General features: G+C 67.2%; 179 protein-coding genes, 7 tRNA genes and 4 pseudogenes (2 of these 190 running past the window's edge). 73 read left to right on the plus strand and 117 right to left on the minus strand.

Annotated elements, in window-relative coordinates; translation table 11 throughout:
- Together INQ41_RS07955 and INQ41_RS07960 are read left to right on the plus strand one after the other, a co-directional pair.
- A protein-coding gene (locus tag INQ41_RS07955) for an ABC-2 transporter permease (RefSeq protein ID WP_193983436.1) crosses the window boundary here: on the plus strand, window positions 1-940 show its 3' portion. 116 nt of this gene lie to the left of the window's left edge; the window shows 940 of its 1,056 coding nt (coding positions 117-1,056); the start codon falls outside the window, past its left edge; the stop codon is at window positions 938-940.
- Between the two features lie 80 nt (window positions 941-1,020).
- Entirely contained in the window at window positions 1,021-1,647 is a 627-nt protein-coding gene (locus INQ41_RS07960) for a YggN family protein (RefSeq protein WP_193983438.1), read from the plus strand.
- Here the strand turns inward: INQ41_RS07960 and INQ41_RS07965 are convergent.
- On the minus strand, window positions 1,631-3,043 hold the full coding sequence (locus INQ41_RS07965) for a class II fumarate hydratase (RefSeq protein WP_193983440.1): 1,413 nt from the start codon (window positions 3,041-3,043) through the stop codon (window positions 1,631-1,633). The genes INQ41_RS07960 and INQ41_RS07965 overlap by 17 nt on opposite strands.
- A 108-nt stretch (window positions 3,044-3,151) precedes the next feature.
- On the opposite strand from INQ41_RS07965, the gene purB reads away from it, so the two are divergent.
- The 9 genes from purB (at window position 3,152) to pilH (ending at window position 14,904) form a co-directional block, all read left to right on the plus strand.
- Window positions 3,152-4,528, plus strand: a complete 1,377-nt coding sequence (gene purB / locus INQ41_RS07970; protein WP_193987283.1) for an adenylosuccinate lyase — start codon at window positions 3,152-3,154, stop codon at window positions 4,526-4,528.
- 205 nt (window positions 4,529-4,733) lie between these two features.
- Window positions 4,734-5,888 (plus strand): cupin domain-containing protein, encoded by a 1,155-nt coding sequence (locus INQ41_RS07975; RefSeq protein WP_228076794.1) that lies wholly within the window; start codon window positions 4,734-4,736, stop codon window positions 5,886-5,888.
- Window positions 5,885-6,793 carry a GNAT family N-acetyltransferase gene (locus tag INQ41_RS07980; RefSeq protein WP_193983444.1) on the plus strand — a complete coding sequence of 303 codons (909 nt, stop codon included), beginning with the start codon at window positions 5,885-5,887 and terminating at the stop codon, window positions 6,791-6,793. The genes INQ41_RS07975 and INQ41_RS07980 overlap by 4 nt, the downstream gene beginning before the upstream one ends.
- Window positions 6,794-6,982: 189 nt before the next feature.
- A complete protein-coding gene (locus tag INQ41_RS07985) occupies window positions 6,983-9,799 on the plus strand; it encodes a 2-oxoglutarate dehydrogenase E1 component (RefSeq protein ID WP_228076545.1) in 2,817 nt (938 codons plus the stop codon).
- Between the two features lie 128 nt (window positions 9,800-9,927).
- The gene (sucB, locus tag INQ41_RS07990; RefSeq protein WP_193983448.1) at window positions 9,928-11,151 is read left to right on the plus strand and encodes a dihydrolipoyllysine-residue succinyltransferase; all 1,224 of its coding nucleotides are present in this window, start codon (window positions 9,928-9,930) and stop codon (window positions 11,149-11,151) included.
- Window positions 11,152-11,229: 78 nt separating this feature from the next.
- Window positions 11,230-12,660, plus strand: a complete 1,431-nt coding sequence (lpdA, locus tag INQ41_RS07995) for a dihydrolipoyl dehydrogenase (protein ID WP_193983449.1) — start codon at window positions 11,230-11,232, stop codon at window positions 12,658-12,660.
- 115 nt (window positions 12,661-12,775) lie between these two features.
- On the plus strand, window positions 12,776-13,369 hold the full coding sequence (locus INQ41_RS08000; RefSeq protein ID WP_193987284.1) for an LOG family protein: 594 nt from the start codon (window positions 12,776-12,778) through the stop codon (window positions 13,367-13,369).
- Window positions 13,370-13,462: 93 nt separating this feature from the next.
- Window positions 13,463-14,461, plus strand: a complete 999-nt coding sequence (locus tag INQ41_RS08005) for a YhdH/YhfP family quinone oxidoreductase (RefSeq protein ID WP_193983451.1) — start codon at window positions 13,463-13,465, stop codon at window positions 14,459-14,461.
- A gap of 77 nt (window positions 14,462-14,538) precedes the next feature.
- A complete protein-coding gene (gene pilH / locus INQ41_RS08010) occupies window positions 14,539-14,904 on the plus strand; it encodes a twitching motility response regulator PilH (protein ID WP_193983453.1) in 366 nt (121 codons plus the stop codon).
- A 15-nt stretch (window positions 14,905-14,919) separates the two neighbouring features.
- Here pilH and INQ41_RS08015 read toward each other — a convergent pair whose 3' ends face one another.
- The gene (locus INQ41_RS08015; RefSeq protein WP_193983455.1) at window positions 14,920-15,843 is read right to left on the minus strand and encodes a DnaJ C-terminal domain-containing protein; all 924 of its coding nucleotides are present in this window, start codon (window positions 15,841-15,843) and stop codon (window positions 14,920-14,922) included.
- Between the two features lie 262 nt (window positions 15,844-16,105).
- On the opposite strand from INQ41_RS08015, the gene INQ41_RS08020 reads away from it, so the two are divergent.
- Complete coding sequence (locus INQ41_RS08020) at window positions 16,106-16,585, plus strand: peroxiredoxin (RefSeq protein WP_193983457.1); 480 nt, start codon at window positions 16,106-16,108, stop codon at window positions 16,583-16,585.
- A 42-nt stretch (window positions 16,586-16,627) separates the two neighbouring features.
- Window positions 16,628-17,206 carry a ferritin-like domain-containing protein gene (locus INQ41_RS08025; RefSeq protein WP_193983458.1) on the plus strand — a complete coding sequence of 193 codons (579 nt, stop codon included), beginning with the start codon at window positions 16,628-16,630 and terminating at the stop codon, window positions 17,204-17,206.
- Window positions 17,207-17,320: 114 nt separating this feature from the next.
- Here the strand turns inward: INQ41_RS08025 and gyrA are convergent, their stop codons facing one another.
- The 8 genes from gyrA to INQ41_RS08065 form a co-directional block, all read right to left on the minus strand.
- Entirely contained in the window at window positions 17,321-19,984 is a 2,664-nt protein-coding gene (gyrA, locus tag INQ41_RS08030) for a DNA gyrase subunit A (RefSeq protein ID WP_193983460.1), read from the minus strand.
- Between the two features lie 182 nt (window positions 19,985-20,166).
- Window positions 20,167-21,225, minus strand: a complete 1,059-nt coding sequence (gene mtnA, locus INQ41_RS08035) for an S-methyl-5-thioribose-1-phosphate isomerase (RefSeq protein WP_193983462.1) — start codon at window positions 21,223-21,225, stop codon at window positions 20,167-20,169.
- Window positions 21,226-21,258: 33 nt separating this feature from the next.
- Window positions 21,259-22,203, minus strand: a complete 945-nt coding sequence (gene epmA, locus INQ41_RS08040) for an EF-P lysine aminoacylase EpmA (RefSeq protein ID WP_248285371.1) — start codon at window positions 22,201-22,203, stop codon at window positions 21,259-21,261.
- 62 nt (window positions 22,204-22,265) lie between these two features.
- Window positions 22,266-24,611: an NAD-dependent DNA ligase LigA gene (gene ligA, locus INQ41_RS08045; RefSeq protein ID WP_193983466.1), complete on the minus strand. Its 2,346-nt coding sequence runs from the start codon at window positions 24,609-24,611 to the stop codon at window positions 22,266-22,268.
- Between the two features lie 9 nt (window positions 24,612-24,620).
- Window positions 24,621-25,367 carry a cell division protein ZipA gene (gene zipA, locus INQ41_RS08050; RefSeq protein ID WP_193983468.1) on the minus strand — a complete coding sequence of 249 codons (747 nt, stop codon included), beginning with the start codon at window positions 25,365-25,367 and terminating at the stop codon, window positions 24,621-24,623.
- A gap of 76 nt (window positions 25,368-25,443) precedes the next feature.
- Window positions 25,444-28,947 (minus strand): chromosome segregation protein SMC, encoded by a 3,504-nt coding sequence (gene smc / locus INQ41_RS08055; RefSeq protein WP_193983470.1) that lies wholly within the window; start codon window positions 28,945-28,947, stop codon window positions 25,444-25,446.
- Window positions 28,948-29,068: 121 nt separating this feature from the next.
- A complete protein-coding gene (locus tag INQ41_RS08060; protein ID WP_228076546.1) occupies window positions 29,069-29,359 on the minus strand; it encodes a BolA family protein in 291 nt (96 codons plus the stop codon).
- On the minus strand, window positions 29,356-29,655 hold the full coding sequence (locus INQ41_RS08065; protein ID WP_193983472.1) for a YciI family protein: 300 nt from the start codon (window positions 29,653-29,655) through the stop codon (window positions 29,356-29,358). Before INQ41_RS08065 ends, INQ41_RS08060 begins: the two co-directional genes overlap by 4 nt.
- A gap of 451 nt (window positions 29,656-30,106) precedes the next feature.
- On the opposite strand from INQ41_RS08065, the gene INQ41_RS08070 reads away from it, so the two are divergent.
- From INQ41_RS08070 to INQ41_RS08080, 3 genes are read left to right on the plus strand one after another with little or no spacing between them, the layout of a single operon-like run.
- The gene (locus INQ41_RS08070) at window positions 30,107-31,072 is read left to right on the plus strand and encodes a segregation and condensation protein A (protein WP_193983473.1); all 966 of its coding nucleotides are present in this window, start codon (window positions 30,107-30,109) and stop codon (window positions 31,070-31,072) included.
- A gap of 33 nt (window positions 31,073-31,105) precedes the next feature.
- Window positions 31,106-31,885 (plus strand): SMC-Scp complex subunit ScpB, encoded by a 780-nt coding sequence (gene scpB, locus INQ41_RS08075; protein ID WP_193983475.1) that lies wholly within the window; start codon window positions 31,106-31,108, stop codon window positions 31,883-31,885.
- On the plus strand, window positions 31,882-33,390 hold the full coding sequence (locus tag INQ41_RS08080) for a pseudouridine synthase (protein ID WP_193983477.1): 1,509 nt from the start codon (window positions 31,882-31,884) through the stop codon (window positions 33,388-33,390). The genes scpB and INQ41_RS08080 overlap by 4 nt, the downstream gene beginning before the upstream one ends.
- Before the next feature lie 87 nt (window positions 33,391-33,477).
- Here the strand turns inward: INQ41_RS08080 and INQ41_RS08085 are convergent, their stop codons facing one another.
- Both INQ41_RS08085 and INQ41_RS08090 read right to left on the minus strand, forming a co-directional pair.
- Window positions 33,478-35,253, minus strand: a complete 1,776-nt coding sequence (locus INQ41_RS08085; RefSeq protein WP_193983479.1) for a vWA domain-containing protein — start codon at window positions 35,251-35,253, stop codon at window positions 33,478-33,480.
- A gap of 82 nt (window positions 35,254-35,335) precedes the next feature.
- Window positions 35,336-35,905: a DUF2799 domain-containing protein gene (locus INQ41_RS08090; protein WP_228076547.1), complete on the minus strand. Its 570-nt coding sequence runs from the start codon at window positions 35,903-35,905 to the stop codon at window positions 35,336-35,338.
- 283 nt (window positions 35,906-36,188) lie between these two features.
- Here INQ41_RS08090 and INQ41_RS08095 point away from each other — a divergent pair, with 283 nt between their 5' ends.
- On the plus strand, window positions 36,189-36,326 hold the full coding sequence (locus tag INQ41_RS08095; protein ID WP_193983482.1) for a hypothetical protein: 138 nt from the start codon (window positions 36,189-36,191) through the stop codon (window positions 36,324-36,326).
- Window positions 36,327-36,345: 19 nt separating this feature from the next.
- Here INQ41_RS08095 and INQ41_RS08100 read toward each other — a convergent pair whose 3' ends face one another.
- Window positions 36,346-38,058, minus strand: coding sequence for a 3-hydroxybutyrate oligomer hydrolase family protein (locus INQ41_RS08100; RefSeq protein WP_193983484.1), 1,713 nt, complete (start codon window positions 38,056-38,058; stop codon window positions 36,346-36,348).
- A gap of 176 nt (window positions 38,059-38,234) precedes the next feature.
- Here INQ41_RS08100 and INQ41_RS08105 point away from each other — a divergent pair, with 176 nt between their 5' ends.
- On the plus strand, window positions 38,235-38,900 hold the full coding sequence (locus INQ41_RS08105; RefSeq protein WP_193983486.1) for a response regulator transcription factor: 666 nt from the start codon (window positions 38,235-38,237) through the stop codon (window positions 38,898-38,900).
- 11 nt (window positions 38,901-38,911) lie between these two features.
- Here INQ41_RS08105 and INQ41_RS08110 read toward each other — a convergent pair whose 3' ends face one another.
- The 5 genes from INQ41_RS08110 to INQ41_RS08130 all read right to left on the minus strand — a co-directional run bounded on the left by INQ41_RS08110 (window position 38,912) and on the right by INQ41_RS08130 (window position 46,817).
- On the minus strand, window positions 38,912-42,295 hold the full coding sequence (locus tag INQ41_RS08110; RefSeq protein ID WP_193983488.1) for a hybrid sensor histidine kinase/response regulator: 3,384 nt from the start codon (window positions 42,293-42,295) through the stop codon (window positions 38,912-38,914).
- Window positions 42,296-42,385: 90 nt separating this feature from the next.
- On the minus strand, window positions 42,386-43,720 hold the full coding sequence (aroA, locus tag INQ41_RS08115; RefSeq protein WP_193983490.1) for a 3-phosphoshikimate 1-carboxyvinyltransferase: 1,335 nt from the start codon (window positions 43,718-43,720) through the stop codon (window positions 42,386-42,388).
- Window positions 43,717-44,859 (minus strand): prephenate dehydratase, encoded by a 1,143-nt coding sequence (gene pheA / locus INQ41_RS08120; RefSeq protein ID WP_193983492.1) that lies wholly within the window; start codon window positions 44,857-44,859, stop codon window positions 43,717-43,719. The genes aroA and pheA overlap by 4 nt, the downstream gene beginning before the upstream one ends.
- Window positions 44,859-45,944, minus strand: a complete 1,086-nt coding sequence (gene serC / locus INQ41_RS08125; RefSeq protein ID WP_193983494.1) for a phosphoserine transaminase — start codon at window positions 45,942-45,944, stop codon at window positions 44,859-44,861. Before serC ends, pheA begins: the two co-directional genes overlap by 1 nt.
- 78 nt (window positions 45,945-46,022) lie before the next feature.
- Window positions 46,023-46,817: an FHA domain-containing protein gene (locus INQ41_RS08130; protein WP_193983495.1), complete on the minus strand. Its 795-nt coding sequence runs from the start codon at window positions 46,815-46,817 to the stop codon at window positions 46,023-46,025.
- 105 nt (window positions 46,818-46,922) lie between these two features.
- On the opposite strand from INQ41_RS08130, the gene INQ41_RS08135 reads away from it, so the two are divergent.
- Complete coding sequence (locus INQ41_RS08135) at window positions 46,923-47,198, plus strand: polyhydroxyalkanoic acid system family protein (protein WP_193983497.1); 276 nt, start codon at window positions 46,923-46,925, stop codon at window positions 47,196-47,198.
- A 64-nt stretch (window positions 47,199-47,262) separates the two neighbouring features.
- Window positions 47,263-48,213: a restriction endonuclease gene (locus INQ41_RS08140; protein WP_193983499.1), complete on the plus strand. Its 951-nt coding sequence runs from the start codon at window positions 47,263-47,265 to the stop codon at window positions 48,211-48,213.
- Between the two features lie 25 nt (window positions 48,214-48,238).
- Here INQ41_RS08140 and INQ41_RS08145 read toward each other — a convergent pair whose 3' ends face one another.
- From INQ41_RS08145 to INQ41_RS08165, 5 genes are all read right to left on the minus strand, one after another.
- On the minus strand, window positions 48,239-48,391 hold the full coding sequence (locus INQ41_RS08145) for a DUF2474 family protein (protein ID WP_193983501.1): 153 nt from the start codon (window positions 48,389-48,391) through the stop codon (window positions 48,239-48,241).
- Window positions 48,391-49,398, minus strand: coding sequence for a cytochrome d ubiquinol oxidase subunit II (cydB, locus tag INQ41_RS08150; protein WP_193983503.1), 1,008 nt, complete (start codon window positions 49,396-49,398; stop codon window positions 48,391-48,393). Before cydB ends, INQ41_RS08145 begins: the two co-directional genes overlap by 1 nt.
- Window positions 49,398-50,876 carry a cytochrome ubiquinol oxidase subunit I gene (locus INQ41_RS08155; protein WP_193987286.1) on the minus strand — a complete coding sequence of 493 codons (1,479 nt, stop codon included), beginning with the start codon at window positions 50,874-50,876 and terminating at the stop codon, window positions 49,398-49,400. Before INQ41_RS08155 ends, cydB begins: the two co-directional genes overlap by 1 nt.
- A gap of 73 nt (window positions 50,877-50,949) precedes the next feature.
- Entirely contained in the window at window positions 50,950-51,726 is a 777-nt protein-coding gene (speD, locus tag INQ41_RS08160; RefSeq protein WP_193983505.1) for an adenosylmethionine decarboxylase, read from the minus strand.
- On the minus strand, window positions 51,726-52,940 hold the full coding sequence (locus INQ41_RS08165; protein ID WP_282436997.1) for an amino acid aminotransferase: 1,215 nt from the start codon (window positions 52,938-52,940) through the stop codon (window positions 51,726-51,728). Before INQ41_RS08165 ends, speD begins: the two co-directional genes overlap by 1 nt.
- A gap of 276 nt (window positions 52,941-53,216) precedes the next feature.
- On the opposite strand from INQ41_RS08165, the gene INQ41_RS08170 reads away from it, so the two are divergent.
- Entirely contained in the window at window positions 53,217-54,077 is an 861-nt protein-coding gene (locus INQ41_RS08170; protein WP_193983509.1) for an EamA family transporter, read from the plus strand.
- Between the two features lie 44 nt (window positions 54,078-54,121).
- Here INQ41_RS08170 and INQ41_RS08175 read toward each other — a convergent pair whose 3' ends face one another.
- Both INQ41_RS08175 and INQ41_RS08180 read right to left on the minus strand, forming a co-directional pair.
- Complete coding sequence (locus tag INQ41_RS08175; protein WP_193983510.1) at window positions 54,122-54,844, minus strand: glutathione S-transferase; 723 nt, start codon at window positions 54,842-54,844, stop codon at window positions 54,122-54,124.
- A gap of 12 nt (window positions 54,845-54,856) precedes the next feature.
- A complete protein-coding gene (locus INQ41_RS08180) occupies window positions 54,857-55,630 on the minus strand; it encodes a DUF72 domain-containing protein (protein ID WP_193983512.1) in 774 nt (257 codons plus the stop codon).
- Window positions 55,631-55,821: 191 nt separating this feature from the next.
- Here INQ41_RS08180 and INQ41_RS08185 point away from each other — a divergent pair.
- Both INQ41_RS08185 and arsC read left to right on the plus strand, forming a co-directional pair.
- Window positions 55,822-55,896 (plus strand) — tRNA-Val (locus tag INQ41_RS08185).
- Window positions 55,897-56,053: 157 nt separating this feature from the next.
- A complete protein-coding gene (arsC, locus tag INQ41_RS08190; RefSeq protein WP_193983514.1) occupies window positions 56,054-56,404 on the plus strand; it encodes an arsenate reductase (glutaredoxin) in 351 nt (116 codons plus the stop codon).
- A gap of 6 nt (window positions 56,405-56,410) precedes the next feature.
- Here arsC and INQ41_RS08195 read toward each other — a convergent pair whose 3' ends face one another.
- The 3 genes from INQ41_RS08195 to INQ41_RS08205 form a co-directional block, all read right to left on the minus strand.
- Window positions 56,411-58,036 carry an FMN-binding glutamate synthase family protein gene (locus INQ41_RS08195; RefSeq protein WP_193983516.1) on the minus strand — a complete coding sequence of 542 codons (1,626 nt, stop codon included), beginning with the start codon at window positions 58,034-58,036 and terminating at the stop codon, window positions 56,411-56,413.
- 87 nt (window positions 58,037-58,123) lie between these two features.
- Window positions 58,124-59,377 carry a lytic murein transglycosylase gene (locus tag INQ41_RS08200; protein WP_193983518.1) on the minus strand — a complete coding sequence of 418 codons (1,254 nt, stop codon included), beginning with the start codon at window positions 59,375-59,377 and terminating at the stop codon, window positions 58,124-58,126.
- 100 nt (window positions 59,378-59,477) lie between these two features.
- A tRNA-Leu gene (locus INQ41_RS08205) sits at window positions 59,478-59,564 on the minus strand.
- A gap of 218 nt (window positions 59,565-59,782) precedes the next feature.
- On the opposite strand from INQ41_RS08205, the gene INQ41_RS08210 reads away from it, so the two are divergent.
- From INQ41_RS08210 to INQ41_RS08235, 6 genes are all read left to right on the plus strand, one after another.
- Entirely contained in the window at window positions 59,783-60,277 is a 495-nt protein-coding gene (locus tag INQ41_RS08210; protein WP_193983520.1) for a DUF305 domain-containing protein, read from the plus strand.
- 42 nt (window positions 60,278-60,319) lie between these two features.
- Entirely contained in the window at window positions 60,320-60,712 is a 393-nt protein-coding gene (locus INQ41_RS08215) for a CopL family metal-binding regulatory protein (protein ID WP_193983522.1), read from the plus strand.
- A 129-nt stretch (window positions 60,713-60,841) separates the two neighbouring features.
- Window positions 60,842-62,656 carry a copper resistance system multicopper oxidase gene (locus tag INQ41_RS08220; protein WP_193983524.1) on the plus strand — a complete coding sequence of 605 codons (1,815 nt, stop codon included), beginning with the start codon at window positions 60,842-60,844 and terminating at the stop codon, window positions 62,654-62,656.
- Window positions 62,653-63,714: a copper resistance protein B gene (locus INQ41_RS08225; RefSeq protein ID WP_193983526.1), complete on the plus strand. Its 1,062-nt coding sequence runs from the start codon at window positions 62,653-62,655 to the stop codon at window positions 63,712-63,714. The genes INQ41_RS08220 and INQ41_RS08225 overlap by 4 nt, the downstream gene beginning before the upstream one ends.
- Window positions 63,715-63,727: 13 nt before the next feature.
- Entirely contained in the window at window positions 63,728-64,273 is a 546-nt protein-coding gene (locus INQ41_RS08230; protein ID WP_193983528.1) for a DUF411 domain-containing protein, read from the plus strand.
- 130 nt (window positions 64,274-64,403) lie between these two features.
- Entirely contained in the window at window positions 64,404-66,656 is a 2,253-nt protein-coding gene (locus INQ41_RS08235; protein WP_248285372.1) for a heavy metal translocating P-type ATPase, read from the plus strand.
- A gap of 55 nt (window positions 66,657-66,711) precedes the next feature.
- Here the strand turns inward: INQ41_RS08235 and INQ41_RS08240 are convergent.
- The 4 genes from INQ41_RS08240 to uvrC form a co-directional block, all read right to left on the minus strand.
- Window positions 66,712-66,785 (minus strand) — tRNA-Cys (locus INQ41_RS08240).
- A gap of 124 nt (window positions 66,786-66,909) precedes the next feature.
- Window positions 66,910-66,985 (minus strand) — tRNA-Gly (locus tag INQ41_RS08245).
- 38 nt (window positions 66,986-67,023) lie between these two features.
- Window positions 67,024-67,593: a CDP-diacylglycerol--glycerol-3-phosphate 3-phosphatidyltransferase gene (gene pgsA, locus INQ41_RS08250; protein WP_193983532.1), complete on the minus strand. Its 570-nt coding sequence runs from the start codon at window positions 67,591-67,593 to the stop codon at window positions 67,024-67,026.
- Window positions 67,590-69,467 (minus strand): excinuclease ABC subunit UvrC, encoded by a 1,878-nt coding sequence (gene uvrC / locus INQ41_RS08255; protein WP_193983534.1) that lies wholly within the window; start codon window positions 69,465-69,467, stop codon window positions 67,590-67,592. Before uvrC ends, pgsA begins: the two co-directional genes overlap by 4 nt.
- A 315-nt stretch (window positions 69,468-69,782) precedes the next feature.
- On the opposite strand from uvrC, the gene INQ41_RS08260 reads away from it, so the two are divergent.
- Both INQ41_RS08260 and kch read left to right on the plus strand, forming a co-directional pair.
- The gene (locus INQ41_RS08260) at window positions 69,783-71,003 is read left to right on the plus strand and encodes a DUF445 domain-containing protein (protein ID WP_193983536.1); all 1,221 of its coding nucleotides are present in this window, start codon (window positions 69,783-69,785) and stop codon (window positions 71,001-71,003) included.
- Complete coding sequence (gene kch, locus INQ41_RS08265; protein ID WP_228076549.1) at window positions 71,000-72,229, plus strand: voltage-gated potassium channel protein; 1,230 nt, start codon at window positions 71,000-71,002, stop codon at window positions 72,227-72,229. Before INQ41_RS08260 ends, kch begins: the two co-directional genes overlap by 4 nt.
- On the opposite strand, the gene kdsB is transcribed toward kch, so the two are convergent.
- From kdsB to INQ41_RS08340, 15 genes and pseudogenes are all read right to left on the minus strand, one after another.
- Window positions 72,226-73,014 carry a 3-deoxy-manno-octulosonate cytidylyltransferase gene (gene kdsB / locus INQ41_RS08270; protein ID WP_193987288.1) on the minus strand — a complete coding sequence of 263 codons (789 nt, stop codon included), beginning with the start codon at window positions 73,012-73,014 and terminating at the stop codon, window positions 72,226-72,228. The two genes, kch and kdsB, sit on opposite strands and share 4 nt — an antisense overlap.
- A gap of 14 nt (window positions 73,015-73,028) precedes the next feature.
- Window positions 73,029-74,057: a tetraacyldisaccharide 4'-kinase gene (gene lpxK, locus INQ41_RS08275; protein ID WP_193983538.1), complete on the minus strand. Its 1,029-nt coding sequence runs from the start codon at window positions 74,055-74,057 to the stop codon at window positions 73,029-73,031.
- Window positions 74,054-75,802: a lipid A export permease/ATP-binding protein MsbA gene (gene msbA, locus INQ41_RS08280; RefSeq protein WP_228076550.1), complete on the minus strand. Its 1,749-nt coding sequence runs from the start codon at window positions 75,800-75,802 to the stop codon at window positions 74,054-74,056. The genes lpxK and msbA overlap by 4 nt, the downstream gene beginning before the upstream one ends.
- A complete protein-coding gene (locus INQ41_RS08285; RefSeq protein ID WP_193983540.1) occupies window positions 75,799-76,242 on the minus strand; it encodes an ExbD/TolR family protein in 444 nt (147 codons plus the stop codon). The genes msbA and INQ41_RS08285 overlap by 4 nt, the downstream gene beginning before the upstream one ends.
- 6 nt (window positions 76,243-76,248) lie before the next feature.
- Window positions 76,249-76,905, minus strand: coding sequence for a MotA/TolQ/ExbB proton channel family protein (locus tag INQ41_RS08290; protein ID WP_193983542.1), 657 nt, complete (start codon window positions 76,903-76,905; stop codon window positions 76,249-76,251).
- Window positions 76,799-79,361, minus strand: a pseudogene (locus tag INQ41_RS08295) (DNA internalization-related competence protein ComEC/Rec2); the annotation flags it as partial. The pseudogene INQ41_RS08295 and the gene INQ41_RS08290, both read right to left, overlap by 107 nt.
- A 121-nt stretch (window positions 79,362-79,482) precedes the next feature.
- On the minus strand, window positions 79,483-80,202 hold the full coding sequence (gene lolD / locus INQ41_RS08300) for a lipoprotein-releasing ABC transporter ATP-binding protein LolD (protein ID WP_193983544.1): 720 nt from the start codon (window positions 80,200-80,202) through the stop codon (window positions 79,483-79,485).
- Window positions 80,195-81,436, minus strand: coding sequence for a lipoprotein-releasing ABC transporter permease subunit (locus INQ41_RS08305; RefSeq protein ID WP_193983546.1), 1,242 nt, complete (start codon window positions 81,434-81,436; stop codon window positions 80,195-80,197). Before INQ41_RS08305 ends, lolD begins: the two co-directional genes overlap by 8 nt.
- A gap of 6 nt (window positions 81,437-81,442) precedes the next feature.
- On the minus strand, window positions 81,443-81,817 hold the full coding sequence (locus INQ41_RS08310; RefSeq protein WP_228076552.1) for a hypothetical protein: 375 nt from the start codon (window positions 81,815-81,817) through the stop codon (window positions 81,443-81,445).
- A 22-nt stretch (window positions 81,818-81,839) separates the two neighbouring features.
- The gene (locus tag INQ41_RS08315) at window positions 81,840-82,100 is read right to left on the minus strand and encodes an FAD assembly factor SdhE (protein ID WP_193983550.1); all 261 of its coding nucleotides are present in this window, start codon (window positions 82,098-82,100) and stop codon (window positions 81,840-81,842) included.
- A 14-nt stretch (window positions 82,101-82,114) separates the two neighbouring features.
- The gene (locus INQ41_RS08320; protein ID WP_193983552.1) at window positions 82,115-82,897 is read right to left on the minus strand and encodes a succinate dehydrogenase iron-sulfur subunit; all 783 of its coding nucleotides are present in this window, start codon (window positions 82,895-82,897) and stop codon (window positions 82,115-82,117) included.
- 79 nt (window positions 82,898-82,976) lie between these two features.
- The gene (gene sdhA / locus INQ41_RS08325) at window positions 82,977-84,767 is read right to left on the minus strand and encodes a succinate dehydrogenase flavoprotein subunit (RefSeq protein WP_193983554.1); all 1,791 of its coding nucleotides are present in this window, start codon (window positions 84,765-84,767) and stop codon (window positions 82,977-82,979) included.
- Window positions 84,768-84,769: 2 nt separating this feature from the next.
- Entirely contained in the window at window positions 84,770-85,171 is a 402-nt protein-coding gene (gene sdhD / locus INQ41_RS08330; RefSeq protein ID WP_193983556.1) for a succinate dehydrogenase, hydrophobic membrane anchor protein, read from the minus strand.
- Window positions 85,168-85,563: a succinate dehydrogenase, cytochrome b556 subunit gene (gene sdhC, locus INQ41_RS08335; RefSeq protein ID WP_193983558.1), complete on the minus strand. Its 396-nt coding sequence runs from the start codon at window positions 85,561-85,563 to the stop codon at window positions 85,168-85,170. Before sdhC ends, sdhD begins: the two co-directional genes overlap by 4 nt.
- 73 nt (window positions 85,564-85,636) lie before the next feature.
- Window positions 85,637-85,813, minus strand: a complete 177-nt coding sequence (locus INQ41_RS08340) for a DUF1674 domain-containing protein (protein ID WP_193983560.1) — start codon at window positions 85,811-85,813, stop codon at window positions 85,637-85,639.
- Window positions 85,814-85,842: 29 nt separating this feature from the next.
- Here INQ41_RS08340 and ygfZ point away from each other — a divergent pair, with 29 nt between their 5' ends.
- Complete coding sequence (gene ygfZ / locus INQ41_RS08345) at window positions 85,843-86,727, plus strand: CAF17-like 4Fe-4S cluster assembly/insertion protein YgfZ (RefSeq protein WP_193983562.1); 885 nt, start codon at window positions 85,843-85,845, stop codon at window positions 86,725-86,727.
- 90 nt (window positions 86,728-86,817) lie between these two features.
- Here the strand turns inward: ygfZ and INQ41_RS08350 are convergent, their stop codons facing one another.
- From INQ41_RS08350 to INQ41_RS08360, 3 genes are all read right to left on the minus strand, one after another.
- On the minus strand, window positions 86,818-89,136 hold the full coding sequence (locus INQ41_RS08350) for a thiamine pyrophosphate-dependent enzyme (RefSeq protein ID WP_193987291.1): 2,319 nt from the start codon (window positions 89,134-89,136) through the stop codon (window positions 86,818-86,820).
- 90 nt (window positions 89,137-89,226) lie between these two features.
- Window positions 89,227-90,390 (minus strand): acyl-CoA dehydrogenase family protein, encoded by a 1,164-nt coding sequence (locus INQ41_RS08355; protein ID WP_193983563.1) that lies wholly within the window; start codon window positions 90,388-90,390, stop codon window positions 89,227-89,229.
- Window positions 90,391-90,523: 133 nt separating this feature from the next.
- The gene (locus tag INQ41_RS08360) at window positions 90,524-91,360 is read right to left on the minus strand and encodes a glycine zipper 2TM domain-containing protein (protein ID WP_228076553.1); all 837 of its coding nucleotides are present in this window, start codon (window positions 91,358-91,360) and stop codon (window positions 90,524-90,526) included.
- A 172-nt stretch (window positions 91,361-91,532) separates the two neighbouring features.
- Between INQ41_RS08360 and INQ41_RS08365 the strand changes: the two genes are divergently transcribed.
- From INQ41_RS08365 to INQ41_RS08375, 3 genes are read left to right on the plus strand one after another with little or no spacing between them, the layout of a single operon-like run.
- Entirely contained in the window at window positions 91,533-91,751 is a 219-nt protein-coding gene (locus tag INQ41_RS08365; protein WP_193983565.1) for a DUF6116 family protein, read from the plus strand.
- Window positions 91,752-91,795: 44 nt separating this feature from the next.
- The gene (locus INQ41_RS08370; protein ID WP_193987293.1) at window positions 91,796-92,572 is read left to right on the plus strand and encodes a TatD family hydrolase; all 777 of its coding nucleotides are present in this window, start codon (window positions 91,796-91,798) and stop codon (window positions 92,570-92,572) included.
- Between the two features lie 53 nt (window positions 92,573-92,625).
- Window positions 92,626-93,462 (plus strand): SDR family NAD(P)-dependent oxidoreductase, encoded by an 837-nt coding sequence (locus INQ41_RS08375; protein ID WP_193983567.1) that lies wholly within the window; start codon window positions 92,626-92,628, stop codon window positions 93,460-93,462.
- A 54-nt stretch (window positions 93,463-93,516) separates the two neighbouring features.
- On the opposite strand, the gene pnp is transcribed toward INQ41_RS08375, so the two are convergent.
- The 36 genes and pseudogenes from pnp to prmB form a co-directional block, all read right to left on the minus strand.
- A complete protein-coding gene (pnp, locus tag INQ41_RS08380; RefSeq protein ID WP_193983569.1) occupies window positions 93,517-95,625 on the minus strand; it encodes a polyribonucleotide nucleotidyltransferase in 2,109 nt (702 codons plus the stop codon).
- Between the two features lie 148 nt (window positions 95,626-95,773).
- Entirely contained in the window at window positions 95,774-96,034 is a 261-nt protein-coding gene (rpsO, locus tag INQ41_RS08385) for a 30S ribosomal protein S15 (protein ID WP_043957234.1), read from the minus strand.
- Between the two features lie 176 nt (window positions 96,035-96,210).
- Entirely contained in the window at window positions 96,211-97,158 is a 948-nt protein-coding gene (gene truB / locus INQ41_RS08390) for a tRNA pseudouridine(55) synthase TruB (RefSeq protein ID WP_193983571.1), read from the minus strand.
- The gene (gene rbfA / locus INQ41_RS08395) at window positions 97,155-97,529 is read right to left on the minus strand and encodes a 30S ribosome-binding factor RbfA (protein WP_193983573.1); all 375 of its coding nucleotides are present in this window, start codon (window positions 97,527-97,529) and stop codon (window positions 97,155-97,157) included. The genes truB and rbfA overlap by 4 nt, the downstream gene beginning before the upstream one ends.
- A 4-nt stretch (window positions 97,530-97,533) precedes the next feature.
- A complete protein-coding gene (gene infB, locus INQ41_RS08400; RefSeq protein ID WP_193983575.1) occupies window positions 97,534-100,101 on the minus strand; it encodes a translation initiation factor IF-2 in 2,568 nt (855 codons plus the stop codon).
- 96 nt (window positions 100,102-100,197) lie between these two features.
- Complete coding sequence (gene nusA / locus INQ41_RS08405) at window positions 100,198-101,688, minus strand: transcription termination factor NusA (protein WP_193983577.1); 1,491 nt, start codon at window positions 101,686-101,688, stop codon at window positions 100,198-100,200.
- 4 nt (window positions 101,689-101,692) lie between these two features.
- Window positions 101,693-102,307 (minus strand): ribosome maturation factor RimP, encoded by a 615-nt coding sequence (locus INQ41_RS08410; protein ID WP_193983579.1) that lies wholly within the window; start codon window positions 102,305-102,307, stop codon window positions 101,693-101,695.
- Window positions 102,308-102,526: 219 nt separating this feature from the next.
- A tRNA-Met gene (locus INQ41_RS08415) sits at window positions 102,527-102,603 on the minus strand.
- Between the two features lie 235 nt (window positions 102,604-102,838).
- Window positions 102,839-104,281 carry an NADH-quinone oxidoreductase subunit NuoN gene (gene nuoN, locus INQ41_RS08420; protein ID WP_193983581.1) on the minus strand — a complete coding sequence of 481 codons (1,443 nt, stop codon included), beginning with the start codon at window positions 104,279-104,281 and terminating at the stop codon, window positions 102,839-102,841.
- 64 nt (window positions 104,282-104,345) lie between these two features.
- On the minus strand, window positions 104,346-105,872 hold the full coding sequence (locus INQ41_RS08425) for an NADH-quinone oxidoreductase subunit M (protein WP_193983583.1): 1,527 nt from the start codon (window positions 105,870-105,872) through the stop codon (window positions 104,346-104,348).
- 13 nt (window positions 105,873-105,885) lie between these two features.
- A complete protein-coding gene (nuoL, locus tag INQ41_RS08430) occupies window positions 105,886-107,940 on the minus strand; it encodes an NADH-quinone oxidoreductase subunit L (RefSeq protein ID WP_193983585.1) in 2,055 nt (684 codons plus the stop codon).
- Window positions 107,941-107,953: 13 nt separating this feature from the next.
- Window positions 107,954-108,271: an NADH-quinone oxidoreductase subunit NuoK gene (gene nuoK / locus INQ41_RS08435; RefSeq protein WP_193987294.1), complete on the minus strand. Its 318-nt coding sequence runs from the start codon at window positions 108,269-108,271 to the stop codon at window positions 107,954-107,956.
- Window positions 108,272-108,276: 5 nt separating this feature from the next.
- Window positions 108,277-108,933, minus strand: coding sequence for an NADH-quinone oxidoreductase subunit J (locus INQ41_RS08440; protein ID WP_193983587.1), 657 nt, complete (start codon window positions 108,931-108,933; stop codon window positions 108,277-108,279).
- Window positions 108,934-108,942: 9 nt separating this feature from the next.
- Window positions 108,943-109,431 (minus strand): NADH-quinone oxidoreductase subunit NuoI, encoded by a 489-nt coding sequence (gene nuoI / locus INQ41_RS08445; protein WP_193983589.1) that lies wholly within the window; start codon window positions 109,429-109,431, stop codon window positions 108,943-108,945.
- A 9-nt stretch (window positions 109,432-109,440) separates the two neighbouring features.
- Window positions 109,441-110,505, minus strand: a complete 1,065-nt coding sequence (nuoH, locus tag INQ41_RS08450; protein WP_407074227.1) for an NADH-quinone oxidoreductase subunit NuoH — start codon at window positions 110,503-110,505, stop codon at window positions 109,441-109,443.
- The gene (gene nuoG / locus INQ41_RS08455) at window positions 110,502-112,754 is read right to left on the minus strand and encodes an NADH-quinone oxidoreductase subunit NuoG (protein ID WP_193983591.1); all 2,253 of its coding nucleotides are present in this window, start codon (window positions 112,752-112,754) and stop codon (window positions 110,502-110,504) included. Before nuoG ends, nuoH begins: the two co-directional genes overlap by 4 nt.
- Complete coding sequence (gene nuoF, locus INQ41_RS08460; protein ID WP_193983593.1) at window positions 112,751-114,109, minus strand: NADH-quinone oxidoreductase subunit NuoF; 1,359 nt, start codon at window positions 114,107-114,109, stop codon at window positions 112,751-112,753. The genes nuoG and nuoF overlap by 4 nt, the downstream gene beginning before the upstream one ends.
- Window positions 114,110-114,117: 8 nt before the next feature.
- Complete coding sequence (gene nuoE / locus INQ41_RS08465; RefSeq protein ID WP_193983595.1) at window positions 114,118-114,645, minus strand: NADH-quinone oxidoreductase subunit NuoE; 528 nt, start codon at window positions 114,643-114,645, stop codon at window positions 114,118-114,120.
- A gap of 27 nt (window positions 114,646-114,672) precedes the next feature.
- On the minus strand, window positions 114,673-115,977 hold the full coding sequence (locus INQ41_RS08470; RefSeq protein WP_193987296.1) for an NADH-quinone oxidoreductase subunit D: 1,305 nt from the start codon (window positions 115,975-115,977) through the stop codon (window positions 114,673-114,675).
- A 17-nt stretch (window positions 115,978-115,994) separates the two neighbouring features.
- Window positions 115,995-116,723 (minus strand): NADH-quinone oxidoreductase subunit C, encoded by a 729-nt coding sequence (locus tag INQ41_RS08475; protein WP_193983597.1) that lies wholly within the window; start codon window positions 116,721-116,723, stop codon window positions 115,995-115,997.
- Window positions 116,716-117,294: a NuoB/complex I 20 kDa subunit family protein gene (locus INQ41_RS08480; RefSeq protein ID WP_193983599.1), complete on the minus strand. Its 579-nt coding sequence runs from the start codon at window positions 117,292-117,294 to the stop codon at window positions 116,716-116,718. The genes INQ41_RS08475 and INQ41_RS08480 overlap by 8 nt, the downstream gene beginning before the upstream one ends.
- The gene (locus INQ41_RS08485; protein ID WP_193983602.1) at window positions 117,285-117,641 is read right to left on the minus strand and encodes an NADH-quinone oxidoreductase subunit A; all 357 of its coding nucleotides are present in this window, start codon (window positions 117,639-117,641) and stop codon (window positions 117,285-117,287) included. The genes INQ41_RS08480 and INQ41_RS08485 overlap by 10 nt, the downstream gene beginning before the upstream one ends.
- Window positions 117,642-117,743: 102 nt before the next feature.
- Window positions 117,744-117,828 (minus strand) — tRNA-Leu (locus tag INQ41_RS08490).
- Between the two features lie 126 nt (window positions 117,829-117,954).
- The gene (gene secG, locus INQ41_RS08495) at window positions 117,955-118,383 is read right to left on the minus strand and encodes a preprotein translocase subunit SecG (RefSeq protein WP_193983604.1); all 429 of its coding nucleotides are present in this window, start codon (window positions 118,381-118,383) and stop codon (window positions 117,955-117,957) included.
- 44 nt (window positions 118,384-118,427) lie between these two features.
- Window positions 118,428-119,177: a triose-phosphate isomerase gene (tpiA, locus tag INQ41_RS08500; RefSeq protein ID WP_193983606.1), complete on the minus strand. Its 750-nt coding sequence runs from the start codon at window positions 119,175-119,177 to the stop codon at window positions 118,428-118,430.
- A 62-nt stretch (window positions 119,178-119,239) separates the two neighbouring features.
- Window positions 119,240-120,187, minus strand: coding sequence for an isopenicillin N synthase family dioxygenase (locus INQ41_RS08505; RefSeq protein WP_193983608.1), 948 nt, complete (start codon window positions 120,185-120,187; stop codon window positions 119,240-119,242).
- Window positions 120,188-120,240: 53 nt separating this feature from the next.
- On the minus strand, window positions 120,241-121,599 hold the full coding sequence (gene glmM, locus INQ41_RS08510) for a phosphoglucosamine mutase (RefSeq protein WP_193983611.1): 1,359 nt from the start codon (window positions 121,597-121,599) through the stop codon (window positions 120,241-120,243).
- The gene (gene accD / locus INQ41_RS08515) at window positions 121,599-122,489 is read right to left on the minus strand and encodes an acetyl-CoA carboxylase, carboxyltransferase subunit beta (protein WP_193983613.1); all 891 of its coding nucleotides are present in this window, start codon (window positions 122,487-122,489) and stop codon (window positions 121,599-121,601) included. The genes glmM and accD overlap by 1 nt, the downstream gene beginning before the upstream one ends.
- A gap of 141 nt (window positions 122,490-122,630) precedes the next feature.
- Entirely contained in the window at window positions 122,631-123,443 is an 813-nt protein-coding gene (trpA, locus tag INQ41_RS08520) for a tryptophan synthase subunit alpha (protein WP_193983615.1), read from the minus strand.
- Window positions 123,440-124,669 (minus strand): tryptophan synthase subunit beta, encoded by a 1,230-nt coding sequence (gene trpB, locus INQ41_RS08525; RefSeq protein ID WP_193983617.1) that lies wholly within the window; start codon window positions 124,667-124,669, stop codon window positions 123,440-123,442. Before trpB ends, trpA begins: the two co-directional genes overlap by 4 nt.
- A gap of 90 nt (window positions 124,670-124,759) precedes the next feature.
- Window positions 124,760-125,419 (minus strand): phosphoribosylanthranilate isomerase, encoded by a 660-nt coding sequence (locus INQ41_RS08530; RefSeq protein WP_193983620.1) that lies wholly within the window; start codon window positions 125,417-125,419, stop codon window positions 124,760-124,762.
- Window positions 125,420-125,521: 102 nt separating this feature from the next.
- The gene (gene truA, locus INQ41_RS08535) at window positions 125,522-126,304 is read right to left on the minus strand and encodes a tRNA pseudouridine(38-40) synthase TruA (protein ID WP_228076795.1); all 783 of its coding nucleotides are present in this window, start codon (window positions 126,302-126,304) and stop codon (window positions 125,522-125,524) included.
- Window positions 126,305-126,400: 96 nt separating this feature from the next.
- On the minus strand, window positions 126,401-128,299 hold the full coding sequence (locus INQ41_RS13355; RefSeq protein ID WP_193983622.1) for a type IV pilus assembly protein FimV: 1,899 nt from the start codon (window positions 128,297-128,299) through the stop codon (window positions 126,401-126,403).
- Window positions 128,300-128,385: 86 nt separating this feature from the next.
- The gene (locus INQ41_RS13280) at window positions 128,386-129,405 is read right to left on the minus strand and encodes an aspartate-semialdehyde dehydrogenase (RefSeq protein WP_228076796.1); all 1,020 of its coding nucleotides are present in this window, start codon (window positions 129,403-129,405) and stop codon (window positions 128,386-128,388) included.
- A 48-nt stretch (window positions 129,406-129,453) separates the two neighbouring features.
- Window positions 129,454-130,515: pseudogene (gene aroC, locus INQ41_RS13285) on the minus strand (chorismate synthase); the annotation flags it as partial.
- 52 nt (window positions 130,516-130,567) lie between these two features.
- Window positions 130,568-131,515, minus strand: a complete 948-nt coding sequence (gene prmB / locus INQ41_RS08550; RefSeq protein WP_193983633.1) for a 50S ribosomal protein L3 N(5)-glutamine methyltransferase — start codon at window positions 131,513-131,515, stop codon at window positions 130,568-130,570.
- Window positions 131,516-131,601: 86 nt separating this feature from the next.
- Here prmB and INQ41_RS08555 point away from each other — a divergent pair, with 86 nt between their 5' ends.
- Both INQ41_RS08555 and asd read left to right on the plus strand, forming a co-directional pair.
- Complete coding sequence (locus INQ41_RS08555) at window positions 131,602-132,249, plus strand: SCO family protein (protein ID WP_193983636.1); 648 nt, start codon at window positions 131,602-131,604, stop codon at window positions 132,247-132,249.
- A 7-nt stretch (window positions 132,250-132,256) separates the two neighbouring features.
- The gene (asd, locus tag INQ41_RS08560; RefSeq protein ID WP_193983638.1) at window positions 132,257-133,117 is read left to right on the plus strand and encodes an archaetidylserine decarboxylase; all 861 of its coding nucleotides are present in this window, start codon (window positions 132,257-132,259) and stop codon (window positions 133,115-133,117) included.
- A gap of 39 nt (window positions 133,118-133,156) precedes the next feature.
- Here asd and INQ41_RS08565 read toward each other — a convergent pair.
- A pseudogene (locus INQ41_RS08565) lies at window positions 133,157-134,446 on the minus strand (transglycosylase SLT domain-containing protein); the annotation flags it as partial.
- Window positions 134,447-134,568: 122 nt separating this feature from the next.
- Between INQ41_RS08565 and INQ41_RS08570 the strand changes: the two are divergent.
- From INQ41_RS08570 to greB, 3 genes are read left to right on the plus strand one after another with little or no spacing between them, the layout of a single operon-like run.
- The gene (locus INQ41_RS08570; protein ID WP_193983642.1) at window positions 134,569-136,095 is read left to right on the plus strand and encodes a helicase HerA-like domain-containing protein; all 1,527 of its coding nucleotides are present in this window, start codon (window positions 134,569-134,571) and stop codon (window positions 136,093-136,095) included.
- 42 nt (window positions 136,096-136,137) lie between these two features.
- Entirely contained in the window at window positions 136,138-136,638 is a 501-nt protein-coding gene (locus INQ41_RS08575) for a copper resistance protein NlpE (protein ID WP_193983644.1), read from the plus strand.
- A gap of 16 nt (window positions 136,639-136,654) precedes the next feature.
- Window positions 136,655-137,158 (plus strand): transcription elongation factor GreB, encoded by a 504-nt coding sequence (gene greB / locus INQ41_RS08580; protein WP_193983646.1) that lies wholly within the window; start codon window positions 136,655-136,657, stop codon window positions 137,156-137,158.
- An 11-nt stretch (window positions 137,159-137,169) separates the two neighbouring features.
- On the opposite strand, the gene rimO is transcribed toward greB, so the two are convergent.
- Entirely contained in the window at window positions 137,170-138,513 is a 1,344-nt protein-coding gene (gene rimO / locus INQ41_RS08585; protein WP_193983648.1) for a 30S ribosomal protein S12 methylthiotransferase RimO, read from the minus strand.
- Between the two features lie 160 nt (window positions 138,514-138,673).
- Here rimO and INQ41_RS08590 point away from each other — a divergent pair, with 160 nt between their 5' ends.
- Window positions 138,674-139,336 (plus strand): dienelactone hydrolase family protein, encoded by a 663-nt coding sequence (locus INQ41_RS08590; protein WP_193983650.1) that lies wholly within the window; start codon window positions 138,674-138,676, stop codon window positions 139,334-139,336.
- Window positions 139,333-139,758 (plus strand): HIT family protein, encoded by a 426-nt coding sequence (locus tag INQ41_RS08595; protein ID WP_193983652.1) that lies wholly within the window; start codon window positions 139,333-139,335, stop codon window positions 139,756-139,758. Before INQ41_RS08590 ends, INQ41_RS08595 begins: the two co-directional genes overlap by 4 nt.
- 30 nt (window positions 139,759-139,788) lie before the next feature.
- Here INQ41_RS08595 and dcd read toward each other — a convergent pair whose 3' ends face one another.
- Both dcd and apbC read right to left on the minus strand, forming a co-directional pair.
- Window positions 139,789-140,364 carry a dCTP deaminase gene (gene dcd / locus INQ41_RS08600; protein WP_193983654.1) on the minus strand — a complete coding sequence of 192 codons (576 nt, stop codon included), beginning with the start codon at window positions 140,362-140,364 and terminating at the stop codon, window positions 139,789-139,791.
- A gap of 111 nt (window positions 140,365-140,475) precedes the next feature.
- A complete protein-coding gene (gene apbC, locus INQ41_RS08605) occupies window positions 140,476-141,543 on the minus strand; it encodes an iron-sulfur cluster carrier protein ApbC (RefSeq protein ID WP_407074228.1) in 1,068 nt (355 codons plus the stop codon).
- Between the two features lie 240 nt (window positions 141,544-141,783).
- Here apbC and INQ41_RS08610 point away from each other — a divergent pair, with 240 nt between their 5' ends.
- The 3 genes from INQ41_RS08610 (at window position 141,784) to rnfB (ending at window position 144,927) form a co-directional block, all read left to right on the plus strand.
- On the plus strand, window positions 141,784-142,233 hold the full coding sequence (locus INQ41_RS08610) for a DUF2147 domain-containing protein (RefSeq protein WP_193983655.1): 450 nt from the start codon (window positions 141,784-141,786) through the stop codon (window positions 142,231-142,233).
- Window positions 142,234-142,382: 149 nt separating this feature from the next.
- Window positions 142,383-144,464, plus strand: coding sequence for a methionine--tRNA ligase (gene metG / locus INQ41_RS08615; RefSeq protein WP_193983665.1), 2,082 nt, complete (start codon window positions 142,383-142,385; stop codon window positions 144,462-144,464).
- Between the two features lie 4 nt (window positions 144,465-144,468).
- A complete protein-coding gene (gene rnfB / locus INQ41_RS08620; RefSeq protein WP_228076555.1) occupies window positions 144,469-144,927 on the plus strand; it encodes an Rnf electron transport complex subunit RnfB in 459 nt (152 codons plus the stop codon).
- Here the strand turns inward: rnfB and INQ41_RS08625 are convergent.
- The 6 genes from INQ41_RS08625 to INQ41_RS08650 all read right to left on the minus strand — a co-directional run bounded on the left by INQ41_RS08625 (window position 144,905) and on the right by INQ41_RS08650 (window position 152,556).
- Window positions 144,905-145,957 (minus strand): TraB/GumN family protein, encoded by a 1,053-nt coding sequence (locus tag INQ41_RS08625; RefSeq protein ID WP_193983669.1) that lies wholly within the window; start codon window positions 145,955-145,957, stop codon window positions 144,905-144,907. The two genes, rnfB and INQ41_RS08625, sit on opposite strands and share 23 nt — an antisense overlap.
- A gap of 26 nt (window positions 145,958-145,983) precedes the next feature.
- A complete protein-coding gene (locus tag INQ41_RS08630; protein WP_193983671.1) occupies window positions 145,984-146,958 on the minus strand; it encodes a DUF1684 domain-containing protein in 975 nt (324 codons plus the stop codon).
- Between the two features lies 1 nt (window position 146,959).
- Window positions 146,960-148,828, minus strand: a complete 1,869-nt coding sequence (mutL, locus tag INQ41_RS08635; RefSeq protein WP_193983673.1) for a DNA mismatch repair endonuclease MutL — start codon at window positions 148,826-148,828, stop codon at window positions 146,960-146,962.
- Window positions 148,829-148,926: 98 nt separating this feature from the next.
- Window positions 148,927-150,465 carry an N-acetylmuramoyl-L-alanine amidase gene (locus INQ41_RS08640; protein ID WP_193983675.1) on the minus strand — a complete coding sequence of 513 codons (1,539 nt, stop codon included), beginning with the start codon at window positions 150,463-150,465 and terminating at the stop codon, window positions 148,927-148,929.
- Between the two features lie 88 nt (window positions 150,466-150,553).
- Window positions 150,554-151,030 (minus strand): tRNA (adenosine(37)-N6)-threonylcarbamoyltransferase complex ATPase subunit type 1 TsaE, encoded by a 477-nt coding sequence (gene tsaE, locus INQ41_RS08645; protein ID WP_193983683.1) that lies wholly within the window; start codon window positions 151,028-151,030, stop codon window positions 150,554-150,556.
- Window positions 151,030-152,556 carry an NAD(P)H-hydrate dehydratase gene (locus INQ41_RS08650; RefSeq protein ID WP_193983685.1) on the minus strand — a complete coding sequence of 509 codons (1,527 nt, stop codon included), beginning with the start codon at window positions 152,554-152,556 and terminating at the stop codon, window positions 151,030-151,032. The genes tsaE and INQ41_RS08650 overlap by 1 nt, the downstream gene beginning before the upstream one ends.
- A 70-nt stretch (window positions 152,557-152,626) precedes the next feature.
- Here INQ41_RS08650 and queG point away from each other — a divergent pair, with 70 nt between their 5' ends.
- Window positions 152,627-153,703 (plus strand): tRNA epoxyqueuosine(34) reductase QueG, encoded by a 1,077-nt coding sequence (queG, locus tag INQ41_RS08655; RefSeq protein ID WP_228076797.1) that lies wholly within the window; start codon window positions 152,627-152,629, stop codon window positions 153,701-153,703.
- 363 nt (window positions 153,704-154,066) lie between these two features.
- Here queG and panD read toward each other — a convergent pair whose 3' ends face one another.
- From panD to pcnB, 5 genes are all read right to left on the minus strand, one after another.
- A complete protein-coding gene (panD, locus tag INQ41_RS08660; protein WP_193983689.1) occupies window positions 154,067-154,447 on the minus strand; it encodes an aspartate 1-decarboxylase in 381 nt (126 codons plus the stop codon).
- Window positions 154,448-154,543: 96 nt separating this feature from the next.
- Window positions 154,544-155,392 carry a pantoate--beta-alanine ligase gene (gene panC / locus INQ41_RS08665; RefSeq protein WP_193983691.1) on the minus strand — a complete coding sequence of 283 codons (849 nt, stop codon included), beginning with the start codon at window positions 155,390-155,392 and terminating at the stop codon, window positions 154,544-154,546.
- A 36-nt stretch (window positions 155,393-155,428) separates the two neighbouring features.
- Window positions 155,429-156,256 (minus strand): 3-methyl-2-oxobutanoate hydroxymethyltransferase, encoded by an 828-nt coding sequence (gene panB / locus INQ41_RS08670; RefSeq protein WP_193983693.1) that lies wholly within the window; start codon window positions 156,254-156,256, stop codon window positions 155,429-155,431.
- A gap of 16 nt (window positions 156,257-156,272) precedes the next feature.
- Entirely contained in the window at window positions 156,273-156,797 is a 525-nt protein-coding gene (folK, locus tag INQ41_RS08675) for a 2-amino-4-hydroxy-6-hydroxymethyldihydropteridine diphosphokinase (protein ID WP_193983695.1), read from the minus strand.
- On the minus strand, window positions 156,794-158,131 hold the full coding sequence (gene pcnB, locus INQ41_RS08680; RefSeq protein ID WP_193983697.1) for a polynucleotide adenylyltransferase PcnB: 1,338 nt from the start codon (window positions 158,129-158,131) through the stop codon (window positions 156,794-156,796). The genes folK and pcnB overlap by 4 nt, the downstream gene beginning before the upstream one ends.
- A gap of 107 nt (window positions 158,132-158,238) precedes the next feature.
- Between pcnB and INQ41_RS08685 the strand changes: the two genes are divergently transcribed.
- The 6 genes and pseudogenes from INQ41_RS08685 to INQ41_RS08710 all read left to right on the plus strand — a co-directional run bounded on the left by INQ41_RS08685 (window position 158,239) and on the right by INQ41_RS08710 (window position 163,921).
- Window positions 158,239-158,314, plus strand: a tRNA-Glu gene (locus INQ41_RS08685).
- A 69-nt stretch (window positions 158,315-158,383) separates the two neighbouring features.
- Window positions 158,384-158,707 carry a ferredoxin FdxA gene (gene fdxA / locus INQ41_RS08690; protein ID WP_193983699.1) on the plus strand — a complete coding sequence of 108 codons (324 nt, stop codon included), beginning with the start codon at window positions 158,384-158,386 and terminating at the stop codon, window positions 158,705-158,707.
- 80 nt (window positions 158,708-158,787) lie between these two features.
- A complete protein-coding gene (locus INQ41_RS08695) occupies window positions 158,788-159,267 on the plus strand; it encodes a DUF4442 domain-containing protein (protein ID WP_193983701.1) in 480 nt (159 codons plus the stop codon).
- A 44-nt stretch (window positions 159,268-159,311) separates the two neighbouring features.
- Window positions 159,312-161,300: a bifunctional serine/threonine-protein kinase/formylglycine-generating enzyme family protein gene (locus INQ41_RS08700; protein WP_193983703.1), complete on the plus strand. Its 1,989-nt coding sequence runs from the start codon at window positions 159,312-159,314 to the stop codon at window positions 161,298-161,300.
- A 56-nt stretch (window positions 161,301-161,356) separates the two neighbouring features.
- Window positions 161,357-162,007: pseudogene (locus INQ41_RS08705) on the plus strand (DUF502 domain-containing protein); the annotation flags it as partial.
- A 90-nt stretch (window positions 162,008-162,097) separates the two neighbouring features.
- Window positions 162,098-163,921: a DUF885 domain-containing protein gene (locus INQ41_RS08710; RefSeq protein WP_193983707.1), complete on the plus strand. Its 1,824-nt coding sequence runs from the start codon at window positions 162,098-162,100 to the stop codon at window positions 163,919-163,921.
- Window positions 163,922-164,014: 93 nt separating this feature from the next.
- Here the strand turns inward: INQ41_RS08710 and INQ41_RS08715 are convergent, their stop codons facing one another.
- From INQ41_RS08715 to INQ41_RS08725, 3 genes are all read right to left on the minus strand, one after another.
- Window positions 164,015-165,355, minus strand: a complete 1,341-nt coding sequence (locus tag INQ41_RS08715; RefSeq protein WP_193983709.1) for a DEAD/DEAH box helicase — start codon at window positions 165,353-165,355, stop codon at window positions 164,015-164,017.
- 410 nt (window positions 165,356-165,765) lie between these two features.
- Window positions 165,766-169,386 (minus strand): ABC transporter permease/M1 family aminopeptidase, encoded by a 3,621-nt coding sequence (locus INQ41_RS08720; protein ID WP_193983711.1) that lies wholly within the window; start codon window positions 169,384-169,386, stop codon window positions 165,766-165,768.
- Between the two features lie 13 nt (window positions 169,387-169,399).
- A complete protein-coding gene (locus INQ41_RS08725) occupies window positions 169,400-170,320 on the minus strand; it encodes an ABC transporter ATP-binding protein (protein ID WP_193983713.1) in 921 nt (306 codons plus the stop codon).
- A 278-nt stretch (window positions 170,321-170,598) separates the two neighbouring features.
- Here INQ41_RS08725 and INQ41_RS08730 point away from each other — a divergent pair, with 278 nt between their 5' ends.
- Window positions 170,599-172,665 (plus strand): M13 family metallopeptidase, encoded by a 2,067-nt coding sequence (locus tag INQ41_RS08730; protein WP_193987299.1) that lies wholly within the window; start codon window positions 170,599-170,601, stop codon window positions 172,663-172,665.
- 45 nt (window positions 172,666-172,710) lie between these two features.
- Here the strand turns inward: INQ41_RS08730 and INQ41_RS08735 are convergent, their stop codons facing one another.
- From INQ41_RS08735 to INQ41_RS08755, 5 genes are all read right to left on the minus strand, one after another.
- Window positions 172,711-174,351, minus strand: a complete 1,641-nt coding sequence (locus INQ41_RS08735; RefSeq protein WP_193983715.1) for a ShlB/FhaC/HecB family hemolysin secretion/activation protein — start codon at window positions 174,349-174,351, stop codon at window positions 172,711-172,713.
- Window positions 174,351-193,310: a leukotoxin LktA family filamentous adhesin gene (locus tag INQ41_RS08740; protein ID WP_193983717.1), complete on the minus strand. Its 18,960-nt coding sequence runs from the start codon at window positions 193,308-193,310 to the stop codon at window positions 174,351-174,353. The genes INQ41_RS08735 and INQ41_RS08740 overlap by 1 nt, the downstream gene beginning before the upstream one ends.
- A gap of 106 nt (window positions 193,311-193,416) precedes the next feature.
- Window positions 193,417-194,259 (minus strand): SapC family protein, encoded by an 843-nt coding sequence (locus INQ41_RS08745; protein WP_228076556.1) that lies wholly within the window; start codon window positions 194,257-194,259, stop codon window positions 193,417-193,419.
- A 16-nt stretch (window positions 194,260-194,275) separates the two neighbouring features.
- A complete protein-coding gene (locus INQ41_RS08750) occupies window positions 194,276-197,014 on the minus strand; it encodes a serine/threonine-protein kinase (protein ID WP_193983719.1) in 2,739 nt (912 codons plus the stop codon).
- Between the two features lie 13 nt (window positions 197,015-197,027).
- Complete coding sequence (locus tag INQ41_RS08755) at window positions 197,028-197,576, minus strand: ECF-type sigma factor (protein WP_228076798.1); 549 nt, start codon at window positions 197,574-197,576, stop codon at window positions 197,028-197,030.
- A gap of 259 nt (window positions 197,577-197,835) precedes the next feature.
- On the opposite strand from INQ41_RS08755, the gene INQ41_RS08760 reads away from it, so the two are divergent.
- Window positions 197,836-199,914, plus strand: coding sequence for a M13 family metallopeptidase (locus tag INQ41_RS08760; protein WP_193987301.1), 2,079 nt, complete (start codon window positions 197,836-197,838; stop codon window positions 199,912-199,914).
- 107 nt (window positions 199,915-200,021) lie between these two features.
- Window positions 200,022-201,359, plus strand: coding sequence for an exodeoxyribonuclease VII large subunit (gene xseA / locus INQ41_RS08765; protein ID WP_193983722.1), 1,338 nt, complete (start codon window positions 200,022-200,024; stop codon window positions 201,357-201,359).
- Window positions 201,360-201,378: 19 nt separating this feature from the next.
- Here xseA and INQ41_RS08770 read toward each other — a convergent pair whose 3' ends face one another.
- Both INQ41_RS08770 and dapA read right to left on the minus strand, forming a co-directional pair.
- Complete coding sequence (locus tag INQ41_RS08770; protein ID WP_193983724.1) at window positions 201,379-201,885, minus strand: hypothetical protein; 507 nt, start codon at window positions 201,883-201,885, stop codon at window positions 201,379-201,381.
- Window positions 201,886-201,898: 13 nt separating this feature from the next.
- On the minus strand, window positions 201,899-202,804 hold the full coding sequence (gene dapA / locus INQ41_RS08775) for a 4-hydroxy-tetrahydrodipicolinate synthase (RefSeq protein ID WP_193983726.1): 906 nt from the start codon (window positions 202,802-202,804) through the stop codon (window positions 201,899-201,901).
- Window positions 202,805-203,000: 196 nt separating this feature from the next.
- On the opposite strand from dapA, the gene INQ41_RS08780 reads away from it, so the two are divergent.
- From INQ41_RS08780 to INQ41_RS08790, 3 genes are read left to right on the plus strand one after another with little or no spacing between them, the layout of a single operon-like run.
- Complete coding sequence (locus INQ41_RS08780; RefSeq protein ID WP_193983727.1) at window positions 203,001-203,561, plus strand: glycine cleavage system protein R; 561 nt, start codon at window positions 203,001-203,003, stop codon at window positions 203,559-203,561.
- A 12-nt stretch (window positions 203,562-203,573) separates the two neighbouring features.
- Entirely contained in the window at window positions 203,574-204,047 is a 474-nt protein-coding gene (locus tag INQ41_RS08785; protein ID WP_193983729.1) for a peroxiredoxin, read from the plus strand.
- 49 nt (window positions 204,048-204,096) lie between these two features.
- The gene (locus INQ41_RS08790; RefSeq protein WP_193983731.1) at window positions 204,097-205,494 is read left to right on the plus strand and encodes a PhoH family protein; all 1,398 of its coding nucleotides are present in this window, start codon (window positions 204,097-204,099) and stop codon (window positions 205,492-205,494) included.
- On the opposite strand, the gene INQ41_RS08795 is transcribed toward INQ41_RS08790, so the two are convergent.
- Window positions 205,473-207,158 (minus strand): SulP family inorganic anion transporter, encoded by a 1,686-nt coding sequence (locus tag INQ41_RS08795; RefSeq protein WP_193983733.1) that lies wholly within the window; start codon window positions 207,156-207,158, stop codon window positions 205,473-205,475. The genes INQ41_RS08790 and INQ41_RS08795 overlap by 22 nt on opposite strands.
- 131 nt (window positions 207,159-207,289) lie before the next feature.
- Here INQ41_RS08795 and INQ41_RS08800 point away from each other — a divergent pair, with 131 nt between their 5' ends.
- Window positions 207,290-208,141, plus strand: coding sequence for an alpha/beta hydrolase family protein (locus INQ41_RS08800; RefSeq protein WP_193983735.1), 852 nt, complete (start codon window positions 207,290-207,292; stop codon window positions 208,139-208,141).
- A 53-nt stretch (window positions 208,142-208,194) separates the two neighbouring features.
- Here the strand turns inward: INQ41_RS08800 and galE are convergent, their stop codons facing one another.
- Window positions 208,195-209,301, minus strand: coding sequence for a UDP-glucose 4-epimerase GalE (galE, locus tag INQ41_RS08805; RefSeq protein ID WP_193983737.1), 1,107 nt, complete (start codon window positions 209,299-209,301; stop codon window positions 208,195-208,197).
- A 220-nt stretch (window positions 209,302-209,521) separates the two neighbouring features.
- Here galE and INQ41_RS08810 point away from each other — a divergent pair, with 220 nt between their 5' ends.
- From INQ41_RS08810 to INQ41_RS08860, 11 genes are read left to right on the plus strand one after another with little or no spacing between them, the layout of a single operon-like run.
- Window positions 209,522-210,163 (plus strand): XrtA/PEP-CTERM system exopolysaccharide export protein, encoded by a 642-nt coding sequence (locus INQ41_RS08810; protein ID WP_228076557.1) that lies wholly within the window; start codon window positions 209,522-209,524, stop codon window positions 210,161-210,163.
- Window positions 210,160-211,731, plus strand: a complete 1,572-nt coding sequence (locus INQ41_RS08815) for an XrtA system polysaccharide chain length determinant (protein WP_228076558.1) — start codon at window positions 210,160-210,162, stop codon at window positions 211,729-211,731. The genes INQ41_RS08810 and INQ41_RS08815 overlap by 4 nt, the downstream gene beginning before the upstream one ends.
- Window positions 211,728-212,483, plus strand: a complete 756-nt coding sequence (locus INQ41_RS08820) for a P-loop NTPase family protein (RefSeq protein WP_193983739.1) — start codon at window positions 211,728-211,730, stop codon at window positions 212,481-212,483. Before INQ41_RS08815 ends, INQ41_RS08820 begins: the two co-directional genes overlap by 4 nt.
- An 8-nt stretch (window positions 212,484-212,491) precedes the next feature.
- Window positions 212,492-213,871 carry a porin family protein gene (locus INQ41_RS08825; protein ID WP_193983741.1) on the plus strand — a complete coding sequence of 460 codons (1,380 nt, stop codon included), beginning with the start codon at window positions 212,492-212,494 and terminating at the stop codon, window positions 213,869-213,871.
- A gap of 10 nt (window positions 213,872-213,881) precedes the next feature.
- Complete coding sequence (locus INQ41_RS08830) at window positions 213,882-215,105, plus strand: glycosyltransferase (RefSeq protein WP_193983743.1); 1,224 nt, start codon at window positions 213,882-213,884, stop codon at window positions 215,103-215,105.
- Complete coding sequence (locus INQ41_RS08835) at window positions 215,102-216,277, plus strand: glycosyltransferase (protein WP_193983744.1); 1,176 nt, start codon at window positions 215,102-215,104, stop codon at window positions 216,275-216,277. Before INQ41_RS08830 ends, INQ41_RS08835 begins: the two co-directional genes overlap by 4 nt.
- On the plus strand, window positions 216,258-217,616 hold the full coding sequence (locus tag INQ41_RS08840; RefSeq protein ID WP_193983746.1) for an O-antigen ligase family protein: 1,359 nt from the start codon (window positions 216,258-216,260) through the stop codon (window positions 217,614-217,616). Before INQ41_RS08835 ends, INQ41_RS08840 begins: the two co-directional genes overlap by 20 nt.
- Window positions 217,613-218,650 carry a polysaccharide deacetylase family protein gene (locus tag INQ41_RS08845; RefSeq protein WP_193983748.1) on the plus strand — a complete coding sequence of 346 codons (1,038 nt, stop codon included), beginning with the start codon at window positions 217,613-217,615 and terminating at the stop codon, window positions 218,648-218,650. Before INQ41_RS08840 ends, INQ41_RS08845 begins: the two co-directional genes overlap by 4 nt.
- 2 nt (window positions 218,651-218,652) lie before the next feature.
- A complete protein-coding gene (locus tag INQ41_RS08850; protein WP_193983750.1) occupies window positions 218,653-219,405 on the plus strand; it encodes a polysaccharide deacetylase family protein in 753 nt (250 codons plus the stop codon).
- On the plus strand, window positions 219,402-220,562 hold the full coding sequence (locus tag INQ41_RS08855) for a glycosyltransferase (RefSeq protein ID WP_193983752.1): 1,161 nt from the start codon (window positions 219,402-219,404) through the stop codon (window positions 220,560-220,562). Before INQ41_RS08850 ends, INQ41_RS08855 begins: the two co-directional genes overlap by 4 nt.
- On the plus strand, window positions 220,529-221,815 hold the full coding sequence (locus INQ41_RS08860; RefSeq protein WP_193983753.1) for a glycosyltransferase family 4 protein: 1,287 nt from the start codon (window positions 220,529-220,531) through the stop codon (window positions 221,813-221,815). The genes INQ41_RS08855 and INQ41_RS08860 overlap by 34 nt, the downstream gene beginning before the upstream one ends.
- Here the strand turns inward: INQ41_RS08860 and INQ41_RS08865 are convergent.
- Complete coding sequence (locus INQ41_RS08865; RefSeq protein WP_193983755.1) at window positions 221,712-222,593, minus strand: YdcF family protein; 882 nt, start codon at window positions 222,591-222,593, stop codon at window positions 221,712-221,714. The genes INQ41_RS08860 and INQ41_RS08865 overlap by 104 nt on opposite strands.
- Window positions 222,594-222,703: 110 nt before the next feature.
- Between INQ41_RS08865 and INQ41_RS08870 the strand changes: the two genes are divergently transcribed.
- The 3 genes from INQ41_RS08870 to INQ41_RS08880 all read left to right on the plus strand — a co-directional run bounded on the left by INQ41_RS08870 (window position 222,704) and on the right by INQ41_RS08880 (window position 227,449).
- On the plus strand, window positions 222,704-223,294 hold the full coding sequence (locus tag INQ41_RS08870; protein ID WP_228076559.1) for a serine O-acetyltransferase: 591 nt from the start codon (window positions 222,704-222,706) through the stop codon (window positions 223,292-223,294).
- Window positions 223,291-224,907, plus strand: coding sequence for a hypothetical protein (locus tag INQ41_RS08875; RefSeq protein ID WP_193983759.1), 1,617 nt, complete (start codon window positions 223,291-223,293; stop codon window positions 224,905-224,907). The genes INQ41_RS08870 and INQ41_RS08875 overlap by 4 nt, the downstream gene beginning before the upstream one ends.
- Before the next feature lie 229 nt (window positions 224,908-225,136).
- Window positions 225,137-227,449, plus strand: coding sequence for a choice-of-anchor Q domain-containing protein (locus tag INQ41_RS08880; RefSeq protein ID WP_193983761.1), 2,313 nt, complete (start codon window positions 225,137-225,139; stop codon window positions 227,447-227,449).
- Window positions 227,450-227,548: 99 nt separating this feature from the next.
- Here the strand turns inward: INQ41_RS08880 and INQ41_RS08885 are convergent, their stop codons facing one another.
- The 3 genes in view from INQ41_RS08885 to INQ41_RS08895 are tightly spaced (at most 20 nt apart) and all read right to left on the minus strand, a layout consistent with a single transcriptional unit that may run on beyond the window.
- Window positions 227,549-229,048, minus strand: a complete 1,500-nt coding sequence (locus INQ41_RS08885; protein ID WP_193983762.1) for a lipopolysaccharide biosynthesis protein — start codon at window positions 229,046-229,048, stop codon at window positions 227,549-227,551.
- 4 nt (window positions 229,049-229,052) lie between these two features.
- Window positions 229,053-229,967, minus strand: a complete 915-nt coding sequence (locus tag INQ41_RS08890; protein ID WP_193983764.1) for a glycosyltransferase family 2 protein — start codon at window positions 229,965-229,967, stop codon at window positions 229,053-229,055.
- A gap of 20 nt (window positions 229,968-229,987) precedes the next feature.
- On the minus strand, window positions 229,988-230,686 hold the 3' portion of the coding sequence (locus tag INQ41_RS08895; protein ID WP_193983766.1) for a glycosyltransferase family 2 protein. Its footprint extends 210 nt past the window's final position; the window shows 699 of its 909 coding nt (coding positions 211-909); its start codon lies off the right edge, out of view; its stop codon occupies window positions 229,988-229,990.

The following is a 230,686-nucleotide window of genomic DNA, read 5'->3' on the forward strand; positions in this document are numbered from 1 at the left end:
TTTGTGGGCGCCGCTGATTGCCGGCGCGATCTCCCTGGTGCTGACGGCGGTGGCATTCGTCTTCGCCGAGGTCGCCGCGCGCCGCGCGATCAGCAGCGGCCAGCTCAGGATCGACGGCGAGGTGATCGTCAACGGCCTCGACCTGGGCGCCCTGACGCGCACGCTGGATGCGGACAAGATGCAGCAGCTGGCCCACGGCATCGACCTGTCGCTGGTGATGGCCGCGTTCTGGCCGTTCGTGGTGCTCGCCTTCGTGGTGTTCTTCTACTGCCTGGGTTCGCTGTACGACGACCGCAAGGACCGCAGCGTGCTGTTCTGGAAGTCGCTGCCGGTGTCGGACGCGCAGACCGTGCTGTCCAAGCTGGCCAGTGCCGCCCTGGTCGCACCCGCCATCGCGGTGGTGATCGCCCTGCTGACCATGGGCAGCTACATGCTGCTGCTAAGCGGCATGGTCATGATCCACGGCGGCAACCCGGTCGAGCTGCTGTGGGGCCCGGCCAGTCCGATGAGGCTTGCGGCCGGCCTGGTGGCCTCGATCCCCGTGTTTGCGCTGTGGGGACTGCCGACCTTCGGCTGGCTGATGCTGTGCTCGTCATGGGCACGGACCAAACCCTTCCTGTGGGCCCTGATGGTGCCGCTGCTGGCCGGCATCGCGGTCAGCTGGTTCAAGGTGATGGAGCTGTTCGATCTCGACGCTGGATGGTTCTGGTCCAACATCGTTGGCCGCATGTTGCTCGGTACGGTGTCGGGAACCCAGCTGCTGCAGGCGCCGGGGCAAGTCCAGGGCGGCAGCGAAGGCCTGCAGGACGTGCTGGCCCACCTGTCGGCCAGCAACATTCTGGCCAGCCTGGCACTGCCGTCGCTGTGGATTGGCGCGCTGGCCGGCGCGGCAATGATCCTTGTCGCGATCCGTCTGCGCCGCTGGCGCGACGAAGGCTGAATACCGGGCGCAGGGCTGCACAACCGCCCTGCGCGCCGCTTTGCTGTCCCCTCACCACCTCCCTTTTCCTGGAGCAGACCATGACCGTTCGACCTCTCTCCCGCGCTCTGCTGCTGGCCTTGTGCCTCCTCCCGCTCGCTGCGTGCTCCGGCCCGACCCAGTCGTCGGACGGCACGCTGGCCACCGGCCTGAACGCCGTCGCGGGCAAGATCGCCAATGCCTCCGACAAGGTGCGCGAGGAAATCCGCACCGGCGATATCGATCTCTCCAGCGATGACAAGACGGCGCCCAAGGCCGTGATCACGCCGCAGGGCGAGCTGCTCATCGACGGCAGGAAGGTCGCGACCAATCCGGCCCAGCAGGCGCTGTTGCGGGACTACCGCGGGCAGCTCGAGGAGATCGCCCAGGCCGGCGCCGACATCGGGCTCAAGGGCGCGGGCGTGGCGATGACGGCGGTCGGCGAGGCACTCAAGGGTGCGTTCAGCGGGGCCAGCGAGGCCGAAATCGAGCGTTCCATCGAAGCCCAGGCCAGCGGACTCAAGGAGGACGCCGGCAAGCTGTGCGACCGCCTGCCGGCGTTCATCGCCACCCAGGACAGGCTGGCGGCCGCGTTGCCCGAGTTTGCGCCCTACGCCAACGCCGACGCGGATGACGTCGCCGACTGCCGTTCCGACACCACGGGGGCGAGCGTTACTTCGGACCCGTAGTTGCGCCGCGCGACACGCCGCCACGCGTCAACGCGACCGGATCCAGCAGGCGGGCGAGCTCATCCTCCGCCATGCCGGTGAGCTCGACAGCGACTTCCAGGACCGGGCGCTGCTGCGCGTAGGCCTGTTTGGCGATCGCCGCGGCCTTCTCGTAGCCGATCACCGGGTTCAGCGCGGTCACCAAGATCGGATTGCGCTGCAACGCCCCGGCGACCACGTCCTGGCGGACCTTGAGGCCGGCGATGACCTTGTCGGCCAGCAGGCGCATCGAATTGGCCAGCAGGTTGATCGAATCCAGCAGGTTGGACGCGATCAGCGGCAGCATCACGTTGAGCTGGAAATTGCCGCTCTGGCCGGCAATGGTAATCGCCGCGTTGTGCCCCATGACCTGCGCGCACACCATCGCGACCGCCTCGGGCAGCACCGGGTTCACCTTGCCGGGCATGATCGAGCTGCCCGGCTGCAACTCGGGCAGCTCCACCTCGCCCAGGCCGGCCAGCGGCCCGGAGTTCATCCAGCGCAGGTCGTTGGCGATCTTCATCAGGGCCACCGCGAGCACGTTCAACTGGCCCGACAGCTCCACCGCGTCGTCCTGCGACGCCAGCCCTTCGAACTTGTTTTCAGCGGCCTCGAACTTCGATCCGGCCAAGGAGGAGAGCGCTTTTGCCATCGCCTTGTCAAAGCGCGGGTCGGCATTGATGCCGGTGCCGATGGCCGTGCCGCCGATGGGCAGCCGGCGCAACCGCTTCAGGCAGTCCTCGATGCGCGCCTGCGCCGAGGCAAGCTGGGCCGACCACGCACCGAATTCCTGGCCGAAGGTCAGCGGCATCGCGTCCATCAGGTGGGTGCGGCCGGTCTTGGTCACCTTGTCCAGCGACTTGGCCCGACGGTCGATGACCCGGCGCAGGTGCTTGATCGCCGGCAGCAGGGTGTCCACCGTCGCCAGCTGGGCGGACACGCGCAGGGCAGTCGGCACCACGTCGTTGGAGCTCTGTCCCAGGTTGACATCGTCATTGGGATGCACGGGCTTGCTGCGGGCGGCGCGCGAGGCCAGCGTGGCGATCACCTCGTTGGCATTCATGTTGCTGGAGGTGCCGGAGCCGGTCTGGAAGATGTCGACCGGAAACTGCGCGTCGTGGGTGCCATCGGCCACCGCCATTGCGGCCTTCCGGATCGATGCGGCACGGCCCTTGGGCAGCAGCCCGAGGTCGGCATTGACGGTCGCGGCCGCGGCCTTGACCAGTCCCAGCGCGCGGATGAACCCGCGCGGCATCGGCCGACCGGACACCGGAAAGTTGTCGACCGCGCGCTGGGTCTGCGCGCCCCACAGCGCGTCGGCGGGCACCTGCAACTCGCCCATGCTGTCGTGCTCGGTGCGGAAATCCTGCTTGGCCATGGCGTGCTCCTGCGTAATGGTGGCAATCGCCTGAGGATACGCCGCGGCCGCCGCCGGCGCGGCGGGGCTCGCGCTAGAATGCCCAGCCCCCTGCCAATCTCGCCTGCCATGCCCGCCAACGACGAATCCCGGTTGCTCGCCCTGTCTCCGCTCGATGGCCGCTACGCCGGCAAGGTCGACGCGCTGCGACCGATATTCTCCGAGTTCGGACTGATCAAGGCCCGGGTCAGGGTCGAGGTCGAGTGGCTGCTGGCGCTGGCCAACGAGGCGGCGATCGAGGAACTGGCGCCGTTCTCGGCCGCCGCCACCGCGCGCCTGCGCCAACTGGCCGACGGCCTGTCGGTGGCGGATGCAGCGCGGGTCAAGGAGATCGAGCGCACCACCAACCACGACGTCAAGGCTGTGGAGTACCTGATCAAGGAGCGCCTCACCGACGACGCCGAGCTCGGCCCGGCGCTGGAATTCGTGCACTTCGCCTGCACCTCCGAGGACATCAACAACCTGAGCTACTCGCTGATGCTCAACGAGGCGCGCAACACCGTGATGGTGCCGCGGCTGGACGAGCTGATCGAGCAACTTCGCGCCATGGCGCACCGGTACGCCGCGCTGCCGATGCTCTCGCGCACCCACGGCCAGACCGCCTCGCCCACCACGGTCGGCAAGGAAATCGCCAACGTGGTCGCCCGCCTGCAGCGCCAGCGCCAGACCCTGGTGGATGCGCCCACGCCGGGCAAGATCAATGGGGCGGTCGGCAACTACAACGCCCACCTGGCCGCATACCCGGATATCGATTGGCCGGCGTTCTCGGAGAAGTTCGTCACCTCGCTCGGCCTGGCCTGGCAGCCCTACACCACCCAGATCGAGCCGCACGATGGCATCGCCGAGCTGTGCGACGCGCAGAAACGCATCGACACCATCGCCATCGACCTGTGCCGCGACATCTGGGGCTACATCTCGCTGGGCTACTTCAAGCAGTCGGTCAAGGCCGGCGAGGTCGGCAGCTCGACCATGCCGCACAAGGTCAACCCGATCGACTTCGAGAACGCCGAGGGCAATTTCGGCATCGCCAACGCGCTGTTTGAACACTTCGCCATCAAGCTTCCGATCAGCCGCTGGCAGCGCGACCTGACCGACTCCACCGTGCTGCGCGCGCTGGGTACCGCGTTCGGCCATGCGCTGATCGGACTGGATGCCTTGATGCGCGGACTGGGCAAGCTCTCGGCCAACGAGGAGCGCCTGGCCGCCGACCTCGACGCGTCCTGGGAAGTGCTCGCCGAAGCGGTGCAAACCGTGATGCGTCGCCATGGCCTGCCCAACCCGTACGAGCAGCTCAAGGCGCTGACGCGTGGCCACGGCATCAACGAGACCTCGATGCGCGGGTTCATCAGCGGGCTGGACCTGCCCGAGGACGCACGCCGGCGCCTGCTCGAAATGACCCCGGCCAGGTACGTCGGCCAAGCCGAAGCGCTGGCTCGCAACATCTAGCGCTTTGCCGGGCCGACCCGCGGGTTCGCGGTCGGCCACATCACCAGTGGCCGGCCGTTCCGGCCCAACAGCAGGACGCGTAATGCACAACTCCAAGGCCGCGGCGTCTGGTTCCACCCGCTCCCCGGGCAGCAAGCCCGGCAGTGACTCACTGGCTCTGCCGCCGCCGATAGAAGTCGACGCGAGTACGAAGCCGCCACTGGGCATGTCACCGGCGGATTTCCTGCGCGACTACTGGCAGAAAAAACCGCTGCTGATCCGCAACGCCTTCCCCGACCTGCAATCGCCGATGGACCCCGACGACCTGGCCGGCCTGGCCTGCGAGGAGGGAGCGCTGTCGCGCCTGATCCGCCAGGATCGCAACGACGACAGCTGGAGCGTCAGCCACGGCCCGTTCCCCGAGGAGATGTTCCCCTCGCTGCCCGGCGCGGACTGGACCTTGCTGGTGCAGGACGTCGACAAGTGGGATGTCGATGTCGCCGCGCTGATCCGCCACTTCGCGTTCCTGCCGCGCTGGCGGATCGACGACGTGATGGTGTCCTTCGCCGCGCCCGGCGGCTCGGTCGGGGCCCACGTCGACCAGTACGACGTGTTCCTGCTGCAGGCGGTCGGCCATCGGCGCTGGCAGATCGACGCGCGCGACAATCCTCCGCTGGCCTACCGCGATGATGTCGAGTTGCGCCTGCTGCGTGAGTTCGATCCCAGCCACGACTGGGTGCTGGGGCCGGGGGACATGCTCTACCTCCCGCCCGGCGTGCCCCATCACGGCGTCGCCGAGGATGCCTGCCTGACGTTCTCCTTCGGCATGCGCGCGCCCTCCTCGGCCGAACTGCTGGGCGACCTGGTCGACACGCTGACCGCGGAGGCGGACGACGCGCTGCGCTACCACGATCCCGACCTGGCGCCTGCCGCCGATCCTGGCGAGATCGACGCGGCGGCGATGGCGCGCGTGGTCCGCGCACTGGATGCGCTGCGCGGTGATCGTCCCGAACAACTGGCCGAGTGGTTCGGCAATTTCATCACCCGCTACCGCAACGCCGTCGAGGTAATCCCGCCGCAGCTGGAAGAAGGCCAACAGCCGCGCTCGCGCATCGAGGTCGAGTGGGACCTGCAGCACGGCGGTCGTCTGCAACGCCATCCCTACTCGCGGATGGCCTGGCGACGCACCGGCCCGGGCGCGGTGCTGCACGCCAACGGCGAGAGCCACCCGCTACCGATCCAGGACGCGACACTGCTGGCGAACGCCGACGTCATCAACGGCAGCGATTACGCCTCGCTGGGCGAGCAAGGCCGGGATTGCCTGATCGAACTGATGGACGCCGGCCACTACCACCTGGTCACGGAGGAAGATGACGAATGAGCAGGGCCACGTCCGATTTCAAGGTCGAGGCGATCGAATACGAGTCCGGCCTGAGCGATCTGCGAGCCGTGCGCGAAGCGGTGTTCGTGCAGGAGCAAGGCGTACCGCTCGAGCTGGAATGGGACGCGCTGGATCCCGCCTCGCACCACGTGATCGCCCGCAATTCCGCCGGCACGCCCATTGGTACGGCGCGGCTGACACCCGAGCGGCACATCGGCCGGATGGCGGTACTCTCCCCGTGGCGCGGCCGCGGCGTGGGTGACGCGATGCTTCGCACGCTGCTTGCCCGCGCCGTCGAGCTGGGCTGGGACAAAATCTCGCTGCACGCACAGGTGCATGCCATCCCCTTCTATGCGCGCCACGGCTTCCTGCCGGTCGGCCCGCGGTTTGACGAGGCCGGCATCGACCACCAGATGATGGCGCTGCATCCAGGCGCCACCAATCCGGTGGGCGACCGGGCGGGCGCGATCGCCGCCACCCTGGGTGTCATCGCCAGTGCGAGACGACTCCTACTCATCTACAGCCCGGAGCTGGACACCGGCGTGCTGGACGCCCCGGAGATCATCACCGCCTTGCGGGGGTTTGCGATCGACAAGGGCGAGATCCGGATCCTGCTGCACGATGCGGCGGCGCCCCAGCGTCATCAGAGCCCGCTCATCGCCCTGCACCAGCGGCTGCCCAGCACGATCGCGTTTCGCGCGGTGGAGGAGCCCTTCGACCGTTCCTACGCTTCCGCCTACACCTGCAACGACGGCGGCGGCTACTACTTTCGACCCATCGCATCGCGCATGGAAGGCGACACGCGGCTGGACGATCGCTCCCGCGCGCGCCATCTGCTCAACCTGTTCAGCCCCGTCTGGGAACGCGCCCGGCCCTGCAGCGAGTACCGCGCACTGGGCATCTGAGCCGTCAGGCGAAACTGAACAGGGATGAACCCCGGCGCCCGGGGCTGTCGCGATATCGCCGTCAGCGCCCGCCTGGTGCCCGCCCGTGAGTCCGCGAGAGGCTATAATTCGAATACTCGCGTGCCTGAACCGGCATTTTCCGCCCCACCGGCACACCCACTCCCCCTATTCGAGTTTAGCGACGCCACCGTGGCCAATCTCCTGAAGCAGTTCTCGCAGTCATCGCAGCTGGGTTCCAGCGGCGCCTACATCGAAGACCTGTACGAGCAGTACCTGGTCTCCCCTGAAAGTGTCGGGGTCGAATGGAAAACCTATTTCGACGGTTTCCACGGCCGGGAGGCGGGCGATGTGCCGCACTCGGCTGTCATCGACACCATCATTGAAGCGGCGCGCCATGCGGGCAAATCCGCACACGGCGCCGCCGATGAGCGCGAGCGCTTCGTCGGCAAGCTGATCACCGCCTACCGCTCGCGCGGCCACCTGGGCGCGGACATCGACCCGCTGGGCTTTCTGGAAGCTCCGCCGGCGCCGGACCTGGAGCTGGAGTTCCACGGCCTGTCCAAGGCCGACCTGGGCGATGAATTCAGCACCGGCGGCGTGGCCGGCATGGACCGGATGAACCTGGGCAAGCTTTTCGACCTGCTCAAGGCCACCTACACCGGTTCCATCGGCGCCGAGTTCATGCACATCGCCGACGCCCCGCAGCGTCGCTGGCTCTACGAGCGCCTGGAAAAGGCCGGCGGCAAGTACGGCCGCAACGCCGAGCAGAAGCGCCGGATCCTGGAGCGCCTGACGGCCGCCGAAGGCCTGGAGCGCTACCTGCACACGCGCTACGTGGGCCAGAAGCGCTTCTCGCTGGAAGGCGGCGATGCGCTGATCCCGCTGATGGACACCACCGTGCGTCGCGCCGGTGAGCAGGGCGCCAAGGACGTGGTCATCGGCATGGCCCACCGCGGCCGCCTCAACGTGCTGGTCAACACCTTGGGCAAGTCGCCGCGCACGCTGTTTGACGAGTTCGAGGGCAAGTTCGAGCACAACGAGCTGGCCCTGGCCGGCGACGTCAAATACCACATGGGCTTCAGCGCCGACGTGGCCACCCCCGGCGGCCCCGTGCACCTGGCGCTGGCGTTCAACCCGTCGCACCTCGAGATCGTCAACCCGGTCGTGGCCGGATCGGTGCGCTCGCGCCAGACCCGCCGCGGCGGCAAGGACACGCGCAAGCAGGTGTTGCCGATCCTGATCCACGGCGATGCCGCGTTTGCCGGTCAGGGCGTGGTGATGGAGCTGTTCCAGATGTCGCAGGCGCGCGGTTTCCGCGTCGGTGGCACCGTCCACATCGTGGTCAACAACCAGGTCGGCTTCACCACCAGCGCCCGCGAGGACGCCCGTTCCACCCTGTACTGCACCGACGTGGCGAAGATGGTCGGTGCGCCGATCCTGCACGTCAACGGCGATGATCCCGAAGCGGTGGCGTTCTGCGCCGAGCTTGCGCTGGACTTCCGCAACACCTTCGCCAAGGACGTGGTCATCGACCTGGTCTGCTACCGCCGCCACGGCCACAACGAAGCCGACGAGCCGGCGGCCACCCAGCCGCTGATGTACCAGACCATCCGCAAGCACAAGACCCCGCGCGAGCTGTACGCGGACCGCCTCATCGCCGAAGGCACGCTGAGCGCCGATGAGGCCAAGGCGATCGTCGATACCTACCGCGACAAGCTCGACGCGGGCGAGGTCACCACCGAGATGGTGGCGGTCAAGCCCGACGAGTTCACGGTGGACTGGAACAAGTTCCTCAAGGGCAAGCTCTCCGACGAGGTCGATACCCGCTTCGATGCGGCCGATCTGAAGGCCCTCGCCGAGCGCATCAACGCGATTCCCGACGAGGTCAAGCTGCACGCGCGCGTGCAGAAGATCTACGAGGACCGCCGTAAGATGGCAGCCGGCGAGCAGAGCGGCGACTGGGGTTTTGCTGAAAACCTCGCCTACGCGACGTTGCTCACCGAAGGCTACAAGCTGCGCCTGGTCGGCCAGGACTCGGGCCGTGGCACCTTCTTCCACCGCCACGCGATCCTGCACGAGCAGACCAGCGACGATTACTACCTGCCCCTGCAGGAGCTGGGCAAGGATCCGATGGACGTGGAGATCATCGACTCGCTGCTGAGCGAGGAAGCGGTGATGGCGTTCGAGTACGGCCACGCCACGGCCGATCCGGACACCCTGGCGATCTGGGAAGCGCAGTTCGGCGACTTCGCCAACGGCGCGCAGGTGGTGATCGACCAGTTCCTGTCCTCGGGTGAGGCCAAGTGGGGCCGCCTGTGCGGTCTGGCGCTGTTCCTCCCGCACGGTTACGAGGGCCAGGGCCCGGAGCACAGCTCGGCGCGACTGGAGCGTTTCCTGCAGCTGTGCGCGCTCGACAACATGATGGTGTGCACGCCGACCACCCCGGCGCAGGCGTACCACATGATCCGCCGCCAGATGCTGATCCAGACCCGCAAGCCGCTGGTGGTGATGACGCCCAAGTCCCTGCTGCGCCACAAGCTCGCCGTATCGACCCTGGACGAGCTTGCCAACGGCAGCTTCCAGACCCTGATCCCCGACGCCAAGGCCGACCCGAAGAAGGTCAAGCGCGTCGTGGTCTGCGGCGGCAAGGTCTACTACGACCTGCTCGAGGACATGATCAAGCGCGAAGCCGACGACGTCGCCCTGATACGCGTGGAACAGCTGTATCCGTTCCCGCGCGAGGCGCTGCGCACCGAACTGGAGCGCTACGCCTCCGTCGAGGACGTGGTGTGGTGCCAGGAAGAGCCGCAGAACCAGGGCGCGTGGTACCAGATCCGCCACCACCTGAACTTCTGCGTCGCCTCGCGCCATGCGCTGCACTACGCCGGTCGCCCCAGCTCGCCGTCCCCTGCGGTCGGCCACATGTCCGATCACGTGATCGAGCAGGCCAAGCTGGTCGCCGATGCGCTGGTGAATCCGCTGCAGGGCGAGCCCGCCGACGAGTGATCGCTGCCCATCCGGCCCGGAACACCCGGGCCGGAACCGCATCACCTGCCGTGCCACCCGCTTCCGATTGCACAACCGATAGTCCACCTCATTCGACCCACTCCACAGTTACCCAGGATATTTTCCCCATGAGCACCGAGATCAAAGTTCCGGTTCTGCCCGAATCCGTCTCCGACGCCACCATCGCCACCTGGCACAAGAAGCCCGGCGATGCCGTCAAGCGTGACGAGAACCTGGTCGACCTCGAAACCGACAAGGTCGTCCTGGAAGTTCCCTCGCCGGTGGATGGCGTGCTCAAGGAGATCAAGTTCGACAGCGGCGACACCGTCACCAGCGAGCAGCTGCTGGCGATCGTCGAAGAAGGCGCGGCTGCAACCGAAGCCAAGCCGGAAAAATCCGACAAGGCCATCGACGCCAAGAACGACGCCGCCGCCAGCGATGTGGCCCAGCCGGTGCAGGCGAAGGCTGCCGCGGGCACCCCTGCCCCGTCCAGGGGCGGATCGGCCGAGCTGCCGCCGGGCGCGCGCTTCACCGCCCAGAAGGAAGGCATCGACCCGGCCAACGTGGAAGGCACCGGCCGTCGCGGCGCGGTGACCAAGGAGGACCTGGTCAACTACGCCCGCAATGCCGGCGTCGGCCGGGCCAGCGGCAACCGCCCGGAAGAGCGCGTACCGATGACCCGCATGCGCCAGCGCATCGCCGAGCGCCTGATGGAGTCCAAGAACACCACCGCGATGCTGACCTCCTCCAACGAGGTCAACATGTCCGCGGTCATGGCCATGCGCAAGTCGCAGGGCGACGCGTTCCAGAAGGCCTACGGCATCAAGCTGGGCTTCATGAGCTTCTTCGTGAAGGCCTGCGCCAACGCGCTGCAGCGCTACCCGGCCGTGAACGCCTCGATCGACGACAAGGACGTGATCTACCACGGCTATGCCGACATCTCGATCGCCGTGTCCACCGACCGTGGCCTGGTCACGCCGGTCCTGCGCAACGCCGAGTCGATGAGCTTTGCCGAGGCCGAGCAGGCGATCAACGATTACGCTCTCGCCGCGCGCGAAGGTGGCCTGAAGCTGGAAGACCTGCAGGGCGGCACCTTCACCATCACCAACGGTGGCACCTTCGGCTCGCTGTTCTCCACCCCGATCATCAACCCGCCGCAGAGCGCCATCCTGGGAATGCACACCATCAAGGAGCGCGCGATCGTCGAGGACGGCAAGGTGGTGGCCGCGCCGATGATGTACATCGCGCTGAGCTACGACCACCGCATCATCGACGGCAAGGACGCGGTGCTGTTCCTGGTCGACATCAAGAACCAGCTCGAGAACCCGCACCGCATGCTGCTGGGCATGTGATCCCACGGGACCACTCCCACCCGGAGCCCCGCGCCGACGCGCCGGGGCCTTCCGCACCAAGCCAAGGATCTTTTTGAGATGAGCGAACAACAGAACTTCGATGTCGTCGTGATCGGCGGCGGTCCCGGCGGTTATGTCGCCGCCATCCGCGCCGCACAGTTGGGCCTGAAGGTCGCCTGCGTCGACGCGGGACTGGGCAAGGACGGCAAGCCGGCCCTGGGCGGCACCTGCCTGCGCGTGGGTTGCATCCCGTCCAAGGCCCTGCTGGACAGCTCGCGCCAGTTCCACAACCTGCTGCACGGCTTCGCCGACCACGGCATCTCGGCGGAGAAACCGAAGATGGACGTGGGCGTGATGGTCGGCCGCAAGGACAAGATTGTCAGCCAGTTCACCGGCGGCATCACCATGCTGTTCAAGGCCAACAAGGTCACCCCGTTCTACGGTTTCGGCACCCTGCACAAGGACAACCTGGTCAAGGTCAGGCAGCACGACGGCAGCGAGGTCGAGCTGAAGGCGGCCAACGTCATCATCGCGACGGGCTCGGATTCCATCGAGTTGCCGTTCGCCAAATTCGACGGTGACCGCATCGTCGACAACGTCGGTGGCTTGGATTTCGACGCGGTGCCCAAGCGCCTCGGCGTCATCGGTGCCGGCGTGATCGGCCTGGAGCTGGGCAGCGTGTGGAACCGTCTGGGCGCCGAAGTCACCATCCTGGAGGCGCTTCCCACGTTCCTCGCCGCCGCCGATGCCGACATCAGCAAGGTGGCAGCGCGCGAGTTCAAGAAGCAGGGCCTGGACATCAAGCTGGGCGCGAAGGTCAGCAAGGCCGAGGTCAAGAAGGACGGTGTGCACCTGACCTATGACGACGCCAAGGGCGAGCAGACGCTGGTCGTGGACAAGTTGCTGGTGGCCGTGGGTCGCCGCGCCGCGACCGCCAAGCTGCTCGGCGAAGGCGTGGCCGTCAAGCTCAACGAGCGTGGCCAGGTCGAGGTGGACGAGCATTGCCACACCGGCGTCGACGGCGTCTGGGCGATCGGCGACTGCGTGCGCGGCCCGATGCTCGCGCACAAGGCGTCCGAGGAAGGCGTTGCCGTGGCGGAACTGATTGCGGGCCTGCCCGGCCACGTCAACCTGGATACCGTGCCGTGGGCGATCTACACCGAGCCGGAAATTGCCTGGGTCGGCAAGACCGAAGCCCAGTGCAAGGAAGAGGGTATTCCGGTGAAGACCGGCAGCTTCCCGTTTGCCGCCAACGGCCGTGCCGTGGCGATGAACGAGCCGGCCGGCCTGGTCAAGGTGATCGCGCACGCCGAGACCGACCGCGTGCTGGGCGTCCACCTGTGCGGCCCGAACGTGTCCGAGCTGGTCCACAGCGGCGTGATCACCATGGAGTTCCAGGGTGCCGCGGACGATCTGGCGCGCATCTGCTTCGCCCACCCGGCCCTGTCGGAAGTGGTCCACGAAGCCGCGCTGGCCGTCGACAAGCGGGCCATCCACAAGGCGAACTGAGCCGCGGCGACCGGCGGCGAATACCGCCGCCGGACATCGCATCTCCACAGACGGCGCACCCACGGTGCGCCGTTCTGGTTTCCTCCATCCCAACTCAAGGCTATGCCCCATGCCCATGCAATCGGTCTGCGTTTACTGCGGCTCCCATTCCGGCTCCCGACCGATCTACGCCGAGCGCGCCCGCCGCCTTGGCCGGCAACTGGCGGAAAGCGGCATCAGTGTCATCTACGGCGGCGGCAACGTCGGCCTGATGGGCGTCATGGCCGACGCGGTGCTCGAGGCGGGTGGCGAGGTGATCGGCGTGATACCCGAGCAACTGGTCAACTGGGAAGTCGCCCATCCGCGGCTGACCCGTCTGGAAGTCGTGCCGAGCATGCACCTGCGCAAGGCGCGAATGTTCGAGCTCTCGGATGGGTTCATCGCGCTGCCCGGCGGCTTCGGCACCCTGGACGAGATGTTCGAGATGCTGACCTGGCGCCAGCTGGGCATCGGCGACAAGCCGTGCGCATTCCTCGACGTGGAAGGCTTCTACGAGCCGTTGATCGGCATGATGGACCGGATGGTCGCCGAGCACTTCGTCAACGCCGAGCAGCGCGACGACCTGTGGCACGGCGAGGAGATCGATACGATGCTTGAGTGGATGCACTCCTACCGCCCGGCCAATGCGGACAAGTGGCTGGAGGAGAAGCGTCTGAGCGTCGCGCGCTGACCCGGATCGCACGCCCCGGAAGAAAGCCCCGTCGGCAGTCTTCACCAGTCCGGCGACAAAACCCGTTTCGAGTGGAAATTTCGAGAGGAACTCATGTCCAACGCCATTCCAGACCGTTTCAACGCCTTCCGCATCCACAACGACGAACAGGGCTACCGCAGCGGTATCGAAGCCCTGTCGTTGGACGATCTCGCGCCCGGCGAGGTGGTGATCAAGGCTGCGTACTCATCGGTCAACTACAAGGACGCCCTGGCCGGGACCGGCAAGGGCAGGATCCTGCGCCGCTTTCCGCTGGTCGGCGGTATCGACGTGGCCGGCCACGTGGTGGCCTCGACCGATCCGGCGTTCAAGGAAGGCGACCGCGTGCTTGCCACCGGCAGCGGGCTGAGCGAGACCCGCGACGGTGGGTACTCCGAGTTCGCCCGCCTGGAGTCGAAGTGGGCGATTGCGCTGCCTGCCGGGCTTGAACTGCGCGAAAGCATGATCATCGGCACCGCCGGCTTCACCGCCGCGCTGGCGCTGTTCCGGATGGTGGAAAACCGCCAGAAGCCCGACATGGGCCCGCTGGCCGTCACCGGCGCCAGCGGCGGTGTGGGCTCGCTGGCGATCGACATCTTCACCCGCGCCGGGTTCGAGGTGCACGCCATCAGCGGCAAGCAGGACCAGCACGCCTACCTCAAGGGGCTTGGCGCCACCGAAGTGCTCGGCCGCGACGCACTGGCACCCGGCCGGGCGATGGAATCGGCGCGCTTTGGCGGTGGCCTCGACAACGTCGGCGGACCGATGCTCACCAGCCTGCTCGCCCAGTGCGCGCCCTACGGCAACGTCGCCAGCGCCGGGCTGGCCGCGTCCGCCGAGCTGGACGCCACCGTCATGCCGTTCATCATCCGCGGCGTCTCGCTTTTGGGGGTCGCCTCGGCAGGCACCGCCCGCGATGTGCGCGAAGCGGTCTGGCAGCACCTGGCCAGCGACTGGAAGCCGGCGCACCTGGACACCATCTGCACCCGCGAAGCGACCCTTGCCGAACTTCCCGACGTGTTTGACATCATGCTGGCCGGCGGGTCGCTGGGTCGCACGCTGGTCCGGATCTGACACACTGGTCCGGATCTGAATTGTTTGGCGCTCCGACCGGACGCCGCTACAATCCGGCAGTCACTTTGGGGAAAGTCATGGCTCGCATTCTGATCGTCGACGACTCACCGTCGCAGTTGATGGGTATCCAGCGCATCGTCGAGAAGCTCGGGCACGACACCCTGGTGGCAGAGGACGGCGCCGCGGGCGTGGAGGTGGCGCGCCGCGAGCTGCCCGACCTGGTGCTGATGGACGTGGTGATGCCCAACCTCAACGGCTTCCAGGCCACCCGCTCGATCTGTCGCGACGCCACCACCAAGCATATCCCGGTGGTCCTGGTGACGACGAAGGACCAGGAAACCGACCGGGTCTGGGGCATGCGCCAGGGCGCCCGCGCCTACATCACCAAGCCCTTCAACGAAGCGCAGCTTGGCGAGGTGCTGGAGCAGTTGCTGCCGGCCTAAGTGCAGCCGCGCCGGTCAGGCCCGGCGCCAGTCGTTGCCGAAAGCCTCGCGCATCGCCACGTAGGCCGCTTCCTGCTGCTTCGTCTTCGCCGCCGGAGCCAGCACCTCCAGCTCGACGATCTGATCGCCGGCGCCGGCTGCCGCCGGCAAGCCCCGACCGCGAAGACGCAATTTTGCGCCCGCCTCTGACTTCGCCGGGATCTTCAACTCCACCGCCCCGCCCAGCGTCGGCACGCTGACCGTCGCTCCCAGCGCCGCTTCCCAGGGCGCAATCGGCAGCACGTGGATGATGTTGCGTCCGTCAACCTCGAACTGTGGATGGGCGGAGTACTCGATCTCCAACAGCAGGGCACCGCCGTTCGCGCCTTGCCCGGCCAGCCGGATGACCTGTCCTGGACCAATGCCCTTGGGAATCTTCACGTCCAGGGTCTTGCCATGCACGCTGACGCGCACGGTGTCGCCGGCGTATACGGTCTCCAGCGACACGGACAGTTTCGCCCGCGTGTCAGGCGTGCGCTGCGGACCGGCGCCCGGTCGACCGCGCTGCGCCCCGAACGGGTCGCCGTGGCCGGCCTGGCCGCGCCGGAACAGGGTCTCGAAGAAGTCGCTGAAACCGCCGCCCGCGCCGCCGCCGGCAAACACTTCCTCAAAGTCGGGACCGCCTTGGCCGCCGCCAAAATCGAAGCCGCCCGGAGGCGCCCGGACCTCGTCGCCCGGCCGGTAACCGCGCGAGCGCAGCTGGTCATAGGCCGCCCGCTTCTGCGGATCCCGCAGCGCTTCGTAGGCCTCGTTGACCGCCTTGAACTTCTCCTCGGCGTTGGACTCCTTGCTGACGTCCGGATGGTATTTGCGTGCCAGGCGGCGGTACGCGGTCTTGATCTCCGCTTCGCCGGCGCTGGGTTCCACGCCGAGGGTGTCGTAGTAATCCTTGAAATGCATTCGTAACTCCAGTGCCTGCACCGTTGCGGTGCAGCGCAGGGATGGTGGCGGTGCCGGCCATGACGCGGCATGACGGCGCCACACAGGATATTCGTTGCGCGGCGCCGGATCACGCCTCGCGGTCGATATGGTTGCGACATCGCGCCGGTTCAAGCTCCGCCGTCCGCTTTCTCCACCGGCCCGGCAACCTGTCACGCCGGACACCGTTGACGTGGTTTTTAGAACAGCGCGCCTAGACTGGCGCCTCATTCAGGAGAAACGCATGAGCATCCAGGTAGGCGATCGCCTCCCCGAAGTGGTACTGCAGCGCATCGGCGACGGCGTCGAGAGCGTGGACACCAAGACCTTGTTCGGTGATACCAAGGTGGTAATTTTCGCCGTGCCCGGCGCCTTTACCCCGACCTGCTCGGAGAAGCACCTGCCCGGGTTCATCGAGCACTACCAGCAGTTCCACGACAAGGGGATCGAGGTCGCGTGCGTCGCGGTCAACGATCCGTTCGTGATGCAGGCGTGGGGCCAGAGCCAGAACGTGCCGGACGGCTTGATGATGCTCTCAGACGGCAACGCCGACTTTGCCCGCGCGCTGGGACTGGAACTGGACGCAAGCGCCTATGGCATGGGCGTGCGCGCCAAGCGTTTCGCGATCTATGCCGAGCAAGGCGTGGTGAAACAGCTCAATGTCGAGGCGCCCGGCGAGTTCCGCGTGTCGTCGGCCGAACACATGCTGTCGCAGATTTCCTGACCCTCCCACCCTGCCCGCTCCAACACTTGCCCGGAGAACCCCATGAACACGCCCCCTGACTCCAGCGCCGGCCCGGACGCCAGTGCCTCGCCGTTCGCCACCGATCTTGCGACCATCCGCGAACGCGCGCGCCAGCACATCGAAAAAGGCGCGATCACCGACAGCTACACCGCCAACCGCGAGGTCGTGATCCGCCTCCTCAACGAGGCGCTGGCCACCGAACTGGTGTGCGTTCTGCGCTACAAACGTCATTACTTCATGGCCAGCGGCCTGATGGCGGACTCCATCAAGGCCGAATTCCTCGAGCATGCACGCGAAGAGGAAGCGCATGGCGACATGCTCGCCGAGCGCATCGTGCAACTGGGCGGTGAGCCCGACTTCAACCCGGACATCCTCAGCAAGCGTGCGCACGCGGAGTACGTGGAGGGCACCGACCTGCGTGACATGGTCAAGGAAGATCTGGTCGCCGAGCGCATCGCGATCGACAGCTACCGCCAGATGATCAACTACATCGGCGACAAGGACACCACCACCAAGCGCATCCTCGAGTCCATCCTCGCGCAGGAAGAGGAGCATGCCGACGAGTTGTCGGACATGCTGGACGGCTGGACCGGTCGCTGACCCGTCCTCATCAGCCGCATACAGGAACGCCGCCCAGATAAGGCGGCGTTCCTGCTTCAGGCCATCCGCTCGCCGGGCCAGAGCCCTGGACGGCGTCGGTGGCTCAGCCGTGCATCAGGCCGGCGATTCGCCTGTGGGCGAGTCGCTGGCCGTCCCGCCGTCGCGCGTGAGCCCGGGCACGCTGGCCGCGGTGGCGTCGATCTCCGGGTCGATGTCGTCGTCCAGGAGCTCGTCGTCCAGCGATGCATCCAGGCGCTCCACCGCCTGCAGCGTCTCATCGGCCGCCAAGCGCATCAGGGTCACGCCCTGGGTGTTGCGGCTGACCTGGGAGATCTCCGAGGCGCGTGTACGCACCAGCGTGCCACCGTCTGAGATCAACAGCACCTCGTGGTTGTCGCTGAGCTGGATCGCGCCGACCAGCAGGCCGTTGCGGTCGCTGGTCTTCAGCGCGATCACCCCCTGCGTGCCCCGGCCCTTGCACGGGTACTCGTCGACCGGCGTGCGCTTGCCATAGCCGCGCTCGCTGGCGGTGAGGATATCGCCGTCCCCCTGCACCACGATCAGGCTGACCACCTTGCCGTCCGCGCCCAGGCGCATGCCGCGCACGCCGCGTGCGGTACGGCCCATCGAGCGCACGGTCTCGCCGGAGAACCGGACCGCCTTGCCCTCGCTGGAGAACAGCATGATGTCCGAATGCCCGTCGGAGAGTTCGACGCCGATCAGCGCATCGCCCTCATCCAGGTTGATCGCGATCTTGCCGCGCTGCAGGCGGTAGGAGTACTCGCTCAACGGCGTCTTCTTCACCACGCCGTTGCGGGTCGCGAAGAAGACATGGCGGTCACCGTCGTAGTCACGCACCGGCACCACGGCCTGCACCTGCTCGCCGGCTTCCAGCGGAATCCAGTTGATGATCGGACGTCCACGTGCGTTCGGGCCGGCATCGGGCAACTGGTACACCGGCAGCCAGAAAACCCGGCCCGCGCTGGTGAAGGTCAGCAGGGTGTCGTGGGTATTGACCAGCCACAGGCTGTCGATGAAGTCCTCGTCCTTGGTGGTGGCCGCGTTGCGGCCGCGACCGCCGCGCTTCTGCGCCCGGTAGCTGCTGACCGGCTGGCGCTTGGCGTAACCGGAATGGGACAGCGTCACCACCACGTCTTCGGGCGCGATCAGGTCGAGGATGTCGAGGTCTTCCTCGCTCTCGCGGATCTCGCTGCGGCGCTCGTCGCCGAACTCCGCCTTGACGTTCTCCAGCTCCTCGCGGATCACGCGCAGCAGCACGTTCGGATCCTCGAGGATCTCGATCAGGCCGCGGATGGTGTCCAGCAACAGCTTGTATTCCTCGGTCAGCTTCTCCTGCTCCAGCCCGGTCAGGCGGTGCAGGCGCATCTCCAGGATCTGCTGGGCCTGGATCTCGGTCAGCTGGTAGAACCTGCTGTCGTTGGCGCCGGTGACCAGTCCCACGCCGCGCGGCAGGTCCTCCGGCTGCGAGGCCTCCGCGCCGGCTGCCGACAGCAGCGCACCGACAAGCCCGGGCTCCCAGGTCTTGGCCAGCATGCGCTCGCGCGCCTCGTTGGGATTCGCCGAGGTCTTGATCAGCTCGATCATCTCGTCGATGTTGGCCAGCGCGACGGTCAGCCCTTCCAGCACGTGGGCGCGCGCACGCGCCTTGCGCAGGTCGAAGATCGTCCGGCGGGTGACCACCTCGCGGCGATGGCGCACGAAGGCCTGCAGGATCTGCTTGAGGTTCAGCAGCTGCGGGCGGCCATCAACCAGCGCGACCATGTTGAAGCTGAAGGACGACTCCATCTGGGTCTGCTGGTAGAGGTTGTTCAGCACCACGTCGGCCGAATCGCCGCGCTTGACCTCGATGTAGATGCGCATGCCGTCCTTGTCGGACTCGTCGCGCAGCTCGCTGATGCCTTCGAGCTTCTTTTCCTTGACCAACTCGGCGATCTTCTCGATCAGGCGCGCCTTGTTGACCTGGTAGGGGATCTCGCTGACGGCGATCGCCTCGCGGCCGTTGTCGGCCACCTCGATCTCGGCGCGCGCGCGCATGCGCACCCGGCCACGACCGGTGTGGTAGGCGTTGATGATGCCCGAGGTGCCGTTGATGATGCCGGCGGTCGGGAAGTCCGGCCCGGGCACGTGCACCATCAGGCCGTCGACGTCGATGTCCGGGTCGTCGATCAACGCAATCGTCGCGTCGATGATCTCGCTGAGGTTGTGCGGCGGGATGTTGGTTGCCATGCCGACCGCGATACCGGCCGAGCCGTTGATCAGGAGGTTCGGGATGCGCGTGGGCATCACCGTGGGCTCGAACTCCTTCTCATCGTAGTTGGGCTGGAAGTCGACGGTTTCCTTCTCGATGTCCGCCATCAACTCGTGGGTGATCTTGGCCATGCGCGCTTCGGTGTAACGCATAGCCGCCGCGGAATCGCCATCGACCGAGCCGAAGTTGCCCTGCCCGTCCACCAGCATGTATCGCAGCGAGAACGGCTGCGCCATGCGCACCAGCGTGTCGTACACCGACTGGTCGCCATGCGGATGGTATTTACCGATCACGTCACCGACGATTCGCGCCGACTTGAAGTACGGCTTGTTGGAATGCGCCCCCAACACGCTCATCGCGTACAGCACGCGCCGGTGCACGGGCTTGAGCCCGTCGCGGACGTCGGGAAGCGCGCGGCCGACGATCACGCTCATGGCGTAATCGAGGTAGCTGCGACGCATCTCGTCTTCGAGGTTTACCGGGATGATTTCCTTGGCAAGATCGGCCATCAGGTTTCCGTATTTGAGCTGAGGTGGTTACCGCGGTGCGGGCGAACATGCGCCGACGGGCCCACTGGAAACAGGCCGGCACAAGGGAGAATCCGATCCGCGGCAATACCGGGGAAAAAGACAGCGAATTATAGCACGGAACGCATCCTCATGCCCCGCTGTTTTTCCAGAGAAACAAGGACTTACGCGCCAAAAGCGGCCTGCATGGCGGTCGCATCCGGCTGCATGATCACGCCCCGCTCGGTCACGATGGCATCGATCAATCCGTGCGGGGTGATGTCGAACACCGGATTCCAGGCGGTGATCCCGCCCGCTGCGGTGGCGACGCCGCCCAGATGGAACAGTTCGGCGGCATCGCGCTCTTCGATATCGATCCCGGCACCATCCGGCATCGCCATGTCCACGGTTGAAGAAGGTGCGGCGACCATGAACTTCACACCGTGGTGGCGGGCGGCGATGGCCAGCTGGTAGGTGCCGATCTTGTTGGCGGTGTCGCCGTTGGCGCAGATGCGGTCGGCGCCGACGATGACCCACTGCACCTGGCCGGTTGTCATCAGGTGCGCGGCCGCCGAATCGGCCACCAGCACCGGCGCGATGCCGTCCTGCTGCAGTTCCCAGGCGGTCAGGCGGGCGCCCTGCAGCCAGGGCCGCGTTTCACCGGCAAACACCTGCGCTATGCGTTGCTGGGCGACGCCGGCACGGATCACGCCCAGCGCGGTGCCGAAGCCGGCGGTCGCGAGCGAGCCGGTGTTGCAGTGGGTCAGCACGCCGCTGCCCGGGGCGATCAATGCCGCGCCCAGCGACCCCATATGACGGTTGGCGGCCAGGTCCTCATCGGCAATGGCGCCTGCTTCGCGTTCCAGCACCTCGCGCCAGTCACTCCCGGCGGACGCGAGCACACGTCGCATGCGTGCCAGCGCCCAGGCCAGGTTCACGGCCGTCGGGCGGGCATCGTTCAGATGGGTGATGGCCGGCTCCAGCGCGAGCACCGCGGCCGCACCGTCCTCCGCCTTGATTTCGCGCGCGGCCAGAACGAGTCCCCATGCAGCGGCGATGCCAATCGCCGGCGCGCCGCGCACGGTTAGCGCGCGGATCGAGTCGAACACGTCTTCACTGGTCTCGCAGCGGACGTACTCGACGTGGAAAGGCAAGCGGCGCTGGTCGAGCAATTCGAGCGCGTCGCCGGTCCAGCGGATCGGACGAACGCGGTCGTAACGGTCGAAGTCGAAGGTGTCGTTCATGGCGGCATGGTCCACAGGTCGCGCGAAACGGGATCAGGCGCGGAAAAAGTCAAAGGCGATCACATCGGCGATGCGGTCGGTGCGCAGCATCGCCATCATGAGCCGATCCACGCCGAGGGCGACGCCGGCGCAGTCGGGCAATCCGGCTTCCAGCGCGGCAAGAAAACGCGGGTCAGTCGGCGGGATCCGGTCGGCGCGCGTCTGGCGGATGCGGCCATCGCGCTGGAAGCGGGCACCCTGCTCGGCTGCATCGGTCAGCTCGTGGTAGCCGTTGGCCAGCTCCAGCGGGCCCAGGTAGAGCTCGAAGCGCTCCGCCACCGGCGGTGAGCCGTCGCCATCATCGCGCATCCGCGCCAGCGCGCACTGGGTGGCCGGATAGTCGTGCACGGCCAGCATGGTCTCGTCGCTGAAGCCGGGCTGCAGCCGGTGCGTCATCAGCAGGTCCAGCCAGTCATCACGGACCAGACCCGTCGGGTCGAGGACCACGTCGCCCAAGGCGTTGCGAAGGACTTCCTCGCTCGCGGTCAGGGGGTCCAGGCCCAGCCGGTCGTGGTAGAGGTCGCGGTAGCGCACCTGCACCAACGGCACCTGGCGACCGACCAGAGCCAGGCCCAGGTTGATGACCTCGGCGGTTTCGCGTGCCAGCCGGCGATGGTCCCAGCCCACGCGGTACCACTCCAGCATCGTGAATTCGGGATTGTGGCGCGCGCCGGCCTCGCCGTTGCGGAACACCCGACCCAGCTCGTAGCAATCGCCAAAGCCCGCCGCGAGCAGCCGCTTGAGCGGGTACTCGGGCGAGGTGCGCAGCCAGCGGGTACGGGGGCCGCCGTCGCTGCGGCCGCTGAAATCGGTGGTGAACGAGTCGATGTTCGGCTCGGTGTTTCCGGCTACTGACATCACCGGGGTTTCCACCTCGACCACGTCACGGTCGGCGAAGAATCCACGGATCCGCGCGTTGAGGGCCGCCCGCAACTTCAATGCCGGGAACGACGCTTTCGGCGCCCAGTCTGTAGCCGGATCGCCAGCGGCGTGCGGAGCGTTCACTCGTGCTTGCCGAGGAAGGCCAGCAGCTTCGCCTCGTCCCAGATCTCGATGCCGAGTTCCTCGGCCTTGGCCAGCTTGGAACCGGCCGCCTCGCCAGCGACCACGAACCCGGTCTTCTTCGACACGCTGCCGGCCGACTTCGCGCCCAGCGCTTCCAGGCGCGATTTCGCCTCGTCGCGCGTCATCGCGGCCAAGGTCCCGGTGAGCACGACGGTTCGACCTTCCAGCGGACCGGCGCTGGTGGCATCCGCTTCGGGAATCAACTTCTCCAGCGTTGCAATCGCTTCCCCGCACCGCGCCAGCAGGCCGGCGTTTTCCGCGTCCTCCAGCCAGGTCTCCAGCGCCGAGGCGGTGTCGTTGGGCAGGCCGGCGGCGATGAAGCGGTGCACGGGCGCGTCCAGCAGCGCGGACGCCTCGGCAAAGACGCCCGCCAGCTGCTCGGCGCGCAGGCGGGTGAGTTTCGGGATCTCCAGGTCCACCAGCAGGTCGGCCAGCCCGAGTGCGCCCCGCAATTGCGCGGACGGTGGCCGGGCGTCAGTAATTTCGACGCCGCCAGCCAGCAGCTCGTCGATCACCTTCTGGTTTCCCGCCTGGTCGAAGAACTGGCCGATCGAATGGGCCACCTCCGAGCCGATGTCGGGCACCCGCTTGAACAGCGGCCACGGCAGCCTCCGGATCACCGCCAGATCGCCGAACCACTCCGCCAGCGCCTTGGCGGTGCTCTCGCCGACGTGCTGGATGCCCAGACCGAACAGGTAGCGCGCCAGGGTCGTCCTGCGGCTGCCCTGGATGGCCGCGATCAGGTTCTCCGCCCAGCGGGTCGCCACCTTGCCCGCCCTGACGGTGTCCGGCGTCGTGCCGTCGCGCTCGTCACCGCGGCACTTCATCTCCAGCAGGTCGTCCAGGGACAGCGTGTACAGGTCGGCGACGGAAGTGACGTAGCCGAAATCCACCAGGTCCTCGACGTAGCGCTCGCCCAGCCCGTCAATGTCCATGGCCCGGCGTGAGGCGAAATGCTCGATCGCCTCCTTGCGCTGGGCCGGGCAGATCAGCTCACCGGAGCAGCGCCAGACCACCCCGCCCTCCTCGCGCACAAGATCGGAGCCGCACACCGGGCACACGGTCGGCATCTGCCAGGGCTGCGCATCCGGCGCGCGCATGCCGGGCACCACGCGCACGATCTCGGGAATCACGTCGCCGGCGCGACGCACGATCACCGTGTCGCCGACGCGGACGTCCAGCCGGGCCACCTGGTCGGCGTTGTGCAGGGTCGCCCTGCTGACCTCGACCCCGCCGACCTGCACCGGGGTGAGCCGGGCCAGCGGCGTCGCCGCACCGGTGCGACCGATGTTGACCTCGATGGCCTCCAGTACCGTGGACTGCTCTTGGGCCGGGAACTTGTGCGCCAGCGCCCAGCGCGGGGCGCGCGAGACAAAACCCAGTTCCAGCTGCCCCGCGTAGTCGTCGAGCTTGTAGACCACGCCGTCGATGTCGAAGGCCAGGCGGTCGCGCCGCTCGCCGATATCGCGGTAGTACGCCAGAAGGCCGGCCAGGCCGGTGGCGACGCGGCTCTCCGCGCTGACCGGGAACCCCCAGTCGCGCAGTTGCCGCAGCGTCGCCGAGTGCGTCGGCGGCAGCTCGGCGCCTTCCACTAGGCCGACCGCGTAGGCGTAGAACGCCAGCGGCCGGCGCGCGGTGATGCGCGGGTCCAGCTGTCGCAGGGACCCGGCGGCGCCGTTGCGCGGGTTGGCCAGCGGCTTGCCACCCTCGGCGCGCATGCGCTCGTTGTAGCGATGGAAGCCCGCCAGCGGCATGTAGACCTCGCCACGGACCTCCAGCACCGCCGGCCAATCCGTCCTCCGCAGTGCCAGCGGGATTGCCTTGACCGTGCGCAGGTTGGCAGTGACGTCCTCACCGGTGGCGCCATCGCCGCGGGTCGCGCCCTGGACGAAGCGGCCATCCTCATAGCGCAGGCTGATGGCCAGGCCGTCCAGCTTGGGCTCCACCGAAAACACCGGGTCGCTGCGCTCCAGCCGCTGCTCGATGCGCTGGACGAAATCGGCCACCTCGTCGTCGCTGAAGGCGTTGCCCAACGAGAGCATGGGAATGGCGTGGGTGACGCTGGCGAAGGCACCCGACGGCGGCGCACCGACGCGCTGGGTCGGGGAATCCGCGCCGGCCAGTTCGGGATGGGCCGCCTCCAGGCCCTCCAGCTCGCGCAGCAGGGCGTCGTACTCCGCGTCCGGAATCGCCGCGTCGTCGAGGACGTAATAGCGGTAGCTGGCGTCGTCGAGCTGACGGCGCAGCTCGGCCACGCGGGCGGCGGGATCGGGCGCGGACATCGGGACCTGCTACCAGCGGCTGGGCTTGCTCAACGGCGGCGCTTCGCGCTCGCGGTCATAGGCCCGCAGTTCGTCGCGGATGTGGCCGATGCGCTGGCGACCCAGGTTGTTGCGCTGCTCGTCCAGCAACAGGCCGCCGAGCAGTTCGGCCATCCGCTCCGCGGTCGGCAGCATGGCCTCCCACGCATCCAGCGCGGCGACCGGCGCCGGCAGGGTCAGGAAGAACGCGATCGCCGGAGTTTCCAGCTCTTGGATGGTGGCCATGTCGAAGTTGCCCGGTTTGACGATGTTGGCCACGCTGAACACCGGCCCGCGCTCGGGCTGCTGCTCGATCAGGCGGTGGTAGACGCCCATGTGCCCGTAGACCAGGCCGGCCTTTTCCGCCGCCACGACGATGTCCGGGCCGTGCAGCTTCTCGCCGGCGCGGGCGGCCAGATAGACCGTCACGATCTTGTCGAATTCGTCGCTGACGCGCTTGCCGAGCTCGGTGCTCGCGCTGCCGTCGAGACTGCGTTCAAACAGGTCCAGCTCCGCCTGCGCGGTCGGATCCTCGCCTGAGGCACCCATGTCTGCGGCTGCCTCGTCCTCAAGCTGCTCGCCCAGGGTCGGCTCACGCCTGGACCCGCTGCCGTCGGCGGCGCGCGCAACGCGGCGGCCCTGTCCGGGCTTGCGTGGCCGGCCAAAAAACAGGATCGCGCCGACCACAAACAGCCCGGCGATCAGGATTCCGATCCGCAACAGGGTTTCGTCCGACATCAGCTTTGGTACTCCGTTTGTTGCATGGGTGGGCGTCGGGAACGCCGTGGTGACACGACGATCCGGCGCCCGCGGTTCAGGCGGCGCCCACCAGGCGCGTCGCCTCGGTGAGGTCTACGCTCACCAGCCGGCTGACACCGGGCTCGCGCATCGTCACGCCGGCCAGTTGCTGTGCGGCTTCCATCGTCGCCTTGTTGTGGCTCACGAACAGGAACTGTACCTGTTCACTCATCTCGCTGACCATCGCCGCGAGCCGGCCGACATTGGCTTCGTCCAGCGGCGCGTCGACCTCGTCGAGCAGGCAGAACGGCGCCGGATTGAGCTGGAAGATGGCGAACACCAGCGCGACCGCGGTCATCGCCTTCTCGCCGCCCGACAGCAGCGAGATGTTGGATACGCGCTTGCCCGGCGGGCGGGCCATGATCGCCACGCCGGTGTCGAGCAGATCCTCGCCGGTGAGCTCCAGATACGCGTGGCCGCCGCCGAACAGACGCGGATACAGCGCCTGCACGCCGGCATTGACGCGGTCGAACGTCTCCTTGAAGCGGCCGCGGGTTTCGCGGTCGATCTTGCGGATCGCGTCTTCCAGGGTTTCCAGCGCGGTGCACAGGTCAGCGTCCTGCGCGTCGAGGTACTCCTTGCGCTGGCTGGCTTCCGCGTGTTCGGCGATGGCGGCCAGGTTGACCGGTTCCAGCCGGCGCAATTTGGCGTCCAGCTCCTGCACGGTGCGTTCCCACGCCGCCGGCTCCATCTGGTCGGTCAGGGTGTTGACCACGTCGTCGAGCACGAAACCCGCCTCGCTGATCGCCTCCACCAGCGACTCGGCCTTCAGGACCAGGGCCTGCTGCTCGAGCCGGCGCTGACCGATGCCTTCGCGCTGGGCGAGCGCCTGCTCGTCGCGTTGCTGGCGGACCTGCTCGAAGCGGCGAAGCTCCTGGTCGATCCCGTCCAGCGCGCTGCGGGCGGCGCTGAGGACCTCGCCCGCCTGCACCCGCCGCTCCAGCGCGGCCTGGCGCTGCTGCTCCAGCTCATCCACCGGGCTGGAGCCGTCGGTGAGCTGGCTGGAAATCTCCACAAGGCGGTTGTCCAGCTGGCCGCGCTGGCCGCTCATTCGCTGCAGGGCCTGGGTCAGCGAGGCGATCTGGGCGCGGTGCGATTCCAGGGTCAGGGCCAGTGCATGCGCGGCGTCGCGGGATTCGCGGGCCATGTTGCGGGCCTGGTCGCGCGCGTCGCCGAGGCGGCGGCGGTCACTGTCCAGCGCCAGGCGGGTGTCTTCCAGCTCGGTCATGCGCATGACCGCCTCTTCCTGGCGGGTGCGGGCCTCGCGCGCCTGCCCGGCGAGCAGTTGCGCGGATTCGGTCAGTTGGGCGATCTCGGCATCGATGCGCTCGATCCGGCTGCGTGCCGAGTCCAGCCGCCCCTGCTGGCTGTGCAGCCGGCCGGCCAGCTCCGCGACGCTGCGATGGGCGACGTGGAGCGCGCGCTGCGCTTCCTCGCGCTGCTGCTCGGCGGCCAGATTCTGTTCGCGCAGCCGGGTCAGGCTGCCTTCGAGTTCGTGCTCGCGCTCCTGCAGCGTCTCGATCTGGCTGCGCAGCGCATGGATCTCTTTCTCGCGCAACAGCGCGCCCTGCTTGACCGCGCCCGAACGCAGCACGCGCACCCAGCCGCTGCCCAGGCGCTCGCCATTGGGGGTGATCACCGACTCGCCATCGGCCAGGGCCGGCAGCAGGGCGCGCGCGGCGGACAGGTCGTCGGCCGCGTGCAGCGGCACCAGCAGGCGTCGCACGGCGGCCGGACCCCGTACCTTGCCGGCCAGCGAGGTGGGCGCGCAGTCGACCGGCGCCTCGGCCGAGGCCACCAGCGCCAGCCGGCCGTGGTCCAGCTCGCCGATCGCGTCCACCAGCGCTTCAGGCGAGTCCACCAGGGCGCCTTCAATGATCTGGCCCAGCGCGGTCTCGACGGCGTCTTCCCAGCCCTCCTCCACCACCAGTGCCTCGCCAACGCGGACCGCGGAGTCCAGGCCGCGCGCCTTCAGCCATCCCAGCGCGGCGCCGTCCTCCTGCCCCAATGCGGCGTTCTGCAGCGTCTCCAGCGAGGACAAGCGGCCGCGCGCGCCCTGCGCCTGCTTGCGCACGTCCGCCAATGCCGACTGCGCTTCGCGCTGTTGCTCTTGCAGCGTATCGACACCGCTTTTGCGCAGCTCCAGCACGTCGCCAAGGCTGTCCAGCGAGACCTTGTGGGTCTCGTGCTGTTCTTCCAGCTCGGCGAAGGCCTCGGCCAGCGTGGTCAGGTCCAGTCCCTCGCGCTCGGACTGCAGGGCCTGCCGGCGACGCTCGGCGTCCATCGCCTGGCGCTCCAGATGCTCGATCCGGGTGCGCTCGACCTCCGCCGAGCGGGTCGCCTCGGATTGGGCGCGACTGTGGTCGTCCCAGCGCTGCTGCCACGATGACAGCGCCGCCTCGGCCGCGCGCAGCGCTTCCTGGCGATCCAGATCCTGCTCGCGCAACTCCTCCAGGCGGGGCTCGTCTACTTCCAGCGCCGCGCTCAGCACCTCCAGCCGTGACTGGTCGTTGCCGATGTGCTCGGCGACCTCGGCCAGCTGGTGGCGGGCCTCGTCGCGGGCCTTCAGCAGGCGCTCGGCCATCTCGCGCTGGTGCTGGATCTGCTGCTCGATGCGCGCGAGCGCCCCGCCGACCTCGTAACTGTCTGCCTGCGCCTTGTTCAGCGCCTCGGCGGCTTCCTCGCGGCGTACGCGACCGGTCTCGATCTCGCGCTCGGCCTCGCGCTGCTCGGCGATCAATTGCTGCAGGCGGGTCTCCTGCTGCGCCAGCTTCTCGCGCTGGCCGGCCAGCTTGCGATCCAGCGCCCGGTGCTCCAGCGCCTTCCATTCCGCGTCGCGGACCCGGCGATCCTCCTGGATGGCCTGGTACTGCTCGGCCTGCCGCGCCTGGCGGTTCAGGTGGCCGAGCTGCTTGCCAACCTCGTCGCGCAGGTCGCTGAGCCGGTCGAGGTTCTCGCGGGTATGGCGGATGCGGGTCTCCGTCTCCCTGCGGCGCTCCTTGTACTTGGAGATGCCGGCCGCCTCTTCCAGATAGACCCGCAGGTCCTCGGGGCGCGCTTCGATGATCTGGCTGATCATCCCCTGCTCGATGATCGAGTAGCTGCGCGGTCCCAGGCCGGTCCCCAGGAACAGGTCGGTGATGTCCCGGCGACGGCACTTGGCGCCGTTGAGGTAGTACTGGCTGGCGCCGTCACGACTGACCAGCCGCTTGACCGAGATCTCGTCGAACGCGCCGTACTCGCCGGTGATGGTGTGGTCGGAGTTGTCGAATACCAGCTCGACGGTGGCCTGGGAGACCGGCTTTCGGGTCGACGATCCAGCGAAGATCACGTCGGTCAGCGAGTCACCTCGCAGGCGGCTGGCCGAACTCTCGCCCATCACCCAGCGCACCGCGTCGATGATGTTCGACTTGCCACAGCCGTTCGGCCCCACGACCGCGGTCATGTTGGTCGGCAGATGCAGGGTGGTGGGATCGACGAAGGACTTGAAGCCCGACAGCTTGATCGTTGACAGACGCATGCGTCGCGGGAGCCTCATTGCGCGCCGCATGCGGCGCTGCGGTGGATGTCAGGAAGCCGGCAAACCAGCAGCCGCCCGCGAGTATAGCGGTCGCTGGACGGTGCCCGCTGGGCGGGCCGGGCTAGCCCGCTTCGTCCGGCGTGCGGGCGACAATCGACAGCGCGTGGATGTCGGTTTCCATCATCGCGCCGACGGCCTCGTACACGCGCCGGTGCCGCGCCAGCGGAGCGAGCCCGCGGAACGCGTCGCTGACGACCTCGACATTGAAGTGACCACGTCCGTCGCGGGCGCCGGCATGGCCGGCATGGCGGGCGCTGTCATCCTCGACGGACACGGAGACCGGCGCCAGCGCAGCTTCGATCGCTGCGCGGATCGCGGGCACGCGCTGGTCGCGCGGCAGGCCGCCGGTCACGGCAGGACCCGGCGGAATGGCCGGACCTGGGTGCGCTCGTACACGCCCGCGTCCACATAGGGGTCGGCATCGGCCCACTCGCACGCAGCTTCGAGGGACTCGAATTCCGCCACCACCAGGCTGCCACTGAACCCGGCCGGGCCCGGGTCCTCGGCGTCAATCGCCGGGCATGGGCCCGCCAGCAGCAACCGGCCGGCGTCGCGCAATGCCTCCAGCCTGGCCAGGTGCGCCGGCCGCGCCTTGCCGCGCAATGCCAGCACGTCCTCGCCGTCGTATCCCTCGATCACGTAGAGCATGGTTTCATTTCCAGCCGACAAGCCAACCAACGATTGTAGGCCAACCCTTGCGCGCCCCACGCTCCCCACGTCCTCGCGGAGCAACGCTGGACAGCGCCCGGTGCAGCCCGTAACCTGTTCGGAACCTGAGTTGGATAAAGACGTCGCGTCCCTTACGGCCCTGCCGCCGTAACGATCTTCGCGATGCCATGGCCGCGTCTGCCACAGCGGTGTTCACCCCAGATCGATTCAACTGTCAGCAGATCGGGCTTTACTGCTGCATGTCCAACATCGCGTGATCATCGTCGCAACCCGACGATGGCTGGGCCGTATTCCTGCCGCCGCCAGGCAGTAGTCCGGTCCGGTGCCGGGCCTCTGACGCCTTCCGTGTCCAGCGCGCCCCTGATCGAGTCGTGATGTTCCGACGCAACCGCAACAACGCAGCGCCACGGCCCGGAGGGGCCGGCACCGCATGACAAACGTTTCCGCGCCCGTCGCGACCGATGACAACGCGTCCGATGACAACGTGTCCGATCAAGGCCAGGCCACTCCGCCACTGGACGGGGAGATCCCGGCACGGCTGTCGCCGCGACAGCAGGAAATGCCACTGGCGATGGTCCACGGGCAACCGGTGCTGCAGATTCCGCAGGACCTCTACATTCCGCCCGATGCCCTCGAAATCATCCTGGATGCATTCGAAGGCCCGCTGGACCTGCTGCTCTACCTGATCCGCCGGCAGAACCTGGAAATCCTCGACATCCCGGTCGCGGAGATCACCCGCCAGTACGTCGATTACATCCAGGCCATGCATCACCTGCGCTTCGAACTGGCAGCCGAATACCTGGTGATGGCCGCGATCCTGGCCGAGATCAAGTCGCGGATGCTGCTGCCGCGGGCGGTGTCGGAAGAGGACGACGAGGAGGATCCACGCGCGGAGCTGGTGCGTCGATTGCAGGAGTACGAACGCTTCAAGAAAGCCGCGCAGGACATCGATGCGCTGCCCCGGCAGGATCGCGACACCGTTCCGGCGCAGGCCTTCGTTCCGGATCGCGCCGCGGTGAGGCTTCCGCCCGAGGTCGATCTGCGCGAGATGCTGCTGGCGCTGCACGACGTGTTCAAGCGCGCCGAGCTGTATACCCAGCACGCGATCAAGCGCGATGCCCTCAGTGTCCGCCAGCGCATGGGCGAACTGCTGGCCCGGCTCGATGACGGCGAATTCCATCCCTTCGAGTCGCTGTTCGAGGCCAGCGAAGGGCGGATCGGGGTGGTGGTGAGCTTCCTGGGCATCCTCACCCTGGCCAAGGAACAACTGGTGGACATCGTGCAGGAGGCGCCGCTGGCACCGATCTACATCAGGTCACTGGCCATTGGCACCGCGCCCGAAGAGATCCAGCTCAGCAGCGAATTCGACGACGCTGCCAACGACGACGCGCCCTGAGCGCACCGCACCAACCACACAACGACACGCTGCATGGACCAGACCCTGACCAAACGCATCATCGAAGCCATCCTGCTGGCCGCCCACCAGCCGGTGAGCGCTGCCCAACTGGGCGATTTGCTCGCCGGCGACGACGAGCAGCCGATGCCCGCCGGCGACCTTGCGCGGGCGCTGCAGGCCCTGCAGGATGACTGCGAAGGACGCGGCGTCGAACTGGTGGAGCTGGCATCGGGATACCGCTACCAGGTCCGCGCCGACGTGCATCCCTGGGTCGCCCGGCTGTGGACCGAACGCCAGACGCGCTACACCCGAGCGACCCTGGAAACGCTGGCGCTGATCGCCTACCGCCAGCCGATCACCCGCGGGGAAATCGAACAGGTACGCGGCGTGTCGGTCAGCAGCAACATAATCCGTTCGCTGGAGGAGCGCGAGTGGATCCGCGTGGTCGGGCACCGCGATGTGCCGGGCAAGCCCGCGCTGCTGGGCACGACCCGCACGTTCCTCGACTATTTCGGCCTGAAACGCCTGGATGAACTGCCGCCATTGGCGGAACTGGGGGAAATCGGCGAGCTGGAACCGCAACTGCAGTTCGAACCTCGCGATACCCCTGAAGCACCCGGATCCATCGCTGCCGGTGGCATTGCCACCGACCCGGCGCTGGACCAGAACGATGCCGACGCCGTCGACGTTCCCGCACGGGAACAGCCGGCCGACGATTCCAACACCGCGGACGACGCCATCGAGACGATGGAACGCCACGGATCACTCGAAGATGACGATGCCGAAGAGGCCTCGTCGGAGTTACCCAAATGACTGAAGAAACACGCAGCAAGCTGTCCCTCAAGCACGGCAAGGACGACGCCGGCACCGCGACCCCGCGCCTGCAGGAGCGCCTGCACAAGGTCCTGGCCCAGGCCGGGCTGGGCTCGCGCCGGGCGCTGGAGCAGCGCATCGCCGACGGCCTGGTCAAGGTCAACGGCGAAGTGGCCCAGGTCGGCGTCTCCATCGGCAGCGGCGACAAGGTGGAACTGGATGGCCGGCAATTTGTTGCCAGCGCCCTGACCGAGCCGTCGCGGGTGCTGTTGTACAACAAGCCCGAAGGCGAGGTCACCACGCGGGAGGATCCCGAGGGTCGCCCGACCATTTTCGACGCCCTGCCCGCCCTGAAAGGCTCGCGCTGGATTGCCGTGGGCCGCCTGGACATCAACACCACCGGCCTGCTGATGCTGACCACCGACGGTGAGTTGGCCAACACCCTGATGCACCCCTCGCACGAAGTGTCGCGCGAGTACGTGTGCCGGGTGCGGGCGCCCGAAGGCGAGGAACGGGTGGAGGATGCGGTCGTCGCGCGGCTCAAGCGCGGGGTGTCGCTGGAGGACGGCCCGGCCAGATTTGACGATGTCGAGCGGATCGGCGGTGCGGACTCGCACGACTGGTTCCGGGTGGTGGTCAAGGAAGGCCGCAACCGCGAAGTTCGTCGCTTGTGGGAATCGCAGGGCTGCCAGGTCAGCCGCCTGAAGCGGATCAAGTACGGCTCGGTCGACCTGCCGCGCGAATTGCTCCGCGGCCAGTCCATCGAAATGCCGACCGAGCGGGTGGACGCCCTGCGCAAGGAGTTGGGACTGGAGGACGGCACGCCGTCCGCGCTGACCCTGCTGCCGGTGATCGGCCAGCGCAAGGCGGCCCGTTCCACCATCAACCTGACCGGTCGGGCGCAGAGCCCGGGCTATGTCGGTGGCCACGTCACCAGCGCTGATGAGGGGCGCGAACTGCGCCGCTTCGACAACGTGCGCGAGGATCGCGGCCGTGGCCGCGGTGCCCCCAAGCGCCACGGCGGACTGACCGTGAGCGGCGAGGCCGCCGCCAAGCAGTCGCAGCGGCCCTACAAGCAGCGCGCACCCAAAGGACAGCAGCCGCTGCCCGACGGCAATCCCGCGGCGTTCCGCACCTGGTATGTGCCCGATGGCGTCAACACCGGCCCCAGCGGTCACCGCAACGCCGACAGTCGTGGCCCGAAAAAGCCCTACGGCAACAAGCCGGCCGGCGGTTACAAGGGCCGGGCGCCTGCGGGCGGACCGCGCCCACCGTACGGGCACCCCGATGGCGCCCCCAGCTTTCCCTCCGACCACGCCAACCCGGGCGGCTTCAATCCCTACGGCGACAAGCCGCGCGGCCCCGGCGGCAACCGGCCGGCCGGCAAGCCCGGCGCCGGCAAACCGGCCGGTCGTCGCGCCGGTCCGGGTGGCCCGCGACCCGGCGGTCCGCGGGGCGGCGGCCGTCCCGGCAGTGGCCGCGGTGGCTCGCGCAGCGGCAGCTGAGTTGCCGGAACGTTTACAGAAAAAGGCACCCTGACGGGTGCCTTTTTCATTGCCTGACCGGCCGTCTCTGGAGACGGGTGTCAGCCGTTACTGAGCAGCAGTCACAGTGACTGGCTTGCTCGCAAGAATCCTGTGGGTCTGACTTTGGACATAGCGCAGTTCGTAGCTACCGGGGTCGTCTGGCAGAGTCAGTTCCAGCGGAGATCCTCGCGACGTCCGCTGATAGCCCACCTCACTGCGGCCCGCCGAGCCAACTTTCGCTATCGAGACGTAGTCATTGGCATAGTCGGGGCCGGTCCAGGAGACCTTGATCCTGGTTCCTCCAGCTCCTGAATCCGGGGCGTCCAACGTCGCGCTGACCTTGGTGGTTTCAATGGGTTGGCTGGCGAGAATCTTGTGCGACTGGGACTGGACGTAGCGCACCTCATAAGGACCCGGCTCGGCGGGCATCAGCAGCTTCAGTGGATTACCTGCCGAAGTGCGCGTGTAGTTCACCTCGGACCTCCCGGCGGAGCCGACCTTCGCTACGGAAATGTAGTCATTCGCATAGTTCGGTCCGGTCCATGCAACGCGCAGGGTCGAACCCGCCGGTGCCTTCGCGGGAACCTCCACGCTGGCGCCAACCTCACTCACGTCAATGCTCTCGCGTGTGAGCACGTTGTGATTCTTGGCGCTCACATAGCGGACCTCGTAGGTGCCGGCAGTGGGCGGCATCAACAACTGCAGCGGGTTGCCGTCTTTGGTACGGGTGTAGTTGGCATGTCTGCTGTTGCCCGCATCCGCGGGGCCTACAGAAATGTAGTCATCGCCCTCACCCGGCCCCGTCCAGATGACGCGGACCTTCGAACCCGCGGCGGCGGTAGCAGGCACCTTCAGCGTGGCCTTGAGCTCGACCACGATCGGCAACGTAAGGCTGGCACGGTCACCCGTGAGTTTGATCTCCCCCTCCGCGGTCGCACCATCCGATCCGCGGATAACCGATACGTCATGCACGCCGCGCGGAAGTTCTACCTCGAGCTTGCCGGTTGCGTCGGACTCATGCAGAACCTCACCGGTCGCACCATGGCGAACGGTCCACACCAGATCCTGCCTGATCACCGGGCCGCCTTGCTGGTCGGTCGCCTCCAGACTTGCCTTGCCAGTCGGTATTGCCGCGGGGTCGGGGGCGGGTGCAGGCTCGGCTTTTGCCGGCGCGGGTTCCGCCGCTTTTGCCTTCGTGGATGGCGCGACACTGATTTGCGCCAAGGCGTACTTCAACTCTTTGGCGTCATCGGCGACGAAGAAACGGCCTCCGGTCGCATCGGCCATGCACTTCAGCTCGCCCTTCGCCCCGGCCTCTTCTTCGCCCAAGCCAAAGCCCACCGTATGCACGGTCAGACCAATGCCCATCGTCGCCAGCTTTGCGGCGGCCGCACACGGATCTGCGTGACAGGTTTCCTGACCGTCAGACACCAGAATGACGGTGGCTTCGTTCTCGGTGAATTTCACGGCCTCGGCGGCCTGCTGCACCGCAGCGGTCATCGGCGTTTTGCCGACGGGATTCATCCCGGCGATGGCCTTGGCGATGGCGGCGCGGTCGCCACCGACCGGCACTAGCGTCTGGATGTCCTTGCAGTCGCCTTTGCGGCGATGACCGTAGGCAACGAGACCAAGCCGGCGCTCGGGCGGCAGGTCGTCCAGCAATTCCTTCACCACGTCGCGCGCGATGGTGATCTTGGGCACTCCGTCTATCTGGCCCCACATGGATCCGGACGCGTCGAACACCAGGATCGTGTCGCCAGCAGCGGACGTGTCCTGGGCGAGTGCGGGCAGGCTCAGGCCGGTCAGCCCGAGCAGCAGTCCCATTGCGATAAGTCGAATCATGGCGATGTCCTTTTTCCCTGCGTGTGCGGGTAACTCCGCGGCAAAGCGGCACGCGCCGCCAGCGGCTGATCGGTCGTGTGCCTTACCAGTGCCCGTAGATTGGTGCGAAGCGGCGGCTGACATGGTCCAGGTCGCGCCGGGCCATATCCTCGCGGCGACGGGCGTGCCGCAAATCCTCGTCGGCACGCCGGATGTCGGCGCGCAGATCGCTGATTTCCCTGCGCAGGCGTCTCCGCTCATCATCGCTTTCGGCGCGGTCGAGTCGCTTCTGCGCCTTGCCGATGTCCTTGTCGGCCTTGCGGATGCGGTACTCGATCGAGCCCACGTCCGAACTCACGTCATCAAGGCGCTGCTTGGCGTCGTGGACGAAGCGGCCGTCGCCAAACCCGGCCAGGAAGCCGGGTTCCAGGTGGCTCGGGCACACACCGGCGTAATTGCGGCCGTTGGCCGCCGCAGTGAAGCCGCGATAAGGCGTGCAGTAGACCTCCAGCCCACGCTCGCGCGCCTCCAGGTAGGTGCGGGCATCCACGCCCACCCCGTACGCCGCGCACGCCTGCTCGTGGTTGCCCAGACGGGATGACGGATACCCGGCGACACCGTCGTCATAGCCGATGCGGGACCAGTTGCCGCTCAGGCAGTCGCCCTGGCTCACGGTTGCGCAACCGCTGTGAAGCAGCGCGAGCAAGGCGATAAACAGTAAACGTGTTGCTTTCATTGCACTCCCCTGTCGGGCGTCCCGCCCGGGTAATCACTGGGTCCCGCTGCCGCATGCGGCCACCAGCGACGCAGGCGTGCACCGGCATGGGCCTGATGCGCTCTGTTCCCTGATACGACGTCATGGTTTCGAACCGGACACGTTCCGGAGGCCGTTTCCGAAACATCCCGCCCGCGGCAGAGCGCGCGGGCGGAATCGCAGGCTCCCGCGCAGAGATCGCGTGTCGAACCTTCTCCAGCGCGGATACCAGGACGGCTATGGCAACCGCTATGACTACGGCTACCGGCGCAGCGACGGCAGCGTCGCGATCATCGCCGCGGTATTGGCGACCATTGTTGGCCTGCAGATGTTGAACTGATGTTCGTCGATCCCGTCGCTCAGCGCGGGATCGCCAGGTGCCCGGCCTGCAGGGGCTTGCCCGCACCGCGCGGCGTGGTCGCGATGACCGCATCGACCGGCATCGGCGCACCGTTCTCCAGGTGCGCCCACGTGCGGTCCAGCGCCTCGTAGACATAGGGCAACAGCGGCAGGTAGATCCCGGCGTACACGGGCACGCCAAGGAAGGCGTCGAAGTGCTGCACGTTCCGCACCTGCCAGTGGTGCACGTCCGCGCCGGCGCTGCGCGCGGCCGCGACATACGGCGTGCTGGTGAATGCAGGCGGGATCAATCCATCATCCAAGCCGTGGATCACCATCACCGGCAGTCCGGCGGCAGGCGGGGCAACCTGCAATTCACTGATGCCCTGGCGCACGCGATCGGCATCCGCACCCTGCCCGTCCCACAGCGCACGCAGGCACTGCAGGCCCGCGACCGGATTGGCCGGGTCGATCACTCGTGCGACGATGGCAACGCCCGCGCCCGGAGGTATTCCAGCGGCCTCCGATGACCACGCGGCGCGCTCGGTCGCGGTCGCCGGACGGGGCGTTCCATCTTTGGCCACCGCCGAGAATGAATAGCCGCACGGATGTGCTCCGGCCGGGAGGCGGCCGTAGGCCGAGGCGTAGGTCACCGCGACCGAGCGCCACAGGTCGAAGGCAACGCTGATCGAGCCGGCACGAAGCGCTTCGTCGGTCCAGCCATTGGCACGCAGGGCCTGATAGGCGGACTGCTGCTGCTCGCCCAGGGTGTCGCCCTGGATCAGGCCGGCCGTTGCCAGCGCCGCACACTGCGCGTCCGCGGTCGGCAGCGCCGGGATTCCCAGCACGGGCAGCGCGCACGGCATCAGCAGCGCCGCCTCGGTGGTGTAGTCGTAGATGGGGCGCGCGCCGGCGACCGTCACATTCGGTTCCGCCGCGACGACCGCATCCAGCCAGTCGCCCGCAGACGCCGACTGGGCCGCCTGCAGTACCGCGCCGCCGCCATTGGATATGCCGACCGCTATAACGCGGGTGTTGTCGAAGCGGTAGGGGGCGGCGTCCGGGAACGCTTCGGTGAGGACTTTGAGCGCAAATTCGGCTGACTGGCGCACGTGCTCGCCCCAGTGCGCTTCGGGGTTGTCGCCGGAATGCGCATGTTTGAAGGCGACGCCCGTGGCCGGCGCCTGCTCCGGCTGGAATGCCAGAGCGGCGTCCGGTCCACCGATGGTGCCGTCCAGTTGCACCCCGAGCCCGGCGTCCAGGTCGTAGTAATCGCTGCCGGCGCCCTTGTCGGTGTACGCGATCGCGCAGCCCCTGGGCAGCGCCCACGGGCCGGCGACGGCAATCGCGCCGAGGACACCGCGCGACCCGGAGGCCGGTGCCAGCACGACGCAACGCGCCTGCTGGTCAAAGTTGTCGGGCACCTGCACCAGCACCCGATGTGGTTGCTTCGCGCCCGGCAGCCGCGCCAGCGTCTGGAACTCCCGGCCCGGCGATGGCGCGACGCTGCCGTAAAGCTCCGCATAGCCGCCTCCCGGCGCGAGATCCGCGATGCCGCGCCAGTTGCTCCAGACGGCGCGCCGGCGCACTTCCACGGCCGTGGGGCTTTCCGGGTCGGCTAACGCCGGTGCGGTCATGGCGCGCAAGCCGTCCAGACCCAGGCCGGCGGTGAGCAGGTCATCGTTGCCGCGGTGTTCGGTGACACGCACCGGGCCGAAAGCGGTCGCTGCCATGGCGGTGTTTCCTGGATTGGGTGTGGTCGCGCAGCCGGCGGCGACGGACAGGACGGCAGGCAGGGCGACGGCAAGCAGGGAAGTTTTCATGCACCGACATTAGCAAGACCGGAGCAGCCCGCTCATCGTACTTTCGTACCACGCCCCGGCCCCGCACAGTTGCTAATCTGGCGCGGATGCCTTCCCTCCTTATTGCCGACGACCACCCGCTGTTCCGGGCCGCATTGCGCGGCGCCGCGGCGGATGCGGTGGCCGACCTGACCGTGCACGAAGCCGACTCGCTGCCGACCGTGCTGGCGCTGCTGGAGGCGGAGCCGGACATCGACCTGATCCTGCTGGACCTGCACATGCCCGGCAACCACGGCCTCGCCGGTCTGGCGGCGATCCGCGCCCAGTACCCGGGCGTCGCGGTGGTGGTCGTGTCGGCCAACGACGACCCGCGCGTGATCCGGCGGGCGCTGGACCACGGCGCGGCCGGTTATCTACCCAAGAGCTCGGGACTGGACGAGCTTCGCGACGCCATCCGCGCCGTGCTGGCGTGCGAGCAATGGTTGCCGCCGGCGCTGCGCGCCTCGGTCTCCCACACCCGCAGCTCGCCCAACGATGCCGAGCTGGCGGCGCGGCTTGCCAGCCTGTCGCCGCAACAGTTCCGCGTGCTCAGCTTTGTTGCCGAAGGTCTGTTGAACAAGCAGATCGCCGACCGCCTCGCGGTCCAGGAACGCACCGTCAAGGCGCACCTGTCAGCGATCTTCGAGCGTCTGGGCGTGCGCAACCGCACCCAGGCGGGGGTGATCCTGCGGAGCCTGGAACTCGTCGACCCGGCTCGGGTGGTCGCAGACTGAGCGGATCGCGCTCAGTCTTCCTCGACAGCCACCGGCTCCCCGCGCAGCGCACTCGCGGCCAGCATCCGGTCCAGCACGGACTTCAGCGCGAGTGGCTTGAGCGGCTTGGACAGCAACGACTGCCCCGCATCCAGCACTGCGCGTCGGACCACGTGGCCGGTATCGGCGCTGAGGATGAGAGTCGGCCGGGCGCCGTGTTCGACGGCCAGCGCTTCGGCCAGCGCCACCCCGGTGTCACCGTCGTCGAGGTGGCAATCGAACAGCCACAGCGCGGCCGGTTGATGAGCAACGTGCCGGCGCGCGCCCTCGCGGTCCGCCGCCGTCAACACCTCACAGCCCCATCCGCGCAGGATCGCGGCCAGTGCCGCCAGCGCCTGCGCATCGTTGTCGACCAGCAGCACGCGCAGGCCGGCAAGACCGCGGGATGCGCTGGCGACCGCCGGCAGCCGCGCCTCGACGCGCGCGACCTGCATCGCGAACATCGTGCCCTGCCCCGGGCTGCTGCGCAGGGTCAGCGGAGCCTCGAGCAGGTGGGCAATCCGATCGGCGATCGACAGCCCCAGGCCAAGCCCTTGCCCGGGTGCATCGGTGCCGCGCCGGAACTCCTCAAAAATGGCCTGCTGCATGCCTGCGTCGATGCCGGGGCCTGTGTCATGGACCTCGATCCGCAGCCCGTCGCCGCGGCGGCGCACGCCCAGCAGGACACGACCACTGGTGGTGTACCGCACCGCGTTGGCAAGGAAGTTCTGCAGTGCGCGCCGCAGCAGTTGCGGGTCGCTGTGCACCCACGCCTGGGTTGGCACGAAACGGAACCCAAGTCCGCGCGCAGCGGCGATGGCGCTGAATTCCGAAGCCAGCGGCTCGAGCACTTCGGCCAGGGCGAAGGCCCGCGGCTCCGGCACCAGGCCGCCGGCCTCCAGGCGCGACATCTCCAGCAGACCGGTGAGCAGGTCGCCGGTGGAATCCAGGGCGCCGCCGATCTGGGCGAGCATCGCGCGCTGTGCATCGTCGGCGGCCTGCACCGACATCGCGTCGGTGAACAGCTGCGCGGCATGCAGCGGCTGCATCAGGTCGTGGCCGATCGCGGCAAGGAACCGGCTTTTGGCATCATTCGCGCGCTCGGCCTCCCGCGTGGCGATCTGCAGATCGGCCGTGCGCTCGATGACGCGCTGCTCCAAGGTCTCGTTGGATTGCAGCAGCGCGGCCTCCGCGCGGCGGAAATCGGTGACGTCGGTGAAGGTCGCCACGAAGCCGCCACCGGGCATGGGGTTGCCACGGATCTCCAGGATGCTGCCGTCGGCGAGGATGCGTTCGGTGAGGTGCGGTGAACCGGCACGCATGAAGGCCAGCCTCCGCTCCAGTGCGCGCTCCAGCCCGCCTGCAGGAGGTGCGCCCTGCATCATCGCCCAGCGCGACAGATCGGCGATCGGACGCCCCACCTGCAGCAACTCGGCGGGATACTGGAACAGCTCGGCGTAGCGCCGGTTCCAGGCCACCAGCCGCAGCTGCGCATCCACCACGCTGATGCCCTGGCTCATGTTGTGCAACGCCGCTTCCAGGACACGCTGGTTGAAACGCAGGTCCGCCGACGCCTCGCCGACGATCGCCGCCACCGTGTCCAGCCCGCGCCCGCTCTCGCTGCGCGCGGCATCCAGCAGCACGCGCGCCGACGCGGAGCCGAGTACCGCCGCCAACTCACGCTCGATGCCCGCCTCCACCGCCGCTGGCACCGGGCCCGTCGCCGGGGCCTTCTGCAGCAGTTGCTGGACACGGTTGCGCGGCAGGAACCGCATGCCCGCGTCGCGCAGGCTTTGTGCATCCATGCCGCGGTAACTGCGCCTCGGCGTATCGCGACGCCAACTCCAGGTCCAGCCGAGCACCGTGGCCAGCGTGCCAAGGAATAGACTGACCCCGACCGCGCGCCCCAGCCGGCTCCAGCCGGTCAGGCCGAACAGGCCGTCCGGCGCCAGCATGTGCAAGCCCAGCGGCCCCGACTCCAGCCATGCGGGGCGATGCCCGACCACTTCGAACACCATCGGCAGCAGCAGTACCCAGGCCCAGGCCGCAAAACCCACCACCACACCGATCACCGCTGCCCGCGGCGGCGTCTGCGGCCGCCACACCGCGAACCCCAGCGCAGGCGCGAGCGTCGCCAGTGCCGAGAACGACACCGCACCGACGTCGGCCAGCGCTTCGTTGCCTCCTACCAACCGGCTGTAGGCCCAGGCCAGCAGCATGATCGCGACGATGCCGAATCGTCGCAGCATCAACACGCTGCCGCGAAGGTCGCTGCCATCGTTGCGCGACCAGGCGCCGCGCAGCAGCCCCGGCGCGAACCAGTGGTTGCCGATCATCAGTCCCAGCGTCAGGGTGCTGACCACGACCATGCCGGTGGCGGCGCTCAAGCCGCCGAGGAACGCGAACAGCGCCAGGCCCTCGTGGCCCTGCGACAACGGCAGCGCCAGCACGTACATGTCGGAGGGCACCGAGTCGCCGAGCAAGGCCGCACCGGCGGTGGCCAGTGGCAGGACCGGCAAGGCGATCAGGATCAGGTACAGCGGAAACTGCCAGCGCGCGGTGCGTACGTCGCGCTCGTCGCGGCACTCGACCACTCCGATATGGAACTGGTGCGGCATGATGAACATCGCCAGCGCGCCCAGCAGGACCAGCGGGAGGAATCCGGCGGACGGCGCCGCGGGCATGGTCGGTATCGACTGCACCGGGATCTGCGGCGAGGCACCGGTGCCGCTGTCCAGCCCGAACCAGACAAACGCGCCGATGGCGAGCATCGCGCCAAGCTTGAACACGGACTCGAACGCCATGGCCAGCACCAGGCCGCGGTTGTGTTCGGTGGCGCTCGCGCGCCGGGTGCCGAACAGCATCGCAAACACCGCCATCGCCAGTGCGACGTACAGCGCGCTGTCCTGCCACGGCGGTGTCGCCAGCCCCGCATCGCGCGCGGTCAGCATCGCGAAACTCATCGCCACCGCTTTCAGCTGCAGCGCAATGTAGGGGATCAACCCGAGCGCAGCGACCAGGGTGACGGTGGCGGCCAGCCACGCGTCCTTGCCCAAGCGCGTGGCGATCAGGTCGGCGATGGAGGTCGCGTTGGTCTCGCGGGCCAGGCGCACCAGCTTGATCATGAAGCCCACGGCCAGCACGTAGAGCAGGATCGCGCCGAGGAAGGTCGGCGGCAGCGGCCAGCCGTAGCGCGCCGCCTGGGTGACCGTGCCGTAGAAGGTCCACGAGGTGCAGTGCACCGCCAGCGACAGTGCATAGACGTGTCGCCAGTGACCGGCGAACAGCGCCGGACGCCGCTCGGCATACAGCGCGGCGCCGAACATCAGTCCAAGCCAGGCAAGGCTCGCGAGGGCGACGGGAGTGAAGCTCAGCATCGCCGGAGCATAGCGCGAGGCAAGGGTTTTGCCGTCCTGCTCAAAGACAGCGATGCGGGTGTCGGTCGATCCGGCAGGACGGTGTGGGCACTACAGCGCGCGCGGCCCCGCAATCGCGTCGATGGCCATTCCCGCGGCCCGCGCCAGTTCGACAAATCCCGGGAATGACGTCGCGACGGTCGCGATGTCGTTGATGCGGACCTCGCCCGAAGCGCGCTGCGCGGCGACCGCAAAGCTCATCGCGATGCGGTGGTCATCGTGGGTGTCGATGCTGCCGCCGCCCAGTCGCCCGCCTTCGATGACGGCGCCATCGGGCGTCTCCTCGACGCTGATGCCGAGCGTGCGCAGCCCGGTCGCCATGGTCGCAATGCGGTCGGACTCCTTGACCCGCAGCTCGGCGGCGTCGCGGACCACCGTGCGCCCGCTGGCGCAGGCGGCGGCGACGAACAGGATCGGGAACTCGTCGATCATGTCCGCCACCAGCGCAGACGGCACTTCGATGCCATGCAGCGGCGCGTGGCGGACCAGCAGGTCGGCAACCGGCTCGCCGCCGTCGCCGCGGCGGTTCGCTTCGCGGATGTCGGCGCCCATCAGGCGCAGGACCTGCAGCAGGCCAGTACGGCGCGGATTGATGCCGACCGCCTCCAGTCGCAGCTCGGATCCCGGAATGATCGTTGCGGCAACAATGAAGAACGCCGCCGAGGAAAAATCCGCGGGTACGTCGACGCGGGCGGCGCGCAGGCGATGGCCCCCGCTCAGGCGGACGACGCCAGGTCCGGTCTCCACCGGCCAACCGAAAGTGGCCAGCATCCGCTCGGTGTAGTCACGCGTTGGGTGCGGCTCGCGCACGACGGTCTCGCCCTCGGCGTACAGGCCCGCCAGCAGCACGGCGGACTTCACCTGCGCGCTGGCAACCGGCAACGCATAGTCGATGCCCTGCAGACCTGTACTGGCTTGCACACGCAGCGGTGGCGTGCCGCCCTCGCCGGTGTCGATCCGCGCGCCCATTGCCGTGAGCGGATCGGTGACACGGCGCATCGGACGCTTGGTCAGCGACGCGTCGCCGATCAGCACGCTGTCGAACGCCTGCCCCGCCAGCACACCTGCGAGCAGGCGCATGCCGGTGCCGGCGTTGCCGCAGTCAAGTACCTCATCGGTGCCGCGCAGCCCATGCAGGCGGACCCCGTGTACCACGCAGACCGTCGGCGCCGGGGTATCGATGCGGACGCCGAGCTGGGTGAAGATCCGCGCCGTGGCCCGGGTGTCCTCACCCTCGAGAAAACCGTGGATCTGCGTGATGCCTTCCGCCAGCGCCCCCAGCATCACCGCGCGATGGGAAATGGACTTGTCGCCGGGCACGCGCAGGCTGCCCTGCAGCGCGGTCCCCTTGCCGGCGAGCCAGTCCTGCCGCACCGCCTCGCTCATACGATCGCGACCGGGTAGGAACCCAGCACGCGCACCTGCTCGGCGAACTCATCGACCTCCGCCAGCGCCAGGCGCATCGCTTCCTGCTCGATGTGCCCGCCGACATCGACGAAGAACGCGTACTGCCAGCGCCCGCCGTGGCCGGGCCGCGACTCGATCCGGTTCATGCTCAAGCCGTGGCGCGCGAACGGCGCCAGCACCTGGAACAGCGCGCCTGGCTGGTCCTTGATGAAGATCAGCAGCGAGGTGCGGTCATTGCCCGAGGCCGGGAACAGCTCGCGCCCGAGCACCAGGAAGCGGGTGGTGTTGTCGGGCCGGTCCTCGATCGGGCCGGCCACCGATTTCAGGCCATAGACATTCGCCGCGCTGAGTCCGGCGATCGCCGCGGCGTCATCGGCGTTGCGGGCGCGACGGGCCGCCTCGGCATTGCTCGCCAACGGAATCTTCTCGGCGTCGGGCAGGTGCTGGCGCAACCAGGCTTTGCACTGGGCGAAGGACTGCGGATGCGAGTACACGCGCTCGATGTCCTCGAAGCGGCCGCTGCGCGAGAGCAGGTGCTGGTGCACGCGCAGCTCGACTTCGCCACAGATCTTGACGTCGGTGCCCAGGAAGGTGTCCAGGGTGGACTGGATCGTGCCCTGGGTGGAGTTCTCCACCGGCACCACGCCGAAGTCGGCCGCGCCGGATTCCACCTCGCCGAACACCTCCTCGATGCTGCCCAGTGGCAGGCCGAGGACGGAGTGCCCGAAGTGCTTGTACGCCGCCTGCTCCGAATGGGTGCCGGCCGGACCGAGGAAGCCGATCTTCAGCGGCTCCTGCTGGGCCAGGCAGGCCGACATGATCTCGCGGAACACGCGCACCAGCACCTCGCCCTCCAGCGGACCCTCGTTGCGGTCGACCACCCGCCGCAGCACCTGCGCCTCGCGCTCGGGGCGGTAGTAGTCGATGGCCGCCGCCAGCGGGCCCTTGGCCTTGCCGATCTGGCTGGCGAAGCGCGCGCGCTCGGCGATCAGGTACTGGATGCTGCGATCGATGCCGTCGACGCGCTCGCGCAGTTCGGCAAGTTTCGGCGCGGGCGGCTTTTTGGGCACCACATCCCGGCCCGCGTTCTTCGCAGGCGGCTTGCCCTTCGCGGCCATCAGCCGTTCCTCTGCTGGAAGTCAGCCATGAACTCGGCCAATGCCTGCGCACCGGAGACCGGCATCGCGTTGTAGATCGATGCGCGCATGCCGCCCAGCACGCGGTGGCCCTTCAGCGAGATCAGCCCCACCGCGCGGGCCTGTTCGAGAAAGCGCGCGTCCAGGTTCTCGTCGTGCAAGGAGAAAACCACGTTCATCCGCGACCGCGCACTGCGCTCGACCGTGTTGCGATAGAACCCGCCGGACCCGTCGATCGCCGCGTACAGCATTTGCGACTTGACCGCGCTGCGCCGGGCAAATTCCTCCACCCCGCCCTCGTCCAGCATCCACTGGAACATCAGCCCGGCCAGGTACCAGTTAAGGGTGGGCGGCGTGTTGAGCATGGAGCCCGCGCGCTCGTGCGCGGCATAATCCAGGATCGGCGCGCGCGCCTGGCCGGTGCGCGTCAGCAGGTCGCGGCGGATAATCACCACCGTCAGGCCGACCGGCCCGAGGTTCTTCTGGGCGCCGGCGTAGATCACCCCGAAGCGCGACACATCCAGCGGGCCGGACGCGATGCTGGAGCTGAAATCACCGATCAGCGGCACCTCGCCGACCTCGGGAATGTGGTCGAACTCGACGCCGTGGATCGTCTCGTTGGCGGTGTAGTGCACATAGGCCGCACCTTCCGACAACGCCCAGTCCGCGCGTGCGGGCAAACCCCGGTACCCGCCATCGGCAGTATCGGCCGCTACGCGGGCGTCCACACAGGGCTGGGCCTGCTTGATGGCGGTCGCGCCCCAGTGACCGGTCAGTACGTAGTCGGCGGGCTGGCCGGCTGCGGCGAAGTTGAGCGGTATCAGCGCCTGCTGGGTGGTTGCCCCGCCCTGCAGGAACAGGACCGCGTAGTCATCGGGCACCGACAGCAATGTGCGCAGGTCCGCCTCGGCCTTCTCCGCGGCACGCATGAATTCCGGACCCCGATGGCTCAGCTCCAGCACCGAGGCGCCGGCGCCGTTCCAGTCCAGCAACTCCTCGCGGGCTTGCTCGAGGACGGCTTCGGGAAGGGCCGCAGGGCCGGCGCTGAAGTTGTACGGACGGGACATGGGGGCGATCCAGTGGGGCGTGACCCCCACGGTATGCCGCACTGCAGCACGATGTAAAGACCGCCGGCTGGCGGTCGCTCAGCGCGCCCCGTAAAGCAGCAGCAACGCCAGCGCGCCGGCCATCAGCAGCGCCGCGAGCAGCAGCCACGGGATCCGCCGCAGCGAATGCACCAGCGGTGATCGACGCGGCGTGGGTGCCACTGGCGGCGCAACCAGCACTTCCGGCAGCGGCTGTGCCGGGCCGGTGGGCACACGCGGCGCCTCCAGCACGAAGCGGTGGCTGGTGTTGAACACCACCTGGTCCCCGGCCAGGAGAAGCCCCTCGGTAAGCCGGTGCCCGTTGACCTCGATGGTTGCCGCTGGATCCACGGTCCGGATGCTGACGCCGTCGGCGTGCGGTTCGAGCACGGAATGCTCGGCGGGCATGCCCGGCTCGGCAATGTGCACTCCTGCGTCGGCCTGGCTGCCCACCGAGCACGGGCGGTCGACATCGAAGCAGCGGCCATGATGGGTGCCGCCGAGTGCACGCAGGACCGCGCGTGCCTTGGGCGGGTCGGGATCATGCCGGGACGGCACCGCGCCCGGCCGCGCACCAACCAGCACCAGGTCCACCCCGTCCATGTGCAGCGTGTCGCCGGGGCGCAGCATCGCCATCCGTCGCACCGGACGGCCGTTTACATGCATGCTTTGCGCGTGCTCGCGCAACTGCAACCAGATCCCGCGGCGATCCACCGACACCTGCAACCGGGCGTCGTGGGCGTCCTCCACCAGGCAGGGGCGCCCTTCCTCGTCCTGGCCCACAGCATGCACGCCGGCGCCGAGCACCAGGTCGTCCCGCTCACCCTTGGCGAATCGCAGTCGTAGGATATTCACTGCGGCGGAATCTAGCATGCGCGCGCCGCGCTTGGGCACTGGACGCCATCGACTTGAGGCTGGCGTTTCCGTCCCCAACACTGGGACCTGCCAATGGAGATCCGCATGCCCGATATCGATATCCGTCACCCGCACACCATGGAGCCGCAGCAGGCGCGCGCGGCCGTGCAGGAGATCGCCGACAAGTTGACCGAGCGTTTCGGGGTGACCTGCCGCTGGGACAGCGATTCGTTGCATTTCGACCGCTCGGGCATCGAGGGCAAAATCCAGCTGCTGCCCACCGCGCTGCATGTCACCGCCGACCTGGGATTCCTGTTCGCCGCGATGAAGGCCCCGATCGAGTCCGAACTGCGCCGCGTGCTGGACAAGCGATTCAGCTGAGACAAAGTCTGCCCCGGGTATATTGACCGGTCGACCTGCTCCGGCTCGCGCCCGAAGATCCGCCATGCTGACTGCTTCACCGATGACCACCGCATTGTTGATTGCGCTGATTCTGGGCACGGCGGGCAGCGCGTGGCTCTGGCTGGTCCACAACCGGGCGACGGTCATCGCGCTGGGCCTGAAGGCGCTGGCAGCGATGCGCTGGCGCGAATCGTCGCGCTTCGTCATCGAGGCGCTGGAAAGCCAGGGCTTCAGCGCGAGCCGCCTGGCCCCCGATGCCGACCGCGGCCAGAACGCCGACCTCCTGCTCAACCGCGGCGAACAGACCTGGCTGCTCAGTTTCAAGCAGGGCGTTGATTACCGCGTCGAACCGGGCATCGTCAGCCAGCTCGCAGCGGCGGTGCGCGACAGCAATGCCAGCGGCGGCATCGTCGCCACGCTGGGCACGATCAACCCCGAGGTGCGCAAGCACCCGCAAGGGATCGAGCTGATCGATGGAGCCACCCTGTGGCCGCTGATCAGTCCGCTGCTGCCACCCAGCCTGCACGAGGACATCGTGGCGCGCTCGCGGCGCCGCACGGTTCGCGCCACCGGCGTTGCGTGGATCCTCGCCCTGCTGGTGGGGTTCCTGGCGTCGCTGCTGATCCCCGAGGCGGTGGTTGATCCGGCGCGCGACAGCGCCGCCGCTACGACCGAAGTGCTCGCGCCACGAGACAGCGAGAGCAGTTCCGCCGCGCCCGCACCGGCGGAAGTGCCTGCGATCGCCGGCACCGAGGACGAGCAGCGCCGCGACATCGCTGCCGCCGTCGCGCGGTTGCCGGGGATTGCCCGCGCATCCTGGGCGACGCGGTCCACGCTGGTCGCGCTGCTGGACGCCGGCGCCAGTGACCGCCAGATCGATGGCATCTGCAAAGTCCTGTCGCCGTATGGCGACCTGCGCTATTCGCGCGTGCAGCTGCAACCACCGCCGGGCAGTGAATCCCCGGTGCGGTTCCTGCAGTGCACCTGGAACTGACCGGCAAACGCCGCGCCTGATTGCCTCAGGTCGTCATGCCCACCGCGCGCATGACCAGCTTGATCAGCAGCGCCACCAGCGCCAGGGCCGCGACGCTCGCCGACCAGATCAGCACCAGCCACGCCAGCCGTTTGCCCCAGGGGCGGCGTCGCGACGCACCGTCGGCGCCGCCGGCCATCAGTGGTAACCCTCTCCGGCGCGCACCTTGCCGCGGAATACCCAGTACGCCAGCCCGGTGTAGCCCAGGATGATCGGAATGATCAGCAGCGCCCCCACGAGGGTGAAGCCCAGGCTCTGCGGCGGGCCGGCGGCCTCCCAAAAGCTGATATCGGGCGGCAGGATGTTCGGCCAGATGCTGATGCCCAGCCCGCTGTATCCCAGGAACACCAGCGCAAGCGTCAGCAGGAACGGCGAGGTATGCGACTCGCCGCTCAGCGACCGCATCAGCCAGAACATCACGGCCGCGACCAGCAGCGGCACCGGCGCGAAGAACAGGAGATTGGGCATGCTGAACCAGCGCTCGGCAATGGCCGGCTGCGACATCGCGGTCCAGATGCTCACCACGACGATCGCCCCGAGCAGTGCCCAGACCCAGTGGCGCGTACGCAGGCGCAGGTCGTCGTGCAGCTCGCCTTCGGTCTTGATCAGCAACCAGGTGCTGCCCAGCAGCATGTAGGCGACGACGAGGCCGACACCGGTGAACATCGAGAACGGGGTGAACCAGTCGAACGCGCCGCCGACGAAGCGGTCGCCATCCATCGCGAACCCGTTGATGAAAGCACCCAGCACCACGCCCTGGAAGAACGTCGCGCCGTAGGATCCGGCGATGAACGCCCAGTCCCACGCGCGCTCCTTGCCGGCCTCCGCCTTGAAGCGGAACTCGAAGGCCACGCCGCGGAAAATCAGCGCCACCAGCATGAAGATCAGCGGCAGGTAGAGCGCGCTGAGAACCACTGCGTAGGCCAGGGGGAAAGCGGCCAGCAGGCCGGCCCCACCCATCACAAGCCAGGTCTCGTTGCCGTCCCAGATCGGCGCGACGGTGTTCATCATGACGTCGCGGTCATGCTTGTGCGGAAAAAACGGAAACAGCATGCCGATGCCGAGGTCGAAGCCGTCCATGACCACGTACATCATGATCGAGAAGATGATGATCACGCCCCAGATCAGCGGCAGGTCGATACCCATCACACCATCCCTCCACGGTTGGCGGCGACCGGCTGCAGCTCGGGCGTTCGCCCGCCGGTGCCAGCGTCACCGCCGTCTGCGCTGCGCCCGCTGGCGGCGGACATCGGCCGTCCCGGCTGGTTATGCAGGCCCGGACCGCCTTCCGGCGGCGCGTCGCCGTCACCGGGCTCCGGGCCCCTGTCAATGATGCGCAGGATGTAGACGGTACCCGCTCCGAACAGCAGGAAATACACCACCACGAAGATCGCCAGCGAAAGGCCCACCTGCCCGGCGGCGTGCGCCGACACCGCCTCGGAGGTACGCATCAGGCCCTGCACAATCCAGGGCTGGCGGCCGATCTCGGTGGTGAACCAGCCGGCGAGGATGGCGACCAGTCCCGCCGGACCCATCAGCAGCGCGAAACGCATCAAGCCGCGCGAGCTGTGCAGCTTCCCGCGAAGCCGGCTCCACGCGCCCCACAGCCCGAGCGCAATCATCAGCAGGCCCAGTCCCACCATGACGCGGAAGGTCCAGAACACGATCGTCGAATTGGGCCGGTCCTCGGGCGCGAACTCCTTGAGTCCGGCGAACTGCCCGTCCCAACTGTGGGTGAGGATCAGGCTGCCCAGGTTCGGGATGTCCACCGCGTAGCGGTTGCGCTCCTGCTCCATGTCCGGGATGGCGAACAGGGTCAGCGGCACGCCTTCGCCCGGCGTGTTTTCCCAGTGGCCCTCCATTGCGGCAATTTTTGCTGGCTGGTGCTCAAGCGTGTTCAGGCCGTGGAAGTCGCCTACGATCGCCTGCAGCGGCGCCGTCGCCAGCACCATCCACAGGGCCATCGACCACATCGTCCGCACCGCGGGGTTGTCGTGCCTGCGCAGCATCTGCCAGGCCGCGCTGGCACCGACCAGCAGCGCGGTGGCCAGGAAGGCGGCGATCACCATGTGGGTCAGCCGGTACGGGAACGACGGATTGAGGATCACCGCCACCCAGTCCACCGGCACCACGATGCCGTCGATGATTTCGTGGCCCTGCGGCGTGTGCATCCAGCTGTTGGAGGCGATGATCCAGGTCGAGGAGATCAGCGTGCCCACCGCCACGGCGGCGGTGGAGAACATGTGCAGGCCGGGGCCGACGCGCTTCATCCCGAACAGCATCACGCCCAGGAAGCCGGCCTCCAGGAAGAACGCGGTCAACACCTCGTAGGCCAGCAGCGGGCCGGTGATGCCACCGGCGAAGCGCGAGAACTCGCTCCAGTTGGTGCCGAACTGGTAGGCCATCACCACCCCGGACACCACGCCCATGCCGAAGGCGACGGCGAATATCTTGATCCAGAACTGGTACAGGTCCAGGTAGACGCGGCGCTTGGTGTACAGCCAGGCACCTTCCAGGACCGTCAGGTAACTCGCCAGGCCGATGGTGATGGCCGGGAAGATGATGTGGAACGAGATGGTGAAGGCGAACTGGATCCGCGACAGCAGCAGCGCATCAAGGTCCATGGTCAACGGCACTCTGCAGGAATTTCCCGCTCAGGATGCCGCCTGCCCGGTTACGCCTGCGTATGCAGTTCCCCTATTCGACCGGCGAGCCCTGGTAGAGCTCGATGATCTCCTTGCGCAGCAGATGCTCGATGCGCATGCGCTCGCGGAACGACAGCTGCTGGGCCATCTCGCTGAAAAGGTAGTCGTCCAGGTTGAAATTCTTCAGGTGCATCTTGGTGTGGAAGATATTTTCCTGGTACACGTTGACGTCGCGGCACTCGTACTTGTCCAGCAGGCGCTTGTGGATCGACTCCTGGATCGAGTTGATCTTGTGGTCGATGAAGTGCTTCTTGCCCTTGGCGTTGCGGGTGAACCCGCGCACCCGGTAGTCGCAGATCACCACGTCCGAGTCGAACTGCTTGATCAGGTAGTCCAGCGCTTCCAGCGGCGAGGTCAGCCCGCAGGTGGCCACGTCAATGTCGACCCGGAACGTCGCGATGCCGTTGTCGGGGTGCATCTCCGGATAGGTGTGGACGGTGATGTGGCTCTTGTCCATGTGCCCCACGGTGCTTCCCCGCCCGGGCGGCGGCACGGCGGCGGGACGGTCCGACATCAGGATCGTCACCGATGCGCCCTGCGGATCGTAATCCTGGCGCGCGACGTCCAGCACGGTGCCACCGATGATGTCGGCGACCTTGAGCAGGATCTCGGTCAGCCGGTCGGCGTCGTACTCCTCGTCGATGTACTCGATGTAGCGCTGGCGCTGGGTCTCCGACACCGCGTAGGAGATGTCGTAGATGTTGAAGCTCAGCGACTTGGTGAGGTGGTTGAAACCGTCGAGTTTGAGTTGTCCGCGCGGCTTGCCCATCAGCCCGCCCCCGGGTCGTCCATCACCTGCGCGAACGCATCGGCGACCCGGTCCACGTTCTCATCGCGCAGGCCGGCGACGCAGATGCGCCCGGACCCCACCGCATAGATGGCGTGCTCGGCGCGCAGGCGCTCGACCTGGGCCGGATTGAGGCCGGTGTAGCTGAACATGCCGCGCTGGGTCAGCAGGTAGTCGACATCGAGCGACGGCACCCGCGCCTTCATGCCGGCATGCAGCCGCTCGCGCATCTGCAGCATCCGGGATCGCATCTCCTCGACCTCGTTCTTCCAGTCCTTGCGCAGGGCCGCGTCGGTGAGGACGCTGGTGACAATGCGGCCACCGAACGTCGGCGGACTGGAGTAGTTGGCGCGGATGGACATCTCCATCTGGCTCAGCACGCGACGCGCAACGTCGGCGTCATCGCACACCGCCAACAGCGCGCCGACCCGCTCGCCGTACAGCGAGAAGGTCTTGGAGAAGGACACGCTCAGCAGCAGCACGATCCCGGCATCGACCATGGCGTGCACGGCGTAGGCATCGGCGTCGATGCCTTCGGCGAAGCCCTGGTAGGCCATGTCGAGGAACGGCAGCAGGCCGCGCTCGGCCACCACGGTGACCACCGCATCCCACTGCGCGCGGGTCAGGTCTGCGCCGGTCGGGTTGTGGCAGGCTGGATGCAGGATGACGATGCTGCGCGCGGGCATCTGCTCCAGGTCGGCGAGCATGCCGTCGAAATCCACGCCGTTGGTCGCGGCATCGAAATAGCGGTAGCTGCCGACCTTGAACCCCGCCGTCTCGAAGATGGCCTGGTGGTTCGGCCACGACGGCGCGCTGATGAAAACCTCGGAATCGGGAAAGTGGCGCTTGAGCATGTCGCAGCCAACCTTCAAGGCACCCGAGCCACCCAGCGACTGGATGGCCACCGCGCGCTCGGCCACTTTTCCGTAGCGCTCAGTGCCCAGCACCAGCTCGGTCACCGCGTCGCGATAGGTCTTTGATCCGGCAATCGGGAGGTACGGTGTCGCGCCCAGATCGGCCGCGATCTGCGGGCGAACCGCCGCCACGGAGCGCAGCGTGGGAATGGCACCGTTCGCGTCCTGGTAGGCGCCAATGCCGAGGTTGACCTTGTCTGCGCGCGTCTCGGCCAGGTACGCCTGCTGCAGCGAAAGGATCGGGTCGCCCGCGTAAAGCGGCAAATGGCTGAACATGTCCAGCTCCTGTGGAGGAAGGGGGTTTGACGGCCGCAGCGCGGCACGTGGGATGGATGGCGAGATCGGGCGCAGACGCGCGTCGACTCGAGCGCCTATTGTCGCGCAGGTTGGCGCGAATAGCAGCCGGTGGCAGGACGCGCGGACGACAGGCGCAGTCGGAAGGCGCGGCGGCAGGACCGCCAGTGCCACCCGCGCACGCGCGTGCTGGCGGAAACGGCGGCTCGAACCGACAATGTCGCCAATGAAATTCCCTGTCTCCTGCTCCGACCGGACGCACGCATGCACCTGATCGGCCTCAGCGTCCTGTGCAGCGTCCTCGTCTCGGTACTGCTGAAAATCGCTCCGCGCAAGCGTCTTGATGTCGCCCAGATGGTGACCTGGAACTACCTGGTTGCCGCGGTGCTGTGCGCGCTGCTGCTGCGCCCGGACCTGGGCAGCCTGCGCAGCGCCGGCGGCCACTGGTGGGTGTTGCTGGGACTGGGCGTTTTGCTGCCGTCGCTGTTCCTGGTGCTTGCCAGCGCCGTGCGCCAGGCCGGCATCGTGCGGACCGACGTCGCCCAGCGCCTTTCCCTGCTGCTCTCGCTGGTTGCCGCGTTCACCGTGTTCGGCGAGACCGCCAGCGTCGTCAAACTGGTGGGTCTCGCCTTGGGAATGGTCGCCGTCGCCGGCATCCTTGCCCGCCCCGCGTCAGCCGGCAACGGAAGGATGGTGTGGATGCCGCTGCTCACGGTTTGGGTAGGGTTCGCCTGCGTGGACGTGCTGCTGAAACTTGTCGCCCAGTCGGGCACGCCGTCGATGGCCTCGCTGCAGGTCGCCTTCGTGCTGGCATTCGTGCTCATGGCCGGCTGGCAGGTCACCCGTCATGCGCGTGGAACCGCGCGGTTGGACAGGTCCAGCTTCGCCGCCGGACTGCTGCTGGGACTGCTCAACTTCGGCAACATCGTCTTCTACGTGCGCGCGCACCAGGCGTTGCCCGAAAGCCCGGCGGTGGTGTTCGCGGCGATGAACATCGGCGTGGTGGTGCTGGGAACGCTGGTCGGTGTCGCGGTGTTCCGCGAGCCGACCAGCCGCTGGAACCGCCTGGCGATCGCGCTGGCGATTTTGGCCATCGCCCTGATCGCCTACGCCCCGCGGGGGTGAAGGTGCGGCCACGGACTCGATCCGTCGCCGCAGGTGCGTTCCCGTCAGCCGTCCAGCTCAGGGTAGTGGCGGAAAATGCCGTCCTCGCTGAAGGGCATACGCCGTTCGGATTCCAGGTAGGCAGCTATCCGGGGCCGCGCGGCGACTGCGTCGGCAAGCGCAACCACCTTCGGCACGTCTTTCTGGATCCGCTTCATCGCCCGTGGAAACGCGTAGCGCAGGCCGGCGACCAGCTGGAACAGTGACAGGTCAACGTAGGACCGCTGCGCGCCGACCAGGTGCTCGGGGCCTTGCGGATTGTTGGCCAGCACGCGCTCGAAGTAGCCCAGGTACTTGGGAATTCGCTGCTCGCGGAATTCATGCGCACGCTTCGCCGCCTCGGCCTTCTGGTCCTCGTAATACCTTCCGGCGCCCAGCGGATGGTGCGCATCATGCGCCTCGGCGACGATGTCGGTAATAGTCAGTTCCAGTTGATGCGTCCACAGCGCGTGGTCCGGGTTATCCCCGACCAGCCCAAGACGCGGGCCGAGGAATTGCAGGATGTTGGCGACCTGGGCGACCACGGTGGCGCCGGCCTTGAGGAAGGGAGGCGCGAACGGTGGATGCACCGCGGCAGCGTCTTCCAGCCAGCCTTGCACCGCTTCCACGCCGCCCGCGGACTCGTCATTGCCGACATCCACGTAGTCCGCGCCGCCTTCCTCAAGGGACAGGCGCACGAACTCGCCCCGTCCCTGTATCTGCGGCCAGTAATAGAGCTCGTAACGCATGGGTCTCTCCTCTCAGCGGGTGGAGTCATCGGAAACCAGCTGTTGCAGTCTTGCCGCGTCCTCCACCGCGTGGCCGCCAGCAGTGTTGTCAAAAATGCACCACGCCTGCGCTGTCGCCGTGCCGCGCTGGACAAGCCGCGGCGCCAGTTGCTCGAGCACCGGGTCTTCGTAGCGGCTGTAATACATGCGCGGCGAGCCGTGCAGGCGCCAGTAGCTCCAGCGCGCGGACTTCGGGCCGGCGGGCGACTCCGCTCCGGCCACGCGTGCCGGGTCTGCGCCCACGCGGGTGAGCGAAAAACCCTCCCACAGGTCCGTGGCGTCGGCGTCAAACCAGCTCGGGTGGCGTGGCTCGCAAGCGATGGGAACCTCCACGCGTTGACGCATCAAGCCGAAGAATGCCTTCGCCACCCGCATGTCGAGGACAAGGCTCGGCGGCAGCTGCACGAGGAACCCGCCGAGCTTCGCGCCCAGGCCGGCGACCTGATCCAGAAACTCACCCAGCAGCGTGTCGGCTTCGACCAACCGCGCCTCGTGGGTGATCTGCCGCGGCAGCTTCACTGAAAACCGGAACCCCGATGGCACCGTGTCCGCCCAGCGCGAATACGTCTTCGACTGATGTGGCCGGTAGAACGACGAGTTGATCTCGACGACGTCGAAGCGGGTCGCGTAACGCTCGAGATGACTGTCCCCGGCACCGAACAGGTGCGCCGCACGCGTTGGGATCGACCAGCCCGCGCAGCCGATGCGGACGGACGAGGCGGGCTTCGGCGCAGGGGCATCACTCATCGGCCACTCCGGTCTGGGTGGCCCATGTTCGACCGGTTGGCTGCAAGAGCGCGTCATGGTCGCTGTCGCACCTGCTCACGCAGCCGTGCCCGTGTCGCCACGAAGCGCGGCGTGCAAGTCGGGGCCACACAACGGTTGCGCGGATTCAGGGCTGCCGTATAATCGGCCGGATGATCCGGACAACGGATTTCGGGCGGTTAGCTCAGCGGTAGAGCATTGCCTTCACACGGCAAGGGTCGCAGGTTCGATCCCTGCACCGCCCACCAGATTGTGTACAGAGGCCACCCTGCGGGGTGGCCTTTTTTGTGCCCGATCCTCCGCTGGCGTCGCGTGTTGGGGGCAAGGACGGATTGAACGTAAGGCGATGTCAGCGCAACGACTGCGACGCTAGGATGATTCTCCGATCATCTCAACGGATCCGTCATGAAAAACACCCGCCTCTACCACAACCCGCGCTGCTCAAAGTCGCGCGGTACCCTCGAGCTGCTGGAGGAAAAAGGCATCCAGCCCGAGGTCATCCTGTATCTGGACAACCCGCCCGATGCCGGCGAGTTGCGCTCGCTGCTGGAGATGCTCGACATGCCGCCGCGCGCGTTGCTGCGCACCGGCGAGATCGAGTACGCCGAACTTGGCCTGGCCGATCCGGGCAAGTCCGATGAAGAGATCATCGAGGCGATGACAACCCACCCGCGCCTGATCGAGCGCCCGATCTTCGTCCACAACGGGCGCGCCGTGATTGGCCGGCCGCCGGAGAACGTGCTGCAGATCCTCTGACGGCGCTCAGCGCGCCTTGCTTTCGCGCATCGACATCACCTGCTGCGGCGCGTCGAAAGAGTCGCTGCGCGCGCTCGCCCAGTAGGACTGGAACACGGCGTGGTCGGGGATGCCGGACAGCAATTGGCCGGGCTCGAGGAAGTTGTACAGCGCCGCCAGCGATCGCACCTCGGTGGGCGAAACCCGCCGCAGGATGTGTTCGGGCCCGACCTCCCTGGGATCGCTCAGGCCGGCCGCGCACAGCAGGTCACGCAGGGCATTGAGCGTGTTGCGGTGGAATCCCTGCACGCGGATCGATTTGTCGGTCACGTCCAGGCCCTTCCAGCGCGCCGGATCCTGGGTGGCCACGCCGGTCGGGCAGCGATCGGTATGGCAACTCTGGGCCTGGATGCAGCCCACCGCGAACATGAAGCCGCGCCCCGAGTTGCACCAGTCCGCGCCCATCGCCAGCGTGCGCACGATATCGAACGCACTGATGATCCGCCCCGCCCCACCCAGGCGGATGTCGTCGCGCAGGTTCAGCCCGACCAGGGTGTTGTGGACCAGCATCAGGGCCTCGTGCATCGGCACGCCGACGTGGTTCATGAACTCCGCCGGCGCCGCGCCGGTGCCGCCCTCTGCGCCATCCACGACGATGAAGTCTGGCAGCAACCCGGTCTCGTGCATCGCCTTGGCGATCGCGAACCACTCCCACGGATGGCCGATCGCGAGCTTGAAGCCGGTCGGCTTGCCGCCGGACAACTCGCGCAGCCTCGCCACGAACTGCAGCAGTTCCACCGGGGTCGAGAACGCGCTGTGACGCGCGGGAGACACGCACTCAACCCCCGCCTCGACACCGCGGGTGACGGCAATCTCGGGCGTGACCTTCGCCGCCGGCAGCACCCCGCCGTGGCCCGGTTTGGCGCCCTGGGACAGCTTGATCTCGATCATCTTCACCTGCGGCTCGGTGGCGTTGGCGGCGAAGCGCTCGGCGTTGAAGCTGCCATCCGGGTTGCGGCAGCCGAAGTAGCCCGAGCCGATTTCCCAGACCAGGTCGCCGCCGTGTTCGCGGTGGTAGGGCGAGATCGAGCCCTCGCCGGTGTCGTGGTAGAAGCCGCCCATCATCGCGCCCTTGTTGAGGGCGCGGATGGCATTGGCCGACAGCGAGCCGAAGCTCATCGCCGAGATGTTGAACACGCTGGCCAGGTACGGTTGCGCGGTATTGGGGCCGATCAGCACGCGGAAGTTCGGATCGCCATGGGGCACGGGCGCCATCGAGTGGTTGATCCACTCGTAATCGTTGGCGTAGACGTCCTGCATGGTGCCAAACGGGCGGGTGTCGTTGACCGATTTGGCACGCTGGTAGACCAGCGCGCGCTGCAGGCGCGAGAACGGCACCTCGGCGGTATCGGCCTGGATGAAGTACTGGCGCATCTCCGGACCAATGGATTCCAGGCCGTAGCGGAAGTGCGCGATCACCGGATAGTTCTGCCGCAACGCGCTGGTCCGTTGCAGGACGTCAGCGGTACCCAAGGCAGCGATGCAGCCAAACACCAGCGCCGCCCAGCCCCATCCCGGTGCCACCAGCACGGCAAGCAGGCCGGTCAGCACGGTCAACAGGATGCTCAGGAAATACGGCAGGTAACGCAGCATGCGGGTGGTCCGGTCAGGTCGGATGGTTCAGGTCAGGCCACGAGGATAACCGGCAGCGGTGGAGACCCGGTTGATGCCTTGGTGCGCTTAACCATGCGCGCCGACCTCAGGGCCGCCGGTCGCCCGTTGCAGCGCGCGGAGGATCTTTTGCCCCGCGCGTCCGTCGGCGCTCATGCCCAGGCGCTCCTGCTCAAGCTTGATCGCGGCGCGACTGGCGCTGCCGATCATGCCGTCGACCTCGCCGATATCGTGACCGCGTTGCAGCAGCAACGCCTGCAATTCGCGGCGCTCGAGGCGCGACAGCCCCGGATCATCGGTCGGCCATGCGGTGACCAGTCCGCCCTGCCCGCGCAGGCGGTCACTCAGCAGCGCGATCGCGAAGGCGTAGCTCTCCGCCGCGTTGTAGGAGTAGATCGCGTCGAAGTTCTTGAACACCAGGAACGCCGGCCCCGACTTGCCCGCCGGCAACATGAGCGCCGTCGCCTTGTCCGATCCGGTCAGCGGCGCTCCATCCATGCGAGTGACGCCACGGCCGGTCCAAAACGAGAGCGGCTTGCGCGAGGTCCGCCCGGCAACCGACGCGTCGAACTCGGCTGGCAGCCGCACTTCGTAGCCCCAGGGCTCACCGGTGCGCCAGCCCGAGCGCTTCAGATAGTTGGCCGTGGAAGCCAGCGCATCGGGAACGCTGCCGACCAGGTCGCGTCGGCCGTCGCCGTCAAAGTCCACCGCGATGCGCCGGTAGGTGGACGGCATGAACTGGGTGTGCCCGAAGGCGCCTGCCCAGGAGCCGACCAAATTGTCCGCCGCCACGTCGCCGGCCTGGACGATCTGCAGCGTCGCGATCAGCTCGCCGCGGAAGAACGGCTGCCGGCGGCCCATGCACGAGAGCGTAGTCAGCGACGTCAGCAACGGCCGCTTGCCGAAGGTCTTGCCGAAGTTGCTTTCCACGCCCCAGACCGCGACCACCGTCGCCGGGTCCACGCCGTGCTGGCTCTCGACCCGTTTCAGCGTGGCGGCGTGCTCGCGCAGCATCGCCTGCCCGTCCTGGACGCGCTCCGCATCGACAAGACCTGCGAGATAGTCCCAGATCGGCGTCTTGAACTCGGGCTGGCTGTCCAGCAGCGGCAGCACCGACACGTCCGGGGTCACGGTACCAACGTGCTGGTCGAATACCGCAGCGCTTATGCCGGCCCCGAGCGCCTGCGTGCGCACCCCGGCGATGCAGCGATCGAAAGCAGCGCTGTCATAGGACTCATTGGCAGGCGATGCAGACGCCTGCAGCGGAAGAGCGAGCGCGCCGAGCGCAGCCAGCACACAGGAAACAGACCGGGAACGGGACATGGGCAGCATCGCGAGAGTCGGGGGATGGCGCCCATGTTCGCATCGTCCGGCAGCAACGGCGCGAGGATCGGTTCAGCAAGCCGCATCCGACGCTGCGACGTGGTGCCCGGACCGGGAATCGAACCCGGATAGCCTTGCGGCTGACGGATTTTAAGTCCGTTGCGTCTACCAGTTCCGCCATCCGGGCTGAGGAGGCGCGCTGCAGCAACGTCATTGTACGGACGCGGCTCGGCTCCGAGAACTTTCGGCCGCTCATGCGGCGGTTTGCCGATTTCGCGGCACCGGTGTTTCACGGGATGCGCACCGGTTGGGGCGAGACAGTGTCCGTGATACGGGCATTCCAACCTGCCGTATTTGTTGACGCCCGCCGGCACCAAACCGGCCCACACCCGGAGGGAATCATCGATGTCCAAGTACATGAAGTTCGGCGCCATGATCGCCACGTCCACGGTGGTGATGTTCATCCTGATGTACCTCAACACCTACGCGACCGACCACATCTTCTTCAGCGAGACCCGCCTTTACATGGCGATCGTCATGGGAGCATCCATGGCCATCGTGATGCTGCTCTTCATGCTCAAGATGTATGAGAGCGCCGCAACCAACGTCGCCATTCTGGTCGGCAGCGTGGCCGTTTTCGCGCTTGCCTTGTGGCTGGTCCGCAGCCAGGAGACCGTGGACGACGTCTCCTACATGCGGGCGATGATTCCGCATCACTCGATCGCCATCCTCACCAGCGGCCGCGCCCACATTCGCGATCCGCGTGTGCGCGAACTTGCCGACGGCATCATCGAGGCGCAGGTCCGCGAGATCGACGAGATGAAGACGCTCATCAAGGACCTGGAGGCCAACCCGGTGCCGAAGGGTGCTCCGGACCTGCCGCCGGTGCAGCCTGAATAGCTGCGGCGCGGGCGTCATTTCTTTGCTTTAAAGTAGACAGCGATGCCAATCCCACACCTGCTACTGCGTGTCCTGCTTTGCCTGGCGCTGGTCCTCAATGGATCGGGACTCGCCGTGGCTGCGACGCAGATGCATGTGCAGCACGTCGGCATGGCCGATGCGGTGTCCGCCACGGATGACCACGAGGACTGCGCTGGTCACGCGCAGCGGGCATTACCTGACCTTGCCGGCGCAGCCTGCGACAGCCATTCCCTGGCGGCAGATTGCTGTGAGGACTCGTCGTGTGACGCGGCCTGCCCGGCAGGGATGCTGTGGACCGTGACAGTACCGGCGCAGGCCTGGCGCCTGGCGCCGCAGGTGCTGGTCGACCACCAAACGATCTCCGACCACGCGGCGCCGGTGCTGCAGGGTCGATACCGACCTCCGATCGGTTAAGTCCGGTCGCCCGCGCGGCGGCCGTTTCCATTTGCCTTCCATGCGCGCGTGCTCGACGCGGTGGCGGCAAGTGTCGAGCGATTCCGCTTTTGCGCGGACCACGACTTATCCGAATTCGCGGAGTGATCCATGTCTACCGATTCTTCCGGCCGGCCTCCGGCGGCGCCTTCCCGACGACGTTTCGTCACGGGCCTGGCCGCTGGCGGCCTCGCTGCCGGCATGGGCCTCTGGCGGCTGCCCGCGTTCGCCGCCGCAGGCCAGGCACCGGGGCTGCAGACCCTCAGCGGCACCGATTTCGACCTGTCCATTGGCGGCTCGATGGTCAATTTCACCGGCAGCGCGCGGCCCGCCGTCACCGTCAATGGCACTTTGCCGGCTCCGCTGCTGCGCTGGCGCGAAGGCGACACGGTGACGGTGCGTGTGACCAACCGGCTGCGCGATGCGTATTCCTCCATCCATTGGCACGGCATCCTGCTGCCAGCCAACATGGACGGGGTTCCGGGCCTCAGCTTCGACGGCATCGCTCCCGGCGAGACCTACACCTACAAATTCCAGCTGCAGCAGTCCGGTACCTACTGGTACCACAGCCACTCGATGTTCCAGGAGCAGGCCGGGCTGTACGGCCCTATCATCGTTGAACCGCGTGCTCCGGCGCCGTATCACTACGATCGCGAGCATGTGGTTCTGCTGTCGGACTGGACCGACATGGATCCCACCGCGCTGTTCCGGCGCATGAAGAAGGACTCCAGCTTCGACAACTACTATCAGCGCACCGTCGGCGACTTTGTCCGCGACGTGCGCGAGGACGGCCTGTCGGCGACGCTGCAGGACCGCAGGATGTGGGGACAGATGCGGATGACGCCGTCCGACATCTCCGACATCAACGGCCACACCTACACCTTCCTGATGAATGGCACCGCGCCGTCGGGCAACTGGACCGGCCTGTTCAAGCCCGGCGAAAAAGTCCTGCTGCGCTTCATCAACGGCTCGGCGATGACCTATTTCGACGTGCGTATCCCGGGCCTGAAAATGATCGTGGTCGCCGCCGACGGGCAGTACATCCACCCGGTTTCCGTCGACGAGTTCCGCATTGCGGTGGCCGAAACCTTCGATGTGCTGATCGAGCCGTCCGGTGCGGACGCGTTTGCGATCTTCGCCCAGGACATGGGCCGTACCGGCTACGCGCGCGGCACGCTGGCCGTGCGGCAAGGGTTGCAGCCGCCTGTGCCACCGCTGGATCCCCGGCCCCTGCTGACCATGGACGACATGGGACATGGTGGGATGGATCACCGCAGCATGGATCACGGCAGTGGCAGCGCGGGTGCAGCGGCGAGCCCGGCCGATGGCGGACACGCTGGCATGGACCATTCCGGCCACGACATGAGTGCAATGGCCGGCATGGACCACTCGGCCGACGGCATGCAGCAGCATCCTGCCAGCGAGACCGGCAACCCGCTGGTCGACATGCAGGCGATGTCACTGGCTCCGAAGCTGGACGATCCGGGCATGGGCCTGCGTGACAACGGCCGGAAGGTCCTGACCTACGGCGTCATGAAGAGCCTGTTCGACGATCCCGACGGCCGCGAGCCCAGCCGCGAGGTCGAGCTGCACCTGACCGGGCATATGGAGAAGTTCGCCTGGTCGTTCGACGGGCTCAAGTTCGCGGATGTCGAACCGCTGCGACTCAACTACGGCGAGCGCATGCGCATCGTGCTGGTCAACGACACCATGATGGGCCACCCGATCCACCTGCACGGCATGTGGAGTGACCTGGAGGACGAGAACGGCAATTTCCACCTGCGCAAGCACACCGTGGATATCCCGCCGGGCACCAAGCGCAGCTACCGCGTCCGCGCCGACGCACTGGGCCGCTGGGCCTTCCACTGCCACCTGCTTTACCACATGGAAGCCGGAATGATGCGCGAAGTGAGGGTCGAGGAATGAGCCGCGTAAATATTCCCGCCGGGTTGGCACTCGCGCTGGGTCTGGCACTGCATGGCACCGCCGGTGCGCAGCACCATCACGGTCACGACGCGTCGACACCGGCACCTGTCGCCCAAAACGACGCCAACCAACCGGCCCAGCCGGCGAAAAAGGCCAAAAAGAAGTCAGCGCCAGTCGATCATTCTGGGCATGGGACTCCGAAAAGCGCCTCCCCCGAAAAAGGCACGGATCACGCGGCCACGGGGCACGATGCGATGGACCACGGCTCGATGGATCACGCCGCGATAGACGATGGCGCAATGGATCACTCGACCATGGGACATGGGGCGCAAGCGGCGAACAGCGAGCCGATCACGCCGATTCCTGCCGTAACCGACATCGATCGCGCGGCCGCATTCCCGGTGCTGCACCGGCCAATGGAACACGCGCCGGAGATCAACAGCTACGTCGTTTTCAACCGGCTGGAGGCGTGGGACGCTGACCCGGGAACCGGCCAGGCCTGGGAGGGCGAAGCCTGGATTGGCAGCGACCTCAATCGACTCTGGCTGCGCAGCGAAGTCGAGCGCAGCGGCGGCAGGACCGATGCGGCGGAACTGGAGGTCTTCTACGGTCGCAGCGTGTCGACGTGGTGGGATGTCCTGGCGGGCATCAAGCACGACTTCCAGCCGGGCGACTCACAGACCTGGGCGGCGTTCGGCGTGCAGGGTCTGGCCCCGATGAAATTCGACGTCTCGGCCACCGCCTACGTAGGCGATTCCGGCCAGACCGCAGCCAACCTGGAGGCGGAATACGAACTGCTGCTGACCAACCGGTTGATCCTGCAGCCCCTGGTCGAGATCACCGCGTTCGGCAAGGACGATCCTCAGCGCGGCGTCGGTTCCGGATTGAGCTCGGTGGAAGCCGGAGCGCGCCTGCGATATGAGATCAATCGCAGGTTCGCCCCGTATGTGGGGGTGGCCCACGAACGTGTTTTTGGCAACACCGCCGACCTTCGCCGCGCAGACGGCGAGGACACCCGTGACACCCGCCTGGTAGCGGGCGTGCGCATCTGGTTCTAATGGAGCACCGATCATGCAACGCAATCGACTCGTCTTCCTGACCCTCGCCCTCGCCTCCGTGCATGCGCTCACGGCGTGTGCCGCAGCGCCGGACAACAATCCCGCGATGGCTACTGCAGCGACACCCACAAGCCCATCGCAAACCGCCGTCCACACTTCGGTCCCGGACGAATCGGCGCTGCCGATGATGGTCGTCAGCAAGAGCGCGAGCTGCGGCTGCTGCCACCTGTGGGTGGAACACATGCAGAAGGCCGGCTTCACGGTGGAGGTTGTGAATACCGAAGACCTCAATCCCATCAAGGAGCGCGTTGGCGTCCCCTACCGCAAGGGCTCGTGCCACACCGCGGAAGTCGGCGGCTATTTCGTCGAGGGCCATGTCCCCGCCGACGACATCAAGCGCCTGCTCGCCGAGCGCCCCGATGCCAAGGGCCTGGTCGTGCCCGGCATGCCGGCCGGCTCGCCGGGCATGGAGCTCCCCGACGGACGCGTGCAGCCCTATGTCGTCGAGCTGGTCGCCAACGACGGCACCACGTCGGAGTTTTCCCGCCACGGGGATTGAGCCGCGCCGCACACACCCAGCCTCGCAGATCCTGCCATCGCCATCGCCGCCCCGGGAGGGACCCATGAACAACCCCCATCACCAGAAGGACTCCGCTGAGGGGAGCGCGGTCACCGATCCGGTCTGTGGCATGCAGGTGGATCCTGAGACGACCGCACACCACGCCGAGCACGAAGGCACGACCCGCCACTTCTGCTCGGCCCGCTGCCGGGAGCGCTTCATCGCTGATCCGGCACGCTATCTTGACCCGCAAGCCGAAGACGCCGCCCCGCCAGCACCGGAAGGGGCGATCTACACCTGCCCCATGCATCCCGAGATCCGTCAGGAAGGACCCGGCACCTGCCCGATCTGCGGCATGGCGCTGGAACCGGAAATGCCGGGTCTGGACGATGAGGAAAATCCTGAGCTGCGTGATTTCAGCCGGCGCTTCTGGTGGACCCTGCCACTTTCGGTCGTCGTGATGGTGCTGGCCATGTTTGGCCACCGCTTCCCCGCATTGTCAGTGGAGACGCGCACCTGGATCGAATTCGCGCTGACCCTGCCGGTGGTGCTGTGGGCAGGCGCGCCGTTCTTCGTGCGCGGCGTGCAGTCGGTCCGCAACCGCAGTCCCAACATGTGGACGCTGATCAGCATGGGCGTGGGCGCGGCGTTCGGCTACAGCGTCGTGGCCACGCTGGCACCCGATCTGTTCCCGGAATCGTTCCACGAGCACGGCCGGGTCGGGGTCTACTTCGAAGCCGCCTCGATGATCATCTCGCTGACGCTGCTTGGCCAGATGCTCGAGCTGCGCGCCCGGTCCAAGACCTCCACGGCGCTGAAGGCACTGCTGGGACTCGCCCCGAAGACCGCGCGCCGGCTGAACGATGACGGCACGGAAGAGGATGTCGAGCTCAGCCACGTCCACGTTGGCGATCGCCTGCGGGTCCGCCCAGGCGAGAAGGTACCGGTGGATGGCGAGGTGATCGAGGGCAGCTCCAACGTGGACGAGTCGATGCTCACCGGCGAGCCCATCCCGATCGAGAAGAGCCCCGGCTCCAAGGTCATCGGCGCCACGCTCAACGAAAGCGGCGCGCTGGTGATCCGCGCGGAAAAAGTGGGCTCGGAGACCGTCCTTTCGCAGATCGTGCAGCTGGTCTCCCAGGCGCAACGCTCGCGCGCGCCGATGCAGCGCATGGCCGACAAGGTCTCGTTCTGGTTCGTGCTGGCGGTCATCGCGATTGCCATTGCGACCTTCGTCGTCTGGGGATTCTTCGGCCCCGAGCCCTCGTGGACCTTTGCGATCGTCAACTCGATCTCGGTGCTGATCATCGCCTGCCCCTGCGCGCTCGGGCTGGCGACACCGATGTCGATCATGGTGGCGACCGGCCGCGCCGCCGCGGAAGGCGTGCTGTTCCGCGACGCGGAAGCCATCGAGAACCTGCGCAAGATCGACGTCCTGATTGTCGACAAGACCGGGACCCTGACCGAAGGACGCCCGGCGTTCCACTCGACCCTGGCGGCCGAAGGCTTCACGGAGGACGACGTGCTGCGCCTGGCCGCCAGCCTCGACCAGGGGAGCGAGCATCCCCTGGCGGATGCGATCGTCGCCGAGGCGCGCCGGCGCGAGATGACGCTGGAAACCCCGGAGGCGTTCGAGTCGTCCACCGGCATCGGCGTACGCGGCAAGGTCGGCGGCGCCACCCTGGCGATTGGCAACACCGCGCTGATGGACGAGGTCGGCGTGGATGCGTCGGTGCTCGCGAAACCGGCCGAAGCGTTGCGCCGGGAAGGCGCCAGCGTCATGTACCTGGCGGTCGACGGGGCCCTGGCCGGCCTGCTCGCGGTCTCCGACCCGATCAAGGCGACCACCGGCGATGCCATCAAGTCGCTGCACGAGGCGGACCTGAAGATCGTTATGGCCACCGGCGACGGCGTCACCACCGCCAAGGCAGTCGCGGAAACACTCGGCATCGACGAGGTACACGGGGAGGTCCGCCCGCAGGACAAGATTGAACTGGTGCAGAAGCTGCAAGCCGAAGGCCGCAAGGTCGCGATGGCCGGTGATGGCATCAACGACGCTCCTGCCCTCGCCGGCGCCGACGTCGGCATCGCGATGGGCACCGGAACCGACGTGGCGATGTCCAGCGCGCAAGTGACGCTGGTGAAAGGCGACCTGCGCGGCATCACGCGGGCGCTGGCGATCTCCAGGGACACCGTCGCCAACATGAAGCAGAACCTGGGCTTTGCGTTTATGTACAACGCGATGGGCGTGCCGATCGCCGCGGGCGTGCTGTACCCGTTCACCGGCCTGCTGCTGAGTCCGATGATCGCCGCGCTGGCGATGAGCCTGAGCTCGGTGTCGGTGGTGGCCAACGCGCTGCGTCTGGGCACTAAAAAGGCCTGACCGGGCGCTTCCCGCGGCCAATAAAAAAACCCCTGACGAGTCAGGGGTTTAACAATGGAGGCCGAGGTCGGAATCGAACCGGCGTACGCGGATTTGCAGTCCGCTGCATGACCACTCTGCCACCCGGCCGGATGACGTGTGCCACAAGGATAACCCTTGCGGCGGGAGTTGCACTGGGCAATCCCCTGAAAAAACAAAACCCCGAAACCGGGGCCTTGTTCGGTGCCACCCCGGCGTACCGTGGTGCCATGTTTGGAGCGGGAAACGAGACTCGAACTCGCGACCCCGACCTTGGCAAGGTCGTGCTCTACCAACTGAGCTATTCCCGCTGACTGAGCCGACTATTGTAGGCATGCAGACAGAACTGTCAACTGCCTCGTGAATCTTCTTTCATCGACGGCCACGCGGCTCGCAGATACGCAAAACCGGACCAGAGCGTAAGCAATGCCGCGGCCGCGAGCAACCACTCGCCGATGGTGAAAATGGGCAAGCCGAACAGGGGCTTCTGGTAGAGCAGGAACACCAGCGCCAACATCTGCACGACGGTCTTGATCTTGCCCAGGGTGGCGACCTTCACCTTCGCCCGCTGGCCCAGCTCGGCCATCCACTCGCGCAGCGCGGAGACCGCGATCTCGCGCCCGATGATCACCGCCGCCCACAGGGTCATCCAGACGGTGGGATGCTTCTGCACCGTCAGCATCAGGGCCACCGCGACCATCAACTTGTCGGCTACGGGATCGAGGAAGGCGCCAAACGCGGAGAACTGGTTGTAGCGACGCGCGATCCAGCCATCCGCCCAGTCGGTGAACGAGGCAAACGCGAAGATCGCCGCCGCCGCCAGGCTCGTCCACTTGAACGGCAGGTAGAAAACGACCACCAGCACCGGGATCAGCGCGATCCGCAGCAGGGTCAGCATGGTGGGTACCGTCAACTTCATCCGTTGCTCCGTGTGCCGTCATCCGGCGCGCCGCCCGCCTCTTCCAGCCCGTGCAAGCTTGCGTAGATACGCTCGGCCAAAGCGGCATTGATGCCCTCGACCCGCGAGATTTCTTCCACCCCGGCCGCCTTGAGTCCACCCAGGCCGCCGAAGTGCCGCAACAGGTTACCGCGTCGACGCGGGCCGATACCGGGAATATCCTCCAGCCGGCTCGAACTGCGTGCTTTCTGGCGACGCCCCCGGTGGCCGGTGATCGCGAAGCGGTGCGCCTCGTCGCGCACCTGCTGGACCAGCTGCAATGCCGGCGAGTCGGCGCCCGGGTGCAGCGTGCGCCCGTCGGGCAGCAGCAGGTCCTCATCGCCCGGACGCCGGGCCGGACCCTTGGCCACGCCCACCAGCACGACGCTGTGGATGTCCAACTCGTCCAGCACTGCCCGCGCCTGCGCGACCTGCCCCGCCCCGCCGTCGAGCAACAGGATGTCGGGCAACACTCCGGCCGGCTTGCCCTGCGCGGCGATGGCGCGCTTGAAGCGCCGGCTCAGCGCCTGGTGCATGGCGGCGTAGTCATCGCCCGGCTCGATGCCGGCGATGTTGAAGCGCCGGTACTGGCCACGCACCGGCCCTTCGGCGTCGAACACCACGCACGAGGCGACCGCCGCCTCGCCCATGGTGTGGCTGATATCGAAACATTCGATGCGCTCGGGGAGTTCGTCCATGCCGAGCATCGTCTGCAGATCCTGGGCGCGTGCGAGCTGGGCGGCGTGGCTGGTGCGCTCGCTGGCCAGGGTGATCTGGGCGTTGCGGCGTGCCAGGCCCAGGTAGCCGGCACGGTCGCCGCGCACGTTCCAGCGCAGCTGCACGCGCCGATCCCCGGCGTGCGACAGCGCGGCCTCGATCAACTCGCGATCGGGGATATCGCGGTCCAGCACGATCTCCCCCGGCGGCAGATGCTCGCCGTAGTACTGGGAGACGAACGCCGCCAGCACTTCCTCGGCGCTCTCGCTGCCGTTGGTGCGCGGGAAGAACGAGCGGGTGCCCAGATTGCGACCATCGCGGAAGGCCAGCAGCATCACGCAGGCCGCGCTGCCCTGCATCGCCACGGCCAGTACGTCCAGGTCGGCCGCACGCCCGTCGACGTACTGACGTGCCTGCAGCGTGCGGATGGAGCCGAGCAGGTCACGCAGGCGCGCCGCCTCCTCGAAGGCCAGGCGAGCGCTGGCGGCCTCCATGGCGCGGCCCACCTCGTCGGTCAGCTCGTCGCTGCGGCCTTCCAGCATCAGCACGGCGCGGCGCACGCTTTCGGCGTAGGCGTCCGCGTCGACCAGGCCGACGCAGGGGCCGCTGCAGCGCCCGATCTGGTACTGCAGGCACGGTCGGGTGCGGTTGGCGAACACGCTGTCCTCGCAGCTGCGCAGCTTGAACAGCTTGTGCACGAGGTTGAGCGTGTCGCGCACGGCACCGACGCTGGCGTAGGGACCGAAATACCGACCCGGCACCGAGCGCGGCCCGCGATGCATCGCGATGCGCGGCCATTCCTCGTTGGTCAGCAGGACATAGGGGTAGCTTTTATCGTCGCGCAGCAGCACGTTGTAACGCGGTCTTAGCGACTTGATCAGCTCGTTCTCGAGGATCAGCGCCTCCGTCTCGGTGCGGGTGACGGTGACTTCCATGCGCGCGGTCTGGGCGAGCATGGACATGATCCGCGCCGACTTCGGCGTCGCGTTGAAATAGCTCGAGACACGGCTCCGCAACGCGCTCGCCTTGCCCACGTACAGCGCCTTGTCATCGGCACTGATCATCCGGTACACACCCGGCGCAGTGCTCAATGTCCTGGCGAACGCCTTGCCATCGAACGCGGGAGTTGCCTGTTTCATGCCACCGGGCTCATCGTGCTGGATGGCAATCCAGTCCCGGCACACGTGCGGATGCTGTCCACGAGCTCGCGCGGCTCATTGCAAAGGGCAAAGGATGAAGGGGTAAGCATGCACTCCATGGATGGGGCAGATTATGCGTCAGGGCAAGCCCCGGCAGGCCCGTCAGCACCCGCAACCAGGACAACCCGCCCAACGATGACAGCCGAACCCGATCCGCCACCGCCCGCACCAGACCCCCCGCCTCCGCCGCCGGCCAGGCTTGCCGGCGAGCCCCGCGCAGCGGCGCTGGCACGTCGTAAACGCATCGCCGTCAGCATGCTTGCCGTCGCTGCGGCGGTGTTCGGCATCGGCACCTGGCTGCGGATCACCCACCCGCATTGGGGTTTCGACCTGCTGGTGGCCATGGCCGAGGCGGCGATGGTCGGCGGCCTGGCGGACTGGTTCGCGGTGGTGGCGCTGTTCCGGCACCCGCTGGGACAGCGCTGGATTCCGCACACCGCCATCATTCCCAACAAGAAGGTGGCGTTGGGCCGCTCGCTGGCGAACTTCATCAGCGACCACTTCCTGGAAAGCGGCGAGGTGCTGCGGCGGGTGGAGGAGTTCAACCCGGGCCAGCGCTTGGCAACCGCGCTGGCCAATCCGGTGCACGCGGACCGGATCGGCGCGTTCGTGGTCAGCGTCGCGCCCCACCTGCTGCAGCTGATGGACAGCGAGCGACTGCATCGGTTCCTGCTGGGACTGGTCCGCGAGCAGTTGCAGCGCGCTGATATCGCCGAGCTGGGCAGCCAGCTGCTCGAGGTGATGACCCAGGACCGCCGCCACCAGGCGCTGCTGGACAGCGTCCTGCGCGATGTCGGCGACCTGCTCGCCAACGAAGACACCCAGCACCTGATCGCCGGCAAGATCTCGCCGCGCTTGTGGTCGGTGCTGCGGCTGACCCGCCTCGATGACGCCGTGGCGGAGAAGCTTGCGGCCAGGATCATCGCCGGTGTCAGCGACCTGATCACCGACATGGCCGAGGACCAGGAACACGAGCTGCGCCAGCGCTTTGACAACTACGTGGACGCATTCATCGATCGCCTGCGCACGGATCCGTCGCTGCAGGACAAGGTTTCGGCGCTGCGCGACCGGGTGCTGGATGATCCGGCGCTGGCGCGCTATCTGCGCGAGTCCTGGATCCAGGTGCTGGACTGGGTGCGCGATGATCTGCAGCGACACGACTCGGCGATCGCGGGAAAGGTGTCTGACGCGTCGCGCGCGGTCGGCGACAAGCTGGCCAGCGATCCAGCCGTGCAGGCTTGGCTGAACCAGTGGGTGCTGGACACCCTCGGCCCGCTGATCGAGAAGTATCGCGGCAATATCCGCGACTTCATCGTCGAACGCGTGGAGCGCTGGGACACCCGCGAGCTGGTGCGCGAACTGGAATTGAGCGTCGGCAGCGACCTGCAGTACATCCGCTACAACGGCACCGCGATCGGCGCGCTCATCGGCGGACTGCTGTACGCGACGGTCCGCCTGATCGAGTGGCTCGCATGATCGCCGGTGACCCCGCCGGCAGGATCGCGGTGCGACCGGTCGCACGGATGCGGGCACTCATGCGCCGCTGGTACTCCGTGCTGCACGGCGAGCGCTGGTTTCCGCACGTTCCGCTCGCACTGGCCCTCGCCATCGGCGGTGTGCTGCTGCTGCGCCTGGACTTCGGCGCGGACTGGCGGACCTACCTGTACGGAATGCTGGACGGCCACTTCGCCGTCCGCCCCCAGCGGCTGCCGGGACTGTTGATCGGCGGCGGCATGCTGATCATGGCCGGAGGCCTGCTGTCGCGCTCCCGGTTGGCCTGGAGCATGGCGCTGCTGTTCGCGCTCACCGGCGTCACCAGCCTGCTGCTGGGACAGGCCCGTTCGCACATGCTGCTGGCCTACTTCGTGGTCATGCTGCTGGCACTGTTCATCGCCTGGCGGCAGTTCGACCGCAGCAGCGTTGCCGCCAGCACCCTGTTCGCCGTGACCTCCGTGGTCATGCTGCTGATGTACGCGACCTTTGGCGCCTACTACCTGGGCGGCGATTTCGACCCGCCGATCACCGATCTGGTCAGCGCGCTCTACTACGCCATGGTCACGATGAGCACCGTCGGCTTCGGCGACATCACGCCGCAGACGTCGGAAACCAAGCTGTTCACGATCTCGGTGATCGTGCTGGGCGTGGCGGTGTTCGCGACCTCCCTGACCGCCGTCATCGCGCCGATGGTCAGCAACAGCCTGAAACGCATCGTTACGCAAAAGGGGACACGCATGAAACGGGAAGACCATTTCGTCGTCATCGGCAGCGGCTCGCTGGCGATCAATACCGCGCGTGAACTCGCGCGCCGCGGCAACAAGGTGACCCGCCTGCTGCGCGCGCCGCCCGAAGACAGCGACAGCCGCGAGATGGATATCGTCATCGGCGATCCCAGCAGTACCGAGGTGTTGCGCGAGGCCGGCGCAGACCGCGCCGAGGCGGTGCTGGCGATGCTGGTGGACGACTCGGAGAACGCCTTCGTGATCCTTGCGGTGAAGGAGCTCGGCGGCACGGCGCGCACCGTGGCCGCCGTCAACGACGCCAGGCACCTGAGCCGGGTCAAGCTGGCCCAGCCCGACGTGGTGATCTCACCGCAGGTGCTGGGCGGTGAACTGACCGCGATGCTGCTCAGCGGCGAGGAAGTGACCCCGGACTTCGTGATGAAGCACGTGTTCCAGCGCAAGGATGAAGCTGCGGGCGTCTAGCGCGTCCAACCCACGGACCGCATCAGGGTTTCGGCCCGGGCAAGGTCCTCGGCCGTATCCACGCCGGGCGGGAAGGGCTCGGGCGTCAGCGCCACGGCGATGCGGTGCCCGGCCTCGAGCACGCGCAACTGCTCCAGCAGCTCGATCTGCTCCAGGCGACCCGGTGGCATGGCCGCGAAACGCTGCAGGAATCCGGCCCGGTACGCGTAGATGCCGATGTGTCGCAGCCACGGACCGCCTTCAGGCATCCGCGTGCGATCGGCGGCAAAGGCCTGGCGCGGCCACGGCACCGGCGCGCGGCTGAAGTAGAGCGCGTCGCCGTCGCTGGCACGCACCAGCTTGACCGCGTTCGGGTCCAGCAGGGTACCGACCTCATCAATCGGCGCCGCCAGGGTCGCCATTTCCGCGCCGCTGCTGGCAAGCAATGCAGCCACCGCGCGAATCCCCGCCGCGGGTGCGAACGGCTCGTCACCCTGCAGGTTCACCACGATGGTGTCCTCGCTCCAGCCGGCGATGCGCGCGCACTCGGCAAGCCGGTCGGTGCCGGAGGCGTGCGCGGTGGAGGTCATCGCCACCTGCACGCCGGCGCCCTCCAGCGCCTCGGCAATGCGCAGGTCATCGGCCGCGACCCAGACTTCGCGTGCTCCCGCCGCCAGCGCGCGCCGGGCGACGTGCAGCACCATCGGCTCGCCCGCGATCAGGCGCAGCGGCTTGCCGGGCAGCCGGGTCGCGTCATGCCGTGCCGGGATCGCGACAACGAAGTCGAGAGCGTTATCCGCTCTCATGCCGGTCGCCCGGCTCATGCCTTGCCCACCTGCCCGATCCGGTCCAGCAGCGACACCCAGAACCCTTCCGGCAGCTCCGCGCTGACCGGCACGCTGAAGAACGCGTCGGTCGCGAAGCCCGCGCACTTGACCGCGTCCTTCTCGGTCATCAGGACCGGCAGCGGACTGCCGAACTGGAAGTCCTCGGCGCGATAGCGATGGTGGTCGGCGAAGGCATGCGGCACGACCGCGATGTCCAGCGCCCGCAGCATCGCGAAGAAACGCTCGGGATTGCCGATCCCCGCGACGGCGTGCACGCGGTGGCCGGCAAAAGCGGCCAACGGACGCGGCCTGCCCCCCAACACGGGGACGGCATCGTGGCTGGCCAGCCGCATCGGCCACTCGCCGAACCCGGTGCCGTTGACGTCGCTGGCCGGCGCGTTGGCGACGTTGATGACCCGGAAGTCACAGGCATCGCCACGCGGCGGCAGCTCGCGCAGCGGCCCGGCCGGAAGCAGGCGGCCGTTGCCGTAACGGCGTGCGCCATCGACCACCTCGATCTCGATGTCGCGTTTGAGCCGGTAGTGCTGCAGGCCGTCGTCGCACAGGATGATGTCGCAGCCGGCCTTTGCCAGCGCCGCCGCCGCTGCCGCCCGGTCCCGGTCGGCGCGCAGCTTGACGCCGGTGCGGCGCGCCATCAGCACCGGCTCGTCACCTCCGACGGTCGGCGCGGTGCTCGCCTCCACCCACACCGGCGATCCCGCGTCGGTGCGGCCGTAGCCGCGGCTGGCGATGCCCGGCGTCCAGCCCTCCTGCTGCAGCCGGTTCGCCAGCGCGATGGTCAACGGCGTCTTGCCGGCGCCGCCGGCGGTGATGTTGCCCACCACCAGGACGGGGACACCCGGATGGCGACGCCGCAACAGGCCGACGCGATAGAACCAGCGCCGGAGCCCGGTCAGGATGCCGTACAGCCACGCCAGGGCGCGCGCGAACAGCGGCACCGGCAGGTCGCTGTACCAGTACGCCGGCTGATGCTCGCGCCGCCGCGCGGGACCAGTACTCATTGCGGCTCCCGGAACTGCATGCGGTGCAGGTGGGCGTACAGACCGTCGCGCGCCAGCAGTTCGTGGTGGGTGCCGCGCTCGACGATCCGGCCCTCGTCCAGCACCAGCACCTGGTCGGCGTGTTCGATGGTCGACAGGCGGTGGGCGATCACCAGCGTGGTGCGGTCGGGCATCAGTCGCTCCAGAGCGTCCTGCACCAGTCGTTCCGACTCGGTATCCAGGGCCGCGGTTGCCTCGTCAAGGATCAGGATCGGCGCGTCCTTCAACATCGCCCTGGCAATCGCCAGGCGCTGCCGCTGGCCGCCCGAGAGGCTGCTGCCCTTGGCACCGATCGAGCTGTTGACGCCGCCCGGCAGCCGCTCGACGAACTCGGTCGCGTTGGCACCGCGTATGGCCGCCTCCAGGCGGTCCGCCGGCGGCTGCTCGAGCTCGCCGTAGGCCACGTTGGCGGCGATGGTGCCGTCGAACAGCATCACGTGCTGGCCGACCAGCGCAATCTGCCGACGCAGGTCCGCCAGCCGGTAGGCGTCGAGCGGCTGGTCATCGATCAGGATCTGGCCGGACTCGACCTCGTAGAAGCGCGGGATCAGCTTGATCAGCGTCGATTTGCCGCTCCCGGAGCGGCCGACGATCGCCGTGACCGTGCCCGGCCTGGCGGTGAAACTGACATCGCTGAGTGCATTGCTGGCCTGGCCGGGATAGCGCGCAGACACGTCGCGGAATTCGATCTTGCCGCGGGCGCGCTGCAGGGGCTGGGTGCCCGCGTCGGGCTCGTCGTCGGCGTCGATGACGTCAAACAGGCGCTGCGCGGATGCCACCCCGCGCTGGAGCATGCCCTGAACGTTGGTGAGCTGCTTCAGCGCCGGGATGATGGCCATCATCGAGGTCATCAGGACCACGAAGCTGCCCGCGTCCATCCGGCCCGCCTGCGCCTCGCGGCCGGCAAAGAACAGCAGCATCGCCAGGCCCACCGCGCCCATCAGCTGCACCAGCGCCGAGGAGATGCTGCGGGTCGACTCCACCTTCATGCTCAGCTTCAGATGGTGGTTGGCCTGTTCGGTGTAGCGCTCCAGCTCGACGCCCTGCGCGCCGTAGACCTTGACCTCCTGCTGGTTCGCCAGCGCCTGGTCGGCCGACTGCAGCAGCTGCGCGCCGCTTTCCTGGATGCGGTGGCTGACCCGCCGATAGCGCCGGCCGACCTTGTCCATCACCCACCCCAGCGGCGGCGCGAGGATCAGGATCAGGATGGTGACCTGCCAGCTCGTCCACAGCATCACCCCGACCATCACGATGGCCTGCAGGGACTGCTGCAGCATGACCTTCATTGCATCGATGGCGGCCTGCGCGACCTGGTCACTGTCGGAGCTGAGCTTGACCAGCATCGAGGGGACGGGCTCGGCATCGAAGCGCTGGCCGGGCAAGCGCAGGTATTTGCCGAGCACCTGCACGCGCAGGTCGCGGGCGATGCTGCGGCCCGCCCGCGCCATGCTGACGTCGGTCAGGTAGCCGGCAATGCCGCGGGCCACGAACAGGCCGACGATGGCGAGCGGCAGCACCAGACTGGCCGCGGCGTCCCTGGCAATAAAGGTCTGGTTGATGATCGGGCGCATCAGCCAGGTGAAACCGCCGCCGGCCAGCGCCTCGATCACCATGCCCACCAGGCCGACCCCGAGCAGGGCGCGATAGGGCCTGGACAGGGTCAGCAACCGGCGGTAGATCTGCCAGGGCGAGGTGGCTTCGGTCACTGGATCGGATCCTGGGCGGCAGCATCCGCTTCCGGCGTGGCCGTGGCGGTCATGATCCGGCGGAAGCCCAGCTGGCCCAGCGCGTCATACACCGTCACCACGGCCTGGTAGGGCGTGCGCGCATCGGCCCGCAGCATCACCGGGCGCTCGCGCTCCGCGCCCGCGACTTCCGAGATTGTGGCTTTCAACGAATCAACGTCGTTGCGCAGCACCTCGCGGTCATCGACGAAGTAGCGCCCGTCCGCATTGACCAGCACCACCAGCGGCTGGGTCGCCTCGACCTGCTCGCCGGTCGCGCGCGGCAGCTCCAGCTGGATGACCGAGCGCGCGTCGAACGTGGCGGTGACCACGAAGAAGATGATCATCACCAGGATCACGTCGATCAGCGGAACAAGGCTGATCTCCGGCTCGTCATCGGCCCGATGGTCGCGGATGCGCATGGACGGTCAGTCCACCAGGGCGGGCGTGCGCAGCTGCGCTTTCACCGCCGGCGCGGCGGGGCGCGTGTTTTCCAGGGTGTCCAGCAACTGGATCGCCTCGTGTTCCATCTCGACGATGTAACCGGCGATGCGGCCGCGGTACCAGCGATGCGCCATCAGTGCCGGAATGGCGACCACCATGCCGGCGGCCGTGCAGACCAGCGCCTTGCCGATGCCGCCGGCCAGCTGGTTCACGTCGCCGATGCCGTGATCAAGGATTCCCAGGAACAGCTGGATCATGCCCACCACGGTGCCGAACAGACCAAGCAGAGGGCCGGCGGAGGCCACCGAGCCGAGCGTGTTGAGGTAGCGCTCCATCTTGTGCACCAGATGGCGGCCGACATCCTCGATGCGCTCGCGGATCTGCTCGCGCGGGCGCTCACGCACGTCCAGCGCGGCGGCCAGCAATTCGCCTAGTGGCGATGTCGCGCGCAGTGATTCGATGTGGGCCGGGTCGAGCGCTCCGCCACTCGCCCAGGTTCGGACTTCGTTGCCCAGACCGGGTGGCAGGACATGCGCGCGTCGCAGCGTCCAGGCGCGCTCCACGATCAGCGCCACGGCCAGCGCCGACAGCATCAGGATAGGAATCATCGGCCATCCACCCGCCTTGACCAGTTCCAGCACGCGCCAACCTCCGGCCTGGGGCCGATTCAATCCGGTCGATAGGATAGCCCAGCCGCAGCCTCCACCAGGGTCTTATTCTCGCGCCGGGCCGCATCCCACAGCCGTGGACGTGCGGCCCGTCGCGTTTCCACGGCGATGCCGGCTTTTCCCATGCGAATGCGGATCGCCCCGTCCTGCGCCGTGTCCGGCGTGGCAGCGCCTGCGTCCTGCCAGCGTCGGGTCACCTCGGCGCGCGGGTGGCCGTAGCGGTTGCCATGCCCGCTGGACATGATCGCCAGTTGTGCCCCGCTCGCCTCCACCAGCGCCGGATCGGACGCGGTGGCGGCGCCGTGGTGGGACACGAGTACCACTTCGGCCTTGATCGACGACGCCTCATCCAGCCGGCTGCGGCGGACCAGATCGCGCTCGATGACGTTGCCCACATCGCCCAGCAGGAGCGCGGTGCCGTATTTTCCGGTGACCCGGAGCACGCAACTGGCGTCGTTGCCAAGGTAGGGGAAGTACGGCGGCGGGTGCATGAAACGGAACGACACCCCGTCCCATTCCCACTGCTCGCCAGCGACGCACGGCAGCGTGGCGGCGATGCCGGAGTCTTCCGGCGCGTTGGCGATATCGATGCCGGTACGGCTGCGCACCGCCTCGAACCCGCCGCTGTGATCGTTGTCGGCATGGCTGACCACCGCGCGGGCCAGTCGCGCGACCCCGAGCGCGCGCATGGCCGGAATGACCACGCGCTCGCCGCTGTCGAAACCGTCCGGAGTCGACGGGCCCATGTCGTACAGCAGCGTGTGTGCGCTCGTGCGGACCAGCACGGAGGACCCCTGCCCCACGTCGAGCACCTGGATGTCCACCTCGCCGGGCTCAGGCAGGTCGCGCGCGGGCCACAACAGGGGCAGCCACAGCAGCAACGCCAGCGGACGCCCGGGCAGTCCGCGGGGCAGCAGCAGCCAGAACGCACCGACCAGGGCCAGTGGCAGGGCATACCAGCGCGACTCGCGCAGCCACCACAGGGCTCTATCGCTCGCGGCCATCGTGTCGAAAAGCGGCCAGCTGAGCTGGAAGCACCGCGCGGCTGCGTCCCAGGCCCACAGCCCCCATCCGGCGTGCAGCAATTCCAGCGATGTACCCACCAGCGACAGCGGCACGACCACGAGGGTCCACCACGGCACCGCCACCAGGTTTGCCAGCGGTCCTGCGAGCGAGGCCTGGTCGAAGAGCACGGCCGTGAGGGGTAGCAGGCCGATGGTGGCCACGCCCTGGGCCGATACAAGGTCGCGCAGAGGACGGCGACCGGCCTCCGGCAGGCACCAGACCAGCCAGGCGACACCGAAAAAGCTCAGCCAGAACCCCGCGGTCAGCGCCGACAACGGGTCGACGATCAGCACCGCGATCATCGCCAAAGCCAGCACCTCCAGCGTCGTGGAGCGTCGCCGCTGGATGCGCATGCCGGCGACCACGGCCACCATCAGGACCGTCCGCACTGTCGGCAGCGCGAACCCTGCCACCGCTGCATACAAAACCGCTCCGACAAGACCGCCGATGGCGGCCGCCATTGGGCGCGGAACGCGTCGGCCCAGACCAGGGAACAGCCACCACACCCCAGCCATCGCCAGCGCGAAGAATCCGGCGACGATTCCGACGTGCATGCCGGAAATCGCCACCAGATGGCTCAGGCCATTGGCACGCAGGACGTGCCAGTCCTCATCGTCCAGACCGCGGGTATCGCCGAGCGCAAAGGCGGACAGGAAGCGCGCCGACTCGGGGGCGACGGACGCCGCGATGCGCTGCGACATGGCGCCACGCCAGGCGTTGATCCCTCTTCCTGCCTGCTGAAGGTGCGCCTGCCCGGGATCGCGGACATATCCGGTGGCAGTCACCCGGCCAGCGAAGGCGTGCTTTTCGCTGTCGAACCCGCCCGGATTTCGCAGGCCGCGCGGCGCGCGCAGCCGCACGGTCATCTGCCAGCGCTGACCCGCCTGGACCCGCTCACGTCCGGTGCCCGTGCCGTCGCGTTCGTCGAACCACGACAGTCTCAGCAGCCGGCCGCGCAAAGGCTCGGACTGGTCGCTCGCGCGATCGACCCGGAGCGCGAATGCGGTGCGCCGCGGCTGATGCTGCGGCAGCTCGATGATCCGTCCGGAAACCACCACGTCGCGCTTCTCCCAATCCGCGGGAAGCTGGACAGACAAGGCATGGGTGGCGTGCACGCCTGCGAGGGCGAAACCAACGAGGCACGCACCCAGCCAACGCCCTCGCCAGGGCCGCCACCACGCTGGCACGCCAATGGTCAGGGCAAGCAGCAAGAGCCAGAGCGGCGCCAGCCAGGGCAGCCACAAGGCCAGCGATACACCCGCGAGCAGCCCGCCCGCCACTGGCACGCCAAGTGGACGTGAATGTGCCTGCCGCGTCGCCACGCGATCACCGCCAACCGCGCCTGCGCCGGGGCCGGCGGGCATTCCATCGTCGGCGTCAATACTTGGACTGGACGGCGGCGTCCCTGCCGCATTGCTCATGGCGTACTTCCATGTGGTGAAGATTGTCGCTGGGCCGGCGCACCAGCACGCTGCGCCGGAGTGCCTACATGTCGCTTGCCACCAGTTCGCGCAGGCGGCCCTGGTGCAGTTCCAGCACCCGGTCCAGCCGGCTGGCCAGACGCCGGTCGTGGGTCACCAGGACGAGGCTGGTGCGGTGCTCGCGGTTGAGTTCCAGCATCTGGTCGAACACGTGCGCGGCGGTCTTCTCGTCCAGGTTGCCCGTCGGCTCATCGCCCAGAACGCAGGCCGGGCGGTTGACCAGCGCGCGCGCCACCGCCGCACGCTGACGCTCACCGCCGGAGAGTTCACCCGGCTTGTGCTCAAGGCGGTGCCCCAACCCAACCGACTCCAGCAGGTCGCGCGCACGATCGCGCGCGGTGGCCACTTTCTCGCCACCCAACAGCACCGGCAACATCACGTTCTCCAGCGCGGTGAACTCCGGCAGCAGATGATGGAACTGGTAGACGAACCCCAGTGCCCGGTTGCGTAGTTGCCCGCGCGCCGTATCCGACAGCGCACTCATCCAGTGCCCGTCGACGTAGACGTCGCCGGCGGTCGGCGTATCCAGCCCGCCAAGCAGGTGCAGCAAGGTGCTCTTGCCTGCCCCGGACGCGCCGACGATGGCGACGGTCTCGCCCCTGCGGACCTCCAGCCCGAGGCCGTCGAATACCGGCGTGCGCATCTTGCCTTCGGCATAGACCATGCCCAGGCCGGTACATCCGAGGACCACGTCATCGCCGGGCTGCCAGACAGGCTCATTCATAGCGAAGCGCCTCTGCCGGAGGGGTGCGCGCGGCACGCCAGGCTGGATAGATCGTGGCCAGGAACGCCATCACCAGCGCCACCGCGGTGATCGCGAGCACATCCTCCGGCTTGAGGTCGGTCGGCAGCCCGGTGATGTAGTAGACATCCTCCGGCAGCAGGCTGACGCCAAACACCCGCTCGATCGCAAACAGGATGTTCTCCAGGTTCAGGGTCAGCACGATGCCGCCGACCACGCCCAGGACGGTGCCAATCACGCCAATCAGGCTGCCCTGCACCATGAACACCTGCATCACTCCTTTGGGCGACAGGCCGAAGGTACGCATGATCGCGATATCGGCCTGCTTGTCGGTGACCAGCATCACCTGGGAGGAGACCAGGTTGAATGCGCCCATCGCGATGATCAGCGACAGCAGGATCGCCATCAGGGTCTTCTCCATCTTCAGCGCGCGGAACATGTTGGCGTTGTCGGTGGTCCAGTCGCTGACCTGCAGGCCGCCCAGCTTGGACGCCAGGTCGCGGGCGACATCCCAGGCCTGGTTCATGTCGACCAGGCGCAGGCGCACCCCGGTCACCCCGTCCTGCAGGCGCATCAAGCGCTGCATGTCGGACATGCTGGTGAACGCCATGCTGCGGTCGTATTCGTTGTACCCGACCTCGAAGATGCCGCTGACGGTGAACCGCTTGACCCGCGGCATCGCACCGACCGGCGTGCTGTTGAACTCGGCGATCGTCATGACCACCTTGTCGCCGACGCCGACTCCCAGCCACGCAGCCAATTCACGCCCCAGCACGATATTGAACTCACCCGGCGCCAGCGACTCCAGCGTGCCCGACACCATCTTGTCGCCCAGAACCGAGACGGTGCGCTCGTCCGCGGGGACCACGCCGCGGACCATCGCCGGTTGCTGGCGCGGTCCGTTGAGCAGGGCTTCTTTTTCCACATACGGTGCCGCTCCGGCGACCCGCGGATCGGTCAGCGCGAGGTCGACCGCCTGCTGCCAGTTGTCCAGCGGTTCGCCGAAGGCACTGACGGTCGCGTGCGCGGCCATCTGCAGCATGCGGTCGCGAATTTCCTGCTGGAAGCCGCTCATCACCGCCAGGGTGGTGATCAAGGCCGCCACGCCCAGGGCGATGCCGAGGATGGAGGCCAGCGAAATAAAAGAGATGAAACCATTGCGGCGTTTGGCGCGCAGGTAGCGCAGGCCGATGGCTACTGGGATGGGTTTGAACATAGCCCGCTATGGTGCCACCGAACGGCGCCCGCGAGCAGGAGTTTGTGCCGGCAATGCGAGCCGCAGTTCGCGCCGGCTGGCTGCGTCCAGCGTGTCGGGCCACCATGCCAGACGATGCACGCGCCGCTCCGCATCGCGCCAGCGCGCGAAGCTCAGAGGCCCGCGCCAGAACACCTGGAAGTCGGTGACCGGTTCGTCGTCGACCTGCACGATGGGCCCGTCAATCTCGATTTCGACGACCGGAGTCGCCATTTCGCGGCGCCACTCACGTACGCCCCATGCCACAGCAAGGACGGCGCCGGGCCACGTCACTACCCGGGGAAAACCGGAGACCAGCAGCGAGAGGGCGGCCAGCACGGCCATGAGCGGCAGCGCGGCCATCAACCAGGCCGATGGCCGCCACTCAAGGCGGCAGCTGGCGGATGGCGCTGACGAGCGTTGCGAGTTCGGCATCCGGGGCGACCTCGTGACCCATGAACCAGTGCCAGAGCTTATCGTCCTCGCAGCCCAGCAGGCGTAGGAAAACCGCCCGATCGGCTACGGACGCCTGCCGCCATTCGCGGTCCAGATAACGCCCAAACAGCTGGTCCAGCTCGCGCATGCCGCGCCGGCACTTCCAGCGCAGACGACGCAGCTCGACCTCATCTTCCGGGCTCAGTTGCATGGCTGCGGCCCGGATCAGGTCCGGCGCGCCACCATCAGCTTCTTGATCTCGGCAATCGCACGCGCGGGGTTCAGCCCCTTGGGGCAGGTGCGCGTGCAGTTGAGGATGGTGTGGCAGCGGTACAGCTTGAACGGATCTTCCAGGTCATCCAGGCGCGCACCGGTGTCCTCGTCGCGGCTGTCGGAAATCCAGCGATACGCCTGGAGCAGGACGGCCGGGCCGAGATAGCGGTCGCCGTTCCACCAATGGCTGGGGCAACCGGCGGTGCAGCAGGCGCACAGGATGCACTCGTACAGGCCGTCGAGCTTCTTGCGGTCCGCCGGCGACTGCAGGCGCTCGCGGTCGCTGGGTGCCGGGCTGGCGGTGCGGATCCAGGGCTTGATCGACGCGTACTGCGCGTAGAAATGGGTCAGGTCCGGCACCAGGTCCTTGACCACTTCCATCGCCGGCAGCGGGTAGATCGGCACGTCGCCACCGCTGCAATCCTCGATCGCCTTGGTGCAGGCCAGGGTGTTGGTGCCGTCGATGTTCATTGCGCACGACCCGCAGATGCCCTCGCGGCAGGAGCGGCGGAAGGTCAGCGTCGGGTCGATCTCGTTCTTGATCTTGATCAGCGCGTCCAGAACCATCGGGCCGCAGCTCGCCATGTCCACCTCGTAGGTGTCCACGCGCGGGTTCTGGTCGTCGTCGGGATTCCAGCGGTAGACGCGGAACGTACGCGGCTGCTTGGCCCCGGGCGTCTCGTAGTGCTTGCCCTTCTGGATCGTCGAGTTTTTGGGAAGGTTGAAATCGGCCATCGGTGGTTCCGCCCTGGAAGCCGGTCTCAGCCGGCACCGCGGACCGGTGTGCGGCCCGCGGGGTGATTGGTGAAAACGATCAGTAGACCCGCTTTGCAGGCGGGACCACGGCCACGTCGTCAGTCAGCGTGTACATGTGGACCGGCCGGTAGTCGATCTTCGTATTGCCCGCATCGTCGACCCAGCACAGCGAGTGCTTGTGCCAGTTCGTGTCATCGCGCTCGGGGTAGTCGTCGCGAGCGTGGGCGCCGCGGGATTCGGTGCGGTTCTCCGCGCAGACGATCGTCGACAGCGCCTGGCCCAGCAGGTTGGACAGCTCGAAGGTTTCAACCAGGTCGGAGTTCCAGATCAGCGAGCGGTCGGTGACCTTGACGTCCTCGAAGGAGGCGCGGATCTCGCGGATCCGGCTCACGCCCTCGGCCAGGGTTTCCTCGGTGCGGAACACGGCTGCGTCGGCCTGCATCGCGCGCTGCATCTGGTCGCGGATGACGGCGGTCGGCGTGCTGCCGTTGGCGTTGCGCAGCTTGTCCAGGTGCGCCAGCGACGCATCGCAGGCATCGGCGGGAAGGTCGGGATGGCTCGCGCCCGGGGTGAGCGTCTCGGCGCAGCGATTGGCCACCGCGCGACCGAACACCACCAGGTCGAGCAGCGAGTTGGAACCCAGCCGGTTGGCGCCATGCACGGATACGCAGGCCGCCTCGCCGATCGCGTACAGGCCCGGAACCACGGCATCAGGATCACCGTTCTTCAGCTGCACGACTTCGCCGTGGTAGTTGGTCGGCACGCCGCCCATGTTGTAGTGCACGGTGGGGATGACCGGGATCGGCTGCTTTTCCACATCGACGTTGGCAAAGATGCGCGCCGACTCGGCGATGCCGGGCAGCTTGTCGTGGATCACTTCCGGGCCCAGGTGGGTCAGGTCGAGCAGCATGTGGTCCTTGTGCTCGCCGACACCGCGGCCTTCGCGGATTTCCATGGTCATCGCGCGGCTGACCACGTCACGCGACGCCAGGTCCTTCGCCGATGGCGCGTAGCGCTCCATGAAGCGCTCGCCGGCGGCGTTGCGCAGGATGCCGCCTTCACCGCGGACGCCCTCGGTGATCAGGCAGCCAGCGCCGTAGATACCGGTCGGGTGGAACTGCACGAACTCCATGTCCTGCAGTGCCAGTCCGGCCCGCAGCGCCATGCCGTTGCCGTCGCCGGTACAGGTGTGCGCGGAGGTCGCCGAGAAGTACGCGCGCCCGTAACCGCCGGTCGCCAGCACCGTGCCCTGCGAACGGAACAGGTGCAGCGTGCCCTCGGCCATGTCCAGCGCGAGCACCCCGCGGCACACGCCGTCGGCATCCATGATCAGGTCGAGCGCGAAGTACTCGATGAAGAACTCGGCGTGGTGCGCCAGCGACTGCTGGTACAGCGTGTGCAGGATCGCGTGACCGGTGCGGTCGGCGGCCGCGCAGGTGCGCTGCGCCGGCGGGCCCTCGCCGTACTTGGTGGTCATGCCACCGAAGGGGCGCTGGTAGATCTTGCCCTCGGGGGTGCGCGAGAACGGCACGCCCTGGTGCTCCAGCTCGATGATCGCCGGGATGGCCTCGCGGCACATGTACTCGATCGCGTCCTGGTCGCCCAGCCAGTCGGACCCCTTCACGGTGTCGTAGAAATGGTAGCGCCAGTCGTCCTCGCCCATGTTGCCCAGCGCCGCGGCGACGCCACCCTGGGCGGCCACGGTGTGCGAGCGGGTCGGGAAGACCTTGGTGATGCATGCGGTCTTGAGGCCCTTCTGGGCCAGACCGAAGGTCGCGCGCAGTCCGGCGCCACCGGCACCGACCACGACCATGTCGAATTTGTGTTCCTGGATCTTGTAAGCCGGCACGATCAGCCCCCGAACGCGATGCGAATGACCGCGAACACGCTGGCAAGTGCCGCGAGTACGCAGATGAAGACGACCGCCATCTGGGCCGTGACCGACAACCAGGCGGTGTGCACGTAATCCTCGATGACGACCTGCATGCCCAGCTTGGCGTGCCAGAAGGACGCAATCAGGAACGCGATCAGCAGGAGGGCATTGACCGGCGCGGCAACCGTCGCGCGGACGCTGGCATAGTCGCCACCCACCACGGACAGCAGCAGATAGAGCACGTAGAGAGACAGGAACACCAGCGCGATCGCGGTGACGCGCTGGACGATGAAGTGCCCGGTGCCTTCCTTCGCCGAACCCAGCCCGCGAGCACGCTTGAGCGGATTGCGCAGGTCGCCCTGCAGGTTGTTGCTGTTCATGCGGCACCCCACTGCTGCATTGCCGCGAGCCAGACCAGCGCAGTGATCACCAGGCTCACGATGATGGTGGTCCAGCTGTTGCGGACGAAGTCGGGAATGCGGAAACCCCAGCCCGCATCCTGGAGCACGTGGCGGATGCCGTTGGCGAGGTGGTACGCGAACGCCCAGCTCCAGCCGAACAGCACCAGGAAGCCGGGAATCGAGCGCGCGCACCGGCTGAAATCGGCCCACTGCGAAGGACCCGCCGCGAGCGCCCACAGGCCCCACACGAACAGCAGGCTGCCGGCGACCAGGACGATGCCGGTCGCACGGTGGAGGATCGAGGTGACCATCTGGACCTGCCAGCGGTAGACCTGGATATGCGGGGATATGGGACGTTGGCGACTGGCCATGGCAACGGCGCTCTCTGGGCTGGGCGGCGGGGCCGCGTGGCGAAACATGCTGGGGACTGGACGTCAGGCGACGTCAGAAATCGATGCAGCGGCCGTTCTTCTCCCAATCGCCGTACCGGGTCGGGTTCAGGCCATCGCGGCCACCGTGCTCGGGAATCTGGGAGGTCTGCTCCGGCGGGTTCACAATCGTGTCCACGGGTGCCTCGGCAGGCGCGGCAGGATCGGTCTCGGAGGTGGTTTGGCCTATCATCACTGCGTCCTAGCTTAGTTGCCGCCCCCATGTCTGACAAGTCATCCTCCGCCGCCGGCCCGCTGATTGCGTTGCCCGGGCACGCCGTAATCACCTTCCAGGGCCGCGACGCGATCGCATTTTCGCAGGCCCAGTTCATGAACGACGTCGCCGCCCTCGCCGACGGCCAGTGGCACTGGAGTGGCTGGTTGACGCCCAAGGGACGGGTGATCGCGCTGTTTGCGCTGCTGCGGCGGGATCCGGAAACCCTTTGGCTGGTGTTGCCCGATGGCGACGCGGAGGCGATCGCGCAGCGACTGCGCGGTTACCTGTTCCGCAGCAAAGTCACCATCGGTATCGATGATGAGCTGAAGGTGGGCGGCCGCTTCGCCGAGGCGTCGCAAGCGCGGGGCAACGCCTTTGCCGATGACGGCGGCAACGTGGAGCTGGGCTTGGGCACGGGCGCTCATGCGCGCAGCTTGGTGATCAGTTCCGATCTGGACGTCTTGCCCGACGACGACGCCATCGCGCGTTGGCGCATGGCCGACCTGCAGGACGGCCTGCCGCGGCTGGTGGACACAGAGCGCGAGCAGTGGACGCCGCAGCAGTTGTCGCTGGAGCGACTGCAGGCCTTCAGCGTGAAGAAAGGCTGCTATCCCGGCCAGGAAATTGTTGCGCGCACGCATTTCCTGGGCAAGGCCAAGCGCGGCCTGGCGCTGTTGGAGTCGGGTTCGCCGATCGCCGTCGGCAGCGATGTCATGTCCGACGGGAAATCGCTGGGCCGGGTGATGTCGACCGCCAGCACGTCCGACGCGCACGTGGCGCTGGCCGTGGTGCCGCTGGAGCGAGCGCAGGCCGACGTGGCGCCGTCCCAGCTGATGGTGGACGGCGCCAATGTGGTCGAGGCGCCGCTACGGGATGGTCTTGCGCGCTGAGCGACCATGTTGTCCGGTAACTGCACGCGGTTCCTCGCTGGCGCGACGCCTCGCTCCGCAGCGGCCCGGTTTTGGCCGGAATGACTGGGCTCAGTCGCCTGCTGCCAGACGCGCGGCTGCTTCGACGACGTCCTCTTCGCCGGGAATGACCAGGAACGCCGCGCCGGCGAGCGGCGTGTAGGTGTCCACGCCCACCACCCGCTCAAACGGGATGGTACCCAGCCCGCCTTCGGCGATCGCGGTGATGACGCCCTCGCCCACGCCGGCGCTGTGGCGGCCTTCGTCGACAATGAGGATCCGGCGCGCACCGCGGGCCTGCTCGACGATCCAGGCGTCATTGAGCGGTACCAGCCAGCGCAGATCCACCACCCGCGTCCGCCAGCCGTGCGCCTCGCGGATGCTGCGGGCGGCGCGCAGGCTCATCGGCACGCCGTTGCCGTAGGTGAACACCACAAGGTCATCGCGCCCATCGCCGTCGCCGACATCGGCATCTGCGCCCGCGTCGCTTTCAGGCGGGTACACCCGGCCTTCGCCGATCACCATGGCCTCCCCGCGCGCGGGGTATCCGGTAAGCCAGCCGCCGTCGCCCGCTTCTTGCAGGTCCTTGGTCATGTACAGCGCGATGGGCTCCAGGAACACACTGACCCGCCCGTCCACCTTGGCCAGCGCGGTCAGCGTCCGCAGCATCGTCACCGCATCGTCGCCGCGCGACGGGCAGCCGACCACCAGGCCCGGGATGTCGCGCAACGCGGTGATTGAGTTGTCGTTGTGGAAATGGCCGCCGAAGCCGCGCTGGTAACCCAGCCCGGCGATGCGCACCACCATCGGATTGGCGTACTGGTTGTTGCTGAAAAACTGCAGGCTCGCCGCCTCGCCGCGGATCTGGTCGCAGGCGTTGTGGAAATAGGCGAGGTACTGGATTTCCGGGATCGGCAGCATCCCGACGTTGGCAAAGCCCTGGGCCATGCCAAGGATCATGGTCTCGTCAAGCAGCGTATTGAACACGCGGCGCGGCCCGAAGGCCTTCTGCAGCCCCTTGGTGACGGTATAGACGCCGCCCTTCTGGGCCACGTCCTCGCCGAACAGCAGCGCCTCGGGATACTTGGCGAAGGTCTCGTGCAGCGCCTGGTTGATCTGGATGGCCATGTGGCGTGGCGGCAGGTTTTCCGGCAGCTTCGCCTCGCCGCCGAAGACCTCCAGGCGACGCTCATCGAAGTCGGTGCGCCCAGCCTCGGCCATGACCTTGTCGGGAGAGTACGGAGCCAACGGCGCGATGACGTCGGCCAGCGCTTCGAGTTTGGGTCGGCGATCGGCTTCCTCGGCAGCCGCGAAACAGCGCTTGCGCGTGCGTTCGTAAAGCTCCAGCACCTCATCCCTGGACATGAGCCCGGATTCCAGCGCGATCGCCGCGGACCGCAGCAGCGGATCGGTCGCCTCGACGGCGCACAGTTCCTCGAGCGACCGCCACTCGATCTCGAAGTCGGTCCCGGCGTGACCCATGATCCGCGTCGTGCGCAGGTGCAGGAAGGTCGGCCGGCGGGTGGTCCGGCAGTGCTCGACGGCGCGCTGGACATCGGCATAGCCGTTGGCCAGGTCCAGGCCGTCGGCGGCGAAGTAGTCCAGGTCGGCGCGCTGGGAGAAATTACGTGCGATCCAGCCCGACGGCGTCTTCACCGAGATGCCGATGCCGTTGTCCTCGCACACGAACAGCGCCGGTGCCGGGAGCTTCTGGTAGGCGGTCCAAGCGGCCGCGTTGAAGGCGGTCTGCGCGGTCGCATGGTTGCTGGACGCATCGCCGAAGGAGCAGATGGTGATGCTGTCGTCGGGAATCGGCAGCTCGTGCCCAAGGCGTCGACCGGCCTCGATCGCGATCGCCGTGCCGAGCGCCTTGGGCAGGTGCGAGGCGATGGTCGAGGTCTGCGGGAGCACCCACAAGGGCTTGCTGCCCCAGACCTTGTGGCGGCCGCCGCTGGCCGGGTCGTCCTTGCTGGCGGCAAAGCTCAGCGCGGAGTCCATCGCCGGATCCATCCCGGGCAGTTTGCGGAAACGCTCGGCCATGAAGCCGCCGCTGCGGTAGTGCAGGAAGGCCGGATCGGTATGCCGGGTGGCGCGCGCGACCATGGCGTTGCCCTCGTGCCCGGACGAACCGATCGTATAGAAGACCTTGTTCTGCACCCGAAGCACGCGCGCCATGAGGTCCAGGTGCCGGCTGACCAGCTGCGATTCGAACAGCTCCAGGAAACCCTGGGCATCCAGCGCGCTTCCCGCCAGCACCGGCGCCCCGGCGTCCGGAGCACCGCCTGCCTGCCCGTCCCAGGACCGGACGAACTCGGTGAAATTCACATCGCAGATCTCGGCGCGGTTGAGGCCCCGCATGCGTGCGGGAATGGGGCTGGACAGGCTCGACATCATCAGGGCTCCGCCTCGGCCGGTCGGCGCGAGGCTGCAATAGGAAGGTCTGGAGTTTCGTCAGGCGGGCAACTCAGGCGTGCCGCACGGTCAGAACGCGTTGATCCCCGTCAGCTCCCGTCCCACCACCAGCTGGTGGATGGTCTCGGTGCCCTCGTAGGTGATCACCGACTCCAGGTTCATCGCGTGGCGGATCGCGCAGTGCTCGGTGGTGATGCCGGCGCCGCCCAGCAGGTCGCGGCACTGGCGGGCGATGTCGATCGCCATGCGGCAGTTGTTCCACTTGGCCAGGCTGACCTGGGTCGGAGCCATCGTGCCGGCATCCTTGAGCCGGCCCAGCTGGACCACCAGGAGCTGCGCCATGGTGATGCGACGCGCCATGTCGGCCATCTTCAATTGGGCCGACTGGGTCGCGGCCACCGGGCGGCCGAACAGGATGCGCTCCTTGGTGTAGCCCAGCACTTCGTCAAGGCAGGCAATCGCCGCGCCGATCGGGCCCCAGGTGATGCCGTAGCGGGCCTGGGTCAGGCAGCCCAGCGGACCCTTCAGGCCCTTCACGTTGGGCAGGCGGTTGGCATCGGGCACGCGCACGTTGTCGAAGAACAGGCCGCTGGTGACCGAGGCGCGCAGGCTCATCTTGTGCTTGATCTCCTGGGCGGCAAACCCCGGCATGCCCTTCTCGACCACGAAGCCCTGGATGCCCTCATCGGTCTGCGCCCAGACAATCGCGATGTCGGCCAGGTTGCCGTTGGTGATCCACATCTTGCTGCCGTTGAGCACCCAGTCGCCGCCATCTTTTTTTGCGCTGGTCTTCATGTTGGCCGGGTCGGAGCCGCCGTGCGGTTCGGTCAGGCCGAAGCAGCCGATGGTCTCCCCGCGCGCCATCGAGGGCAGCCAGCGCTGCTTCTGCTCCTGCGTGCCATAGGCGAAGATCGGGTACATGCACAGCGAGGACTGCACCGAGACGAAGCTGCGGATGCCCGAATCGCCGCGCTCCAGCTCCTGGCAGATCAGGCCGTAGGACACCGAGTTCAGGCCGCCACCGCCGTACTCCTCCGGCAGCGATGAACCCAGCAGGCCCAGCTCGGCGATCTCGGGAATCAGCTCGCGCGGAAAGCGGCCCTCATCGAAGGCGTCGCCGATGATCGGCAGCACGCGCTCGTCGGTGAACCGCGCCACCGTGTCATGCACGGCGCGCTCCTCCTGGCTCAGCAGGGAGCGGGTGTCGTACAGGTCGTAGGGATTGAGGGACATGGCGGACTCGTGCGCGAAAACGACCATTGTAAGCAGCACGCCCGACGGAGCGCACCCTGCTCGCCTCTGGCCAAACGCGAAGGGGCCGGAATATCCGGCCCCTTGGGCGTATTACCGCCAGCTGTGATCGCGATCAGCCGCGCGGAGTACCGGCCACGGACGCCGTCTGCACCACCACCTCGCCATCGATCACGGGCAGGCGGTCACCAGGGCGATCGTTCATGCGCACGGTGCGCTCTTGGCCGTCGAAGCGGTAGGTGACATCGTAGCCCACCACCTCATCCCGACTGCCCAGCGAAATGCGCTCGCCGGGCTTGCTGCCCATGCGCTTGCTGCCCGTCGTGCCGTCCGGATTGCGAAACGAGACGTCGTAGCCGACCACACGGCTGGACTGGGAGGTGTCGGCAACGGTGCGGCACTGCCGGTCCACCCGCTCCACGACCCGCCCACCGACATGATTGCGGTCGACGCGGTTACCTACAAAACCACCGGCTACGGCGCCGGCCGCGGTCGCTGCCTTCCGCCCGTTGCCCTTGCCGACCTGGTTGCCCAGGACGCCGCCGATCACCGCACCGGCAACCGTCCCGCCGACGTTGCCATCGCGTTCGGGCAGGCGCTCCTGCACCACCACGTCGTTGCACACCTGGCGCGGATTGGACACCGTGCTGGTTTCACGGACCGGATCCACCCCGGTGACGACCGCGTACATGGGTTCCTTTTCCGTCACTTCCTCCACGTCGACCACCTGCGCGTACGCAAGCAGCCCCGCCGGTGCGGGGTCCAGCGCGGCGATCGAGCCGTCGGCCCGCGAATCGCCGGAGAACCCGATCAGCGAGTTCCCTGGAACAGGCGAAAGATCCGCCGCGGCATGGGTATCGGCCGGTGATCTGTCGAACGAATTGTAGGCGGCAACCGCGACGCCACCGACCATCAGGGCAGCAACGGCAACGGCAAGCATGTTCTTGTTCATCTCTCCACCTCATCCGTACGGGACCCGCCCGCGATTTCGACTGGGCCCATTCCACCATCACCCGGCTGAACGGAACCGCACTTTGCGTCACATGTTGCCAAAATGCGTCTGCACAGCGGCAACATGGCAGTTGCGATACTGATGACGGTCGCACCCGCATACGAGGACACCCATGGCCAACCCCCTTGTTTCACCCTTCATGGGCTGGGCGCGGAAGCTGCGCTTCCCCACCCTGTTCAAGATCACCGCTGCGCTGTTCCTGCTATCGCTACTGATTCCCGATCCCGTGCCGTTCGTGGACGAGATCCTGCTGGGGCTGGGCACCCTGATGTTTGCGCAATGGAAGCAGCGCGGGCAGGTGATCGACGCGCCGCCAAAGGTGCGGCGTTGACCCGGCCGGCCCGGTAGCCGCGCCGTGCTGGTAGACACCCCGTGCTGGTAGACACGCATTGCCACCTGGATGCCCCCGAGTTCGACCCGGACCGCACGGCGGTGATCGAGCGCGCCCTCGCCGCCGGCGTGACCCGGCAGGTGGTGCCGGCGACGATTGCCGCAGGCTGGCCGGGCTTGCGCGATGTCTGTGCCTCCCGTGAGGGGCTGCACCCCGCCTACGGTCTGCACCCGATGTTCCTGGACGCACACCGGCGCGAGCACATGGCGCAGCTGGAGCAGTGGATCGAGCGTGAGAAGCCGGCAGCCGTCGGCGAATGCGGGCTGGACTTCTACATCCCCGATCCGGACCGGGATGAGCAGGCGTGGTACTTCGATGCCCAGCTCAAACTGGCCCGCGACTTCGACCTGCCGGTGATCGTGCACGCGCGCCGCGCGGTGGATCAGGTCATCGCCGCGATCCGCCGGATCGGCAATCTTCGCGGTGTCGTCCACAGCTTTCCCGGCAGCCAGCAGCAGGCGGAGATCCTCTGGGAGCACGGCTTCATGCTCGGAATCGGCGGGCCGGTCACCTACGAGCGAGCCAGGCGGCTGCGCCGGATCGTCGCGACCATGCCGCTGGAATGGCTGCTGCTGGAAACCGACGCCCCCGACCAGCCCGATGCCGCCCATCGGGGCAAGCGCAACGAACCTGCGCGCCTCACCCACGTGCTGGACACGATCGCCGGTTTGCGCGAAATCGCGCCGCAGGAACTGGCGGCCGCCACCTCGGCCAATGCCGAGCGACTGTTCGGCCTGCCGTCGTCCCTGCAATCGGGCTGAGGCGCGACCAGCCCGCCGCTCGTGCACAATCGACCGATGCAAGGGGAGCGGGCATGCAGTCAGTAGAGGGAAAAATTGTCCTGGTCACCGGCGCGGCGATGGGCATGGGCCGGCTCTACGCCGAGCGTGCCATCGCCGAGGGCGCCAGGTCGGTGGTGCTCTGGGACCTGGACGGACCGGCACTGGCGGCCACCCGGGACGAGATCGGCCGGGCGGGCACGCAGGTGCACGCCCATGTTGTCGACGTCGCCTCCCTCTCCGACATCACCACCGCCGCGGCGCGGGTGCGCAGCGAGGTCGGCGATCCGGAGGTGGTCATCAACAACGCCGGCATCGTGCGCAGCAAGCTGTTCTGGGAGCACGACCACAGCCGCGACATCGCGGCGGTGATGGACATTAACGTGCTGGCGCTGATGCACATCGCCCGTGAGTTCCTGCCGGCGATGATCGCCAACCCCGGGCCCGCCCGGCTGCTCAACGTGGCCTCCGCCTCCGGGATGCTGTCGGTGCCGCGGATGAGCGTCTACGCCGCGTCCAAATGGGCGGTGATCGGCTGGAGCGATTCGCTGCGACTGGAGCTGCTGCGCGCAGGCCACGGCCACGTGCGCGTCACGACCCTGATCCCCAGCTACATCACCACCGGCATGTTCGCCGGTGCGCGGCCGCCGCTGCTGACCCCGCTGATGGCGCCGGAGGATGTCGTCGACCGCGCCTGGCGGGCGATGAAACACGGCAAGCCACGCCTGATGATGCCGTGGTCGGTCTGGCTCAGCGGCGCCCTGCGCGGAGTGCTACCGCTGCCCTTGTGGGACGTGCTGGCCGACAGGGTGTTCCGCGTCTACTCCTCGATGGACCATTTCACCGGACGCGGACCCAAAACCGGCGCATGAAAAAAGCGGGCCGAAGCCCGCTTTTCTGCCATCAAGCGCTGGCGCCCGGACGGATTACTCCGCCGCGGCGCCCTCGCCTTCCTCGACGGCTTTCATCGACAGGCGGATGCGGCCCTGCTTGTCGACTTCCAGCACCTTGACCTTGACCATGTCGCCTTCCTTGAGCACGTCGCTGACCTTCTCGACGCGGTCGTTGGAGATCTGCGACACGTGGACCAGACCGTCCTTCCCGGGGGAGATCGTCACGAACGCGCCGAAGTCCATGATCTTGGCGACCTTGCCTTCGTAGATGCGGCCCGGCTCGACGTCCGAGGTGATCTGCTCGATCCGGTCCTTGGCAGCCTGGCCGGCGATCGCGTTGACCGAGGCGATGGTGATCGTGCCGTCGTCCTGGATGTCGATCTGGGTGCCGGTTTCCTTGGTGATGGCCTGGATGACGGAGCCACCCTTGCCGATCACTTCGCGGATCTTGTCGGGATGGATCTTGATGGTGATCAGGCGCGGCGCGAACTCGCTCAGCTCGCCACGCGGGCTGGTCATCGCGTTGGCCATCTCGCCCAGGATGTGCAAGCGACCGGCCTTGGCCTGCTGCAGCGCGGCCTTCATGATCTCCTCGGTGATGCCCTGGATCTTGATGTCCATCTGCAGGGCCGAAATGCCCTCGCTGGTACCGGCCACCTTGAAGTCCATGTCGCCCAGGTGATCCTCGTCGCCGAGAATGTCGGACAGCACGACGTAGTCATTGCCCTCCTTGACCAGACCCATCGCGATACCGGCCACCGGTGCCTTGATCGGCACGCCGGCATCCATCAGCGCCAGCGAGCTGCCGCAGACCGACGCCATCGAGGAGGAACCGTTGGATTCGGTGATCTCCGAGACCACGCGGATGGTGTACGGGAACGCTTCCATGGTCGGCATCACGGCGAGCACGCCGCGCTTGGCCAGACGGCCGTGGCCGATCTCGCGGCGCTTCGGGCCCATCATGCGGCCGGCTTCGCCCACCGAGTAAGGAGGGAAGTTGTAGTGGAACAGGAAGTGGTCCTTGTACTCGCCACCGACCGCGTCGATGACCTGGCCATCGCGCGCGGTACCCAGGGTGACCGCAACGATCGCCTGGGTCTCGCCACGTGTGAACAGCGCCGAGCCGTGCACGCGCGGCAGGATGCTGACCTTGGAGCTGATTCCGCGCACCGCGTCGGGGGCACGTCCGTCGATGCGGACCTTGGTGCTGAGCACGGTGCCACGCAGGGTGCTGTATTCCAGCTGCGAGAACTGCTTGGAGACGTCGCCCGGGGTCCAGCCGTTGGCTTCCATCTGCTCGGCCATCGAGGCCAGCACGTCCTTCTTCAGCGCCGAGATGGCGTCCTTGCGCTCGAGCTTGTCACTCACCGCAAACGCCTGGGTCAGGCGATCGCCCAGCGCGGACTTCAGCGCAGCGACCAGCGACTCGTCGGCCGCCGGCGCGGACCAGGTCCACTTGGGCTTGCCGGCTTCGGCAACCAGCTCGTTGATCGCATTGATCGCGACCTGCATCTGCTGGTGGCCGAACATCACCGCGCCCAGCATGACGTCCTCGGACAGCACATCGGCTTCGGACTCGACCATCAGCACCGCATCGGCAGTACCGGCCACGACGAGCTCTAGCTTGGAATCCTCCAGCTCCGAGACCGTGGGGTTGAGGATGTACTCACCGTCCTTGTAGCCGACCTTGGCGGCGGCGATCGGGCCATCAAACGGCGCACCCGACAGGGCGAGCGCGGCGGAGGCGCCGATCAAGGCCGGGATGTCACCGTCGATCTCCGGGTTCAGCGACATCACCGTGGCGATGATCTGGACCTCGTTGCGGAAGCCATCCGGGAACAGCGGGCGGATCGGACGATCGATCAGGCGGGAGATCAGGGTCTCCTTCTCGGTCTGGCGACCTTCGCGCTTGAAGAAGCCGCCGGGGATGCGGCCGCCGGCGTAGAACTTTTCCTGATAGTCGACGGTCAGGGGGAAGAAATCCTGGCCCTCGCGCGCGGTCTTGTTGGCAACCGCGCTGACCAGCAGCACGGTGTCTTCAACGCGGACGATTACTGCGCCGCCGGCCTGGCGGGCGATCTCACCGGTTTCCAGGGTGACCTGGTGCTTGCCGTACTGGAAGGTCTTGGTAATTTTTGACACGTTTGATTCCTATCGGTGCGGGTGCGATGCGGGATCGGCCGGGCGGGCCCGGTCGGTCACCGGCTGGCGACCTGTTGCTGGTTCTACCACGATCTTCCGACCGCGGAAACGCATCGCGGCGCTCGTGAGCGCCGCGATGGGAAAAGGTTTAGCGGCGAAGTCCGAGCTTCGCGATCAACGCCTTGTAACGCGCCACGTCCTTGCGGTGCAGATAATCCAGCAGGCTGCGACGGCGGTTGACCATCATCAGCAGGCCACGACGGCTGTGGTGGTCCTGTTTGTGCTCCTTGAAGTGCCCCTGGAGCATCTCGATGCGTGCGGTAAGCAGGGCAACCTGGACTTCCGGGGAGCCGGTGTCGTTTTCGCCGCGCTTGTTCTCTTCAATGACTTTCTGGGTATCGATGGACATGTGTTGCCTCGTAGACGCGCGACCCGCAGAACGCTGCCGGCACTGGAAAAAAGCGCCGGCGCACCACAATGGTCCGCCGCTGGATGGTAGGAATTGTTGGAACGAAGGAAGCCTGTGTAAGGCAAGGGGAATTGTAGCCCCCTGCCCAGATGACAACAAGGCGCCGGGGAGCCATCTCAGCCCTGTGGCGCTGTCGCCCATGCGAACAGTCGCTGCGGATGGACCCGACCGGCGTCGTCCAGGCGACCGATGCCCAGCACGCGCCCGGACGGGTCGTGGACCGCTACCGTGCCGTCCGCGACGCAGGGTGTCATCGGTACGGCAGGTTGCCCGTAGCTCATGGCGCGTGCCTGCACCTCATCGACATCGACCCGCGCGAAGTCCGCCAGCCCGGCCTCGATGGGCAGGAGCGCGGCGTCCAGAAACGCGTCGCCCTGCGCGGCCAGTGCCTCCAGCGCCTCGAGGGTGAACATCCGCGGTTGCAGGAAGGGATCGACCCACGTGCGCCGGAGCTGCTCGACATGCGCCCCGCACCCCAGCGTTTCGCCCAGGTCTCGCACGAGGCTGCGGATGTACGTACCCGAACCGCATTCCACGCCGAGCTGGAGGCGCTGCGCGCTGCGCCCGAGCAATTCCAGGGAGTGCACGGTTACCTCGCGTACCGGCGCCTCGATCGCCTCGCCGCGCCGGGCCTTGGCATACAGCGGTTCGCCGCCCTGCTTGAGCGCGGAATAGATCGGTGCGCGCTGCTCGATCCCACCGCGCAGCGGCGACAGTGCGGCCTCGATATCGGCATCGGTCAACGCAGGGACGGAGCGCTCGCGAAGTACCGCGCCGTCGGCATCGTCGGTATCGGTGGTGACGCCAAGCACCGCCGTGGCCAGATACGCCTTGTCGGCCCCCAGCAGCAGGCCGGCGATCTTGGTCGCCTCGCCAAAGCAGATGGGCAGCAGGCCGGTCGCCAGCGGGTCCAGGCTGCCGGTGTGACCCGCCTTGCGGGCACGAAAGAGATGACGCGCACGCTGCATCGCCTGGTTGGAGCTCAGGCCAGCGGGCTTGTCCAGCAGCAGCAGGCCGTCCAGGGAGCGAAACCGCGTCCGCGGACGTTTACCCGCGTGGGTCATTCCTGCTGGTCTTCGCCGTCGTCCACGGGCAGCGGCGGATTGTCACGCAACAGGTTGTCGATACGCTCGCCGCGGTCGACCGAGTCGTCGTAGTGGAAATGCAGTTCGGGTACGTGGCGCAGCTTCATCGCCCGGCCCAAATCGTAACGCAACGGCTTGACGAGTTCCTTCAGGCCGGCCATCGCCTCCTGGGAACGCTCGGCCTGCAACGCGGTCACGAACACCTTGGCGTGGGCGAGGTCGCGGGTGACCTCCACATCGGACACGCTGACCGACGGCAGGCCATGCTCGCGCACGGCGGCGTGCACGAGCGTGCCCAGCTCACGGCGGAGCTGGGCGGAAACGCGGTCGGATCGGTGGAAGGTCTTCATGCGATCACAGCGTGCGCTGGACTTCGATGCGCTCGAAGCATTCGATGACGTCGCCCGGCTGCACGTCGTTGTACTGCTTCACGCCGATACCGCACTCCGTGCCGCTGCGCACTTCGTCCACGTTGTCCTTGAAGCGACGCAGGGATTCCAGCTCGCCCTCGAAGATCACCACGCTGTCGCGCAGCACGCGGATCGGCTTGGTGCGCTTGACCACGCCCTCGGTGACCATGCAGCCGGCCACGGCGCCGAACTTGGAGCTGCGGAAGACGTCGCGGACCTCGGCGTTGCCGATGATCTCCTCGCGGATCTCCACGCCCAGGATGCCCGACGCAACCTGCTTCACCTGGTCGATCACGTCATAGATGATCGAGAAGTAACGCAGGTCGACGCCGTTGGTCTCGATGACCTTGCGCGCCGATGCGTCGGCACGCACGTTGAAGCCGATGATGGTGGCCTTGGAGGTCGACGCCAGCTGGGCGTCGGACTCGTTGATGCCACCCACGCCGGAACCGATGACGTTGATGCGGATATCGTCGGTCGACAGCGCGGTCAGGGCCTCGCGCAGTGCCTGCACCGAGCCCTGCACGTCCGCCTTGACGATCAAGGGCAGGCTGAGCTGATCGCCCTGCCCGATCTGCGCCATGATGTCTTCCATCCGGTTGCCGCTCTGGGCGACCAGGCGCGACTCGCGGCGCTGGGCGTCGCGCTGCTCGGCGACGTCCTTGGCCAGGCGCTCGTCCTCCACGACGACGAAATCGTCGCCGGCATCAGGTACACCCGACAGGCCCAGCACCTGGACCGGAATGGACGGCCCAGCCGACTCGACCTGCTCGCCGGCCTCGTTGAACAGGGCACGGACGCGGCCGTACTGCACGCCACAGACCAGGTAATCGCCCTTCTTCAGCTCGCCCTGCTGCACCAGCACGGTGGCCACGGCACCGCGGCCCTTGTCGAGCGCGGACTCGATCACCACGCCGCTGGCGCGGCCGTCGGCAACCGCCGACAGCTCGAGGAACTCGGCCTGCAGCGTGATGGCGTCCAGCAGGCCGTCGATGTTCTGGCCGGTCTTGGCCGAGAGCTCGACGAACTGGGTGTCACCACCGAACTCCTCGGCGACAACCTCGTGCTCGAGCAACTCGTTCTTGACCCGCAGCGGGTCGGCTTCGGACTTGTCGATCTTGTTGATCGCCACGATCAGCGGAACGCCGGCGGCCTTGGCATGCTGCACCGCTTCCACCGTCTGCGGCTTCACGCCATCGTCGGCGGCAACCACGAGCACGATGATGTCGGTCAGCTTGGCACCGCGCGAGCGCATCGAGGAGAACGCCGCGTGGCCCGGGGTATCCAGGAAGCTGATGATGCCCTTGTCGGTTTCGACGTGATACGCGCCGATGTGCTGGGTGATGCCGCCCGCCTCGCCGGTGGCGATCTTGGTGCGGCGGATGTAATCCAGCAACGAGGTCTTGCCGTGGTCGACGTGACCCATGATGGTCACGACCGGCGGACGGCTGCTCTGCTCGGCGTCGAGGTTCTCGACGTGGGCCAGCAGGACGTTTTCCACGTCGGCGGCGTCGGCGCGGACCACGTTGTGGCCGAGTTCCTCGGTCACCAGCGCGGCGGTGTCGTGGTCGATGCTCTGGGTGATTGTCGCCATGACGCCCATCTTGAACAGCGCCTTGACCACTTCGCCGCCCTTCAGCGACATCTTCTGGGCCAGATCGGCAACCGTGATGGTCTCGCCAATGGCGACGTCACGCACGATCGGCGCCGTGGGCCGGGTGAAGCCCGTACCGGTACGGCTCTGGTCGCTCTGGCGGCGCGGCTTGGCGCGGCCACGGGTATTGGTCGAGCGGCGCGCGCGGTCGGATGCACTCAGGTGCATCTGGCCGGCGAAGCGCTTGCCGCCGCGATCCTCGTCGCGGCCCGCCGGGGCGGCTGCACCGCGACCCTTGCGCGGGGCGGCAGGACGGTCGTCGCCGCGCGCGGGTGGCTTGGGATGGCCGTGGCCGTGGGTCGGCGCCGGCTCGGGCACCTCGTCAGGCGAAACCACGACGGGCGCAGCCTCGGCAGCCTTGGCTTCCTCGATCTTACGGCGCGCGGCGTCTTCGGCGTCGCGCTTGGCCTGCTCGGCCTCTTCAGCGCGGCGCTTGTCCGCCTCGGCCAGTGCCTTCTGCTCGGCCAGGTTGCGCTGACGGGACTCCTCCAGCTTGCGCAGGATCTCGGCGCGCTCATCGGTCGGATCCACCACGCCGGCATCGGGCCGGACCACGGTGACCTTCTTGCGCACGACGACATCCACCGTCGACCGGCTCTTGCCACCGCCGACGGTCAGTTCCTGCCGACGACTGCGGTTGAGGGTGATCTTTTTCGGGGCCTCGCCCTTGGCGTCCGCGGTTTCCGGCTTGCCATGGGTGCGACGCAGGAACCCGAGCAATTTGACCTTCTCGGTGCTGGTGACGGCCTGGTCCGGGCCACTGAAGGGCATGCCGGCCTCGGCCAACTGCTCCAGCAACTTCTCGACCGGCGTATTCACCAGTTGGGCCAACTTGCGGATGGTGGTTTGCTGCGACATTCGGTTTCCGTGTCCTGTGGCACGGGACCAGTGCCCGTGCGTGATGATGCATTGTAGCGGCTGGGTTACCTGAACCCGGTCAAAAACCCCGCCGCGTTACTCGAACCAGTGCTTGCGCGCTTCCATGATCAGGGCCGAGGCGCGTGCCTCGTCCAGACCTTCCACGTCGGCGAGCTCGTCGGTGGCAAGGTCGGCCAGGTCATCCCGGGTGACGATGCCCCGCGCTGCCAGCGCCAGGGCGAGATCCTCGTCCATGCCCTCGAGGGTGAGCAGGTCCTGCGAGGGCGCGCCCTCGTCCTCCACCGCCTCTTCCGCGGCCAGCGCGTCGTCGAGCAGCGCGTCGCGGGCGCGGGTGCGCAGCTCCTCGACGATGTCCTCGTCGAAGCCCTCCACGGCCAGCAGCTCGCCCACGGGAACGTAGGCGATCTCCTCGATCGTGTTGAAACCTTCGGCGACGAGGATCGACGCGATTTCCTCGTCGACCTCCAGCTTCTCCTGGAACAGCTGGCGCGCAGCGGACTGCTCGGCCTCCGACTTCTCGGTGACCTGGTCCTGGGTCATCACGTTGAGCTGCCAGCCCGACAGACGGCTGGCGAGGCGCACGTTCTGCCCGCCCTTGCCGATCGCCTGGGCGAGGCGGTCCTCGGCGACTGCCAGGTCCATCGAGTGCTTGTCCTCGTCGACGATGATCGACTGGACCTCGGCGGGCGCCATTGCGTTGATCACGAACTGGGCCGGATTGTCGGACCACAGCACGATATCCACGCGCTCGCCGTTGAGCTCGTTGGTGACCGCCTGCACGCGCGAACCACGCATGCCGATGCAGGCACCGATCGGATCCGTCCGGTTGTCGTGTGCGAGCACCGCGATCTTGGCGCGGTCGCCCGGATCGCGCGCGCAGCCCATGATCGAGACCAGGCCTTGGCCCACCTCGGGCACCTCGAGCTTGAACAGTTCCATCATGAACTCGGGGGCGGCGCGGCTGATGAACAGCTGCGGCCCACGCGGCTCGCTGCGCACGTCGTAAAGGTAGCCGCGCACGCGGTCGCCGGCACGCAGGACGTCACGGGGAATGCCCTTGTCCTTGGTGATGATCGCCTCAGCGTTGCCGCCCAGGTCGACGTAAATGTTGCCGCGCTCGACACGCTTGACGATGCCGGTCACCAGCTCGCCGACGCGGTCCTTCCAGGCATCGATGACCTGCGCGCGCTCGGCCTCGCGCACGCGCTGCACGATCACCTGCTTGGCGGCCTGCGCGGCAATGCGTCCGAACTCCGGGTTGTCGATCTGCTCGTCGATGTAGTCGCCGACCTCGACTCCCTCGACCTCGTCGACGGCATCCATCAGGCGGATCTGGCGATCGGGAGACTCCATGACCACGTCATCGGCGACCACTTCCATGCGCCGGAAGGTCTCGTAGCTGCCGTCCTCGGGATTGATCTTGACCCGGACCAGCACGTCTTCGTCGAGGTAGCGCTTCTTCGCCGCGGAGGCCAGCGCCGCCTCGATCGCATCGAGGATCACCGACTCCGGCACGCCCTTCTCATGGGCGACCGCGTCCACGACCAGCAACAGTTCCTTGCTCATCTCGTCACTCCGCCGCGGGCGGTTCGTCCGCCGTCGGCTTGTTGGTTGATTTTCCGGTTGGATTCTTTCGAGCACCCGGCTTGGCACCGGGCTTGCTTGGCGCCAGCCCCAGCGCGGCCCAGTCGGGGACCAGGCGCGCCTTGTCGATATTGTCCGCCTCCACAAGCAGGTCGGCACCGTCCACCAGGAACGATACGCCTTCCCCGTCGACCCGCGTAATGACGCCGGTCAGCCGCCGCCGGCCATCCATCGGCAGGCGCAGGGTGACCTTGGCGGTCTCGCCGATGAAGCGGGCGAACTGCGCCTGCGTGAACAGCGGACGATCGAGCCCGGGGGAGGACACCTCAAGGGTGTAATTGCCGGAGATCGGGTCTTCTACGTCGAGCTGGGCGGACACCTCGCGACTCACCGCCTCGCAGTCCTCGATCGACACCGACCGCGGCAGTTCGTCACCGTTGCCGGTCTGCGCGGGCGCAGCCTCGTCGGCCGGCACGTCGATGTACAACCGCACGACCGCACCGCCCGGCGAAGGGAGGTACTCGATGCCAAGCAACTCGACTCCCAGCGAAGCCACGGTGGGGGCGAGAAGGCGGCTGATTTCGGCGGCTTTGTCCGTCACGCGTGGCTGACTCCTTGCGGTGGCGAGTGGCACGTGGGTATCTGCAAACCATTCCAGCAAAAACAACAAAGGACCCGATGGGCCCCTTGTCCAAACACCTGGATGTCGGTGCGACACGCGAGCAGAGCGTGTCACCAAGCCCAGGCTTCGATCATCACGGACGACTCCATGGAGGCTGGCCCGCGGAACGCCGTTGTTCGGGCGATCCTGATCTGAAGCTGGTAGCGGGGGCAGGATTTGAACCTGCGACCTTCGGGTTATGAGCCCGACGAGCTGCCAGACTGCTCCACCCCGCATCAGGCCGCCCATTGTATCGGCGGACTTGAAACTTCGCAAGAGCCCGGCAAGACCTCTGGGGGACTTCCTGCCCGACGGACGATGTCCGCCGGTGTTGCCCGAAGCCCTTGTTACCGGACTTCGTACCCTCTCGGGCCGAGCATCATAACCGCTCGCCGCCCAAATGGGAACAACAATCGGTTTGCGTCGCCACCCGGAGCATCGAACGTCGCGCGCGACGTCCGGCGCGCCGACTCAGATGCCGAAGGAACGCTGGCACCACTCCATCACCGGGCTCCAGGCCAGGCCCAGGGCAAGCAGGATCATTGCGTTCACGCCGAACACGATCCGCAGCGGCCGGTTGCTGGACGGCGGATGCACCGCGCCCACCGGCTCATCGAAGTACATCACCTTGACCACGCGCAGGTAGTAGAACGCGCCGATCACCGCGAAAACGATACCGACGATCGCCAACCAGAGCATGTCGCCCTGCACCGCGGCCTGCAGCACCGCAAGCTTGGCCCAGAAGCCGATGAAGGGCGGCACGCCGGCGAGCGAGAACATCACCAGCAGGATCATCAAGGCCATCCACGGATTGCGCGAGTTCAGGCCGCGGTAGTCGATGATCTCGTCGGCCTCGAAGCCCCGGCGTGACATCACCACGATGGCGCCGAAGGCGGCCGCCGCCATGAGCGCGTAGCTGATCGCGTAGAACATCGCCGCCGCGTAACCGCCGGGCGTGGCGGCGGCGAAACCGATCAGCAGGAAGCCGACGTGGGAAATGGTCGAGTACGCCAGCATCCGCTTCAGGTTGACCTGCATGAGCGCGCCGAGGTTGCCGATCGCCAGCGACAGCACCACCAACACGCCCAGCATGAGCCGCCAATGGTCATCCAGCGGCCCCATCCCCTGCTCCAGCAGGCGGTAGGTCAGGCCGAACGCCGCCAGCTTGGGCGCCGAGCCGATGAACAGCGTGATCGGCGTGGGCGCGCCGTGGTACACGTCGGGCAGCCACATGTGGAAAGGCGCGGCGCCGAACTTGAAGGCGATGCCGGCGACCACGAACACCAGCCCCGTGGCCAGCAGCGTCGGCGATTCGGTGTCCTGCGCAGCCAGTGCGACCGCTTGGATGTCCAGGGCGCCGGTCGCGCCGTAGATCAGCGACAGGCCGTAGAGCAGCAAGCCGGATGCGAGCGAGCCCAGCACGAAGTACTTGATGCCGGCCTCGGACGCCATGGAATTGTCGCGATCGATGGCCACCAGCGCGTACGAGCACAGCGCGAGCATCTCCAGGCCGATGTAGATCATCACCAGGTTGCCGGCCGATACCAGCAGCATCATGCCCAGGGTCGCGAACAGCATCAGCACGGACATCTCGCCCTTGTAGATGCCCCGCTCGCGCATGAACGGCCACAGGTAGACCATCGACAAGGCCGACGCCAGCGCGATGCCGATCTTCAGCACGTCCGCCAGCGTGTCGCGCACGAACATGCCGTCGAAGACGACTCCGTGCCCTCCCGCGCCCGCGGCGATCATCGCCGCCACGCCCAGCAACAGGACCATCGACAGCACATGGGTGACGGCGCGGCGGGTCTCGTCCAGGAACAGGTCGAGCATCAGCAGCGCGAAGGCGCCGCCGACCAGGACCAGCTCTGGCAACAACGGCAGCAATTCGGCGGCGGAACGTACGTGGATCATTGGCTATCTCTGATTGGTCAGGCGCAGGTCGCGCGATTGGCCGACTGGACGGGTTGCAACCTGCTTAGAACTTGGATGCGGCGATCTGCATCGCCAGATTGGCGATGGTGGGTTCCATCATGTCGGTCAGCGGCTTGGGCCATACGCCCAGCGCCAGGGTAAAGACGGCAAACACGCCCAGCACGAACATCTCGCGGCCGTTGAGGTCCTTCATCGCAGCGACCTTGTCATTGGCGACCGGACCCCACAGCACGCGCTTGACCAGCCACAGGCTGTAACCGGCGCTGATGATCAGGGTCAGCGCCGCCACCAGGGCGATCAGCGGGTGCTTCTGGAAGCTGGCGACGATGACCATGAACTCGCCGACGAAGCCGGACGTGCCCGGCAGACCGGAGTTGGCCATCGCGAACAACACGTAGAACACGGCGAACGCCGGCATCAGGTTCGCCACGCCGCCGTAATCGCTGATCCGGCGCGTGTGCAGGCGGTCATAGAGCACGCCGATGCTGGTGAACAGCGCCGCGGAAATGAAGCCGTGGCTGACCATCTGCACCATCGCACCCTGCAGGCCGAGACGTGCCGCATCGACGTTGCCGAAGTCGCGCACCAGGCTGAAGGCGATGAAGGTGCCCAGGGTCACAAAACCCATATGCGCGACCGAGGAGTAGGCAATCAGCCGCTTCATGTCCGACTGCGCCAGCGCCACCAGACCCACGTAGACCACCGCGATCAGGCTCAGCGCGATCAGCAGCCACGCCCACTCGGCACCGGCGTCAGGCACGATCGGCAGCGCGAAACGCAGGAACCCGTAGCCACCGATCTTCAGCATGATCGCGGCCAGGATCACCGAGCCGGCGGTCGGCGCCTCGACGTGCGCGTCCGGCAACCAGGTGTGCACCGGGAACATCGGGATCTTGATCGCGAAGCCCAGCAGGAAGCCGAAGAATATCCACGTCTGCTCGGTGGCCGACAGCGACAGCTGCACCATGTCGGCGATCTGCCAGCTGCCGCCCTTCATGTACAGGTAGATCAGCGCCACCAGCATGAACACCGACCCGAGGAAGGTGTAGATGAAGAACTTCAGCGCGGCGTAGACCCGACGCGGACCGCCCCAGACGCCGATGATGATGAACATCGGAATCAGCATGCACTCGAAGAACACGTAGAACAGCATCGAGTCGAGCGCACAGAAGATGCCGATCATCAGCCCTTCCAGGATCAGGAAGGAGGCGTAGTACTGGCTGACGCGCTTGTCCACGCCCCACGCGCCGATCAGCACCAGCACCGAGGTCAGCGCAGTCAGGCCGATCAGCGGCACCGAGAACCCGTCCACGCCGAAGTGGTAGCGGATGTCGAAGGCCGGAATCCACGGCTTGTTCTCGACGAACTGCATCGCCGCGGTGCTGTAGTCGAATCCGGTGAACAGCAGCAGGCTGAGCACGAAGGTGACGGCGGCCACGCCGGTGGCAAACCAGCGGGCGGGGACCGCACGCTCGTTGCCGAGGGCGAGGGTGATCAGGCCGCCGATGATCGGCAGCCAAACAAGCAGGCTCAGCAAAGGAAGCGCGCTCTGGAAGGGCTCGGGGGTCACGTCGCGGTCCTTGTCAGATCAGGTTACGGATGAGCGCGGCCAGCATCACGATCAGGCCAACAATCATCACAAAGGCGTAGTGGTACAGGTAGCCGGACTGGATCCGGCGGCTCAGGTTGGCAACCAGCTCGACCACCCGGACGCTGCCGTTGACGAACAGGCCGTCGATCAACTTGCTGTCCACCACGCTGGATGCCTGGCCGACCTTGAGGCTGCCACCGGCCAGGCCCTTGATCCACAGGGTGTCGAAACCGTACTTCTCCTCGAGGATGCGGACCGGCACGGCCAGTGTTGCGCGGGCCTTGGCAGGCAGGTCCGGCTTCCAGACGTACATCACCGTGGCCAGTGCGAACCCGCCCAGGGCGAGCCAGAACGTCGGCGCGGTCAGGCCATGCAGCGCGAACTGGACCGGGCCATGCCAGACCTCGGCCGCGAGCGCGGCAACCACGTCACGCGCGGCGCTGACATCGATGGAGCCGAGGAAGAACGGCGCCTGTTCGATGTTGCCGCTCCAGTTGGTGCCGAACAGCATCGGGCCGGCAGTGAAGAAGCCGATCAGCACCGAGGGGATCGCCAGCAGGACCAGCGGCACGGTCACCGACAGCGGCGACTCGTGTGGCTCGTGGACGTCGTGGTGCGCGTGCGGGAGGGCGTCAGCGTGGCCGGCGGCCGGCGCGTCGCGGAAGCGCTCCTTGCCATGGAAGGTCAGGTACAGCAGGCGGAAGCTGTAGAACGCGGTCACGAACGCGCCCAGCAGCACCGCCCAGTACGCGTACTGGTGGACCCAGCTGCCACCGGCGCTGGCGTGGTGCGCCGCCTCGATGATGGTGTCCTTGGAATAGAAACCGCTGAGGAACGGCGTGCCGACCAGCGCCAGCGTACCGATCAGCATCGTCCAGTAGGTGACCGGCATGTACCTGCGCAGGCCGCCCATGCGGCGCATGTCCTGCTCGTGGTGCATGCCGATGATCACCGAGCCGGCGCCCAGGAACAGCAGCGCCTTGAAGAAGGCGTGGGTCATCAGGTGGAAGACGCCCGCGCTGTACGCCGACACGCCCAGCGCGACGGTCATGTAGCCCAGCTGGGACAGCGTGGAATACGCGATCACCCGCTTGATGTCGTTCTGCACGATGCCGATCAGGCCGGTGAAGAACGCGGTGGTCGCACCGATGAAGAGGATGAACTGCAGCGCGGTATCCGACAGCTCGAACAACGGCGACATCCGCGCCACCATGAAGATGCCGGCGGTGACCATCGTCGCGGCATGGATCAACGCGGAGATCGGCGTCGGGCCTTCCATGGAATCGGGCAACCACACGTGCAGCGGCACCTGCGCGGACTTGCCCATCGCGCCGATGAACAGGCAGATGCCGATCACCGTCGCGATCGACCACTCGTGCCCGTCGATCACCGACATCGTCTGGCCGACCAGGCTGGTCGAATTAGCGAACACGGTCGCGTAGTCCAGCGATCCAAAGTGCCAGGCCACCGCGGCGATGCCCAGGATGAAGCCGAAATCACCTACCCGGTTGACCATGAACGCCTTGAAGTTGGCGAACACCGCGGTCGGACGCTTGAACCAGAACCCGATCAGCAGGTACGAGACGAGACCCACCGCTTCCCAGCCGAAGAACAGCTGCAGGAAGTTGTTGCTCATCACCAGCGCCAGCATGGAGAAGGTGAACAGGCTGATGTAGCTGAAGAAGCGCTGGTAGCCGTCGTCGCCGGCCATGTAGCCGATGCTGTAGATGTGCACCAGCAGCGAGACGAAGGTCACCACCACCATCATCATCGCGGTGAGCTTGTCGACCATGAAGCCGATGTGGGCCTCGAAGCCGCCGACCTTGAACCAGGTGTAGAGGTTCTCGTTGAACGGTGCAGCACCCTGCCCCACCAGCTGCCACAGCACCCAGCCCGACAGCGCGCAGCTGATCGCCACGCCCAGGATGGTGACGCTGTGCGCCCCGGCGCGGCCGATCCGGCGGCCAAAGAACCCGGCGATGATCGTGCCCACCAGCGGCGCGAGGACGATGGCCAGCAGCGCCGACTTGGAAACGACGAATTCCATACCCGACATCGGATCAGCCCTTCATCAAATCGATTTCGGCGACGTTGATCGTGCGCCTGTTACGGAACAGCGTGACGAGGATCGCCAGGCCAATGGCGGCTTCAGCCGCAGCCACGGTCAGGATGAAGAACACGAATACCTGGCCGGAAGGGTCGCCGAACTGACGCGAGAAACCCACGAAATTGATATTGACCGCGAGCAGCATCAGCTCGATCGACATGATCAGGACGATGACGTTCTTGCGGTTGAGGAAGATGCCCGCAACGGAGATGCAGAACAGCACCGCACCCAATGCGAGGTAGTGGCCCAGGGCCAGGCTGGAAGCGACCATTTCCATTACGCGCCCTCCTCCGGATTGACGTCGGGTGCCACAGGGTCATGCAGGTTGGCGGGCGTGGACGAACCCATCTGCACGACGCGCAGGCGGTCGGCGACGCGCACCTTGACCTGGTGGCTGGGGTTCTGCTTCTTGCCGCCCTCGCGGATCGGCCGCAGGGTCAGGGTCACCGCCGCGATCACCGCCACGGTCAGGATCACCGCCGCGGTTTCAAACGGCAGCAGGAACCGCGTGAACAGCTCGGTCGCGACCCACTCGGTATTGCCCACGCCGGCGGCCAGGGCGGGGTCGGCCGGGAACGGCTCGGCCATCTTGGCGCGCGCGCCGATCAGCATCAGCATCTCGACCAGCATCACCACCGCCACCACCAGACCGACCGGCAGGTAGCGCACGTAGCCCTCGCGCATGCCGACGATATCGATGTCCAGCATCATGACCACGAACAGGAACAGCACCATCACCGCACCGACGTAGATGACGACCAGGGCCACGCCAAGGAACTCCGCGCCCCCCACGATCCACACACAGGCGACCGAGAAGAAGGTGAGCACCAGCGACAGCGCCGAGTGCACCGGGTTGCGCACGCTGATGACGGCGACCGCCGCCGCGACGGCGGCGATGGAAAAAGTGATGAACGCGATGAAGACGAAATCCATGGGGTGCACTCAGCGGTAGGGCGCGTCGGAGGCGCGACGTTCGGCAATCTCGGCCTCGAGCCGGTCGCCAATTGCCAGCAGCTGCGGCTTGGTGACGATGTTCTGTCCGCGCTGGTCGAAGTGGTACTCGTGGATGTGGGTCTCGACGATCGAGTCCACCGGGCACGACTCCTCGCAGAAGCCGCAATAGATGCACTTGAACAGGTCGATGTCGTAGCGCGTGGTGCGGCGGGTGCCATCCTCGCGGCGCTCCGAGTCGATCGTGATCGCCAGCGCTGGGCACACCGCCTCGCACAGTTTGCACGCGATGCAGCGCTCTTCGCCGTTGGGGTAGCGGCGCAGCGCGTGGATACCGCGGAAGCGCACCGACTGCGGCGTCTTCTCCATCGGATACATCAGCGTGTACTTGGGCTTGAACGCGTATTTCAGCGTCAGGCCCATGCCACGCACCAGCTCGATGAGCAGCAGGCTTTTGAAAAAGGAAACGATGCGATTCATGCCTCTACCCTATTGCCCCGGCTCGAACACGCCGAAATACGCCATGACCGCCACCACCGCGATCCAGGCGATCGCCAGCGGAACGAAAACCTTCCAGCCCAACCGCATGATCTGGTCATAGCGGTAGCGGGGGAAAGAGGCGCGGAACCAGATGAAGCAACTGGCGAAGAAGAACACCTTGGCCATCAGCCACCACCAGCCGTCTACCGACAGCAGTGGGATGCCCAGGCCCTGCAACGGGCTGAGCCAGCCGCCAAGGAAGAAGATCGAGACCAGGAAGCTGATCAGGATCATGTTGGCGTATTCGGCCAGGAAGAACAGTGCGAACCCGGCGCCGGAGTACTCGACCAGATGGCCACCGGTGATCTCCGACTCGCCCTCGACCATGTCGAAGGGCAGGCGGTTGGTCTCGGCGACACCGGACACGAAATAGATCACGAACAGCGGCAGCAGCGGCAGCCAGAACCACTCGAACAGGCCGGCGTTGCCGGACTGCGCCATCACGATCTCGGTCAGGTTCAGGCTGCCGGCAGCGAGCATCACGCCCACCAGGGAGAAGCCCATCGCGATCTCGTAGGCGACCATCTGCGCTGCACCGCGCATCGCGCCCAGCAGGGCGTACTTGGAGTTGGTCGCCCAACCGGCCAGGATCACGCCGTATACGCCCAGCGAGGTCATCGCCAGGATGTAGAGCAGACCGGCGTTGGCGTTGGACAACACCACCTTGGCATCGAAGGGGATGACCGCCCAGGTCGCCAGCGCCGGTACCAGCGCCAGCATCGGCGCGAGCCGGTACAGGAACGGCGATGCGGCGGACGGCTGCAGCATCTCCTTGAACAGCAGCTTGAAGACGTCGGCAAAGGTCTGCAGGAAGCCGCCGAAACCGACATATTTCGGCCCAACGCGCACGTGCATCCAGCCGATCAGCTTGCGCTCCCAGAGCACGTAAAACGCGACCGCGAGGATCAGCGGCACGCAGATCGCCACGATCATCAGCACCAGCCACGCAATCGTCCCCACGGCGCCGAACGAGACGAGCCAGCCGTGGAACGGGTCGATAACGCTGTTCATCATGCCGACGCCCTCCCGACCGTGACCCGATCCGAACCCAGCGGCGCGGTGGCGCCGTGGCCGCTCTCGATCCACGCCGTGCCGCGCGCCACCATGTCGGTGACCAGCACGGGCAGCGACGCGGTACCCGCTGCGCTACCGAAGCTGCCGGTCGCGCCATCCTGGAGGCCGAGCTCGCGAGCGTCCTCGGGGTGCAGGCGCACATGCGGGCCGACATTCAGTGGATGGGCCTGCAGCGCGGCGGCGCGACGCACGACCGCGTCGCAGCGGTAGATGGCCGTTCCCACTGCCAGCTCCAGCCCGTCGCTACCCGGCGCAGGCGACTTGCCCGCGACCGGCGTGACATCACGCTTGACCAAGCTGGCGCGCAAACCGGCCAGATCGATGAAGTCGAAGTCCGCCAGCGCCAGATCGCCCGCCAGTGCCCGCAGCACCCGCCAGCCCGGCTGCGCCTGGCCCGGCAGCTTGCCGCCGGCCACGGTAATCTGCTCGCGCCCTTCCAGATTGGTCAGGGTCGCGTCGATCTCCGGCAGCAAGCCGATCGGCAGGATGACGTCCGCCACCGCCAGCGTGGATTCGCAGGCGAAATGGCTGAACGCCACGACCTGCGCACCGGAGAGTGCCTTCATCGCGGTCGCGGTATCGGCAAAATCGAGGCCGGGCTCGACGCCGTACAGGACGTACGCGGCGCGCGCCTCGGCGAGCATGCCCATCGCGTCGCGCGAGGTCGGGAGCACGCCATGATCGGACAGGCCGACCGCATTGGCCCCCTGCGGGATGCGGCACACGCTCGCGCCGGTTGCGGCGGCGAAGTCGCCGACCGCGGCGCGGATGGCGGCGGCATGCGGACCGTTCTCGGCCAGCGCGCCCACAAACACAAGCGCGTTCTCTGTGCCGTTGAGGGCCTCGCGCAAGCCGGCGTCCGCCAGGGCGGCAGCCATTTGCGACGGTGCGACGATGTGCTTGCTGGTCAGGTCAAAGGTCTGCTCGAAATCGACCGGATTGACGACATGGACCTTCGCACCGTTCTGCCATGCCTTGCGCACGCGCGCATTCACCAGCGGCAGCTCGTGGCGCAGGTTGCAACCGACGATCACGATCGCGTCCGCTTGCCCGATGTCGGCAACGCGGGCGGCGAAGACCTGCGCCACGGCCGCATCCGACAGGTCGGCCTGGCTGAGGCGGTGGTCGAGGTTGCCGGTGCCCAGCGCATCCGCCAGGCGCGCCAGCAGCGCGCCCTCTTCATTCGAGGTGGCGGGATGGACCAGCACGCCGAGGTTGTCACCGGCATTGTCGCGAAGCACGCGGATGGCCTCGGCAAGAGCCTCCTCCCAGGTCGCCTCGCGCCACTGGCCGCCTTCCTTGAGCATCGGCGCAATCGCCCGATCGGCGGCGTACAGGCCCTGGTGCGAATAGCGGTCGCGATCGGACAGCCAGCATTCGTTGACCATCTCGTTGTCGCGCGGCACGGTGCGCATGACCTCGCCCCGGCGCACGTGCAGGAACAGGTTGCTGCCCAGCGCGTCGTGGTAGCCCAGCGACTCGCGGGCGACCATTTCCCACGCGCGGGCGCGGAACTGGAACGGCTTGTTGGTCAGCGCGCCCACCGGGCAGACATCGATCACGTTGCCTGACAGCTCGGTGGTCAGCGGCTTGCCGTCGTAGGTGCCGATCTGCAGGTCCTCGCCGCGGTACATGCCGCCCAGCTCGTAGGTGCCGGCAATCTCCGCGGTAAAGCGGACGCAGCGGGTGCAGTGGATGCAGCGGGTCATCTCGGTGGCGACCAGCGGCCCGATGTCCTCGTCGGCCACCACCCGCTTGCGCTCGTTGAAGCGGCTCACCGAGCGCCCGTAACCCAGCGACAGGTCCTGCAACTCGCACTCGCCGCCCTGGTCGCAGACTGGGCAGTCCAGCGGATGGTTGATCAGCAGGAATTCCATCACGTTGCGCTGCGACTTGAGCGCCTTTTCGCTGCGCGTGTGGACCTTCATGTTGTCCATGACCGGCGTGGCGCAGGCCGGTGCCGGCTTGCCCATCTTGTCGACGTCGACCAGGCACATCCGGCAGTTGGCGGCGATCGACAGCTTGTCGTGGTAGCAAAAACGTGGGATCGGGATACCGATCTTGTCGGCGGCCTGGATGATCATCGAGCCCTTGGGCGCAAAGGTGGCCACGCCGTCGATTTCGATCGACACGTAGCCTTCGGGCACGACGGGCGCGTCTTCGGTCGGCTTGTCCGGAGTCGTGCTCATGCCGCTGCCCCCACTACCCGGCCGTCGCGCTGGTCATCGACCAGGAAACGCTTGTTCAAGATTGCGTACTCGAATTCGTTCCAGTAATGGCGCAGGAAGCCCTGCACCGGCCACGCCGCGGCCTCACCGAACGCGCAGATGGTGTGGCCTTCGATCTGGCCGGCCGATTCGCGCAGCACGTGCAGGTCCTCGACGGTCGCCCGCATGTCGACCACGCGGCTGATCATCCGGTACATCCAGCCGGTACCTTCACGGCACGGGGTGCACTGGCCACAGCTTTCCTGGTAGTAAAAACGGGAGATGCGCTGGCAGGCGCGGACCATGCAGGTGGTCTCGTCCATCACGATCACCGCGCCGGAGCCCAGGCCGGAGCCGGCCTTCTGCAGCGCGTCGTAATCCATGGTCAGGCCCATCATGGTCTCGCCCGGCAACACCGGCATGGAGGAACCGCCGGGGATCACACCCTTGATCCTGTTGCCGTTGCGCATGCCGCCGGCGATTTCCAGCAGCTCGGCGAACGGCGTTCCCAGGCGGACCTCGTAGTTGCCGGGCTTGTTGACATGGCCCGACACCGAGAACGCCTTCGCGCCGCCATTGTTGGGCTTGCCCAGGTTCAGGAACCACTCCGCGCCGTTGCGGATGATCGCCGGCACCGAGGCATAGGTCTCGGTGTTGTTGATCGTGGTCGGCTTGCCGAACAGGCCGAAGTTGGCCGGGAACGGCGGCTTGTAGCGCGGCTGGCCCTTCTTGCCTTCCAGCGACTCCATCAGCGCGGTTTCCTCACCGCAGATGTAGGCGCCCGCGCCCAGCGCGTTGTAGATGTCGACGTCGATGCCTGAGCCGAGAACGTTCCTGCCGACCAGGCCGTTGGCGTAGGCGTCCTTGAGCGCCTGCTCGATGCGCTCGAAAGGCTCGTGGTGGAACTCGCCGCGCATGTAGTTGTAGGCCACCGTGGAGCCCGTCGCGTAGCACGCGATCAGGATGCCCTCGAGCACCGCGTGCGGGTTGTAGCGCAGGATGTCGCGGTCCTTGCACGTACCCGGCTCGGACTCGTCGGAGTTGCAGAGGATGTACTTCTGCACCCCGTCGTCCTTGGGCATGAAGCTCCACTTCAGGCCGGTCGGGAAGCCCGCGCCGCCGCGACCGCGCAGGCCCGACTGCTTGACCATCTCGATGATGTCCGCGCGCGGGATCTTCTCGGCCAGGATCCTGCGCCAGGCTTCATAGCCACCGATCTCGACATAGTTGTCGTAGGACCAGGGCGTGTCGAAGTGCAACGTGGTGTAGACCACGTTGTGCTCCTGGGGAGCCGGGCCCACCGGGCCGGTGCTCTTGGAATAATCGTGGTGGGACATGTTCTGCCTCACTCCAGACCAGCGAAGATCGCGTCGACGGCAGCGGCGTCGAGCTTCTCGTGGTAATGACCGTTGACCAGCATCACCGGGGCACCGCAGCAGGCGGCGACACACTCCTCCTCGCGCTTGAGGAACACCCGGCCATCGGGGCTGGACTCGCCCAGCTTGCAGCCCAGCGTCTTCTCCGCATGGGCGACCAGTTCTTCGGCGCCGTTGAGCCAGCAGCTGATGTTGGTGCAAAAGGCGACGTTGTTGCGGCCCACCGGCTCGAGCACGAACATCGAGTAGAAGGTCGCCACCTCGTAGGCCAGCACCGGCGGCAGGCCCAGGTAGCGGGCCACGGCGGCGATCAGCTCGTCGCTCAGCCAGCCGCCGTTCTGCTCCTGGGTCGCAAACAGCCCCTGGATCACCGCCGAGCGCTTGCGGTCGGCCGGGAACTTGGCCACCCAGTGGTCAATGAACGCGCGCGTCGCATCGGACAGCACGACCATCGGGTCGACGTTGCGGCACGCCTCGAAATTTCCAGTCGCTTTCATTCGTTCAGATCCTCAGCGATCGCCTTCTCAGCGATCCACCTCGCCAAACACGAGGTCATAGGTACCGATCATCGCCACCGCGTCGGCCAGCATGTGCCCGCGGATCACGGCGTCCATCGAGGACAGGTGGGCAAAGCCCGGCGCGCGCAGCTTGACCCGGAACGGCTTGTTCGCGCCGTCCGACACCAGGTAGCAACCGAACTCGCCCTTGGGCGCCTCGACCGCGCAGTAGGTCTCGCCGGCAGGCACGCAGTAGCTTTCGGTGAAGAACTTGAAGTGATGAATCAACGCTTCCATCGACTCCTTCATCTCCTCGCGCGCCGGTGGCCGGACCTTGTAGTTGTCGACCATCACCGGGCCGGGATTGACCCGCAGCCAGGCGACGCACTGCTTGATGATCCGCGTGGACTGGCGCATCTCGGCGACGCGGACCAGGTAGCGGTCATAGCAGTCGCCTTCGGTGCCCAGCGGGATATCGAAATCCAACTCCGCGTACTTGGCGTAGGGCTGCTTCTTGCGCAGGTCCCATTCGATGCCCGAACCGCGCAGCATCACGCCCGACATGCCCCAGGCCTTGGCCAGTTCCGGGCTGACCACGCCGATGCCGACGGTGCGCTGCTTCCATATCCGGTTGTCGGTGAGCAGGGTCTCGTATTCGTCGACGCGGTGCGGGAAGTCGTCGCAGAAGGAGTCCAGGTAGTCCAGCATCGAGCCTTCGCGCCAGGCGTTGAAGCGCTTGAGCTTGCCGCCCTTTCGCCACGGCGACTCCTTGTAACGCGGCATGACGTCGGGCAGGTCGCGGTAGACGCCGCCGGGACGGTAGTAGGTCGCGTGCATGCGCGCGCCCGACACCGCCTCGTAGACGTCCATCAGCTCTTCGCGCTCGCGGAACGCATACAGCATCACCGCCATCGCGCCCAGATCGAGGGCGTTGGAGCCCAGCCACATCAGGTGGTTCAGCAGCCGGGTGATCTCGTCGAACATGGTGCGGATGTACTGCGCACGCTCCGGCACCTCCAGCCCCATCAGGTTCTCGATGGCGCGCACGTAGGCGTGCTCGTTGCACATCATCGAGACGTAATCGAGGCGGTCCATGTAACCGATGGACTGGTTGAACGGCTTGGATTCGGCGAGCTTCTCGGTGCCGCGGTGCAACAGACCGACATGCGGGTCGACGCGCTGCACGACCTCGCCGTCCATCTCCATGATCAGGCGCAGCACGCCATGGGCGGCCGGATGCTGCGGACCGAAGTTCATGGTGTAGTTGCGGATCTCCGCCGAGCCGGTGACGCCGCCGTGCGGATTGTCGGTGGTCTCGTTGATCAACGGCATGGTGGTGGCAGGCGTGCTCATGGCTTCAACCCCAGACGCGTGGCCGTTTCATCGGCGGCGGTCAGGTAACGCGAGTCATCGCGGATCACGCGCGGGACCAGCACGCGCGGCTCGATGGAGACCGGCTCGTAGATCACGCGCTTGCGCTCGGCGTCGTATCGCACTTCGACGTTGCCGATCAACGGGAAATCCTTGCGGAACGGGTGGCCGATGAAACCGTAGTCGGTGAGGATGCGACGCAGGTCCGGGTGGCCCTCGAACACGATGCCGAACAGGTCGAACGCCTCGCGCTCGAACCAGTTGGCGCCGGCCCACACGGAGGTGAGCGAGTCCACGATCGGCATCTCGTCATCAGGGGCGAAGGTGCGCACGCGCAGGCGCTGGTTGTGCTGGAACGACAACAGGTGGGCCGCCGCGGCGAAGCGGCGCTTGGGCGCATCGGCGACGCCACTGGGCAGCTGGCCCCAGGCGAAGCGGCCCGGACCGGCGCCTTCCACGCCACGCGAGAAGCCCTCCGAGGACGGCTCGGTGTTCCATTCGTCGCTGCCCCAGGTCAGGTAGTCGACGCCGCTGACGTCGGTCAACTGCTCGTAGCCGAACTCGTCGCGCAGGGCGCGTGCGGTGGCGAGCCACTGCGCGGGCTCGACCTCGATGCCGACCTCGCCGCGCGGCTCGGCGACGGTGACCGTGCAGTCGGTGAAGCGCGCGCGCAGGCGATCGGCGTACGCGGTGATCGACTCACTCATCGCGGACACCGGTCTTGTTGTCGCCAAAGTTGGTGCCGCGGCGGATCTTCTTCTGCAGCTGTAGGATGCCGTACACCAGCGCCTCGGCCGTGGGCGGGCAGCCGGGCACGTAGATGTCGACCGGCACGATGCGGTCGCAGCCCCGCACCACCGAATACGAGTAGTGGTAATAGCCGCCGCCATTGGCGCAGCTGCCCATCGAGATGACCCATTTGGGCTCGGGCATCTGGTCGTAGATCTTGCGCAGCGCGGGCGCCATCTTGTTGACCAGCGTTCCGGCCACGATCATCACGTCGGACTGGCGCGGCGAGGGGCGGAAAATGACGCCGTAGCGGTCAAGGTCGAGCCGTGCCGCGCCGGCATGCATCATTTCCACCGCGCAACAGGCCAGGCCGAACGAGACCGGCCACATCGAACCGGTGCGCGCCCAGTTCCACAGCGCGTCCAGGCTGGTGGTCACAAAGCCCTGCTGCAGCAGCGGGTTGTCATCGCCGGGAAGCAGGATGTCGTCCAGGCGCCCTTCCGGCACCGGGTTGTGCATCAGGCCCGAGATGGTCTCACTCACTCCCATTCCAGCGCTCCCTTCTTCCACACGTAGATGAAGCCGAGCAGCAGCATGCTCACGAAAATTCCCATCTCGACCAGACCGACCACACCCAGGTCGCGGAATACCGTGGCCCAGGGGACGAGGAAGATGATTTCCAGATCAAAGATGATGAACTGGATGGCCACGAGGTAATAGCGCACGTCGAACTGCATGCGCGCGTCTTCGAAAGCCTCGAAGCCGCATTCGTACGGGGACAGTTTTGCCAGGCTCGGGCGCTTGGGCCCCAGCAGGTGTCCCACCACCAGAAGGGCGACGCCAATGCCGCTGGCGACGATAAGAAACAACAAGGTCGGCAGATATTCGCCCAGCACTTCTGTTCTCTCGGCTACACCACGCTCTCGCGTGGCCTTGGCTCGGCGGCACCATCGCTGCCGTGGGCAGCGGCCGATGCCGTTGTCGGTAAAACTGTGGAGTGGTGCCCAAGGGGGGACTCGAACCCCCACGACCTAAGCCGCTACCACCTCAAGGTAGTGCGTCTACCAATTCCGCCACCTGGGCACATCCTCCAGCGCTACGCCTCCTGCTCCGGATCCAACCGCGTGCGGTGGACCCGGCTTCCGGTCATGACGACCGGACACCCGCGCATCCCTGCCGGATGTGACTGACTATCTTATCGCGACCGACCTAGTTTTTGACCGGATCGGACGGTGCCGAATCCGTCGCCTCGGGCGCTGCCGGGGCCGCCGGGACATCCGGCGCCACCGCCGGAGCGGTGGGCTGCGCCGGAGCCGCTTCGGGGACGGCCGGCGCGCTGGACGCCGGATCGACCGGCACCTGCGACATCACACCCAGACCCTGACCGGCAGTCGTCGGACCAACGGCCAGATGGGTCGCCTGCCAGGCCATGAACATGGCGATCACGAAGAAGGAGATCGCAAGCCACTTGGTGGCCTTTGACAGAAAGCTCGACGCGCCGCGCGCGCCGAACACCGTCGCGGAGGCGCCGCCGCCAAAGCCCGCGCCGGCTTGCGCGCCGGAACCGCGCTGCATCAGGATCAGCACGATCATGGACGCGGCGATCAGCACATAGATGACGTTGAGGAACAACAGCATCGGAAGACTCTTTGGTCAGTTGCCCGGGCCAGGCCCGGAACAGGTCAGGATGCCAGCGCGGCTGCGATGGCGTTGAAGTCGGCGGCCACCAGGGACGCGCCGCCTACCAGGCCGCCGTCGACATCCGCTTGTGAGAACAGGGCGGCGGCATTGTCGGCCTTTACGCTGCCGCCGTACAGGATCGGAAGCGAGCCAGCGATTCTATCATCCTGCGAAGCGACTCCGCTACGGATGAATGCGTGCACCGACTGCACCTGCTCGGGGCTGGCGGTCTTGCCGGTACCGATCGCCCATACCGGCTCGTAGGCGACGATGGCCCCGTCCAGCGCCTTGGCGCCGTCGACCAGCAATGGCGCCAGTTGCTCCTGCAGGCGCGCCTCGGTCTGGCCGTCCTCGCGCTCCTGCAGGCTTTCGCCCACGCACAGGATGGGAACGATGCCTGCCGCCTTGGCGGCGCGGAACTTGGCGGCAACCAGTTCGCTGCTCTCGTGATGGTACTGGCGGCGCTCGGAATGGCCGACCAGGCAGTAGCCAGCGCCAACATCGGCGAGCATCTGCGCGGAGATCTCGCCGGTGTAGGCGCCGCTCGCATGCTCGCTGACGTCCTGGGCACCAAACTCCAGACCCTTGTCGGCGAAACGGGCGATCAACTCGGCCAGGTACACCGCCGGCGGGATGATGATGCGCTGGACGCCGGGGGCAGCTTCGGCGGCGACCGCATCCAGCAGCTCGGCGGAGAATCGGCGATCCCCGTGCAACTTCCAGTTACCAGCGACAATCCTGCGACGTGCCATGCCTATCCCCGCGTGTGAAAGCCGGGATTCTACCGCACGGCGCCCGGGAGGGGTCTGGACGACTACTTGAGCTTGATCTCGCGCAGCCGCTCTTCCAGGTATCCCTGCGCGGTGATCGGCTCGGGGTACCGGCTCGGGTTGTCGGCGGTCACCGTGCCGGGCAGCACGTCGATCAGGAAGTCGGGGTTGGGATGCAGGAAGAACGGCGTGGAGTAGCGCGGCTGGCGCGCCTTCTCGCCCTTCGGATTGACCACGCGGTGGGTTGTGGACGGATAGACGTGGTTGGTCAGCCGCTGCAGCATGTCGCCGATATTGACCACGATGGTGTCGGCGTCGGCGGTGAAAGGCACCCACTCGCCCGCGCGCGAAAGCACCTCCAGGCCCTCCGCGCTGGCGCCGACCAGCAGGGTGATCAGGTTGATGTCCTCGTGCGCGCCGGCGCGCTCGTTGGGCACTTCAAGGCTGGTGATGGGCGGATAGTGCAAGGGACGCAGGATCGAGTTGCCGCTGTCGATCTTGTCGTCGAACCAGTGCTCGTCCAGGCCGATGTGCAGGGCCAGCGCGCTGAGCACCTTGGCGCCGAGTCGGTCCAGCGACTGGTACAGGCCGTAGGCGACCTCGCGGAACTCCGGCAGTTCCTCGGGCCATACGTTGGGGGGCATGGAGTCGGCGTAGCGCGAGTCGCGCGGGATCTCGCGGCCGACGTGCCAGAACTCCTTCAGATCGAAGTGCTGCGCGCCCTTGGCGGTCTCGATACCGAAGGGGGTGTACCCGCGGGCGCCACCGCCGCCGGCGACGTGGTACTTCCGCTTGACGTCCTCGGGCAACGCGAACAGGCGCTGGAAGACGTCGTAGCTGCGGTCGACCTGCGCCTGCCCGATGCCGTGGCCGCGCACACCGGCGAAACCCCACTGCCGATAGGCGGCGCCCAGTTCGGCCACGAACGCGTCGCGCTGGACGGGATCGTCGAAGCGGCTGATGTCGAAGATCGGGATACGGGTCGTGCTCATGGCGTCTGCAACCTCATCGAAAGTAGCGGGATCCGGTCGTGGCCGGCTGCGGCCTATTGGGCCGCCTCGTGCACCGCGCCGGCCAGGCGGTCCAGGGTCGACTGCATGAGGGCATCGTCATCGGCCTCTACCGTGACGCGGACCACCGGCTCGGTGCCGGACGCGCGCAGGAACGCGCGGCCGCGTCCGTGGACGGCCTGCTGGGCTTCGGCCAGGGCGGCCTGCACGGAGGGCATTTCGGCGGGCTTGACGCCGTCGGTGCAGCGCACGTTCACGGTTTTCTGCGGCACCCGGTCCAGGCCGGCCAGCGCCTGCTTCAGGCTGATGCCGCGGCAGCGCAGCACTTCCAGCACCTGCAGCGCGCTGACGATGCCGTCGCCGGTGCTGGTGCGGTCCACGCACAGCAGATGGCCGGACGCCTCGCCGCCCAGCACGCCGCCATGCTCGACCAGCTTCTGGTGCACGTGGCGGTCGCCGACCTTGGCGCGCAGGAAGTCGATTCCACTTTGCTCGAAGGCGCGCTCCAGGCCGTAGTTGGTCATCAGCGTGCCGACCACCGGGCCCTGCAGCCGACCGCTCGCGCGCCAGTCGTTGGCGAGCACGTAGATCAGGTCGTCGCCGTCGTGCACGGTCCCGTCGGCGTCGACGAACATCACCCGGTCGCCGTCGCCGTCAAAGGCGATGCCCAGGTCGGCGCCGGTGCTGAGCACGCGCTCTGCCAATGCCTCCGGATGGGTCGTGCCCACGCCGTCGTTGATGTTGAGCCCGTTAGGATCCACCCCGATCGTGTCCAGTTTGGCGCCCAGCTCGCGCAGCACCAGCGGGCCGAGCTGATAGGTCGCGCCGTGCGCGCAGTCCAGCACGATGTGCATGCCGCCCAGGTCAAAGCCCTTGGGTACCGAGGTCTTGCAAGCCTCGACATAGCGGCCGATCGCGTCGCGGGTGCGTGCGGTCTTGCCCAGCTCGGCGGACGGCACGGTGCTGAAGCGCTCGTCCAGCGCGGCCTCGATCGCGAGCTCGGTGGCGTCGTCGAGCTTCTCGCCTTCGGCGGAGAAGAACTTGATGCCGTTGTCGTAGTGCGGATTGTGCGAGGCGGAGATCACGATGCCGCCGTCGGCGCGCATGGACCGGGTCAGGTGGGCGACCGCCGGGGTCGGCATCGGACCCATCAGCTGCACGTCCACGCCGGCCGCGACCAGGCCGGCTTCCAGCGCCGCCTCGAACATGTAGTTGGAGATACGGGTGTCCTTGCCGATGATCACGACGGGCTTGCGCCAGGCCCGCCCGGACTCGACCGAGCGCTTGAGCGCGTGGCCGTAGGCGTTGCCCAGGCGCAGCAGGAAGTCCGCGGAAATGGCGCCCTCGCCTACCCGCCCGCGGATGCCGTCGGTGCCGAAATAACGACGTCCCATTACCCGTTCTCCCCGGCGTCGTCCGCTGGCTGCGGCTGGCGCATCATCATGGCGAGCAGGTCCGCCAGCCGGTCACGCATCTCGCGGCGATCGCAGATCTGGTCGATGGCGCCGTGCTCCAACAGGAACTCGCTGCGCTGGAAACCTTCCGGCAAGGTCTCGCGCACGGTCTGCTCGATCACGCGCGGGCCGGCGAAGCCGATCAGCGCCTCAGGCTCGGCGATGTTGATGTCGCCCAGCATCGCCAGCGACGCGGATACGCCGCCGGTGGTCGGATGGGTCAGCACCGCGATGTAGGGCAGGCCCGCGGCGCGCAGGCGGCCCAGCGCGGCGGAGGTCTTAGCCATCTGCATCAGTGAGAACAGGCTTTCCTGCATGCGCGCGCCGCCGGTGGCGGTGAAGCACACCATTGGGCAGCCTGCCTCCAGCGCCGATTCGGCGGCCAGGGCAAACCGCTCGCCGACCACCGAGCCCATCGATCCGCCCATGAACGCGAAGTCGAACGCGCACGCCACCAGCGGGCGCTGCTTCAGCTCGCCCTTCATTGCGATCAGCGCGTCACGCTCGCCGGTGGCTTTCTGCGCGGCCTTGATGCGGTCCGAGTAGCGCTTCTGGTCGCGGAACTTGAGGACGTCGGTGGGGCCGAGCTCGGCGCCGATTTCCGTCGTGCTGCCATCGTCCAACAAGGCGGTAAGGCGGGCCCGCGCGCGGATGGCGCGGTGGTGGCTGCACTTGGGGCAGACCTCGAGGTTTTCCTCGAGCTCGGGACGGTAGAGCACCGCGCCGCAGCGATCGCACTTTTCCCAGAGCCCTTCGGGCACGCTGCGGCGCTTGGCGACGGGCGTCTCGGTCCGGATGCCGGAAGGCATGAGTTTCTTGAGCCAGGACATGCGTTGCGGATTCCCTGTAATTGGTCCGGTGCAATGATCCGGAAGTGTCTGTGTCCGCCCGCGGCCATTCAATGGCAACGGACGGTGCCGGTAGCGTCGGCGAACGCGGCAGTTTACCGCAGGCGTTCGCCGGTCCGTGCCTCAGGTCTGGGGCAGGCGGTCGAGGGCTTCGCGCAGTGGCAGCAGGAACGCGGCAGCGTTGCGCGCGGCATCGGCGGGATCCAGCGCGTCGGCCATGGCGGCGACCAGCGCGCTGCCGACCACCACTCCGTCGGCGTGCACGGCCATGGCCGCGGCGCTGGCGGCGTCCTTGATCCCGAAGCCCGCGACGACGGGCACCTTGTCGAGCGCGCGGATCGCGCGTAGGCGCTCGCCGGCGGCGCCGGTGTCCAGATGGTCGCCGCCGGTCACCCCGGCGTAGGTCACGTAGTACAGGTAGCCGGTGGCCAGCGCGAGCAGGCGCTGCATCCGCTCGGCCGACGTGGTCGGCGCGGCGAGCAGGATCAGCGCCAGGCCGTGGCGGTCGAAGGCCTCGCGGTACTCGACCGCTTCCTCCGGCGGCAGGTCGACCAGCAGCGCACCGTCGATACCGGCGGCAACCGCCTGCTGCGCATACGCTTCCGGACCGCGGATCTCGACCGGATTGAGGTAGCCCATCAGCACCACCGGGGTGTCCTGGTTGTCCTCGCGGAACTGGCGCACGGTCTCGAACACGTAGTCCATGTCGGCGCCGCGGGCGAGCGCGCGCTCGGAGCTGTGCTGGATGGTGGCGCCATCGGCCATCGGATCCGAGAACGGCACGCCGATCTCGATCACGTCCGCGCCGGCGGCGACCAGGGCGTGCATCACCGGCATCGTGGCCTCCAGCGACGGGTCGCCAGCGGTGATGAAGGGCACCAGCGCCTTGCGGCCTTGTGCTTTCAGTGCGGCGAAACGGGCGGCGATGCGGCTCACAGCACCATCCCCTCGCGCTGGGCGATCGTGTGCACGTCCTTGTCGCCGCGACCGGAGAGGTTGCACAGGACGATCGCATCGGCGGGCAACCCGCGTGCCAGCTTTACCGCCTGCGCCACCGCGTGGCTGGACTCCAGCGCCGGCAGGATGCCTTCGGTGCGGATCAACTGGTGGAACGCGGCCAGCGCTTCCTCGTCGGTGATACCCGCGTACTCGGCACGCCCGGCGTCCTTCAGGAACGCGTGCTCCGGCCCGACGCCGGGGTAGTCCAGACCGGCGGAGATCGAATGGGTCTCGATGACCTGGCCATCGTCATCGCACAGCAGGTAGGTGCGGTTGCCGTGCAGGACCCCGGGTCGACCCGCGGCCAGCGAGGCGGCGTGGCGCCCGCTGTCCATGCCCTCGCCCGCCGCTTCGGCGCCGACGATGCGGACCGCGGGATCATTGAGGAAGGCATGGAAGATGCCGATCGCGTTGCTGCCGCCGCCGACGCAGGCGGTCACCGCATCGGGCAGGCGTCCGTATTCGGCGAGCATCTGCGCGCGTGCCTCGCGGCCGACCACGGCATTGAAATCGCGCACCATGCGCGGATACGGATCCGGGCCGGCCACTGTGCCGATGATGTAGAAGGTGTCGGCGATGTTGGTCACCCAGTCGCGCATCGCCTCGTTGAGCGCATCCTTCAGCGTGGCCGAGCCGCTGGTCACCGGCACTACGCGGGCGCCCAGCAACTGCATGCGGTAGACGTTGATCTTCTGGCGCTCGATGTCGGTCGCGCCCATGTACACCACACATTCCAGGCCCAGGCGCGCGGCAACCGTGGCGCTGGCGACGCCGTGCTGGCCGGCGCCGGTCTCGGCGATGATCCGGGTTTTGCCCATGCGGCTGGCCAGCAAAGCCTGGCCGATGGTGTTGTTGATCTTGTGCGCACCGGTGTGGTTGAGGTCCTCGCGCTTGAGCAGGATGCGCGCGCCGCCCACTTCCTCGCTCAGGCGGCGGGCGTGGTAGATCGGGCTCGGCCGGCCGACGTAATGGGCCAGGTCGTCCTCGAAGGTGGCGATGAACGCCGGATCGACGCGTGCGGCGTCATAGGCGTCGGCCAGCTCCTGCAGCGGCCCGACCAGGGTCTCGGCAACAAATCGGCCGCCGAAGCGCCCGAAGTGCCCGTTTTCATCGGGGTACGCGTGGTAATCGATGGGGGTATCGGATGGCAATGGGGAAGTCATGACTCGGTTTCACCGGGGGAGGTTTGGCGACCGCGGCAGTTGCCGCGCGCGGTGTCGGGGCCGTATCGGCAGAGCGGTGGGTTGGACGCGTCAGTCCAGCACGTGGCAGTCGGCGCGGCGCACCTGTTCGACGAAGCGGCGCATCCGGTCGCCATCCTTCAAGCCGGGCGCACTTTCAATGCCGCTGGAGACATCCACCGCCCAAGGCATCGTGGCGATGATCGCATCGAACACGTTGTCCGCGGTCAGGCCGCCGGCCAGCACGAAAGGCTTCTGCACGCCCGCCGGGATGCGCGACCAGTCGAATACCTTGCCGCTGCCGCCGCTGCCACCGGCGCCGTGGCTGTCAAAAAGAAAGCCGGCAGCGCTGGGGTACTGCTGCTGCAAGGCAGCAGGGTGCTCGTTCGCGATCGGGCTGCCCATCGCGATGGCCTTGAGGTAGGGCACGCCGAACGCTCGGCAGAATGCATCATCCTCGCTGCCATGGAACTGCAGCAGGCTGGGACGGATCTGGCGCACCACTTCGCGGACTTCCTCGGCGGGGTTGTCGCTGAACAGGGCGACGGAATCCACCATCGGCGACAGCGCCTGGCGCATGGCGCGCGCCTCCGCCGGGGCGATCCGGCGGCTGCTGCCGTGGGCGAACACGAAACCGATCGCGTCGGCGCCCAGCTCGCAGGCAAGCCGCACGTCGCCCGGCCTGGTGAAACCGCAGAACTTGATCCGGGTGCGAAACAGGGTCCGCTTCAAGACAACGTCCTCAACACTTGCTCCTGATGGCCGGACGTTCCGGCCGCTCCGCGCTTGGCGGGCCCATGAATATAGTCCGGAAGCACGCGCGCGTCGCGCCGCTCACAGGGTGACTTCAGCGGGCAGCTGCCAGTGGGCGGGGTAGCGCGGGCCGATGAACACCAGTCCTGCCGAGGGCGCCGTCGGGCCGGCCCGGCTGCGATCGCGCCCGTCCAGCACCTCGCGCAGCCAGCCGGCCGTACGCTCACCCTGCCCGACCAGCAGCAGGCTGCCGACGATATTGCGCACCATGTGATGGAGAAAGGCGTTCGCCTGGACCTCCACCGTGACCAGGTCGCCCTCGCGCGTTACGGCGATGTGGTGCAGATCGCGGCGCGCGTGCGGCGCCTGGCAGTGCACGGTCCGGAACGCGGAAAAGTCATGTTCGCCGAGCAGATCCTGCGCGGCCTGGTGCATCGCGTCGGCATCCAGCGGTTTGCGCACCCAGCTCAGGTACTGGTGCTGCAGGGCAGGCCGGATCGCGCGATTGAGGATGGTGTAGCGGTAACGCCGCGCACGGGCGGAAAACCGGGCGTGGAACTCGTCGGTCGTGGGCACGCACCATTTCACGCACACCGACGGCGGCAGGTTGCTGGTGGTGCCCAGTACCCAGCCACGCGGGTCACGCTGCGCCGGGCCATCAAAATGCACCACCTGGGTCGCGGCATGCACACCGGCGTCGGTGCGACCGGCGCACACCACGCCAATGCTTCGGCCCGCGACGATGCTGACGGCATGCTCCACCGCTGCCTGCACGGTGGGTTCGCTGCGTCGCCCCGGCTCGTCGCGCCTGTTCAGCCGCTGCCAGCCCGAGAAATTGCCGCCGTCGTACTCCACGCCGAGCACCCAGCGACGCTCTGCCGGCGGGGTCTGCGCGTCCGCGTCAGCCCGCGGGTCGTGCGGGACCGGGTCCGGCAACGTGCCGTTGTCTGTTGGCACCGCTTATCCCAGCTCCCGCAACAGGCGCGTGGCCTGCTGTCGCGCCTCCAGACTGCCGCTGACCTCCAGCTCGCCCAGCAACTGCCGGGCGCTGTCTTCATCGCCCAGGTCGAGGTAGGCACGCGCCAGTTCGAGGCGTTCCATGCCCGGCGCATCGTCGCCACCGAGGGGCGCTGACGGCCGGACTGCCGGCGGGCGAGGCTCGTCATGCGATGCATCGGCAATCGCCGCGGAGGCCGAACGCGGGGGCTCGTCGCCGGCCGCAGTCGCGGCGGCCCCGTGCCACGCGGGGGCCGTAGCAGCAGCGGCCGCGGTCAAATCCGCGTCCTCCGACGTCGGCACGGGCGATTCCGCAAAGGATGGGGATGCTGCTTCCCGGCCCGATGGCACGGCCGGATTTGCGTCGGGGAGATCATCGCCCGCTGACTTGCCCATCGCGGCCGCCGGATGCGCCAAGTTCGGGGTCAGCGCATTGACTTCCGGATCCGCAGTCGCAGCAGCGCCGACAGCGGAACCGGCAGCAAAACCCGGCGCCGGGGTCGAGGACGCGGGCGCCACCGGCGCCCGGAAGCGCGGTACCGAGTCCACGCGTCGGCGCCACCACCAGACAGCCACGAGTGCCAGCACCAGGAGCGTCCCGCCCACCAGCCATGGCACCGCGGAGCCACCTGCCTCGTCCGCCGGGGCGGTCGACTGGGCGGACTGCGCCTGGGCCAATTGCTCCTGCGCGGATGCAAGCTCGGCGTCCTTCATCGCGAGCAGCTTCTGCTGGTCGGACTGGAGTTGCTCGAGGGTATCGATGCGACTCTTGAGGTCGGCCAACTCCGCGTCCCGGGCCGCGAGGGTTTCCGTGGTCGTCTGCAATTCCTGTCGCACCATGTCGCCCTCGCCTCCGGCACTGAGGCCTGATTGGGTACCCGCGCGCGACGCATCACTGGCGCCGGGCGGAACAATTTCCAGTCGCGCACCGTCGGCGGGCGCGACCGCCGGCGCGGCGGCCGCGGTATCGCCCGGATCCTGGGAAGCGTCTCCAGCCGCGTCCGCCACCTGCGGCTGCGGGACCGGCTGCGATGCGACCCGCCACGCGCTGGTCTGTTCGCGCACCTGTGCCGCTGCCTGCGCGGCGGTGATCGCGGCAACCTCATCGGCGGCTGGAATCCGCAAGACCGCGCCCTGCTTGAGCATATGGATGTTGCCGCCGATGAACGCGTCCGGATTCGCCTGCAGGAGGGCGATCATCCGCTGCTGCAGGTTGCCGTCCATTTCCAGACCCGCCGCGATTTTCGACAGGTGTTCACCGCTCTGCACCGCGCCGTAGCGGGTCGGTGGTGACGCCGGTTGCGCGGGCGTCGGGATGGCGGGCACCGGATCGTTCGCCTCCAACGGGCGCTCGTCGCCGGCATCGACATCGGCGGCCGCGGACGGCCGGGTTTGCTCCGCCACAGCGTCGCGGACAATCGCATTGCTCGGCGCCTGGGTCGGCGCCTGGATGGACGGCTGCGCCGACGCAGCCAGCGTGCGCGGCGCGTCCATCAGCGTGGAGTATTCGCGAACCAGCCGGCCCTGGCCCCAGTCGACCTCGACCAGGAAGCTCAGCAGTGGCTGTTCAATCGGCGCCACGCTGGTGACCCGGATCACCGGTCGACCCGCATCGTTGAGCGCCGGCGTGAACTGCAGGTCCGCAACGGCGCCCTGCGGAAGATCCAGACCGATGCGGGCAAATGTCTCCGGCGAGGCGAGGCCGGCGCGCAGGCCTTCCAGCTCGGAGGGATCGCTGGACACGATCATGATCTCGGCCAGCAGCGGCTCGCCCAGCTTGGACTTCAACTGGATCTGGCCCAGCCCCAGCGCCGCCGCGGCCCCACTGGCAAGCATCAGGACCAGCGCCAGCGCGGCGCGCATCAATGGATTCACAGGCACCCCCCTCGATTCCCCTGCCGGGGACTCTAACGGCGCAGGCAGCGCGCAGCAATGCGCGCGCGGGAACGTCATTGACGCTCCGCCACGACCAGTTCGGCCAGCTGTACCGCGTTCAGGGCAGCGCCCTTGCGGATGTTGTCGGCCACCACCCACAGCGACAGGCCACGCGGATGAGAAATGTCCTCGCGGATGCGGCCAACATAGACCGGGTCATTGCCCGAGGCATGGGTCACCGCGGTCGGATAGCCGCCATCGATGTGCTCATCGACCACTTCCAGCCCCGGCTGCGCCCGCAACAGTTCGCGTGCTTCTTCGGCGGTGAGTTTGTCCCTGGTCTCGATGTGCACGGCCTCGGAGTGGCCGTAGAAAACCGGCACACGGACCACCGTGGCGTTCACCCCGATGCGGTCATCGCCGAGGATCCGGCGCGTTTCCCAGACCAGCTTCATCTCCTCGGTGGTGTAGCCGTTGTCGATGAAGTCGCCGCCGTGGGGGATCACGTTGAACGCAATCTGGACCGGATAGACGTTGGACTCGACGCTGCGGAAATTGAGCATGTCGGCAGTCTGCTTGCCCAGCTCGTACATCGCGGCGCGGCCGGTGCCCGATACGGACTGGTAGGTCGCGATGTTGATCCGCTCGATGGTCGCGCGGCGGTGGATCGGCGCCAGCGCCACCATCAGCTGCATCGTGGAGCAGTTCGGGTTGGCGATGATGCCGCGCGGGCGCTCGCGCAGTGCGTCGGGGTTGACCTCGGCGACGACCAGCGGAACGTCCGGGTCGCCACGGAACTCGGAGGAGTTGTCGATGACGACGGCGCCGGCCGCGGCAAATTTTGCCGCGTACTCGCGCGACACGCTGCTGCCGGCAGCAAACAGGGCGATGTCCACGCCGCCGGGATCGAACCCGGCGATATCCAGCACCACCAGCTTGCGCGCGCCGTACTCGAGCTTTTCACCCGCCGAGCGCTCGCTGGCCAGCAGGTGCAGTTCTCCGATGGGGAACTGGCGTTCGGCGAGGATCGCCAGAAGGGTTTCGCCGACCGCGCCGGTGGCACCGACGATCGCGACGTTGACGGGCTTGCTCATGACAGGGCTATCCGGGAATTGCTGTGGGGTGGGGAGGGTTGGCACCTCGACATCACCGCATTGGGCGCGGTGCCGCAGCGCCTGGTCCATCAGGACCGCAGCCACCATCGCCTCGCAGATCGGCGTCGCGCGGATGCCGACGCACGGATCGTGGCGACCGGTGGTGACCACTTCAACGGTATTGCCATGGATGTCCAGGCTGTCGACCGGCAGGCGCAGGCTGGAGGTCGGCTTGAAGGCGACCGAGCAGGTCACGCGCTGGCCACTGCTGATGCCGCCCAGGATGCCGCCGGCATGGTTGGACGCGAAACCGTCCGGGCCCAGCCCGTCGCGATGCTCGCTGCCCTTCTGGCCGATGGCGCCGAAACCGGCACCGATCTCCACGCCCTTGACCGCGTTGATGCTCATCAGCGCGCCGGCGAGTTCGCCGTCGAGCTTGCCGTAGATCGGCTCGCCCCAGCCGGGCGGAACGCCGTCGGCCCAGACATCCACGCGTGCGCCCACCGAGTCGCCGGACTTGCGCAGCGCGTCCATGTACGCCTCCAGCTGCGGGACCTGGGCCGCGTCGGGCCAGAAGAACGGGTTGTCCTCCACCACCGACAGGTCCATCGAGGCCGGGCGGATGTCTCCGAGCTGGGAGAGGAAGCCCTGGATGCGGATGCCATGGCGCTGCGCCAGCCACTTCCTGGCGATCACCCCGGCGGCGACGCGCATCGTGGTTTCTCGCGCACTCGAGCGCCCGCCGCCACGCGGGTCGCGGATGCCGTACTTGTGCCAGTAGGTGTAGTCGGCGTGGCCCGGCCGGAACTGCTCGGCAATCTTCGCGTAGTCGCGGCTGCGCGCGTCGGTATTGCGGATCAGCAGGGCGATCGGAGTGCCGGTGGTGCGGCCCTCGTAAACGCCGGAAAGGATCTCGACCTCGTCGCTCTCGTGGCGCGCCGAGGTGTGCCGCGACTTGCCGGTCGCGCGGCGCTCAAGGTCGTGGCGGAAGTCCGCAGAATCGATCTGCAGGCCCGGAGGACAACCATCCACCACGCAGCCGATCGCCGGCCCGTGGCTCTCGCCGAAGGTGGTTACCGCAAACAGCTTTCCGTATGTGTTGCTGGCCAAATTGGTGCCTCCACGGGGCGACGGCCGGGCCGGGGCCGCACCCGGTACTGATTCAGCCGCGAGCGTCGGCCAGGTCCTTGATCCTCGCATGATGGGCGACCAGATCGGCGCGCTCGGCGACGAAGATCCCCATCTGGCCCACCTTGAACTCCACCCACGCCAGTGGCAGCTCAGGCAGCAGCTCGACCAGCGCGCGCTCCGCCTCGCCAACTTCGCAGATCAGCAGGCCATCGGTCGACAGGTGCTCCGGCGCGTCGCGCAGGATCTTCAGGGCCAGGTCCAGTCCATCCTCGCCGGCGCGCAGGCCGAGCTCGGGCTCGTGGGCGTATTCGGCCGGCAGCGCATCGGTCTCGTCGTGGGTGACGTAAGGCGGATTGGTCACGATCAGGTCGTAGACCTCGCCCTGCAGATCGTTGAACAGGTCGGATTTGCGCAGGCGCACGTTGTCGGCCAGCAGGCGCTGCTGGTTCTCCGCCGCCAGCGCCAGCGCGTCGTCGTCGATGTCCACGCCGTCGACCTGCCAGTGCGGGTGGTAGTGGGCTGTGGCGATGGCGATGCAGCCCGAGCCGGTGCACAGATCGAGGACGCGGCTGACCTCGCGCCCGCCCAGCCACGGCTCGAAACCGGCTTCGATCAGCTCGGCGATCGGCGAACGCGGCACCAGCGCGCGCGGATCGGACTTGAAGCTCAGCCCGGCGAACCAGGCCTCACCGGTCAGGTAGGCGGCCGGGATGCGCTCGTTGATGCGGCGCTCCAGCAAGCCCATCACGCGCTGCTTCTCGTCGGCGGTGACGCGCGAGGCGCCATAGACCGGACTGAGGTCATGCGGCATTGACAGCGCGTGCAGGACCAGCTGGGTCGCCTCGTCCAGGGCGTTGTCGTAGCTGTGGCCGAACGCCAGGCCTGACTCACCCAGGCGGCTGCCGCCGAAACGGATCAGGTCGATGATCGAGATCTGCTCGAACTGGGCGGAGCCGAAATCGGCGCGGTCGACGGTCATGGCGGCAGGCTCTGCGGAAGATCGGCGATTATAGCGGCAGCGGGCGGCTATCATGGCCGCTGATCCGCTCCACCACCGGGCTGTCCATGTTCAACCGCAGCACCCTCGTCATCCTGTTCATCGCCCTGGCCGCCGGGCTCGGATTGCTCGCGTCGAAGCATTTCTTCGGCAAGTCGGCGCCATCGGCGTGGCCGCAGACGAGCGCGGTCAAGCTGTTCGATCCGCCGCGGCCGTTGCCGGACTTCAGCCTGCGCCAGTCCGACGGCACCCAGCTGGTCCCGGGCGAACTCAACGGGCACTGGACGCTGGTGTTCCTGGGGTTCACCCACTGCCCCGACATCTGCCCCCTGACGCTCTCGCAGATGGCCCAGGCGCAGCAGCAGTGGGAGTCGATTCCCGACGCGGTGCGTCCGCGCGTGCTGTTCGTCTCGGTGGATCCGGAGCGCGACACGCCCGACCGCATCGGCGAGTATGCCCATGCTTTCCACAAGGACACCCTGGCGGCGACGGCGGACATTCCCTCGCTGGAGCGGTTCGCCCGTTCGCTGAGCCTGGTGTTCGCCAAGGCGCCGCCGGAAGACGGCGCACCGGCGGACCAGTATTCGGTCGACCACAGCGCGACGATGGCCGTGCTGGATCCGCAGGGCCGCATGTCCGGCGTGGTCCAGCAGCCCTTCGACCCGGCCGCGCTTGCCGCCGACCTTGCCGCATTGACCGCCGCCAGCGCGCCCTGAGAGTCCCATGAGCCTCACCACCCGACTCACCTATGTGCTGCCGCACCGGCTGCTCTCGTCGATGGCGCGCCGCCTCGCCTACTCCGACAACCCGCGCCTGCGCGCCTGGCTGATCGACACGGTCACCCAGCGTTTCGGCGTTGACCTGTCGGAGGCGGCGAAGTCCGATCCGGCCGACTACCCGACCTTCAATGCCTTCTTTACCCGGGCGCTGAAACCCGGCGCGCGCGTTGCCGACCCGGACCCGCGCGTGCTGGTGATGCCGGCGGACGGACGCGTCAGCCAATGCGGCGCGATCACCGCCGATGCCGATGGCAGCGGCCGGATCTTCCAGGCCAAGGGCCAGTCGTTCACCACCGCCGAACTGCTGGGCGATGCCGACGCGGGGCGCGCATTCGACAGGGGAATCTTCGCCACGGTGTATCTGTCACCGCGCGACTACCACCGCGTGCACATGCCCTGGACGGGACGCCTGCGCGAGACGGTGCACGTGCCGGGCCGTCTTTTCAGCGTCGGCCCGGCGGCCGTGCAGCACGTGCCGCGGCTTTTTGCCCGCAACGAACGCCTGGTGTGCCACTTCGATACCGATTTCGGCCCGATGGCCGTGGTGATGGTCGGCGCGCTGCTGGTCTCGGGCGTGGAGACTGTCTGGAGCGGCGAGGAAATCCCGGCCTACGGCACGACCACCACGGTCAAGGACTACCGGGGCGATGACATCACGGTGGAGCGCTTCGAGGAGATGGCCCGCTTCAACTACGGCTCGACCGTGATCGTGCTGCTGCCCGCGGGCGTGGCCGACCTCGCGCCCGGCCTGGGCCCGGAGGCGCCGGTCAAGCTGGGTCAGGCCCTGGCCACCCTGCGACGCTGACTGTGCGGCCCGGCGAACCGGGCCTGCGCGGCCTTACCTGATCGCCCTTCCCGGCTCGCTGGCGACCAGCTCGCGCGCCATGTCCGCGCGCGGCCCGCGAATGCACTGGCGCTTGTAGAGGCCGGCAATCCGCGTGGTCGCCTGCAGGATCGTGCCGGCAGGCAGACGATCGTCGGCCTGGTAGCGCGGGTTGTAATTGCGCAGCGCGCGCATGTAGCCCTCGCGCACGCCACGGTTGCCCAGGCAGATCGTCAACTGGTAGATCGACGCCGGCTGCTCAAGACGCAGCTGCACCGGCTTGGGATCGACCTTGGGCAGCGTCAGGCCGTACTCGTCCGGGTGCAGGAACAGCCATGCCGCCGCGATCACCATCGGCACGTAGTCGCGGGTTTCCGGCGGGAACTGCGCGTACACGTCCGCATCCCAGAAGCCCTTGCCACCCGCCCCCTGGTAGACCCGCAGTGCGCGCCCTTCGCCGCCGTTGTAGGCGGCCAGGGCCAGTTCGATGTTGCCGTTGAGCTCGCGCATCCGCTCGTTGAGATAGGAGACGCTGGCCTCGGAGGCGGCGTAGGCGTCGTAACGGGTATCAAACCCGGTGCCGTCGTCGCCCAGGCCGAAGCGCTTGCCGGTGGCGTACATGAACTGCAGCGGCCCGGCGGCGCCGGCGCGCGAGGTCGAATGGACGCGTCCGTTGGATTCCTTGGCCAGGATGCCAAACAACAAGGCCTCCGGCAGTCCGGCGCGCTCGTACTGCGGCCACATCAGGTGGCGCATGTACTGGTAGTTCTCGTAACTGGTCAGCAGCGCGCCGCGCATGTCCGTCAGCCAGCGGCGGATGCCTTCCTGCACCGCCGGGTTGTACTGGACCATGCGGTCGAAGCGATGGCCGTCGTCGTCCAGCAGGGCTGCCGCTCGAGCGGCCTCGGGCACGTCCTCGGCGAACGAGGTGATGTGGTGGCCGGCGGTACCCGGCGGCAGTTCGTCGAACAGCAGGTCGCTGCCCTCGATGTCGGCGGTCAGCTTGAGCAGCCGTTTGTAGGTGCTCAGCAGCGATGGCACCGAGCAACCGCGCTGGCCCGAGCAGGCGGCGACGACGTCCTCCATGTCCTCCAGTGCCTTGTCGGCCTCGCCGCTGCCGGCCGGATCGGCGTTGCCCATCTTCACCAGCGCCTGCTTGTAGGCGGTTTCGGCAGCCTCCATGCGGGCGGTGATGGCATCAACCGCGGCCTGGTCGCGGCGCGACAGGGCGGTGGCATCCACGGACATCGTCAGCAGGGCGGCGCCGAGAACAGCGGCGAGCAGGCGGGGAACACAGTGTTGTGCGGGCATGGGATCAGGCAAGGGGAAGCGGCATGCAGGGTAGTCTGTGCCGAGCAGGCACCGCAATCGACCGCCTGCACCGCCGCCCGTCAGGCCATAGAATCAGCCGCAGTCCCGCCCTGGAAACCCGCATGCCCACTCTTCCGCCAGTGCTCGTCGGCAAGGCCGTCACCACGCCGCAGTCATTGCCAGAAACCGACGGCAAGGTCTTCCTGCTGCCACGGCTGGGCAACCGCCACGGCCTGGTTGCCGGAGCGACTGGCACCGGCAAGACCGTCACCCTGATGACCCTGGCGGAAGGGTTCTCGCGGATCGGCGTGCCGGTGTTCCTGGCCGACGTGAAGGGCGACGTCGCCGGCCTGGCGGTGCCCGGCTCGATGAACGACAAGCTGCAGGCGCGGATCGACGAGATCGGCGTCGACGACTACACAAGCGAGGGCAGCCCGACCCTGTTCTGGGACCTGTTCGGCAAGCTTGGCCATCCGGTGCGCGCCACGGTCACCGAGATCGGCCCGACCCTGCTGTCGCGGATGCTCGAGCTCAACGACACCCAGTCGGGGGTGATGGACATCCTGTTCAAGGTCGCGGACGACCGCGGCCTGCTGCTGCTTGATCTGCCCGACTTGCGCGCGATGCTCAACCTGCTGGCGGCCGAGCGCAAGACGATCTCCACCGAGTACGGCCTAGTCAGCAGCCCATCGATCGGCGCGATCCAGCGCGCCCTGCTGCGCCTGCAGTCCGACGGCGGCGACCACTTCTTCGGCGAGCCTGCGCTGGAGCTTTCCGACATCATGCGCACCAACATCGATGGCCGCGGAATGATCAGCATCCTCGCCTCTGACAGTCTGATCCTGAAGCCGCGGCTGTATTCCAGTTTCCTGCTGTGGCTGCTGTCGCAACTGTTCGAGCAGTTGCCTGAGGTCGGCGACCTGGACAAGCCCAAGCTGGTGTTCGTGTTCGACGAGGCGCACCTGCTCTTCAACGACGCACCGCCTGCCCTTCGCCAGCGCGTCGAACAGGTCGTGCGGCTGATCCGCTCCAAGGGCGTGGGCGTTTATTTCTGCTCGCAGTTTCCCGACGACGTGCCAGACAACATCCTCGGCCAACTCGGCAACCGCGTGCAGCACGCCCTGCGCGCCTTCACTCCGCGCGACCAGAAAGCGGTGCGCACGGCCGCCGAGACCTTTGTCGCCAACCCCGAGCTGGACGTGGCCAAGGCGATCGGCGGGCTGGGTACCGGCGAGGCGCTGGTATCCACGCTGCAGGACAAGGGCGTACCGATGCCGGTGGAGCGGACGCTGGTGGCGCCGCCCCGCTGCCGCATGGGTTCGATCACCGATGCCGAGCGCGACCAGGTGCGCGCAGGCAGCCCGATCGGTGCCAAATACGACAAGCGCATTGACCGCGAATCGGCCATGGAGTTGTTGGCGCGCAAGGCCGACGCCGCCGCCAGCGAGGCGAACGCTCCCGATGCGAAGCCCATCACCGGGGAGGCCGGCGGGTTCGGCCAGTCCATCCGAGACATTGTCTTCGGTACCAAGCGCCGCCAGGGGATGGTCGAGACCATGGCCAAACAGAGCGCCCGGACCGTGGGCAACCAGGTCGGGCGACAGATCCTGCGCGGCGTCATGGGCGGTCTGTTCGGCGGCAAGAAATGAATCATCCGAAATGACTTACCGGCAACCCAAGGAGCCCATTCAATGACCCGAAACCTGATCGCCCTCGCCTGCATCGCAACACTGGCGCTGGCCGCCTGTTCCCGGGAGCCCGCCGGACTGTCGACTGACACAGCCGCGAACGAAGCCCCCGCGGAGGCGACCCAGCCAGCCGCCGTGGATGTCATTCCCACCGGTGAAGGCCCCGCTTCCACCTTCGACCAGCGCGAGTTTGCCGGGTCGTTCGCCGGCACGCTGCCGTGCGCGGACTGCCCGGGCATGGACGTCACGCTGGTGCTCGAGCCCGACGGCACCTACCGCACCACCCACGTCTATCAGGAACGCCCCGACGGGACCTGGTCCATCGACGGCCACTGGTCGGTCGAGTCCAACGACTCCGTGATCCGCCTGGACCCCAACAGCAAGACCGAAGAGGACCAGCTGTACGGGATCGAGTCCAGGGAGCGCATCGTCATGCTCGACGCGGACGGCAAGAAACCGGACTCGGGGCTGGACCACGGCCTGACGCGCCAGGGCGCGCAATAAGCTTGCGCAGTCGACGATGAGTCGTTGGCGCCCGCCGGTCGCGGCCAGCACCGCGCTGATCACCCGCGCCGGCCACGAGACGCTCAAGGCCGAGCTGGACGAGCTGTGGCGGGTGAAGCGTCCCGAGGTGGTCCGTGCCTTGGCGGCCGCCGCTGCCGAGGGCGATCGATCCGAGAATGCCGAGTACACCTACCGCAAGAAGCAGCTCGGTGAGATCGACCGCCGCGTGCGCTACCTGAGCAAGCGCATCCCGGCGCTGCGGGTGGTGGACTCCACGCCGGCGGAAGAGGGCGCGGTGTTTTTCGGGGCAACGGTGGAAGTGGAGGACATCGCCACTGGCGAGATCCGCACCCACCGCATCGTCGGTCCCGATGAGACCGACGCCGGCCGCGGCTGGATCAGCATCGACTCACCGCTGGCCCGGGCGATGCTCAAGAAGCGCGTGGACGACGAGTTCGACGCGGAGCTGCCAGGCGGCAGCAACCGCTTTGCCATCGTCGATGTGTCCTACGAGGGCTGAGGCTTTCGACCTCAATCTTCGAACGACACCTCGCCGTAGAGGTCGTGCTCGTCGCTGCCCATGATCTGGACATCGGCGAAGTCGCCGGGCTTGAGGCCGGCAAAGTAGCCGTTCTGGATCTGCACGACGCCGTCGATCTCCGGGGCGTCGGCCATCGACCGGCCAATGGCCAGCTCGCCGTCGACCGCGTCGATGATGCAGCGCTGCACGCTGCCGACCTTGGCCTCGAGCTTCTGCGCGGAAATCTCCGCCTGGCGCTCCATGAAGCGCCCGAGCCGCTCCTGCTTGACCGCTTCGTCGACCGGATCGGGCAGCTCGTTGGCCTTGGCACCGGTCACCGGCGAGTAGGCGAATGCGCCGACGCGGTCGAGCTGCGCTTCGTCGAGGAAGTCGAGCAACTCCTCGAACTCGGCCTCGGTCTCACCGGGAAAGCCGACGATGAAGGTCGAGCGGATCGTAAGCTCCGGACAGACCTCGCGCCAGCTCTGGATCCGTGCCAGCGTCTTCTCGATCGCCCCGGGTCGCTTCATCAGCTTGAGGATGCGCGGGCTGGCGTGCTGGAAGGGAATGTCCAGGTACGGCAGGATCGTGCCCTGCGCCATCAGCGGAATGATCTCGTCCACGTGCGGATACGGATAAACGTAGTGCAGGCGGGTCCACAGGCCCAGTTCGCCCAGGCCCTCGCACAGCGCTTTCATGCGAGTCTGGTAGGTCTTGCCGCGCCACTCGTGCTCGGCGTAGCGCACATCCACGCCATAGGCGGACGTGTCCTGCGAGATGACCAGCAACTCCTTGACCCCGCCCATGGCGAGCTTCTCCGCCTCGCGCAGGACCTGGTCGATAGGCCGCGACACCAGGTTGCCGCGCATCGAGGGAATGATGCAGAAGCTGCAACGGTGGTTGCAGCCCTCGGAGATCTTCAAATACGCGTAGTGCTTCGGCGTCAGCTTGATGCCGACGCCCTCGATCTGCATGTCCGGCAACAGGCTGATGAACGGGTCGTGCCGGGGCGGCACGGCCAGATGCACCGCGCTGAGGACGCTGTCGTAGTCCTGGGGACCGCTGATCGAGAGCACGCCGGGGTGCGCCTCGCGGATGACTTCCGCGCGCTTGCCCAGGCAGCCGGTCACGATCACCTTGCCGTTCTCGGCCATCGCCTCGCCAATGGCGTCCAGCGACTCTGCCACCGCCGAATCGATGAAGCCGCAGGTATTGACCACCACCACGTCGGCATCGTCGTAGCGCGGCACAAGATCGTAGCCCTCCACCCGCAGCTGGGTGAGGATGCGCTCGGAGTCGACCAGCGCCTTGGGACAACCAAGGCTGACGAAACCGACTTTGGGATTTTTGGACAAAGTGTCTTGCACGGGCATGGCGTGACCAGTCAGCGGAAAAAGCGCAACGCTCCTGGCACGGGTGCCGGGAGCGATCGCGGTATTCGGGAGCCGCAATTATAGCCTTGGCGCTAGAATCAACTCGTTGGCCAAACTGCCGGACAGCTGAACGGAGCGCCGCATGAACCGCTGGACCGATCTGGAAACCCCGCACGGCTCCATCCGCGCCTGGCGCAGCGAGCCCACCGGGCCGTCGCGCGGCGCCGTCGTGGTGCTGCAGGAGATCTTCGGGGTCAACGCGCATATCCGCGATGTCACCGACCGTTTCGCCCAGGCCGGCTTTGTGGCGCTGGCACCCGCGCTGTTCGACCCGGTCGAGCGCGAGGTGGAGCTGGAATACGACGCTTCCGGCGTCGCCCGAGGACTCGCGCTCACGCGCGCGCTGGGCATCGACCGCGCGGTGGACATTGCGAACGCCGCCGCGACACTCCTTCAGGCCGAGGGGCTGCGAACCGGCGCGGTCGGCTTCTGCTGGGGCGGCAGCATCGCCCTGCTCGCCAACACCCGTCTCGGACTGCCGTCGGTGAGCTATTACGGCGGCCGCAACGTGCAGTTCCTGGACGAGCCGTTGCGCGCACCGATGATGTTCCACTTCGGCAGCAAGGACCGCAGCATCCCGGCAGCTGACGTCGAACTGCACCGGGAGAAATACCCGACCGCCACCGTGCACGTCTACCCCGCTGGGCACGGCTTCAACTGCGAACCGCGCGCCGATTACGATGCCGCCAGTGCGGCCCTGGCCTGGCAGCGCAGCATCGACTTCTTCGAGGAGAACCTGCGATGAGACCGCCGCGCGACCTCGGCTGGCGGCTGGATCCACGCCTCGCCGACGACACCCACCCGGTCACCAACCTTGAGCTCAGCGAGCTGCGCTTGATGGATGATGCCAACCACCCGTGGCTGATCCTGGTGCCGCGCATCGAGCACGCGGTGGAATGGATCGACCTCGACGCGGAGCAGCAAGCCGCGTTGACCCGCGAGATCGATCGCTGCAGCCGCGCCCTGCGCACCGCGTTCCAGCCGCACAAGCTCAACGTCGCCGCGCTGGGCAACCAGGTCGAGCAACTGCACATCCACGTGATCGCCCGCTACCGCGAGGACATCGCCTGGCCGCGGCCGGTCTGGGGCAGCGCGACCGCCCTGCGCTACAAGCCCGAGCTGCTGATCAAGCGGATCGAACTCCTGCAGGCCGCTCTAGCCGACTGAGCACGCCTGCTTTTCGGAGCCCGCGCCTGATCAGGTACGCGGCAGGGTAACGCCGCGCTGGCCCTGGTACTTCCCGCCACGATCGGCGTAGGAGGTCTCGCAGATGTCATCGGCCGCAGCCTGGAAGAAGAGCATCTGCGCCACCCCTTCGTTGGCATAGATCCGCGCCGGCAACGGAGTGGTGTTGGAAAATTCCAGGGTCACGTGGCCCTCCCACTCCGGCTCCAGCGGTGTCACGTTGACGATGATGCCGCAGCGCGCGTACGTGCTCTTGCCCAGGCAGATCACCAGCGTGTCGCGCGGAATGCGGAAGTATTCCACCGTGCGTGCCAGCGCGAAGGAATTGGGCGGGATGATGCACTGGTCCGCCTCCACGTCGACAAAGCTGCCGGGATCGAAATTCTTCGGATCCACGATCGTGGAATTGATGTTGGTGAAGATCTTGAACTCGCGCGAGCAGCGCACGTCATAGCCGTAGCTGGACGTGCCGTAGCTGACGATGCGCTCGCCATTGACGTGCTTCACCTGGCCCGGCTCGAACGGCTCGATCATGCCTCCGTCTTTTTCGGACATGCGGCGGATCCAGCGGTCGGACTTGATGCTCATGCGTTGGGTTCCCGGATGCGATCGGTTCCGGCCGGGCGGAATTCCCGGCGGAAAGCGCTCGATTGTAGACCGCGGCGGTGCGGGTGGCAGCCGCAGTGGTCCACGAGGCCCCTACGAGAGCAGCGACGCCGATATCGATGGAGTCACCCGCGGCCGCCCGGCCAACGCCACCGCGATCCGCCGGGCCGCGTCGCGGTAGGCCGCCGCGGCCGCCGAATCCGGCTGGGCGAGCACGATCGGGACGCCGGCATCGCCCTGTTCGCGGATCTCGCGCTGCAGCGGCAGGCTGCCCAGCAGGGGCACGTCGTACTGGCTGGCCATGCGCTGCCCGCCCCCTTCGCCGAAGATGTGCTCGGCGTGGCCGCAGTGGCTGCACACGTGCACCGCCATGTTTTCCACCAGCCCAAGTACCGGCACCTCGACCTTCTCGAACATCTTCAAGGCCTTCTTCGCATCCAGGGTGGCGATGTCCTGCGGCGTGGTGACGATGATCGCCCCAGCCACCGGGATCTTCTGCGCCAGGGTCAGCTGGATATCACCCGTGCCCGGCGGCAGGTCGACGATCAGGTAATCCAGGTCACCCCAGCGCGTGTCGTTCAGCAGCTGGGTCAGCGCCGAGGTGGCCATCGGACCGCGCCAGATCATCGGCGTGTCCTGCTCTACCAGGAAGCCGATCGACATCGTCTCCACGCCGTGGGCGCGCATGGGTTCGATCGACTTGCCGTCCGGGCTGTCCGGTTTGCCCGACAGGCCCAGCATCATCGGAATGCTGGGGCCGTAGATGTCCGCATCCAGCACCCCGACGCGCGCGCCTTCAGCGACCAGCGCCAGCGCAAGGTTCACCGCCGTGGTCGACTTGCCCACACCGCCCTTGCCCGAACCGACCGCGATCACGTTGCGCACCGTCGGCAGCGGGGAGAGTTTGGGCTGGACCGCATGGCTGGTGATGCGTTGGCCGAGCTCCAGACGCGCCAGTTGCGAGCCTTCGGCCTGGACCGCCGCACGGATCGCAGCCTCAAGCTCCGCGCGCATGCCTTCCACCGGTACGCCGACGTCCACTGACAGGGCGACGTTGGACCCGTCGCGTGCCACCCGGATCCGCGCCTGCGTCGCTGCCAGGGACGTATCAGTGCCGGGCAGCAGCACGCTGCCGATCAGGGCTTGCAATGAATCGGTCACGGCGTTCCTCGTGCGGACAATGCGGGGCCATCATTGTCGCAGCGGAGCCATGCAATGGGGGTGACCTGGATCAATGCGGCGGCCGGGATGGCTTTTATCGCTGGCAGCGCACCGGCAAGGGGCCTGACCGGCAGCCTTCTTGCCGGATTCAGCAATCGCCCCAATGTCCATGGATACGGTATAACGAACCAGCCCCAGCGCCTCGCGCCCTGGCACCTACACTGTCTTCCGGAGGGAAACATGCACAGGAAAATCTCCATCTTGCTGGTACTGGCGGTGGCACTGATGGCCGCGCCGCTGGCCGCGCTTGCCCAACAGTCCCCGGTCGGTACCTGGACCACGATCGACGACAAGACCAACCAGCCAAAGTCGGTCGTGGAGATCTACGAGACCCAGGACGGCAGCCTCGCCGGCAAGGTCCTGGAAGTGCTGCAGTCGAACAAGGGTCCGAACCCCGTGTGCAGCGACTGCGAGGGAGACCGCAAGGACCAGCCGATCAAGGGCATGGTCATCCTGTGGGACGTGGCGCGCACCGGCAACGAGTGGAAGGGCGGCAAGATCCTCGATCCGGCCACCGGCAAGGTCTACTCGGTGAAGATGAGCCTGGCCGACAACGGCCAGAAGCTGGAGGTCCGCGGCTTCATGGGCTTCTCGCTGCTGGGCAAGACCCAGACCTGGCAGCGCCGCTAAGCGCTCTTCGCGGATCGAAAGGTTCGCACGCGCCACCCCGACGGCCCGCATCAGCGGGCCGTCGCCGTTTATGGCGGGCCACGCCGCCCGGCTCATGGATGCGGGCGACGCATGCGATACTCACCGGCTCCGTCGCTACTGCCATATCCATGTCCCGCGAGCTTGTCGTCACCTGCGCCCTTCCCTATGCCAACGGCCCGCTGCACCTCGGTCATCTGGTGGGTTACATCCAGGGCGACGTGTTTTCCCGCGCCCAGCGCCTGGCCGGAAACACCGCCCATTTTGTCTGCGCCGACGACACGCACGGGACGCCGATCATGCTGGCGGCGGAGAAGGCCGGAACGACCCCCGAGGCCTATATCGCCGGGATCCAGGCCAGCCATGAGCGGGATTTCGCCGACTTTGGCGTGGCGTTTGATCATTACGACTCGACCCACTCGCCGCGCAACAAGGCGCTGACCGAGGCGATCTACGGCGCGCTCGATGCCAATGGGCACATCCAGCGCCGCTCCGTCGCCCAGCTGTACGACCCGGTGCGGGGGATGTTCCTGCCCGACCGCTTCGTCAAGGGCATCTGCCCCAACTGCGGTACGCCCGACCAGTACGGCGACAACTGCGAGAGCTGCGGCGCGACGTATTCGCCGACCGAGCTGAAGGAGCCGCGCTCGGTGGTCAGCGGCGCGGAGCCGGAGCTGCGCGAGTCGGAGCACTTCTTTTTCGAGGTCGGTGATTTCAGCGATTTCCTGCGCCAGTGGCTGAGCGGTGATGTCGCCATCCCGGGCGTCAAGGCCAAGCTGAAGGAATGGCTGGACGCCGAGGGCGGACTGCGCGCGTGGGACATTTCCCGCGATGCACCGTATTTCGGCTTCCAGATCCCCGGCCATCCCGGCAAGTACTTCTACGTCTGGCTGGACGCGCCGATCGGCTACCTGGCCAGCTTCCAGGCCCTGTGCGAGCGCGAAGGGCTGGATTTCGACAGCTACCTGGCACCCGACAGCGCCGCCGAGCTGCATCACTTCATCGGCAAGGACATCGTCAACTTCCACGGCCTGTTCTGGCCGGCAGTGCTGCATGGCGCAGGATTCCGCGCCCCGACCCGGCTGCACGTCAACGGCTATCTGACCGTCGATGGCGCGAAGATGTCCAAGTCGCGCGGCACCTTCGTGATGGCGCGGACCTACCTGGAAGCCGGGCTCGATCCGGAGGCGCTGCGTTATTACTTCGCTGCCAAGACCTCGGGCGGCGTGGACGACGTGGACCTCAACCTGGGCGACTTCACCGCGCGGGTGAACGCCGACATCGTCGGCAAGTTCGTCAACCTGGCCAGCCGCTGCGCCGGCTTCATCAGCAAGCGTTTTGACGGCTTGCTCGCCGATGCCCTGCCGGATCCGGCGATGTACGAGCGCTTCGTCGCGCAGCTCGCACCCATTGCCGCGGCGTACCAGCGCAACGAGGCGGCCACGGCGCTGCGCCTTACGATGGCCCTGGCCGACGAGGCCAACCGCTACATCGATGACCACAAGCCGTGGGTGATCGCCAAACAGGAAGGCTCCGACGCCCAACTTCAGGCCGTTTGCAGCCAGGGCCTGAACCTGTTCCGCGTGCTCAACACCGCGCTCAAGCCGGTGCTGCCGCGGGTCACCGGCCAGGCTGAGACTTTCCTCAACGCGCCCGTCAACCACTGGGACGATCTGGCGACGCCGCTCACCGCGCACCGGATCCAGCCCTATACCCCTCTGTTCACCCGAATCGACCCGAAACTCATCGACGCCATGACCGAAGCCAGCAAGGAATCCCTGCAGCCCACCGCGGCTCCCGCCACGTCCAAGCCCGCGGCGGCCGCGGGTGTCGGCGCCCCGCCGTCGCCGGCCGAGTCCAACCCCGCCGAATCGTCGACCCCGACCATCGGCATCGACGATTTCGCAAAACTCGATCTGCGGGTCGGCAAGGTACTGGAGTGCGGGTTTGTCGAGGGCTCCGACAAGTTGCTGCGGTTCCTGCTGGATGCCGGGGAACTGGGCCAGCGGCAGATCTTCTCCGGCATCCGCGCCAGCTACGCCGACCCGGAGGCGCTGGTCGGCCGCAACGTGGTATTCATTGCCAACCTGGCGCCGCGCAAGATGCGCTTCGGCATGAGCGAGGGGATGATCCTGTCGGCCGGCTTCGATGCCGGCGCCCTCGCCCTGCTGGGTACCGACAGCGGCGCGAGTGCGGGGATGCCGGTACGGTGATGCGATGCAGCCCGCGGACGACGCCGAAAGCCTGACCGGGCGCCTCGACCGCCTGCTGCCGCAGACGCAGTGCGGCCAGTGCGGCTACGACGGCTGCCTTCCGTACGCGGAGGCGATGGCGCGCGGAGAGGCTGACGTCGACCGCTGCCCGCCCGGTGGCGACGCCGGCGCGCTGGCGCTGGCGCTGGCACTGGGGACGCGCGCGGTGCCCTTTGACCGCAGTCGCGGCGCCTACAACCCCGGCCTGGTCGCGCTGGTGATCGAGGAGGACTGCATCGGCTGCACCAAGTGCATCCAGGCCTGCCCCGTCGACGCGATCATCGGCGGTGCCAAACACATGCACACGGTGCTGGCGTCACTGTGCACCGGGTGCGAGTTGTGCGTTCCGGCGTGCCCGGTGGACTGCATCGACATGATCGGCGGCGACCCGCCGCTGGCGCTCAGCGTCCGATCGGAAGGCTGACCGGTCCCGCGGCATCCTCAAGCACGGGACGCTCTGGAAACGCCTGATCCCCAGGTCCGCAGGCGCTGCAGATGCGCTCCACCGTGTAGCCGGCGTGCTCCAGCAAGGCCACAAGACCGTCGTCGCCGAGCAGATGCATCGCTCCCACCACGACCAACACGTTGTCCCGGCCGCGCCCGTCGAGCATCTCCCTCAGCAGCGGAAGCCACGCCCGGTTGCGGTCGACGTTCACCATCTGGTAGGTGCGCGGTGTCCTCACCATCATCTCGCTGAGCGCGATCGCCTCCAGCCCCGGCACGTCGCCGGCGCGCCACGCCTGGTGCAGATCGGCCAGTTCGCCCGGCATCTCCTGCGGGCGGTCGAGGAAGTCCTCCAGCCCGATGATCTGTTCGCCAATCGGCGAGTCAGCCAGCGCGCGCAACTGGTCGTCGATCGTCTCCAGGCCCGCGGTCGGTTTGCCCGCCTCCAGGGCGCGCTGCATCAGGTGCTGATCCACACCCAGTTCGGGGCTGAAGCCCAGCGAGTGCGACAGCCCAAGCATCAGGGACAGGTTCACAAACCACGGGCTGTAGCGGTTGACCTGGTCCAGGGAGCCGCCCTGACGCGCCAGCAGACGATGCAGTTTCTCCCGCAACCGCGGCGAGATGAGGTCCGACAGCGTGCGGCCTTCGGGCAGTTTGGCCGCCTGCCTGAAGCGCACGCTGGCCTCCGGGCTGCCGAGCTCTTCCGGGGACACCTCGAATACGACCCGGGCGGCGTCATCGAAAGCGGCATCCACATCGGCCGACAGCGGGTAATCGTCTTCCTTCAGCAGATGGATCGAGCCAAGCAGGTACACCGCATTGTTCCGGTCCGAGACCTTCCACAGCAGCGGCACCGGCGGCACGTGGGGCGGGCTCTCGGCCTGTGCGAGCGCAGCTAGCGTAGTGTCGGCGTGGTCACTGGTCGTCCAGCGGTCGGGCGAGACCACCGCCAGTGCGGTGCCGCACAGCAGCACGAGGCTTGCAATCAGGACTCTTGTCTTGCGCATGGTCTTGTCTTGCATCAGGTGGCGGGTTATCGGGACGAGGTCGGCGGCACGTAGAGTTTTTCGCCCGCGGTGACGGCCAGGTCGAGCCGGTTCTGCGGTGGCGGCAACGGACAGGTCGCAAAGTCGGAGAAGGCGCACGGCGGGCTGTAGGCGCGGTTGAAGTCCAACAGGACTCCATCGTCGGCATCGGGCATCGGCGCGTCGAGGAAGCGGCCCGCGCCGTAGCTGCCGTGGCCATTGGTAGCGTCGGCGAACACCAGGAACAGCCCACCGCTGCCGTCATCGATCGCGTCCAGCCGGTACCTCTCGCCGTCGCGCTCGAACTCCACCAACCCCGGGTTCGGCATCGCGTCGAACGAGCCCAGGATGTTGGCGATCTCGATCGTCTGCCCGGGCGGATGCGGAATGAATCGCCCCTGGATCACCCAGTTACGGTCGGCAGACCAGTACTCCAGCGTGCCAAAACCCGTCCGGGTGGGGGCATCCGCGTGGCGAACGCGCAGGGCGTGGCGCTTGTCGCGCAGGATCACCGTCGCCTGTCCGCGGCCGCCGTCAAAGCCGAGCACGCTCGGGCCGGCGGGGTCGTCGTCACTGCGCAGGACGACGGGTCCCCTTACCGGCGCACCGTCCACGCTCTGGTCGCCGCCGGTCTCGGGCACAAAGCGGACCTTGCTGTCGCGAAGGTCCAGCATGCCCAGGTGCGCCGGGCCCATCGACAGCTGGATGCCGTTACCGGGATTGCTGCCCACGTAGTGCGCCCCCGGCGTGATCCAGTGCAGCCCCACCAGGCTCGTCCAGCCGTCCGGCGCCACGAGCGCGGCGCGGCGCTGCTCGCGCCAGGATTGCTGGTCGGCAGCAAAATCGATTTCCTGCGCGGCCACATCGGACTCCTGTTTGGCGTTGAAAAGCCGGTTGCCATCGCAGGCAGCCACGGCGAAAAGAAAACCTGCGGCCAGCGCGAGCGCGGCGACCGAAGAGCGACGACCCGGTGCGCAGTTCATCTCAACGGCCTCGCAGGAACCAGCGGTCGATTTCGGACAGACTGAAATGCGCCCAGGTCGGCCGGCCGTGGTTGCACTGGCCGGAGCGTTCGGTGACTTCCATCTCGCGCAGCAACGCATTCATTTCCGGCACCGTGAGCCGCCGGTTCGCGCGCACTGCGCCATGGCAGGCCATCGTGGAAAGCAGTTCGTCGCGCGCTGCCGACACCCGGATGCCCCCCAGCGGCGACGCACCGCCATGCTCGCGCAGATCGACCAGGACGTCGCGCAGCAGCGCCTCCACGTCGCCGTGCGCCAGCAGCGCGGGTACCGAGCGCATCGTCACCGACTGCGGGCCGGAACGGGTGACCTCGAAGCCCAGGGTCGCGAGCACCTCCGCTTCGCGCTCGGCGACTTCCGCCTCGCGTTCGGACACCGCCAGCGTCGCCGGGACCAGCAGCGGCTGGGTCCGCAAGCCCTCGCCGTCGTGCGCCCGCTTGAGCTTCTCGTAGCCGATGCGCTCGTGGGCGGCGTGCATGTCGACCACGATCAGGCCGGCGCTGCTTTCGGCAAGGATGTAGATGCCGTGCAACTGGGCGATGGCGTAGCCCAGTGGCGGCAGCGTGGCTTCGCTGCTCGCCGGCAGCGGCGCGTGTGCAGTAGCGGGCCCGTCAGGTGAAGCGCCATCGGATCGTTCTGCCGAAGCCGGGGCACCATAGAGTTGCGCCAGCCCCGCGCGCTGGTCGGCGACCTGCAGCCCCAGCGGCGACTGCGGGCGGTGCCAGGGGTACGGGTTGCCCGGTTGCGATGGCCCATCGATGGTGTCCGGTCCGCCCGCGTGCTCGGCCGGCTGCCCAGCGTGCAGCGCGGCCGGCTGGCCGGCACGCGTGCGAGCCAGCACCGACTGCAGCGTCCGATAGACGAAGTCGTGGATGAGCCGCGAGTCGCGGAACCGCACCTCGTGCTTGGCCGGATGCACGTTGACATCCACCCGCCGCGGATCCAGCTCGAGAAAGAGCACGTAGGCCGGCTGCCGACCGTGGAACAGCACGTCCGAATACGCCTGCTTGACCGCATGGGCGACGCTGCGATCGCGGATCGCACGGCCGTTGCAGTACAGGTACTGCTGATCGGTCGAAGCGCGGTTGTAGGAGGGCTCGGCAATCCAGCCGTGCAGGCGCAAACCCGCGCCGCTGTGGTCGACGGGGATGGCGTTGTTGGCGAACTCCTCGCCGAGGGTCTCGTGCAGACGCAGATCCGACAGGCCGGCCTGGTCGAGGATGTCCGCGTCGCCCTTCCAGCGCCGCGACGGCTTGCCGTTGTGCGACACCCGCACCTCGACGTCCGGACGGGCCAGCGCCAGTTGCCGCAGCCACTCCTCGATGTGCGACAGCTCGGTGCGCTCGGCGCGCAGGAACTTGCGCCGCGCGGGCACGTTGAAGAACAGATCGCGAACCTCGACCGTGGTCCCGACCGGATGCGCCTTCGGCGCGACGCTTCCGACCTGGCCACCGCCGACTTCCAGCGAGGAGCCGTGTTCGGCATCGGCCGGCCGTGAGGTCATCACGAAGCGGCTGACCGAGGCGATCGACGGCAGTGCCTCACCGCGGAAACCCAGGGTCAGCACGCCCTCGAGATCGTCCAGGGAAGAGATCTTGCTCGTGGCATGGCGGGACACCGCCAGCGGCAGCTCTTCGGGACCAATGCCGGAGCCGTCGTCGCGCACCCGGATCAGCCGCGCCCCGCCCTCCTCCAGATCGATGTCGACCCGTCGGGCGCCCGAATCGAGCGCATTCTCGACCAGTTCCTTGACCACCGACGCCGGTCGCTCGACGACCTCGCCGGCGGCGATCTGGTTGATCAGGGTATCCGGGAGCGGGCGGATCGACACGGAGCGGCGGGTCCTGCAAGGCTGACCGGCCATCATAGCGAACGCGGGATGTACGACCGAGTCAGGCGATCGCCGACACCCGGCGCAACATCACTCGTTCAGGGACTGCCGCCGGCGGTGACCGATGCGGAGGCGGTTTCCAGTGCCGCGGCGCGGGCAGCAAACATCGTGCCCGGAGGCGGTTGGCGGGTGAAGAAGGTGTTGACCCCGTCCAGCACAGCGCCGGCGACCTTGCGCTGGAACGCGGGATCCCTGAGCCGGATCTCTTCGGTCGCGTTGGAAATGAAGGCGGTCTCGACCAGCATCGCCGGCATGTCCGAGGTCCGCAGCACCGCGAAGTTGGCGCGCTCGATGCTTGGCTTGTGGACATTGCCCACGCGCTTGAGCCCGTCAAGGATCTGCCCGGCGGCATCTTCGGAGGCCTTCATGTGCCCGCTCTGGGTCAGGTCGAGCAGCACGGAGGCCAACGTCGTGTTGGCGGACATGCGCGCGCCACCGATCAGGTCAGCGGAGTTTTCCTTGTCCGCCAGCCAGCGGGCGCGCTGCGAGGACGCGCCGCGCAGCGACAACACGTAGACCGAGGAGCCGTCCGCGCTGCGGTTCTCGGCCGCGTCGGCATGGATGGAGATGAACATGTCGGCCTTGGCGGCCCGCGCCAGCGCGGCGCGCTTGTTCAATGGGATGAAGACATCGTGCTCGCGGGTCATGTAGGCCTTGAGCCCGGGAGTCGCATTGATCTGGCGCGCCAGCTCCTTGCTGATCGCCAGCACCACGTCCTTCTCGCGCGTGCCGCCCTTGCCGATCGCGCCGGGATCCTGGCCGCCATGGCCGGGGTCGATCGCGATCACCAGCGGGCGCATGCCCTGACCCTGCATGACCTGCTGGATGGTCTTGACTGGCGCAGTCGCAGCAGGCGGCGCCGACGCGGGCGGCGGTGTCGCACGCACGGGTGCGGGAGCCACCGCAACCATGCTTGGCATGGCGTCCTGTGCTGAAGGGCGGCTGGCGAGTTCCTTGGCCGAGGCGGCGGCATTGGCCGCGGCAATCTGGGAGATGAGCCGGCTGGTGGCTTCCGCCGAGGCCGCGGTGTCCACCGGGGTCGGGGTGCGGATCTGTGTCGGGGCGGTAACCGGCGCCATCATCTGCGCCGCGGCAGCGGTCGAGTCTGCGCTCGGTAATTGTGCCGGAGTGACCGACGTCGCGACCGCGGCTGCGGGCACGGACGCCGGAGCACCGTCGCCCGGCCACTCGACCACCAGCACCGGTCCCTTGCCGCTTTGTTCGATGCGTGGCTTGAGCGCGGTGATGGTTTGCGAGAGGTCAAACACGATCCGCGCCGTTCCCGGCACCGGCTTGCCGGTGCGTACCGACTTCACCACGCCGGCACCGGCCGGAACCGACAGGGTGGGCGACACGGAAGACGCCGGCATGTCGATCACCAGACGGTCCGGACCCGCCAGGCTGATGACCTTGAACTCGCCCGGCGCGTCCAGCGCAATCTCGGCGCGGGTGCCGGTGGCGCCCGCATTGAGCTGCAAGCCCTTGATTTCACTGGAGTGCGCCACCGCGCCCACGCAGGCGACGATCAACGTGGAGCCGAGCAGCAGGCGGCACAGACTGGGGGATTGGACTCGCATGCCGGGTAGTCAACCATCGCAACCCACGTATTGCAAGCGCTTTTTCCCTTATTAATCCGATACCTGCCGCATCTTCCTCCCAAAAGGTTCAGGAGACGTCGGCGATAGCGTCGTCCCCGGCAAGCCGCCGCAGCCACACCCTCCCGGCATCGCTGCGCGCCGACAATTGGGCGCGACGGCCATCCCCTTCGATCTCTAGCTGGACCTGGATATCCGCCGGTGGCAGACCCCCACGACCGCGATCCGCCCACTCCACCAGCCACAGGGTCACATCCGCGCTGTCCAGGCCGAGGTATTCCAGCTCGGCCGGATCGCCGATCCGGTACAGATCCAGATGCCACGCCTCTCCGCCGCCGGCCAGCGGGTAACGCTCGACCAGCGTATAGGTCGGGCTGCGGATGGCGCCGCGCACGCCCAGTTCGCGCAGCAGCGCACGGGCCAGCGTCGATTTGCCCGCACCCAGGTCACCCTCCAGGTGAACCACGGCGTGCTGCGGCCGGGTCCGCGCAAGCGCCTGCCCCAACCGGTCCGTGCGGCTGCTGTCGGCGAGCGTGAACACCTTCATCAACGGGCTCCCCGGTTGGCATGGCATCGCAGCCAGCACATGAGGTCGCTCGGCAGCAGCCCGCGCTCGCCGCCATCTGCAGCCGCCGAGTCCGCGGCGACCGAGTGCAGCAGGGCGCCACATACCGCGGCGTCCCGCAGCGGGAGTCCCTGCGCCAGCAAGGCACCGATGACCCCGCTCAGCACGTCGCCCATGCCGCCGACGGCCATGCCCGGATTGCCGGCGTCGATGAGGCTGAGGTTGCCGCAGGGTTCGGAGACGATCGTGCCGGCCCCCTTGAACACGACCACCGCCTGGTATCGGGAGGCGATTGCGCGCGCCGCGGCGAAGCGGTCGCGCTGCACCTCAGTGATCCCGGTCTGCAACAGCCGCGCCGCCTCGCCCGGATGCGGCGTGAGTACGGCATTGGCAGGTGCCGCGACGACACCGGCGGCGATCAAGTTCAAGGCGTCCGCATCCAGCACCACCGGCAGGCCGGATGCGCAGATCGCGCGCAGCCGTTCCCTGCCCCACGCGCCCTGACCCAGGCCCGGCCCGATCACGATGGCGGAGGCATCGCTGATCAGCGAGTCCAGCCCTGACGACGCCGTGCCACCGCTGTCGCCGTTGCTGTTGCTGTTGTCCTCGCCGTCGCTGTCGCCGTGCACCATCGCCTCCGGCAGCCGGGTCAGCAGCGGCGCGACGTGGGCCTCCCGGGTGACGACATCGACGAGTCCGGAGCCCGCGCGCAGCGCCGCCTCGGCCGCGAGCATGATGGCGCCGCCGTGCCCGTGGTCGCCGCCGATGCATAGCAGTCGTCCGTTGCTACCCTTGTGGCTGTCACGCCGACGCGGGCGGAGCCAGTGCGCCAGGTCCGGCGCCCTCAGCCAGGCCACGTCCGCCTGTGCCGAGCGCAGGTCCGTTGGCTCCAGGCCCAGATCGGCTACGTGCAGCCCACCGGTGAAATCCCGCGCCCCGCCGGTGCGCAAACCGGCCTTGGCCGCAATGAACTCCAGGGTGAGGTCGGCCATCACCGCCACTGATCCCACCGATCCTGTGTCTGCGACCACGCCGCTGGGCACATCAAGCGCCAGGACCGGGGCGGAAAGCGCGTTGATCCGCTCGACCAGCGCCGCGACCGGACCCTGCAATTCGCGCGTCAGCCCGATGCCGAACAGCGCATCCACCAGCAAGTCGGCAGCCGGCAGGGCTCCGTCCCCAGCGACCAGCTCACCGCCCGCATCGACGTATTCCTGTCTGGCCCGGCGGCACTCGTCGGTTCGCGGTTCGTGGTCGGGGAGGCAGCAAACCTGCACCCGGCGACCCGAAGCCCGCGCCAGGGTCGCCAGCACGTAACCGTCGCCACCGTTGTTGCCCGGACCGCAAATCACCAGCAGCGACTGCGCGTGCGGCCAGTGCTGCATGACCGCCTGCCACGCGGCGCGACCGGCACGGCGCATCAGTTCGAACGGATCACCGAACCGGAGGGCAGCGCGCTGCTCGATTTCCCGCAAGGCAGCGCTGGTATGGAGGACGGCAGGCGACATGCGGCGATTCTATACTTGCAGTGCCGTGACCCATCCCCCCCGCCCCTCCCCCGATGCCATCAGCGTGACGCTGTTGCCCGATAGCGCTGACGCCGACCCGGCCGTGCTCGCGCTGCGTATCCGTGAACTGGCGGCGGAGTTCGGCTTCCAGCGCTGCGGCATCAGCGGCATCGAGTTGGGCGAGGACGAGGGGCATCTCCGCGACTGGCTGGAAAAGGGCCTGTACGGATCAATGGAATGGATGGCCCGCCACGGCGAGAAGCGCTCGCGCCCGGCCGAGCTGGTGCCGGGGACCTTGCGCGTGGTCTCGGTGGGCCTGGATTACGGGCGCCGCGATGACGCCGAGGCGTGGCAGACCCTGGGCGATGGGGAGCGCGCCTACGTCGCCCGCTACGCCCTGGGGCGCGATTACCACAAGCTGATGCGGCAACGACTGCAGCGGCTGGCCGACCGCGTCGCCGAACTGGTCGGGCCGTTCGGCCACCGCGTCTTCGTCGATTCCGCCCCCGTGCTGGAGCGCGCGCTGGCCCGCAATGCCGGGCTGGGCTGGATCGGCAAGCACACCTGCCTGATCGACCGCGACGGCGGCTCGTGGTTCTTCCTCGGCGAGATCTACCTGGACCTGCCGCTGCCCGTCGACGAGCCGGCCACCTCCCACTGCGGGACCTGCTCGCGCTGCATGGATGTCTGTCCCACGCAGGCGATCACCGCGCCTCACCGGCTTGACGCGCGGCGGTGCATCTCCTACCTCACCATCGAGAACGACGGGCCGATCCCGCTGGAGTTCCGCGAGCCGATCGGCAACCGGATCTTCGGCTGCGATGACTGCCAGCTGGTGTGCCCGTGGAACAAGTTCGCCAAGCGCAGCGACGAGCCGGACTTCCGCGCCCGCAACAACCTGGACGAGGCCAGTCTGGCGGACCTGTTTGCGTGGACGGAGGCGGAGTTCCTGGAGCGCACCGAGGGCTCGGCGATCCGACGCAGCGGATACCGCCGCTGGCTGCGCAATATCGCGGTCGCCTTGGGCAACGCACCGACAACTGCGGAAGTCCTGTCGGCCCTGGAGTCACGCCAGGACATCGATGACGACCTTGTGCGCGAACACGTGACGTGGGCATTGCAGCGCCATCGCGAGCGCGGCAATTGAGGTGAGCGAGCGGCGACTGAGGTGCGCGAGCGTGATAGCTGCAGACGTTCCGGGCGAATGTCCCCCGGCCTCCGCCTGCGGCGGAGGCCTCCTCCTTTATTTCGCCCGGAACGCCTGCAGCTACCTCTAACGGGTGGCCGCGGTGGGCGGACAAGCACAGCGGGGTTTGCGCTCACGTGGCCGGGCTTGCGCTCACGTGCTTCAGCGACGGGAGCGAATGCCGTTGGAGCGAAATAAAGGAGGAGGCACCGGCTTCATCGGTGCCGGGGGACATTCGCACCAACGGCATTCGCTCCCGGTGCCAGCGGCGTTCGCTCCCGGTGCTGCATCAGCCCGGCGCATATCGCAACCAGGCCAGCAGGATCACGCCGCTTGCGCGGGGATCGAGTCGTTGGTGTGCGTCATCGCGTTGTCGGCATCGACGTACACCAGGGTCGGCTTGAACTGCGCCGCCTGGGCTTCGTCGAACTGCGCGTACGCGCAGATGATTACCAGGTCGCCGGGTTTGGCGCAGTGCGCCGCGGCGCCGTTGACCGAGATGATCCCGCTGCCTTCCTCGGCCCGGATCGCGTAGGTCACGAAGCGGTGGCCACTGTCGATGTTGTAGATGTGGATCTGTTCGTATTCGCGGATGCCGGAAATATCCAGCAGCCGGCCGTCAATCGCACACGAGCCTTCGTAATGCAGTTCGGCGTGGGTGACGGTGGCGCGGTGGATCTTGGCCTTGAGCAGGTTCAATTGCATGGTTCAAAAACTCCGACCGGACGGCAGCGGCGTGTGGAATTGCAAGTTTATCAGGGGATGGCGCACTGCAGCATGAGCGGCGATAAAACGGTGTGTCTAGCGTTCGAACTCGAGGTTGTCGATCAGCCGAGTGCTTCCCAGCCGCGCCGCGGCCAGCGCAACCAGCGGACCGGCAGCATCGGAATCAGCCGCGCTCAGGTCCCGGTGCCGGGTGGCGACGTAGTCCACCGCAAAGCCCGCCGCGGTGAGTTGCGCTGCCGCATCGTGCTCAACCGTGCGCAATGGCGTACCGGCGCCTGCCGCATCCCGCGCGGCCTGCAAAGCGCGATGGATCGCGGTCGCCGTCTGGCGGTCCGTCGGCGACAGGTACTGGTTGCGTGAGCTCATCGCCAGGCCGTCGGCTTCGCGGACGATCGGCGCGGCCACCAGTTCGACGGGGAATGCCAGGTCGCGGACCATGTAACGGATCACCGCCAGTTGCTGGTAATCCTTGCGCCCGAATACCGCGACGTCCGCCTGCACCTGGTTGAAAAGCCGGGCCACGACCGTGGTGACGCCGTCGAAGTGGCCGGGGCGGTGCGCCCCTTCCAAAACACCCGTCACGCCGGGCGCGCGGATCTCCACCACGCCCCCCATGCCGTACGGATACATCGTCTCCACCGAGGGCAGCCACATCGCGTCGGCGCCCGCTTCCTCCAGCGCGGACAGGTCGGCGTCGACCGTGCGCGGGTAGCGCTCGTAGTCCTCGCCCGGTCCGAACTGGGTTGGATTGACGAACACGCTGGCGACCACGCGGTCGGCGCGTTCGCGGGCGAGCCGGACCAGGGACTGGTGGCCGGCATGCAGGTTGCCCATCGTCGGCACGAAGCCCACGCGCAGGCCCGCCTGCTTCCACCCACGGACACGCTCACGCAATGACGCAAGCTCGGTGATGGTCTGGATCATCGGATTCTCGACCGCAAACAGGACGGCATGGATGGTTTAGGCGTAGGAGTGTTCCGGGCCGGGGAAGGAGCCTTCCCGCACCGCGGCCGCAAAGGCCTGCATGGCGCCCACCACCGAGCCACCCTCGGCAAGGAAGTCCTTGACGAACTTGGGTCGGCGCTGCCCGCCGGCCAGGCCGAGCATGTCATGCAGCACCAGCACCTGGCCATCGCACTGCGGACCGGCGCCGATGCCGATCGTCGGAATGTCCAGGGCGGCACTGATGCTGCTGGCGACCGCACTGGGCACGCACTCCAGCACGAGCAACTCCGCGCCTGCGTCCGCGACGGCGCGGGCGTCGTCCAGCAGCTTGGCGGCGGCCGCCTCGTCGCGGCCCTGCACGCGGTAGCCGCCCAGGCGCAGGACCGACTGCGGGGTCAGACCCAGATGCGCGCAGACCGGAATCTCGCGCGCGACCAGATAGCGGATGACCTCGAGCTTCGGCCCGGCGCCCTCGATCTTGACCATCCCCGCGCCAGCCTGCAGGAAGCGGGTCGCCGCATCCAGGGCGCGGGTCGGCGAGGCATCCGACTGAAACGGCATGTCGGCCACCAGCAGCGCGGTCTGCAGGCCACGGGCGACGCAGGCGGTGTGGTAGGCGATGTCGTCCACCGTGACCGGCAATGTGCTGCCGTGACCCTGCACCACCATGCCCAGAGAGTCGCCGATCAGCACCAGGTCGATCCCGGCCGCCTCGACCGCATGGGCGAATCCCGCGTCGTAGCAGGTCAACATGGCCAACTTCCGGCCGTCCGCCTTGGCCGCGCGCAGCATCGGCACGGTCCAGGGCTTGCGCTCGACGGGAGATGACGGAGAGGTATACATGGCTCAGTGCTCGCTATCAGCCGCGTGGGGGTACGGCGGTGGTACACGGTAACGCTTCGATGTCTGGGCCGACCAACCCGGCCATCGCATCGGCCGCCGGCCCAATGCCGGGGATGGTGGCGTCGGGTGCGATTTCCAACAGGGGCAGCAAGGCGAAGGCACGCTCGTGCAGGTGCGGGTGCGGCACCCTCAGGCCGGGCTCGTCGATGATGCGATCGCCGTACAGCAGCAGGTCCAGATCCAGCGTTCGCGGACCCCAGCGGTCGCTGCCATCGTCCCGGCGCACCCGGCCTGCGTCGCGCTCGACCTCCAACAAGGCGTCAAGCAGTGCCTGCGGAGCCAGATCGGTGCGCAGCATGGCGACGGCGTTGAGGAAGTCCGGCTGATCGGTCACGCCCCAGGCGGGTGTGCGGTACAGCGCGGAGGTCGCCAGCACGCTGGTGTCCTTCAGGCCACCCAGGGCCGCGAAGGCCGAGCGCAGGATCGCCGCGCTGTCGCCCAGGTTGCTGCCCAGGCCGACGAACACAACGCTGGCGGTCATTCGCCGGCGGCTGCGGTGGATCTGCGGCTGCGCCGGCGCGGTCGCGCCGGTGCATCGTCCTCGGCGTCCTCATCATCGCGCGGTCGTGGACTCGGTTGACCCGGACCCATGCCGACGCGCTCCTGCTGCTCGCGCCAGAACGCGACGTCCTCGGCGTGCTCATCGGACGCGGCAAGGCGCAGGCTGAGGAAGTCGAACGCGGCGCGGAACCGGGGATGGCCCAGCATCCGCGACACGCGTTTGCCCTGGCGCAGCGAGAAGCGCGACTGCAGCAGCCAGATTTCCTGCATCGGAATGGAGAACCGGCGCGGCAGGGCGACGGTGGACAACTGGCGCACCGTGACCCGGTCGGCGGCCCGGCGCTGCGCGTCGATCGGCTGCACGCCCTGCGCCTGCAGTGCGATCAACGCGCGGCAATACGCCGGCCACAACAGCAGTGCGAACAGGAATGCCGGCGACACCGGCTCCTCGTTGGCCACGCGCTCATCGGTCCCGCGCAAGCCATCGATCACCACGCTGCGCAACGCGCCGCTGCGGTTCGCCTTCAAAGCCGCCGCGGTATCCGGGAACAGTGCCGGTAGCAGGCCGCGCGCCTCGAGCCCTTCAAAACTCCTTACCGCGTGACCTGAGAGGAACAGCTTCAGGCACTCCTCGAACAGGCGTGCCGACGCTGCTTCCGAGAGCAACGATGCCAGCCGCGGGATCGGCTCGGCCGTTGCCGGTTCGATCTCGAAGCCGAGCTTGGCCGCCAGCCGGACCGCGCGCAGCATGCGCACCGGATCCTCGCGGTAGCGCGTCTCCGGGTCGCCGATCAGCCGCATCAGCCGCTTTTGCACGTCCTCGAAGCCGCCGGTGTAGTCGCGCACCGAGAAGTCTTCGATCGTGTAGTACAGCGCGTTGGCGGTGAAGTCGCGCCGGACCGCATCGTCCTCGATGGTGCCGTAGACGTTGTCACGCAACAGCCTGCCGCCCTCGTGCTGCTCGCGGTCGCCGCTGCCGTCGTCGGTGTTGGCGCGGAACGTCGCCACCTCGATGATCTCGCGGCCGAACACCACATGGGCCAGGCGGAACCGGCGGCCGATCAGGCGGCAGTTGCGGAACAACTGCTTGACCTCCTCGGGCGTCGCGCTGGTGGCCACGTCGAAATCCTTGGGCTGGCGACCGGCCAGGAGGTCGCGCACCGCGCCGCCTACCAGATAGGCGGAGAAGCCGCCGTCGCGCAACCGGTACAGCACCCGCAGCGCATTGGGACTGATGTCCTTGCGGGAGACGTTGTGCTGGTCGCGCGGGATGATCCGCAGTTCGGGCTTGGAAGATGGGTTTTGTTCAGGCATCAGGCGGGCGTCGCCGCTTTGGGAATTTCGCAGGATACCAGTTGCCGGGAGCTTCGGCCGTCCCTATACTGTGCGGCCACGCAACGGTGAGAGTCCGGCGTGGATCTGCTCCCTTCGTCTAGAGGCCTAGGACGTGGCCCTCTCACGGCTAAAACACGAGTTCGAATCTCGTAGGGAGCACCATCTACCGAAAGCCCGCGCATCGCTGCGCGGGCTTTCTTTTTCGTGCGCTGACATCCGGGAATACGAGTCATGACCTTCGTCGTCACCGAGAGCTGCATCAAGTGCAAATACACCGATTGCGTCGAGGTGTGTCCGGTCGACTGCTTCCATGAAGGCCCCAACTTCCTGGTGATCAATCCCGAGGAGTGCATCGACTGCACACTGTGCGAGCCCGAATGCCCGGTCAACGCGATCTACCCCGAGGACGACGTGCCGCGCGGGCAGGAACTGTATGTCGCGCTCAATGCCGAGCTGGCGGCGCTGTGGCCGGTCATCGCCACGCGCAAGGACCCGCCGCCGGACGCGGCCGAGTGGGACGACATGACCGGCAAACTGCCGCTGCTGGAGCGCTGAGGCGCGTCGGCGGGTGCTGCGGCGCTTGAATATACGCTCGCGTATGGCAGGCTGGCCGTCCCTCTTAGAACTGCCCCGCCATGAAAGCCGGCCTGCTTCGCCACATCCTCAATCTCTGGCCCCCGTTCCTGTTCAGCGGCGTCCATGTCACCCGTCTGGACGCGGACTACCGCCACGCACAGGTGGAGCTGCGCATGCGCCCCTGGAACCGCAACTACGTGCGCACCCATTTCGGCGGCAGCCTGTTCGCGATGACCGACCCGTTCTGGATGCTGCTGGTGATGCAGTCACTGGGTGGCGATTTCATCGTCTGGGACAAGGCGGGCGAGATCGAATTCGTCAAACCCGGCCGCGGCACCGTGCATGCGCGTTTTGATCTGGCGGACACGGTCCTGGACGAATTGCGCCACGCCACCGCCGGCGGCGACAAGGTCCTGCGCTGGTTCGACACCGAGGTGACCGATGCGTCCGGTGATGTGGTTGCGCGGGTCCGCAAACAGTTGTACGTCAGGCGCAAGCGTGACCGCGATCGCAGCAACGCGGCAGACACGCGCGGATAACGAATGACGAGGGTATGCTCCCAGATTCGCGACAGGGGGCCGCGATGACAGGCGCGAACTACATCGACAACGATCATGCACTGCCGGTCATCCGGGGCTATCGCCTGCTCCGGGTGTTGAACCGTGGCGGGATGTCCACGGTCTACCTGGCCGAGCAGATCGCTCCCTCGCGCGAAGTCGCGATCAAGGTGATGGCGGGCACCGCGTTGTCGGACGAAGTCAGCCGGCGCCGGTTCGAAAACGAGGTGCGCACCATCGCGCGGCTCGAACACCCGCACGTGGTACGCATCCACGAACTGGGCCGGACCGCCGACGGGCTGCCCTACTACACGATGCCCTACCTGGCCCGCGGTCACCTGGGCCAGCGCGACTTCCGGCGCGAAGACGGCCGGGCCGACGAGCCGCGCATCATCGCCACGGTACGGACGTTGCTGTCTGCACTGGAATACGCCCACGGTCGCGGGGTCGTGCATCGCGACGTCAAGGCGGAAAACGTCCTGTTTGGCGATACCGAGCAGCCCTTGCTGGCCGACTTCGGCATCGCCCTGCGGCGTGGCTTCGGCCCGCGGGTGACCGCGACCGGACTGGCCGTTGGCAGCACCGCCTACATGGCCCCCGAGCAGGCCCGCGGCGAGGATGTGGACGGACGCGCCGACCTCTACAGCCTGGGCGTCCTGGCCTGGGAGATGCTGACCGGCCACCTGCCCTACGAGGCGGGCGACGCGCTGGCGATGGCGGTGATGCACGCGCAGAACCCGATCCCCAGACTTCCGGCGCACCTGCGCCATTGGCAGCGTTTCATGAACCGCGCGCTGGCCAAGCAGCCGACCCAGCGTTTCCAGGACACCGCGCAGATGCTGGCGATGCTCGCCCAGGTTGAACGCCGCGGTCGCTGGCCCCGGATCACGACGGGGCGCGACCGCGTCCTGCGTACGGCCGCGCGCGTCCCCGGGCGTGTCTGGCTGGTGGCTGCCGTGGTGGCCGCACTCGCGATCGGCCTGCCGCTGGCAGGCAAGGACAAAGCGGCCGAGGATGCCGAGCACGCCGCAGAGATCCTGGCGGAGGAAGCGCGCCGCGAGGACCCCATCCCGGCCATGCTGCAGCCGTTGCCCGAAGCGCCGCTGCAGATCGCCCTGGACAGGGCGCGCCAGCAGATCGCGCAGAACCGCCTCACCACGCCGGCCGAAGACAACGCGTTTTCCAGCCTCATGAACGCCTGGGCCAGCAACCCGGACGATCCGGCGGTGCTGGAACTGATCGATACCCTGACCACCGCGCTGGGAGAGTCGGCAGTCGCCAACCTGCGCGCCGGGCGGGACGAGCAGGCAGGAGGGCAGATCGAACGCATCCGACTGCTGGGGACGGAAACCTCAAGCCTGGAGTCGCCGGCCCAGCGACGCCTGGACTCCGCCATCGAGAAGATCCTGGAAGCGCGCATTGCCAAGGCGGCCGGGCGCACCGACAGCAGCGCGGCGATCGCGGCGGCGGCACTGGCAGAACCGTTCGGCTTGGCGCCGGAGACCGTTCGCAGGCTGCAGGCCCGCGCCGCCGCGGTTCCCACCGGATCCACGCCGCGAAGCGCCGCCGGTGCCGTGGTGGCACTGGCGACCAAGCCGGTCAGCCGCGACGAGTACGCCGCCTTCGCCGATGCCACCGCGCGCAAGCCGGCCTTGTGCCGCGAGCGCTCGTCCCTGCTGCGGATGCTGGCGCCGCGCGACTGGCGCGGACCCGGCTTCGACCAGGACGGATCCGATCCGGTGCTGTGCGTATCGCTCGCCGACGCGCAGGCCTACGCGGAATGGCTGAGCCAGCAGACCGGCCGCAGTTACCGCCTGCCCACGGCGGTCGAATCGCGATCCATCGCCCCGCAGATCAGCGGACGCGAGGTTGCCCTGTGGCAACTCGACTGCGGCGAGGGCTGCCGCGAGCGCGCCGTGCTGGGCGGTTCTTGGCGCAAGCAGGAGGCTAGGCGAATGCTGGATGCAGGACGTGGCTACGACGACGTGGGCTTCCGGTTGCTGCGCGATCCCTGAATCCCGCGGGCGATTTCCGGCACGTGGGGGCGCGGTGCGCCGTCTACAATCGCCGCATGCGCACACCTACCCTGCAACGACTGTTTCTTACCGGGCTGCTGACCCTGCTGCCCTTGTGGCTGACCCTGATCGTGGTCAAGTTTGTTTTTGCCCTGTTGTCGGATATCAGCCGACCGATCACGGGGCCGATCCTGCAGCGCATCGCCAGCGTGGACCCGCAGGCCCTGGGCTGGCTGACCGACTCCTGGGTGCAGACCCTGCTCGCGCTGGTGGCCACCTTGCTGCTGATCCTGTTCACCGGGGCGATGTCGCGCCGGGTGTTCGGGCAACAGTTGCTGCGCTGGATCGAGACGCTGATCGGCCGCGTACCCTTTGCCAGCACCATCTACGGCAGCGCGCGGCAGTTGCTGAACATCCTGCAGACCAAGCCCGGTGGCACGCAGCGGGTGGTGCTGATCGACTTTCCGCATGACCAGATGAAATCGGTCGGCTTCGTGACCCGGGTGCTGCGCGAGGAAGGGACCGGTCGGGAGCTGGCCGCGGTATATGTGCCGACAACGCCCAACCCGACCTCGGGTTATCTGGAAATCGTGCCAATCGAGAAGCTGACGCCCACCGACTGGAGCGTCGACCAGGCGATGGGCTTCATCATCTCGGGAGGCGCGATCTCCCCGGACACCATCCCCTTCTCCGCGCCGCGCACCGCCGCGCCGGCGCCGGCGCCGGCATCCGGCCCGGCACCGTCACCGACCGCGGAGCCCTCGCCCGGCCGCGCCTGACTTCCTGGAGACCCGACCATGCGCCCGTCCACGCCTGCCACCCTGCTCGCCCTCGCGCTCGCCGCGGCGATGGCCGGCTGCTCCCCCAACACGGCCACCGGCAGCGCCGAGACGGATTCCATCGCCGGCATCCAGTCGGTCAGCGACAAGCCGGAGCACCTGGACCGCCTGTATGCGCTGTACTGGGAGGAGACACTCAAGCGCAATCCGCTGGCCGCGACCTACCAGGGCGACAACCGCTACAACGACCAGCTGCCGAACTTCCTGTCGCGCGAGTACCGCGACACCAGCCGCGCATTCACCACCGAGTGGCTGGAAAAGATCGAATCCCTCGGCCCTGACGGCCTGGAAGGCCAGGACCTGCTGAGTTGGCAGATCTTCGTGCGCGATGCGCGCGACGAGCTGGCGAGCCAGCGGTTCCCCGCGTGGATGCAGCCGGTCAACCAGTTCTACAACATCGCCTCCACCTTCGTGCAGCTCGGCTCGGGCACCGGCGCGCAGCCCTTCAAGACGGTGCAGGACTACGACAACTGGCGCGAGCGTGCCAGCAACGTGCCGGTGCTGTTCAACCAGGCGATCGCCAACATGGGCGAAGGCATTGAGGCCGGGGTCGTGCAGCCGCGTGCGCTGATGGAAAAGGTGCTGCCGCAGCTGGATGCGCTGATCAGGGAGGACCCGCGGCAGACGCTGTTCTGGAAGCCGGTGGCGGACATGCCGGAAAGTTTTTCCGACGCCGACCGCAAGCGCATCGAGGACGAGTACGCAACGCTGATCGCGACCGTCCTGATGCCTGCCTACCAGCACCTGCGCGACTACATCGCCAACGATTACCTGCCCCACACGCGCGCCTCGGCCGGCATGGCCGACCTGCCCAACGGTCAGGACTGGTACGCCTTCCGCGTGCACCAGTCGACGACCACCGATCTTTCGCCGGCGCAGATCCACCAGATCGGCCTCGACGAGGTCGCGCGCATCCACGAACGCATGCAAGAGGTCATGGACCAGGTGGGATTCAAGGGCACGCTGCAGGAATTCTTCGTCTTCATGCAGACCGACCCGCGCTTCGAGTTCGCCAGCGAGGACGAGCTGCTCGCGTTCTATCGGGGCCTGGAAGCCAAGGTCAACGCGAAAGTGCCCGAGCTGTTCTCGCTGGTGCCCAGGTCGCCGTTCGAGATCCGCCCGGTGGAGGCGTTCCGCGCGCAGTCGGCGGCCGGCGGTTCCTACATGACTCCCAGCGAGGACGGCAGCCGGCCGGGCATCTTCTACGTCAACACCTACGACTTGCCGACCCGGAAGACCTGGGACGCGGAGGACCTGTTCCTGCACGAGGCGATTCCCGGCCACCACTTCCAGCTGGCGCTGCAGCAGGAGCTGACCGGCCTGCCGGCGTTCCGCCGCTTTGGCGGACAGACGGCCTACATCGAGGGCTGGGGCCTGTACGCCGAGTCGCTGGGCCGCGAGCTGGGAGTGTATGAGGACCCCTACGACTATTTCGGCTACCTGCAGAACGAGCTGTGGCGGGCGATCCGGCTGGTGGTGGATACCGGCCTGCACAGCAAGGGCTGGACGCGCGATCAGGTGATCGACTACATGCTCGAGAACTCCGCGGAAAGCCGCACGCAGGCCGTCGCCGAAGCGGAGCGTTACATGGCGATCCCCGGCCAGGCACTGGCCTACAAGATCGGCGAGCTGAAGATCCGGGAACTTCGCAGGCGCGCTGAACAGGCACTGGGCGACAAATTCGACATCCGCCAGTTCCACGCCGAGGTGCTCAAGGACGGGTCGGTCCCGCTGGACGTGCTGGAGGACAAGATCGACCGCTGGATCGCAGCCAGCCAATAGCCAGCCGTGCAAATTGCGAACGGCCCGGAATTTTCCGGGCCGTTCTGCGTTATGCCTGTCCCGCGGAAGGAGCTCCGCGGGAGTTTCTACTGATCAGGCACTGGAGCCGTCGCGGAACGAGCCACGGCCACCGCGGGCGCCTGGACCGGCCGAGCGCTGGCGCGGCGCGCCTGCATGGGCATGCCGCGGCGCTGCCGCGTGCGGACGTGCGGCCGCGCGCGGGCTGTTGTTGCGCGGCGGACGGCCGGCACCGGCGTTGTTGCGCGGGTTCGGGATGGCCACGTCCAGGCGTATCGGGCGGCTGGGCTCGTAACCCGGCACGACCACCATCTCCACGTCCTTCTTCAGCACGTGCTGGATCTGGCGCAAGAGGCCACCCTCGTCGTGGGAGACCAGCGACAGCGCCTCACCGGTGGAACCGTTGCGGCCGGTACGGCCGATCCGGTGCACGTAGTCCTCGGCCACCATCGGCAGGTCGAAGTTGATCACCAGCGGCAGGTCGGGGATGTCCAGGCCGCGGGCCGCCACGTCGGTCGCCACGAGCACGCGGGCACGGTTGCCCTTGAAGTCGCGCAGGGCTTTCTGGCGCTGCGCCTGGCTCTTGTTGCCATGGATGGCCACCGAGCGCAGGCCGGCGGCCTCGAGCTGTTCGGCCAGACGGTTGCAGCCGTGCTTGGTGCGACCAAACACCAGCACCTGGTCGCCGGGGCGCTTGGCGATGATGTCGATCAGCAGGTCGCGCTTGCGGCCGCTGTCCACCGGGTGGGCACGGTGGGTGATCGTGTTGGCGATCGCGTTGTTGGTGGCGACCTGGACCTGCTTGGGATCGCGCATGAACTGCAGCGCAAGCTGCTTGAGTTGGGATTCGAACGTCGCCGAGAACAGCAGCGTCTGGCGCTCGGCCGGAAGGCGGCCGAGGATGCGCTTGATCGCCGGCAGGAAGCCCATGTCGAGCATGCGGTCGGCCTCATCCAGCACCAGCACCTCGATCTCGTCGAGCTTCACGGTACCGCGCTCGATGTGGTCGATCAGGCGGCCGGGCGTGGCGACGATCACGTCGACGCCGCGGCGCAGGTTCTCGACCTGCGGGCCCATGCCGGCGCCACCGAAGAGCGTGCAGAAGTTCATCCGCAGGTGCTTCGCATAGCTGCGCAGGCTGTCGTTGACCTGCACGGCCAGCTCGCGGGTCGGCACCAGGATCAGGGCGCGCGGCTTGCGCGAACCGTTGGGGCCGGTCTGCTTGGACAGGCGGTTGAGGAGCGGCAGGCCGAACGCGGCAGTCTTGCCGGTGCCGGTCTGGGCGCCGCCGAGCAGGTCGTTGCCGGCCATGATCAACGGAATGGCCTGGACCTGGATCGGGGTCGGGCTGGTGTAGCCCTGTTCGGCAAGCGCGCGCAGCAAGGCAGGCGCAAGGCCGAGGTTTTCAAAAGACATGTTGTAGCTCCGAATATAGAGAACCGCACAGAGGTGCGGTAAAGACCCGGAGCGTTCCCTGTAACCGCGCTGCGAGTATTGGTGGTGACGGCACCGGATGCTCCGGGCCGTGTCGGCGCGACGAAAGACGTGCGGGATATTCGCACCGGACCACGCCTTTGGGCGGGGGGTCTTGGCCGACTGGCCAACCCGTGCGAGGGCATACCTGGGAAACGTGACCCTTGCGGGCAGGCAGCCGTGCGCTGAACAGGCGAATCTTACGGGAAATAAGCCACGCGCGCCAGCGATGCCCATGGTCCGTTCATACACGCCGCGACGGCTCAAGCCGCATCCGCGAACCGGACGGAATATCGTCCGGTTCGCGGGCGGATGTCAGTGCATCGCAACCTGCGTCGTTCCAGCACAACCGGCTATAGCGAAACCCGCTTGCGGTTGTCACCCGAGACCCGGTCGATCAGCTTGTTGTACGGATCGAAACCGGCCTCGTACGGCGCCTCCTCCACCATCACGGTCAACGTCGGCGCGTCCTCGGTGATGTGGTGGCGCTGCAGGTACAGCACCTTCTCGTCGGCTTCCTTGCCGGACGGGCCACGCGCGAACACGCCGACCTCGATCCAGTCGTCCAGTGGCGCCGCAGTCTCCTCGCCCTTGCCGTCGGCGTAGCGCTTGGCCGCGTGCAGCTTCAGGGTCACTTCGTACTTGCCGTCGTCGCGCTTGTGCGCGGCCACCGATTCGACCCGGTTGTCGTAGAACGTGATGTTCTCGAACAGGTCGGTGATCAGTTGCTGGTTTTGCGGCCCGGCCTCGGCGCGGATGTACTCCAGCAACTCGGCCGAGGTGGTGAATGGCGCGTGCTGGTAGCCCTTGTCGAGGACGAACTTGGACAAGGCGCGGTTGAGCGCGTCCTCGCCCATTTCCTCGCGCAGCCGGTAGAACACCAGCGAGCCCTTGCGGTAATGGATGTAGGGCTGGTTCTCGACCCGGTACAGCGGCAGTTCCTCGATCAGCTCGCCGCCGCGGCTGGACAGGTAGCGGTCCAGTTCGTACTTGAGGAAGCGACGCATCTTGTCGCGTCCGTACTCGTGCTCCATCACCATCAGCGCGGAGTATTGCGCCAGCGATTCGCTGAGCATGGTGGCGCCCTGCACGTTCGCGCCGATTACCTGGTGCGCCCACCACTGGTGCGCGATCTCGTGCGCGGTGACGTAGAACACGTAATCGATCGCCTCCTCGTCGCGCAGGTCGGCGATGAAGCCGATCGACTCGGAGTACGGGATGGTGCCGGCGAACGCCTGGGCGAAACTGCTATACCCGGGAAACTCGAGGATGCGCACCTGCTGGTGCTGGTACGGGCTGAAGTTGGCCTCGTAATAGGCCAGTGACTTCTGCACCGATTCGATCATGCGATCAACGTTGTACGGATGCTTGGCGTCGTAATACACCTCGATCGGAATCTCGTCCGGTGTGCCGGTCTTGTAGGCGCCCTTCTTGACCTGCCAGCGCGCCGACAGGGTCGCGTGGAAGTTCAGCATCGGCCGCTGCATGGCGTAATCGAAGCAACGCCGGCCATCGTGCAGATACTCCTTCTGCAGCAGGCCCGGGGCGAGCGCGATCTGGTCCGGCGCCGTGCACACCGTGGTCTTGAAGGCGACCCAGTCGGCGTCATCGCCGATGTAGGTGTTGGCCCGCGCGGCCTCGTCCTCCAGCTTGGCCATGCGCGGCAATTCGGGCATGCCACGCTTGCGGCGCTCGTTGCGGTCGGCGATCTGGAAGCCTTCGTTGTAACCAAAAGCGGGCAACATCTGCGAGTTGATGAAGCTGCCGTTCTCCACCAGTTCGGTCGCTGCCGTCTCGTTGCCGAAACCCTCCTGTCCGAACTCGACATCGAAACTCAATTCGCGCTGCTCGCCCGGCTGCATCGGCTCGGCCAGACGGTAGATGCGGTAATTGACCGGCTCGTCGTTGCTGACCAGTTCCGCCTCGCCGAAGTCCAGCGCGTGCAGCTGCGTGTACGGATACAGCTGGATATGGATGTCGTTGATGGCCGTCGCGTGCGGATTGCTGATGGTGTAGTTGCCACGGATGCGCACGCGCTGGTCTTCAGGGCGCAAATCCACCTGCGTGCTGACCGCGCTGATGCGTGGTTGCGGCAAACCCTGGTACTGGCGGCACTGCTCCTCGTAACGCTGCTGGCGATCCTTGACGGCATCGCCGGCGACGTATTCGTTGCGCACGTTGGTGTTCCAGAAGATGAAGCCGCCCAACAACGCGAACAGCCCCAGACTCGCCACCAGAGCGATACCGTGGCCACCCGTCAGCCGCTGTCCCGCCAGCTTGAAGCGCTCACGCCGGCTGGGTGATACCCCACGCACCCAGAACGCTGCCGCGACCAGCAACAACGCCAGCAGGCACACGCCCCAGTACGTCTGGAACCACAGCCGCGCGGGCAGGAAATGGCCGTAGCCGTTCATGTCCGAATACGGCGCAGTCGGCGCGCTGCCGTAGTTGTAGAGGTTGTGGTCGAAGTCGAGGTAGCCCAGCGTGCCCTGCACCACCAGCCAGGCGATCAGCAGGCCGTAGCCGATGAACTTGTTGTTGCTCAGCACCTGCAGCACCAGCGCAAGGCCGGCAATCAACACGAACGGAATCGAATCCAGCAGCGACGCCTTGAGATACAACGCAGGCTCCAGCGCGGTGAATCCCTTGCCCAGCTGCATCCCCATCGCGGCCAGTGCGCCGACGGCCTGGAACACCAGCACCACCAGCACCAGCGCCGCCATCTTCGCCGCCAGCGGCACCCAATTGGGCACCGGCAACGCGTCGGTCACCTCGTCGATCTTTGCGCCGCGCTCCTTCCACACCAGCTCGCCGGCGTAGAACATCACGATGATCAGCAGCATGAACGTGAAGCTGCCCTGCAGGGCCTGCAGCATCAGCGACGTGACCGGGTAGACCTTGGTGCCGAACATGCTCTGGACGACGCTGGCACTGCCGCTGAAGTTGGCCACCGCCAGCGCCAGCATGATCAGGAACGGCACGCTCTTGAACACACCGATGCTGTCGAACCGCCACTGGCGCAGGAACTGCCGCCACGCCACCGATCCGCCGGTGGCCGGCGCCACGCGCGGCGCGATCATCGAGCTGGGGCGCGGGGTCACCGCAGCCGCCGGCGCGGTAGCGCCACGACGGGCACGACGCGCGGACCATCCCGCAAACCAGCCTTTGCCGGTCCCCGTCCGCTGCGGTTTGAACAGCGCAAACGTCGCCGCCACCAGCCCCAGTGCAATCGCCACCCACAGGGCGCGGTTGGCAAGCAGGTAACCGGTCACCGCCGGCAACTGGGTGTTGTTCTCCGCCGCCGACCAGTAGCGGACGATGCGGCGGAACGCGGTGATGCCGAACGGATCGAGCAGCGTGGCCAGCCAGACGTTGTCCAGATCGGCCGTGAGCCGGCCCGACATCACGTACAGCACGAAGAATCCGATCACGCCCAGGTACACCGCCAGCAGGCTGCGCGTGGTCACCGCCAACAGCGCCAGCAACGCGCCGGTGAACAGCAGGTTCGGCAACACCAGCACGCCGAAACCCCACAGGTACGGCGCCAGCGAGAACGCGCCCAGACGTTCGGGATCGACCCACGGCATCAGCGGACCGAACATCAAACCCAGCGCGACCATCAGGTAGACCACGCAGCACGCCACCAGCGCAGCGGCAAACCGGCCGATCAGGAAATCGCGCTTGCGCATCGGACTGGAGAAGAACAGGTCGGCGGTGCCCAGCTCGAAATCGCGCAGCAGTGCGCCGCTGATGAAACTGACGATCACCAGCAGGCCGAGCACGGTGAACACGCCGAGGAAAGTGATGATCACCGTCGGTGCGTTGCGGTGGACATTGCCGACCGCGCTGCCGATCTGGATCGCATCGCTGCTGGCCGCACCGAACGCGAACAGGCCGAACATCAACGCCATCAGCCACAGCAACGGCGCGCGCAACTGCTGCTTCAGCTCGAAGCGGAAGAATTCAAGAATCATGTCGTGACCCCGCTCAAGCCGCTTCGACGCTGGCGGGCTGCGCGGCCTGTCGTGCCTGCTCCCGCAGACGCTGGAAGTAGACGTCCTCCAGATCCGGCGCGACCTGTTCGAAACCTTCGTCCGGGCGCTCACTGGCGAACACGTGGATCACCGGATTCCCCGCCACCAGCCGGGTCGACAGCACGGTGTGGTGGCTCTCGTAACCGGCCAAGGTCGCCTTGGTCACCTGCTTGCGCCACACCTGGTTGCGCAGCGCCTCGATCGCTGCGTTCGGCTCGCCGGTCAGCAGCACCTGGCCCTTGTTCATGATCGCCATCGTCGGGCACAGGTCGGTCACGTCCTCGACGATGTGGGTGGACAGGATCACCGCGACGTTCTCGCCGATTTCCGCCAGCAGGTTGAGGAAGCGGTTGCGCTCCTCCGGGTCCAGACCAGCGGTAGGCTCGTCGACGATCACCAGCCGCGGGCTGCCGAGCAGCGCCTGGGCGATGCCGAAGCGCTGGCGCATGCCACCCGAGTAGGTGCCCAGCTTGCGTTTGCGCGCATCCCACAGATTGACCTGTTGCAGCAGGCCATCGACCACTTCACGGCGCTGCTTGCGCGCGGTCAGGCCCTTGAGCACCGCGAAGTGCTCCAGCAGATCCTCCGCGCTGACCTTCGGGTACACGCCAAAATCCTGCGGCAGGTAGCCGAGCTGCCGGCGCACCGTGTCCTTGTCGCGCAGCACGTCGATCGGCTGGCCATCCTCGCCCTGCAATACCACGCTGCCGCTGTCGGCCTCCTGCAAGGTCGCCAGCGTGCGCATCAGCGAGGACTTGCCGGCGCCGTTGGGACCGAGCAGGCCGAACATCCCGCGCGGGATGTCCAGGCTGATGTTGTCGAGCGCGCGCACGCCGTTGGCGTAGGTCTTGCCGAGATCACGGATGGTGAGCATGGATTTCCCCTGGGGTGGCCGGACCGGGGCGGTCGGGCCGAAATGAGCGGCTTCACGATCCTAAACGTGGAACGAACCGCCAGCATGGGCAAAACGTCACCCGTGACGCAATGCCCGGAATGCAATGCCGATGACGCCATGCCCGTGACCATGGGCACGCCCGGCGGGCGGCGCACCCCTTTGTGGGCAGGCTTCCACTTGCCAACGCCCCGTCCGGGGCCACCGTTCCTTTCACCCGACCGCCCGGAGTCCACGTGATCCTCAAGCAATCCAAATTCCTGCTACTCCCGCTCGCCGTCACCCTCGCACTCGCCGGTTGCGGTGGTTCGGATACCCATCAGCCGACCAGCAATGGCGATGCCGCCGCGCTGACCCTCGACGAGTCCAAGCTGCTGCCGGTCAACCGCTTCTCGAAGGATGACATCGACCCCAACGTGGACGCCTGCGTGGCATTCAACGACCACGTCAACGGCACCTGGCTGGCGGCGAACGACATCCCCGGCGACCGCACCTCGTGGGGCTCGTTTGAAGTGCTGACCGAGCGCTCCACCGAAATCCAGCGCCAGCTGGCCGAGCAGGCTGCGGCGATGAATGCCGACAACGGCGTGGAGAAGATCGTCGGCGACCTGTGGGCTACCGGCATGGACGAGGCCGCGATCAACGCCCAGGGCATCGCGCCGATCCAGCCGCAACTGGACGCGATCGCTGCGATCGACAGCCCGGAAGCGCTCGCCGACTACCTGCACCAGAGCGCCGCAACCGGCGACAACGTGCTGTTCCGCTTCTACGCCGGCCCCGACTTCAAGGACTCGGCGATGAACATCGCCTACGCCAGCCAGGGCGGGCTCGGCCTGCCGGACAAGAGCTACTACTTCGAGGACGCCTACCAGGACAAGCTCGCCGCCTATCAGGCGCATGTCGCCAAGGTGCTGGAGCTGTCCGGTGTGGATGCGGCAAAGGCCGCCGAGCAGGCCGGCCAGGTGGTCGCCTTCGAGACCCGTCTGGCAGATGCGTCCAAGTCCCGCGTGGAAATGTCGCGCGATGCGGAGCTGCGCTACAACCCGGTGTCGCTGGCCGATGCCGAGAAGGTCGCCCCGGCGTTCGGCTGGTCGAAGTTCTTCGACGCCCAGGGCGTGGCCGCGCCGGAGATGTTCTCGCTGGCGATTCCGGCGTTCCACGCAGAGGTCGGCAAGATGATTGCCGAGGTGCCCGTCGACGAGTGGCAGGCCTACCTGAGCTTCCGCACCGTCGACCGCGCGGCACCGTACCTCTCGGATGATTTCGTGCAGCAGGACTACGACTTCTACGCCAAAACCCTGCGCGGGCAGAAGGAACTGAGGGAGCGCGGCAAGCGCGTGCTGGACACCATCGGCGGCCACACCGGCGAGGCGCTGGGCCAGATGTACGTCGACGTTGCCTTCCCGGCCGAATCCAAGGCGCAAATGGAAAAGCTGGTCGACAACCTGCGCGCATCACTGAAGACGCGTCTGGAGAACCTCGCCTGGATGGGCGAGGACACCAAGAAGAAGGCACTGGAGAAGTGGGCCAGCTTCACCCCGAAGATCGGCTATCCGGACCAGTGGCGTGACTGGAGCGGCCTGGACACCAGTCGCGACAGTTACATCGCCAACGTGCATGCCGCCAACGAGTTCAACTACAAGTGGAACGTCGGCAAGATCGGCCGGCCCGTGGACCGCAGCGAATGGGGCATGAGCCCGCAGACGGTCAACGCCTACTACCGCTCCAGCGCCAACGAGATCGTTTTCCCGGCCGCGATCCTGCAGCCGCCGTTCTTCGATCCCGACGCATCCGATGAGTTGAACTACGGCGGTATCGGCGCGGTGATCGGCCACGAGATGATCCATGGCTACGACGATCAGGGCAGCCGCTTCGGGCCGACCGGCAACTTCGAGAACTGGTGGACCGAAGAGGACGCCGCCGGCTTCAAGAAGCTCACCGACCAGTTGATCGCCCAGTTCAACGGCTACGAGGCCGCGCCCGGCCAGTACGTCAACGGCAAGCTCACCCTGGGCGAGAACATCGCCGACCTGGGTGGACTGGCAGTGGCCCTGGACGCCATGCATGCGGCCACCGCGGACACCCCGGACCCGATGACCGACGGCATGAGTCGCGACCAGCGCTTCTTCGCGAACTGGGCGACCGTCTGGCGTCGCAACTTCACCAGCGAGGAGCTCAACGTGCGTCTGGCCACCGACTCACACGCCCCGGCCAACTTCCGCGCCATGGCCGCCCCGTCCAACATGCCGTCGTTTGCGGCGGCCTATTCGTGCACGCCCGGCCAGCCGATGGTGCGCGACGGCGACGATCGGATCGTGATCTGGTGAGCCGCTGATCCAGGCCCGGGCCACCATGGCCCGGGCCTTTATTGATTACCGCCAGGTGGCGGCGATACGGAAATCGGCACGTACGCTGTCCTGGTCATCCGTGACGGTATCCAGGGGATGTCCCACATCCAGGCTGTAGCTGTACCGACTGCCAAACTGGCCACTGAGACCCACGCCGACACTGTTGATATCCGCCGAGCGCGGCTGATCACCCCGGATGCCGGCATGATCCACAAACAGATAGGCGTCATGGCTGCCCTTGTAGGGGCGGTGCAGCTCAAGGTTGGCGTAATAGCCCTTCGGGCCGGCGATGGCACCGCGCACATAGCCCCGAACGCTGCCCACACCACCGGCCTGGAACAAATTGCCGGACGGGGCGAAGTCGCTGTCAGACACCTGCCAGCCCAACTGGGTGCGATACAGCAGGCCGGTACTGCCGAGCCGCTGCATCCACGTGAAACCGCCGTTGGCAATGGTGAAATCCTTGCGGGTTCGCAATGGTTCGTCGACGTTGATCCTCGACACGGACTGCTGCAAGGACCATTCGTAGCCGGTATTGCGATATCCCAGATTCATGCCGATGGTCACGATCGTGGATTCCACTTCCGACACGCGTATGCCGCTGATATCGGTGCTGGACCGGGAGCGCGCCAGCGAGCCGGAGCTGCTGAACAACCAGTGCTGGTTTGCGATCCAGGGCTGCCGTAAGTCCAGCGAATAGCTGGTCGATTCGCCCGTGATATCCAGTTGACGGTAAGCACCATCGATGATGTTGATCTGGTTCCGTGACACGCTCAGGCCGACCCGGCCGTTGCGCCGGTTGAGCAGGCCGGAATACGAAACCCGCCCTTCCAGGCCGCCCTCTGCGTAGGCCACCGATCCGGCCAACAGATCGTTGATCCCGGCAAGCCCCCAGACATGCCCCTGCACACCGATCCGCTCGCGTCCCGTCGTCTCGACACCGGCGTTGTCCACGAAGACACCCCCGACCCGGCGTGAAGGCGTCTGGGCCTGCAGCACGATGTCGGTCTGGCCGACCGCCTCGCCCGGACGCAGCAACGCGCGCACCGTCAGGTCGCTGGTGCGGTTGAGATACACCAGATCCTCACGCAACGCGTTGGTCTGCACCACCTCGCCGGGTTGCTGGCGGATGCGCTGGCGCACAAACCGCTCCGGCACACGCGCATCGCCCGTAATCTCCAGCTGTCCCAGCCGCCCTTCGACCAGCTCGACATGCACCACGCCACCGTCGATCTGCTGGCTTCCCAGCCGCGCACGCGCGGTGGTGATCTCACGCGACGCGTAAGCCGCGTTGACGGCCGAGACGATCTCCTCCAACTCGGTCATTCCGATCTGCTGGCCAATGAATGGCGCCGCAAAGCCCTGCAACTCGTCGGCCGGCAAGAACACCGACGGGCTGAAGCTGACTTCCGTCAGCTGGAAGCTGAGACCCGCATCCGCCGCCATGAGGGGACCTTCCGCCGCTGCTGGTGCCACGACCGGGTCGGCAACCTCTGCCTCCGGCGCCAGCTTCTGGCGTTGCTCGTAATAGTTCTGGATGCGCTCCCCCGATCCACGCACCTCGCCGGTGCCGGACTGTGCCATCGCCAACAGCGGCAGCAACATGCCGCCCACCCCCATCCCCAACGTCCAATAACGCATCGCCCACCCTTTATTGATCTTCATCAGTTCGGCGCGCCCATGTTGACGCCGCCATACGTGTCAATCACGACGTCCCCGGTACCGGTGCCGCTCATCGCATCGACGTCCCATACCTCCATCGTGGATGCCGGCTGCAGCATGCGCAGCGTGTAACGAAGTGCACTTTCACCTAGGTAGTCCAGATCGCCCCACTGATGACCGGGGTTGTAGTTCGGCGCGGCAACCCGGTAGCCGTCCGCGAACCGCACCACATACGCATCGGTAAACGTATTGAAGCCGTTCTGATGCAGCTGGAAGGCCTTCCCGGGCTGGCTGAGTTGCACATCGGCCGGACGCAGGATCTGACTGGTGTTGTCCATCCACAGGTTCGCGTTGGCGGTACCCAGATCCAGCGTCTGCCCGATCCAGCCCTGCTCGATATCGACCTGCGCGGCGTTGGTATCCAGCTTGGCCTGCAATGCCTGCAATCGATCGATCACCCACGCATCGCGCGCATCGACTTCCAGCTGGATCCGCCGCGCCACACCGTTCTCGTAACCGGTCAGCGTCGTGGTCAGCGGACCCGAAGCGGTCGCCGACTGGACCACGGCAGCACGGATGTCCGTCGCCGCGAGATTCAGCCGGTTGTCCACGCGCACCGAGTCGAGCGCAATCCCACTACTGGCGGCGACATCGGCCGAGCTGGCCTTCATCATCGCGCCGGTGACATCGCCGTCCCGGGCATCAATCCAGATGGCGCGCCCGGCTTCCAGCGTATCGAAGGCCACGCTTCCGCCGGCGATGATCTGCTGGTCGCGATGGGCACTTCCGTGATCGATGGCGATACTTCCCCCACTGGTGAGGAACGCGTTGTCGCCGGCCGAGTAGTCGCCCCATTGCTGGTCCCCACCGGACGCGGCCACCAGATTCTGGCCCGACTCGGCGGTTCCCACGGTGAGCTGACGGGCGGCGCGGAGCTCGATCTCCCCGCCAACCATCAGGTCGCCAGCGGTCAGGTCGCCGCGCAACGACGTCAGCCGGGCATCCCCCCCGCCAAGGAAGGTGTCGACACTCAGGGATTGACCCGCTTGCAAACGCGTGTTGCGCGCCGCTTGCATGGAACCGACATCAATGGCATTGCCGGCCGTCAAATCGACATCGCGCCCGGCGACCACCGCCCCCATCGTGATGTCGTTACCCGCATCGACCGTGATATCGCCACGAACCGTGCTCATGGTGTCGACGATCACGTCTGTGCCAGCGCTCATCCGAGCGCTGTTGCCGGCTTCGACTGTCCTAAACACCGTCGTTCCGCCGGCGGTAAGCAGCGCGTCACCGCCGACCCGGATTGTGCCCCCGGAGATGTTCCCGCCAGCCTGCAACGAGGCGTCACCGCCCACGCTGGCATCACCCAACACCAGCGAGGTGCCGGCATCGAGCGTCGCATCACCATCGATGCGGGCCGTGCCGATATCCATCGCATCGCCGGACTGCAGGTTTGCGCTGCCTGCAACTTGCGCATTACCGATCGTCATGTCGGTACCGGCCTGCCAGGTGGCATCGGTGCCCACCGTGGACTGATCCACCTGCAGTGCCTGACCCGTGGTCAGCGTCATTGCGCCGGCGCTGGTCGCGTCGATCAGATGCAGATCGGTGCCGGCGGTGGCGATCACATCGCTGCCGCCGTCCAGTTGCTGCACCGTCAGGGTGTCGCCGCCGGACAGTGTCATCGTGTTGCCGGACTGCAGTGCGTTGGCCGCGAGCGCACTGCCGGCGTCGGCCGTCAGTGCACCGGTCACCGCCAGGGTGTCGATCTGCATCGTGGTTCCGCTGGTCAGCGCGGCATCACCGCCGACGCTGCCATCAGCGAACACCAGCGACGTGCCGGCATTGAGCGTCGCATCACCCGCGATGCGGGCTGTGCCGATATCCATCGCTTCACCGGATTGCAGGTTTGCGTTGCCCGCAACTTGCACATTAGCGATCGTCATGTCGGTGCCGGCATCGAGCGTCGCATCACCATCGATGCGGGTTGTGCCGATATCCATCGCTTCGACCGACTGCAGGTTTGCGTTGCCTGCAATCTGGGTGTTGCCTGCCGCCAAATCGGTACCGGCCTGCCAGGTGGCGTCGGTACCCACCGTGGACTGGTCCACCTGCAGTGCGTGACCGGACGTCAACGTCATGGCATCGGCGCTGGTCGCGTCGATCAGATGCAGATCGGTGCCGGCAGTGGCGATCACATCGCTGCCGCCGTCCAGTTGCTGCACCGTCAGGGTGTCGCCGCTGGACAGTGTCATCGTGTTGCCGGACTGCAAAGCGTTGGCCGCGAGCACGCTGCCGGCGTCGGCCGTCAGTGCGCCGGTCACCGCCAGGGTGTCGATCTGCATCGCGGTGCCGCTGCTCAGCGCGGCATCACCGCCGACGCTGCCATCGACCAAGACCAGCGACGTGCCGGCATCGAGCGTCGCATCACCATCGATGCGGGCTGTGCCGATATCCATCGCTTCGACCGACTGCAGGTTTGCGTTGCCTGCAATCTGGGTGTTGCCTGCCGCCAAATCGGTACCGGCCTGCCAGGTGGCGTCGGTACCCACCGTGGACTGGTCCACCTGCAGTGCGTGACCGGACGTCAACGTCATGGCATCGGCGCTGGTCGCGTCGATCAGATGCAGATCGGTGCCGGCAGTGGCGATCACATCGCTGCCGCCGTCCAGTTGCTGCACCGTCAGGGTGTCGCCGCTGGACAACGTCATCACGCCGGCGGACTGCAATGCGTTGGCCGCGAGCACACTGCCCGCGTCGGCCGCCAGTGCGCCGGTCACCGCCAGGGTGTCGATCTGCAGCGTGGTGCCGCTGGTCAGCGCGGCATCACCACCGACACTGCCATCGACCAAGACCAGCGAGGTACCAGCATCGAGCGTCGCATCACCCGCGATGCGGGCTGTGCCGATATCCATCGCTTCACCGGATTGCAGGTTTGCGCTGCCTGCAACTTGCGCACTACCGATCGTCATGTCGGTACCGGCGTTGAGCGTCACATCACCATCGATGCGGGCCGTGCCGATATCCATCGCGTCAGCGGACTGCAGGTTTGCGTTGCCTGCAATCTGGGTGTTGCCCACCGTCGTGTCGGTGCCGGCCTGCCAGGTGGCATCGGTGCCCACCGTGGACTGATCCAGCTGCAGTGCCTGACCCGCCGTCAACGTCATGGCATCGGCGCTGATCGCGTCGATGAGGTGCAGATCGGTGCCGGCAGTGGCGATCACATCGCTGCCGCCGTCCAGTTGCTGCACCGTCAGGGTGTCGCCGCTGGACAACGTCATCACGCCGCCGGACTGCAATGCGTTGGCCGCGAGCACACTGCCGGCATCGGCCGTCAGTGCACCGGTCACCGCCAGAGTGTCGATCTGCATCGCGGTGCCGCTGGTCAGCGCGGCATTACCACCGACACTGCCATCGACCAACACCAGCGACGTGCCGGCATGGAATGCGGCGTCACCATCGATGCGGGCCGTGCCGATATCCATCGCTTCGACCGACTGCAGGTTTGCGTTGCCCGCAATCTGGGTGCTGCCTGCCGCCAAATCGGTACCGGCCAGCCAGGTGGCGTCGGTGCCCACCGTGGACTGATCCACCTGCAGTGTGTGACCCGCGGTCAGCGTCATTAAGCCGGCGCTGGTCGCGTCGATCAAATGCAGATCGGTGCCGGCAGTGGCGATCACATCGCTGCCGCCGTCCAGTTGCTGCACGCTCATCGTGTCGCCGCTGGACAACGTCATCGCGCCGGCGGACTGCAATGCGTTGGCCGCGAGCACGCTGCCGGCATCGGCCGTCAGTGCACCGGTCACCGCCAGGGTGTCGATCTGCATCGCGGTGCCGCTGGTCAGCGCGGCATCACCATCGACGCTGCCATCAACCATTGTCAGCGACGTGCCGGCATGGAATGCGGCGTCGCCACCGATGCGGGCCGTGGCTATCGCCATCGCTTCGCCCGATTGCAGCTCGGCATTGCCCGCAGCTTCCAGGAATGCAACCGTCAGGTCGTCAGTCGCGTCAATCGATGCATCGCCACCAGCCATCGCAGACACAACAACGATCGACCCATCACCGACAATTCGTACATCGCCGTGCAGCGCATCGATCCGGTCAACCAGGGCATCACCGGCAAAGGCAAGGTCGATCGATCCGGTGTTGCTCCGTGCCTCGAGCCTTCCGCCCGAAATGCCTATCGCGGCATTCGGAGCGCCGATGGCACCATCGGCCAACAGCGACACGGCAACGTCCTGACCCACTTGCAGGTGGACTGGCACATCGGTGTTACCGGCGATAGCACCACCGGCCGTGATTGCCAGCACGCTGCCCGGCATACCCGACACCTGGACTTCACCCAACTGCATGTCGCCGGTCGTCGTCAATACCGTGCTGTCGGTGCTGTGCAGGCGGCTTCCCGCGCCCATGGCCAACCCGGCCGCATCGAGCGCAATCGTGGTGGCACGCATGGCCCCACCGTCGGCGATGGTGGCCACGCCACCGGCCGTCACCGTCAGCACATTGCTGGCCCGTGCCTGATCAAGCGACAGGTCGCCATCCGCTGTCAGTTCGACATCATCGTCGCCCTGGACATTGCCCAGACGCATCCAGCCACCACTGGCCAACGTCATACGGCCCAATGCGACGGCACTGTCGATAGCGAGGTTGCCACCGGCATTGACCCGCAACAGCCGTCCGCCATCCAGCGTGCCGGCCGTCAGTGACCCATCGACATCGAGTACGACATCACGTCCCGCCACGATCGAGTCGGCGGTCAGTTCACCCACTGCGTGCAGGCGCACGTCACGGCCGGCAGCGGCACTGAGGCGTCCGTCCGAGGCCAGTTGGAGGGTCAGCGCGCCAGCGACCGTATCGGCGCCAATGTCATCGCGCGCTGTGAGTTCCACCTGACGGCCGTTGACTGCTATGTCATCGCTGTCAGCCAGCAGGCTTCCATCGACAACATCCACCGCCAACGAACCTTCGGCATACAGCCGGGAGAACTTCAGGTCACCGCCATGCTGACGCAGACGCAGATCTCCGCCTGCGCTGGCCGACACCACCTTGCCGGCCACCTGAATGCCAAGCAGTGCGTCGGCGTTTCCATCGACGCCACCAATGTTCCCGTTGGCTGCCAGGATCGCATCACCGCCGACGATGATCGAAGGCGCATTGATCGAGGTACCGCTGAGGTTCCCGTCCACGCTGACGCGCAAATCATCACCGGCACGCACGGTACCGACCTTCAGATTCTCGGTGGACTGCACGAACAGGCCACCACCGGCGGTTGCATTGAGCGTGCCCTGTGCAACCAGGAACAACGGCGAGGTCTGCTTGATGCGGATGCGTGCGATGGCACCGTTCATCACCTGCTCAACGCTCAGCTCAGCCAGCTCCTCAGCCGTGAGCACATGGCCGTCAGGGCCAAGCAGCTCCACATCGCCCGCGCTGTTGGCCAAGGACAATGCCATCGCCTGGGCGTCGTTCAAATTGCCCGCCAGAAAGTCCCCGTAGGCAATTTCCAGCGCATCGGCCACCTGGCCAATGCCATCGCGCGCCGTCAGCGTGATGTTGCGGCCGATCACGGTCGGATCGGTTGTACCAATGCTCGGTGCCTCAGGCTCCAGGGCACCGGCATTGATCGCGTTGCCCAACTGCTCGGTTGTCCAGCGCGCGTTGGCGGCCAGCGACGCGTACAGGTCGCTGGCAGGATCGATCGAAAACGCGTAGCCCGCATCGTGAGTGGCAAAAATCGCCTCTTGGGCCCAGCCAGCGCCGTACAGCTCGGCAAAGTGTCCGGCCAGTGACTGGTAGCGACCATTCACATAGGCCTGCACCTCGGCATCGCCCACCGGCGTCGCGCTGCCGGCGGCCAACGATGCGGCCGCCCGGAACATTTCGATACCCGCGGCCGACGCGATAAACCGGTCAGCCGACACCCCACCCCACGGCAACAGGCTCCAGTACTCGTCGTAGCGCGCCGTCGCCTGGCGCTCGTAGCTGGCAACGGTATCGGCGACACCGGAGCCATCAAGCTTGAGCCGGTCGCGGATCTGGCGGATCTGTGCGTCCGACAGGCCAGCGGCCGAGGTGCGCCGGCTGGCATCGAGAATGGAACCGGAAGGCGCTTCGAGAACAACGTCGCCGTTGCGCGCATGCACGGAATCGAGCCAGAAGTCGCCGGCGACATCACGAACGGCCACATCGTTGAATGCATCCAGACGTACTACGCCACCGGTGAGCTGGCCGTCCGCGCCTTGTGTCTCCTGCGCTGCCAGCACCAGCAATCCATCGGCCGAACCAATGCTTCCATAGCGGCTGGTCAGCGCGACGTTCGCACCATTGACGTCCACCGCATTGCCATCAATGCCAGTCAGATCGCCATTGGCGATGATCACTACGTCAGCCGCCCGGTCACCATTGGCCGCAGAGACCGACAACGCAGCACCGGAGCTGAGGTCCAAGTTGATCGCGCCACCAGTCGAGGTTGCCGCCAGGTCCCCGTCCTGGATGAATGCCTTCACCGCACCAAGCGATCCGACACCGATACCGCCCGCCGCCTTCAAGACCAGATCCCGGGTGGTGATATTGGCCCGCTCACCAGCCTGGATGATGTTGCCCACACCGCCGATGTTGCCTGCCCTCGTCGTCAACGAGGTCGTGCCGCCACCGTTGTTCAGGGTCCCGGCGAGATACAGGTCACCCGTCACGCCGACGTCAATGACACCACTCTTGCCAGTAACAAAATTGATACCGATCGCGTTGTCGGCCTTTACGGTGCCCGTGACATCCAGATAGCCCATCCCCGGCATCCGGTAGCGCCACATCGTCTCCATACGCTTGCCATCGGAGCTCTGCTCGGGAGTGCCTGGAAAACCGAAGTTGCATCCCTTCTGGATTTCGCCGCAGCCGTAGTTGACGTACTCGTTCTGGTAGGAAGTGAAGTCCCCGGCAATTTCCCGTTTGAACCCCGAGACCATCTGGCCTGCATTGACCGTGCGGAATCCGCCATTGGTCTTGTTCCACGTAGCCGCTCCCGAGGTGGGGTTGCCCCAGGCATCGACAAATGTCCAAGTGCCGGCCGTGTTGGCGCTGCTGTCCAACGTACGTTTGACCCAGGCCCGGCGGGTCCACGTGTAGAGCTGGTTTGCCAGCGGGTTGTAGCTGGTCTCGGACAGACCCGATCCGCCCCAGTTGTCGCTCACATTGACCGAGCCATCCAGGTTGGAGGTGTAGGTGATTTCGTACGCCAGGCCATCGCTGCGGACCTTGTTGCGATCGGTGATCTGCACGACGCCCTTACCGCCAGTGCCGACGTTGATATTGCCCAGCTGCACCGCCCGGTCGACATCGCTGTTGACCTCTACCTTGCCGTAGCCGGCACTGACATTGATCGTGCCGTAGGGCGAGGTGCTGACGATATGGCCGTCCAACTTGACGATGCCGCCACCGGAGGCATTGACGTTGTTGACGACAATCCGCTGATTGGTGGCGTCGTAGCTGGCCGAAATCAACGAGGAGTCGGCGCCGATGGTCTTCAGCATGGAGTGCGGGATCGCGTGCATGCCGCCCTCCAGGTCGCGTGCCTGGAACCAGTTCCGCGCCGCCAGTGAGTCCTCCACCTGCAACGACCAGCCCACGCCTGCACCGGCCTCGATGCTGGAGGCGATGTTGATGTAGCGGGCGACGACGTTGATCTCCTTCGCCTTGGTGGTGCTGCGTGCCGCATTCTGTGCCGCTTGCTGATTGCTGGCATAGGCGTAATTGGTGGCCAGCTGTCGCTGTGACACCGTCGGCATGTATTGGGTGTTCTTATCGTGGTTGTACAGAAACGGCATGTAGGAGAACTGCGAGGACGGGTAGCCGTTCTGCTGAGTGCTGCAATTGGCCGAGTCGACAAACGGCAGGCAGTAGCCATAGACCACCAGACTGGTACCTGCAAAAGTCCGTTCGTAGGTACTCCCGTCCGCGCGCCTGAAGGTGACCTTGCCGGTGCCACCGGGCCGCTGAAGCAACTTGATATTCAGGTCCAGCCAAGTGAGTGACGGACCGGCAACGACATTGGCGATGTAACCTGCCGCCTCATTGGCGCTGATGCCGTTGAGCATGTAGTTCAACCAGTCGGCCTCGGGCGACGAGCCGGCGACATAGTCCCTGCTCCGGTCACGGAACGTGACCGTGCCGTTGGGGGCATGCGGGCTGTAGGTTTTGGCGAATACCGAACCGGCCTGGATCAGCGAGCCGCTCAGCGTCGACAACGTCACATCCGAAGCGATCGCATACAGATCGCCGTTCTGGACGATGGAGGTGGGGCTGGAGGAGGTGTTGCGGATGCTGATCGTCGACGCCGCACCCGTATCGGTCTCTACCCGGATACCACCGGCATTCATCGAGGCACCGGTGTAACGCACCTGACCACCGGCGTAATCGGGAACGAAGATATTTCCGAATGCCAGGTGGTCGGCGCTGGCGTTGTTGACGGTGATCGTCGGCGCGCCCTTGGCGATCGCTGCGCCCGTCCCGCCCATGCTGGCGCCGTGCAGGAACACGTCACCGCCGGCGGCGTACATGTTTTCCAGCCAGTAGACGTAGTCGCTGTCGGAAATGGAGTCGTCCAGCCCCTGTCCGGTGGCGGCAATGTAATCGCGCGCCGTCAGGCGGGTCCAGCGGATGTCCCCGCTCACCGTGCCATTGGACGTGATATCCAGATTCAAGCTGTTGTAGGCGCCCGCCGTCAGCGTCCCGTCCAGGCGAACTGTGCTGGTCGAGTCCTGCGCACCGCCGGTTTTGCTGTCGCTCACTTTCACCGGAATAAAGCCGAGCTGGTAGCCGTAGCCCACCGCGCGCGACAGTCGGCTCAGGCCTTCGCTGTAGCTGCCCAGGTAGACATCGCTGGCGCCAAGCAGTGTGCTGCCGCTGCCGATCGACACCGATGCCTTGTCGCTGGCATAAGTGTTGCTGCTTACCAGCGGCACCGCCACCAGACCGCGCACATACCCCTCGGCCTGTGCGTTGGTGGTCAGGTTGGTCTGCTCCAGACCCAGCCCGTTGCGTCCAGCCGTGATGTAGGCGTTGTAGAGCGACGCCATGTCGACGTTTTGACCGACCACGACCGATTCGGTGAGATTGGCCGCCACGTCAACATCCGCCGCACCGACCGCGGCCAGACCCCAGGTATTCACGTAGCCACTGGTGCCCAGATAACCGCCGACCGTGGTGCCCAGGTTGAGATAGCCGTTGCTCAGCAGCGAGGCGTTGTTGCCGACCCGGACGGCGTTGTTGAAGTTGGCGACAAGGTTGGCATCCACGACAGCTGCGGAAATGGCACCGCCCGTGGACAGGTCGACGGTATCGCTCACGTTGGCCACGGTCTTGGCCAACACGTTGATATTGGCATCGCCCACGCTCAGCAAGCCGCTGGTCAGCTTGGCATTGGCACCGATTTCCGCCCGGGTGTCGCCGTCAAGGCGGGTGTCGATCAGCGCGGCACTCCCGGTGATCACTCCACCGGCTGCGGCGCTCACGCGGCTGGTGTCCTGGTCGGAAAAATACCGGTTCTGAGCGACGACATCGATGCCTTGGCCGGTCCGCAGGATGGTATTGGCACCCACGTCCGCCTTTACACGGGCATTTGCCTTGTTGCGTGCCGATGCGCCGCTCGCGCCAACCAATGACGCGTTGGTCGAGTCCGATTGACCGCCGTAGTAGCTATCGTGGGCGGCGTTGACCGCGACGGAGCCGGCAATAAGCTTTGAGCCCGCTCCCACCGAGGACAGCACATCGGCCTTCGCATCGGTGTTGGCCATTGCCGCGTTGCCGGCGACAAGGCCACCGCTGCCCGCCATGGATGCGGCGAAATTGCTGTCGTTGCCGTTGGCAGCCACAACGATGTCACCAGCAAACGTCAGCAAGCCGGCCGTATCCACTCCGGCTGTATTTCGCTCGCCCAGCCAGGCTCGGGTCGTGGTGTCGGAGCTCGCGTTGCTGAGCACGGCGCCGGCGGCCAGCATGCCGGCCGCAATGCCGGTTCCGTTCGCGTGTTGGGTCGTGATCTGATTGGCTTCGACATGGGTGTTCCCCGAGCCCAGCGCGACCGCATTACCGGTGGAAGCTTCGACCGTTCCACCGCTGTGGGCCGCTGCCGATGCCGCCGATCCGGCCAGGTAAAGACCTCCTGCACCGGCGATCGCGGTGGCACTGACGCCACCGCCGTTGAGGCCGCGTTCGGCGGCGATGCGGGTGTCGCCATCACCGATCCAGGCGCGGTCACCCACCTTGGCGCGGACATCCACGTTGCTTTGCGCATCGACCACCACCGCACCCAGCGCAACCCCGGCCGAGACGCTGGCACCGATGCCTTTTGCATACACGCTGGTATCGGCGCGCGCCACTACGTCCAGCTTTGGCGCGGACGCCTGCGAGTCATCGCTCACCGATGCCCCGACGAGTTCGATTTTGGTGTCGTCCCCAACGGACGCATTGACTTGGGCGTCCTCACTGGCCAAGACCACTACCGCACTGCCCGCACCCGCAAAGCCCGCACTGGCACCCATGCCTTCGGCATGGGTGGTGCCACCCAGCTCGGCAAGAATGCCCGCCTGACTGAATCCGGAGAGCGTCGTATTACCGTCGCCACCAAGGAGGCTTGTGACGGTGCTGTTGCGCTGCGCCTGGGCCACCACTACACCGACCGCGAGTGCACCCGCGGCGGCTCCCATCGCATCGGCCTCGACACTGGAATGGTCGCTGGCCGACATGGCGAACGTACCCTCGCTGGTGCCCTTCAACGACCCACTGGCAGCCGCATCAACCTGCTGATCAACTTCGGCATGGGCCACCGCAGCACCCAGCCCGACCAGACCGGCGCCTCCGGCAAATGCATCCACCGCCGCCGCAGCGCTTTCGCCGTCCCCGGCCCGGGCATTGATCAGGACGTTGCCCGCCTCGACCTGTGCATCGTCGATCCGGGCGCTGGTCCGGCCGCGCAGCGCGCTGTAACCAACGCCACCACCAAAACCGATACCGCCCACACCGAGCCCGCCCACCAGGTTGCTGGTGGCCATTCGGGAGGTGGCTTCCACCGAAAGGCTCGGCACGCTGATCTCGCCGCCGGCAATCTGCGCCTGGGTCAGGTCGGTGCTGCCGTCCAGACTGCCCACCTGGCCGCGCGCGGTGGTCTGCAGTTGCGCCAGGCGGGAGCTGCCCATCGTGTTGAGCAGGTTGACGTCGGCATCGGACAGCGTGTCGCTTTTTGCCGTGTCGCTCAGATTGCCGTAGGTGTTGGTCTGCGCCGCCGGGTCGCTACTGGCGACCTCCCCCGCGGCGTCACCGATGCCGCCCCGTCCGGTCAACAACACGCCGGCCGCGGCACCGATACCGGCGCTGCCGCCGGCTCCGGCGGTCATCGTCACCATGTCGACCGCGCGGTCGGACAATGCCGATACATCCAGCGCCGTCGCGGATACCTTGCTGTCCACCACACGCGCCACAACCTCGCTGCCCAACATCACGATGTTGGCGGCCGCACCCACACCGGCGCTGCCGCCGCCAGCCGCGACACCGGCATTTGCGCCAATCCGGAGATGATCGGCGGCCTGCACGTCCACCGAAGATCCGGAGACCGTGGCATTCACCAACTCGGCACGGGTGGTGCCATTGATCTGGTGGAACTGCGCCATACCCGCAACCGCGAAACCGCCCGCGCCACTGCCGCTGACCGCCACACCGGTGTAATCACCATGGTTGTCCGCCTGCACGTTGACGCCGTCGTGCGTTGTCACCGTGGTCGCGTGGCCTGCCTCGCCGATCGCCGCGTGGGTGGTGGTGCCGACCAGATTCACCAGAGTGGTTCCGGCCACGGCCACTCCGCCGCCAGCGACCGCCCCCGCGACCAGTAGCGCCGAACTGTCGTTGTCGGCCGTCACATCCAGACGGCCGGTGTTGACCTTGCCACCGGATACGATGGCGCCGGTGGTGCTGTCGAACATGTTGACCAGGACCGTACCGGCACCGCCCACCAGGCCACCGGCCAGACCGGTTCCGATCTGGATGGCCTGCTGGGAAGCCAGCGCCTGCACCGCCACGTCCGCAGCCGCGCCGACATCGGCGTCCAGCATCCGCGCGGTCGTCCGGGTATTGAAGACAGTGGTCGTACCGGCACCCGCGCCGGAGAAGCTGCCACCACCGGCAACGCCGGCGATGAAACTGGCGGCCGAGACATGACTGGAAGCGCGTACATCGACCTGTTGCCCTGCCCCGGCAAACCAGACGGCATCCAGTACCGGCTGCCCACTGCTGGGCGCATCATCCCCGCCACCGCCCGGAGTGGGCACGGTATAGCCCGGCACCCAGCCCGACAGGTCGTGGCGGTTGATGTCGGCACCCAGGATTTCCGCCGTCGTCGTCGTACCCACCTGACTGACGCCGACCATCGCCGCGATGGCGGCGCTGCCCAGCGGGTTGAATGTGAAGGCACCACTGACACCGAGAGTCGCCACCTCCTGCGCCGTGGCGGCATTGACCGCGATACCGGTTATACCGACCTGTCCCGTGCCCAGATCCACGCCGGTGTAGTCGGCGCGATCCCCCAACCCCGAACCGGCGACATTGCCACGGTGCGAGCGCACGCCCGAATTCACCCTCAGGGTGTCGTTGGGATCGGTCGCCAGCGCGCTCACTCGCGTATCGCTGCCGGTGATGCCGGCGTAGGTACTGCCGTTCATCATGTTGACGACCGTACCCAGACCGATTCCCGCTGCGCTGCCACCCACGCCCAGCGCACCGGCCAGAACGTCAATCTGCTGACGCTGCGCAGCCAGCACGCCGACGTTGTGTTCGGCGATGACATCCGCTCCATCACCGATCAAGGCGGTCGTGCCACCTTCCATCACGTTGACCGCCGCAGAACCACCGGCACCCACACTCCCGCCCGCACCCACGCCGGCGGCAATGGTGTTGATCTCCCCATCCGAGCCGGCCGTCACCAGGACGTTACGCGCGTGGATCTGGCGACCGTGTCCGCCCAGCAATTCCGCACTGGTATTGCCTGAAATCTCGTTGTAAGCGACGGCCAGACCGGCGCCGGCGGCACTGCCGCCACCCACCGCACCGGCCAGCGAATCGATCCGCCGCGCGTCGTGGGCGCTGACAGTCACGTCACTGGTCCGTGTCAGGCCCGCGTTGATATCCGGCGCATCTCCATGCACTGCGGTATCGGACAGGCCCGCGTGGGTGCTGCTGCCGATGATATTGGTCGCATTGCTGCCTGCCACACCGACCCCGCCCAGGGCGATGGCGCCCGCAGCCGACAACGCCTGGATGCGGGCGGCATTGTCCGCCACGACGTTGATGTCACCCCCGGTCATCAGCAAGGCATCGGCAAGCGTGGCCGATGTATCGCCACCAATCTGGTTCACCGTGACCGCCGCGCCCACTGCCGCGGAGCTTGCTGCACCGACCGCGCCCGCCAGCGCGTGGACGGATGCGCTGTTGTCCGCACGGATATCAAGCGCGCCGACAGCCGCATCAACCGCTTCCGCGGTGCCCGCACCCGCACCGATGTCGTTGAGTCCGCGTACGTGCCGGACCGTCGCGCGGGTACGGCTGTCGATCGTGTTGGTCGCCGCCGATCCGGCCACTGCCGCGGTCGATGCGACGGCGCCGGCAACGGCGAGGTTCTTGGTGGCACCGGTACTGCTGGCAGCCACCGAGACCGTGCCATCGACATCCAGATTCACATCTTCGAGGGTCGCCTGCGTATCGTCCTTGATCATCGCGATATTGATCGCCGCACCGATCGCTGCCGTGCTGCCACCGGCAACCGCGCCCGCCAGGGTGTACGCCTTGGACGCATTGCCGGCATCCAGCAAAATGCTTCCGGCGTCGATCCTGCTGTCATTGACGCGCGCGACCGCGGTGTTCCCGATGTCGGCCCATACCAGCGAACCCTGGACCGCGACGTTGCCCGCGGCGCCGACGGCAATCGCACCAGACAGGATCTTGGCCGCGTTGTCGGCGCTGACATCCAGCGCGCCGTCCACGTCCACCTCACTGCTGCCAAGGTTGGCCAGCGTGGTGTTGCCGATGTCGTTGATGGTCAGCGCAGCGCCGACCGCCACCTTGCCGCCGTAGGTTGCCGCGCCGCTGAGCGAGGCGATGTAGCTGTCGTCCTCGGCCGTCAGTGACAGCCCGTTGGCGTCGATCCGGGTATTGCGTTGGCCCGAAGTCGCCGCACCGGCGAGCTCGCCCTTCGCCTCATCCACCGTCTTGCCGACCACCACCGCGGTGGTATTGGCGATGGCGTTGTAGGTCGCACTGCCGACACCGGCAAACTGGCCGCCACCGGCACCGAGTCCGGCGGCAATCGACAGGATGTCGGTCGCGTCGCGGGCCTGCAGCGAGATCTGCCCGGCATCCGGGCTGCCGCCCAGCGCGATGGACGTCAGCGTTGCATCGTTGACCGTAACCGTGTGCTGGTTCTCGACCGTGTTGTAGGCGAATGACAGGCCGGCGGTATTGCCGTTGGCCGCCACCTGCAGCGCGCCGGCGACCGCGATGATGGAGCTCGCCGCATCGTTGCGCTGCGCCGCAGCCACTTGCGTGCCATTGCTGTCGCTCGCGTTGGCCACGTCGGTATTGGCATCGGCCTCGATCGCGGTGCTTGCATTGCCGCAGTAGTCCACACCTGCCGCTGAGCTGCACGTGGACGACGGATCGGCCAGCGTGGCGGTGCCGGCAAACACGTCCAGATTGCCGCCGAAAGCGACCTTGGCACCGTCCTCGATCGCGGCCGAGGTAGTGTTGGCCACCTGGTTCACCACCACCGAAGCCCCGCCGCCAAAGCTGCCCTGCTCGGTGGTCACCCCACCCATCGCCGCCGCAGCCACGATGCGCGAGGCATCCAGCGCCTGCACTGTCACGTCCTGGGCGTTGGCGATACCGGTCCCGTCCGCACCGACGCCGCGAATCGCCGCATCGGCGGAGTCGCGGATCGAGGCATACGTCACCGCGGCGCCGATACCGACCTTGCCACCGCCGTACAGGGCGCCGCCGCCGTTCGCGATCTGCGATGCGTTGGCTGCAGTGACCGCGATGTCGGCACCGCTGGCCCGGCCGGTGATATCGGTATTGCCGATCACCGCATCGGTCCGGTTCTCGGACATCCCCAGCGTCACCGAAGCGGCGATCGAGGCCGCCGTGCTCTGGTCCTTGGAGGCATTGATGCCGATGCCGAGGCCGACGTTGACCTGTTCGGTCGCGTTGTCGGCAGTGACCCCCACGCGTGAGGCGTTGGACACGACACTGTCATCCAGCCGCGCGGAGGTCTCGTTCTTCACATCGCCGTAGGCCACCGCGCCGGCGATGGCCGCGCTGCCCTGATTGTTGTCGGAGTTGGCGATCGTCGCCGCCAGTGCGCCACTGATACTGACCAGCAGGGTGTCATTGAGCGCGGAGGCATCCACCGCCACACCCTGCGCGGGGGTCTTGGCGACGATATTTGCATCGCTGATACGCGCCCGGGTGTTCTGGCGAATGCGGTTGACGGTCGCGCTGCCCGAAACGGCCACGCCAAAGCTGGGCTGATTGAGCTTCTGGTTGCCCGCGTCACCGGCACCGAGCGCTTCGTGCGCTTTGCCGAAGTACTCGTCCAGTGCGCCACCGCTGGCCTCGTTCGCCGTACTCGCCTTGCCTTCCAATGCGGTGACTTTGCTGTCGGCGCGCGACTTGAGCTTGGACAGGAACCCGGGGTTCTTGTCGTTCTTTTCCTTTTCCAGATCGGCTTGCTGCTGCGACTTGCTCTTGGCCACCGCACCAGCCGCCGCGACCGCACCGGCGAGGCCGTGGCTTGCCGCCTGCACCGCCACGCTATTGGCCTGGATACGGCCAGCACCGGTACCCGCCGCGCCGGTCCGCAGCTCGTCGGATACCTTGCCGATAAAGGCCGTCGTGTCGGTATCCATCTGCTGATAGGCGACGCTGGCGCCCACCGAGATGCTGTCGGACATCGTCACGGCACCGGCAACGGACCACGCAAACAGGTCCTCATCCGCATCGACCAGCAGCGAATTGGCGGTGACATTGGCGCCACTGCTCAACCCCGCAACGGTCACGCTGTTCAGATCCAGCGCGGACACAGTGCCGTTGATGCCGATGCTGCCGCCGCTACCGGATTGCAACGCGAGCGAGACAAGGGTTTCGCGATTCTGCGCGCCAATCGCGACGTCACTCGCGCTGTCTATCCGCACCCCGTCGTTGACGATCGCGGTAGCCCGGTTGTCATAGTCGATATAGCCGACGCTTCCGCCCACGGCCACACCGCCATCGCCCACACTGACCCGGTCCAGGGTGAGCCCCAGATCCCCCGCCGCGTGGATGGAAGTGACGTCAACGCCCGCCTGCACCGCGACACTGGCATCGAACCCGGCCGAGCGCGCATCCCCGGCCTGATCAACGCCCTCCAGCGCGGCCTGCCATGCACCGGACTGCGCCCGCGTGGCGGTCAGCTTGGCGCCACTGGCGACATCGGTACGGGCCGTATTGTCGGCCGAGAAATAACTCACCACACCGCCGATCGCGACCGAATCCGCCGAGCCTTTCGCCGCGCCATAGCTGGTGAAAAGATCCGACGGATCACCGATCAGCGTCTTGGCAGCGGTAATCGAGTCCTTGAACGCATCAAAACTGCTGAAGTCGGGCAATGACGCCTGCAACTTGCTGAAATCACGCGGCAGACGCACATCCGATCCGAGTCCGATCCGACGGCCGCTGAGCTCCGCATCGCGGCCAACCAGCGTATGCGCTTCATGGTCAAGCAAGGAGATGATGACCGCGCCGGACAGGCCGAATTTCGCGCCTTCGCCGTCGTCACCCTTGGCCTCGACGTTGCTGATGGCCTGGTGACCGATCTGCGCATCCACCACTTCGCTGTGGATCACGACGTCGCCAGTGGTCGCGAGCTTGACGCCGTCGCCGATGGTGGCCGATGCGCTGTGGTTACCGTTGGTGAAGCTGATCGCCGCGCCCAACCGGAACGGCGAGGGCTTCCGGTCCGGGCCCGGGGCGCTACCGCCGCCACCGACTGCCGACAACACACTGTCAGCCGCCGCCATCCCTTTGCCAGCCAGGCCCTGGACAAGGTCCATCAGCCCAGAACCGTCACTGCCCGACGACGTCGCCTCTTCCTCGTCGTCCTCGTCTTCCTGCGGTGCATCCACCAGTGAGTTGGTCTTGTTGAGCGCCGTGATACTGGCGGCCTGAACCACCGCATCCCCGGTCAAGCCGGTGACACTGCGATCGACGCTCGCACTTGCATGGATATCCTGCAGGCTCACGGCGCCAGCCAGACCCACCGCACCCTGGGCATCGGCGCGGGCCGTGGCGGAGGTTTCCAGCGACGCGGCATTGATCGCCGCGACATCCAGCGCCCCCGCACTGATCGCTCCGGCACCGCTCTGGATGGTTGCAGTGGTATCGACGTTCACGTTGGAGATCGCTGCAGTGAAGCCGAGCGTGGTGTTGTTCACCGCGTGCGACTCGGCCTCAACCTTCAACTGGACATCCGCGCCGGCCTTGACCGACAAGGCGCCCGCCGCGTCGATCGTCGCTCCACCCGCCACGATCGCTTCGGTGGTTGCGTTGACCTCGGCATATACCGCACCAACGCTGAGCACGTGGGTCTTGGCCTCGCCCGTCTCCTCATCCTGTTCCGACTCGTACTGCTTGCCTGCCGCGGTGGCATGGATCAGCTGCGCGGTATGCGCCTGCAGATTCACATCTCCGGAGGCGGTGAGCCTCGCCTGATCACCCACCACCACTTTCGCGCTGGTATCGGTGTGCAGGAACGCGATCTGTCCGCTGAGCGCCTGCTCCAGCCCCAGGTCGGCCGCCGTCGCCACCAGCGAATCAATGTCACCGAGATCACTCAGCAGCGAGGTGGCATCCGAGGACGGATCGGTCCAGTTGGAGTCGGCAGTCGCCGATGCCTGCAGGTCGATGTTCCGGCCCCCCAGCGTGCCGTCGACACTGACCAGTGCGTTTGCTTCGGCAAACCCCGCCTGGGCGGAGGTCCGCGAGACCGCCGACAACTGGATATCCCCGTCAGCCTGCGCGCGCCCGCTCGCCCCCACTGTCACCGAGTCCATGGCCAACAAACGGATGCTGCCACCGTCATTGACCAGCGTCGGAACCGTGGTACTGCCGGTGTTCACCGCGATCACGGTGTCGAGATTGAAATCCCCATTGCGGCCGGCGGCGGGCGCCTCCACAAAAATGGTGCCACTGACATCGATCGCCCGCGCCTGGACCCGAACATCATTGAGCGCGTTGATCCTCGCGCCCTGGTTGATAGTCACGCCCGCCGTGGACAACTGGTCCTGGCGCAGGGTGCCGGTCAACAACGACTCCAGCGGACCGCCCGCAGCCCCGTCCAGGTCGCCAACCAGGCTGGACATGAATTGCGTGCTCGGCGTGGCAATCGCCAACGAGCCGACATTCAACTGGCCATTGGCACCGACCACTACACCATGCGGATCCACAAAGAAGACCCTGCCGCCAATCTCGTTGTCTTTGAAATAGCTGTTGAGCGTGCCGTTGATCAGGGCCTCGCTGTCCCACACCAGATTGATCAGGTTTTTGGCACCGTCCAGATGAAGGTTGACGGTGTCGCCCTGCTGCAACTTGAACTCGCTGAACGAGTTGAACGCATTGCCATTACGCCGCCCCGCTTCTCCGGTGCGGATGTCATAGACGTCGCCGGCGTTGGCGTTGTCCACCACCGTGCCCAGATCGTGCGTGCCCCCGCCGGCGACGATCGTGCTGCTGCCCGCCTGCGCCGTGCCCGCGCTCCACAATCCCAACGCCGAGGCGATCGCCAGTGCCAGCGCTCCGCGGCCGTTGCGTTCCGACCGGATGGCCTGATCAGTCGACGGCATACCGGCATCACGGGCATTCAAGCGGCGGGGGGCGTTGTTCATGGGTTCTCCTGGCGCGCGGCCATATGGATACGCCGCGGCGACAGCCACGGCTTTACTTCACGGATATCAAGCAGATGACAGCGGGGGCCACGCCCCCGGATGTGACCTAGTGGGGCGCAGCTGCAACCGGACGGTTGTCGAGTCGGCGCGTCAGACGCTCGACGTTCACCAGCGACAGCAAGTGCGCGTAGATCCAGCCCAGATCCCCACTGCTGGCCAACTCCTGCAATGCCTTGCCTTTCAGCTCCCGCAGCTTCTGTTCGTCAACCACGAAGAAACCATCGAGAGTGAATTCCGTGCCGCCCACCGGCTGCACCCGCACCTGCTTGAGCTGCAGAAGATCGAGCTTGGCCAGCTTGCTGCTGAAAGCTCGGGTACGTGCCAGATGGACCTGGTACTCCTGCAGGAACTTGAGTGCATTGGCGAGCAACGGCGTGTCCTTGCCGTCGGCGTCGAACAGCGGCTCACCGTCATCGCCTTCCTCCACCAGTCCCTTGAAGGCGGCATCCAGACAAACCGTGAAATCCTGTTCCTGACCATCCTTCTCGGCCAACACGAACGGGTAGCGACGCAGGAAAGCGGGCACATAGGCATCCGCCTGCCACTGGCCGGCCTCGTCCACCATCAGGTTCTGCTGCGGCCGGAGCCCCAGCAACGCCGCAGGCACGACGGCATCCGGCGAGTTGCCTGCAAATACGATCGGGTAGTGACAGGCGGCGCGGGCAAACTCCGAGCACGCCAGCGGAACCGAGTTCAGATGCGAGGCGAACAGGAAGTCCCCCTGCGTCGCGCGGATACGCAGATCCTTGTGCGCCACCCGGTTCAACTGCATCGGGCGTTCGTAGATCAAAAGCTGTTTCATGGTGTCCCCCTGACAGGATGTAAGACCTATTGGGAGTACCGTGGAAAGTGACTGCTTCCTATCAACGTTCTGGAACAGCGGACTCATTTCGTGCCGCGATGGGTCATCCAGCCTGCGCCAGCAACCCATCCACCTGTTGCAGCAGCGCGGAACCGGGCAACAATTGCGCGCGCAGAACCGGTACGGCCAGCTCCAGCTCGGTTTGCGCCTCACTCCGACGCCCGAGCAGCAGCAGACAGCCCGCAACACCCACCCGTTGACGCGCAGACTCCGGATTGCTCTCACCAAAAGTCGCTGCCGCCAATCGTAAAGAGCGCTGCCGGACCGCCAGTGCCGCCGCGGAATCGCCGGCGGCCTCCGCCAGCAGCGCCTCGGCTTCATACCGCTGGAGACGCTGGGGATAGGGCATGTCGATCATCGTCAAGGTGTCCAGGAGCCCAGCGGCAACCTCCGTTTCCCCCGCACCGATATGCCATTGGATCCGGACCAGCCTTGCTTCCAGCCGCGCCGGCGCATCCTCGGGCAGCGATTCGGCCAATCCTGCATCGGCGTGTTCGATCAACGGCCATGCCTGCTGGAATTCTCCGCGACTGGTCAGCAGCTGTGCCAGGCCGACTTCACCACGCATGCTGATGGGTGAATCGACCCCCAGCTTCTGTTTGCGGATCTCCCACGACTGGCGATACAACCTCTCGGCGCCGGCCAGATCGCCGCGTGCCTCCTGCAAAGTCCCGTAGTTATACAGCGCCATTGCCTGGCCGATGCTGTCCAAACCCTCCACCACCTCACCCAGGGCCAAGCGTGCCTGATGCTGTTGATCGGCACTGCGGTAATCACCCCAGTCCTGATACAGATCGGCCAGCGCCTCGTGCTGTAGCAACACGAAACTGCTCTGCGGTCCATACAGGGCAATGGCCCGCTGCATGCCCTCCTGCAACAGCGGGAGCGCTTCGGCGTAGCGTCCCTGTTCGCGCAGGATCTGGGCCAGCCGGGTTTCCACGGCGTGCGACAGACTGGTCCCGCGGCGAGGCAATGCTGCGATGACGCTGCGGAACTGCTGTTCGGCAGCTGCCTGCTTGCCCCACCGCCAATACATCAACCCCAGATTGTGCTTCACCATCGCCAACCGGGCCGGACCGTCCTGCCCCGGAAGCGCACTGTGGATCTCGATCGACCGGTTGAACGCCTGCTCGGCCTTGTCGAACTGCTGCAGGTTGGTCAACGCCAGGGCCTGGGCGTTGTATATCTGCGCCTTCTGGAATTTCGCCCCGCGACCCACCAGCAACGCGAGTCCGCGATTGGCCATTTCCAGCCCGGCCGCGCCATCGCCACTGCGGGTCCGCTCAATGGACAAGTCGCTCATGACCGCCGCTGCATCCACCGCCCGCCCGATCCGCGGGTCCAGCAGGCTGTCCGCTGCCTCCCGCAACAGCTTCTCGGCCTGCAGCGGCACGCCCAGATTCTGGTAAGCCTGCCCCAACACCGAGCGCATACGCGCCAGTTGTACTGGAGCGTCCTCCAGATCCCGCGCTACCCGGAACGTGGCATTGTCGAGCAATTGTCGGGCAGTGAGCTCCAGCTCTCCGCGCTCGGTCCGTTTGCGCGGATCTGCGGTTTCGAAGGCGCCAATCAGGAAATCACTGACCTGGCGGGCGATCGCCGCTTCCTGCTCGGCCTGTTCGCGCGCCTGCATCAGGCTGAGAGCGAACAGACCGGCAAGTCCGGTTCCCACCACCCCGACCGAGAACGCCCGCCAATGCCGCCGCACTCCCTTCCGCAAGGCATACAGGCGACCACCCTGACGCGCACCAACCGGCTTATGCACCAGATAGCGGCGTATATCGCTGCTCAACGCGTGCACAGACTGGTATCGGCTGGCGCTGTCCGGATGACATGCCATCGCCGCGATGGCGTCCAGATCACCCCGCAGTTGACGCCGCCAGGCCAACGTGGGGCTGGCGTTGTCACTGGGTGCAACCAAGGGCCGGCATGCATCATGCAGTTCTCGCGGGACCGGACCACCGCCGAGCAGCTCCAGCAGCATCACACCCAGGCTGTAGACGTCGCTGGCCACGCCAACGGTGTCGCCGCGCACCAGCTCAGGGCTGGCGTACCGGGGCGTGCAGAAACCGGCCGCCTGCAACTGGTGTGAATCGTTGAGCATCCGGGCAACACCAAAGTCCAACAGGACCGGTTGGCCGTCATCCCCTACCAGGACATTGCTGGGTTTGAGGTCGCAGTGGAGCACCAATCGCTCGTGTGCCGCCTGTACGGTTTCGCAGATCGCCAGGAACATGCCCAGCCGCTGTTTCAGGCCGACGTCGTTTTCCGAGCAATAGCGATCAAGCGGCACCCCTTGCACATACTCCATCACCAGGTACGGTGCGCCGTCTGGCGTACTGCCACCGTCGTACAAACGGGCGACGTGGGGCAGTTGCAATCCAGCCAGGATCTGCCGCTCGGCCACCAGTCGCTCCGACTCAGCCGCACCCGACAAACCATGCAGCAGCTTTATCGCCACCGTGCGCTGGTACAGGCCATCGGCACGTTCGGCCTGGAACACCGTCCCCATGCCCCCACTCGCCAGCTTGTCCACCAACCGCCACGGTCCCAGCCGCTGACCGACATCCAGTTCCGGGGTGAGGGCGTGCGAGATGATCGTGTCAAGCCGACTGCGCACCCGCGACAAACCCACGGTCTGGGCCTGAAGCAGGGCGCATACCTCCTCCGTCAACTCCGCGTCATCGGTCAGCTGAGCCAAGTGCGCGCGCCACTGCTCTTGCGGCAGGTCGCACACCTGATCGAAAAGGTCTCGGACCCCGTGCCATTTCCCGGTATTCATGGTCCGCGCCCCTTCAGGAGAGTTGCCGGTTCAACCACGCGCGGGCGAACCGCAGGTCACGATCGACCGTAGGCAGCGATACCCCTAGAACCAGCACGATCTCCTCACGGCTCATACCGCCGAAGTAGGTCAGTTCAATCGCACTGGCCGCCCGCGGTTCAAGTTCCGCCAGACGATTCAAGGCTTGATGCAGCGCGAGCACCTCATAGACCATGTCCTGCTCGCCAGGCGCTGCGCCGGCATGCGACAGGGTCAGCATCTCCACGTTGCCACCGCGCTTGGACGCCGCCCGCGCGCGCGCATGATCCACCAGCACCGCCCGCATTCTCAGCGCGGCCACGGCGACAAAATGCGTCCGGTCCTTGTAGCCGGCATCGCTCTCCATCAAACGCATCAACGACTCATTGACCAGCGCTGCCGGCTGCAGGGTACTGCTGCCGTGTTGCGACAGACGGTTGCGTGCCACCAGCACGAGGTCCGCATAAAGCAGTTCGAATAATTGTTCGCGCGCCTTCAGGTCCCCGCCCTGCCACTGATGCAGCAGGCCCGTGATATTTTCCACCAACACTTCCCCAAGCTGACAGCGTCTCAAAACGCATGAAGTCGACCGCAAAACAGCTGCAGATGGTACGGCCTGCATCCGTTTCCGCGTAGCGGGCGACGCACCACCATGACCTCCGACACACCCGGTGCACAGGCATGGGGTCTAATGTCAGCCGGTCCCGGCTTCGAAAGGAGCGCCTTTCGGGGCTGCCAATCCAACGTCAACGCCGGAGCCACAGATGAACCCGAACAAATCACAGGCCTTCAGGCCGCAGTTGCTGCTGCTCAGCCTGGGCATCGTCACCGCCCTGGCTGCATGCTCCAAGCAGGACGCCACGCCCGCCGCTGCCACGTCTTCCGCGGAACCCGCCACCGCGACCCTGACGCTGGATGAGAGCGCCCTGCCGCCGGTCAACCGCTTCGAGCTTTCCGACCTCGACAAGTCCAAGGACGCCTGCACCGACTTCGGCAGCTACGTCAACGGCACCTGGCTGGCGGCCAACCCGATTCCCGGCGACCGCACCAGCTGGGGCGCCTTCGAGATGCTGTCGGAGCGCTCCACCGCCGCCCAGCGCCAGCTCGCCGAGCAGGCCGCGGCCGACACGAACGCGACCGGCGTGGAAGCCATCGTCGGCAACTTCTGGGCCACCGGAATGGACGAGGAGAAGATCAACGCCCAGGGCATCAAGCCGATCCAGTCGCGCCTGGACGCCATCGCCGCCCTGGATGACCAGCAGAAGATCGCCGACTACCTGCGCACCAGCGCGGCCGAGGGCGAGAACTTCCTGTTCGGCTTCGGTGCCGAGGCCGACTTCAAGGCCTCCGACATGAACATCGCCTACGCCGCCCAGGGTGGCCTTGGCCTGCCGGACAAGACCTATTACGTGGACGCCGACAAGGCCGACAAACTCGCCGCCTACCAGGCCCACGTCGCCAAGGTGCTTGAACTGTCGGGCATCGACGCTGCCCAGGCCGCCGAACAGGCCAAGCAGGTGGTGGCCTTCGAGACCCGTCTTGCGAAGGTGTCCAAATCGAGCGAGGAGATGTCCCGCGACGTCTCCCTGTTCTACAACCCCATATCGCCGGCCGAAGCGGACAAGCTGACGCCCAATTTCCCGTGGACGACGTTCTTCGAGTCCCAGGGCGTGGCGACGCCAAAGATGTTCTCCCTGGCCATCCCGGCCTTCCACGAGGAAGTCAGCAAGATGCTGGCCGAGGTGCCGGCCGAGCAGTGGCAGGCCTACCTGCGCTTCCACACCGTGGACGGGGCGTCGCCCTACCTGTCCGATCCGTTCGTGCAGGAGAACTTCAACTTCTACAGCAAGGCCATGCGCGGCCAGGCGGAGATGAAGGAGCGCGGCAAGCGCGTGCTCGACACCATCGAGGGCGCGACCGGTGAAGCACTGGGCCAGCTGTACGTGAATGTCGCTTTCCCGGCGGAGTCCAAGGCGCAGATGGAGCGCCTGGTGGGCAACCTCAGCGACGCGCTGAAGGTCCACCTGGAAGGGCTGGACTGGATGAGCGATGAGACCAAGGCCAAGGCCATGGAAAAATGGGCCAGCTTCACTCCCAAGATCGGCTTCCCCGACAAGTGGCGTGACTGGAGCGGCCTGGACACCAGCCGCGACAGCTACATCGACAACGTCATCGCCGCCAACGAGTTCAACTACAAGTGGAATCTGTCCAAGATCGGCAAGCCCGTGGACAAGACCGAATGGGGCATGAGCCCGCAGACGGTCAACGCCTACTACAACCCGCTGGCCAACGAGATCGTGTTCCCAGCCGCGATCCTGCAGCCGCCGTTCTTTGATCCCAACGCCACCGACGAGATGAACTACGGCGGCATCGGCGCGGTGATCGGCCACGAGATGATCCACGGCTACGACGACCAGGGCAGCCGCTTCGGACCCACCGGCAACATGGAGAACTGGTGGACGCCCGCCGACAGCAAGGGCTTCGAGGCGCGCACCGACAAGCTGATCGCGCAGTTCAACGGGTACGAGGCGATGCCGGGCAAGCACGTCAACGGCAAGTTGACCCTGGGCGAGAACATCGCCGACCTGGGCGGCCTGGCCGTCGCCTACGACGCGATGAAGAAGGCCACTGCCGGCAAGGACGACCCGATGACCGACGGCATGACGCGCGACCAGCGCTTTTTCGCCAACTGGGCAACCGTGTGGCGCCGCAACTTCACCGACGACGAGCTCAAGGTCCGCCTGGCCACCGACCCGCACGCGCCGGCGAACTTCCGCGCCATTGGTGCGCCGTCGAACATGCCGCAGTTCGCGGCGGCGTTCGAGTGCAAGCCCGGCCAGCCGATGGTCCGCGCCAAGGACCAGCAGGTGGTGATCTGGTAATCGCCCCGCGCGTTTGTGCACCACCGGCCAGCTGATGGCCGCCAAAAGGCCCGGATCGATTCCGGGCCTTTTGTTGTTACCGTAGTCCGCCGTCCTGCCCTGCCGCCATGAACTCCCCAGCTCCCGACCACGTCCTCACGCCCAGCCAGCTCAACACCCTGGCGCGCGACCTGCTGGAAGGGGCATTTCCGCTGGTCTGGATCGAGGCGGAGCTCGGTAATGTGGCCCGCCCGTCGTCGGGGCACCTGTACTTCACGTTGAAGGATGCGCGCGCGCAGGTGCGTTGCGCGATGTTCAAGCCCAAGAGCACATGGCTGAAGTTCATTCCCCGCGAGGGCACGAAGGTGCTCGCGCGCGGGCGGCTGACGCTGTACGAGGCGCGCGGCGAGTATCAGATGGTCCTGGACCACATGGAGGAGGCCGGCGAAGGAGCGCTGCGACGGGCGTTCGAGGAACTCAAGGCGCGCCTGCAGGCCGAAGGCCTGTTCGAGCAGGCGCGCAAGCGCCCGCTGCCGTCTTACCCCGCGCGGATCGGCATCATCACCTCGCCCAGCGGCGCGGCCGTCCGCGACGTGGTGAGCGTGCTGGCGCGCCGCTTCCCGCTGGTCCAGGCCGAGGTGCTGCCGGTGCAGGTGCAGGGCAATGCCGCCGCGGGGCAGATCACCGCGATGCTGCAGCGCGCGGCTGCGTCGGGTCGCTACGACATCCTGGTACTTGCCCGCGGCGGTGGCTCGCTGGAAGACCTGTGGGCGTTCAATGACGAGCAGCTGGCGCGTGCGATTGTCGCTTGCCCGGTCCCCGTGGTCGCTGCGGTCGGCCATGAGACCGACTTCAGCCTGTGCGATTTCGTCGCCGACGTGCGCGCGCCGACGCCCTCGGTCGCGGCCGAGTTGCTGGTGCCCGCGCACGAGGACGTCACCCGACACCTGCGGGCATTGGAAGCGCGCCTCGTCAGCCTGCAGTCACTGCACCTGCGTCACGCGATGCAACGGGCCGACCGCGCCGCACTGCGCTTGAACGCCATGCGACCGCGGGCCCGCCTGGACCTGCTGCACCGGCGCCAGCTCGAGGCGATGCGGCGACTGGACGATGTCCTGCGGCGCAGGCTGAGCGATGCGCGTGTGCGCCTGCGACATGCCGACGCGGTGCTGCGCCTGCACCATCCGCAACGGCGCATCCAGCGCCTGCGCGAGCGACTCGCGGCGCTCGCCACGCGCCCGCAAGCGGCGGTGGCGCGACGCATGGCCAACGACGCACTCGCCCTGCGCGGACTGGCCCGGTCGCTGGAGGCGGTCAGCCCGCTGGCGACGGTCGCACGCGGCTACGCGATCGTCCGCCACGAGGACGGCCGGGTGGTGCGCAGCGTCCTGGACGCCGCGCCCGGTGATGGGCTCCAGCTGCAGCTCGGCGATGGCCGGCTGCGGGTGCGGGTGGAGCCCCGCTGACCTCGCGGTCGGGCGGTGCTTACTGCCCGCCGACCGCCGACTTCAACGCCGCCAGGAGCTGTGCGGCCGACGCCTCGCTGGCCGGCGTGGCACGCGGATTGAGCGTGGACACTGTCGAACCGGCCGCGGCGCTGTTGACCCGAACGAGGAAGTTCGCGCCCTGGTAGCTCAGGTCGAACACACCCAGGGTCTTGGCGCGGTTTTCGACCGTGACACCGCCAACCGCGGCCAGGGCCTTGTCGATCCGCTCAAACGCCGTGTCGCGGTCCTCGCTCATGCTGAATCCGGCACTGGACGCGGACTTGGCGCTGCTCACCGTCTCAGAGGCGGTAACCGGGCCCGCCGGCGCCTCGCCGGTCGCGCTCCCGCCTGCCAGGACCAGGTCCGGTGGCACCTCGAGCGGGCGTGTCTGCGCGGTATAGAGCGAATTGTCCTTGCGCAGCCAGCTGCAGCCCGACATCGCCACCAGGCCAACAAGGAGAACGCCGGCAACCGCGGCGCGGGACATCGGGACGGTGGAACGCATGGGAATCTCCAGGTCAGCCATCGACTTCAGCGTCGCAGGCAAGTTCAAGGTCACGGACCGCGGCGGCAACCGCAACGGCCGCATCATGGTGGGCTGCGGAAAGCGGCAGCAAGGGCAGGCGCAGTCCGGTGCCGATCTGCTGGCGCGCGAGCAGCGCCTTGACCGGAATCGGATTGGACTCGACGCCAAGGAAGGCATGGATCTCTGCCATGCGGCCGCTCCAGCCCGTGGCAGCAGCGCCCTTGCCGTTGCGGGCGAGCTCGCACAGGCGGCGCATCGAGCGCGGCAGGACGTTGGACGCGACCGAGATCACACCGTCGGCGCCGGCCAGCATCGCCCGGCATGCGGTCATGTCATCGCCGGTAAGGACGACAAAATCGTCGGCGCGCAATGCCAGCAGCGAATGCATCCGCTGCGGCTCGATGCACGCCTCCTTTATCCCGACGATGCGCGGGTGGCCGGCAAGCTGGGCGACCGTAGCGGGCAGCATGTCCACGCCGGTGCGGCCGGGCACGTTGTAGAGCAGGATCGGCAGCGCGCCGTCGCCGGCAACGGCGCGGTAGTGCGCGACCAGGCCCGGCTGGGTGGGACGCACGTACGGCGGGGTCACCACCAGCGCGGCATCGGCGCCCAGCGCCGCGGCGCGTCGGGTCTGCTCGATGGTCCCGGCGGTGGCCGACTTTCCGGTACCAGCGATCACCGGCACCCGCCCGCCAATGCGCTCGACCGCCAGACGCAGCAGCACGTCGAATTCGGAATCCAGCAGCGCCGCCGCCTCGCCGGTCGAGCCGGCGACGACCACCGCCTGCGTACCGCCTTCCAACTGGAGGTCGATGAGGCGTGCCCACGCATCCAGGTCCAGCTCGCCGTCGACGTCGAAAGGGGTTGCCAGTGCGGTGATGCTGCCGGAAAGTCGCAAGTCGGGGGGCCTTGATCGAAGGGATGCTGGGGCGCGCGCAGGGGCGTTGCAGAGCTGCCGATGTTACTTGCGGCGCGAAAGCACGGGCAAGTATGCTGCCTGCAGCCCCGCTCCGCTCGCGGAACGCGGTTCAGCTCCGGGCGATGCGCGGTCGCGCACCGGATCGGAGCCAGCCCCCACTTTTGCAGGCGAAGCCTTGACCGATCCAACTCCGCGGCCGTCGCCGAATGAAAACCACCTCCTGATCAACGCCTATTCGACGCATCCGGACTCTCCCTTGTTGCCGGTCTCGCGGCGGATCACCGAAAGCGGCTGCAACCTCGTCGACGCCCGCCTGTCCACCGTCGGCCGCGATGTCTCGGTCACGGCGCTGGCGATGGGCTCCTGGGACGCGATCGCCAAGCTGGAGGCCATGCTGACCCGGCTGGAGCGCGAGGACAGCATCAAGCTGATCTGGTACCGCACCGGCGAGAAAGAGGCCCAGTCCGACCTGCTGCCCTACATCGTCGAGGTGGTGGCGGCCGACAAGCCGGGCATCACCTTCCAGCTGGCCGATTTCTTCGACCGCCAGGGCATCAGCATCGAAAGCCTGCACTGCACCCGCTACCGGGCGATGCAGACCGGCGCGGACATGTTCTCCGCGCAGATCACCATCGGGGTGCCGGCCAGCATGCATATCGCCGCGCTGCGCGATGACTTCCTGGAGTTCTGCGACCACCTCAACCTGGACGCGATCCTGGACCCGATGAAGTTCTGAGGAGACCCGTTGATGCTCGACACCGGTGACGCCGTCCCCGCCGATCTCCCGCTGGCATTGTCCAGCGGCGCCACCACCACCCTCGCCGACTACCGTGGCCAGTGGCTGGTGCTGTACTTCTACCCCAAGGACCACACGCCGGGCTGCACCACCGAGAGTCGTGACTTCACCGCGCTGCTGCCGCAGTTCGAGGCGGCCGGCTCGCGCATCCTGGGCGTCTCGCGCGACTCGGTGAAAACCCACCAGAACTTCATCGCCAAGCAGGAACTGGGCTTCGAGCTGGTCAGTGATGGCGACGAGGCCCTGTGCAACGCCTTCGGCGTCATCCGCGAGAAGACCATGTACGGCCGCAAGGTGATGGGCATCGTGCGCAGCACCTACCTGATCGATCCTGACGGCGCCATCGCGCACATCTGGCAACCGGTGAAGGTGTCCGGCCACGCGCAGGCCGTGCTGGACGTACTGCTAGCGCATGCCGGCGCCTGATCCTGACGGCGCGCCACGCGAACCCCTTTAACGCGCTGCGGAGTTTTCGATGACCGGAAGCAAGCGGATCTACGTGCTGGACACCAACGTGCTGATGCACGACCCGACCGCGCTGTACAAGTTCCAGGAGCACGATGTCTACCTGCCGATGCAGGTGATCGAGGAGCTGGACGCCGGCAAGAAGGGCACCACCGATGCCAGCCGCAACGCCCGCCAGGTCAGCCGTTTCCTCAACGAGCTGGTCGAGGCCGCCGGCAGCGACAGGATCGCCGACGGCATTCCGCTCACGCCGCCGGGTGGCCTGAAATTGCGCGGCCAGACCAACGGCGGGTGCCTGCGCTTCCAGACCGACAACTTCGATGCCGGCAAGCGCTTTGGCGCCGTGGTTCCCGACAACGCCATCCTGGGCGCGATCCTCGCCCTGCAGGAAGCCGAGCCGACCGCCCACGTGGTTTTCGTGTCCAAGGACATCAACCTGCGGATCAAGTCGGCGATTGCCGGCATCGTGTCGGAAGACTACGAGAACGACCGCGCGCTGGACGATTTCAGCCTGCTCTACACGGGCGCCACCGAGCTGCCCGCGGATTTCTGGCGGCGCCATGGCAAGGACCTGCGCTCATGGACGGATCGCGGACATACCTACTACGAGATCAACCGGATCGAGGGCGACAGCTGGTATCCCAACCAGTTCCTGTACCTGCCCGGCGATGACGAGACCGAGCTGAGGGTGACCTCGGTCGGCGCCGACAGCGTCATCCTGCAGATCGTCGATGACTACCGCCATGTCCAGCACGCCGTCTGGGGCATCACCGCGCGCAACCGTGAGCAGAACTTCGCCCTCAACGCGCTGATGGATCCGGAGATCGACTTCGTCACCCTGCTGGGCACCGCCGGTACCGGCAAGACGCTGCTCGCGCTGGCCGCGGGCCTGGCGCAGACCATGGACCAGCAGCGCTACCGCGAGATCATCATGACCCGCGCCACGGTCAGCGTCGGCGAGGACATCGGCTTCCTGCCCGGCACCGAGGAGGAGAAGATGACGCCGTGGATGGGCGCGCTCACCGACAACCTGGAAGTGCTGACCCACAACCAGTCCGGCGGCAGCTGGGGGCGCGCGGCCACCAACGACCTGCTGGCGAGCCGGATCAAGATCCGCGCGCTGAACTTCATGCGTGGCCGCACCTTCCTGACCCGCTGGCTGATCCTGGACGAGGCGCAGAACCTCACGCCCAAGCAGATGAAGACGCTGATCACCCGCGCCGGCCCCGGCACCAAGATCATCTGCCTGGGCAACGTCGAGCAGATCGACACGCCCTACCTCACCGAGACCACGTCCGGGCTGACCTACGCGGTCGACCGCTTCAAGGACTGGCCGCACAGCGCGCACGTGACTCTGCGCCGCGGCGAGCGCTCGCGCCTGGCCGACTACGCCTCCGAGGTGCTCTGAGGCGGCAGCGCGGCTTTGCCGGCGCGCTCGCGCTCAACGTAGGCGAGTGCTTCACCCAGGTCGGCGAAGTAGCTGGCCGGGTCGGCGCGACTGACGATGCCGGCACGCACCAGCTTGCGCAGCACGCGCAGGCTGGCCCCGCAGAGCAGGATGCGCACGCCCTTTTTCGCCTGCGCCTGGATGGTCGTATCGAGCCGCTTCAGCCCGGTCGCATCCAGCAAGGGCACCCGGTCCAGCCGCAGGACGAGGAACTCCGGGCCGCCGCGGCTCCAGGACAAGGCGCGATCCAGCGACTCCACCGAACCGAAGAAGAACGGGCCGTTGATCGAATACACCATCACCCCGGGCGGCAGTTGCTCGACCCCAAGCCGCGCCAGTTCCGCGCGCAGCGAGTGCGGGTCCTCCTCCAGCACCTCGACGGAGGACGACATGCGGCGCACGAACTGGAACATGGCCAGGATCACGCCGATGTTCACCGCCACCACCAGGTCGGTGAAGATCGTCAGAGTGAAGGTGATCAGCAGGATGACCATGTCCGCGCGTGGCGCACGGCGCACCATGCGTACAAAGCGCCCCGCCTCGCTCATGTTCCAGGCAACGACGAACAGGATCGCCGCCAGCGCCGCCAGCGGCACCTTGCCGGCGTAGGGCGCGATCACCAGCAGCACCAGTACCAGCGTGACGGAGTGGACGATGCCGGCCAGCGGGCTGGTGGCGCCATTACGGAAATTGGTGGCGGTACGGGCCAGCGCCCCGGTCGCGGCGATGCCGCCGAACAGGGGCGAGACGATGTTGGCAACGCCCTGCCCGATCAGTTCCTGGTTGGAGTTGTGGCGCGTGCCCGCCATGCCGTCGGCGACGACCGCCGACAGCAGTGACTCGATCGCCCCCAGCATCGCAATGGTGAAAGCCGCCGGCAGCAGCATGGTGATCTGATCGAAGCTCATGTCCGGCCAGTGGAAGCTTGGCAGGGTGCGCGGGATGGCCCCGTAGGCCGACTCGATGGTGGCCACGCCGGGCATGGCGAACGCGGTCGTCAGCACCGTCGCGATGATCATCGCCAGCAAAGGCCCGGGCACCCTGGTCAGCCCGGGTATCCGCGGCCCGAGCAGCACCAGCGCCAGGCTCCCCAGTCCGATCAGCGTGGTCGGCCAATGCAACTGCGCAAACGACTGCAGCAGGCCGTAGGTCTTCTGGTAGAACGCATCGCCGGACGGCGTCGGAAGGCCGAAGAAATACTGCCACTGGCCGACCCAGATGATCACCGCGATGCCGGCGGTGAAGCCCACGATGACCGGATCGGAGATGTAGCGGATCACCGCGCCCAGCCGGGCCAGCCCCATCAGCACCAGGATCACGCCGGCCATCAGGGTCGCCACCAGCAAGCCTTCCACGCCGAACTGGGCGACCACGCCGGCGAGGATGACGATGAAGGCGCCGGTCGGACCGGCGATCTGGATCCGGGTACCGCCGAAGATCGACACCAGCAGGCCGGCGATGATCGCCGTGTACAGCCCCTGCTCGGGCTTGACGCCCGATGCGATCGCGAAGGCCATCGCCAGCGGCAGGGCAACGATGCCGACGATGATTCCGGCGACGATGTTGGGCAGCCAATGGGCGCGCTTGAACAGTCCGGCGCGATAACTCTCGACCAGCGCAATCATGCAGACGGCATCCAGGACAAATCGTTTCGCATCAAGACCGTGACATCCCGCGCATGGAACCCCCGATGGATTCTACGCCACGGGTTTTTACCGGTGGTATGGTCGCGGGCCGCTTCCGCCGGCATGTCCCTATGAACCACACCCCTGCGCCTGAAGTCCTGCGATTGCAGGCGGTCGCGGCGGACGGCCATCGCTGGGAATTGCAGGCCGTCATTCCCGCCGAGGCGACCGCGCGCCTGTTGTGGCTGCCGGCGCTGGGCATTGCCGCGCGACACTATCTGCCGCTGGCGCAGGTCCTGGCTTCGCGCGGGGTGGCGGTGTTCCTGCACGAGTGGCGCGGGCACGGCAGCAGCAGCCTGCGCGCGGGACGCGACTGCAACTGGGGTTACCGCGAACTGCTGGAACTCGACCTGCCCGGCAGCGAGTCCGTCCTGGCCGGGCAGACAGCGCCGGGATTGCCGCGGATCCTCGGTGGCCACAGCCTGGGCGGACAGCTCGCCTGCTGCAGGGCGGCGCTGGATCCCGCCGCCGCGGCGCAACTCTGGCTGGTCGCCAGTGGCGCGCCGTGGTGGCGGGCGTTTCCGGCGCCGACGCGCTGGGCGCTGCTGGCCGCCTATCGCGTGCTGCCCTGGCTTGCCTCGGTCAATGGCAACCTGCCCGGGCGACGGCTCGGTTTTGGCGGCCGCGAGGCACGCGGGCTGATTGCCGATTGGGCGCGCACCGCGGTGAGCGGGCGCTACGCGGCTGCAGGGCTGGACGCGGACCCGGAACAGGCACTCGCGAACGCCAGCCCGGCGATCCGCGGCGTGGTCCTGGCCGATGACTGGTACGCGCCAGAAAGCTCGTTGAACTTTCTGCTCGGCAAGATGCCGCACGCGAGCATTTCGGTAACCACGCTGGATGACGCTGCCTTGGGCATCGAGGCCGACCATTTCCAATGGATGCAACGACCCGACGCGGTGGCCGCCGCCTTGCTGGACTGAGGTATGGCGCTCGCGCGCGTGCCCGTCGGCGATTCCCCGAACTGGCGCGTGCCTCAGCGCACCGAGGTCGTCTCTGGCACGGGCGGCCGGATCTGCGGCGGGACACGGCCGGGTGCAGGAGTTTCCGCGCCATCCGCGTCGACCTCCGGAAAGCCGTAGCCGTGCGGGTTCATCCGCTGCCAACGCCACGCGTCCCGGCACATGGCGTCCACGTCGAGTTCGGCGCGCCAGCCCAGCAACGCCTCGGCGAGTACCGGATCGGCGTAGACCTCGGCCACGTCCCCGGCACGCCGCTCAGCGATCCGGTAGGGAATCCGGCGCCCGGAGGCGCGCTCAAAGGCCTTTACCAGCTGCAGCACGCTGACGCCGCGTCCGGTACCCAGGTTGACCGTGGCGCTGCGCTCCTCGCGCAGCAGGAACTCCAGCGCGTCGGCGTGGGCGCGGGCCAGGTCCATGACGTGGATGTAGTCGCGCACGCCGGTGCCATCGACGGTGGGCCAGTCGCCGCCATACACGGCCAGGCAATCGCGTCGGCCCACCGCCACCTGGGAGATATAGGGCATCAGGTTGTTCGGCTCCCCGCCGGGGTCCTCGCCGATGCGTCCGCAGGGATGCGCGCCGACCGGGTTGAAGTAGCGCAGGTTGATCGCGCGGAAGTCCGGATCGCGCTCGCACAGGTCCTCGATCAACTGCTCCATCACCAGTTTGCTGCGGCCGTAAGGGTTGGTGACCCGCAGCGGTGCGTCCTCGCGCACGGGCGCCGAGTCGGGATCGCCGTAGACGGTGGCCGATGAGCTGAACACGAGGCGGCCGACGCCGGCCTCGCGCATCGCCTGCAGCAGGTGGATGGTCCCGCAGATGTTGTTGTCGAAATAGGCCAGCGGGCGCGCGCACGACTCGCCCACGGCCTTGAGCGCGGCGAAGTGGACCACGGCGTCAAAACGGGTGCCGGCAAACAGGCTGGCGACGGCTCCGCGGTCGCGCAGGTCCACCCGGTGACAAATCGGTGCTACACCCAGAATCCCGCCGAGCCGGTCCAGCACCAGCGGCGAGCTGTTGACAAAGCTGTCGGCGATCACCGTCTCGTGGCCGCGCCCGGCCAGAACCGCGCATGCGTGGCTTCCGATATAGCCGGCACCGCCCGTTACCAGGATGCGCATTGATCCGTCCCCACCCGTGCAGATACCCAGCACAACGCGAAATGCCGCGTTTGCCGGTAACGCGACGTTTCCGCGTTCTAACTGACATGACCGTGTTCACGCCTGCGCCGCCACAACCGCCGTGGCTGGCGCGCTCCTTTCGGGCGGGGCCATCCGCGTGGCCGGCGCGGGTCCGGCACCGCGTTGAACGCGTTAAACCGGCAACACCAAGGGGAATTCCATGACTGCGCATCACCACCGATCGCTGGCCCTGCTCCTCGCGCTCGTCGCCGCCTCGATGCTCACTGCCGGCTGTTCCTCGACCGGGGACACGATGTCGCATCCGCCACCGGCGAGTGTCGCGCAGACCAGCGTGGACACCTACCACATCGGCGTGGACGACCTGGTCCGCGTCACCGTGTGGCGCAACCCGGAGCTGGAGGTCACCGTGCCGGTGCGGCCGGACGGACGGATCTCGGTGCCGCTGGTCGGGGATGTGATGGCTGCCGGCCGGACCCCCGATGAGGTGGCCGCCGACCTGCAGGAAAAGCTGGCGGTGTACGTCCGCGACCCGCAGGTGGCGGTGATCCTCACCGACCTGCGCAGCCACGAGTACCTCTCGCGCGTGCGCGTCACCGGCGCGGTGCGCCAGCCGGTGTCGATCCCCTACCGGCCGGGCATGACCGTACTGGATGCCGTGCTGGCCGCAGGCGGGGTGACCGAGTTCGCCTCTGCCGACCGGGCCGACCTCTATCGCAAGGACGGGGAGACCACGCGTACCTACCCGGTGCGCCTGGAACGCATCCTCAATCGCGGTGACCTCTCGACCAATTTCAACGTGGCCCCCGGCGACGTGATCACCGTGCCGGAGCGCGTGCTGTGAGCACCCTGCCAGCCGAATGGGCGGGCGACGATCGCCCGTCCGCGCTCAGCCTGGTGCCGGTTGCGCTGGAGGAGATCAAGCGCCATCCGGTGCGCCTGTTTGGTCTGTTCGCCGCCATCGCCCTGCTGGCTTTGACGGCCGGCTTCGTGCTGCCGCGCAAGTACGTCGCCAGCACCACCATCCTGGTGGAACAGGGCAACATCATCGCGCCGCTGATGGAGGGGCGCGCGGTGCCCACCGGCGTCGCCAACCGGGCCTCCATCGCCAAGGAAGTCGCCTTCAGCCGGCGGGTGGTGAATGACGTGCTGGAGGCCGGGGGCTGGCTGGAGGCCAACCCCACCCCGCTGGCACGCGAGCGCCTGGCCGAGCAGGTCACCGGACGCACACAGATCACCAACCCGGGCGAGAACCTGATCCAGATCACCTATTCGGATTCCGACCCGCAGCGCGCCTATCGGGTCACCAAGAGTTTCGGTGACCTCATCATCAGCGAGAGCCTGGCGGCGAAGAGCCGCGAGAGCCGGGACGCGTTCGAGTTCATCGAATCGCAGGTCGGCCTGTACCACGCGAAACTGACCGAAGCGGAAGCCAACCTGGAGCGCTACCGGACGCAGAACCCCGACGCCCGTCCGGGCACCGATGTCGACGTCAATGCCCGCATCGGCGAGTTGCGGCGCCAGGTCGAGTCCTCGCGCATGGACCTGATGGACCTGCGCTCGCAGGAAGGCGCGCTGCGTTCCCAGCTGAGCGGTGAAAACGAGATATCCGTCGTGCAGACGCGGGTCGGCCAGATCCAGGCGCGACTTGCCGAGCTGCAGACCCAGCGCAGCGGCCTGCTGCTCAACTTCACCGAGCAGCATCCGGATGTGGTGCGCACCGAGCACCAGATCCGTGACCTGGAGGCCGAACTGAAACGCGAAGCGCAACGCCAGGAAACGCGCACCGCGAGCGACCCCAGCGCCCTTGACGGCTCGGCGATGTTCAATCCGTTGTACGCGGAGCTGCGCAGCAAGATCGCCGACGCCCGTCGCCATGGCGCTGCGGCCGCCAGCCGGATCGGTGCCGGCGAATCGCTGCTGGCGCAGGAGCTGGAGCGCAGTCGCCGGATCGCCTCCTCCGAAAGCCGGCTGGCCGAGCTCACCCGCGACTACGAGGTCAACCGCGATCTCTACCAGGACCTGCTCAAGCGCCGCGAGAACGCGCGGGTATCGATGAACCTGGACGACGAGAGGCAGGGTTTGAGTTTCCGCATCCAGGAGCCGGCTTCCGTTCCCCTGCGGCCCAGCGGGCTGCGCCTGATGCATGTCGCCGGCGCCGGCCTGCTGGCCGCGTGCGTGGTACCGCTGGCGCTGCTGCTGGGAATGATCAAATTCGATTCGCGCGTGCGCACGCCGGTGCAGATCCAGCGCGACGCAGGCCTGCCGGTTCTGGGCGTTGTTCCCGCGTTCATGACCAGGCGCCGCCGTGCCCAGAGCCGGCGCCAGATCGTCCTCGCCTCCCTGCTGTTCCTGATCGTGCCGGCCGTGTACGGGTTGGCCCTGGCCATGAAACTGGTGCATGTCCTATGAATGACTTCTCTCTGGGCGGCGTGCGCGAAATCGACGACATCGATGGAATCGCGGAACGGCGCATCGCCAGCCGCTCCATCGCACGCATGGGCACCTCACGGGAACTGACCCCGCAGCAGTCCACCGAGCGGTCGATCATCCATCGCTCGGACGTTGCCCGCCCGGAAGTGGACGCGTTCCGTGAGCTGCGTACCCGGCTCCTGGCGACGGCGGACGGCAACTTCGTCACCCTGGTGGCACCGGTCAGCCGGGGAGCCGGCGGCAGCTTCGTCGCCCGCAACCTGGCCGCCGCCTTCGCCTTCGACGACAGCAAGAGCGCGCTGCTGGTGGATTGCGATCTCCGGCATCCCTCGCAGCACACCACGATGAAGGTCGACATCCCCCGAGGCGGCTTGATCGACTATCTGGAGGACCTGGGCAGCGACATCGCGCCGGTGCTTTACGACACCGGCGTGCCGCGGCTGAGGCTGCTGCCGGTCGGCCGGCTGCGTGAGAACGGCGTGGAGTACTTCTCCTCTTTCCGCATGCGCTTGCTGGTCGATTCGCTGCGCTCGCGGTACCCGGACCGTTACCTGTTCCTTGACAGCCCACCGGTGAACGGCGGGCCGGATGCACGCATCCTGGCCGATCTTGCCGACGCGGTGGTGCTGGTCGCCGGTTACGGCAAGGACACGCCGGCGGCGATCAGCCGCGCCGCCGCCAGCTTCGACCCGGCGAAGTTTGCCGGGGTCGTCTTCAACCAGGGCGTGTAGACGACGCCATGGCACATGCCCAAAAGCCGACCGCCAGCCGATGCTTCCCCTTGCTGCCGCCCCGGCTGCCGCGCTCGGTGTTGGCGGGGGCGCTGTGGCTGGCATTGCCGGCGAGCGCGGTTCCGGCGGAGCTGGATTACCAGCTGGGATTGTCGCTGCTGCGCTCCGACAACATCGCGTTGGCGTCCTTCAATGAAAAATCTGAGACGGTGGTCTCGCCCAATGCGCGCTTCGAGTTCCAACAGCGCGGTCCGCGCGTAAACGCCAACGCACGGGGCAGCGTGTCCTACCTGGAGTACCTGTCCAACACCTTCGACAACGACGTGCGCGGTGAGCTTGTCGGGGAAATGACCTGGAACGTCGTGCCGCAGCGCGTCGACTTCGTCGTCAACGATTACCTGAACCGCCAACCGGTCGATGTACTGACCAGCTTCAACCCCGGCAACGAGCAGGAGGTCAACGTCTTCATAGCAGGCCCGACGTTCCACGTGCGACCCCGCGCCGGCACGCGTGGCCAGCTGGACCTGCGCTACGCCAACAGCTACGCCGAGGACAACAAGGATTTCAACGGCGACCACTACAACGCGGCGGCCAGGCTGGTACGCGATACCAGCGCCACCCGGTCGGTGTCCCTCAACTTTGAGACGACCCGCTCCGAGTACCGGGACAACGAAAACGACTACACCCGCAACGACGCCTATGTCGGTTACGCGCTGGCACTGGCGTCGCTGGAACTGACCGCGACAGCCGGCTATTCGCAACTGCGCCTTGAGCGCGACGGGACTCTTGGCGAGCCGATGGCCAGCCTGGGCGCGGGCTGGACACCCACGCCGCGCAGCCGGCTGACGGCCGTCGCCCGGACAGGTTTTTCGAATGCCGTGCAGGACGTCGTCAACCGATCCACCGACCTGAGCGGCTCGATCCTGAACGAGATGAGCAGCAATGACGTTCTGGTCGGGCCCAGTGCGGTCCGCCAGCACGAGGCCTATTTCGCCTACCACTTCACCGGCGAGCGGGTCGGGTTCCACGTGCAGCCTTATTACCAGCGCTCGCGCCTGGCCACCGATGACGCTGCCGATCCGGCAGACCCGGCCGACCCCGACGCTGACCTGCTCGCCACGCGTACCAATTACGGCGCGCTCGTCTCCGTGGACTACCAGGTGAGCCCGCGCAGCACGGTGACACTCCTGCTCGCCCACGACGTGAACCGTTACGCGGCGCTGGACCGCAAAGACCTGGGCTACATCGCGGCATTTGGGTTTGCCAACCGCATGAGCCGGCACTGGAGCTGGCGCGCAAACCTCCAGCACCGGCGTCGCAACAGCGCGGTGGCGGGCGCGAGCTATGACGAGAATTCCGTTGTACTCAGCATCGTCTACCTGCGCTGACGCCATGCCGATGCCCACAGCCCCCGCCGCTGCCAAGGTCGCGACACTTGTGGAGCCTCCGCTGGTGGCGGCGCGGTCGGCCGATGCGCCGGCGCCATTGCGGCTGCTGTTGCTGACCGACACCTCGATCCTTGCCCCGGGCGGCAGCGAGCGGTTCCTGCGCAACCTCGCAGCCAGGCTGCCGGGCGATCGCTACCGCATAACCATCGTGCAACTGAGCCAGACCGTGCGCGCGTGGTCGGATGTCGCACTGCCGGGTGCGATCGAAAACGTATCGATCCGCTCCCTGCCCATCGCGGCCTGCTACGGCTACAGCGGCCTGCGTGCCCTGCATTGCCTCGCCAAGCTGCTGCAGCGGGAACGTTTTGACATCGTGCAGTCCCAGCACGAGAAATCGGACCTGTTCAACGCCCTGCTGCCCCGCCGGGCCGGGGCGATCCACGTGTCCAACCGGCGCGACATGGGCTTCAACAAGACCGCCCGCCTGCGCTGGCTGTCGCGGTTCCTCAACCACCGCTTCGACCGCGTGGTCGCCCCGTCGCAGCAGATCCTGGCCGCGTTGCGCGACAGCGAGGACATCGCGCCCGGGCGGATGGTCTGGATTCCCAACGGCGTCGATACCGAGCGTTTCCGCCCCGCCGCCGACAGGGACCGGGCCGCGGTGCGTGCCTCGCTGGGCCTTGGCCTCGAAACCGTGGCCTTCGGGTGCCTGGCCCGGTTGACGGAAGTGAAGTGCCACGCCGATCTCGTGCAGGCATTCGCCGTGCTGCGCGAAAGCGTCCCTGACGTGCGCCTTGTCCTGCTCGGGGGCGGTCCCCTGCAACGCGACATCGCCGCCCAGGTCGCGGAACTGGGCCTGGACGGTTGCGTGAGTTTCCTGGGCGATCGACCCGATGTCGAGCAACTGCTGTCGGCGCTGGACGTCTCGGTACTGGCCTCCTCGACCGAAGGCATGTCCAACGCGATCCTGGAATCGATGGCCTGCGGGCTGCCGATGATCGCCACCTCCGTCGGCGGCAACATCCAACTGGTGCAGGACCAGGCAAGCGGCCTGCTGGTGCCTCCGCGGGATCCGGCCGCACTGGCCGCGGCCATGCTGGTCCTGGCGCGCTCAGCGGCGACCCGCGTGCAGATGGGGGCCTGCGCCCGCCGCCGAGTGGAACGGGAATTTTCGCTCGACGCGATGGTGCATGCCTACGACCGCATGTATGCCAACCTGGCGGGAAGGACGTGAGCCAGGCTTCCACCGGCACGGTGTCCACGTGCGTGCTGCAGTTGCGCTCCAGCGCCGGGCTGTACGGCGCCGACCGGATGGTCCTGGCGCTCAACCACGGGCTGAACCAGGCAGGGCCGTGCGGGGATGCATCGCCGAGCCGCCTGTTGACGATCAACAACTACCGCACGACCCGGCAGCCACTGCACGAGGCCGCGCGGCAGTCCGAGCAGCCGGCCGAGTTGCTGCCCTGCCGCGGCCGGCTGGACCGCGCGACCCTGCGCGCACTCGCCGCCAAGATCCAGACCCACCGCGTGCGGATCCTGCACGCCCACGACTACAAGAGCGCGTTCTACGCCTGGCTCGCCTCGCAGACGCGTCCAGTGGCGCTGGTAGCGACCCTGCATGGACATGTCGACACGTCGCGGTCACTGCGGATCTACAACCGGCTGGAGCTGGCGCTGCTGCGACGCTTCGACGCGCTGGTGGTCGTCGCCGCCGGACAGATCGCGTCGCTGCGCGCTGCCGGGGTACCTGCTCGCCGGATCCACCACATCGACAACGGCATCGACCTGCCCGACACCGATCCACTGCATGCCGCCGGCACCCGACTGGCGGCGCGCAGCGAGCTGGGGATCGACGACCGGACCTTTCTTTTCGCCGCCGTCGGTCGACTCTCGCCGGAGAAGAACCTGGCCATGCTGCTGGAGGCGTTCGCGGTCACGCCCGCTGATCGCGCGCAGCTGCTCCTCATCGGCGATGGACCGGAGCGCGCGGCGCTGCAGGCCCGGATAGGCGCCCTGGGTCTGGCCTCACGGGTTCGCCTGCTCGGGGTCCGCCAGGACATGCAGCGGCTCTACCCGGCGCTTGACTGCCTGGTGCTGCCTTCGCTGACCGAGGGCATGCCGTTGGTGGTGCTGGAAGCAATGGCCCACGCCGTGCCGGTGATCGCCAGCGCGGTCGGTGACGTGCCACGGCTGCTGTCGCGCTCCACGCACGGGCGTCTGGTCCAGGCCGGCGACGCCCGCGGTCTGCGCAAGGCCTTGCAGGACGTCGCGGCCGTGCCACCGGCCCGCGACACCAGGGCGAGTGCGTACGTGCGTGCCCACCATTCGCGCGAGGCGATGGCAGCCGATTACCTGCGGCTTTACCAGTCACTGCTGGAGCGGCCCGATGTCCGTCGACAGGCCTGACTCCGGATGGGACGCGGGCAGCGAGCGCTTTCCGCTCGCCGTGCGGGCCTTGCGGACGCGCACGGCACCTGCCCCGGCGACGATGATGGCGCGGCCCGGCGCGGGAGCCGCGAGCGTGCCCAAGGTCCGCCGGCGCAACGCCAACAACTGGCTGCTTTACGTCTTTTTGTTCCTGCTGCCGCTGCAGAACCTGCAGACCGGCTACATGCCCAACCTAGGCGGCGGCCTGAACTTCCTCAACATCATGACCGCGGCCAGCTTGGCCGGCGCACTGGCCATCGGCGGACGCCTGGCGCCCGGCGAGCCGGTCAACCGCTGGGTGCTGGCCTACGTCCTGTACGCGGTCGTCTCGCTGTTTGTCGGCTACCAGTACGTGACCGACAGCGCTGACCACCTGGCCATACTCAAGGACCACGTGATCGGCCTGGCGGTCGTGTTCCTGGTGCAGATGAGCGTCCATGACTGGACCACCGTGCGCCGGGTGATCCTCGCCACCGTGTTGCCGCTGCCCTACATCGCGCGGGTGACCTGGGCCCAGCACACCAGCGTGGCCAGCTGGCACTACTCCGACGACCTGCGCATCAGCGGTACGTTTTCGCTGCTCGGCGCGAACGAGTTCGCTGCGTTCTGCGTCACCGTCGGCGTGGTCCTGTTCGCCCTGCTCATCTCGGCGCGCCTGTCGTGGCGCTGGCGGCTCTTGCTCGGCGCCGGCATGGCCTGCACGGTCATGGGGGTGCTGTATGCATACTCGCGGACCGGCTACATCAGCCTGATCCTGGGGCTGGTCGCGGTCATCCTGGTCTGGCGCGGCCGCTGGAAGCTGTTGCTTCCGCTGCTGCTCGCCGCGGCGCTACTGCCGGGGCTGCTGCCCTACTCGGTGGTGGAGCGGTTCGACAGCACGAACGTCGATGCCGGGGAGCGCGACGAGAGTACCGAGCTGCGCTTCGTCTACTGGCAAGTGGCGTGGGACAACTTCACCCGCCACCCGATCGTGGGAACAGGCTTCCAGAGCTTCCACCACCCCGAGATCAACCCCTACCGCAAGGACACCCACAACCTCTACCTGCGCACCCTCACCGAGGGCGGCGTAATCGGCGCCCTTGTGCTGCTGGGCCTGCTGCTGGCGATACTGCGCACGGCGTTGCGCGAAATGGCCCACTCGCGCAGCGGCACGCTTCGCTACGCGCTCGCGCTGGGTGTCACCGGCGCGTGGATCGGCCTGATCTGCGGCAACCTGTTCGGCGACCGCTTCACCTATTACCCGATGGCCGCCTACTTCTGGGCCTACGTGGCGCTGGTGGTCAAGGCGCGCCATCTGCCGGCGGAGGAATCGCCGTGACCCGCCGGGCCATTACCCGGTGGCTGACCTACCTGGTGGCGGTCGCCAGCCACTACAGCGGCGTCGACCGCCTGTACCGCGCGTTCGCAGGCGGCGGGCTGGTCGTGCTGATGCTGCACCGCGTGCGTGACGAACCGGATCCGTACCCGTTGAGCATCACCCCGGCCAGCCTGCGCCAACTGGTCGGCTGGATCCGGCGCGACGGCACACTGACCAGCCTGGACGATGGCCTGCGCAGCCTGCACGAGCCGCGGGGCGCCGGTACCGCATATGCCCTCACCTTCGACGATGGCTACCGGGACAACCTTCGCCTGACCGAGGCCGATCTCGCCGGGGTGCCCGCCCTGGTGTACCTGGCGACCGGCCATGTCGGCGGCGACCCGATCTGGGCCTACCGGCTGATCCACGCGATCGTGGCGCGACGCCACGACCAGCTGAATGCCGCCGAGTTGGGGGTCGGCCAGTTCGACCTGGCCGACCCGCTGGACCGGCAGCGAGCGTACGAGTTGCTGCCAGCGCGACTGAAGCAGTTGAGCCCGACGGAGTTGGAGGACTGGATGGAGCGGATCGGGCAACAGCTGCAGCCCGCGCGCCCTGCGCCGGAACGCCGCGAAATGCTCGACTGGAACGACGTCCGCAAACTGGCCAGCCGGGGCATCGGGATCGGCGGCCACACCCGGGGCCACGTGATGTTGAGCCAGGTGGATGAGAAAACCGCGCGCGAGGAAATCCGCGGATCGTGCGAGCACATCCGGCGCGAACTGGGCAGCGTGCCGCGGCACTTCGCCTACCCCAACGGCACCAGCGAGGACTTCGGCGACCGCGACGCGAGGCTGGCGCGCGAAGCCGGCTTTGCCAGTGCGGCGACCACGATCGAGGGCGTCAACCGCTTCGGCACCGACCCCTACCGGCTGCGCCGCTACAACGTCTACGAGCAGCGCTACCGCTCGCCCTCGGGCCGACTGTCGAAGGCGCTGTTCATGAGTGACACCAGCGGCCTGCTGAGCTGGTTCAAAACCCGGATGAGGGCCTGATCATGTTGCCGATCCTGATGTACCACGGCCTGCATCCGGACCCGGCGGCACGGGGACGCTTCGATCCCGTCTACAGCGTCCGCCCCGCTGACTTCGCCCGCCAGCTGGACTGGCTCCTCGAACACGGCTACCGGGCGACGCGGCTGGATGACCTGGACCCCGACACTGCCGGCCAGGTGGTCATCACCTTTGACGACGGCGACGTGTCCAACCTGGAGGTCGCATTGCCGCTGCTGCGCGAGCGCGGCATGTGCGCCGACGTCCTGATCACCTCCGGCTTCCTCGGCCAGCAGGGGATGTTGACCGCCGCCGAAGTTCGCGCGCTGGCGGACGCGGGAATGGGCATCGGCTCGCACGGTCGGAGCCACGCCTTCCTGGACGACCTCGACGAGGTACGCGTGATCGGCGAGTTGCGCGAGAGCCGCGAGCGGCTGCAGGAGCTCAGCGGCCAGCGCGTCGACACCATCGCGCTGCCCGGCGGTCGCGGAGGCGCCCGCGAACGGCGGATCGCCCTGGAGCTGGGCTACCGCTACCTGTTGGGTTCCGTGCCCGGTGCCAACCGCCGGCTGGCGCACGGGCGATGGTGGCAACGCATTGCGGTGACGCGCTCGCTGTCGCTGGCGCAGTTCTCCAGCCTCGTGGCCTGGCGCGGTGCGTACCCGCAATTGACCCGCGCCCGCCACCTGGCGCTGGGCCTGCCCAAGATGGTGCTGGGCAATGACGGCTACGAGCGCGTCCGCGCGAGGCTCCTGTGAGCGCCGCGCTGGTCTTCTGGCTGTGTATCGGCCTCACCGCGTATGCGTATGCGGGCTACCCGCTGCTGGCGGCGGCGCTCGCGCGCTGGATCGGACGCGACCCTGCCGCCAGCGCGCACGAACCGATGGCCGAAGATTGCTGGCCATCGCTGACCGTGGTGGTTGCCGCCCGCAACGAAGAGCAGCGGATTGCCGGGCGCGTGCGCGACATCCTGCGCCAGGACTATCCGGGCGACAGGATCCGCGTGCATGTGGTCGATGACGGCAGCACCGATGCAACCGCGCTCGCTGCCGCCATCGGCGACGTCCGGGTGTGCGTGCAATCACTGCCGCGCCACCTCGGCAAGGCCGCGGCGCTGAATGCGGCCATGGCCGACAGGGATGAGATGGGCGGCGGGCTGGTCGTGTTCACCGACGCCCGGCAGCGCTTCGCCCCCGGCGCACTGCGCCATCTGGTGGCGCCGTTTGCCGATGCGTCGGTTGGTGCGGTCAGTGGCGAACTGGTCATCCAACGCGAGGGGGCCGGCGCCGGCGCGGAGGGGCTTGGCCTGTACTGGCGAATGGAAAAAGCCCTGCGTTTCCACGAGGCGCGCCTTGGCTGGCTGCACGGCGTCAGTGGCGCCATCCACGCGATCAGGCCCGCCCTGTTCCAGCCGCTTCCCCCGGGTACGGTGCTGGATGACATGTGGCTCCCCCTGCACGTCCGCCTGCGCGGGCACCGGGTGTGGATGGCGCGCCGGGCACTCGCACTGGACACGCCCAGCGCCGACGTTCGGGAGGAGTTTGCGCGCAAGCTGCGCACGCTGGCGGGCAACTGGCAGCTGCTCGCGCGGATGCCGGTGTTGATGCATCCCTTGCGTAATCCGGTTTTCCTGTCGTGGTTCTCGCACAAGTTCCTGCGCCTGCTCGTCCCATGGGCGCTGCTGGTCGCGCTGGCGGCCTCCGCGGTCGCGGGCGGAGCGCTCTACCGAAGCCTGTTCGCGCTGCAGGTGCTGGGCTATCTCTGGGCCGCGATCGGCCTGCGCCTGCCCGCACTGGCCGCCCGCGTTCCGCTGCTGCCGGCGGCGGGCACCTTCCTGATGCTCAACCTGGCCGCCCTGCTGGCGCTGCCCGCGTTCGTGGCATGGCAGCCATCGCAACTGTGGAAGCGGCACTGATGACGCGGCTGCTGGTCCTCACCACCCGCCTGCCCTACCCGCCAACGGAGGGGCACCAACTGCGCTCATGGCACCTGCTCAAGGCGCTGGCGTCGCGCCATGAAGTGACCCTGATGAGCTTCCTGCGCCGCGACGACGAGCCCGCCCAGGCCGGCCCGCTGCGCGACATCCTCGCAGCGCTGGAGACATTCCCGATTCCAGGCGAGCGCTCCCCGATCGCCCTCGGGCGCGCGCTGCTTGCCGGCACGCTGACGAACACGCCTTATCTGGCGGCCCGGTACGCCTCGGCGGAATTCCGCAAGCGGTTGCGTGAACGCGCCGGGCAGGCCGATCTGGTCCACGTCGACATGCTGCCGCTGATGGCCCACGCCGATTGCGTGCCAGACGGCATCCCGCTGGTGATGAACGCCCACAATGTCGAGCACCGGTTGCTGCGGATCCGCGCAAGCATCGAACGTCGTGCGTTTGCGCGCGCCTTCCTTCGCCACCAGGTGAGCCGGCTGCACGACTTCGAACAGGCGGCCTGTCGGCGCGCCGACGCGATACTCGTATGCTCGGACGACGACGCCGAAACGCTGCGCGCACTGGCACCCGGTGCGCGCGTGCAACTGGTGCCCAACGGCGTGGACGTGCAGGCCAATCAGCCCGCCGCCACGCAGGCGTCCGGCAACCGACTGGTATTCGTCGGGCAAATGGGGTGGTTCCCCAACCGCGACGGGGTCGAATGGTTCCTGGCAGACATATTCCCGCGCATCCTCGCGGTGCGACCCGACACGCAGTTCGTACTGGTCGGCAAGTCGGCCGGACTGGAGGTTCCGGGCCGCGTTGCCGCCAACGTCCATCTGCCCGGCTTCGTGTCCGACCTGCGTCCGCTGGTCCACGACGCCGCGGTGTATGTGGTGCCGCTGCGGGCGGGCAGCGGTACGCGCCTCAAGGTGCTCGAGGCCATGGCACTGGGCAAGGCCATCGTCACCACGCGCATCGGCAGCGAGGGCATCCTGCTGCAACCCGGCGATGACGCGCTGTTCGCCGACGAGCCGCAGGCGTTTGCCGACGCGGTGCTGGCACTGCTGGCCGATCCGGCCCGCGCCCATGCGCTCGGCCTGGCGGCGCGCCGCTGCGCGCAGTCGCACTACGGCTGGGAAGGCATCAGCCGCACGGCGCTGGACTTCTACGACACCTTGCTGGAGGACGCCCCTCCTGGAGCACACCTTGCCGAAGCCCGGGGGCTGCCGATAGACGCGGTGGCGTGAATACGCCCGCCTGCCCTGCAGGGACCGCAGGAACGAGCCCATTGGCACGATAGCGGTACAGCACCTGGCCGAGCATCTCGTAGATCGCCATCTCCGAGCGCCGCAAGCCGGAGCGTTGTGGCAGGTAATAGCCCAGGCCTCCGGGACCCTGGTAGTCGCTGTCGCTGGGCTGGCCGCAGGCCTGGAATCCGGCGGCCTGGAACGCGATCAACGAACGCGGCAGGTGCAGCGCGGAGCTCACCACCCGCACGCGCCCGCCGATCATCGAGCGCAGCGCAAATGCGCTCTCCCAGGTCGTGGCCGACCCGTCCTCGGCGTGAAGCGTGGCGGGGGCGACGCCCCAATCGCGTGCCAGCGCCGACAGCACGGCCGACTCCTTGAGCACGAAGGGGCCGCCTCCGGCGATATACAACGGCGCTTCGGGCATGCTCCGCGACAGCAGGACCGCCGCTCGAAGGCGCCGCCAACTCTCCGTGGACAGCGCAACATACGGGTCATCCGACGCCGGGTCGGTCTCGAACCCGGCCGACATCAGCACGATCGGCACGGTCTCCGACCAGTCCACCGCAGCGGACGCACAGTCCATGCCGGCCGGAATTCCGGACTCCACGTGGCGGATCAGCGCGTTGCCGCCCCACGGGGTCAGCAGGACCATTGCCAGCACCCACACGCCGATCCCAACGGCCCGACCGCGCCGTCCCAGCCTGGTCCACACCAGCAGCAAGCCGGCGGCGATCAGCAGCACCCAGCTCAGCGGCGAATACAGGAGGTAGGTCATCGCAGCAGCTTCATGGTTTGGCCGGTGCTTGACGCCCAGTGCGTAATAGCAAGGGTATCCCAGTGCCGGAACCTCCGGTCGACCGCCCGAGCCAACGTCAGGTGACGCCGTTGTTCGAATTGCTTTCACAGGACCTGCGCCGTTATTACCGGGCGGAGAGCGCCGAAGGACGCCGTGCCGCAGCGTTTCATGCCTGCTTCACCTACGGATTCATCGCCACCTGCCTGTACCGGTACGGACGCTGGGCAAAGTCGATCAGGCCGGGCTGGCTGTCGCTCCCGTTCAAGCTGGTTTACCGGGTGCTCAAGGTGCCGATGGAACTGGTGTTCGGGATCGACATCTCGGTTAATTCCAACATCGGGCCGGGGCTGTACATTGGCCATTTTGGCGGCATCTTCCTTGTCTGCGACGCGGGGGCCAACCTCAGCGTGGCCCAGGGCGTCACCATCGGCTACAAGGGCGCGGGGAAATCCGACCGTTGGCCGCGGATCGGCGACAACGTCTATATCGGCGCCGGGGCGAAGGTGATTGGCGACATCAGCATCGGCGAAGGAGTCGTGATCGGCGCCAATACAGCGGTGACCAAGGATGTGCCGGCGCACATGCGCGTGGTCGGCGCCGCGGTACGCATGACTTCGTTGCCCGACGCCGGTGAGAAAAGACGCAGAACACAACCTGTCGCGGTGGAATCGCCTCCGTGAGCGCGACCTGGCGGCGGCACCGGTCAAGCGCCGGCGAACGCGGTCGCCATCGCCCATGCACGGCACTCCGCACGGCGACGTGGCTGCTGGCTACCGCAGCCATCGGCTCAGCCCAGGCTGCCACCACCTACTACGTACGAACCGATGGCGGCACGGCCGCCCAGTGCACCGGCAAGGCCGATGCCCGCTACTCCGGCTCCGGTACCAACCAGGCCTGTGCCTGGAAACACCCCTACTACGCGCTGCCGCCCAACGAGACCGCGCGCATCGCCGGTGGCGACACGCTGATCATTGGTTCTGGCAGCTACATGATCGGCTGGGGCGCACCCGGCGCGGCCGACACCAGCGGCCGCTGCTACTCCGCCTGGGCCTACGACTGCTTCATGGCGCCCGTCCCCAGCGGGCCCTCGGCCAATGCCAGGACCCGCATCCTGGGCCAGGACGCCAAGAACCCGCCCAAGCTGTGGGGCAACGAGCGGGTGAGCATGGTCCTCAACCTGCACGGCAGCTCCAACGTGGAGATCGGCAATCTGGAGATCACCGACCAGAGCGATTGCGTGGAAAGCCACAGCAATGCGGGCGCGCGCTGCGAGCGCGATCAGGCGCCCTTCGGCCCGTGGGCCTCCACCGGACTGGCCGCCTCCAATTCGCGCAATGTCTGGCTGCACGACCTCAACATCCACGGCCTGGCCCACACCGGCATCCATGCCGGCGGCCTGACCGACTGGACCGTGGAGCGGGTCAAGATCAACGCCAATGGCTGGGTTGGCTGGGACGGTGACATCGGTCCGGCCAGCTCCAACGCCGGCCAGATCATCCTGCGCGAGGTGGAGATCGCCTGGAACGGCTGCGGCGAGCGCTGGAAGACCGGCGAGCCGTGGGCGTGCTGGGCGCAGGAAGGCGGCGGCTACGGCGACGGTCTGGGAACGGCGAAGACCGGCGGGCAGTGGCTGATCGAGGACTCCTTCATCCACCACAACACCTCCGATGGCCTGGACCTGCTCTACATGGACGGCGCCCCGGGCACCTCGGTTACCGTCCGCCGCGTGTACGCCACCTCCAACGCCGGCAACCAGCTCAAGGTGCAGGGCAACACGCTCATCGAGAACTCCGTCGTCAACGGCTACTGCTCCTACTTCGCCGGCAAGCACTTCATGCTCAACGGCGACCAGTGCCGCGCGCTGGGCAACACCGTGTCGGTGGGACTGCAGCCGGGTCAAAGTGCCACCATCCGCCACAACACCATCGTCGGTGAAGGCGACTGCCTGATCCTGACCGGCGGCGGCACCCCCACCACCAAGCTGGACATCCTCAACAACGTCCTGGTCGGCAAACCGGACTACCTGGCCACCCGCAGCGGCTGGCCCGAGCAGACCTGTGCCTACTACGCCGATGGCGGCCGCCCCACCCTCCACATTGCCGACAACTTCGCCTGGCAGACCAAGGGTTGCCCGTCCGGCAACATCTGCGGTGAAAACCCCGAACTGACGGACAGCACGTTGGCGGATTTCGATCCCCGGCCGCTGCCCGGCAGCCCGGTCATGCACAGGGCCGGCCCTCGAGCGTCGGGCAAGCACCTTCACGAGTACATCCAGATGGGTCGGAATCGTTAAGGTATTGTTTATACTGCGTTTTTGGTCGCCCCGGTCATGACCTTCGTGTGACGAGCGTCACGCGACATCCGACCAAACTGTGACGCAATGGACAATTTGCGTCAGTCAAATGTCAATAATCCCCGGGCGGACAACAAGGATGAGTCCCACTTCATCCATTTGCCCGGAACCCCAGATGTCCTCAAGACTTCCCCCGACCCGTCGCGGGGCGCGAGCATTGCTTAAACCAATGTTTCCGCTCCTGCTTTCCCTGGCCGCCATCGGCTCAGCCCAGGCTGCCACCACCTACTACGTACGAACCGACGGCGGCACGGCCGCCCAGTGCACCGGCAAGGCCGATGCCCGCTACTCCGGCTCCGGTACCAACCAGGCCTGTGCTTGGAAACACCCCTACTACGCGCTGCCGCCCAACGAGACCGCGCGCATCGCCGGTGGCGACACGCTGATCATCGGTTCGGGCAGCTACATGATCGGCTGGGGCGCACCCGGCGCGGCCGACACCAGCGGCCGCTGCTACTCCGCCTGGGCGTACGACTGCTTCATGGCGCCCGTCCCCAGCGGGCCCTCGGCCAATGCCAGGACCCGCATCCTGGGCCAGGACGCCAAGAACCCGCCCAAGCTGTGGGGCAACGAGCGGGTGAGCATGGTCCTCAACCTGCACGGCAGCTCCAACGTGGAGATCGGCAACCTGGAGATCACCGACCAGAGCGATTGCGTGGAAAGCCACAGCAATGCCGGGGCGCGCTGCGAGCGCGATCAGGCGCCCTTCGGCCCGTGGGCCTCCACCGGACTGGCCGCCTCCAATTCGCGCAATGTCTGGCTGCACGACCTCAACATCCACGGCCTGGCCCACACCGGCATCCGTGCCGGCGGCCTGACCGACTGGACCGTGGAGCGGGTCAAGATCAACGCCAATGGCTGGGTTGGCTGGGACGGTGACATCGGTCCGGCCAGCTCCAACGCCGGCCAGATCATCCTGCGCGAGGTGGAGATCGCCTGGAACGGCTGCGGCGAGCGCTGGAAGACCGGCGAGCCGTGGGCGTGCTGGGCGCAGGAAGGCGGCGGCTACGGCGACGGTCTGGGAACGGCCAAGACCGGCGGGCAGTGGCTGATCGAGGACTCCTTCATCCACCACAACACCTCCGATGGCCTGGACCTGCTCTACATGGACGGCGCCCCGGGCACCTCGGTTACCGTCCGCCGCGTGTACGCCACCTCCAACGCCGGCAACCAGCTCAAGGTGCAGGGCAACACGCTCATCGAGAACTCGGTGGTCAACGGCTACTGCTCCTACTTCGCCGGCAAGCACTTCATGCTCAACGGCGACCAGTGCCGTGCGCTGGGTAACACCGTGTCGGTGGGACTGCAGCCGGGTCAAAGTGCCACCATCCGCCACAACACCATCGTCGGTGAAGGCGACTGCCTGATCCTGACCGGCGGCGGCACCCCCACCACCAAGCTGGACATCGTCAACAACGTCCTGGTCGGCAAGCCGGACTACCTGGCCACCCGCAGCGGCTGGCCGGAGCAGACCTGTGCCTACTACGCCGATGGGGGCAACGCGGTACCCAACTTCGCCGGCAACCTGGTCTGGCAGACCAAGAGCCAGTGTCCGCCGGGAAGCATCTGCGACAAGGACCCCAAGCTGACCAACAGCAGCATGGCCAACTTCGATCCCCTGCCGCTGGCCGGCAGCCCGGTCATCGACAAGGCGATTGCGATCAGCGGATTCAACACCGACTTCCTGCTGCAGAAGCGCCCGGTGGGCGCGGGTTCGGACATCGGTGCCATCGAAGTACAGAGCGGCGGAGGTTCCACGCCACCGGTAAACCCACCGGTCACGCCGCCGGTAACCCCGCCAGTCACCCCGCCGGCAAACTGCCAGCGGGCGGCGCCGACGGTCACCCTGGCCGGTCCCAGCAGCGCCATGAAAGCGGGCACCAAAGCGGAATACACGCTCTCGGTACGCAACAACGACACCAGTGTCTGCACCAGCACCAGCTTCAAGTTGGCCAGGACGGTGGCGTCGGGATGGAACGGGACGCTCGCCTCCTCGTTGGCGATCGCACCGGGCAAGACCGCTACGACGACCTTGGCGGTGACCTCGCCGACGGCCGCCAAGGCCGGCAGCTATGGCATCGGCGCGGGCGTCAGCAGCGCGGTGGGTCAGGCGCACACCGCCAGTGCGTCCGCGACCTACACCGTCTCCGCCGCGAGTGTTCCCACGCCGCCGGTCGCCGGCAGCTTCACCCAGACCGTCACCGTGGACAAGACCGTCTACAACCGCGGCGATCGCGTGACGATGACCGCGCGGGTGCTCAAAGGATCGACTCCGGTCAGGGGCGCGCGCGTGATCTTCAACGTAACCCGGCCCAATGGTCGAATCGCCAAGGTGGCCGCCCTCACGTCGGCCAGCGGGTACGCCAACGGGCGGTTGAGCCTGGGCAGAGCCGCCTCCGATGTCGGCAGCTACAGTGTTCGCTCCGACGCCACCAGCCAGCGGGAGACGGTCTCGGCATACGCCAACTTCGCTGCCCAGTAAGGCATCGAAGATCGGATTGAGACAATGATGGGCGCTCCTCCGGGGGCGCCCATTTTTCATGGAGTGGCAGGTCGATCCGCTGAATTCCAGGCGACCGTTTCAAAGGGCCTGACCGCGGAACGGCAATGCCCCGGAGATCCATCGCCGCAAACCGGGGAACATGACCAGCACCGGCGCGCAGTACAGCACCATCAGCACCGACCCGCACACCGCCAGCCTGAGCACGGGCGGCTGTGCACCCATCGCCTGCCCCAGGGCCCACGCCGCCGTCCCGCTGGCGAGTGCCAGCGCTACCGACTGCAACAGCACCCTTCGGCCAGGCATGACGCGCAGATCTGCCGGGCAGGTGACGTAGATGCCGACTGCGAGAACGACCTGTCCGATCATGGTGGCGTAGACCGTTCCCATGACGCCCGAACCGGGTATCAGCAGGAAGTTCATGCCGATCTTGACGGTGACCGCGACCAGATTCGCGATCAGTACCAGCCCGGTGCGCTTTGCGAGGATGGCCCCGTAGCCACCCATGGCAAACAGCGTCGCCCCGAGAAAGGTCACCGAAAGCATCACGAAAACGGGGGCAGAGCCTTGCTTGTCCGATCCAGCCACCAGGATGAAGAAATCCTGCCCGGTCACGATCAGCCCGGTGACCAGGAGCACCACCGCATGCGTCAGCGGAACCAGCATCCGCTGCTTGAACTGTGCAACCGCTTGCGCACCTTCGCTGATGTACAGGCGGTTCAATACCGGCGTATACGCCTGGCCCAGGGCCGAACTGACCAGCATGCTGACGTACATCGCCAGCGATGAACCTATGACGTACAGACCCACCACTTCCATGTCGCCCTGCACCGCCTTCAACACCAGGCGATCGACGAACCCGAACAGGATCTGGGAGATTTCATTGAGGGCCAGCGGAATGCCGTAGATAATCGCCGACCGGGTCAGCTTGAGGTCCGCGTCCTTCAGGCTGAACGCGCTCTGCTGCCATAACCAGCGGCCCATCCATACCGCCATCACGGCCGCGGCAAGCAGCCGGCCCAGATACACCGACGTGGCGCTCGGCCACAGCATCAGGACCAGGGTGACCACGCACAGGGTCTGCAACCAGCGTGCGGCGGTTCCGGTGATGACGTTGACGCCGGATTTCTCCTGCGCGCCCATCAGCCACTGCACGTAGCTGGCGAATACGGTGAGTGGAACGGCGGCAAGCGCGAGCAACGCGGCAACCCCCTGCGGTACCCAGCCAAGCGCGACGGACACGGCCAGTCCGAGCATGAGCACCAGCCACATCGCCAGCGAGGCCAGCAACGGCACCAGCAGAATGCTGGCCAGGTATGTCCGGAACGCGGCCTCCCCTTGGCCGTGCGGATAGAAACGCAGCAGCGCATCGCCCAGGCCGAGCTTCAACGCCGCAGCGAGTACCAGCAGGATCGCATCGAGATATCCGATGACCCCGAACTCGTAATTGCTCAGTGTCCGGGTCAGTATCGGGAAGGAAAGCAGGCCGGCTGCCAACGCCATCACGTTGCCCATCGCGTAGCGACGGTAATGGGTGCCGATGCCTTCCAGGCCTGTCGAGCGCTGTGGTCCCCGCCTCATCGAACTAGCCGCTGGTGTCCAGCGCACCGCGGACGATGGCTCCGATCGATGATTTCAACGGCCGCAACCGCGGATACGCGAGAAATCCCCTGCTCCACTGCACAGCGCCTTCGCGGATCCGCAGCTCGCGGAAGAGCCGGTTCGCAAACTCGATGTGATAGTCGCCCAGCCTGGCGCGGACTTTGTCGGGATGCTGCCGGGCGATGTCGGGATTGCGTGCGATGAAGGCACGCAACGTCGCCAGGTCGGTTCTCGCATCCAGGGAATAATCGATGCGGCTGAGGCTCCCGGGCCGTACCACCCGATAGGTAAGCCGTTCGGCGATGAAGTCGAATTCGTAGCGCTCGCTGATGCGCAGGAAAAACTCGTAATCCTCCCCGACCGCCAGGGCTTCATCAAAATCCCCGCATCGCTCGATGCAGCTCCGCCGGATCATCACGGCGGTCGGCATCAAGAACTGGTCCAGATAAAGGGCAAGGCGTACATCGCCGCGATGCAGGCCCATCGTGCGCGGGTAGCCAATCAGTTCGCTGCCGTCCTCATCCACGAACACCGCGTCGCAGTACACGAGGCCGCACGACGGCCGGCTTTCCAGCAGCCCGGCCTGGCGGCTCAGCTTGGATGGCGCCCAATAGTCGTCATCGTCGAGAAACGCAAAAAACTCACCCCGGGCGATGCGCATTCCATGGTTGCGCGCCGAAGCTGGCCCCGCGTTGGCCTGGTGGCGCAGCACAATTTGCTGCGGGTATTGCGCTGCCAGTTGCTCGAGGACGGCGCGCGACTCGTCGTTGGAGCCGTCGTCGATGATGACGATCTCGGTGTCGGCTGCCGGATGGTCCTGGGCCAATGCCGACTCGACCGCCCGGCCGATCCGCGCCCCCCCGTTGTGGGTCGGAATAATCACGCTGATCACGTTCATCGCCCCTCGATCGTCGATCCTCATCGAACCGCTGCCACGTCCCACAGCGCGCGCATGACGCCGCGCCACGCCCGTGGGTCTATCGGTCGCAGCCAGATGGCGCGCGCGTACGCATTCACCTGTCGTATCGGCCCGCAATCGGCTTCCTCGGCTTCGCTCAGAGCCACCGCCGACAGCGCCGGCCGGCGCAGGCGCCTGCCCTGGGGGAACTCAAGCATCCGGTCCACCAGCAGCCGGCGGGCCTTCAGCATGCGGTCGGAGTGGCGGCTCACCCCGCCGCTGTGCACTCGGTAGTCCGCCGCGTGATAGCTCAGGTGCGTCACGCGGCCCTGCAGCGACAGGCGCAACCACATGTCGCGATCCTCACACCCCAGGCCTGTGTAGCGCACATCGAACCCGCCCAGCTGCAGTGCCAGATCGCGCGGAAACACCGCCGTCGTGCAGGCGACGTGCTCGTAACGCAACAGGATGGCGGTGAACGGGTCGTGCCCCCACTTGGCCCAGCGATCAGGATCGCGGTGGTCCGCCAGGACGGCGCCGTGCTCGTCGATAAAGCGCACATCTGCATGCACCAGTGCCGTGCCAGGCGTGGATTCCAGCGCCGCGACCGCATTTGCCAGGTGGTGGCGCATCCACAGGTCATCCGCGTCCAGTAACGCCAGGTAGCGGCCGCGAGCGTGCGCAATAGCCGCATTGCGGGCGCTGCAAAACCCGCCGTT

It is taken from the genome of Lysobacter ciconiae, assembly GCF_015209725.1.
GTDB lineage: Bacteria > Pseudomonadota > Gammaproteobacteria > Xanthomonadales > Xanthomonadaceae > Novilysobacter > Novilysobacter ciconiae.

Coding starts and splice junctions, on each gene's coding strand:
- INQ41_RS07960 (WP_193983438.1), top strand. CDS start 1,021: ATGACCGTTCGACCTCTCTCCCGCGCTCTGCTGCTGGCCTTGTGCCTC.
- INQ41_RS07965 (WP_193983440.1), bottom strand. CDS start 3,043: ATGGCCAAGCAGGATTTCCGCACCGAGCACGACAGCATGGGCGAGTTG.
- purB (WP_193987283.1), top strand. CDS start 3,152: ATGCCCGCCAACGACGAATCCCGGTTGCTCGCCCTGTCTCCGCTCGAT.
- INQ41_RS07975 (WP_228076794.1), top strand. CDS start 4,734: ATGTCACCGGCGGATTTCCTGCGCGACTACTGGCAGAAAAAACCGCTG.
- INQ41_RS07980 (WP_193983444.1), top strand. CDS start 5,885: ATGAGCAGGGCCACGTCCGATTTCAAGGTCGAGGCGATCGAATACGAG.
- sucB (WP_193983448.1), top strand. CDS start 9,928: ATGAGCACCGAGATCAAAGTTCCGGTTCTGCCCGAATCCGTCTCCGAC.
- lpdA (WP_193983449.1), top strand. CDS start 11,230: ATGAGCGAACAACAGAACTTCGATGTCGTCGTGATCGGCGGCGGTCCC.
- INQ41_RS08000 (WP_193987284.1), top strand. CDS start 12,776: ATGCAATCGGTCTGCGTTTACTGCGGCTCCCATTCCGGCTCCCGACCG.
- INQ41_RS08005 (WP_193983451.1), top strand. CDS start 13,463: ATGTCCAACGCCATTCCAGACCGTTTCAACGCCTTCCGCATCCACAAC.
- pilH (WP_193983453.1), top strand. CDS start 14,539: ATGGCTCGCATTCTGATCGTCGACGACTCACCGTCGCAGTTGATGGGT.
- INQ41_RS08015 (WP_193983455.1), bottom strand. CDS start 15,843: ATGCATTTCAAGGATTACTACGACACCCTCGGCGTGGAACCCAGCGCC.
- INQ41_RS08020 (WP_193983457.1), top strand. CDS start 16,106: ATGAGCATCCAGGTAGGCGATCGCCTCCCCGAAGTGGTACTGCAGCGC.
- INQ41_RS08025 (WP_193983458.1), top strand. CDS start 16,628: ATGAACACGCCCCCTGACTCCAGCGCCGGCCCGGACGCCAGTGCCTCG.
- gyrA (WP_193983460.1), bottom strand. CDS start 19,984: ATGGCCGATCTTGCCAAGGAAATCATCCCGGTAAACCTCGAAGACGAG.
- mtnA (WP_193983462.1), bottom strand. CDS start 21,225: ATGAACGACACCTTCGACTTCGACCGTTACGACCGCGTTCGTCCGATC.
- ligA (WP_193983466.1), bottom strand. CDS start 24,611: ATGTCCGCGCCCGATCCCGCCGCCCGCGTGGCCGAGCTGCGCCGTCAG.
- zipA (WP_193983468.1), bottom strand. CDS start 25,367: ATGTCGGACGAAACCCTGTTGCGGATCGGAATCCTGATCGCCGGGCTG.
- smc (WP_193983470.1), bottom strand. CDS start 28,947: ATGCGTCTGTCAACGATCAAGCTGTCGGGCTTCAAGTCCTTCGTCGAT.
- INQ41_RS08065 (WP_193983472.1), bottom strand. CDS start 29,655: ATGCTCTACGTGATCGAGGGATACGACGGCGAGGACGTGCTGGCATTG.
- INQ41_RS08070 (WP_193983473.1), top strand. CDS start 30,107: ATGACAAACGTTTCCGCGCCCGTCGCGACCGATGACAACGCGTCCGAT.
- scpB (WP_193983475.1), top strand. CDS start 31,106: ATGGACCAGACCCTGACCAAACGCATCATCGAAGCCATCCTGCTGGCC.
- INQ41_RS08080 (WP_193983477.1), top strand. CDS start 31,882: ATGACTGAAGAAACACGCAGCAAGCTGTCCCTCAAGCACGGCAAGGAC.
- INQ41_RS08085 (WP_193983479.1), bottom strand. CDS start 35,253: ATGATTCGACTTATCGCAATGGGACTGCTGCTCGGGCTGACCGGCCTG.
- INQ41_RS08100 (WP_193983484.1), bottom strand. CDS start 38,058: ATGGCAGCGACCGCTTTCGGCCCGGTGCGTGTCACCGAACACCGCGGC.
- INQ41_RS08105 (WP_193983486.1), top strand. CDS start 38,235: ATGCCTTCCCTCCTTATTGCCGACGACCACCCGCTGTTCCGGGCCGCA.
- INQ41_RS08110 (WP_193983488.1), bottom strand. CDS start 42,295: ATGCTGAGCTTCACTCCCGTCGCCCTCGCGAGCCTTGCCTGGCTTGGA.
- aroA (WP_193983490.1), bottom strand. CDS start 43,720: ATGAGCGAGGCGGTGCGGCAGGACTGGCTCGCCGGCAAGGGGACCGCG.
- pheA (WP_193983492.1), bottom strand. CDS start 44,859: ATGGCCGCGAAGGGCAAGCCGCCTGCGAAGAACGCGGGCCGGGATGTG.
- serC (WP_193983494.1), bottom strand. CDS start 45,944: ATGTCCCGTCCGTACAACTTCAGCGCCGGCCCTGCGGCCCTTCCCGAA.
- INQ41_RS08135 (WP_193983497.1), top strand. CDS start 46,923: ATGCCCGATATCGATATCCGTCACCCGCACACCATGGAGCCGCAGCAG.
- INQ41_RS08140 (WP_193983499.1), top strand. CDS start 47,263: ATGCTGACTGCTTCACCGATGACCACCGCATTGTTGATTGCGCTGATT.
- INQ41_RS08145 (WP_193983501.1), bottom strand. CDS start 48,391: ATGGCCGGCGGCGCCGACGGTGCGTCGCGACGCCGCCCCTGGGGCAAA.
- cydB (WP_193983503.1), bottom strand. CDS start 49,398: ATGGGTATCGACCTGCCGCTGATCTGGGGCGTGATCATCATCTTCTCG.
- INQ41_RS08155 (WP_193987286.1), bottom strand. CDS start 50,876: ATGGACCTTGATGCGCTGCTGCTGTCGCGGATCCAGTTCGCCTTCACC.
- speD (WP_193983505.1), bottom strand. CDS start 51,726: ATGGGCAAGCCGCGCGGACAACTCAAACTCGACGGTTTCAACCACCTC.
- INQ41_RS08170 (WP_193983509.1), top strand. CDS start 53,217: ATGCACCTGATCGGCCTCAGCGTCCTGTGCAGCGTCCTCGTCTCGGTA.
- INQ41_RS08175 (WP_193983510.1), bottom strand. CDS start 54,844: ATGCGTTACGAGCTCTATTACTGGCCGCAGATACAGGGACGGGGCGAG.
- INQ41_RS08180 (WP_193983512.1), bottom strand. CDS start 55,630: ATGAGTGATGCCCCTGCGCCGAAGCCCGCCTCGTCCGTCCGCATCGGC.
- arsC (WP_193983514.1), top strand. CDS start 56,054: ATGAAAAACACCCGCCTCTACCACAACCCGCGCTGCTCAAAGTCGCGC.
- INQ41_RS08195 (WP_193983516.1), bottom strand. CDS start 58,036: ATGCTGCGTTACCTGCCGTATTTCCTGAGCATCCTGTTGACCGTGCTG.
- INQ41_RS08200 (WP_193983518.1), bottom strand. CDS start 59,377: ATGTCCCGTTCCCGGTCTGTTTCCTGTGTGCTGGCTGCGCTCGGCGCG.
- INQ41_RS08210 (WP_193983520.1), top strand. CDS start 59,783: ATGTCCAAGTACATGAAGTTCGGCGCCATGATCGCCACGTCCACGGTG.
- INQ41_RS08215 (WP_193983522.1), top strand. CDS start 60,320: ATGCCAATCCCACACCTGCTACTGCGTGTCCTGCTTTGCCTGGCGCTG.
- INQ41_RS08220 (WP_193983524.1), top strand. CDS start 60,842: ATGTCTACCGATTCTTCCGGCCGGCCTCCGGCGGCGCCTTCCCGACGA.
- INQ41_RS08225 (WP_193983526.1), top strand. CDS start 62,653: ATGAGCCGCGTAAATATTCCCGCCGGGTTGGCACTCGCGCTGGGTCTG.
- INQ41_RS08230 (WP_193983528.1), top strand. CDS start 63,728: ATGCAACGCAATCGACTCGTCTTCCTGACCCTCGCCCTCGCCTCCGTG.
- INQ41_RS08235 (WP_248285372.1), top strand. CDS start 64,404: ATGCAGGTGGATCCTGAGACGACCGCACACCACGCCGAGCACGAAGGC.
- pgsA (WP_193983532.1), bottom strand. CDS start 67,593: ATGAAGTTGACGGTACCCACCATGCTGACCCTGCTGCGGATCGCGCTG.
- uvrC (WP_193983534.1), bottom strand. CDS start 69,467: ATGAAACAGGCAACTCCCGCGTTCGATGGCAAGGCGTTCGCCAGGACA.
- INQ41_RS08260 (WP_193983536.1), top strand. CDS start 69,783: ATGCTTGCCGTCGCTGCGGCGGTGTTCGGCATCGGCACCTGGCTGCGG.
- kch (WP_228076549.1), top strand. CDS start 71,000: ATGATCGCCGGTGACCCCGCCGGCAGGATCGCGGTGCGACCGGTCGCA.
- kdsB (WP_193987288.1), bottom strand. CDS start 73,014: ATGAGAGCGGATAACGCTCTCGACTTCGTTGTCGCGATCCCGGCACGG.
- lpxK (WP_193983538.1), bottom strand. CDS start 74,057: ATGAGTACTGGTCCCGCGCGGCGGCGCGAGCATCAGCCGGCGTACTGG.
- INQ41_RS08285 (WP_193983540.1), bottom strand. CDS start 76,242: ATGCGCATCCGCGACCATCGGGCCGATGACGAGCCGGAGATCAGCCTT.
- lolD (WP_193983544.1), bottom strand. CDS start 80,202: ATGAATGAGCCTGTCTGGCAGCCCGGCGATGACGTGGTCCTCGGATGT.
- INQ41_RS08305 (WP_193983546.1), bottom strand. CDS start 81,436: ATGTTCAAACCCATCCCAGTAGCCATCGGCCTGCGCTACCTGCGCGCC.
- INQ41_RS08310 (WP_228076552.1), bottom strand. CDS start 81,817: ATGGCCGCGCTGCCGCTCATGGCCGTGCTGGCCGCCCTCTCGCTGCTG.
- INQ41_RS08315 (WP_193983550.1), bottom strand. CDS start 82,100: ATGCAACTGAGCCCGGAAGATGAGGTCGAGCTGCGTCGTCTGCGCTGG.
- INQ41_RS08320 (WP_193983552.1), bottom strand. CDS start 82,897: ATGGCCGATTTCAACCTTCCCAAAAACTCGACGATCCAGAAGGGCAAG.
- sdhD (WP_193983556.1), bottom strand. CDS start 85,171: ATGAACAGCAACAACCTGCAGGGCGACCTGCGCAATCCGCTCAAGCGT.
- sdhC (WP_193983558.1), bottom strand. CDS start 85,563: ATGGCCAGTCGCCAACGTCCCATATCCCCGCATATCCAGGTCTACCGC.
- INQ41_RS08340 (WP_193983560.1), bottom strand. CDS start 85,813: ATGATAGGCCAAACCACCTCCGAGACCGATCCTGCCGCGCCTGCCGAG.
- ygfZ (WP_193983562.1), top strand. CDS start 85,843: ATGTCTGACAAGTCATCCTCCGCCGCCGGCCCGCTGATTGCGTTGCCC.
- INQ41_RS08350 (WP_193987291.1), bottom strand. CDS start 89,136: ATGTCGAGCCTGTCCAGCCCCATTCCCGCACGCATGCGGGGCCTCAAC.
- INQ41_RS08355 (WP_193983563.1), bottom strand. CDS start 90,390: ATGTCCCTCAATCCCTACGACCTGTACGACACCCGCTCCCTGCTGAGC.
- INQ41_RS08360 (WP_228076553.1), bottom strand. CDS start 91,360: ATGAACAAGAACATGCTTGCCGTTGCCGTTGCTGCCCTGATGGTCGGT.
- INQ41_RS08365 (WP_193983565.1), top strand. CDS start 91,533: ATGGCCAACCCCCTTGTTTCACCCTTCATGGGCTGGGCGCGGAAGCTG.
- INQ41_RS08375 (WP_193983567.1), top strand. CDS start 92,626: ATGCAGTCAGTAGAGGGAAAAATTGTCCTGGTCACCGGCGCGGCGATG.
- rpsO (WP_043957234.1), bottom strand. CDS start 96,034: ATGTCCATCGATACCCAGAAAGTCATTGAAGAGAACAAGCGCGGCGAA.
- truB (WP_193983571.1), bottom strand. CDS start 97,158: ATGACCCACGCGGGTAAACGTCCGCGGACGCGGTTTCGCTCCCTGGAC.
- rbfA (WP_193983573.1), bottom strand. CDS start 97,529: ATGAAGACCTTCCACCGATCCGACCGCGTTTCCGCCCAGCTCCGCCGT.
- infB (WP_193983575.1), bottom strand. CDS start 100,101: ATGTCGCAGCAAACCACCATCCGCAAGTTGGCCCAACTGGTGAATACG.
- nusA (WP_193983577.1), bottom strand. CDS start 101,688: ATGAGCAAGGAACTGTTGCTGGTCGTGGACGCGGTCGCCCATGAGAAG.
- nuoN (WP_193983581.1), bottom strand. CDS start 104,281: ATGATCCACGTACGTTCCGCCGCCGAATTGCTGCCGTTGTTGCCAGAG.
- nuoL (WP_193983585.1), bottom strand. CDS start 107,940: ATGGAATTCGTCGTTTCCAAGTCGGCGCTGCTGGCCATCGTCCTCGCG.
- nuoK (WP_193987294.1), bottom strand. CDS start 108,271: ATGGTCGCTTCCAGCCTGGCCCTGGGCCACTACCTCGCATTGGGTGCG.
- INQ41_RS08440 (WP_193983587.1), bottom strand. CDS start 108,933: ATGGATTTCGTCTTCATCGCGTTCATCACTTTTTCCATCGCCGCCGTC.
- nuoI (WP_193983589.1), bottom strand. CDS start 109,431: ATGAATCGCATCGTTTCCTTTTTCAAAAGCCTGCTGCTCATCGAGCTG.
- nuoH (WP_407074227.1), bottom strand. CDS start 110,505: ATGATGAACAGCGTTATCGACCCGTTCCACGGCTGGCTCGTCTCGTTC.
- nuoG (WP_193983591.1), bottom strand. CDS start 112,754: ATGAGCACGACTCCGGACAAGCCGACCGAAGACGCGCCCGTCGTGCCC.
- nuoF (WP_193983593.1), bottom strand. CDS start 114,109: ATGTCCCACCACGATTATTCCAAGAGCACCGGCCCGGTGGGCCCGGCT.
- nuoE (WP_193983595.1), bottom strand. CDS start 114,645: ATGAAAGCGACTGGAAATTTCGAGGCGTGCCGCAACGTCGACCCGATG.
- INQ41_RS08470 (WP_193987296.1), bottom strand. CDS start 115,977: ATGCCGTTGATCAACGAGACCACCGACAATCCGCACGGCGGCGTCACC.
- INQ41_RS08475 (WP_193983597.1), bottom strand. CDS start 116,723: ATGAGTGAGTCGATCACCGCGTACGCCGATCGCCTGCGCGCGCGCTTC.
- INQ41_RS08480 (WP_193983599.1), bottom strand. CDS start 117,294: ATGGGAGTGAGTGAGACCATCTCGGGCCTGATGCACAACCCGGTGCCG.
- secG (WP_193983604.1), bottom strand. CDS start 118,383: ATGCTGTTGTTCCTCAACGTCATCTATGTGCTGATCGCCGCGTCCATG.
- tpiA (WP_193983606.1), bottom strand. CDS start 119,177: ATGGCACGTCGCAGGATTGTCGCTGGTAACTGGAAGTTGCACGGGGAT.
- INQ41_RS08505 (WP_193983608.1), bottom strand. CDS start 120,187: ATGAGCACGACCCGTATCCCGATCTTCGACATCAGCCGCTTCGACGAT.
- glmM (WP_193983611.1), bottom strand. CDS start 121,599: ATGGGACGTCGTTATTTCGGCACCGACGGCATCCGCGGGCGGGTAGGC.
- accD (WP_193983613.1), bottom strand. CDS start 122,489: ATGTCCTGGCTCAAGAAACTCATGCCTTCCGGCATCCGGACCGAGACG.
- trpB (WP_193983617.1), bottom strand. CDS start 124,669: ATGACTTCCCCATTGCCATCCGATACCCCCATCGATTACCACGCGTAC.
- INQ41_RS13355 (WP_193983622.1), bottom strand. CDS start 128,299: ATGCGCGCCGCGCTGGCGCTGGTCCTGATGCTTGCCAGTGGGGCCGCG.
- INQ41_RS13280 (WP_228076796.1), bottom strand. CDS start 129,405: ATGAGCAAGCCCGTCAACGTCGCGATCGTCGGTGCCACCGGCGCGGTC.
- prmB (WP_193983633.1), bottom strand. CDS start 131,515: ATGACCGTCGACCGCGCCGATTTCGGCTCCGCCCAGTTCGAGCAGATC.
- INQ41_RS08555 (WP_193983636.1), top strand. CDS start 131,602: ATGTTCAACCGCAGCACCCTCGTCATCCTGTTCATCGCCCTGGCCGCC.
- asd (WP_193983638.1), top strand. CDS start 132,257: ATGAGCCTCACCACCCGACTCACCTATGTGCTGCCGCACCGGCTGCTC.
- INQ41_RS08570 (WP_193983642.1), top strand. CDS start 134,569: ATGCCCACTCTTCCGCCAGTGCTCGTCGGCAAGGCCGTCACCACGCCG.
- INQ41_RS08575 (WP_193983644.1), top strand. CDS start 136,138: ATGACCCGAAACCTGATCGCCCTCGCCTGCATCGCAACACTGGCGCTG.
- greB (WP_193983646.1), top strand. CDS start 136,655: ATGAGTCGTTGGCGCCCGCCGGTCGCGGCCAGCACCGCGCTGATCACC.
- INQ41_RS08590 (WP_193983650.1), top strand. CDS start 138,674: ATGAACCGCTGGACCGATCTGGAAACCCCGCACGGCTCCATCCGCGCC.
- INQ41_RS08595 (WP_193983652.1), top strand. CDS start 139,333: ATGAGACCGCCGCGCGACCTCGGCTGGCGGCTGGATCCACGCCTCGCC.
- dcd (WP_193983654.1), bottom strand. CDS start 140,364: ATGAGCATCAAGTCCGACCGCTGGATCCGCCGCATGTCCGAAAAAGAC.
- INQ41_RS08610 (WP_193983655.1), top strand. CDS start 141,784: ATGCACAGGAAAATCTCCATCTTGCTGGTACTGGCGGTGGCACTGATG.
- metG (WP_193983665.1), top strand. CDS start 142,383: ATGTCCCGCGAGCTTGTCGTCACCTGCGCCCTTCCCTATGCCAACGGC.
- rnfB (WP_228076555.1), top strand. CDS start 144,469: ATGCAGCCCGCGGACGACGCCGAAAGCCTGACCGGGCGCCTCGACCGC.
- INQ41_RS08625 (WP_193983669.1), bottom strand. CDS start 145,957: ATGCGCAAGACAAGAGTCCTGATTGCAAGCCTCGTGCTGCTGTGCGGC.
- INQ41_RS08630 (WP_193983671.1), bottom strand. CDS start 146,958: ATGAACTGCGCACCGGGTCGTCGCTCTTCGGTCGCCGCGCTCGCGCTG.
- INQ41_RS08640 (WP_193983675.1), bottom strand. CDS start 150,465: ATGCGAGTCCAATCCCCCAGTCTGTGCCGCCTGCTGCTCGGCTCCACG.
- tsaE (WP_193983683.1), bottom strand. CDS start 151,030: ATGAAGGTGTTCACGCTCGCCGACAGCAGCCGCACGGACCGGTTGGGG.
- INQ41_RS08650 (WP_193983685.1), bottom strand. CDS start 152,556: ATGTCGCCTGCCGTCCTCCATACCAGCGCTGCCTTGCGGGAAATCGAG.
- panD (WP_193983689.1), bottom strand. CDS start 154,447: ATGCAATTGAACCTGCTCAAGGCCAAGATCCACCGCGCCACCGTCACC.
- panC (WP_193983691.1), bottom strand. CDS start 155,392: ATGATCCAGACCATCACCGAGCTTGCGTCATTGCGTGAGCGTGTCCGT.
- panB (WP_193983693.1), bottom strand. CDS start 156,256: ATGTATACCTCTCCGTCATCTCCCGTCGAGCGCAAGCCCTGGACCGTG.
- folK (WP_193983695.1), bottom strand. CDS start 156,797: ATGACCGCCAGCGTTGTGTTCGTCGGCCTGGGCAGCAACCTGGGCGAC.
- pcnB (WP_193983697.1), bottom strand. CDS start 158,131: ATGCCTGAACAAAACCCATCTTCCAAGCCCGAACTGCGGATCATCCCG.
- fdxA (WP_193983699.1), top strand. CDS start 158,384: ATGACCTTCGTCGTCACCGAGAGCTGCATCAAGTGCAAATACACCGAT.
- INQ41_RS08695 (WP_193983701.1), top strand. CDS start 158,788: ATGAAAGCCGGCCTGCTTCGCCACATCCTCAATCTCTGGCCCCCGTTC.
- INQ41_RS08700 (WP_193983703.1), top strand. CDS start 159,312: ATGACAGGCGCGAACTACATCGACAACGATCATGCACTGCCGGTCATC.
- INQ41_RS08710 (WP_193983707.1), top strand. CDS start 162,098: ATGCGCCCGTCCACGCCTGCCACCCTGCTCGCCCTCGCGCTCGCCGCG.
- INQ41_RS08715 (WP_193983709.1), bottom strand. CDS start 165,355: ATGTCTTTTGAAAACCTCGGCCTTGCGCCTGCCTTGCTGCGCGCGCTT.
- INQ41_RS08720 (WP_193983711.1), bottom strand. CDS start 169,386: ATGATTCTTGAATTCTTCCGCTTCGAGCTGAAGCAGCAGTTGCGCGCG.
- INQ41_RS08725 (WP_193983713.1), bottom strand. CDS start 170,320: ATGCTCACCATCCGTGATCTCGGCAAGACCTACGCCAACGGCGTGCGC.
- INQ41_RS08735 (WP_193983715.1), bottom strand. CDS start 174,351: ATGAAGATCAATAAAGGGTGGGCGATGCGTTATTGGACGTTGGGGATG.
- INQ41_RS08740 (WP_193983717.1), bottom strand. CDS start 193,310: ATGAACAACGCCCCCCGCCGCTTGAATGCCCGTGATGCCGGTATGCCG.
- INQ41_RS08745 (WP_228076556.1), bottom strand. CDS start 194,259: ATGAGTCCGCTGTTCCAGAACGTTGATAGGAAGCAGTCACTTTCCACG.
- INQ41_RS08750 (WP_193983719.1), bottom strand. CDS start 197,014: ATGAATACCGGGAAATGGCACGGGGTCCGAGACCTTTTCGATCAGGTG.
- xseA (WP_193983722.1), top strand. CDS start 200,022: ATGAACTCCCCAGCTCCCGACCACGTCCTCACGCCCAGCCAGCTCAAC.
- INQ41_RS08770 (WP_193983724.1), bottom strand. CDS start 201,885: ATGCGTTCCACCGTCCCGATGTCCCGCGCCGCGGTTGCCGGCGTTCTC.
- INQ41_RS08785 (WP_193983729.1), top strand. CDS start 203,574: ATGCTCGACACCGGTGACGCCGTCCCCGCCGATCTCCCGCTGGCATTG.
- INQ41_RS08790 (WP_193983731.1), top strand. CDS start 204,097: ATGACCGGAAGCAAGCGGATCTACGTGCTGGACACCAACGTGCTGATG.
- INQ41_RS08795 (WP_193983733.1), bottom strand. CDS start 207,158: ATGATTGCGCTGGTCGAGAGTTATCGCGCCGGACTGTTCAAGCGCGCC.
- INQ41_RS08800 (WP_193983735.1), top strand. CDS start 207,290: ATGAACCACACCCCTGCGCCTGAAGTCCTGCGATTGCAGGCGGTCGCG.
- galE (WP_193983737.1), bottom strand. CDS start 209,301: ATGCGCATCCTGGTAACGGGCGGTGCCGGCTATATCGGAAGCCACGCA.
- INQ41_RS08810 (WP_228076557.1), top strand. CDS start 209,522: ATGACTGCGCATCACCACCGATCGCTGGCCCTGCTCCTCGCGCTCGTC.
- INQ41_RS08820 (WP_193983739.1), top strand. CDS start 211,728: ATGAATGACTTCTCTCTGGGCGGCGTGCGCGAAATCGACGACATCGAT.
- INQ41_RS08825 (WP_193983741.1), top strand. CDS start 212,492: ATGGCACATGCCCAAAAGCCGACCGCCAGCCGATGCTTCCCCTTGCTG.
- INQ41_RS08830 (WP_193983743.1), top strand. CDS start 213,882: ATGCCCACAGCCCCCGCCGCTGCCAAGGTCGCGACACTTGTGGAGCCT.
- INQ41_RS08840 (WP_193983746.1), top strand. CDS start 216,258: ATGTCCGTCGACAGGCCTGACTCCGGATGGGACGCGGGCAGCGAGCGC.
- INQ41_RS08850 (WP_193983750.1), top strand. CDS start 218,653: ATGTTGCCGATCCTGATGTACCACGGCCTGCATCCGGACCCGGCGGCA.
- INQ41_RS08860 (WP_193983753.1), top strand. CDS start 220,529: ATGGCAGCCATCGCAACTGTGGAAGCGGCACTGATGACGCGGCTGCTG.
- INQ41_RS08865 (WP_193983755.1), bottom strand. CDS start 222,593: ATGACCTACCTCCTGTATTCGCCGCTGAGCTGGGTGCTGCTGATCGCC.
- INQ41_RS08880 (WP_193983761.1), top strand. CDS start 225,137: ATGTTTCCGCTCCTGCTTTCCCTGGCCGCCATCGGCTCAGCCCAGGCT.
- INQ41_RS08885 (WP_193983762.1), bottom strand. CDS start 229,048: ATGAGGCGGGGACCACAGCGCTCGACAGGCCTGGAAGGCATCGGCACC.
- INQ41_RS08890 (WP_193983764.1), bottom strand. CDS start 229,967: ATGAACGTGATCAGCGTGATTATTCCGACCCACAACGGGGGGGCGCGG.